Raw genomic sequence first — 208,402 nt, forward strand, 5'->3', positions numbered from 1 at the left:
GAAAGCCGCCCTGGATGTTGGCGTTTATCTCATCAAGCCCAACCTCCGGGAGTTTCAGGATCTGGCCGGGATCAGCAGCGCCGACGAGCCTTCGCTCATCCAGGCGGGCCGCCGCCTGTTCGATCGCTATCGTATCGAGATCATCGCTCTCTCCATGGGCCCCGGTGGCGCCCTGCTCCTGACGCGTGACATCGCCTTGCGAGCGGTGGGCTTGCCTATCGAGCTCGTCAGCGTTTCCGGCGCCGGTGACAGCTTCCTGGGGGCGATGGTGTCGCGCCTCGCAGAGGGCGCACCGCTCGAGACCGCCCTGCGTTATGGCGTGGCCGGTGGTTCGGCTGCGCTGCTCAGTCCGGGAACCGGGCTTTGCCTCGGAGCCGACGTTCATCGCCTCGCCTCCAGCGTGAACGTCACCGCCATCGCCGGCTATCATGCTTAGCAACGAGGGATACCAACCGGCGAGCGAACGGCAGCTGCTGTTGCGCTTCTGGAGAAGCGCGCGCGGCTTCTGGGCAGGAAAGTCGGCTGCCTGGGCCTGGTTTCTCACCGTGCTGCTCATTGCCACGGTTCTTCTGCAATTGCTGACCCAGTATTCGCTCAACTTCTGGAATCGCGATTTTTTCAACGCGGTCGAACGCAAGGACGGGAAGGAGCTTCTCACCCAGGCGTTGCGATTCATGCCGCTGGTCGCGGCCAGCCTTTCGCTCGCCGTCTTCTCGGTCTGGGGGCGAATGACGCTGCAGCGGAAATGGAGGGCCTGGCTCAGCACCGAGCTTTACCGCACCTGGCTGGAGCGGGATCGCTTCATGCGACTGAATGCCGTGGCGGGAGACTACCAGGCCCCCGAATATCGGATCGCCGAGGACGGCAGACTGGCAACGGACCTGCCCGTCGACCTCATTCTTGGTCTCATCTCCGCTCTGCTGACGGCGGCTACCTTTACCGGGATCCTCTGGGTGGTTGGCGGCAATCTCGCGATCGAGGCCGCAGGCGTGAGCTTGATCATTCCCGGCTATCTGGTGGTTGCCGTCGTCGCCTATTCGCTCATCGTGGCAGCCATGACGATGCTGATCGGCCGCCGGCTGACGCACGTCCTGGAGGAGAACAAGCGGGCGGAAGCCCAGCTCAGGGCCATCGGCACGCACTTGCGCGAAAGTGGAGAGATCGGGTCACCCGAGGCGAACGGCGAGGATGGAATTCGCGCGACTGGCGCCGCGCTCAAGGCCGTGATTGCCTCGTGGCTGGCCTATTGCTGGCAACTGATGCGCCTCACGGTGGTGTCTCACACCAATTCATTGCTGACGCCGGTGATCGGCCTGCTGCTCTGCACGCCCAAATACGTTGCCGGTACGATGCTCCTTGGTGAGGTCGTCCAGGCGGCGGCAGCCTTCGTTGCCGTGCAAACTGCCTGCAGCTGGTTTACGGACAACTATCCGAAGCTTGCGGAATGGACGGCGTCGGCCAACCGCGTTGCATCGCTCCTTCTTGCTCTGGACAAGGTCGATCGATGCCCCGCGGACGACAAGGCTGCGGATCCGCGCAATTGATTGCAGCGAACCGGAAGGCAAATCGGATGGACGACGCGTTGGTTTCGAAACTGGAGGAGCGCCTGGGGCGGATACACGCCCGGCAGCGGCTTGGAATCGAGACCGATCATGAGGCGCAGATCTTCGGCCAGGGCCTCAACTTCTTTCATATCGAGAACTGGTACTCCGTTCATGCGTGGATCCGAGGCATTCTGAAGCTGTCCGGACTCTATTGGCGCGGGCGTCGAAATGCCGGGCGCGTCGTCGTCAAGCACAACGATGTCGAATGCGCCCATTTGCCAGCCGAGTTCGACGGCTTCACGATCCTTCACATCAGCGATACGCACGTCGATATGAGCCAGCGAGCCATGCAGAGCCTGGTCGAGCTGGTGGCCGGCCTGAACTACGATTTGTGCGTCCTGACCGGCGACTATCGCGGCAAGACGTTCGGAGAGTTCGATTCCGCACTGGAAGGCATGGCCCGGGTCACGGCTCACCTCAAGCAGCCCATTCTCGGCGTGCTTGGCAATCACGACACCATCAGGATGCTGCCGGGCCTGGAGGCGATGGGCATCCGGATGCTTCAAAACGAGTGTGCGACGATCAAGCGCGGCGATCAGGAGATATTTGTCGCGGGGGTCGACGATGCGCATTTTTTCAGGGTGGACAACATCGAGAAGGTCGGATCGCAGGTCCCTGACGGCGCATTCTCGATCCTGCTGTCGCACACACCGGAAATCTATCGACAGGCGGCACATGCCGGCTTTGATCTGCTCTTGAGCGGACATACGCACGGGGGGCAGATCTGCCTTCCGGGATCGATCCCCATCACGCTCGACTCGGCGCTGCCGCGCCGGATGGGCTCCGGTTCCTGGCGCTATCACGACATGGTCGGCTATACGTCGGTGGGCGCGGGATCGAGCGTCGTGGCCGTACGTTTCAACTGCCCGCCGGAAATCACGCTGCACCGACTGTGCCGGACCGCAGATCGTCTCAATAGGGCTGATCTCTGATACGCAACATGTACAGTATGCGGGAGATCGCGAGTTCGCCAACGAAGAAGATCCAGACCGCGACGAAGATGTCTGCGTAGCTCAGCAAGAGCATCTCCCGACAGGCCAACAGGGGGAATAGTGATTCCGGGACCTGGTCCAATCCCATCGCCTGGCTGCTGGAGGGCAGGTTCAGGCGCCGTTTCAGGAAGCTGGAGAACAGATCTCCTGCCATCGCGACGATCGCGACCAGGGCGCCGAGCTCGTAGGGCAAGCCAAGCAGAGCTGCGCCGATTGTCGTCACGACAACCGATGCGACGATACCGCGAATGGTCTTCGAAGTGCCGAACACAGGGTGACCGTCAAAGAGCAATGCCCCAGCATCCAGCGGTAACGCGAAGCGAGACCCAAAGACCTTCTTGGCGACGACCGGCGCCCCATTTGCAAGCGTCAGGAGCAAGAGCGTCTGGAGGATTGGCACCACGGACATCGGGCTGGCCGTCGTCTGCGAGACGCGTTGCTGATCAGTGGGAGAACAGCACTGGAATCGGCGGCCTCGTCAGGATGCTCCGGGTCGCGCCTCCCAACACGAATTCCCGGAAACGGGAATGGCCGTAGGCGCCCATGACCAGGAGATCCGCCCTGCGGGCCGCAATCTGCGCTGCGAGAACGTCGCCGATGGCACGTCCCGCGGCATCGACCTCCTCGACGACCACCTCGATTCCATGGCGCGACAGGTTCTTGGCGAGCTCGGACGCCGAGCGTCGGCTCGGAATGGCCTTCTCGTTGGTGACCGTAAGTACGCAGACCTCGCGCGCCTTCTCCAGGATCGGGATGGCATCGGAGACCGCACGCGCCGCGGCACGGCTGAAGTCCCAGGCGACGATGACCCTGTTCAGTTCGACCGGCCGCGCGGCCGGAGCTTCCGGAACGACCAGGGTCGGTCGCCCTGCTCCGAAGATGATCGCTTCAGCATGCCATTGGTCGTAGGATTCCGGCACCGGCACGATGGTGAGATCCCGCAGCCGCGCATATTCCACCAGAAGGTCCGGCACCTCGGATGTCAGACAATTTTCGAGAATGATCTCGTGCAGCACGTCCGATTTCCGGGCGGCCGCTTCAAAGGCCGCAAGCAGATCCTGCGCGTTGCTCTTGCTCTTGCGCGCCTCGCTGGCCACGATCGCTCCGAGATTACCGGCGCCGGACAGGAAACTGCCGGGAACCTGCACATGGACCTCGCACGAGATCGCCGTGATGTGGGCGCCAAGGACTGAAGCCAGCGACACGCCAAGGTCAACCACCGAAACCGGCGTCGGATCTGGATAGCTGGTCAGGGTGAGCAGGACGTCCTTGATGGCCATCGAAGTCTCCAGAAATGCAATTCCCAGCTTGGCGAGCCGCGATACGATCAGCACATCGGCCCGCAAGCCGATTCTAGACTGCCAGGCAACCGGCTGGCTTGTGTAACACGCTAATGCGACATCATCACGCAGACCGGCGCCTCGTTCAGCAGGCCGCGAGTCATGCCCCCGAACATCCACTCGCCGAGCCGGCTGTGGCCATAGCCTCCGGTAACGATCAGATCGGCGCCGTCTTCCTTGGCCACGCGCACGAGCTGGTGGGCATCAGCCTCGGCCATGTGCACGCGCACATCGACCTGGCACTTCACGCCATGGCGCTGCAGATATTTCGCCACGTCGCGGACCCGGTGCCGTGCTGCGTCCTGGTCATCCGATGTACAGATCTCGACCACGGTCACCTGCGAAGCTCTCGCAAGGAACGGCAGCGCGTCGCGCACGGCCAGTCTCGCCTCTCGCGTGTCTTTCCAGCCGACCAGGATGCGATCGGCACTGAGTGCCGGAACATGATCTGGCACCAGCAGTGTCGGCCGCCCCATTCGCATCATCGCTTCGGCCGGATCGACGAAGTGGAATTGATTGACGCTCTGTTGCGTCCGCTTGATCACCACCAGGTCGGCCGATCGGGCTTCGTCGGCCAAGAATACGGTCGGATAGTCCACGCTGCAGCGCCACTCGACCCGCTCCTTCGGCAGTCCGGCCACGCTGCGAAACCATTGCTCCTTGTCGGCGAGCCCGGATTTGATCCGCTTCAGATCGTCCGCGGTCGTCTCCCGGATGATGACGCCCTCCGCAACGATCGGCGGCTCGACCGCGACGGCGGAAACGCCGATCAGAGCGGCCCCGAACTTGTTTGCAACGTCCCGCGCGACACGGACCTGACCTTCTGCCTGCTGCTCGGGATCGACATAGACCATCACGCTCGCGATCGTCATTGACATTGCTCCGCTTATTGACGCTGCTCCTCTCTGGCACCTCCCGCGCCCGGCCGCTTGACCCAAATCAAGCGGCCCTGCGGCAGGCTCGCTGATATAAGCTGCAGGCATTGGCCGTCGCTCGCACTGATGAAAAATGGAAGCTGTACCGCAACAACCAATCGTACCTCAGGCGGGATTGCGGCGGCGGATCGGGCTGCCATTGCTGGTCCTTTATGGCACGGGGGTCACCGTGGGGGCCGGGATCTACGTCCTGGTCGGCGCTGTCGCGGGCCATGCGGGGGGCTATTCCGCGTGGGCGTTCGCCTTGGCGGCCGCTGTCATGGCCTTCACCGCCGCCTCGTATGCGGAGCTCGCGAGCCGCTATCCCGTTAGCGCCGGAGAGGCCGCCTACGTCCGCGCCGCATTCGACTCCCGGATTCTCTCTACGGCCGTCGGATCGTTGAGGCTCGCCACCGGGATCATTGCAGCCGCCGCGGTGACCCTTGGCGGTGCGGGCTACATCAGGCAGCTGATCGAGCTGCCGACGCCGTTGATCGTCGTGGCGATCGTCATCGCCCTGGGGGCGGTCGCGGCCTGGGGCATTCTCGAATCGGTGATGCTCGCTGGTTTTCTGACGTTGATCGAGACGGGAGGATTGGTGTGGATCATCGTTTCGGCCGTCCAGTCGGGCCTCTCGTTCACGCCGGCTCTGTTTGCGCCGCCGCCGCTGGACGTCGGCATTCTCTCCGGAATCACCTTTGCCAGCCTGCTCGCCTTCTTCGCCTTTGTCGGCTTCGAGGACCTCGCCAACGTCGTGGAGGAGGCCAAGAATCCGCAACGGAATATCCCGTGGGCCATGGCGCTGACACTGCTGATCACGTCGGTGCTCTATGTCCTGATTGCGGCGATCTCGGTCAGTGCCGTGCCGCCGGGCGTCCTGGCGGCCTCCCCTGCTCCGTTGAGCCTTGTGTTCGGCTTCGTCGCGGGGATAAGCCCGACCACGTTCAACGTGATCGCGATCGTCTCGACGCTGAACACCATTCTTGCCCAGATCACCATGACAGCGCGCGTCGCCTATGGCATGGCGAAGCAAGGTGACCTGCCTCGGCGAGTTGGAGACGTCCATTTGCGAACAGGGACGCCGCTGGTTGCGACAGGACTGGTGATGCTCGCCGTCGCGGCTCTCGCGCTGACATTCCCGCTGGAACCCCTGGCTGAAAGCACCTCGCTTGCAACGCTTTGCATCTTCGCCTTCGTCAACCTGTCTCTGCTGCGGGTTCGGTCGCGACAAGCTCAATCGGGGACCTCGATCGTGCGCGTCCCGCTGTGGGTCCCATGGTTCGGTCTCGCCACATGCGTGCTGATGATGGGCAACGCGCTCGTCACGCGTTAGCGTGGCTCAAGGAAAAGAACAGGCAATTTCGACCCATGCTTCCAGCTCAAGACTCTACTGCTCGAAAGCCGGCTGTGACCGCTCTCGCGGCCGCCATTGTGCTGGGCGTTGCCGTCTGCGCATGGATGGCGATGCCGTTCCTGGGCGCGCTGGTCTGGTCAACGACGCTCGCAGTGCTGTTTACGCCGTTCGACATCGCCATCGGCAATCGCTTCAAATCCCGCAGCCTTTCGGCCTTGATCACGGTGCTGGTGACCGCCTGCATCGTGGTCGTTCCTGCCATCCTGGTCGCCGGGACGTTGCTCAACGAGGCCGTCCGAAGCGCGACACTCGTCGTGCCGATGTTCGACGCCGAAGACTGGACACGTCTGATGGGCGAGCATCATTGGCTGGCTCCGGCGCTGCAATGGATCCATGACAAGGTGGACTTTCCGGATCTCATTCGAACGGCGACGTCCGCACTCGCAACCTGGAGCGGCTCCGTCCTGCGCGCCTCCTTCTCCGGAATTGCCAATTTGCTGCTCACCTTCTACTTCCTGTTCTACCTGCTGCGTGACCGGGAAGCGATTGCGGAGGCCGCGCGGCTGCACCTGCCGCTCTCGGAGTCTGAATTCGCGCAGCTTGCCGACCGTGTGACCGATACGATCTTCGCCACGGTCTTGGGGACCATCGCGGTCGCGGCACTGCAGGGCGGGCTCGGGGGCCTGATGTTCTGGTGGCTGGGCCTGCCCGCCCCCGTGTTCTGGGGCGTGTTGATGGCGCTTCTGGCAATCGTCCCGTTTCTCGGCGCCTTCGTCATTTGGGCGCCGGCGGCTGTCTTTCTTGCGCTGGGGGGCTCCTACACGTCCGCGATCATCCTGACGGTCTGGGGGACTCTCGTCGTCGGCCTCGTCGACAACGTCGTCTACCCGATGCTGGTCGGCCGCAAGCTTCGGATGCACACGATGCTGTCGTTCATCGCCGTCGTCGGCGGGCTGGTTTTCATGGGGACGCCGGGCGTGGTGCTCGGCCCGTTGCTGCTCGCGGTCACCCTCACTCTGTTGCAAGTCTGGCGCGGCCGGGCGACCATCCCGATCGACGCATCGCCGCAACCACTGGAGGGTGGCAAAGCTACCGCAGCGGCAGCAGGTCCAGCTGGCGTTGCGCTTTCTTGACGGCGGCCGCGAACCAGACCTGGCTTGGCGCTTCCTTGGCGAAGCACTTCGTGTAGGCGTCCATGGCCTGGTCTTCGCGGACGATATCGCCGCGTGGGTCCTTCTTGTTGACGGGCCGCGCCATCATCTGCTTCCAGACCTTTTCGCAGGCCGGGATTTCCGCCGTCTTCACGGCATCGCTTGTGGCGAGGAAGAAGACCTTGTCGCCCTGAATTGCGACGATGTCGATTTCCGTCGGTGGTCCCTTCAGATCGCCGTTGCCGCGCACGCCCAGCACGGCAACCGCGGCACTTGCTGAGGCAGGCTTTGTGATCGGAAGCTCGGCGTATTTGGCGAAGGCCGCGTCCTGGATCGCGTAGTAATAGAAGCGGTCCGACCTGAATGCCGCGTCGATCTCCTGCGGCATTCCGTCCTCGCGGTGCTCGGCAAGCCAGTGCTTGAGCAAACTGGTCGTGGTCACCACGGCTTGCAGCTTGTCGCCCTCGGTGGCGAAACCGAGCCCGTCGAGATGACCGAATCCCGATTCGTCCTTGTAGAGCGTGTCGACATTCGATTTGCCCTCGGCCGGCAGGCCCTTGATCGTGACCGGTCCCACCAGGCCACGCAGCAGGCCTGTCAACTCCCTCAGCGCAGCATTGTGCTGTTTGAGGGTCTCGTCGTTCCCCGCAGCTTTCGTGAACTTGGTGATGTAGCGATCGCGCAGGTCGAGATAGTGCTGTTCCGGCGTGGCCGCATAGGCGGGTGTGGTGCAGGCGAGCAGGCAGAGCAAGGCAAGCGATCTCATGACATGTCCGTGGACATCGAGCAATTTCCGGTCTTTGTGCCGCGGTCGGGCAGCAAGGTTCATCCGCGAAGGCCGAGCGGACGGCTCAGGCCTACGATGCTGGACGCGACGTGGCAAGACCTGGGCATGACCCGGGTGAGCCAGCCTTCAGGAAAGAGAAAACCTGCGTAGCGCTCCTGCGGCGTCCATGGCGGCACACCAGGCGAATACGATGGCGGGGCCGATCATTGTGCCTGGTCCAGGATACGTGCCGCGGAAGATGGAGGATGAATCGGTCCCGACTGCATACAGTCCGGGAAGAAACTTCCCGTCGTGAGCCACCACGCGGGCGCGGGAATCCGTGCGCAGGCCGGCGCTGCCGGCAAGGTCCGACGGCCATACAGCGACGGCATAGAGCGGTCCCGGGCCGATCCGCCGCAGACAGGGATTGGGCTTGGTCAGGGGATCGCCGTTGACGCGGTTCAATGCGCTCGAGCCACGGCCGAAATCGTCGTCGATGCCGGTTTCGGCGTAGCGATTATATCGCTCCACCGTCTCGGCAAACCCTTCGCCGTCAACATCGATCTTGTGCGCCAGCGCTTCGATGGTTTCACCCTCCATCAAATAGCCGGCCTGCAGGAACGCGGTGAGATTTTTGGTGCCGGGGTGAACGAGCCCGATGCCAAAATCCCTGATGAAGGTTCGATCGCAGATCAGGAACGCCGGTGCTGCTGCGGAGGCCGACGCGTTCGAGCGCAGCATCGCTGCCACGAAGTCGTGGTAGGAGTCGGCTTCATTGACGAAACGGCGGCCCGTCTGGTTGACGGCAAGCAGTCCCGGCTTGGCGCGATCGAGCATGATGTGCGGGAAGACCGAGACGTGACCGTCCGCTTGCGCCATCACAGAACTCGGCATCCACAACGCCGGGCTGTCGAGATCGCACACGATGTCGGCGTTGATGCGCTCGGCTGCCAGGATGCCGTCGCCCGTGTTCGACGAGGGCGCCAGCGAGTAGCGGCGTGCGGCTTCCGGAAACAGCCGTTCGCGAAGTTCACGGTTCCAGCCGATGCCGCCTGTTGCCAGCACCACGCCCTTGCGGGCGTGTATGCGCAGCTCTCCGGCCGGAGACGAGAGCACGGCACCGACGACCGCATCGCCATCGCAGATGATGTCTCGAAGTCCCGTCTCAAATCGGAGATCGACTCCGGCTCGGCGGATGCCGGCGAACAGTCTTGCGACAAGCGCGTTGCCCATGATCAGGCGCGTTCCGCGCTTGTAACTGATGCGATCGAGCGCATGCCGGGCGAGAAGACCGGCGGCGTGCCGCAAATTCGTCAAGTTGCCGAAAGGCGCCAACAGCGCCGGAATGTCTGCCTTCCCGACCATCATGCCGCCGAGAACCATGAACTCCCGGCGTGGCGGCCTGACGCGTGCAAAGTCGTGGCCGAGCTTGCGGCCGTCGAACGGAATGGCCCCGAGTGCGCGACCGCCGATCGCGGCACCCGCAAGGTTCTTGTAATCAGGATGGACCGGTGGCGCCGCAAACCGCACGCTCGTCTTCTGCTCGAGATAATCGAGCACGATCGGCCCCGCCTCGAGGAACATGTCGAGGCGCTGGTCTGTGGCATGCTCGCCGAGCATCGCGGCCAGATAAGTGCGCGCGGCCGCAACCGTGTCAGGCGTGCCGGCACGCTCTCCTTGCCGGTTGCCGGGAATCCAGACCGTGCCGGCGGAGGTCGCAGTCGTTCCGCCCACCATGTCCGACTTTTCGCAAAGGATGACCTGAAGCCCTTCGAGCGCGCCCACCAGTGCGGCCGTCATGCCGGCCGCACCTGCACCGACGACGAGGAGATCGGTCTCGACGTCGAAGGCGCGATCGACTTGCGGCATCCCGATCTCTCCTTGTCCTACGACGCGGCGCGTGCCCTCTCGACCAGCTCGTGCGGCGCGAGCTTGAGCGCGGTCGGGGCGGCAAGCGAGAATGCCGCCATCAGCCGAAATCCGCGATGCGGGCGTCGAGCGCGAACATGGCCTGATAGACTTCCGGCTCGCTCGCCCGGCCGAGCACGTCGGATGCAATCGCCCGCGCCTGCTGCAAAGCGCCCTGCAACGAGGCAACGTCGAGCGCCTCGATCAGCAAAAGCCCTGCGAAAAAACCCTCGTCCTTCCGCATGCCCTTTTCGGCTGTCGGCACCGATGTCCGCGCCTCGTCGGTCGTGCCGATCTGCACGGCGGCGATCCCGTCGCACGCAACCAGCGCCTCAGCCAGTTTTTGCGGGTGCTTCGGCAATGTCTCGATCCGCAGCGCCATGATGGTGGCGCCCTCGCCCCGGCCGGCACGCGCGACCATCACGCCGCCGCCCCGCATGAAGTTGCCGAGCTTCGGCATGATGCGCTGCGACCACGGCGTCGGTGCGTTCAGGCGCGCCAGATAGGCCGCGCCATCGAGCACCTCGGGTGTCTCGAGCTCGTACAGGATAAAGAAGCGGTTGATGTCGTCGCGCGCGGCGCGGAACACGCGCGAGGCCAGGAAGCCCCTGGTGGTCACGCGTTCGGTGGTGTGCTCGCGTGTCAGCCAGTGCCGGTAGTCGATCAGGTCATGCGCCTCGACGTCGCTCCAGATGGCCAGAAATCCTGCTCCGCGCATTCCGCGTCCCCCTTACGTCTTGAGCCCGTGCAACGCCGCCGGGATCGTGTCGGGCAATTGTCCGAGCCGCTGGACGGCCGCCAGCAGCGCAGCGAGATAGCCGTACGGACCGAGGCCGCAGATCACCGATGTGCAGGCACCCGACGTGATCGAATGGCGGTGCAGCTCGTCGCGCGCATGGATGTTCGAGATATGCAGCTCAATCTTCGGCCCCTCGAAGATCTTCAGCGCATCGATCAGCGCGATCGAGGTGAAGGAGTAGCCGGCCGGGTTGATGATGATCGCGTCCGCGTTGCCACGGGCGGACTGGATCAGGCCGACGAGCTCGCCCTCCATGTTGGACTGATGGAACGAGATCGAGACGCCGAGCTGATCGGCCAGGGCCCGGCAGCTCGCCTCGATCTCCTGCAGCGTCGTCCGGCCGTAGATGTGCGGCTCCCTGATGCCGAGAAAGTTGAGGTTGGGTCCGTTGAGGATCATGATCCGAGCGGCCATTTTCACGTGTCCTTCTGTCGTTTCCGTTGCAACTAGCCACCAAACCATTTCGCGGGGATCGTCACCAGTCCCGGGAACAGGACCATCGCCAGCAGCACGATCAGTTGCGCGATCATGAAGGGCCAGACACCCTTGATGATGTCCTCCATGCTGATCCTGGCGACGCCGCAGACGACGTTGAGCACGATCCCGACCGGCGGGGTGATCAGGCCGATGGCATTGTTGATGATGAAGAGGACGCCAAAATAGACCGGGTCGATGCCGGCCGCCTTGATGATCGGCATCAGGATCGGCGTGAGGATGAGGATCGTCGGCGTCATGTCGAGCGCCGTTCCGACGATGACAACTACGACCATGATCGCGAGCATCAGCAGCGTGTTGTTGCCCATGAAGGGCTTCAGCAGCGTCACGACCTGGGCGGAGATCTCGGACACGGTGATCAACCAGGATGATACCAGCGCCGCAGCGACCAGGAACATGACGATGCTCGTCGTCACGGCCGAGGAGACGAAGATTGCGTACAGCTGCGATAGTTTCAGTTCACGGTAGATGCAGGTCGCGACGAACAAGGAGTAGACGGCAACGACCACCGCAGCTTCCGTCGGCGTGAAGATGCCAAAACGCAGGCCGACCACGATGATGACCGGCAGCATCAGCGCCCAGAAGCCGTCGACGACGGCCTTGATGATCTCCGACCACGAGGCCCGTGGCGGCGGCGTCAGGTTCTCTTTCCGCACCACCCACGCCCACGCCATGCAGAGGCCTGCGCCGAGCAGCAGCCCGGGCACGATGCCGGCCAGAAACAGTTTCGAGATCGAGACCCCGGCGGCGACGCCGAAGATGACGAAGCCGATGCTGGGCGGAATGACGGGGGCAATGATGCCGCCTGCGGCGACGAGGCCCGCCGCGTAGGATTTCTTGTGCCCCGCAGCCACCATCATCGGCACCAGCAGGGCCGCGAGCGCCGCCGCATCGGCCGCCGCCGATCCCGACAGCGACGCAAGGATGCAGGATGCGAGGATCGTGACGTAGCCCAGCCCGCCGCGGAAATGCCCGACCGCAACGAGCGCAACGTTGACGATGCGCCTGGCCAGCCCTCCCTTGTTCATGATCTCGCCGGCGAGCATGAAGAAGGGAATGGCCATCAGCGGAAAGCTGTCCGCGCCGTTGATGACGTTCTGCGCCACGATCTGGGCGTCGAACATGTCGATCGTGCTCATCAGGGCGACGCCGCAGACGATAAGTGCAAAGGCGATCGGCATGCCCAGCGCCATGGCGCCGAGCAGCGAGACAGTGAAGACGGCGATCGTCATGACGCGATCCCGGTGGATTGCAGGATGTGAGCGCAGCCTTGCAAGATTCGACGAGACATCAGTGCTCTTCCGATTCCTTGACGGCGACCATGTCGGCCTCGCTTGCCCGTCCCGTGAGCACGCGGATGAGGTCGTAAAGGAGGATGACCCCGGTCGACGCGCCGAAGATCACGCCGACCGCGTAGAAGATGCCCATCGAAAGGCCCGTGGCCGGCGCGCGGTCGTCGAGATTGATGATGGTCTGCCGCCAACTGCCGGAAAGCAGCAGCCAGTCGGCAAACAGCATCAGGCAGTAGTTGAGGACAAAGCAGATGCGCTTGCCGGAAGCCGGCAGTTTCCGGATCAGGGTGTCGACGCCGAGATGGGCGTGCTCGCGCATCGCGACGATGGCGCCGAGGAAGGTCAGCCAGACCAGCAGCCAGCGCGACAGCTCCTCGGAAATCGTGATGCCGGAGTTGAAGCCGTAACGCAGGACGACGTTGCCGAACACCAGCACCACCATGACGACGAGACATGCGGCGATAACGGCCTTCAGGAACGTACAATAGAGATCGAGAGCTCGCGCCATGCGTGACGTCCGGGCAAGTGAGGGGTGTGAGCCGGCCAGTGGCCGGCTCCGCTGCCTTGCGTATTGGAGAAGCCGGTTACTTCACGTCCTTGCGGATGCGTTCGACTTCTTCGTTGAAGAGCTTCACGGTATCGGCGCGAAGATTGGCTGAAATCTTGTCCACGACGGGTTGCACCGCCTTCCGCATGCGGTCGGTTTCTTCAGGGGCGATCGCATTGTACTGCATGCCCTTGGCCTGCAGTTCCGCCAGAGCCTTCTCGGTCTGAAGGCGGGTCTGCTCCTTCTGATAACCGCGGCTTTCTTCGTAGGCTTCGCGCATCAGGCGCTGCTCGGTCGGCGACAGCTTGTCCCAGAACACCTTGCTCACCAGGATGATGTTCAGGGTGAAGGTGTGGTTGGTCGCGGATACGTATTTCTGCACTTCGTAGAATTTGTTGGAGAGAATGACCGTGTAGGGATTCTCCTGGCCGTCGACGGTGCGGGTCTCCAGCGCCGAATACAGCTCACCGAAGGCCATCGGGACCGGATTGGCCTTAAAGGCACTGAAGCTCTCGAGATAGACCGGGTTCGGAATCACGCGAAGCTTGAGGCCGCCGAAGTCCTCGACCTTGGTGATCGGGCGGGTGCTGTTGGTGACGTTGCGAAAGCCCAGCCCCCAATATCCCAGGCCCGTCAGCCCCTTCGAGGGCAGCGTATCGAGCATCGCCGCGCCGAATTTGCCGGTCGCGAGCGCGTCAGCTTGCTCGGTCGTGTTGAAGAGGAACGGGAAATCGATCAGGCCGAACTCGGGCACGACGGTCGCCAACGACGTCGTCGAGGCCGACAGCATTTCCTGCGTGCCGCCGCGCAGCGCGGATTGCTGCTGCAATTCGTTGCCGAGCTGCGAGGCCGCGAACTCGCGGACCTTCATCTTGCCCCCGCTCTTCGCCAGCAGGATCTCGGCAAACTTCTGCACGCCAAAGCTGACGGGGTGATCGGTGTTGTTCAGGTGGCCCCACCTGATCGTCCGCTCCTGAACGTCCTGAGCGGATGCGCCGACCGTCAGCGCCACGCAGATCGCCGTCGCCGACAGCGCCCGTACCAACAAGCTCATCGTTTCCTCGCTGTTCTCCGGGGCGCGAACGGCGGCTTAAGCCATCATTTTCCGCACCCTCAGCTTATTTAGACATCATACATATATTTCCGTGTCAAACGACAATATCCATTTCATATGAGATTTCTATAGACGTCAGATACATTCATTCTGCTATATTGCTGGCAACATTGATGGTTCGGCCGCCGCAGGGGGCTGGCGATCCGGACAAGCGGGACGAGAAGCGCATGACGTCACTTGAGGAACGGCCAATGTCGGCGGGTGACAGCGGCTATCAGCGCATTCGCTCCGACATCATTTTCGGGGTGCTCACGCCCTCGGGGCGTCTCCGGCTCGATGCCATGAAGGAGGATTACGGCGTCAGCATCTCGACGCTGCGCGAGATCCTCAATCGCCTGACGTCCGAAGGCTTTGTGGTTGCCGAAGGCCAGCGCGGATTCGAGGTGGCGCCCATTTCGATCCAGAACCTGCGCGAGCTCGCCGATTTGCGCATCCTGCTGGAGCATCATGCGATGGCCGAGTCGTTCCGCGCCGGCGACGTCGAGTGGGAGGGCCGCGTCGTGTCCGCGCATCACAAGCTGGCGGCGACCGAACGCACTGTGCTGAAGGAGGGCGACGATCCCGAGCTGCGCAAGCGCTATGACGGCGAATTCCATCAGGCTTTGATCTCGAGCTGCGGGTCGCGCGAGTTGATGCAGACCCACTCGGTCGTGTTCGACAAATATTTCCGCTATGCGCTGCGCTATCGGGGCGCGGAGACGATCAACCAGCACAAGGCCTTGCTGGAAGCCGCCCTGAAGCGGGACATCAAGAGCGCCAGGACCGTTCTCAGCGACCACATCAATGGCTGCGTCGCGCATGCGCTGTCCTCATGGAAGGACAGCTGACCGCCCTCTCCTGCCGAGAAGATCAAATCGTCGACGAAAAAGAACGATCAATGCCGCCCAGGATTCCATTCTCCACGACCAGGCTTGACGGCCTGCTCGACGCTTCAGGCATCGACGTCCTGATCGTCACCTCCAGGCACAACATTCAGTACCTTCTCGGCGGCTACTATCACTTCCAGTTCGACTACATGGAAGCGATCGGCGTCAGCCGGTTTCTGCCTGTCTTCGTCTATGTGAAGGGCGCGCCGGACAAGTCGGCCTACATCGCCAACCGGAACGAGCGGGACAGCGTCCAGAACAGGACGGACGCCGGATACTGGATGCCGCCGGTCGTGTTCGGATCGTCAACCTCGGTCGAGGCGGCGACGCTGGCACTGAAGCATGTGAAGGCCATCGCGACGTCTGGGTTTCGTATCGGGATCGAGATGTCGTTCCTGCCGGCCGATGCCGCCGACGTGCTGCGCAAGGAGCTCCCGAATTGCCATTTTGTCGAGGCGATGCGCCCGCTCGAGAAGCTGCGGTCCATCAAGACCGCAGCCGAGCTGGAGATCCTCCGCGAGGCGTCCGAACGGGTGGTCGCCTCCATGCTGGACGTGGTCAGCCGCGCCCAACCCGGACACAGCAAGCGCGAGATCATCGCTCATCTGCGCCAGGCCGAGCTGTCTCGCGACATGATCTTCGAATATGCCCTCGTGACCATAGGCACGAGTCTCAACCGCGCTCCCTCGGACCAGCGTCTTGAACCGGGCGACATCATCTCGCTGGATTCGGGCGGCAACTACCGGGGTTACATCGGCGATCTCTGCCGGATGGCCGTGCATGGATCGCCCGATGCCGAACTCGTCGACCTGCTCGCGGACGTCGACATGATCCAGCAAGCGGCCCGCGCGCCGATACGGGCGGGTCTTGTCGGCGGCGAGATCTACACCGCCGCAAACGACGCGCTGGCGCGATCCGCCCACGGCAAGCAAATGCATTTCGTCGCCCACGGCATGGGTATCGTCAGCCATGAAGCGCCACGCCTGACGTCGAGCGGCCCCATTCCCTATCCCGCCGACGACGCCGACGCGCCGCTCGAAGCCGGCATGGTCATCTCGATCGAGACCACGCTGGCTCATCCGCGACGGGGCTTCATCAAGCTGGAGGATACCATCGCCGTCGCCGCGGACGGCTATCAGGCGTTTGGCGACGGCGCGCGGGGCTGGAACCGTATTCCAGAATGACCATGAATTCGATCCCCGTACATCGAGTCGAGATCGCGGTCGCCAGCACGGATATCCTTGGCGAGACGCCGTTGTGGTGCGACCAGTCACGCAAGCTGTGGTGGGTCGACATCGACGGCCGGCTTCATCAATCCTTCGACCCGGCCACGGGCGCCCATCACGTGTCCTCCCATGATGGCCAATTCCTCGGCAGCCAGGCCTTGACGGCGGATGGTTCGCATCTGCTCGCGCAGGATCTGCGTGTCACCCGTCGCTCGTCTGTCGACGCCTGTCCCGATCAATTCTGCGAGGTCGAGAACGGCCCCGACAACCGCCTCAACGACGGCCGCGTGGACGCGCGCGGTCGCCTGTGGATCGGCACCATGGACAATCAGCTGCACCGACCGAACGGCTCGCTGTATCAGGTGACCGGAGACGGTCAGGTCAAGCGCGTGTTCAGCGACGTCATCGTGACCAACGGGATCGCATTCGCGCCCGACAATCGCACGCTCTATTTCACGGATACGCGGCGATTCCGTACCTGGGCCTTTGACTTCGATCTCGATGACGGCGTGATCGATAACAGGCGCCTGTTTGCCGACTATAGCGCTTCCGGAGAGAGACCGGACGGCGCCTGCGTCGACGTTGACGGCGGGCTGTGGACGGCGTTCTTCTCGGGCGGCCGGATCGCGCGCTATCGCCCGGACGGGCAGATCGACACCATCATCCCGCTGCCCGTGACCAATCCGACCTGCCTGTGCTTCGGCGGAGATGACCTCAAAACACTGTTCGTGACGACGGCAAGAAAATTTCTGGATCCGCAGCGGCTGAGCATCGAGCCTCAGGCCGGTCAAGTTCTTGCCATTCACGGCGTCGCGCAAGGCCTTCCAGAGCACCGGTTCTCGATCAGCGGCATTGTTGACCAAAGCAGCACGCATGCTCGCGCTCGGACCTAGGATCGTGTCCGGCTATCTCTACGTAGCCTCCCGCTCATGCGCATTGCGTTGCGAATGTTTCTGATCGGTAAAACCAAATTTGTTTGATCGATACGTGCTCTCGTTGCGCTGGATCAAGTCACGCAGGCGTTCTCGGATCATTGTTGCAGAGATGCCGGCTGCGCTGAAGAGAGCTGCGTGGCCCGGACGTGCATTTGGAGAGTTGTCATGAAGTTGTCTAGGATTGTGCTTCTTGCGTTCGTCGTCGCGTCCTCACCTTGGTTTGTCGCGCCTCTCGCGGCGGCGCCGGCAACCTCCGCGCTGATGCTGCGCGGCGCGGCGGCACCATCGGTGGAGACAGTGCAATATCGCCGCGGCTGGCGTGGCCACTATCATGGTGGTGCGGGCATTGGAATTGGTGCAGGAATCGCCGGCGCGCTGATCGGCGGGGCAATTATTGGCGCCACGCAGCCCTACGGCTATTACGGCTACCCTCCGGGCTATTATGGTCCGGCCTATGTCGCTCCGCCCCCCTATGTCGATGGCGACGCGGTCGGCTATTGCGCGCAACGCTTCAGGTCCTACGACCCGTATTCCGGCACCTATCTCGGCTACGACGGCCTGCGACATCCCTGCCCGTGAGGATGCAACATCGTTCACGCGCTCGGCCACCATCGTCGTGCTGGTGGTCGAGTTGGCGGTGGCTTGCGTGAGCCCTACTCCGCCGGTGTGAGTTGCTGCCGGCTGAGCCGTAGTGCGGCAGTCTCGCGCACGCGAATACGTGCCCTGCGCTTGCGCCACCAGATCACCACGCCGGTGACTGAGAGGGCCGCCACCACCAGGCCCATGATCGAGATCAGGATCCGGCCGAACAATCCGACGATGCGGCCCGAATGCAGCGGGAACTGCGCCTGCACGAAGATGTCGGCAGCCGTGCCGACCCAGGGCAGCCGTTCGCCGAGCGGACGGCCATCCTCGCTGTCGTAATAGAGCTGTGCGGGACCGACGCCGCCGGCGCCGTGATCGTCGCCGGGATGGAAGAAGGCCGCCGCATAGACGCCATGGGCCGGGCCGTAATTGATCGAGCCGACCGGGACGGTCCACCCTCGGCTCTTGCCGTCGGCGGCAGCCCGCGCGGCGATGTCGGCGAAGCCGACCTTGGGCTCGATGGGATCGTCGAGGTCGCGGTAGGGCCGCTGCTCATAGGGCGTCGGCGTGTAGTTCGACACCATCTTCATCAACGGTGAAAACACTTCGAAATACAGATTCAGCGAGAACGCCGTGAAGGCGATGATGAACAGCACGCCCCAGGTCCACAGGCTGAAGGCGCGGTGGATGTCGAAATTGATCCGGTAGGCACTGCCTGAGGTCTTGATGGTCCAGGCCGGCGCCCAGCGCGCCCAGAAGCCACGCTCGAGCTGGCGCGTGACGGCAGGCGCCCGCGCCGCCCTGGCTCCGCGCCGCGACGGCAGCGTCAGATAGAAACCGACGAAGCAGTCGATGGTCCAGATGATCGCGATGAATCCGAGCACGCGCATGCCCCAGCGATCGCTGCCCCAGAACTCCGGAATGTGCATGGTGTAGTGCAGCTTGTAGAGGAACGAGACGAGGTTCTCGCGCGTCACCGGCCACACCGCGCCCCAATAGCGCCGGCCGAGCTCAACACCCGTGTTGGGATCGAGGAAGACCTGGTTGTAGTCGATCGCATAACGCTTGCCGGTCACCGGATCGATCCGCGGCATCACGAAGAACCACAGCGAGTGCCCCTGCTCCGGCGTCATGAACAGGTAGACCACGCGCGCGCGGGGATCGCGCTGCTCGATCATCCCGGCCAGCTCGATCGAGGGAATCGCCGGGCCCTTGGTCGAGACGTCGAACAGATGGCTGTTCAGGACGTCGTCGATCTCGTGGTCCCAGGAGATGATCGCGCCGGTGATGCCTGAGAAGAACAGGAAGCCGGCCGTCAGCAGTCCCGCCCAGCGATGCAGCTTGCCGAATATCGCTCTCATCGCCTTATCTCACGCAACTTCCGCGTCGTCATGGCCGCGACAAGCCCGGGCATGACGACCTCTTGTGGAGCTTCATGCGCGATGTCCTGCTCACCAGCGGTAGGTCAGCTTGCCGATGGCCTTGCGTCCTTCGGCGTAGAAGCAGCCCGACGCGGCGCCATAGCAGGCCGCGACATAACGCAGGTCGGTCAGGTCGGTAACGTTCAGCGACAGCCGCCAATTGTCACGGGTGTAGGCCAGCAGCGCGTCGAGCACCGTCGAGGACCCCACCTTGAACGTGTTGGCGTCATCGCCCCAGGTCGCGCCGACATAGCGGATACCGCCGCCGAACTGAAGGCCGGCAAGCGGACCGTTCTGGAGCGTGTAGTCGCTCCACAGCGAGGCGCGGTTGAGCGGCACGGTCGGCGGAGCCTTGCCAAGATTGACCGGATCCTGCGACAGCATGGCGTCGACATAGGCGTAGGCGGCGCGCAGGTTCCAGCCGTCGGCGAGCGACATGGTGCCTTCGAGCTCGACGCCGCGCGATTTCACCTGGCCGATCTGCGAGGCAACATAGGTCGGCGGCGGATAGGTGACGACGTTGTCGCGCGTCAGGTCGAAGGCCGCGATCGTGAACAGCGCGTTCCAGCCGAGCGGCTGATACTTGACGCCGACCTCGTACTGCACGCCTGTTTCAGGATTGAGCAACTGGCCGCCGGGGCCGGTCGCGAGCACCGGCAGGAACGATTCCGAGTAACTGACGTAAGGCGCGATGCCGTTGTCGAAATTGTACATCACGGCGGCGCGGCCGGTGAAGGCCGACGCATCGGTCGAAGCCGAATTGCCTATTGCGTCGACCGCCGTCGTCACGAAATCCTGGCGGCCGCCGAGCTGGAACGAAAGCCGGCCGAGCTTGATCTGGTCCTGCAGGTAAAGACCGACCTGCGACTGCTTGACGCCGGTCTTGTCGCTCGGCACGGCGTCCACAGCGTAGTCGTAGCTGTAGACCGGGTTGAACACGTTGACCGTGGGCGACGAGGTCGTGACGCCAAAGGCGGTGTCACGGAAGTCGGTGTTGCGATAGTCGATGCCGGCCAGCACGGTGTGACGAAGGAAGCCGGTGGTGAACTTGCCCTGCAGCTGATTGTCCACCGCGAACGAGTTGATGTACGAGTTGCTGTAGCTGCCGACGCGGGCATAGTCGCCCGCGGCCTCGTTGGTGTAGCCGGCGCCGTAAAAGACCTTTTCCTCGTTGTGCTGGTAGGCGTAGCGCAGGTTCTGCCGGAATGTGAGATAGTCGTTGAAATCGTGCGAGAGCTGATAGCCGACCGTTGCGATCTCGGTGTTGAAGGCGTCGAAGCTCGGCACGCCCGCGAAGAAGGACACCGGAATGGTGCGGCCGTTGTTCGGCCACAGCGTACCCGAGGCCGGCAGGAACTGCAGGCCCCACCCTGCCCGGTCACGCTGATAGTTGGCGAGGAACGTGATGGTGGTGTCCTCGTTCGGCTTGAAGGTGACGGCGGGCGCGATGAAGACGCGATTGTCCTTGGTGAAGTCGACCTGGGTCTCGCCATCGCGGACGACGCCGGTCAGGCGCCACAGTACGGTGCCTTCCTTGTTGGCGGGGCCACCCATGTCGAACTGGCCCTGATAGCGGTTGAAGCTGCCGCCGGAGATCGAGACTTCGCCGAACTGCTGCGCGGTAGGTAGCTTCGTCACATAGTTGAGCAGGCCGCCCGTGCCGCTGCCGCCATACATCGCCGACGACGGCCCTTTCAGCACCTCGAGGCGCTCGGCGCCGTAGGGATCGAGGCCGTTGAAATGCACGTAATTGCTGGACGGAATTCGCAGGCCATCGACGTAGAGGCCCGGCATGGTCATGTCGAAGCCGCGGATCTGCAGCCCGCCGAAGCGCGTATCCGAGCCGCCATTGACGTCGCCGCTGACGCCGGCGGTGTAGCGCAAGGCCTCGCCGATCGAGACCGCGCCCTGATTTCTGGCCTGGTCGGTGGTGATGACGGAGATCGACTGCGGCGTTTCGATCAGCGGCGTGTCCGTCTTGGTGGCGGTGCCGCTTCGCGTCGCGACGAAGCCGCGCACCGGACCATTGGCCCGTTCGCCGGCTCCGGTGTTTGCTGCCGTCGCGCTTGGCGCCGCCTGCTGCGCCGGAGCGCGGCGATTGGCGCGTGTGGTCCGCGTCGTCGCACTCCGCCGCGACGAGGCGACTGCCGTGGGGCGTGCGCTCTGGCTTGGCGCATCGACGGTGACCGAGGGAAGCTGCGTCTGCGCAGTGGCGGCCCCAAAGGGAACGATGAGAGCAAATGTGCCGGCTGCTCCGAAGAACACCGCCTGGAGCTGTCGAAGACGCGTACCGGAACGCGAAGGAAGCTGGAAGTCTGTCACGTCTGTCGAGGCCCCACGCACTGCCGGCTTTGCCGGTATCGTTTTTGGTGTCTCGCCGTAACGCAGCCGATTTCGGAGCGCGATAGGAACAGCGTTAGAATTTCTCCAGACCTGTGCGCAGCAGGTGCGGCGAATGCGCTCACGCCCGGACAGGCGCGCATGCTCCCTTGGATCTGGAATTGTTCTAGACGAACAGGCGCGGTCGACCGGACAGGACAACAGGCGACATCGAAAGCCGGCGCGGAGAACGAATCCTTTACCATGCCCTCGCCGCTCGATTGAGCCTGCGGAACCCCGGCGGTAGACTATGTTGCGGGATATTTCAGTCACTTTGCGGAACGCGCCGCAACGTTCTGTGCAGCGCGTGCTGGCATCCGGGGTTCGACATCCATGAACGAATTGCGCGCCGCGACCAGGCGATCCACGGCCAGGACCGGAATCATCGAGTTTGACGGCGCCAGAGGGGCCGTCAGCATCCCCTGCACGATCTGCGACGTATCAGGCACGGGAGCGAGACTGAAGCTCGACTGGTCGCTGTCGTTTCCGAAAGAGGCCACGCTGGTCTTCGCCGACGGGCTGCGAAAGACCTGCCGTGTCGCGTGGCAGAAGCGGCGGCTGCTCGGCGTTGCGTTCGCCGATGGCGTTGCCAGCCCGGACGAGCAGGCCCTCATGATGACCGACGAGGAGCAGGCGCTGCACAGGCAGCATATCGGCGCGCAGATCAAAGCCGCGCGGGAGGCGCGCGGCTATACCGAGATCCAGATTGCGAACTTCCTCGCCGTCGCGCCCGAGTTCGTGTCGCGTGCCGAGAGCGGTGAGATGAGCATTCCTCTCCACCAGCTCACGCACATTGCCGATCTGCTGCTGGTCGACCTCGACAGCCTCATTGCCGGACCGGCATCGACCGGATTGGCGCCGGGCGAGGCGCGGAGCGATGTCGAGCTGGCGTAGCCGGCCGTTCGGCGGCACCAAGGCGTCGGGCTACGGCTGCTTCGGCGATAACGTGGCTTGCCGCGGTCACAATGGCTCATCGTCGGCGGTCGACGTCTCGGCCGGAAGCGATGCGATATCTCCGCCGCCATAATCGTCTTCGGGATCTGCCCGAAGCGTCTGAAGGCAAAGACGGTCCTCCACCTCGAGAACACCCGGAATGGTTTCGCAGGCGACGACCGCCGCCTGACGCGCGGCCTCGCTTCGGACGACGCCACGCAAGGTCACGACACCGTCCCTGACGCTGATGTTCAGCCCGCTTGGATGCCACGCCGCATCCGACATCGCGGCCAGAGCGGATTGCCGAATCTGATTGTCGTCCTCCAGGCTGCCTGGGACCTTCGTCAGCGGACCGGCAACCGCGGACACGAAGTCGGAGCTGGTAATCATCCCGACGATACGACCCTCGTGCATCACCAGGATATGGTTCACCCGCCGAGACTCCATCAAGGCGGCGATCTGGTCGAGCGGCGTGTCTTCAGCCACGGTCACCGGGTCCGGCGTCATGATCTGTTCGACCTTCTGCCCGTGTTCCTTCACGAACTCCCGCGCGAAGCGGTCTGTTCCGAGCAGGAGCGAGAGCAGCCGTTTGCGCGCGTGCTGGGTCCCGATCTCCGTCCTTCGCAGGAAATCGCTCTCGCAGACGATGCCGACCAGCTTTCCGCCTGCGTCCGTGACCGGCAAACCGCTGAAATGATGCGACAGCATCAGCCGTATCGCATCGGCAACGGAGGATTCGGGGCGGATCGTGACCACCCGCCGGGACATGATCTGGTGTGCTTGCATGTGTGTGGCCTCCGGAGCCGCTCACAGATAGCCCACGCCTTGAACGGGAGCTTGACCAGGATCAACGCCGGATCGCACATGGATGTGAAGCCCCCGCCCGCTCCACGCTCTCAGTCGTTGGTCTTCCAGAACGTGAAGGTCTCCTCCGGAATGTCCTTCATCGGAACCTTGACGGCGCGATTGAGCCATTCATATTCGCCATTCTTGCTCTCGTACTCCGCACGCCGCTTCTTGCTCATGCTCTTCGGACTGGCCCAGTGGTTGGCGCCGTTGGTGGGATCGTTCTTCGGATCGTCCAGACGCGCGCGAACGGCCTCGAGGCTGTCGGCGACACTCCTGATGTACTTGACCTGATCGCCTTCCTCGGGATCGTCGAAGCGCTTCTCACTCCGCGTGAAGTCGCTGATCTCGGCTCCTTCCGGCGCCCGCAGGTGGCCCTTGGTCAAGTTGAGGTAGGCGTAAGCGAGGCACTTCTTGATGTACGGGCTCTGGCCCCTGGCCTCGTTCATGACGACGTCGGCAACCAGCTCCACCGCCTCCGGATCATCCCGCCCCGCGATGGCGGCCGTGTGGGCCGCCGCGAGCCGGGTCGAGGCGTCTCCATACCGCGCCTTTTGGCTCTCGAGCGTGTCCAGCGTGTTCTGATGCCGCTTTATCTGCCCCTGGTCTATCTCGCCATTTTCGTCCGTCTTGCCACCCTCGAGCCGCACGAGATCGTCGCTGTCGGTTTTGTGCTGCGCAGCGATCGACTGGAGCTTCCCGTAGAGGTCGTTGTATTGGACCTTGATCGAGGCGAGCCTGCTGGTCTCCTCCGCGGTGAGGTTCTTGTTGCTCTCCAGAGCCTTGCGCTCCTTCGCGATCGCGTCAAACGACTGCTTCACACCTTGATAGATGCCCTCCCGCGCGCGGGCAGCGTCGCGCTTGGCCACGAGTTTCTCAAGCGCTACGGCTTCCTTCTTGGACGCCGCGTCCCCCAGCGTCTCCTGTTCGGAGAGCCAGTCGTCGTAATGCCCGTAGCCGTGCTTGGCGCACTGCGCACACAGCGACCGGCTGCCGATGTCCCCGCCGCTCCTGTTTTCCCCGTGAATACGCGAGCCGGTTGGGCAGTCATCCTGATTGTGATAGACGTCGCGATCTTCATCGTTGGTCGTGAAATAGGCTGCCGTTCGTGCCATGTACCCCTCCCCAAAAGGCGCGTGGTGCGCGTGTGACGGTAGCGAGTATGAATGGACACGCACAATCTAACGTTGATCTCGATCAATGTCGTCTGCTGCGGCCGAACCGAACCGATTCATCTGGCAATCGGTTACGCGTCGGGCTGTCCGCGTGCCGGATTGCGCCGGCGACCGCCTAGCCCTTGTGGCAGCACGAGCTGCCGCCGCCTTTCTCCTCGCCCGCAAGCACGCTGCGGCTGTTGCGATCAGGCGGGATGTCGCCGGCTGCATTGGCTGCGAAGAAGCCGGTCGGCTTGAGCATGAATCCGGCATATTCAACCGGCATGATCGGAAAGTCCTCGGGCTTGCAGACATGGGTGTGGCCGAAGGAATGCCACACCACGATGTCGGTGTTCTCGATATTGCGGTTCTGCGCGGCGTAGCGCGGCAGGCCGTCCCCGCCGGCGTGGACGTTGGGATAGTCGCCGCTGGCATACTTCTCGTCCGGATCGAACGCCGTCACCCAGACATGCCTGGTGGCAAAGCCGCCGCGCTTGCGGACATAACTGCCCTCCTGCGCCAGCATCAGCGGGCTCGGATTGACAACGAGCTTGTAGGCCGGCGCGTTGCCGACCGAGTTGGTCTCGTTGGGATTGCTGATCTTCCAGAACCGGCCGGTCTCGCCATTGGCGATCGCCGCCGCATCGCGCTCGCGAGATAGCACGCGCGTGGTGGTGTCGAACGCATTGCCGTGCGGATTGTCCGCGCCCCAGGGCCGCGGCACGAATTCGTGCTCGGTGACGGTGTTTCCGCCGCCGTCGAGATCCATGTGCATGCGCACGTTGAAGAAGTGCTGGTGCGTCGGACCGCCAAGATTGTCGTCGACCATGCCGCCCCATTTGTACGTCTCGCCGGATGGCACCGCGGCGGTCTGGATGATGCCGGTAAGCTTGACCTCGAGCTGGATCGTGCCGTCCTGATACAGGTACCAGTAGAAGCCGTAGTCGTAATTGCCGACGGTGGCGAAGAACGAGATCACGAGCCGCCGCGAGCGCCGCACCTCGAACAGGCCGTTGCGGAATTCATAGTGTTTCCAGGCAATTCCGTAGTCTTCTTCATGCATGCAGATCGCGTTCTGCATCACAAAGGGCTCGCCCTTGTTGTCCGCTGCCGGCACGTCGAAGTAATGGATGTTGCCGAGGCAGTCGCAACCGAGCTCCAGCGCATTGGCAAGCATGCCCAGCCCGTACTCACCGGCATCGAACGCCGACTTCCAGAAGTGGTTCTCGGTCGGATCGGCATAAGGCACCACCATCTCGGTGACGCTGGCGCGATGGATCAGCGAGCGCTTTCGCGCACCGTCCTGATAGCTGAGCTGATGCAGCACCAGGCCCTCGCGCGGCGTGAAGCCGACGCGAAAGCTCCATTTCTGCCAGTCGACCTTCCAGCCATCGACCTTGAAGCTCGCACCTTCCGGCTGCTCGATATGCAGCGGCTTGATGTCGGTGCGCGGGTTTTTCACCTCATTCGCGCCGTAGTTCCGCTTCTTGCGCGGGATCGGCACGATAGGGTCTGCGTCCGTGAGATCAATGACCTTGCCGGCGATCAGGTCGACGACGGCGACAACGCCCTCGATCGGGTGCGCATAGCCGTTGTCCTGGAGATGTTCGCGGAAAAAGCTGACGGCCCGAACGATGCGGGCGCCGCGCTCGAACTCCATGTCAAAGAAGCCCGACGAAAACGGATCGACCTGAACCAGCTCGATGTCCTTGTCGGTCAGCCCGCGCCGAATCATCGCCGCGCGCCAGCCGGGGTCGGCCTTGACCACGGCCTCACACTTGAAGAATTCCTCCAGCATCACCGGCGGCTGCCCGTAGGGCGCTTCGCGGTTGGGGATGACTTTGCGGCCGACAATCTCATTGCGGGCGAGATCGACGATGTGCTCGATCGCCTCGCCCGTGGTGATGTCCAGCGTCAGCGCGAAGGCGCGCCGCCCTGCTTTGCCCGTGGCCAGCTGCTGTTTGGTCGGCTCCTCCAGCCGAACCGTCGGGAAGCGGCAATTCTCCGGCGAGGCCGCAGCAGCGCGCACCAGCGTGCAGACCGCGGTGATCTCTTCGGCGGTCAGCGGATCGAGCGCATGCGGGGTCGCGCTTTGCGCTGTGACTTTGACGGTATCGAGCATGGTGATGTCCAGAGGTCAGCGCGTGGCAAGATGCGTGGTGATGGCGTGGAAGGCCGCCAGCCAGCGATGGTCGAGCGGAATGTCCATCGCCTTGGGCTGGGTCGCGAGCTTGACGATAACGGTGTCGGTGGCCGCATCGATATAGAGCCACTGGCCGTGGATGCCGATTGCGGCGAGATCGTTGCGCGCGGCATCGATCGTGTACCATTTGCTGCGGTAGCGGGCGCCCGGGAAGATGTCGGCGAGGTCGCCGTCGGCCCATGCGCTGGGATCGCCGTTCTCGTGGATGTCGTCGATCCACCAGCCCGGCACCACCTGCCGTCCGTCGACCAGGCCGCGATTGCGGATCATCTCGCCGAAACGCAGCAGATCGCGCGCGGTGACCGAGAGGCCGCCGGCGATGCGGCCCATGCCATGACTGTCGAGCGTCATGGAGCCGTCCTCCTCGGCGCCCAGCGGCTGCCAGAGATATTCGGAGAGGATGCGCGGATAAGGCATGCCGCAAGCGCGCTCATAGACCCAGCCAAGCACCTCGGTGTTGGTCGAGACGTAGTGGAACACCTTGCCATGCGGCTTGCCGGTGCCGCGCAGCGTGGTGAGGTAGGCGCGCTGATGGCCGGGCTCGACGCCAGGCGGCGGCACGTCCCAACCCGAGGAGAACCGATAGCGCGCGACGTCGCCGGCGGGGTCCTCGTAGTCCTCCTCGAACTTGATCGCGACCGCCATGTCGAGGACGTTGCGAACGGTGCAGCTGCCGTAGACGGAGTTCTCCAGCTCCGGCACGTAGCGCACCACCCTCGCCTCGGGATCGAGCAGCCCGCGGCCTGCGAGCACGCCGCCGAGCGTGCCGGCGATCGACTTGCTGATCGAGCAGATCAGATGCGGCGTGGTCACGCTCATGCCATCGCCGTACCATTCGTGGATCAGCGTACCCCGGTGCATCACCAGCAGCGCGTCACCAAAGGTCTCCCGCAGCGTGGCCTCGATCGTGGTCGGCTTGCCGTCCGGTGCGGTGAAGTCGAGCTTTTGCAGTTCGTGCGGCGCGCTTGGTATCGGCGTCGGATGCGCTGAGCGGCGGACCTCGGCGGTCGGCAGCACCTCGCGGATATGGGTAAAGCCCCAGCGGATGGCGGGAAAGCTGCGCCAGTTGGCGCGCGTCACCTGGGCCTCTGGCGCGGGCGGGCTGCCGCGCATGACATCGGTCGGTCGCATCTCGATCCCTCCGCAAAGCGCGATCCCAACCCCGGTGTCCGGAACGGCAACGAAGACTGCACCCGGGCGCCGTCCTGCGTTATCGAGATCCGGCAATATTTTGCTGGACAGGCACCATGGCCGTGCCAGTCTGGCGTGGCTCTTGCTAACTGCTCGACTTACAGATTCCGACGTAGTGTCATGGCTTTAAGCGCAACTCTTCCGATTCAGGACTCAGCTCACAATCTGCTTCAGGCGAGCAGTACGGATGTCGATGAGCACTGCGCCGGCCTCGGCCGTTGGCGGCTGAGCTACGATCAGATCAGCGCCGGCGCGTTCCGCAGCAGCTTTACGCAGCTCTCTTTGCCCCGGCTCGAAGTGTTCCGCGAGATCACCAGCCAGCAGGTGCGCCAACACGGCCAGCTCGGTACCGACAGTTTTGGCATCGGCCTGCCCTGGGACGGCGACGGCGAACTCAGCTGCAACGGGACAAGCGCCAGGGGGGCCCGCGTGCTCGCCAGCATCGACGCCGAGATCGACATGTGTACGCCGAAGGCTTTCGAGCTGCGCGGTGTCGTCGCGAGCACGGTGCTGATCGCGGAGTTGGCGGCCCGGCTCGATATCGAGTTGCCGCGCGCCGTCTGGCACAAGTTGCGGGTGATCGAGATGGCGGCGGCGCCGGTCGCGCGGCTGCGCGCCCTTCTTGCCGCCATCCAGGAGACCATCGCGGCCACGCCAGAACGGTTCGACGATCCAGCAGCGCGGCAGGCGTTGGAAGACGCCCTCCTCGTCGAGATCATGGACATGTTGCCGACGGCACGCGCCAGCGACCCCGGCCGAAGCTCAGCGGCCCGGAGGCGCACCGTCGATCGTGCTCGCGAGCTGATGCATGCCAGTGGCGAGCGCGCGCTGTCGTTGCTCGAGGTCTGCAAGGCAGTCGGCGCGAGCCCGCGCAAGCTCGGCTATTGCTTTCAGGAAGTGGTGAGCACCAGCCCGATGCACTATTGGCGGGCGATGCGCCTGAACCGCGTGCGGCGGGATCTCAAACGCGCCGGCGGCGCCGAGACCTCGATCTACGACGTCGCCGTGCAGCACGGCTTCTGGCACTTCAGCCAGTTCTCGCTCGACTACAAGCGCCACTTCTCCGAGCTGCCTTCAGAGACGCTGCGGCGCGCGCGAGCAGCGTAGATGACATCTTGACCAAACGAACGGGGCTCCGCACCACGCCGCTTGCCGTTGTCGCTATTCACCAAGAAAATAGCGGCGACGTTTTGACTTGTAGCTCGCTGGGTTGAAGTGCGGCGGCAGCCACTCGCTGGTCTTTTCCTTCAGGTAGCCGGCGTTGGGATCGTGACGATCAGCTGCGGTCAGCTTACGCACGAGATAGCGCGCATAATGGTGATCGAAGATTCGCATGAACTCTCCGAAATAGATGTCGGCAACGCGGGTGTCGCCGCAGATCACGAGCATATTCTCATCGTTGATCCGCTGGGACGGCTGACTGAAATTGGCGGAGCCAGTGACGGTCAGGGGAACGTCCGACAACGGATCGATCAGCATGAATTTGTCGTGAATGTAGTCGTTGGTATTCAGGGGATTGTCACGCTCCCCTAGAAAATTGGCCAGCGCATTCCCGCCCAAATAGCTCCCCGCCGCGAACAGCACGTCCCGATCCCGTCCGATGATCTCTCCGTCGCCCAGATCGTCATCCTTGACGACGTAGCGCAACACGTCATTGTCCTTGGCCAGAACGGATTGAAACACCTTGTCGATGTTGAACGCGACCGTAAAGCAGACGATGCGCTCGGCTTCATTCATTCGGTCGGCGTACCACTGAAGCGTCTCGCTGCTATCCTTCTCGTCTCGCGCACTGAACACCGGTGTGAGGCTACCCGGTGCCGGTCGCCCGGCTGGCAGGGGCGATGCCTCCCTGTTGAGCGGCCGCAGCTTGGTCGGCGTCAGGTTTTTTGCCAGCCGATCCCAATAGTTGAGATACGCAGCAGCAATGCCGGTATCCCACACGATATGGCCGACATTGGAGTGACCGAATATTCCGCCCTTTGAGATGTTTGTTGAGCCAAACCATACGCCGATCGGCGCGTCATCCTTCAGAAGCACGATGAATTTGTTGTGCCGGATACCCTCCGTCACCGTACGCGGGATCACCGCATCCGCCTGGTCGAGACCGGCTTTCGCAATCGTTGCGTTGTTTTCGACTTTGTAGGAACTTTCCGCGTCATAGACGATCTTGACGTCGGCTCCGGCTTCGACCGCCTTGGCAAAGGCATTCGCGACCGGCTGATAGTGGAACTCGTAAACCGCCGCCCGAAGCGCAAAGTGGTGATCCTCGGCAAGACCGATAAAGCGGATCATCGCCTCGAAGAGTCCACGCGAAAGCCAAACCATTTCTTCAGAAGCAGGGTTGTCGGTATCAGGCTCTGCATTCTCGAAGCGACGAGCATAGGCCTGCGACCCGATTACCCCGCGATTGAAGTAGACGTCATGGCGGCTCGTATCGTTGTCCGCATCGGGATGGAGTAGGTACTCGACCTCCGTGTTGATCTCGACCGTGACCGCCGATGCGTCGTCAAGGACAAGGTTCTTCGCGGTGCCATATGTTGGGACGATGCGATAGCGATAGGTCCGGCTGGATTGGGCCGTATAGTCGCCCCATTGAAAAGTCTGGATGGGATGGTCGGCCGTGCTCACCGGCGTACCGGGCGGCAGCCCGCGATCTTTCTCGCGAAATCGCTTGATACTTCGCATCCAGTATTTTTCGACCTGGACCCCGTTGTTGAGCTCGGTGCGTTCGATGGCAAAGCCCATCAGGCCGCTATGCTTGTTTTCCTGGTCCGGTGCGAAATCCCAGGCCAGGATCACCACATAGGTTCCGGCAACTGCGCGCGCACGCAACGTGCCATTCGATGAGGCTTGTCTCACGGGCGGCTCTCCCTGAATCGGCTTTGCTGAAATAGGCCTCTACTCAGGAGAGAATATTATTTCGAAGCAACCTTTAGGAAGAGCCACTGTGGAGGCGTGCGTGCGACGTATCGCCACGACGTGAAAGCCGTGGCGGCAGCATGTGACTGTAGTGCGACAGCGGAGGCTGCTGCGGCGGCCAGGCCCGCGGCCTGCCCCCGCATCGTCTGCCCCTTACCAGGTCGGCAGATAAGTGCCCTTGAAGCGCGTCTCCAGGAACGCCTTCACGGGCTCGGAATGATAGGCCTCGATCAGCTGCTTCACCCACGGCTTGTCCTTGTCCTCCTCGCGGACGGCGAGGATGTTGACCCAGGGACCATCGGGATTTTCACGCGCGATCGCGTCGGTTGCTGGATTGAGGCCGGCCTGCACGGCGTAATTGTTGTTGATCGAGACGACGTCGACGTCCTGCAGCGCGCGCGGGAGCTGGGCGGCGTCGAGCTCGACGAAGCGAAGCTTCTTCGGGTTGTCGGTGATGTCGGCGATGGTCGAGGAGACGTCGTTGTTGTCCTTCAGCTTGATGACGCCGTGCAGCGCCAGGATCATCAGGCCGCGCGCGCCGTTGGAGGGATCGTTGGCGATCGCAACGCGGGCGCCTTCCGGTAGATCCGCGAGCTTCTTGTATTTCTGCGAATAGACGCCCTGCGGCGAGCCGATCGTGGTCGCGACCTTGACGATCTTCCAGCCCGTCTTGGAAATCTGGTTCTTCAGGTACGGCTCATGCTGGAACGAGTTGGCCTCGAGGTCCTTCAGCGCCAGCGCCTGGTTCGGGATCACGTAGTCGGTGAACTCGACCACCTTGATGTCGAGGCCGCGCTCGGCGCCGACCTTCTTCACGACGTCCAGGATCTCGGCATGGGGCCCGGCGGTGACGCCGACGCGGATGGTCTCGGCGTGGGCCGTGGTCGCAAGCAAGGCTGCAGCCGCAAGGGTTGCCAGAAAACGCATTGTCATCTCCAGTTTCGAAAAAATGTGGATCAGCGATGCCGCAGCCGGCGGTTGACCCGGCCCGCCAGATAATCCCCCGCGCTTTGCACGAGCTGCACGAGCGCGATCAGCACGACCACGACGGCGAGCATCATCTCCGGCATGAAGCGCTGGTAGCCGTAGCGGATGCCGAGGTCGCCGAGGCCGCCGCCGCCGACGGCACCCACCATCGCGGAGTAGCCGAGCAGGCTGACCACCGCGAGCGTCAGAGCCAGAACCAGTCCGGGCAGCGCTTCGGGGATCAGCACCTTGAGCACGATCTGGATTGGCGAGGCCCCGAACGAGGACGCGGTCTCGATCAGGCCGCCATCGACCTCGCGGATCGCAGCCTCGACGAGACGCGCGATGAACGGCGTCGATGCGATGACCAGCGGCACGATCGCCGCGGTCGAGCCGATCGAGGTGCCGGCAATCAGCCGGGTGAACGGGATGATGGCGACGACGAGGATGATGAAGGGCGTCGAGCGCGTTGCATTGACGACGATGCCGAGCACGCGATTGACGGCGGGAGCCGAGAACAGTTCGCCCTTCCGGCTGGTCGCGAGGAAGACGCCGAGCGGCAGGCCGAAGGTGGTGCCGAGCAGCGCCGCGATACCGACCATGTACAGGCTTTCGCCCGTGGCCTGGATGATCAGATTGATGAGTTCAGGCGACATAGCCGAGACGCTCCGCCGAGAATTGATATTGAGACAGCCAGGCAAGCGTGCGCGTCGCCGCGCCCTCGCCCCCAGAATTGCCAAGAGGAATGCCGAGCACCAGCGAGCCCACATGCTGGCCGCCGATCTCGTCGATGCGGGCCGACAGCAGCGCCACATCGAGGCCGAGCTCGCGCGCGAGCCGCGCCACCAGCGTGTCGCCGGCCCCTGCCCCGCGGGCCTGGACGCGGATCACGGCCTGCCCGCCGACAGGCGGCTCCGCCACGATCCGGCTTTGCAGCGAGACCGGCAGGCTGTCGCCGATCGCCTCGGCCAGGAAGGATTGCGTGATCGGATGTTTGGGATGGGTGAAGATGTCGGCGACATGGCCGCTCTCGACGACGTGGCCGGCATCTAACACCACGACTTCCTTGGCGAGCTGACGCACGACCGACATTTCATGGGTGATCAGCACCATGGTCACGCCCAGCTCGCGGTTGATGTTGGCGAGCAGATCGAGAATGGCGCGCGTGGTCTGCGGATCGAGCGCCGAGGTCGCCTCGTCCGACAGAAGTACGCTCGGCCGCGTCGCCAGCGCTCGCGCGATGCCGACGCGCTGCTTCTGGCCGCCCGACAGTTCCGACGGATAACGGTCGTGCTTGTCGGCGATGCCGACCAGCGCCAGCAGCTCCGCGACGCGGGTCTTGATGTCGGCCCTGGACCAGCCGGCGATCTCGAGCGGTAGCGCGATGTTGTCGGCCGCCGTGCGCGAGGACAGCAGGTTGAAGTGCTGGAAGATCATGCCGATCGAGCGCTGCGCCAGCCGCAATTCGCGGCCCGCCAGCGCCGAGATGTCTCGGCCATCGACGATGACGTGACCCGCGGTCGGCTTCTCGAGCCCGTTGATCAGCCGGACCAGACTCGACTTACCGGCGCCGGAACGGCCGATCACACCCGTGATCGAACCGCGCGGAATCGCGAAATCGATATCCTGCAGCGCGTTGACGCCGGGCTTGCCGCGATAGGCCGGATAGGTTTTCGAGATGCCAGCGAAACGGACCATGGCCTCCGCTTCGACTGCGGCAGGTGAAATCGCTTCGAGCGTTTCGAGCGGTTGTCCGATCGCGAGCGATTGGTGGGCGTTCATGGAGGCGGCCTTCATGCATGATAATTCGCTTGCCCGCATGCCCCAGTGACCTGCGGGAACCTGGTCGCATCGAGCGACGGGGTAAAACAGCGGCCGAGCGGTCGGTTGCACCGCGCTGCACTGCAGCACGCACCATCGCCTTTTCAGGTCTTTCGTGCAATTTCAGATATTTGCAGGGAGTTGGACGAAGTTTTCCATAGGCCCCGCCGTAGAAGAATATTCTTCTGCCGAGTGGTATCTGCCTCCGGCCCGGCTCACCGGACCATCTGCAACCACGGCAGCACGATCACCAGCAGCCCGCCGAAATGGAGTAGCCCGAAGATCAGGCCAAAGCCCCAGAACTGGCCCTTCCCGATGTAGCCGCTGCCGAAATACATCGGTGCCGGTCCGGTCGCGTAAGGCGAGATCACGCCCATCAGGCCGAGCGAATACATGCAGAGCATCGCGAGCGTCGTGACCGGCAGGTCGGGGATCCCGGAGCCGACCGCCAGCACCACCGCCGAGAAGGGCGCCTGGGCTATTTCACCTCGCTCTTGACGCTGGCCTCGGGCCTGAACGAGATCGGCTTCATCAAATGGTTCGCGACCGAATTCGCCAAGCCGCTCGCGGGGCTGTCGCCGTCGACCGCGATGATCCTGCTGGTCGCGCTGTTCTTCTGGATCCACTATTTCTTCTCGAGCATCACCTCGCATGCCGCCGCCGTGCTGCCGCCGCCGACCGTGAGGCCGATCAAGCCGACCGCGCCGACCGGCATCGATTCCAGGATGAGCCCGGTGATGACGGCCGCGAACACTGCAAAATAGTGCCACTGATTGACGTTGAGGCCCGTCGGTACCGGCCACAGATAGATCGCCAGCCACACCACGAGCGGTGCAATCAGCTTCCAGCGAAACCCTTTCGCCTCAGGCACCTGCGAGCCAGCGGTCATTCGTCTTCCCCTCAAGTCCCTTGCATCTACCAGGCGTGTCTATCGCCCCCTGAACTTCGGCTTGCGCCGCGTCAGGAATGCATCGACGCCTTCTTTGTGGTCCTCGCTGAGGCTTGCGAGGGCAAACTGGTCGACATCCATGTGGCTGGTGAGATCGTCCAGCGCATGCGCGAGCCGGTTGACGGTGAGCTTCGTCATGGCGACCGAGAGCGGCGGCTGCGCGGCGACCTTGCGCGCAAGCTCCATCGCGGCGTCGAACGCATGGCCAGGGTCGACCACCTGCTCGACCAGGCCCCATTCGTAGGCCTCGTCCGCCGAGATGCGCTGATCGGCCAGGATCACCGCCTGTTTGGTGCGGGCTGGACCAATCAAATGCAGCATGCGCGGGATGCTCTGCCAGCTCATGTTCATGCCGAGCCCGACCTCGGGCACGCGCAAATGCGCGTCGCGGCCCATGACGCGGAAGTCGAGCGCCACGGCCAGAGCCACGCCGCCACCGACGCAGAAGCCTTCGATCGCCGCGATCGTGATCTGCTCCATCTCCTGCCAGGCGTGAGTCAGGCGCGGCCCGAGCTTGAGGTGCCGCCTGAGCGTGCCGAGGTCCATGTCCTTGCGCGCGCGGCCTTCGGCGTCCTTGAGATCGAAGCCGGCACTGAACACGCTGGCGCTGCCCGTCAACACCACGACGGAGGTCGCGGAATCGTCTTCGAAGCTGCGCGCGGCCGAGGTGAGCTGGCGCAGTGCTTCCGGTGACAGCGCGTTGATGCCGTCGCCGCGGTCGAACCGCACGATCGCGATCCGCCCGTCCGGCCCATGGCCCTTCTCGATCTTGACATAGTCCGTCAACGTATACTCCCTGGTCCAGTTGTTCTTGCTGCTAGAGATGACCGGTGCGGTGGTGTTCGGGCTTCGCCCCGGGGACCGGAAACCGGATCGTGGTGCCGAGCGTGATCCAGTTGGCGTTCTCGCCGGTGATGTTGCGGCCGTGGATCACGTCGACGGAGAATATCTCGTTCGGGCGGTAGCGCACGCCGGTCTGAAAGCGCGGCTGCACGACGCTCGCGATCTCGGAGGCGCCGGCCTGCCCGTACGCCTCGATGGTCCATTGCAACGTGTCGGTGAACTTCCAGTCGAAGCCGACCCCATAGGTCAAATAGTGCCGGTCGACGGTGCGATCCCAGAGCCATCCCCCGTTGACGTTGATGCGCATCGTCTCGGACAGGCGGAAGGTTGCGGGGATGACGGCAAAGGCGTTCAGCGCCTCGCCGGTCGCCGCGTCGAACGATCCACCGCCATAGGCCGACAATCCCCACCGGCCGATCCCGGTCGGGATGAAATTGGTCTTGGCTTTCGGAGCCAATGTCGTGCTCCAGTCGCCATCGCTGCGGGCCCGGATGGTCTGCAGGCTCAGTTCGATCGGCCTGAAGGGGTCGACGACGCAGGAGGGATTGGCGACTGCGGAGACATCCGTGTTGGACGCAGCCGACATCCAGCTCTCGACCTTGCAGGAGCCGACCTCGGAGATATCGGCGGCATCCACCGCATAGGCCCCATTCGCGGCGCGCGCATCCTGCGCCGCGAACGCGAGGAGTGTCGCGATTGCGGCGGTCACTCCGGTGTCTGCAGCCCATCCCATGGCGTGATGTTAGCAGAGTCTTCGCCTCGACAACGCCCGGATTCTGGGACTATCTTCATACCCATGAGCGAGCATCATCATCACCACGATCACGACCATTCCGAACTGTCGGAGACCGAGCTGCGCGTGCGCGCGCTCGAGACGATTCTGACCGAAAAAGGCTATGTCGAGCCGGCTGCGCTCGACGCCATCATCCAGGCCTACGAGACCAAGATCGGCCCGCATAACGGCGCGCGCGTCGTCGCCAAGGCCTGGACCGATCCGGCCTTCAGAGCCGCGCTGCTGGAGGACGGCAGCAAGGCCATCGGCACGCTCGGCCATGTCAGCCGCGTCGGCGACCATCTCGTCGTGGTCGCGAACACCCCTGAGCGCCACAACATGGTCGTGTGCACGCTGTGCTCCTGCTACCCTTGGGAAATGCTGGGACTGCCGCCGGTCTGGTACAAGGCCTCGCCCTACCGCTCGCGCGCGGTCAAGGACCCGCGCGGCGTGCTCGCCGATTTCGACGTCAGCTTACCGAAGGACATGGAAATCCGGGTCTGGGACTCGACCGCCGAGACGCGCTTCCTGGTGCTGCCGATGCGGCCCGAGGGCACCGAAGGCTGGAGCGAGGAGCAGCTCGCAGAGCTCGTCACGCGCGATTCCATGATCGGCACCGGCTTCCCCAAAACGCCCGGAGCGCCCTCATGAACGGCGTGCACGACATGGGCGGCATGGACGGGTTCGGCAAGGTCGAGCCCGAGCCGAACGAGCCGGTGTTTCACGCCGATTGGGAATCGCGTGTCCTCGCCATGGTGCGCGCGATGGGCGCGGCCGGCGCCTTCAACATCGACACCTCGCGCTTCTATCGCGAGACGCTGCCACCGGACGTCTATCTGTCGAGCTCCTACTACAAGAAGTGGTTTCTCGGCCTCGAAGAGATGTTGATCGAAAAGGGCTACCTCACCCGTGAGGAAGTCGCCGCCGGCCACGCCATGCAGCCCGGAAAGGCGCTCAAGCACGGCAAGTTCGATCTCAGCCAGGTCGAGCGCATCATGGTCCGCGGCAAGTTCGGCCGCACGGCGCCCGCACCCGCCAAATTCAACATCGGCGACCGCGTGCGCGCCAAGAACATCCACCCGGCCACCCATACACGGCTGCCGCGCTATGTGCGCGGCCATGTCGGTGTCGTCGAGTTGAACCACGGCTGCCACGTATTTCCGGATTCGGCGGCGATGGAGCTCGGCGAAAATCCGCAATGGCTCTACACGGTCGTGTTCGAAGGCCGCGATCTCTGGGGTGAGGACGGCGATCCGACCCTCAAGGTCTCGATCGACGCGTTCGAGCCCTATCTGGACCCGGCGTCATGAGCAGCACGCTTGCGGCCGCCGCCACGGCGGCCATCCCGAGCATCCCGCGCGACGACGACGGCCCGGTGTTCCGTGCGCCCTGGGAGGCACATGCCTTCGCCATGGCGTTGAGCCTGCACGATCGCGGCGTGTTCACCTGGCCCGAATGGGCCGCGGCGCTCGCCGACGAGATCAAGCGCGCGCAGGCCGCCGGCGATCCTGACACCGGCGAGACCTACTACCTGCACTGGCTCGCCACGCTGGAAGGACTGGTCGCGCGCAAGGGCGTCGCCTCGATGGACACGCTGCACCGTTATCGTGACGCCTGGGACCACGCGGCGGATCGCACGCCGCACGGCAAGCCGATCGAGCTGCGGGAAGAGGATTTCGGGTAGCTCGCGCCAGACATGACGCAGTCATTCCCCGCGAAAGCGGGGATTCCAGTACGCCGCGGCTTCTCCGCATCCCACGTCAGTCTCTGGAATACTGGATCACCCGCTTTCGCGGGTGATGACAGCGAATACGTGGCGTCAGCGCCCCGCCGCATACTCCCGCCACCCTTTCGCCCGTAGGCTGCAAGCCGGGCACGCGCCGCAGCCGTAGCCCCAATCGTGCTGCGCGCCGCGTTCGCCGAGATAGCAGGTGTGGGACTGCTCGCGAATGAGGTCGACCAGCCCATCGCCGCCGAGGTCGTGCGCGAGTTGCCAGGTCGCGGCCTTGTCGATCCACATCAGCGGCGTATGCAGCTCGAATTTGCGGGCCATGCCGAGCGACAGCGCGGTCTGCATGGCCTGGATGGTGTCATTGCGGCAATCGGGATAGCCGGAATAATCAGTCTCGCACATGCCGCCGACGATGTGGGTGATGCCGCGCCGGTAGGCCAGCGCCGCGGCGAAGGTCAGGAACACCAGATTGCGGCCCGGCACGAAGGTGTTGGGCAGGCCGTCAGCGCCCATCGCGATCGCGACATCGCGCGTCAGGGCCGTCTCGGACACCGCCGCCAGCGTCGGGATCGCCAGCGTGTGGCTCTCGCCGAGCCTTGCCGCCCAATCCGCGCGCAGGCCCTTGATGCCGTCGAACAACCGCTCGCGGCAGTCAAGCTCGACGGCGTGGCGCTGCCCGTAGTCGAAGCCCAGCGTCTCGACGCGCGCGAAACGGCTGAGCGCCCAAGCGAGGCAGGTCGTCGAATCCTGGCCGCCCGAAAACAGCACCAGTGCGGTTTGTGATGAAAATGCGTCGCTCATGCCCCGCGCTTTAGCACTGTGGAACGTCTCAGCCAATCGGTGGAAATCAGCCCGTTCCGCGCACTCGCGCTGGGAACGGCGGCCCGCTTTTGGCATAAGGTTCGGGCTCAGGAGACTGCCCGCAATGACCCCTTCCCGCGACATTTCCCGCCTGATCGAGATCATGGCGGCGCTGCGCACGCCGGTGACCGGCTGCCCCTGGGACCTCGAACAGGATTTTGCGACGATCGCGCCGTACACGATCGAGGAAGCCTATGAGGTGGTGGACGCCATCGACCGCGGCGATCTCGACGATCTCAGGGAGGAGCTTGGTGACCTCCTGCTGCAGGTGGTGTTCCACGCCCAGATGGCGTCCGAGCAGAACGCCTTTGCGTTCGGTGACGTCGTCGAGGCCATCACGCGAAAAATGATCCGGCGCCATCCCCATGTCTTTGCCGACAAGGAGGGCAACCTCGCCTCCTCCCACGTCAAGGAAGTCTGGGACCGCATCAAGGCCGAGGAGAAAGCCGAGCGCGCCGCACGCCGGCCGCCGGAGGAAGCGCCCGCGCACAAATCGCTGCTGTCAGGTATCAAGGCCGGCCAGCCAGCGCTGACGCGCGCCATGGAGCTGCAGCGCAAGGCCTCCACCGTCGGCTTCGACTGGAACGATCCGCGTGCGGTTCTGCAAAAGATCCGCGAGGAGACTGACGAGATCGAAGCCGCCCTCGATCGCAATGACAAGCAGGAGATCGCGGAAGAAACCGGCGACCTGATGTTCGCCCTCGTCAACCTCGCCCGCCATGTCGACGCCGACCCGGAAGCCGCACTCCGCGCGACCAACGCGAAGTTTGAGCGGCGGTTTGCGTTCATCGAACGGGCACTGGAAGCCCAGGGGCGAACGCTGGAGCAGGCATCGCTGGCGGAGATGGACGCGCTCTGGAATGCGGCGAAGGGCGAGGAGAAGCCTGCGTCAGAGGAACACAAGGAAGCTCGCCGCTAACTCGGTCGTCGTCCCCGAGAAGGCGGGGACCCATACCGCGTGATTTCTCTGTAGTACGACGCGGCTGATACCACGCACCAAATCACGTCCTGTGGTTATGGATCCCGGATCTCCGCTGCGCTTGTCCGGGACGACAGTGTTGCTTGAGGCTGCAGTCGGTTCAGCCAACTCGCCTGGACGTCACCGTCTACGCCGACAGACGCGGCACCGCGTCGAACCGGTTCACCACGATATCCCGCTTGGTCTCGTCCACCCGCACGGTCATGTCGAAGCGGCCGTCGTGCAGTTCCTTGGCCAGCACCTCGGCATTACGATGCAGCCAGGAGATGCCGGCACCGTCGGCGGCATCGATGGAGAGATCGAGCGTGGTACGCTTGGCCGCCAGGCGCTCCTCGATCGCGGCTAGCAGTGCATCGACGCCCTCGCCTGACACGGCCGAGACTAGCATCGCCGGATGATCCTCCGGCCTGCGCGCGGCGATGTTCAAGAGCTCTTCACGCTGTTCGGTGTCGTAGCGGTCGATCTTGTTCCAGACCTCAATGATACGGCCGCTGTCATCGGGGTTGATGCCGAGCTGGCGCAGTACCGCGTCGACGTCGCTCTGCTGCGCCTCGGCGTCCTCGTGCGAGATGTCGCGAACATGCAGGATGACGTCGGCCTCCAGCACTTCCTCCAGCGTGGCGCGGAAGGCGGCGACGAGCTGCGTCGGCAGGTTGGAGATGAAACCGACGGTGTCGGACAGCATCGCCTTGCCGCCATGCGGCAGGCTGAGCGCGCGCAGGGTGGGATCGAGCGTGGCGAACAGCATGTCGGCGGCCTGCACATCGGCGCGCGTCAGCCGGTTGAACAGCGTCGACTTGCCGGCATTGGTGTAGCCGACCAGCGCCACCACGCGATACGGCACGCGCTGGCGGCCGGCGCGATGCAGCCGCCGCGTCGCCTGCACCTTCTTCAGCTCGCTCTCGAGCTTGGAGATGCGCTCCTGAATCAGACGGCGGTCCGCTTCGATCTGCGTCTCGCCGGGACCGCCCATGAATCCGAAACCGCCGCGCTGGCGTTCGAGATGGGTCCACGAGCGCACCAGGCGCGAGCGCTGATAGTTGAGATGCGCGAGCTCGACCTGGAGCGAGCCTTCCTTGGTCTTGGCGCGGCGGCCGAAGATTTCGAGGATGAGGCCGGTGCGGTCGAGCACCTTGGCCTGCAGCTCCTTTTCGAGATTGCGCTGCTGGATCGGCGCCAGCGCGCAATCCATCACCACGAGTTCGACGTCGAGACTCTTGGCCAGTGCGGCGATCTCCTCGACCTTGCCCTTGCCGATGTAGGTCGCGGGCCGGATCTGGTTGACCGGTGCGATGATGGCGTCGGCAACGACGAGATCGATCGCACGCGCGAGGCCCGCGGCCTCGTCGAGCCGGGCCTCCGCGTTTCGCACTATCTGGCTAGACGAGGCGTGACTCTCCGATTGCGCGTCGGCACTTCCCGAACGCAGCCGCAAGTAGGGGCCGATGACAAGCACCCGCCCCGTCTGCTTTTCCCCTGCCGGCCGCGGACGGTCGGCATCCCCGTCGAAATTCCGGGGTTCCAATCAGGTCACTCTCAAGCCGGCTGATCCTCGCCGCCTTCGAACAGCTGGATCGGAGCGCCCGGCATGATGGTCGAGATCGCATGCTTGTAGACGAGCTGCGAGTGACCGTCGCGCCGAAGCAGCAAACAGAAATTGTCGAACCAGGTCACGATGCCCTGGAGCTTCACTCCGTTGACCAGAAAGATCGTCAGTGGCGTCTTGGTTTTGCGAACGTGATTAAGGAAGGTGTCCTGTAGGTTTTGTGCGCGGTCTGCCGCCATTGTTTTTTTCTCGCTTTGAGTTTCTTTTTATTGCGCCGGTTGCGACCCTCTTTTGAGAATTCTGGAGTCTCTTCCGGTTACCGCTCCTCATGAGATCCCCCTCGGAAGGAACAGCGGCACGATTAGAGGACAGGTCGGGTTATTAGGCAAGCCGCTTCACGCGGCAGGCCGGGCCCTATTGCCCCGAAAAACTACGGAAATCGATGATTTACCTCGCCCAATGTGAAGGTGCGGACGGCGTCAGCCGACGCCGAGCGCCTTCAGTTTCCGGTGCAGCGCCGAGCGCTCCATGCCGACGAACTCGGCGGTGCGTGAAATATTCCCCGAAAAGCGGCTGATCTGCGCGATCAGATAGTCGCGCTCGAACACTTCCCGCGCCTCGCGCAATGGCAGTCCCATGATGTGCTCGCCATTGTTGCTGGTCGGCATCGCCGGCACCATGGAGCCGACGTCCTGCGGCAACATGTCGGCGGTGATGATCACCTCCGGTCCGCCCGCGGCCAGAATCATGACTCTCTCAACGTTGTTGCGGAGCTGGCGCACATTGCCGGGCCAGACATGCGATTGCAGCACCGCCATCGCGTCCTGCCCGATCTGCCGCTTGGGCAAGCCGCTGCCGGCCGAGATCTGCTCCATGAAGTAGTCGATCAATTCGGGAATGTCTTCGCGCCGCTCGGAGAGCGCAGGCACGCGGATCGGCACCACCGAGAGGCGATGATAGAGATCCTCGCGGAAATGGCCGGCCGCGATCTCCTCCTCGAGATTGCGCGCGGTGGAGGAGATGATGCGGACGTCGACCTGCACCTTGCCGGTGCCGCCGACGCGCTGGAACGACTGCTCGACCAGCACGCGCAAAATCTTGTTCTGAGTCTCGCGTGGCATGTCCGCGATCTCGTCGATGAACAGCGTGCCGCCATGGGCCTCCTCGAGCGCGCCGGGCTTGCGCGCCTGCTCGCCGTTGGATTGCTCGACGCCGAACATCTCGTGCTCCATCCGCTCCGGCGTGATCGCTGCCGCATTGATCACGACGAATGGACCGTCTGCGCGGCCCGAGGCCATATGCAGCGTGCGTGCAGTGAGCTCCTTGCCGGCGCCGGCCGGACCGACGATCAGGATGCGGCTGTTGGCCTTGGCGGCGCGGTCGATGGTCTGGCGCAGCTGGTTCATGCTCGGTGAACGGCCGACCAATGAGCTTGCGCTCGGCGCGAGCTGCTTCAGCTCCTTGACCTCGCGCTTGAGCCGCGAGTTCTCCAGCGCGCGGTTGGCGACCAGGATCAGCCGGTCGGCCTTGAATGGCTTCTCGATGAAGTCATAGGCGCCGCGCTTGATCGCGGCGACAGCGGTTTCGATGTTGCCGTGACCGGAGATCATCACGACCGGCAGATCGGCGTTGTCCTTCTTGACCTGCTCGAGCAGCTGCAAGCCGTCGAGCTTGGAGCCCTGCAGCCAGATGTCGAGGAACACCAGATGCGGCCTGCGATTGGCGATCTCGGCGAGCGCCGTATCGCTGTCGCGCGCGGTCCGGGTCACGAACCCCTCGTCTTCGAGAATGCCCGCGACGAGATCCCGAATATCGGCCTCGTCATCGACAATCAGAATTTCACTAGCCATGGGTCGCGCCTGTCTGGTCAGATGCCTGTTGAGGCTTCGATCTTCGTTGAATCATTGGTCTTTTCAGCCGGCACCTTGGTTTCGGCAGCCGGCGCTTTTGTTTCCGAATCCTGGGTGGATTCCGCTTGCTTCGGCGTATCCTTGGCCTGCTCACGGGCAGCCGGTGCCGTCTCGGTCCCCTCGCTCTTGGCGGGAGCGCCGGAGATCGCAAAGCGCATCCGCATCCAGGCGCCGCGCTGGCCATCCCGGAAGTCGGAGGCATCCTTCAGTTCGATGCGGCCGCCATGGTCTTCCAGCACGCGGCCGACGATCGCAAGCCCAAGGCCGGTGCCCTTGGCTCGCGTCGTCACATAGGGCTCGAGCAGCCGCGAGCGCGCGACCTTGGGCAGGCCGATGCCGTTGTCGACGACGTCGATCAGCACGTCCTCGCCCTCGCGGGAGACCACGACGTCAATGCGGCCTTTTCCGAGTTCTTCCGGCGGAACCTGCTCGATCGCCTCGGTGGCGTTCTTGACGATGTTGGTGACCGCCTGCGAGATCAGCCGCCGGTCGAACTGGGCGCGGAGCGGATCGTCCCTGAACTCGACCTCGATATCGATCTCGGGATGGGCGACCTTCATCAGGAACACCGCTTGCCGCACGGTGTCAGCGACGTCCTCGCCCTCCATCACCGGCTTCGGCATCCGCGCGAAGCGCGAGAACTCGTCGACCATGCGGCGGATATCGTCGACCTGGCGCACGATGGTGTCGGTGCACTGCTCGAAGATCTGCTTGTCCTTGCCCTCGGTGATGTCCTTGCCGAATTTGCGGCGGATGCGCTCGGCCGAGAGCTGGATCGGCGTCAGCGGATTCTTGATCTCGTGGGCGATGCGGCGCGCCACGTCGCCCCAGGCCGAGGTACGCTGCGCCGACACGAGCTCGGTGATGTCGTCGAGGGTGATGATGTAGCTGTCGTGCGGCTGGCTGGTCTTCTCGGCGCTGACACGGACCGAGAGGTTGCGCTCCTGCCCGTCGCGCGTGATCGTGATCTGGCCCTGTACCAGGCGCTGGGTCCCCTCCCGCGCGGTCTTCATCATCTCGTCGAGTTCGGGCAGCACGTCTGACAACGGATGGCCGAGCGTCTCCGCTTCGGAGTGCCCGATCAGCTTCTCGGCGGAGCGATTGAGGATGCCGACGCTGCCTGAATTGTCGACGCCGATGATGCCGGCGCTCGCGGACGACAGCACCGCTTCGATGAAGCGGCGGCGGCTGTCGATGAGGTCGCTGGCATTGACGAGTTCGTCGCGCTGGCTGCGCAATTCCTGCGTCATCTTGTTGAAGGTCTCGCCGAGCTGGGCGAGATCGCCCTCCGACTGGTGCACCGGCACCTTCACATTGAGGTCGCCGGTCGAGACGGTGTGGGCCGCGTTCATCAGCCGCCGGATCGGTGCCACCAGCGAGTTGGCGAAGTTCAGCCCGATCAGCACCGAGGCCATCAGAATGGTCAGCGCGATCACCGCGAACATCAGCGCAAACGCGACCTGGATGCCGAGCCGCCGCGACTCGATCTGGGCGTATTCGGCGACGCTCACCTCGGTCTGCTTGAGCTGGTTGACGACGTTCGGGTCGAGCGGACGGGCGACATAGAGGAAGGTGTCGCTGAAGGCGCGCAGGCGGATCACCGCGGCAACGAAGCTCGCGTCCGGCAGCACCGCGATCTCGGGCTCGGATTCGTTGACGTTGCTGAGGAAGTCCGGCGCCGGCGGCGAATAGGCCAGCCGCATGCCGGTGTCGGCGGATTCCAGGATATTGGTGTCCTTGTCGATGATCATCGCGCCCGGCAAATTGCGGGAGCTGGCGCTCGCCGCCAGCAATTCGCGAAACGAGCGGCGATCCTGATCATAGAGCGGCCGGGCGTGCGCGATGTCGTTGGCCATGCCGAGAATGTCGCCGCGGATCAGCTGCGCATGGTCCTGCATGTAGGCCCGTGCGATCGTCAGCGAATTCTGGATCACCTCCTTGGTCGGCCCCGAAAACAACCGGTCGAGGCCGCGCTCGAGCGTGACGTTGGCGACGACGGCAACGAGCACCGCCGGCAGCACCGCCACGATCGAGAACAGGCTGACGATCTGGACGTGGAGGCGGGCTGCGGCCCGGCCCCGCCGCCGTGCCAGAATCAGCTGCCAGAGCTCGCGGACGATGATCCCGACCAGCAGGAGGATCGAGCCCGCATTGAGCAGGTAGAACGAGCGGACCACCTCGGGCGTCGGATCGATCCGCGTCAGGCCGGTCAGGACCACGAAGGTCAGCAGCGCCGACAGCATCGCCAGCGCCACGGCAAACGGCGCCAGCCAGCGTCGCACCGACCAGCGCCGGGGCTCTTCCGCTGGGGCCGTGTCAAAGGATGCGGCCGAGGTGTCTGCGCTGGTCATTCCGGCAATGGGTGCTGAAAAACTGGGTCCGCCGCGGGCGGATACTGATGTATTCGTACCACATTGTTGCCGAATTGCGACAATTCCGCGGCGCCCCCGCCGCGATGGACCCGCGCATCCACAGGCCGGTCGCCCGGCAGGCCTCACCAGCGGGAACGGTTTTCCGCCCCTGCGGCTTGACCCGCATGGACAGGTTCTTCCTTGCAATGATGGTATCCGCGGTTTTGCTGCTGATCGCGGCGGCGGGCCTGCTTGTTAACGGGCCCGGCCTGCACGAGCCGACGGCAAACATCGTCGCCGCGCAGCCAGCATCAAGCCGCCTTGTCAGATGAGCGAGACGTCGCGCCCTGCGGCCCAACGACCAAAACCTGCGTCCCTGCGGAACATATCGGCCCGATTCGGACTTCTGCTCACCGCGTCAGCCACACTGGCCAGCGCGATCCGGACAGGCTCAGCTCACCTTTGGTAGGGGGAGCTGAGCCACCGTCGCGCTAATGCATTCAGCGTTTGTCGCGAGACTAGCCCCCGCTCCGATAGACCTGGATATCGAGATCCCGGATCTTCTTCCGCAGCGTGTTGCGGTTGAGGCCGAGCAGATCGGCTGCGCGGATCTGGTTGCCGCGGGTGGCCGCGAGCGCGGCCGTGAGCAGCGGCACCTCGATCTCCTTGAGGATGCGGTGATAGAGGCCCGGCGGCGGCACGCCGTTCGGAAAGCCCTGGAAGTGCGAGGACAGATAGGCCTCCACCGCGCCGCCGAGATTGTCGACGCCCTGCTGGACCGCGGCGCCGGAGCTGACCGAGGGCGGCGCGAGCTCGCCGTCGATGACGGAGGCCGTGATCACGTCCTGCGGATAGAGCGCGGCGAGGCGTCGCGCGAGGTTTTCGAGCTCGCGCACGTTGCCGGGCCAGCGATGCTGCTTCATTCGCTCCAACGCCAGCGCGTCGAGCTTCTTCGGCGGCAGGCCGTCCTTCTCGGCCAGCGTGAAGAAGTGTCGGATGAGATCGGGCAGGTCCTCGATGCGCTCACGCAGCGGCGGCAACCGCAGCGGCACGACGTTGAGGCGGAAGAACAGATCTTCGCGGAACAGGCCCTGCTGGATCAGCACGCGCAGATCCTTGTTGGAGGCCGCGACGATCCGCACATCGGTCTTGATCGGGGTGCGACCGCCGACGGTGGTGTATTCGCCCTGCTGCAGCACGCGCAGCAGGCGGGTCTGCGCCTCCATCGGCATGTCGCCGATCTCGTCGAGGAACAGCGTGCCGCCCTCGGCCTGCTCGAACCGGCCGGAAGCGCGGGTGTTGGCACCGGTGAAGGCGCCGCGCTCATGGCCGAACAGTTCGGACTCGATGAGATCGCGCGGGATCGCCGCCATGTTGACGGCGACGAACGGGCCGTTGCGGCGCTTGCCGTAATCGTGCAGCGCGCGCGCCACCAGTTCCTTGCCGGTGCCGGACTCGCCCGTGATCATCACGGTGAGGTCGGTCTGCATCAGCCGCGCGAGCACGCGGTAGATTTCCTGCATCGCCGGCGAACGGCCGACCAGCGGGATCGCCTCCATCTCGGCGTCTTCGTCCGGCGTCGTGGTCCGCTCCTTCGGCTCGGCGAGCGCGCGGCCGACGATGGCGATCAGCTCCTTCAGGTCGAAGGGCTTCGGCAGATATTCGTAAGCCCCGCGTTCGGAGGCGCGGATCGCCGTCATGAAGGTGTTTTGCGCGCTCATGACGATGACCGGCAGATTCGGCCGCATCTTCTTGATCCGCGGCAGCAGGTCGAAGGCGTTTTCATCCGGCATCACCACGTCGGTGATGACCAGATCGCCCTCCCCCTGGCTGACCCAGCGCCACAGCGTTGCGGCATTGCCGGTGAGCCGTACTTCATAGCCGGCGCGGGACAGAGCCTGGTTGAGAACCGTGCGGATGGCGGTATCGTCATCAGCTACGAGAATGCTACCTGCGGGCATTGTTAATCCTCATTTTGCCCCCTGAGATGCAGACGACGACTTCCCGGCAGAGCCGTCGCGACTGCTGTGATCGGCATGTTTCACCGATGTGGAATACATCGGCATCAGCACGCGGAAGGTGGTTTTGCGCGGCTGAGATTCGCATTCGATGATGCCCCCGTGATCGCCGACGATCTTGGCGACCAATGCAAGACCCAGGCCTGAGCCGGTCTGCTTGGTGGTCACGAAGGGATCGAACAGGTTGGGCAGAAGATCGTCCGGCACGCCTGGTCCATTGTCCCTCACGCAGAATTCGAGCGGCAGGGATACACGGGATTTTTGACCGGGGACTGACAGGCGCACGCCGGGACGGAATGCGGTGGTGAGCTGGATCTCGCCGTCGGGAACGTCGATCAGCGCCTCGGCGGCGTTCTTCACCAGATTGAGGAACACCTGGATGAGCTGGTCCTGGTTCGCCAGCACCGGCGGCAGCGAGGGATCGTAATCCTCGACGAAGCGGATGTTGCGGGCAAAGCCCGACTGCGCCAGCCGCTTCACGTGATCGAGCACGGAATGGATGTTGACGGGGCCGCGCACCACGGGGCGCTCGTCGCCGAACACCTCCATGCGGTCGACCAGCGTCACGATGCGGTCGGCTTCGTCGCAGATCAGCCGCGTCAGCATGCGGTCCTCGGACGAGGCCTGCTGCTCCAGCAGTTGCGCCGCGCCGCGGATGCCCGAGAGCGGGTTCTTGATCTCGTGCGCCAGCATCGCCGCCAGCGCGATCACCGAGCGGGCGGCGCTGCGATGGGTGAGCTGGCGATCCATCTTGTCGGCGATGGAGCGCTCCTGCAGCATCACCACGATATGGCCGGGCCGCTCGGTGAGCGGGGCGACATGCAGATCGACCTGCCGGTCGCCGCCCATGCGCGGGGTGCCGAGATCGACCTTGTACTCGTTGACCGGCGAATTCGACGAGCGCACCTGGTCGATCAGCGCCAGCAAGGGGCTGCCGAACGGCACCAGCTCTTGGAGCGACTGCCGCTTCAGGAACTGCGTCGAGATGTCGAAGAAGGCTTCGGTGGCGATGTTGGCGCCGACGATCTTGCCGTCCGGCCCGATCAGCAGGACCGGATTGGGCAAGGCATCCAGGATCGCGTCGCTGTCGGACGGTGGCGGCCGACGATGTTCAGCAGCTGAGCTCATGCAGCAGCGCTCCATGCGAAGTCGTCGAAGGCATCTTGCAGTGACTGGTGGACGCGGCGCGGATCCTCCGACGTGAGGATTGCCTGGCGCCATCCCTTCAGCTTCTCGACCGGCGCACCGCTCGCATCGGCGGCGACGTCGAGCGCCCAGCCGAGATGCTTGCGTGCGTGCCGCAGCCCGACGCGCAGGCCGTAGAGCGCGCAGACACCCTCGTAGAGCGTCCGCACATAATGCAGCTGTGTTTGCAGCGAAGGCGTCGCTTCCGCCGCCCCGCCCTTCAGCCGGCGGCCGATCTGGCCCGGCAGCCAGGGCTGGCCATTGGCGCCGCGGCCGATCATCACGGCATCGGCGCCGGACGCTTCGAGCGCCGCGAGCGCCTTTTCATATGACGTGATGTCGCCATTGACGACGAGCGGAATGGAGATGGCCTCGCGCACCGCGCGGATCGCGTCCCAATCGGCCTCGCCCTTGTAGAACTGGCAGCGGGTACGGCCGTGCACGGTGACGAGCTTGACACCGGCGGCTTCGGCGCGGCGCGCCAGTTCCGGCGCGTTGCGGCTGCGATCGTCCCAGCCGAGCCGCATCTTCAGCGTCACCGGCACCTTCACCGCCGCGATCGTCGCCTCGATCAGGCTGACGGCGTGGTCGAGGTCTCGCATCAGGGCCGAGCCGGACTGGCCTCCGGTGACGTGCCGGGCCGGGCAGCCCATGTTGATATCGATGATATCGGCGCCTTCGGCCTCGGCGATCCGGGCGCCTTCCGCCATCCAGTGCGTCTCGCAGCCGGCCAGCTGGACGACGTGCGGGCCGATTCCGGTCGCTTCGCAGCGCAACCGGGACATCCGATGGCCGTTGGCGAGCTCGTCGCTGGCGGTCATTTCGGAGACGACCAGACCAGCCCCGAGCTCGGCTGCGAGCCTGCGGACGGGCGAGTCCGTCACCCCCGACATGGGTGCCAGGAAGACCGGGGTGGCGACGTCGATATCACCTATTTTCAACGGCTTAGAGCCAGATATTGCCGAGCCGGTCACAGGGGTCTCGTTGACTAGGCAGGGCTTCATCGCGCCTGCCATGACCTATCTTGCGCACAATTCTTGTGCAGTCAAGCGTCATGCCTACAGTTTAGACAGTTCTGCAAATCTTTCAAGTGCAGTGCAACAAAATGCTGTTTCCCACAATCCGGGGAAACCCCCTTTTTTTGCGGGCCTGCCGTGCTAGAGGCATGCCGGTCATCACCCACACCCCGACTCTTTCCATCATCAACTGAGTATTTGAGTCCTATGGCGAAATCAGAGCGCACCGCAGTCGTTCTCGTCGCAGCCGGACGCGGCCTGCGCGCGGGCGCCGGCGGGCCGAAGCAATATCGGACGATCGGCGGTGTGCCCGTGATCTATCGCGCCATGGAAGCGTTCAGCCGCCATGCCGATGTGTTTGCGGTGCAGCCCGTGCTGAACCCTGACGACAGCGCCATGTTCACGGCAGCGGTCGCAGGATTGAAGCACGAGGCGCCGACCGATGGCGGCGCGACGCGCCAGGCCTCGGTGCTCGCGGGTCTCGAAGCGCTCGTACCGCACAAGCCGGACATCGTCCTGATCCACGACGCAGCGCGGCCCTTCGTCTCGGAAGGGTTGATCTCGCGCGCGATCGAGGCGGCGAGCCGCACCGGCGCGGCGATCCCTGCCGTCGCAGTCACCGACACCATCAAGGTCACCGGTGAGAACGGCAATGTCGAGGACACGCCGGATCGCGCGCGCCTGCGCATCGCACAGACTCCGCAATCCTTTCGTTTCGATGTCATTCTCGAAGCGCATCGTCGCGCGGCAAAGGACGGCCGCAGCGATTTCACCGACGATGCCGCGATTGCCGAATGGGCGGGATTGACGGTTGCAACCTTTGAAGGCGATGTTGCCAACATGAAGCTCACCACTCCCGAAGACTTCGTGCGCGAGGAAGCGCGCCTGGCCAGCCTGCTCGGCGACATCAGGACCGGCACGGGCTATGACGTGCATGCCTTCGGCGAGGGCGACCATCTGATGATCTGCGGCGTGCGCGTGCCGCATACCAGGGGCTTTCTCGCCCATTCCGACGGCGATGTCGGCCTGCATGCGCTGGTCGACGCCATCCTCGGCGCGCTGGCCGACGGCGACATCGGCTCGCACTTCCCGCCGAGCGATGCCAGGTGGAAGGGGGCTTCGTCGGACCAGTTCCTGAAATACGCCATCGAGCGCGTCGCGCAGCACGGCGGCCGCGTCGCCAATCTCGAGGTGACGATGATCTGCGAGCGGCCGAAGATCGGCCCCTTGCGCGACACCATGCGCGCGCGCATCGCCGAGATCTCCGGCGTCGACATCTCCCGGGTCGCGGTGAAGGCGACCACCAGCGAGCGGCTCGGCTTCACCGGCCGCGAGGAAGGCATCGCGGCCACCGCGAGCGCCACCATCCGCCTCCCCTGGAGTGTCTAGGCCATGGCCGGCAGCGACGCACGCGCCCTCTCCCGCTCGCTGCTCGACCTGTGCCGGATGCGCAAGCTGACGATCGCGACCGCCGAGTCCTGCACCGGCGGCCTCGTCGCCGGCGCTTTGACCGACATCCCCGGCTCGTCCGATGTGATCGACCGCGGCTTCGTCACCTATTCCAACGATGCCAAGCGCGCGATGCTCGGAGTCGAGGCCGGCACGCTGGCGAATTTCGGCGCCGTCAGCAAGGAGACCGCGACCGCCATGGCGATCGGTGCGCTTGAGCGCGCCGGCACCGATCTCGCGGTTGCCATCACCGGCATTGCCGGCCCCGGCGGAGCCACGCCCGGCAAGCCGGTCGGCCTCGTGCATTTTGCCGTCGCCGCGCGCGATGGCCGCATCGTCCACCGCGAGCATCGTTTCGGCGCGATCGGCCGCAGCGCGGTCCGGCAGCGCTCGGTGGTCGAGGCGCTGCGCATGCTGATGGACCTCGCTCGCGGTCCGGCCCAAACCAAGCCGCGCCGCGCCGCCGCGGCAGCCCGTCTGCGGCCGCGTGTCACGCGAACGCCGCGACGGCATGTGGCCAAGCGCAGGCCGCCGCGCTCGCCAAGGGGATGAAGCCCGTATCTTGGAGGGTGGATTAGCCCTGTGGCTGCGCAAAGCGCAGGTGCAGGGCGTAATCCACCTCGTTTGCCTCCGCTGTGACAGACATGGTGGATTACGCTCCGCTGATCCACCCTACGGACCTACAATCCCTTGCGTTGCCCGACGGGCAAAACACACAAGTCGCGGGTCAATCGGCGCGCGCGAAAATATTCCACTTTACCGAAATTCGGCTTTGGCGTATTCAAGCGTCACCTCACCCCGGTCAGAGGGGCGTATCGCGATCGTCACGAAACGTGGGGTGGGCGGCGGTGGACGCAGGCAGCATCGGCGCGATGGGTATCGCAGGGCGGGCAACCGTGAGCGAGGATCCGCGCGCACACGACCGGTGCGATCCGCGTACGGCAAAATCGTGTGGTCCCGGCGCCCGCAGGCTGGCGCCAAGTCTTGCGGTGATGTGGCGGCCCGACCGGGCGCGTACATCAGCCATCTGCAAGGCGACGGGGGCAATAGTGCATCGCTCCCCGGGGAGAGCACGGCATAAGCCGTCAAACCACTGCGCAGGGAAGGCCGGATGTTTGGCTTCACCTGTATGCCGCTGTGCAGCCTCTTGTAGCGCAACCTTCGCACAGTGGACCGCGGGTGTCAGCCGGCACCCGGTCTTCCCTGCGCCCTCTGACAACAGAGGGTGACATGAATACGCAACAACTCGGACAGGAACTGTCGCGAGATTACAGCGTTACATCCAGTTTTCAAAAAGCACGCAAATCTGTCGAATTCGATCGGGATCGCATACGCAGATGGCGCCACCGAACGTCATGACTGATGTCCGAGCTTGCGCAGGCACATATTGACGCATAATGCTGCTATACGTTGTGATCCGGAATCAACCGGACCAGCATTGTTGGAGGGCGACGAAAAGTGTTCGCTCGCGCCGCGGCCTTCGCCGTCGTGATCATCACCTTGGCCGCCTTTGATGGTGCGGCCGCGCAGACGGCCAACCAGCCGCCGGATACGATGGCCGCGCGGGTGGAGGCTTGCACGCCCTGTCACGGCAATAAGGGCGAAGGCACCAGCGACGTCTATTTCCCGCGCCTTGCCGGCAAGCCCGCCGGCTACCTCTACAACCAGCTCCTCGCATTCCGGAACGGTCGGCGCAAATACCCGCCGATGAACTATCTGCTGGAGTTTCTGCCGGATCCATACCTTCAGGCCATGGCCGAATATTTCGCAGAACAGCGTCCCCCGCTTCCGCCGGCCGGCGCGACCGACGTAGGTCAGCAGGTGCTGCGGCACGGCCAGGATCTGGTTACGCGCGGCGATCCCCTTCGCCAGATCCCCGCTTGCGGGAGCTGCCACGGACCGGCGCTCACCGGGATGGAGCCCGGCATCCCGGGTCTGCTCGGATTGCGCTCCAACTATATCAGCGCTCAGTTGGGCGGCTGGCGCTATGGCACGCGGACGGCGAAGTCACCGGATTGCATGCAGATGGTGGCTGCAAGGTTGACGGAGGAAGACGTCACGGCCGTAGCCGCCTACTTGGCGACGCGCCTTGCGCCGGTCAATTTGGCGCCGTCCCCCAAAGGCACCTATGTCCTGCCCTTCGCATGCGGCAGCGAACCCGAATGAGGAACAGGCTCATGGATTCGGGATCAAGGCTCCTCGTGCTTTTGCTGTTTGTGATGATCACGATCCAAAACGCGCGTGCGCAGGACAATGCCGGCGCAAGCCGCAGCGAAATCGTTATTCGTGGAGAATATCTGGCGCGCGCCGGCGACTGTACCGCCTGCCACACCGCGCCGGAGGGCCGCCTGTTCGCCGGCGGCCGCGCCATGCCGACCCCGTTCGGCACCCTTTACACCTCCAACATCACGCCCGATCGCGAGACGGGTATCGGCAAGTGGACTGCGGAGGATTTCTACAAGACCATGCACTACGGACGCTTCCCGGATGGTGGGCTGATCTATCCGGCGATGCCGTTCGCCTCCTACACCAAGGTCACGCGTGCCGATAGCGATGCGATTTTCGCTTATCTGCGTTCGATCGCGCCGGTAAACCAGACGAACAAGCCGCACGAGCTGCGTTTCCCCTATGACAACCGCCAGCTCATCCTCGGCTGGCGCACGCTGTTCTTCAGCGAGGGCGAGTTCAAGCCGGATCCCAAGAAATCCGCGGAGTGGAATCGCGGCGCCTATCTGGTCGAGGGCCTCGGCCATTGCGGCATGTGCCATTCGCCAATCAACGCGCTCGGCGGCACCTCGCAATCGGACGCCTTCAAAGGCGGCCTGATCCCGATGCAGAACTGGTACGCGCCGTCTTTGACCTCCAATCGCGAAGCGGGTCTCGGCGACTGGAGCATCAAGGACATCACCGACCTGCTCCAGACCGGCGTTTCCATGCGCGGCGTGGTCTACGGCCCGATGGCCGAGGTCGTGCACAACAGCCTGCAATATCTCAACGACGAGGACACCAAGGCGATGGCGGTGTACTTGAAGGGCATCGCGGAGCCCACGCCGCCGCCGCAGTCGAACTCGGCGCTGCCGACCACAGAGAGCAGCCTGCTGATCAGCCTCGGCAAGACGGTGTACGACAAGCACTGCGCGAGCTGCCATGGCACCCAGGGCGAAGGCAAGCCGCCGCACTGGCCGCCGCTCGCCAACAACCAGTCGATCGAGATGCAGTCGGCGGTCAATCCGATCCGCATGGTGCTCAATGGCGGCTATCCGCCGGGCACCAAGGGCAACCCCATGCCTTACGGCATGCCGCCGTTCGCTGGCCTCCTCTCCGACAACGAGGTCGCCGCCGTCGTCTCCTACATCCGCACCGCCTGGGGCAATCGCGGCGCGCCGGTCTCGGCGCGAGAGGCCAACGAGCTGCGCTCCGCGCCGCTGAACTGAGAGGCGCCAGAGGTCCATCATGATCAATTCCGATCCGCCGACCAGCCCAGCCGCCGCCGACCAGGCCATCGAGGAGATCGTCGCCCAGGGGCCGTCCGGAGCGATCGTGCTTGCCGGCATCGCGACCGCTTGCGTTGTCGCGATGTGGCTCGCCTTCTATTTGTTCGTCTTCCTGCCGCGCGGATCGCTGCAATGAGCGTCGAGCAAAGCCATGCCAGCGCCGAGGTCGCGGCGCGCGTCGAGCGGCGCTGGACCATCGTCGCCGTGATCATCATCGTCATGATGGCGCTGCTGGCGGCATTCGCCGGCATCCATCGGGCGACCATGCCCCAACCACGCGTCGAGACCATCGATCCGTCGCGAATCCATCTGTCCGGCGAGTTCGTCGAGAGCAATCTCGGCAGCGTGCTGGAGGCCAACGGCACGGTCACGGTACGTGCGATCGGCCAGCAATATTCCTTCACGCCGGCCTGCATCGTGGTTCCCGCCGATACGCCGATCACGCTGCGCGCCACCAGCGCCGACGTCGTGCACGGCATTTTGATCCAGGGCACCAACGTCAACACCATGCTGGTTCCGGGCTACGTCTCCGAGCAGCTGATGCGCTTCACGAAGACTGGCGACTATCTGATGCCCTGCCAGGAGTTTTGCAGTTTTGGCCATGAGGGCATGTGGGGCAAGGTCAAGGTGATCGACAAGGCTGACTTCGCCAGTCGTGCGAAGGGCGGCGGGAGGCTGAGCTGTGTTGGTCAATAGGAAGCTCATCCTCGCCCATTTCTGGTTTGCCTTCGCGGTGTTCGGCGTCGCGCTGACGCTCGGCGCATGGCAGATGTTCATTCGCAGCCCGATCGGGACCTGGCTGTCCAACCCCGAGCTCTATTACCGCTCGCTGACCGCGCACGGCACGGTGATGGGCTACGTGTTCCCCACCCTGGTGGCGATGGGCTTTGGCTATGCCATCAGCGAATCCGCGCTGGAGCAGCGCCTGGTCGGCGTGCGCTGGGCGTGGGCCGGATTCTGGTTGATCGTCGCCGGCAGCATCATGGCGGTGATCCCGATCGCGCTCGGCCGTGCCTCGGTCCTCTACACGTTCTATCCGCCGCTGATCGGCAACGTCTTCTACTACCTCGGCGTCGTGCTGGTCGTGGTCGGCTCCTGGATCTGGGTCGCGCTGATGTCGATCAATCTGCGCGTCTGGCGAAAGGCCCATCCCGGCGCGCCGGTGCCGCTGGCAATGTTCGCCAATGTCGCAGGCTCTTATCTATGGGCCTGGACCGCGGTGGGTGCCGCGCTTGAGCTGTTGCTGCAGATCATTCCCGTCGCGGCAGGGCTGAAGAACACCATCGATGCCGGTCTTGCCCGCATCTTCTTCTCCTGGACGCTGCACGCCATCGTCTATTTCTGGCTGATGCCGACCTACATCGCCTATTACACCATCGTGCCGCGCGCGATCGGCGGCCGCGTCTATTCCGACAGCATGGCGCGGATATCCTTCATCCTGTTCCTGGTGGTGGCAATGCCGATCGGCATGCACCACACCTTCGCCGATCCGCAGGTCGGCGCCGGATTCAAGTTCATTCATTCGGCCTTCACGGCGCTGGTGGCTCTGCCGACGCTGCTTACCGTGTTCACGATCTGCGCCTCCGTCGAGATCGCCGCGCGCCTGCGCGGCGGCCGCGGCCTGTTCGGCTGGGTCAGGGCCCTGCCCTGGGACAATCCGATGATGCTGGCGCTCGCGTTCTCGTTCGTGATGCTCGGCTTCGGCGGCGCCGGCGGCCTCATCAACATGAGCTATCAGCTCGACGCATCCATCCACAACACGCAATGGATCACCGGCCATTTCCATCTGATCTTCGGCGGCGCGATCGTGATCATGTATTTTGCGATCGCCTATGATCTGTGGCCGCATCTGACGGGCCGCGAGCTGATCGACATCCGCCTGATCCGCACCCAGCTCTGGCTGTGGTTCGTCGGCATGGTGGTCACGACGTTCCCGTGGCACTGGGTCGGCATCCTCGGCATGCCGCGCCGCATGGCCTATTTCGACTTCGGCGATCCCGCCATCGCGCCGCAGGCGCTCTCCGTCACCCTCTCTGCGATCGGCGGATTCATCCTGCTGACGTCAGGCATCCTGTTCCTGGTCATCCTGGCGCGCGGCATGCGCGCGCCCCAAACCGAGGCCGGGCCCTACCGCTTCTCGCTGGCGGTGCACCAACCGGTGACCGTTCCGGTCGCGCTCAACACGCACGCATTGTGGGTGGCGCTGATGATCGCCCTCACCATCACCAATTACGGCTATCCGATCCTCAACTTGGCGCTGAGTGAAGGCACCTCGGTGCCGGCCGTCTATGTGGGGGCGCAGTGATGAGCTCGCGCGACCTCTTCACCCTCCGCAACAGCCATTTCAGGATTGGCGTCGGCATCACCGCCGCGATCCTGATCGTGACGGCGATTGCCGGCTTCATCGTGCTGCCCTTCGCCCAGCCCTGGGTGCAGTTCGCCAATGTCTGGGATGCGATCTGCAGCGCCGCCGGCGTGCCGCAGCGCGCGGCCAATGTGAAGGCGCCCGAACAGGCAAAACGCCTGTCCGAGGTCGTGCTGACCTCGCGCACGCTGGCGCGTCCGAGCCAGGAGGCGATCGGCCGCGGCGCCACGCTGGCGCAGCGCTGCGCCATCTGCCACGGCCCGACCGGCATCAGCCGCGCGGACTCGCCCAATCTCGCCGGCCAGTATGCCGCCGTGATCTACAAGGAGCTGCACGATTTCCGCTCGGGCGCGCGGAGCAATGCCGTGATGTCGCCGTTCGCGGTCAGCCTGACGGACGAGGAGATCGCTGATCTCTCGAATTACTACGCCTATCTGCCGCGGCTTCCCGCCTATCACCCGACGCCGCAGCTGCCGAAACCCAACATCGTCATCTACGGCGCGCCGATGCGCGGCATCGCGCCTTGCGGCGCCTGCCACGGCAGCCTCGACAACAAGACCGGCAGTCCGTGGCTGGAGGGCCAGTCCGAGGCCTACATGAAGGCCCAGCTCCAGGCCTTCGCCTCCGGCGAGCGCCGCAACGACATCAGCCAGCAGATGCGCAACATCGCGCGTGCCATGACACCGCAGGAGATCGAGGCGGCGGCGGCGTACTACGCCTCGCAGCCGCCGAACGTCGTGAAGGCGGTGGATTGATCAGGACGAGGTGAGCTTCGGCCGGCCGTAGATCGCATCCGCCCGCTTCTCGAACGCGATGGAAAACCGCGCAAAGGCGGCATCGAACATCGAACCCATCAGCATCGCCAGCATGCGGCTCTTGAACTCATAGGCGAGGAAGAACCCGACGTCGCAGACGCCCTCACCCTCCGGCTCGCCTTTGGGCTCGAACGTCCAGCGGTTTTCGAGATTGCTGAAAGGACCTTGCAGATATTCGACCAGGATCTTCAGATTGGCGCGGTCGAGCGTCACGCGGCTGGTGAAGGATTCCTTGACCAGCTTGAACGACACCGTCATGTCGGCGACCAGCACCTCGGTGCCATCGGGCTTCGCCATGCGCTGGCGCACCTTCAGCGCACTGCAAAGCGGCACGAACTCCGGGTAGCGCTCGACGTCGGCGACCAGATCAAACATCTTGGATGCGCTGTGATTGACACGGCGCTTGCTCGAAAATTTGGGCATGGCGGTTCAGCGGGCGTTAGCTGCCCGAGCGGCCTTGAGTCTCGCAAAGTCCTCGCCGGCATGATGCGACGAGCGGGTGAGCGGGCTCGCCGACACCATCAGGAAGCCCTTGGTGTAGGCGATCTTCTCGTAGGACGAAAACTCGTCCGGCGGCACGTAGCGCATCACCGCGTGGTGCTTGCGGGTCGGCTGGAGATATTGCCCGATGGTGAGGAAGTCGACGTCGGCGGAGCGCAGATCGTCCATTACCTGCTGCACCTCGTGGCGCTCCTCGCCGAGGCCGACCATGATGCCGGACTTGGTGAAGATGGTGGGATCGAGCTCCTTGACCCGTTGCAGCAGCCGGATCGAATGGAAGTAGCGCGCACCGGGCCGCACCGTGAGATAGCGCGACGGCACGGTCTCCAGATTGTGGTTGAAGACGTCGGGCCTCGCCGCGACGACGACCTCGAGCGCCCCCTCCTTGCGCAGGAAGTCCGGCGTCAGGATCTCGATCGTGGTCGAGGGGCACGCGGCGCGGATGGCGCGGATGGTCTGCGCAAAGTGCTCGGCGCCGCCATCGGCGAGATCATCGCGGTCGACCGAGGTGATGACGACGTGGGCGAGACCCAGCTTGGCGACGGCCTCGGCGACATTCTGCGGCTCGGCCGCATCCAGCACACTGGGCATGCCGGTCTTGACGTTGCAGAAGGCGCAGGCACGGGTGCAGGTGTCACCCATGATCATGAAGGTCGCGTGCTTCTTGTCCCAGCACTCGCCGATGTTCGGACAGCCCGCCTCCTCGCACACCGTGTGCAGGCCGTTGGCGCGCACGATGTTGCGGGTGTCGGCATAGCCGCGGGTGTTGGGCGCGCGAACGCGGATCCAGTCCGGCTTCGGCGGCGAAGCGGAGTCGGGGCGATTCACCTTTTCGGGGTGACGCGGGCGCAACGGGTTCGAGATAGTGTCGACAATAACGACCATGGGCTGTCCGGTCTGTTCAGGTCCTACCTAATCGGTCTCGCAACGCATCGCAACCCGGCTCGCCCCGCTTCAGGGAACATGGCAGATATGGGCAATATCCTGCTCTGTTCTAAGGCGATTCTCACCTCGAATGGCTCCAGCATCGAAGACTTCCACACCGCGGCTCGGCAAGGCCCTGAAGCGTGGCTTTTTCGCCCGCGACGTCCGCGAGGTCGCGGTCGACCTGATCGGCGCGACCATGCTGGTCGATGGCGTCGGCGGGATCATCGTCGAGGTCGAGGCCTATCATCATACCGAGCCGGCCGCGCATTCCTACAACGGGCCGACGCCCCGGAACCAGGTGATGTTCGGCCCGCCCGGCTTTGCCTATGTCTACCGCTCCTACGGTATCCATTGGTGCGTGAACTTCGTCTGCGAGGCGGAAGGCTCGGCCGCCGCCGTCCTGATCCGCGCGCTGGAGCCGACTCATGGCCTGGCGGCGATGCGCCGCCGCCGCCATGCGGTCGATGTGCACGCGCTGTGCTCGGGCCCGGGCAAGCTGACGGAGGCGCTGGGCATCACCATCGCGCATAACGCCCTGCCGCTGGACCGTCCGCCGATCGCACTGCATGCGCGCACGGAAGACGTCGAGGTCGTAGCCGGCATCCGGATCGGCATCACCAAGGCCGTCGCGCTGCCCTGGCGCTACGGCGTCAAGGGCTCGAAATACCTCAGCAAGCCGTTTCCGAAGTAGCCCTACGACGCCTGCTTCAGCCGCTCCAGCGCCTCGAGCAGCTTGGCCTTGCGGGCCAGCGCCGCCTCGCGCTTTTCGCGCTCCTCCTCGACGACCTCCTCGGCCGCGTTGGCGACGAACTTTTCGTTCGAGAGCTTCGACTCCGCGCGCTTGATGTCGGCGTCGGCCTTTGCAATTTCCTTGTCGAGACGCGTGCGCTCGGCCGCAACGTCGATCACGCCCTTCAGCGGCAACGCGGCGACCTCACCGCGCACGAGCAGCTGAACGGCACCATCAGGTGCGCGGTCGGCGAAGGAAATCTCCGACAACCGCGCCATCCGCTTGATGACGTCGGTCCAGCGCGGCGCGCGCTCCTTCGTCTCGGCCGAGGCGCCCGCGAGCACCAGCGCCGTCAGCGTTGCCGGCGGGATGTTCATTTCGGCGCGCACCGAGCGGATCTGCGTGACGAGGTCGATCACCCAGCCGATCTCGGCTTCCGCCTTCGGATCGGTGAAGTCGGCATGGTCGAAGATCGGCATGATCAAGGCCGGCGAGATCAGCGGATCGGTCGGGCCGGCCGCTGCGGCAAGCATCGCGAGCTGCTCCGGGGTTGGCGCAGACTGCTTCAGCGGCCACTCCGCCAGCGCCAGCAGGCCGTCGCGCTTGGCCGTCACCTCCCACAACTCTTCGGTGATGAAGGGCATGAAGGGGTGCAGCAGCTTCAGGATCTCGTCGCGCGCCCAGGCCACCATGGCGCGGGTCTCGTCCTTGGCGGGGCTGTCGGGGCCCAGCAGCACGGGCTTTGCGAGCTCGACATACCAGTCGCAATAGACGTTCCAGACGAAGCGATAGATCGCGCCGGCAGCATCGTTGAAGCGATAGGCCTCGATCGCCTCGGTCACCTCGCGCGTGGTGTGCGCGCTCTCATGCGCGATCCAGCGGTTCAGTGTCTCCTTCGCCTTCGCCGGCTCGAAACCCTCGGGCACGGCGCAATGGTTCATTTCCGCGAAGCGGGAAGCGTTCCAGAGTTTTGTCGCGAAATTGCGATAACCCTCGACGCGGCTCGTCGCGAGCTTGATGTCGCGGCCCTGCGCCGCCATCGCGGCCAGCGTGAAGCGCAGCGCGTCCGCACCATATTCGTCGATCAGGCTGAGCGGGTCGATGACGTTGCCCTTCGACTTCGACATCTTGGCGCCCTTCTCGTCGCGGACGAGGGCGTGGATGTAGATGGTCGAGAACGGCACCTCCTTCATGAAGTGCAGGCCCATCATCATCATGCGGGCGACCCAGAAGAAGATGATGTCGAAGCCCGTCACCAGCGCATTGGTCGGGTAGTAGCGCTGCACCTCGGGCGCGTCTGCGGGCCAGCCGAGTGTCGAGAACGGCCACAGCGCCGAAGAGAACCAGGTGTCGAGCACGTCCTCGTCGCGGGTGATGAAGCCTTCGCGCTTGTTGCGGTCGAGCGCCATCTCGCGGCCCTGCTCGACCGTGATGACCTCCTGCTCGACGTAATAGCCGAGCGCGTGGCTGACGGCCTCTTCCTCGGTCTCGGCGACGAACACCTTGCCGTCAGGACCGTACCAGGCGGGAATCTGATGGCCCCACCACAGCTGGCGCGAGATGCACCAGGGCTGGATGTTCTCCATCCATTCGAAATAGGTCTTTTCCCAGTTCTTCGGCACGAACGAGGTCTCGCCCGAACGCACCGCCGCGATCGCCGGTTTTGCGAGTGTCTTGGCGTCGACGTACCACTGGTCCGTGAGATAGGGCTCGATCACGGTGTTCGAGCGGTCGCCATGCGGCACCATGTGGGTGTGCGGCTCGATCCGCTCGACGAAGCCGAACGACTCCAGACGCTCGACGATGCGCTTGCGCGCGACGAAACGGTCGACCTTGTGAAATTCCTCGGCGAATTGCGAGGCGCCTTCCGGCAGGTCGCGCAGATAGTCCTCGTTGTCGACGAGATCGAGACAGCCTTCCTTGTCGAGCACGCTGATGCGGCGCAGGCCGTGGCGATTGCCGACCTCGAAGTCGTTGAAGTCGTGCGCAGGCGTCACCTTGACCGCGCCCGAGCCCTTCTCCGGATCGGAATAATCGTCGGCGACGATCTGGACCTTGCGGCCGACCAGCGGCAGGACGATGTTCTTGCCGACCAGCTTCTGATAGCGCTCATCCTCGGGATGCACGGCCACGCCGGTATCGCCGAGCATGGTTTCGGGGCGCGTCGTGGCGACGACGATGAAGGTCGCGGGATCCTCGGGGTTGAAGGTCTTGCCCTCGATCGGATAGCGCAGATACCAGAGGTGGCCCTTCACCTCGGTCTGCTGCACTTCGAGATCGGAGATCGCGGTCAAGAGCTTGGTGTCCCAGTTCACCAGCCGCTTGTCCTTGTAGATCAGTCCGTCGCGATGCAGCTCGACGAACACCTTGATGACGGCCTTGGACAGGCCCTCGTCCATGGTGAAGCGCTCGCGCGACCAGTCGCAGGAGGCACCGAGCCGCTTGAGCTGGTTGATGATGGTGTCGCCGCTCTCGGCCTTCCACTGCCAGACCCGCTCCAGAAACTTCTCGCGGCCCATCTCGCGGCGGCTAGGCTGCTGGCGCTCGATCAGCTGCCGCTCGACCACCATCTGGGTGGCGATGCCGGCATGGTCGGTCCCGGGCTGCCACAGCACGTCGCGGCCGCGCATGCGCTCGAACCGGCACAGGATGTCCTGCAGCGTGTTGTTGAGGGCGTGCCCCATGTGCAGCGAGCCCGTCACGTTCGGCGGCGGGATCACGATGGTAAAGGGCACCGCGTCGCGGCGGTCGGGACGGCCGGCCTTGAAGGCAAGGCTGTCCTCCCACACGACGGACATGCGGGCTTCGATATCGGCGGGCTGGTAATTTTTCTCGATCATGGGCGCTAGAAAGCCGCGTGCGGGGGCCAAGTCAACGGAAAGCTCAGCGGCAACGAGGCTTACCGCCCGGTCGGGGAGACGACCATGACCTACAAGCAGGGCATTATGAGGGCTCGTTGTCCCTCCCTACCTGCCGCCGCGCGAGACTCGCTCGATTTCGGCCTTCACGATGCGTTCAACGAGGCCCGGCAAATTGTCGTCGAGCCAGGACTTGAGCATCGGACGCAGCATTTCCTTGACCAGGTCCTCCAAGGTCCGCGCATTGCTGCTGAGCACCGTGTGGGCCAGGGAATTGAAGGCGGATTCGACCGCGGACACGGTCGATTGCGCGAGCATCGGCTGCTGCGGCGGCAACGGCGGCGCATCGAAGTCCACCGGCGCATAGGACGGTGGTGGGGGCATCGGACGCGGTGGCGGCGATTCGGCGAATTCAAGGTCGTCGCGCGGCTCGACCTTGCGGAAGCTCGGCGGCGGCGGAGCCGGCGTCGGGTCCATCGCCATTTCGTCGGTCAGTTCGAGCACGTCGGGCTCCGGCTCGGGCTCCGGCTCAGGCTCTGGAGCGCGGACCTCGGGCGCCGGCGTCGCCGTATCGAGTCCCGCGAGCAGCGCGTCGATATCATCCTGGTTGTTGGACGCATCCGCCGCCGGTGCGGGTGGCGGGGCGGCGCAGGAGCCGGCTTTGCAGCCGGTGGTGGCGCGGGCTTTTCAACAACAGGCTTTTCAGCTGCAGGCTTGGCGGCGGCGACCTTGGAGGGCGGAATGTCGTTCATCGCCTGCGGCTTCGGTGCGGGCGCGGCGGCAGCAGGTGCCGGCTTGGCGACCTCCGCCGGCGGCGGCTTGGCCTCATCGTCGGCAATGATGCGCCGGATCGAGGCCAGAATCTCCTCCATCGAGGGTTCTGTGACCTTTGCAGGCTGCGTCATCTCCGACTCCACATCATCAACGCCCTCGCATGCGTTATTTTACACCAAGCAGGGCAGGATTGGCCGGTTCCGGGCGGACGCCCCGACATTTTCGTCGCGGCAGCCCGACTTGTCCCCAGTTCACGGCTCAACGTGCGACGGTGCGCCCTGCCCCCGGCACTCAAGCTCTACGCACACGACATCGGGTGCGGGGCGAATCGACCCGCATCTTCTTGGCAAGGCTATGTCAGGGATTTTGATGATTGCAAGCAAAGCGCCGGTCGGCTTCGGCTGTTTGCGATGCCGACCGGATGACTACGGGACTTCAGCGTCCGTCGGGCGTACGCACGCCGGCCCAGCTATCGCGGACCTGCTGGTAATGCACGCTGGGATCGTAGACCGTGGTGTTGAGACCGAGCACCTGCGGCGCCAGACGACCGACCGCGTTGAGCACCGAATAGGATGCCACCACGCGGTCATGCTGGGCCGTGACGAGCGCGACGCGCGCGTTCACCAGCGCCTGCTGCGCATTGAGCACGTCGAGCGTGGTGCGCTGACCGGCCTTGGCCTCCTCGCGCACGCCGTTCAGCGCGATCTCGGACGCCGTGACCTGTGCCTGCGCCGACTTCACCTGCGCCTTGCCGGCTTCCAACTGGCCCCAGGCCTGCACGACATTGGCGCGGGTTTGATCGCGGGTGGTCTCGAGATTCAGGCGTTGCTGCGCCAAATTCTCTTTCGATTGGCGAATGAGCGCATATTCCGCGCCGCCCTGGAAGATCGGCACGGAGGCTGTCGCGAGCGCGGAAGCGGTCGTGGTTCGGAAAACCGTCAGGGTCTGCTGATACGCCTGGGTGACGCCAGCCTGAACCGTGACCGTCGGCAGCAGCGCGCCTTCGTTGATCTTGACCTGGAGATAGTTGACATCGATGCCGAACATCGAAGCCGTGACGTTGGGGTTCTCCACGAGGCTCAGATTGACCGCGGAGGCGATCGACGACGGCAGGAAGCGATCGACCGGCGAGCCGGGCGCAAGATTCGTCGGCTCGTTGCCGATGATGCGGCGGAAGTTCGCGCGCGTCGTCGTCAAATTCGATTCGGCGGTCAAGGCCTGGGTCCTGCCGGCCGCCAGCTGCGCTTCGGATTGCGCCACGTCCGTGCGCGTGACCTCGCCGACGTTGAAGCGATCGCGGGTCTGCTTGAGCGTCTGTTCGAGCACGCGCACGTTGCTGCGCTGGACTTCGAGGGTGGCGGAGTCGCGCAGATAATCCATGTAGCTGGTTGCGGCCTGCAGCAGGACCGTCTGCTCGAGTACGCGCAACGCCTCGCGCGAGCCCGAAACCTGGCTCTCCGCCGCGCGCGTCCTGTTGGCGGTCTGATTGCCGTTGTAGAGCGTCTGGTTGATGGTCAGGCTGGCGCTGTTAGGCTGAAGGTCGCCATGGATCCCCTGGCCCTTCTGCAACGCCTGGATATCTTGATACTGATTCCCCGCGCTGAGGGACATATTGACCTTGGGGCGATAGCCTGACAACGCCTGAGGCACGTTTTCATCGGTCGAGCGCACCTGAGCGCGCTGCGCGTTGAGCTGCGGATTGTTCTGATAGGCGCGCACCAGCGCAGCCTCGATCGTGTCCGCCAAGGCAGGCGTCGGCCCAGCAAGCGCCAGCAACAGGACCGAAACCGCAGCTCCGGTGAAGAGCTTCACCCCATGCATCCCAAAAAATCCGTTCATTCTAACGTCCCGCTCGTGCCCGCGAGCTGGGTTGCCGTCTACAGAGTGGAGTCGTTGCCCCTCCGCAACATAGGACGCGGAACGGCGCGACGGAACTACCTCACGGCAGTTCCCAGTGGAAACTCTTCACGTGCAGCATCCCGGCCACACTTCTGATTCAGAATGGGATTTTAACAGGCTTCGGCCGTCAGAAGACAAAGGCGGCGGCCCGTTCCAGCCCGGAAAGGACCGGAGCGGCGGCATCGAACAGCGCCCGATGGCCAAATTCGCCGTGGGTACGGGTCACGATCACGGCCCGCGATGGTCTCGATTCGGCAGATACTCCGACCAGGCGCCCACCCTCCCGGAGCTGCCCGAGCAGCCCTGCCGGCATCACTTCGGCGGCGCCATTGAGGATGATCACGTCATAGGGAGCGGCAGCAGGATCCCCCTCGGCGCAGGGAGCGGCCTTGCAGGTGACGTTGGCGAGCCCAAGGCCGGCGCAAGCATCCCTGGCTTTGGCGGCCAGCGCCGAGTCGCATTCGGTCGCGGTGACCTGCCGGGCAAGCCTGGCCGTCAGCGCCGCGAGATATCCCGTGGCACAGCCGACCACCAGCACGTTGTCTCCCTCGCCGATTTCGGCAGCCTGGAGCAGCTTGCCGGTCAACTGCGGCTTGATCAGGAAGCGCTTGGCTGCGCCTTCGCTCACATCGAGATCGAGGTCGAGATAGGCCAACGCCTGCCTGGCGGCCGGCACGAACGCCTCGCGCGGAACCGTAAGCATGGCATCGAGAACATTGCGATCAGTGACGTCACTGGTGCGCACCTGGCCATCGACCATTTTGAGGCGCGCGGTCGAAAAACCGGACATTTGCGGACCCTGAAATGCGGACGATGCCGCTGCGATAAGTTGGCGGCATCTTTGGAACATGCCCGGCCAAAACGCAACATGGCCGTTGGCCCCACCAGCCAACGCGTCCGCAACTACCGCATTAGAGGGGGCGATGGACTATTCGATCGTCACCGCGAGGCGGCCGATCAGGGCCGCGACCTCGTCCAGGCGCGCCGAATCGGGCGTCTCGACCGCACGCGCCAGACAGGCGACGCACTCATCGTCGCTGAGATCGGGAAGGTCCGCCGGCAGAATCGAGGGAGCCAGGTGGGCACGGTCGATCTGGATGTCGGGCATGGGAAATCAGCTCCATATGGGTCCGGCCCCGCAAAGCTTGATTCGAATTACGTCGATTTGGCGCCGCCCCGATGACCGCGGCGGTACTGCCGCACACATCTGCTTGAACGCGATTCTGCGGAAGATTCGGGATCGGTCCGCCCTGAGAGACCGCCTGAGCGGCATCGCGCGTCACATCAGGACGTCGCGTCAAGTCACTCAATTTATTGTTGAATTTGGCTCCCCGGGCTGGATTCGAACCAGCGACCATCCGATTAACAGTCGGATGCTCTACCGCTGAGCTACCGAGGAAAGCAGCGAACCGACGTCCGCGCGCGGCTGCGTATAACAAAGCCGCTTGCGCTTGCAAAGGACGAATTCGTCATCGTCCGCAACGCGCCCGGGAAGGGTCCGGCGGCCCCTCCCCGGGCCTCGCGTCAGGTCAAACTATTCGGCGACGAACGAAGTGGTCTTGGTGCCGGAATCGTAGCGCAGCCGAAGCGCGGTGAACTTGCAGAGGTTGACGTTCTTCCAGAGCACGGACTCGTCATAGTTCTGCCAGTCGACGCGGATGTTCCAGACACAGCCCTCGTCGTCCTCGTCGAACTCGACATAGGTGCTCGCCTGGTTCTGCAAGACCTTGTCGAGCTCGTTGTCCCATTCGTCCAGGCCGTCGTCCGGCGCGTTGAAGCCCAGGAACTTGATGGCATAACCGGTCTCGTTGACGACGGTGACATTGCGGGAGTCAGCAGCGAACGAGGGCGTAGCGGCGACCGCGAGACCGATCGCGAACAGTGCAGACAGAAAAGACTTCATGTTGAAATTCTCCCGATCGAAACAGGCTCCGGCGCCTGACGTCGATCGGCGCAGGCGCCGCGGCAACACAAGGCGTTGCCTCGAAGGTCCGTCCGGAGTGCGATCGAGAGGTTCAACACGCCCTCGATCAGCGCTCCGGCTCGTTGCGCGACGCGAGACGCGCAACGTGCCGGTTTCATAGCGATTCGAATTCTCCGCAGCAATGAATGGGCATTCATAGATCGGCGGCGTTTGTTGCCTGCGGATGCCGCAGGCCGCGCAGCGCGCGGGCATGCCTTCGCGCCCTCGCGGCTAGATTTGCCCGAGCCTTGCTTCATCGCGACACCCTCAGATGTCAGAGGGCGTAGGGAAGACCGGGTGCCGGCTGACACCCGCGGTCCACTGTGCGAAGGTTGCGCTACAAGAGGCTGCACAGCGGCATACAGGTGAAGCCAAACATCCGGCCTTCCCTGCGCAGTGGTTTGACGGCTTATGCCGTGCTCTCCCCGGGGAGCGATGCACTATTGCCCCCGTCGCCTTGCAGATGGCTGATGCGCGAACCCGGTCGGGCCGCCACATCACCACAAGACTTGGCGCCAGCCTGCGGGCGCCAGGACCACACGATTTTGCCGTACGCAGATCACACCGATCGTGTGCGCGCCGGCTGTCGCTCACGGTTGCCCGCCCTGCGATGCCCATCGCGCCGATGTGACTAGCGTCCACCGCAGCCCACCCCACGTTTCGTGACGATCGCGATACGCCCCTCTGACCGGCCGCCTGCGGCGCGATCACACGCCACATCAGGATCCGCGGCGTCATGCCGAGCGCATGCCCTGCCGTCACCTGCCCGCGATCGACGCCGAGCACGCCGGCGCGCAGCATCTCGGCGATGAACGGCGCCTCGTTGCAGGCGAGCGCGAGGCCGGCGGCCAGCACCGCCGGCAGCTTGATGCCGATATGCGGCAGCGCGTCGTAGGCGAACACCATCTGCAGGATCAGCGGCGTGCCGCGAAAGATCACGGTGTAGGCCCTGGCGATCGCCGCCAGGACCCAGAAGCGCGAGAGCTGCATGCCGGCGAGGATCAATCCGAGGATCAATCCGCCGCCGAGCCCGAGGGCAGTCACCTCGAGGGTAAGCTCGATGCCCTCGAGCAGATAGGGCATGCTGAGATAATGGAAGAACAGCGACATCAGTCGGCCGTCAGAATGTCAGGCTCCTTGAAGTTGTTCACGTCGAGCCCGTGCTTCTTCAGAAGCTCCATGTGCGTGCCGGCCTTCTGCACCTCGATCAGCGCGGCGAGCACGGCATCACGGAATTTCGGCTTGTCCTTGGGCACCGCGATGCCGACCGAATACGGGATCGTCACCGCGATCGCCTTCTCCAGCTTGTCCGGATAGGCCTTCACCGCGCTGTCGACGGTGTTGACGTCATTGACATAGGTGTCGGCGCGGCCGGCGAGGATCGCCTGGATGCAGTTGGCGTTGTTGTCGTAGAGCTGGACGGTCGGCTCGGGTTTGCCGGCCTTCTTGCACTCCGGGATCAAGGCCTGGATCAGCGGCACCTCGACATGTTGATGCCGTTGATGCCTTTCGGGTTGCCCTTGGCGACCAGCACGCCGTCGAACACCTTCGAGTAGGCGATGAAGTCGGCCGCCTTGGCGCGCTCCTTGGTGGCGTAGATGTCGGAGATGACGATGTCGGCCTGGCCCGCGGCGAGCGTGGTCAGCAGCGCCGCGAACGTCACCGGCTTGTAGGTCAGCTTGAAGCCGAGGCATTCGCCGATGGCTTCACCGAGATCGATGTCGAAGCCGATATATTTGCTGGGGTCCTTCGGATCGATCGTCTCGTAGCCCGGCGTGTGCGGGTTGATGGCGTTGACGAGCGTCTTGCCCTTCCAGTCCGGATATTTGCTCTGGAGCGCGGCGCAGGCGGCGGGCGCGGCGGCCTGGGCGCTCAGGGGCGCGGCTGCCAGCGTCCGCAAAACGACGGCGGCACCGAGCGCGGCCTTGCGCCATGGCAATGCGCGCGACATCCCCCGCTGCGCCTGCGGAAATACCCGTCTCTCCATCTCCTTCGATTGTCATGGCATTGGCCATGTTCCAGATCTCGGAGGCGAGCCTAGGTTGGAGAGCGGACCGGAAAGCTTGTCCGCGGGCGTACAAAAAATTGGATGGAGGGAGCCCGTCATTTGGGCAGGCGGCTGCCCAAAAACTGTTCGGCATGAGAGATGCCTCAGCGCGCGATTCCGAATTCGGAGAAACCAAATAGTCCCACGCCACGCCATGATCCGCATCGTCCACGAATCATTTGATGAGCACTTTTGACAAAGATGTGACGACGTCTGACAGATCTACGACCGGCATTCGAAACAGATACTCGTCTTCCACAGCCTGTCCGCAGCATATCCACAGGCCGACTATGCCGGATTCGCGAGCCCGCGCGAGCCACTTGCTGCGCACAAACCCACAGACCCGCCATGTCAGCCGCCAGCGTGGTCGAACACGCTGCGGCAAGCCTCGCTCAAGCTTGACCTGTTACGGCGCAGGCAGGCGGTGATGGCGCGGACATTGGGGATTTCGCCGGCGCAGAGCCGGTAGACATCGGGCGTGCAGGCCCGGCGCTGATCGGCTGTACCTTGGGCATGAGCGGCGGAGGCAAACAGCGTCAGGAACAGCCCGACCGTCGAGGCGCGGCGCGCCCGGCTCTTCACACCCGCAAAACGCAAGAACCTTGCCTTCATGACCGCTCTCCCGTCTGCCCTGCCCGCCCGGCCTCCATTGGCCGGTGTACGAAGGGGTTAGGAGAAATAAACCGCTGGGAATGTGATCTCATTCACACGGCCGCCGGTTCCGCCTGACTAGGGTTCCATCCGGGATTTCCTGGGACTCTTTAGGGATCGCTAACCAAACGGGACCCGATCGCCGGATCGTTAAAATGCAAACGATCGGCTCAATCGGGAAACAAACCGGCTTTGCGACATTGCGCCATCCGCGTTCCGGAGGGTGTGATGAGCGAAGCCGAATTCAATTTGCTGCTGGATGCCGTTCAGGACGCCATGGTCTGCGAAGATCTGGTCCATGACGATCTGGCGTTCGCGCCGGAGGAGAATTTCGTGCCCCGCTCGTGGAGCTTCGTCGCGGCGCCCAAGGCCGCCAATGACAACGAGGGCGCCTGGCCTCTGCTGCCGTTTCCGGACGGCTGGTACGCGGCCTGCTGAGCCCGCTTCACCGTGAACGCATCCGCCCGCCTCGCGGGCGGTTCAACTTCTGCCATTGCCCTTCGCCGGCGCCGGCACGATCAGGTCTTGACGCGCTCCTCGCCGTCCTGCGGCGCCCGGTCAGGCTCGCTAGGCGGAAAGATGCTGTCATAGATCGCACGGGCCTCGCGAATGAGGCGAGCCCGCTCCAGCTCGGATTTCGGAACAAATCGGACGATGTCGCCCACGTGCTCTCCAGCGCTCGGGGGATGGGGACTGCATCACTTCGCAGATGCGAACTCTATGCCAGCGAGCCTGAATCGGAGGTTTCCGGCAAGCCCCGGGCAAACCCGGTGGCGGACATGCGGCAAGCCGCGTCCGCGCGCTCCGCGAAACTCCCGGCGGCGCCAAATTATGCTGGAATATCAGAGGATTGTGATGGAGGCCACGACCAGAATTGAACTGGTGTACACGGTTTTGCAGACCGTTGCGTAACCACTCCGCCACGTGGCCCCGTAAGGGCGGAGCATTATAGGGGATGAAGGCTTTAGGCAACCGCCTTCGTCTGATTTCAGCGCCCGCGGGGACCGCGCGGGGTCACGCCACGGGACGTTTGTGGATGAACGCCATCAGCACCGTCTTGAACGGCGCCGGCGTGCAGTGCTGGATCGCCAGGAACAGCGAATAGAACAGCTTCGATCCGAAATAATAGGCCGGCTCCGCGTCCCACGGAATGACGTAGAGGTCGTACCGGGAGGCCGGAAAGTGCTGCTTGAAGGCGCTCGTCGAGTTCAGGCGGTACACGGCTGGAAAGACGTCCTTCTCCTCGCGCGCGTCCTGGGCCGAGCGAATGATGCGGGCATGCAGGCTGTCCGGGATCAGGCGGTTGCCGAGCGCGATATATCCGTGGCGATTTGGCGTGCGCGCGCAGATCCAGCCGCCGGGCTTGAGCACGCGGTCGAGCTCGCGCGCCGCCCTGCCGGGATCCTGGATGTGCTCGAACACGAAATCCGAGACGACGACGTCGATGGACTGATCGGGGATCGGAAGCTCGCCGTCGGGGGTAATCACGAACGCGCGGTCGAGCGCCTCGTTGGTCATGACCACGGGATCGACGTCCACCCCGATGAGCTCGCGCACCCGCCCCTTCAGCGACAACAGGCCGCGCCGGTACGAGACGAGGTCCTCGCTCTGCTTGGCCCCGCGCCCGGCACCGAAATCCAGCACGACGGACTGAGGGCCGATCAGGGCGCCGACCCGCTGCCAGAACTGAACCGTGCCGTCGACGCGCGAGAACCCGCCCGCCGCAATCTCCGGAAAGAAGTGCGTTCCAACCGCGTCAGCCATCTGGCCCCACCACTCGATACGACGCGCCGCATGCGCACCGTTTACTGCGTGACGGTTCTGTAGTCGGCTTTGTTGACAGAAATGATACGCTGGCGATCAACCCGCCGGCCCTGTGCCGGCGAGATAGCGCTGGAGGACGTCCTCGATCGCGCCGGCCGCGGCAATACGTCCCTCCTGCAGCAGGATCGCCCGGTTGCAGGTGCTCCTGATCAGATCGACGTCGTGCGAGGCCAGCACCAGGATGCCGGCGCGTGCAACGATCTGGTCGAGCCGCTCCCGCGCCTTTTTCCGGAACTGCTGGTCGCCGACGCCGATCCATTCGTCGAGCAGCACGATCTCGCCCTCGACCGCGGTCGCAACGGCGAAGATCAGGCGCAGCATCATGCCGCTGGAATAGGTGCGCAGCGGCAGGTCGAGTCGGTCGCCGAGCTCGGTGAACTCGGCGATTTCCGCCCGCCGCGCCTCGATCTCGGCGCGCCGCGCGCCGATCACGAGCCCGCGCCGCATGATGTTCTCGTAACCGGTCGCTTCCTCGTCGATGCCGGCCGACAGATCGAACAGCGACAGGCAGCGGCCGAGCACGTCGACGCTGCCCGTGGTCGGATGGTAGATCCCGGCGAGAACGCGCAGCAAGGTGGTCTTGCCGGCGCCATTGCCGCCGATGATGGCGAGGCGGTCGCCCGCGCGGATGTCGAGGCTGACGTCGTTCAGGGCGCTGATGATGTGCGGGACCGCCGCCTTCCGCCGCCGCGTCACCGCGCTGACGAACCGGCTGCGCAGCGAGCGGTCGCGGAACGACAGCACCGGAAACGTCACCGAGACGTTGCGCAGGACGATGTGGGCAGCAGGGCTCATGCGCGCCTCACAGCCAGTACGCCACGCGGTGGCGGTACCGCGCGTAGCAGCCAAGGCCGATGGCACAAGCGACCGCCGCATAGACGACCCCGAGCAGCCATTGCTCCGCGTCGGTCGGCTGCGACAGCAGCGGCCTGCGCACGAGATCGAGCAGGGTCGCGAATGGATTGGCGCGGATCAGCCAGTGAAATGCGGTGCCGCGCACGGCGTCCTCGGTCCAGATGATCGGCGTCAGGAAGAAGATGAATTGCAGGCCGCTGACGATGGCCGATCCGATGTCGCGGAAGCGCGCGCAGAGCATGCCGAGCGCGACCGAGCCGCCGAGGAGAACGACGAGCAGGATCGCAAAGCCGGGCACCGCAAGCAGCATGTCCCAGTGCAGCGGCCATGGCATCACGACATAGAGCAGGATCACGATCACCAGATGATGCGCAAAGATCAGGACGTTGCGCGCGATCATCTGCAGGACGTGCACGATCAGCGGCGCCGGCACCGCCTTGATCAGGTGGCCGGAGGCCACGAAGATGCTGGAGCCCTCCTGCAGCGTGGTTGCGATCAGGGTCCAGACCGTCAGGCCGACCGCGAACAGCGGCAGGAAGCCGGCAATGTCCTGCTTGAACAGGGTCGCATAGACCGTGCCGACACTGGCGATCGTCGCAGCCAATGTCAGCGTGATCCAGAGCGGGCCGATCACGGTGCGCCGGTAGCGCAGCGAGATGTCCATCAGCGCGAGCGTGCCCCACCGATCGGGCCGCGTCGCCTGTGCAAGGATTTCATTCACAGCGAGCTGAATTCGACTGCCCATTCCACTTCCGGCATTCCGATACCGCGAAAGGATAGCAGATCGCGGGTGTTTTGGTCGACGCTCTCTATCGGCCCGCCCCGGGCGGGGCAATCAACCGTAGGGCTGATGTGGGCCGAAGTCAGGCGCGCTTCTTGCCTCGCCGGACGCCGCGGCGACGGTCCTTCACCGGCGGTTTCGGCGCCAGTTCCGGCATTTCGGCCTGGACTTCGCGGTAACGGGTTAGCATCCGTTCAAAACTGGCGTTCAGGGTCTGCGCGATGTCGGGGCGCTTCTCGAGACTGGCCAGGATCGTCGCGGCGGCCTCGATGGTGGAGAGCCCGTCCTTGCGCGGCTCCTTGCGCAGGCGCCCGTAGCGCGAGGGATGCGCCGGGTTGAGGATCACGCGCTGGCATTTCAGCATCCAGGGATTGCGCCACCACAGCGCCTTGGCCTGGCTCCAGGTGCCGTCGAGCAGAACCACGCCTTCGAGCTTGCCGAGGAGCGCGCGCTGGTTGTCCGCGACCTCACCCTTGCGGTTGAGCGCCACGATCTCGCCTTCAGCCTCGAGGTCGGCGGCGCGCGCCGAGCCGAGATAGAGCACGGCCCAGTGCGAGGCGTTCTCGATCGGCTGGCCCAGCGCCTTGGACAGGCTCGGCCAGGACAGGCCGACCCGCAACGTCGCCTTGGCGAAATGCCGGGCCAGCAGCCGCGCGGTGCCGAGCGCCCTGTCCTGCTCCTGCGGATGCTGGAGGATCAGGAGCCCGAGGCGGTTCTCGACGGGCGTGACGCTGTCGCAGATGCACAGCGGCATCGGCTTCTGGCAGTGCGGGCATTCGGGGATCGGATCGGCCGGCGCGGCGGCGGTGGGGTTCGACATGGTCGCCGCTATACGCTTTGGACGGCGGTTCAACAACCTATTCCGCCGGCGCGGCGAGCGGCCGCGGCTCGGAGCGGCGGCGCAGGCGGTCGATCAGCAGGTAGATCACGGGCGTGGTGTAGAGCGTCAGGATCTGCGAGACGAACAGGCCGCCGATGATGGTGATGCCGAGCGGTCGGCGCAGCTCCGTGCCGGGGCCGGTCGCGATCACGAGCGGAATGCCGGCGAACAGCGCCGCCATGGTCGTCATCAGGATCGGACGGAAACGCGCCTGGCAGGCCTCGAAAATCGCTTCCGCCGAGGACAGGCCGCGCTGGCGTTCGGCATCGAGCGCGAAGTCGACCATCATGATGCCGTTCTTCTTGACGATGCCGATCAACAGAATGATGCCGACGAAGGCGATCACCGTCAGCGGCGTGTTGGTGATCTGCAAGGCGAGCAACGCGCCAAGGCCGGCCGAGGGCAGCGTCGAGATGATCGTCAGCGGATGCGCAAGGCTCTCATAGAGCACCCCGAGCACGATATACATCGCCACCAGCGCGCCGAGGATCAGCAGCGGCTGGCGGCCGCTGGTCTTGGCGAAATCGCCGGCATTGCCGTCAAAACTGCCGCGGATGCCCTCCGGCATGTGCAATTCCTCGACAGCGCGCTGGACGTTCTGGGTCGCGGTCTGGAGCGGCACGTCAGGCAGCAGGTTGAACGACACAGTGGTCGAGGGGAACGACTGCGAATGATAGACCGCGAGCGCGGCAAGCCCGCGCGTCACGCGCACCACGGCCGACAGCGGCACCTGCACGCCGCCCGCGCCGGCGACATAGATGCGGTCGAGATTGGAGGGATCGACCTGGAATTTCGGGTCGATCTCGAGCACCGTCATGTACTGGTTGCGCTGGGTGTAGATGATCGAGACCTGGCGTTGAGAAAACGCGTTGTTCAGCGCGTTGTCGATGTCCTGAACGCGCACGCCCAGCGCCGACGCCTTCTGGCGGTCGATCGCCAAAGTCAGTTGAAGTCCGCCGGGGTCGCGGTCGCTGGAGATGTCGGTGATGCCCTCGACGCTCTCCAGGCGCTTGGCCACGATCGGCGCCCATTTCTGCAGCAGGCCGAGGTCGGTGCTGGAGAGCGTGTACTGGTAGTCGGAATCGCTTTGCCGCCCGCCGGCGCGCACGTCCTGGGCGGCGAACATGAAGAGGCGGATGCCGGGCACGGGGAACAGCGCGCGCCGCAGCCGATCGATCACGACCTGGGTGGAGACGTGATCGCGCTCCTCCGGCGGCTTCAGGCTGATGAACATGGTGCCGCGGTTCGAGGTCGCGCCCCCCGGCCCGCCTCCGCCGCCGACCGTCGAACCGATGCCGGCCACCGCCGGATCCTGCATCACGATGTCGGCGAGCCGCTGCTGAAGACTGAGCATAGACTGGAACGAGATATCCGCCGAGGCCCGCGTCGCGCCGATGACGAAGCCGGAATCGTCGGTCGGGAAATAACCCTTGGGGACCTTGATGTAGAGCGTCACCGTCAGGCCGATGGTGGCGAAGAACACCAATAGCGTCAGCAGCGGAAATTCCAGCACGGTGCGCAGGGTGCGGGCGTAGAACGCGACGATGCGCGACAGCGAGCCCTCGATGACGCGATCGAACAGCGTCGCCGTACCGGACGTGGCCTGCCTGATGTAATGGGCGCAGATCATCGGCGTCACCGTCAGCGACACCAGGGTCGAGACCACGATCGCGAAGGTCAGCGTCAGCGAGAACTCGCGCAGCAGCCGGCCGACGATGCCGTCCATGAATATCAGCGGCGTGAAGGCCGCGACCAGTGACAAACTGATCGAGACCACGGTGAAGCCGATTTGCCGGGCTCCCTCCAGCGCCGCCTGGAGCGGCCGCATGCCGTGCTCGAGATTGCGGTACATGTTCTCGATCATGACGATGGCGTCGTCGACCACGAACCCGACCGAGATCGCCAGCGCCATCAGCGACAGATTGTCGATCGAGAAGCCCGCGACCCACATGCCGGCGCAGGTGCCGGCCAGCGCCAGCGGCACCGAAATGCCGGCGGCGATCGTCGGCGTGAGCCGCCGCAGGAACACGAACACGACGACCATCACCAGGATGGCGGTCGCCAGCAGCGTCCACTGCATGTCCATCACGCTGGCGCGGATCGTGCTGGTGCGGTCGACCAGGGTGGAGACGTCCACGCCGGCCGGAATCCACTGCTTCAACTCGGGGATCAGCGCCTTCACCCGGTCGACGGTGTCGATCACGTTGGCGTCGCCCTGCTTGGTGATCTGGATCAGAACCGCCGGCTGCTTGTTGAACCACGCGATCGAACGGGCATTGCGCACGCCGTCCTCGATATCGGCGACGTCGGACAGCCGCAGGAAACTGCCATTCGAGCTCTTGATGACGATGTCGCGGAACTCTTTCGCCGTGCGCATCTGCCTGTTCAACGACAGCGTCTCGCTCTGGCGCTCGCCGTTGAAGATGCCGACGGGACCGAGCGGGTTGGCGTTGACGATCGCGGTCCGCACGTCGTCGGTGGCGATGCCCGCGTTCGACAGCGCTACGGGATTGAGCTGGATCCGCACCGCTGGCTGGTCCGCGCCGCTGATCGTGACGTTGCCGACGCCGGGGACCTGCGAGATGCGCTGAGCCACCACGGTATCGGCGACATCGTAGATCGCGCTCGCGGACAGCGTCTTTGAGGTCAGCGCCAGCACGAAGACCGGCGCGCCGGCCGAGTTGGCCTTGCGGAAGCGCGGCAGGGTCGGCAGGTCGCTCGGCAGGTCGACCATCGCTGCATTGATCGCCGCCTGCACGTCGCGGGCGGCCTTGTCGATGTTGCGTCCGATGTCGAACTGAAGCTGGATGTTGGTCGTGCCCAGCGACGAGGTCGAGGTGATCTGGTTGATGCCCGAGATCTCGCCGAGCCGCCGCTCCAATGGCGAGGCCACCGTGGCCGCCATCACGGACGGGTCGGCTCCAGGGCGGCTCGCGGAAACGAAAATGGCCGGGAAGTCCACGTTCGGGACTGAGGCGACGGGGAGGAACTCGTAGGCCACGACACCCAGCAGGAACAACCCGATCGACAGCAGCGTGGTCGCCACCGGCCTGCGGATGAAGGGCTCCGAGATCGATGCCATCACTGCATCCCCTCGGTGGCGCCGGCGACCGGCGGGCCCCCGGGCTCGACCGGCGGCAGCGCGCGTTCGAGGCGGCGGTTGATGCGGTCGAGCGCGAGGTAGATCACGGGTGTCGTGTAGAGCGTCAGCAGCTGGCTCAGCAGCAGGCCGCCGATGATGGAGATGCCGAGCGGGAAACGCAGCTCCGCGCCGGTGCCGCTTTCGATTGCGAGCGGCAGCGCGCCGAACAGCGCGGCCAGCGTCGTCATCATGATCGGGCGGAAGCGCAACAGGCACGCCTGCACGATCGCCTCCTGCGGCGACATGCCCTTCCCGCGCTCGGCTTCCAGCGCGAAGTCGATCATCATGATCGCGTTCTTCTTGACGATGCCCATCAGCAGGATGATGCCGATCAGGCCGATCACCGAGAGGTCCTGCCCGCACAGCATCAGTGCCAGGATGGCGCCGACGCCGGCCGAGGGCAGCGTCGAGAGGATCGTGATCGGGTGGATGTAGCTCTCATAGAGCACGCCGAGCACGATGTAGATCGTGATCACGGCGGCGAGCAGCAGCCAGGGTTGTCCCGCGAGCGCCTTGGCGAATTCGGCGGCGTCGCCGGAATAGACGCCGAGGATGCTGTTGGGCATTTCGATGCGGGCCTCGATGGTCTTGACCGCCTCGACAGCGTCGCCGAGCGCTGCGCCCGGCGCCAGGTTGAAGCTGAGCGAGATCGCCGGGAATTGCGCCTGGTGAGAGATCGCCAGCGGCGCGGTGGTGCGCTTCAGTGTCGCCACGGCCGACAGCGGCACCTGCGCATTCGGCGCGCCGGCGGTGGCGCTCGCACCGCCCGGCAGATACAGCTTCGACAGGATCGAGGGATCCCGCTGGTACATCGGCAGCGCCTCCAGCACCACGCGGTACTGGTTGGCCTGGCCGTAGATGGTCGAGATCTGGCGCTGCGCGAAGGCGTCGTTCAGCGTATCGGTGATGGCCTGCAGGCTGACGCCGAGCTGTCCGGCGCGGGTACGGTCGACATCGAGCTGCGCCCGCAGGCCGCCTTCCTGTGCCTCCGAGGAGACGTCGCGGAACAAGGGATCGCGCCGCATCTCCGCCACCAGCTTGCGGGCCCATTCCGACACCAGGGCTGCATCGGTGCCGGTCAGCGTGTACTGGTATTGCGAGCGGCTCGACTGGGTCGAGATCTGCACGTCCTGCACCGGCTGGAAGTAGACGGTCATTCCGGGGATGCCGGATACCCGCTGCTTCAGCCGGATCACCACCGCGCTGACGTCATCGCGCCGCTCGCCGCGCGGCTTCAGCGACATGACGAGCCGGCCGACATTGGTGGTCGGGTTGACCGAGCCCGCCCCGATCACCGAGACCACGCCGGTCACATCAGGGTCGGCCTTGATGGCGTCGGCGACCTCGGTCTGCCGCTTCTGCATCTCCGCAAACGACACGTCGGGGCCCGCCTCCGTCACCGCCGTGATCGAGGCGGTGTCCTGAAGCGGCAGGAAGCCCTTTGGCGCGACGACATAGAGAACAAGGGTTGCGACCAGCGTGGCGAAGGTCACGAGCAGCGTGGCGCGCTGGCGTTCCAGCACCCACAACAGCGTCCGGTGGTAGAACTCGACGGTGCGGTCGATGAAGCGGCTGACGGCAGCCAATCCCGGCACCGCGAACTCCTCGTGCGCGTGCCTGAGCAGGCGCGAGCACATCATCGGCGTCAGCGTCAGCGAGATCACGGCCGAGGTCACGACCGCAATGGTCAGCGTCAGCGCGAATTCGCGGAACATCCGCCCGACGAGGCCCGACATGAACAGGAGCGGGATGAAGACCGCGATCAGCGACACCGTCAGCGAGATCACGGTGAAGCCGATTTCGCTGGCGCCCTTCAGCGATGCCTCCATCGCGCTGTCGCCGTTCTCCATGTGACGGACGATGTTCTCGATCATGACGATGGCGTCGTCGACGACGAAACCGGTGCCGATGGTGAGCGCCATCAGCGACAGATTGTCGAGGCTAAAGCCGGCGAAATACATGATGCCGAAGCTGGTGATCAGCGACAGCGGCAGCGCCACGCCGGCGATCAGCGTGGCCCGCAGCGAGCGCAGGAACAGCAGCACCACCAGCGTCACCAGCACGACGCTGAGGATCAGCGTGAACTGCACGTCGTGGACCGAGGCGCGGATGGTGACGGTGCGGTCGGAGACGATGGTGAGGTTGACGCCGGCCGGAATGGCGCGCTGGACCTTCGGGATCTCGGCGCGGATCTGGCTGACGACGTCGATGACATTGGCGCCGGGCTGGCGCTGGATGTCGATGATGACGGCCGGCGTGCCCTGGTACCAGCCGCCGGTGCGGTCGTTCTCGAGGCCGTCGACGATCTGCGCGACGTCGGCGATCGTGACCGGCGAGCCGTTGCGGTAGGCGATGATGATCGGCTTGTAGGCGTCGGCTGCGGCGATCTGGTCGTTGGCGGCGATGATGTAGGCCTGCTGCGCGCCGTCGAGCGAGCCCTTCGGCCCGGAGACGTTGGCGTTGGCGATCGCGGTGCGCAGATCCTCCATGGCGATGCCATAGGCGGCGAGCCGCGCGAGGTCCGCCTGGATGCGCACGGCCGGCTTCAGCCCGCCGAGCACGGAGACGCGCCCGACCCCGGAGATCTGGCTCAGCCGCTGCGCCAGCAGCGTATCGGCGATGTCGCTCATCGCCCGCAACGAGATCGTGTCGGAGCGCAGCGCCAGCGTCATCACCGGCGCGTCGGCCGGGTTCACCTTGGCGTAGGTCGGCGGATAAGGCAGCGTCTTCGGCAGCACGCCGGCGGCCGCATTGATCGCGGCCTGCACGTCCTGGGTGGCGCCGTCGATGTCGCGGTTGAGGTCGAACTGGAGCGAGATCTGGCTGACGCCGAACGAGCTCGTCGAGTTCATCGCCGAAAGCGACGGGATCTGCCCGAGCTGCCGCTCCAGCGGCGCGGTGATCAGCGAGGCGATCACGTCGGGGCTGGCGCCCGGAAGCTGCGTCGTCACCTGCACGGTCGGGAAGTCGACCTGCGGCAGCGCCGAGACCGGCAGCGAGAAATAGCCCAGCAGCCCGCCGATCAGAAGCGCGATGCCGAGCAGCGAGGTCGCGATCGGGCGGCGGATGAAGGGTTCGGAGACGCCCATGAGTTTCGCCTGCCGCTCAGGCGGCCGTTGTCGGGATCATGGCTGCTTGGCTCCAGATCCCGGTGCCCCAGGACTTCGTGCAGGTCCCGGTGCCGGCCCGGTCTGCCCCTTCTGGTCGCCTTCAGTGCTGCTGCGCTTGGCGCGAGGCTCGCCGTCCTTTTGACTATCCTTTTGAGTATCCTTGGCCTGACCGTCCTTCTTCTGGCCATCCGGCGCGCGCGCCCGCTTGCGCGGTGCGAGATCGGCCGACGGGGTCTGGTCGTCGCGGCCGACGACCACCTTGGAGCCGTCGGACAGATTCGCAAAGCCCGTGGTGACGACCCTGTCGTTCGCCGCCAGGCCGCTGGCGATGACCGCATCATGCTCGTTCTGCTGCGTCACCGTCACGGGCTTGGCCGAGACGACGTTGTCCTCACCGATGACATAACTGAAGGTGCCGATCGGTCCGCGCTGCACCGCCGACGTCGGCACCACCAGCGCCTGCATCAGGGTCTCGACCTTGAGGCGGACATTGACGAACTGGCCCGGCCAAAGCTGGTAATTGGCGTTGGGGAATTCGGCCTTGAGCTTGAGCGTGCCCGTGGTCTGGTCGACCTGGTTGTCGATGCCGGTGAGCTTGCCGGTGTCGATCACCGTGATGCCGTCATTGCCGAACACGTCGACGGCGAGCGTGCCCTTCGCCGCCGCCGCGTTGACGCGCATGATCTGCTGCTGCGGCAGGCTGAACCACACCGCGATCGGCTGCAACTGCGTGATCACCACCAGACCCGTGGTGTCCGAGGCGTGGATGATGTTGCCCTGGTCGACCTGGCGCAGGCCGGCGCGGCCGGAGATCGGCGCGACGATCCTGGTGTAGCTCAGCGTCGCCGCCGCGTTGTCGATCGAGGCCTGGTCGGCCTTGACCAGTGCCTCGGTCTGCGCGACCAGCGCGCGCTGCGTGTCGGCCTGCTGCTTGGAGCCGGCGTTGGAGGCAGCGAGTTGCTCGTAGCGCGTGAGATCGATGCGCTGGTTGGCGAGCTGGGCCTCGTCCTGCGCCTTCTTGGCGACGGCCTGGTCATACGTCGCCTGGTAGAGCGCCGGATCGATCTCGCCGAGCACGTCGCCCTTCTTGACGTCCTGGCCTTCGGTGAATTTCACGGCAATCAGCTTGCCGTCGACCTGAGAGCGCACGGTCACGGTGTTGAGCGCGCGGATCGCGCCGACGCCGTCGAGATAAACAGGAACATCCTGAATGCGCGGCGTCGCCGCCAGCACCGGGACCGGCAGATCGGGCCGCTGGTTGCGGCCGTTCGCCTGCTGCGGCTGTTGATGCCAGACGGTCCAGCCGTAATAGCCGAGGCCGCCGAGGATCGCGAGCGTGATCAGGGTCATGACGAAGCCGCGGCCGCGCGACCTCGTCGCGCCTCCCTGCTTCGCATCATCCTTGCCATCCGGCTTAAAGAGCATTGACCGGTTTCTCCATGCGCGGCTCCCAGCCGCCGCCGAGCGCCTGATACAGGCTGACGATGGCGAGAAGCCGTGCGAGTTGGGCCTGCGACAGCGCATCTTCCGCCGAGAACAGGGTCAGTTGGGTGTTGAGCACGGTCACGATGTCGGCGGTGCCGGCGCGCAATTGCTGCTCGGCGAGATCGAAGGCGCGCCGCGAGGCGGTGACGACATCGCGCTGTAATTGCAGCTTGATCGTGGTCTGCTTGATCGAGAACAGCGCGTTGTCGACGTCGGCAAAGGACTGGATGATGGTCTTGCGGTAGGTCTGCAGCAACTCGTCCTGCCGCGCCTTGGCGAATTCGAAATTGCCGAGGATCTTGCCGCCGTCGAAGATCGGTTGCGTCGCGCTGCCGACGAGCTGGAAGAACGCCGCATGCGGCTGGAACAGCGACACCAGCGCCGCGCTCTGATAGCCGCCATTGCCGGTGAGCTGGATGGTCGGGAAGAACTGCGCGCGGGCATTGCCTATGTTCGCCGTGGCGGAGGCGAGCTGCGCCTCCTGCCGGCGGATATCCGGCCGCTGCGTCAGGATCTCCGACGGCAGGCCGGGCGTCACGCGCGGAATGGCGACCGTGTTCAGCGAGCCGCCGAGCACGCGGACGCTCTCGGGCGGCCGCGACACCAGCACGGCGAGCGCGTTGACGTTCTGGTCGAGCGTCTGGCGCAGCGGCGGCACCAGCGCCTTCTGGTTGGCGAGCACGCTCTCCTGCTGGGCGACGTCGAGGTCGGTGCCGGTGCCGGCCTTGCGGCGCTCGCGGACGGCATCGAGGATGCGCTGCGCGCTCGCGATGTTGCGCTGTGAGGTCCTGATACGATCCTGCGAGGCCAGCACCTGGAAATAGGCGTTGGCGACGGCGGAGAGTGTCGTCAGCGCGACGACGTCGCGATCGAAGCGGTTGGCATTGGCGGTCTCTTCCGCGGTCTGCAGCGCATCGCGATTCTGGCCCCAGAAATCGAGCTGGTAGCTGGCGCTGAGCGAGGCCGAATAATTGACGACCTCGCGGCCGCCATTGGTGAGGCCCGACGAGCTCGATCCTGAAGTGCGCGAGTAGGTTTCGGAACCGCTCCCCGACAGGCTCGGCAGCAGCGCCGCGCCGGCCTGCCGCGCCTGGGCATCGGCCTGGACGATGCGCGCGACGGCGGCGGCGATATCGAGGTTGACGGTCTGCGCCTCTTCCATCAGTTGCGTCAGCTCCGCCGAGCGGAAGCCGCGCCACCAATCCAGCGTCGGCGGCGCGTCCGCCTTGCCGGCGTATTTGTATTGCGCGGGGACATCCAGCGCGGGATCCGGCAGATCCTGAGTCAGCACGCAGGCGCCCGAACTGGCGGCAAGGCACAGCGCGCCGAGCCAGCGCACCGCCCGCCGCGTCCAGGACGCAGAGCCAACAGACCGCCGCATGGCGATCGCCGGAACTCGCTGTGTCACATCCACCCTCCGCCGGGCAGATAAAGCCGCCACCGCGCAGCCGGATTAACCGATTCGCGGCGGGACAGTCGGGAGGCCTTCTGCAACTCGTTCAAAGGTGATGCTTTCTGCGGAACCTTACGATTTCATCCTAGCCGGGCGCGGAACGCCATGACAGTCCCGCACCTGCGAAACGCACACAAGAACGCGTCGACGCCAGGACCGCATAGATACGAAATCGTCCTGCGCTGCAGTGCTTTTTCGTATTCCCGTGCCGTCTGAGACGGCATTCAATCTTACCAAGATTTCATGTGATATTGCCGCCACACCTGTCAGCCACAGCAGCTTGGGCGACTACGACCGGCGTCAAAGCCTGCCAGCGCCATTCTCACGAGGTCGTCAATTGCCGGCAGCGAAGACGCCGCCGTCGCATTGGCAAGGAACCTCCGCGTCCCCGCGCCATCCGCACGGCTCGCCCGGGTTCAGATTGCTCCTCGGAACCGCTCGTGACGATAGTTATCTTCCATATCCTGGCGGCGATCAGCCAGATCCTTCTCACCGCGCCGCTGCGCCCCGCCATCGCCCGTCCCCCTCCCGGAATATCGTTGCCTTGGCGGCGCTTGGCACGGTTTCGCCGCAGCGCAAAAGCCTTCCCCTTTTGGTTTCCAAGCACTAGGTTCTGGCCAATCTGATCAACCCCTTGCCAGTGAATTCCCCCGACATGATCATCAAGAACGACGTTGTCGAAGCCATCGGCAACACCCCGCTGATCAAGCTGAAGCGCGCCTCCGAACTGACCGGATGCACCATTCTGGGCAAGGCCGAGTTCATGAATCCCGGCCAGTCGGTCAAGGACCGCGCCGGCAAATGGATGATCCTGGAGGCCGAGAAGCGCGGCGAGCTCAAGCCCGGCGGTCTGGTGGTGGAATCGACCGCCGGCAATACCGGCATCGGCCTTGCGGTCGTTGCGAGCGCCCGCGGCTACCGCACGCTGATCGTGATCCCGGAGACGCAGAGCCAGGAGAAGAAGGACTTCCTGAAGCTGTGCGGCGCCGAGCTGCTGGAATCGCCGGCGCTGCCCTATTCCAATCCGAACAGCTACCAGCATGTCGGCCGCAGGCTCGCCGACGAGCTGCGCAAGACCGAGCCGAACGGCGTGCTGTTCGCCGACCAATGGAACAACCTCGACAATGCCAAGGCGCATTACGAGTCCACGGGTCCGGAGATCTGGGAGCAGACCGGCGGCAAGGTCGACGGCTTCGTCTGCTCGGTGGGCAGCGGCGGCACGCTCGCCGGCATCAGCCGCTATCTGAAGGAGAAGAACAAGGACGTTCGCATCGCCTGCGCCGATCCGCATGGCGCGGGCATGTACGAATATTTCAGGACCGGCGACCCCAAGGCGACGCCCGGCGGCTCGATCACGGAAGGCATTGGGCTTGGCCGCGCGACCGCGATCGTCGAGTCCGCCAAGGTGGACGATGCCTATCTCATTCCCGATACCGACGCCGTCACCGTGATCTACGAACTGCTCCAGCACGAAGGCCTGTGCCTCGGCGGCTCCAGCGGCATCAACATCGCCGGCGCGATGCGGCTGGCCAAACAGCTCGGACCCGGCAAGACGATCGTGACCATCCTCTGCGATTCCGGCAGCCGTTATCAGTCGAAGCTGTTCAACGCCGACTTCATGCGCGCCAAGAACCTGCCCGTGCCGGAATGGCTGGAGAAGCGCAGCAACATCAAGCTGCCGTTCGTCTAGGCCGGCAAGGTTACAGCCGGTCGATTTGATTTTGGAGAGCTGACAAGCTCACCGCAGGATCTGGCTCAGGAACAGCTTCGTCCGCGCGTGCTGGGGAGCGGCAAAGAATTCGTTCGGGGTGTTGGCCTCGATGATCTGGCCGGCGTCCATGAACACGACGCGATTGGCGACCTCGCGGGCAAAGCCCATCTCGTGGGTCACCACCAGCATGGTCATGCCCTCCTCGGCGAGGTCGACCATGGTGTCGAGCACCTCCTTGACCATCTCAGGATCGAGCGCCGAGGTCGGCTCGTCGAACAGCATCACCTTCGGGTTCATGGTCAGCGCGCGCGCGATCGCGACGCGCTGCTGCTGGCCGCCGGACATCTGCCCCGGAAACTTGTTGGCCTGATGCGGGATCTTGACCCGCTCCAGGAATTTCATCGCGTTGGCCTCGGCTTCCTTCTTGGGGATGTTGCGCACCCAGATCGGCGCCAGCGTGCAATTGTCCAGCACCGTCAGATGCGGGAACAGGTTGAAGCTCTGGAACACCATGCCGACTTCGCGGCGCACGGCGTCGACATGCTTGAGGTTCGGCCCGAGCGCGATGCCATCGACGACGATCTCGCCCTCCTGGAATTCCTCCAGCGCGTTGATGCAGCGGATCAGGGTCGACTTGCCGGAGCCCGAGGGGCCGCAGATCACGATGCGCTCGCCCTTGTGGACCTCGAGGTCGATGTCGCGCAGCACGTGAAACTCGCCGTACCATTTGTTGAGGCCGGAAATCTTGACGATGGGGTCGGACATGGTGAGCTCGATCAGTTGCGGCGGTGAGCGTTGAGGCGATGCTCGACGAAGAGCGAATAGCGCGACATTCCAAAGCAGAAGATGAAGTAGATGATGCCGGCAAAGGCAAAGCCGGTGAAGGCCGTGGACGGCGTCGACCATTTCGGGTCCGAGAACGATGCCCGGAGCGAGCCGAGCAGGTCGAACAGCGCCACGATCGAGACCAGCGACGTATCCTTGAACAGCGAGATGAAGCTGTTGACGAGGTTCGGAATGACGTGGCGCAGCGCCTGCGGCAGCACGATCAGCGAGGTCGTCTTCCACCACGACAGCCCCAGCGCCGCAGCCGCCTCGCCCTGCCCGCGCGGGATCGCGGCAAGGCCGCCGCGGACGTTCTCGGCCTGATAGGCGCCGGTGAACAGCGCGATGCCGATCAGCGCGCGCACCAGACCGTCGACGGTGAAATTGCCCGGCAGGAACAGCGGCAGCATGTAGGTCGCAAAGAACAGCACGGTGATCAGCGGCACGCCGCGCCAGAACTCGATGAAGGCGATCGAGAAAATCCGGATCAGCGGAATGGTGGAACGGCGGCCGAGCGCCAATGCGATGCCGATCGGCAGCGAGGTGACGATGCCGGTGACGGAGACCACCAGCGTCACCAGCAGGCCGCCCCACAAATTCGTCGTCACGACCGGCAGTCCGCCCTGATCGAGGCCCATCAGCTTGATCACGACCGCGATGGCGACGAAGGCGGCGATGCTCGATGCGAGCGCGCGCCAACCCGTGCGAATACCGCCGCCGAGCACGAAGGCGATCAGCGAGACGACGACGGTCGTGATGGCGACATCGGCCCAGACGGATTGGCCGGAGCCCTGGATCTGGTCGCGCAGCCAGACCAGCGGAAAGATCAGCCAGGAAATCGCGATGCCGATCAGCACGATGAGGTTGCCGACGACCCAGAGCAGCGGCGCAATCGCCGAGGTCTTGCTGAGGCTGAGCAGCACCTGCCCGGCGCCGATGATGCTGTCGTCGAACAATTGCAGCAGGCCGGCCGTCCAGCTCAGGCCAAAGCCCTTGATGCCGCCGCCATGCAGCAGGAAGAAGGCGACCACCGGAAAGGCGAAGAAGAACAGGCCGGCGTTGAGCCCCTTCGACGGCAGCCGCGGAATCAGCAGCGGCACCAGCAGGACCACGGACAGCGCCAGCGTGAGGTTGACCCGCCAGCGTTCCGCCTCGGGATAGAAGCCGTAGATCAGCTGCGGCAGCTTGGCCTGGATGTAGGGCCAGCAGGCGCCGACCGCGAACCCGGCATTCTCGGTCAGGCACGCGGTGCGATCCTTGCCGGCCCAGACCGCATCGACCATCAGGAACTTCACGGCGGGAATGATGGTGAACCAGAGCAGCAAGGCGCCGACGATCGTGAGCAGGATGTTGGTCGGCGAGTTGAACAGGCGCGTGCGCACGAGACCGATGAAGCCCGTGGTCTTGACCGGCGCGGGGCGCTCGGTGAGCAGGTCCCGGCGGACATAGCCGGACGAGGCGATATCGCTCATGCGCCGAGGCTCCGGCTGATGCGCCACCCGTAGACGCTCATGACGGCGCTGGTGAGCAGCGAGATCAGCAAATAGACGCCCATCGTCATGGCGATGATCTCGATCGCCTGCCCGGTCTGGCTCAGCGAGGTGCCGGCGAATACCGAGACGAGGTCGGGGTAGCCGATCGCGACCGCCAGCGAGGAATTCTTGGTGAGATTGAGGTACTGGTTGGTCAGCGGCGGCACGATGACCCGCATCGCCTGCGGCACGACGATCAGCCGGAGCGTGGTGCCGCGGCTGAGGCCGAGCGACGAGCCTGCCTCCATCTGTCCGCTGTGCACGGACAGGATGCCCGCGCGCACGATCTCGGCGATGAAGGCGGCGGTATAGGTCGACAGCGCCAAAGTCAGCGCAACGAATTCCGGGATGATGCGCGAGCCGCCGGCGAAATTGAAGCCCTTGAGCTGCGGCAGCTCGAAGGTGAAGGGCAGACCAAATATCAAGACGCTTGCCAGCGGCAACCCGAACAGCAGGCCCAGCACATAGGGCCAGATCCGGATCATCTGGCCGCGCTGAAACAATGCGCGCCGCGCGTAAGTGCGTAGCAGCAGAGAGGCCACGATGCCGAATGCCAGCACCGCCAGGAACGGCTCGAAACCGCCCTCGCCGATCGGGCGTGGAATGACGAGGCCACGGTTGCTGACGAAGGCGATGCCGAGCAGCGAAATGCTCTGCCGCGGGTTCGGCAGGGCCGCGAGCACCGCCAGGTACCAGAACAGGATCTGGAACAGCACCGGCAGGTTGCGGATCACCTCGACGTAGAGCTCGCCGATGCGCGACAGCAGCCAATTGGGCGACAGCCGGCACAGCGCGACGATGAAGCCGATCAAGGTGGCGAAGACGATGCCCACCACCGAGACCACGAGCGTGTTCAAAAGCCCGACCACGAACACGCGCAGGAACGTGTCCGAGCCGGTGTAGGAGATCAGGGTCTGGTTGACGTCGAAGCCGGCATTGTTCCGGAGGAAACCGAAGCCGGCGGCGATGTGCTGGTTCTCGAGATTGGCGCGGGTATTGGAGACGATCTCATAGCCGATCCAGCCCAAAACCGCAGCGAAGGCAAACTGGACGGCGACGCCGTTCCAGCCGGTCTTGCCGCCCAGAATGCGCCTGATCTTCAGAGCGATCTGGGCCGGCGGTTTTCGAGCCTCGTTGCTCATCGCCGCTGTCAGCGGTTCAGGCGGGGTCAGCGGATCGGCGGCGCGTACTGGAGACCGCCCTTGTTCCAGAGGTTGTTGAGACCGCGGCTGATGGCAAGCGGCGAGCCGGCGCCGACATTGCGATCGAACACCTCGCCGTAATTGCCGACCGCCTTGGTGATCCGCACCACCCAGTCCTTGGTCAGGCCGAGCTGTTCGCCGAAATTGCCGTCGCTGCCGAGCACGCGCTTCAGCTCGGGATTTTCCAGTTTCGCCTTCTCGTCGACGTTCTTCGAGGTCACGCCGAGCTCTTCGGTGGTGATCAGGGCGAACAGCGACCATTTCACGATGTCGAACCACTGGTCGTCGCCGTGCCGGACCATCGGGCCGAGCGGCTCCTTCGAGATGATCTCGGGCAGCACCATGTGGTCGTTGGGATTGGCCAGCTTGAGGCGGTTGGCGTAGAGGCCCGACTGGTCGGTGGTGAAGACGTCGCAGCGGCCGGCTTCATAGGCCTTCACGGTTTCGTCGTTGGTGCCGAACGCGATCACCTCGTACTTCATGTTGTTGGCCTTGAAGTAGTCGGCGAGATTCTGCTCGGTGGTGGTGCCGGTCTGCACGCAGACCGAGGCGCTGTTGAGCTCGAGCGCCGAATTCACCTTGAGTGACTTCTTCACCATGAAGCCCTGCCCGTCGTAATAGGTCACGCCGGTGAAATTGGCGCCGAGCGAGGTGTCGCGCGAGAGGGTCCATGTGGTGTTGCGCGAGAGCACGTCGACTTCGCCGGACTGCAGCGCCGTGAAGCGATCCTTGGCGGACAGCGGCACGAACTTGACCTTGGTCGGATCGTTGAAGATGGCGGCGGCGATGGCGCGGCAGACGTCGACGTCGAGGCCGGTCCAGTTGCCCTTGTCGTCGGGCGAGGAGAAGCCCGGCAGGCCCTGGCTGACGCCGCAGGACAGCGTGCCCCGATCCTTGACGGTCTTGAGCGTTTGGGCATCGGCGGCTTGGGCAGTCAGGCCGGCGGCGAGAGCGAGAGTGAGAGCCAGGGTTACGCGTTTCATGGGCTGAAGGCCTTTCAAAGTCGTCTCAAGGTAGGAACGTTGTCTCAGGATCGTCTCCGCCAGGGCTATCCGCACCGGGGCTAGCCTTGCAAGAGTCGTGCTGGAAGCGTTGCCGAACACTCGCCCACCCCGAGAGGCCATAACCTAATCCCCGCCGCAGGCGCCCGCACTGATGGCTATGGCGCAAGGTCCGGTCAGACGATGGATCGAAGGTCGCGGCTGCCCCTCAACATGCGGCGACTGAATAGCACCTGCGCATCACAGAACGACTGGCGAGCCGGGTCAAGGGGTTGACGGGACTCTTCTGTGTTCTGTTATTAACGGCAGCGGCCACCGGCCGGCCCGCAGGGTGCCTCACGCGGCCTACGGAAACGCGGTTTTGAAAGCAGACGCATGGATTCCTCGCACCCCTCCCAGCAGCAGGCCGAGACCCGGCTGGTCACCTCCGGCCGCGACACCAAGGCGCAGAAGGGTTTCGTCAATCCGCCCGTGTTCCACGGCTCGACCGTGCTCTATCCGACCGCCGAGGACCTGCACGCCCATCGCGGCGAATTCACCTATGGCCGCCACGGCTCCCCCACCACCAAGGCGTTTCAAGAGACGCTGATGGCGCTGGAGGGGCCGCAATGTGCCGGCGTCGGCATCGTGCCGTCGGGGCTGTCGGCGATCTCCACCACCCTGCTCTCGGTGCTGAAGACCGGCGACCATGTGCTGGTGTGCGACAACGTCTATCGCCCCACGCGCAATTTCTGCAACGGCATGCTCGCGCGCCTCGGCATCGAGACCAGCTATTTCGATCCGCTGATCGGCGCCGGCATCGACAGACTGTTCAAGCCGAACACACGCGCCGTGCTGGTCGAGGCGCCGGGCTCGCAGTCGTTCGAGATGCCGGACATTCGCGCCATCGCCGAAGTCGCGCATGCGCGCGGCGCGCTGGTCATCGACGACAACACCTGGGCGACGCCGCTCTATCACCGCTCGCTCGAGCAGGGCGTCGACATCAGCATGCAGGCCGCCACCAAATATATCGGCGGCCATTCCGACATCATGTTCGGCACGATCTCGGCGAACGCCAAGGCCTGGCCGCAGATCACTGAGGGCATTCGCCTGCTCGGCGTCTGCGCCGGACCCGACGACGTCTTCCTCGCGCTGCGCGGCCTGCGCACTCTGTCGGTGCGCCTGGCGCAGCATCATCGCTCCGGGCTCGACATGGCGCGCTGGCTCGCGAGCCGCCCGGAGGTCGCACGCGTCCTGCATCCGGCGCTGGAGACCGATCCTGGCCACGCGATCTGGAAGCGCGATTTCACCGGCGCCTCCGGCCTGTTCAGCATCGTGCTGAAGCCGGCGCCACAGACAGCCGTCGACACCATGCTCAACACGCTCAAGCTGTTCGGCATGGGCTTTTCCTGGGGCGGCTTCGAGAGCCTCGTGATTCCCTTCGATTGCGACGGCTATCGCACCGCGACCAAGTGGGCACCGGGCGGGCCTACCTTGCGTATTCACATCGGCCTCGAAAGCACCGACGACCTCAAGGCCGATCTCGATCGCGGCTTCGCTGCCCTCAAAGCAGCAATGTGAGCCCGCTCACAAGGCATCGCGCCTGCGGACGCGCCAACGCGCAACGCGGGAACGCGCAGCCCGCGCAAACGTTAACGCCGCTACGCCAACAAAGGGTTTGATCAGCGGAAGTTTGGCGCTAGCCTCACCAATCGACTCCAATCCGGACACGGAGCATGGGAACGTTGGTACTGCTCGATCTGATGGGCGGCGTGGCGCTGTTGCTGTGGGGCCTGCACATGGTCCACAGCGGGATTCTGCGCGCGTTCGGCCCCGACCTGCGCTGGCTGCTCGGCAAGGCGCTCAGCAACCGCTTCAGCGCCTTCGCCGCCGGCCTCGGTCTCACCGCGCTGCTCCAGAGCAGCACTGCGACGGTGCTGCTCACCAGCTCCTTCGCCGCCGGGGGCCTCGTCAGCGTGGCTGCCGCGCTCGCCATCATGCTGGGGGCCAATGTCGGCACGACGCTGATCGTGCAGGTGCTGTCGTTCAACATCGCGGCCGTCGCCCCCGTGCTGTTCGTGCTCGGGCTCGTCGCCTTCCGCTCCGGCCCGCGCTCGCGGATAAAGGACATCGGCCGCGTCTGCATCGGCCTCGGCCTGATGCTGCTGTCGCTGCATATCCTGCTCGATACGCTGGCGCCGGCCGAGAACGCGCCCGGCGTCCGCATCATGATGTCGGCGATCACGGGCGATCCCGTTCTGTGCATCATGATCGCGGCGCTCGTCACCTGGGGGGTGCATTCGAGCGTCGCCAGCGTGCTGCTGATCATGTCGCTGGCCTATTCGCAGTTCATCACGCCTGATGCGGCGCTGGCGCTGGTGCTGGGCGCCAATCTCGGCAGCGCCATCAACCCCGTGTTCGAGGGCGCCAAACGCGACGATCCCGCCAGCTATCGCGTGCCGCTCGGCAATTTGATCAATCGCGTGGTCGGTATCGTCCTCGTGCTGCCGTTCCTGGGCGCGATCGCCGAACACATGCACGCCTGGCAGCCCGATCTTGCCAGGATGATTGCGGCCTTCCACATCGCCTTCAACGTTGGCACCGCAATCATCTTCATCGGCCTGCTCGACACCATGTCGCGCCTGCTGACCCGCCTCCTGCCCGATCGCGTGCAGGAGACCGATCCGGCCCGGCCGCGCTATCTCGACGAGAGCGCGCTGGAGACGCCGTCGCTGGCGCTCGCCGACGCCGCCCGCGAGGCGCTGCGCATGGGCGACCTCGTCGAGGTCATGCTGCGCAAGGTGATGACGGCGATGATGACGGGCGACCGCTCGCTGGTCGACCAGGTCTCGAAGATGGACAATGTCGTCGACAGTCTCGACGAGGCCATCAAGCTCTATCTGACCAAGCTGACGCGCGGCAGCCTCGACGAAGGCGAAGGCCAGCGCGCCATGGAAATCATCTCCTTCGCCATCAACCTCGAGCATATCGGCGACATCATCGACAAGAACTTGAGCGAGCTCGCCACCAAGAAGATCAAGCGGCGCTTCCAGTTCTCGGCCGAGGGCGCCGAGGAGCTCGCCGCCTTCCACAAGCGCACGATGGAATCGCTGCGGATCGCCTTCGGCGTCTTCATGTCGGGCGACGCCAACGAGGCGCGCAAGCTGCTGGTGGAGAAGACGGCGCTGAAGAACACCGAGCTCGCCGCCGTCGAGCGCCATCTCGACCGCCTGCGCGAGGGCCGCCCGGAGACCCTCGAGACCACGTCGCTGCATCTGGACGTGCTGCGCGATTTGCGCCGCATCCACTCGCACATCTGCTCGGTCGCCTATCCCGTTCTGGATGCGGCCGGCGAGCCCTATCGCAGACCCGAGGCGGATACGGCCGCCCTGCCCGCAACAGGCGCGGCGTCAGCGCTGCCGCGCTAAATTCCTTCGATCACCGCTCCAGCGTCTTCGAGGCGCGGCCGCGGTTCTTGATGATCAGCATGATGTTGCGGATGTAGATGATGGTCGCGAGCGCCTGCCCGAGGATGATGACGGGCTCGCGCTTGACGACGCCGTAGACCAGCGTCATCAGCCCGCCTCCCATGGAGCAGAACCAGAACGCCATCGGCACCACGCTGTTGCCGGCACGCTCGCTCGCGATCCACTGCACCAGGAAGCGCGCGGTGAAGAACAGCTGCGCGACGAGCCCGAACGCGAGCCAGAAATCGAACTTGGCGACGAAGACGTCGTAGAAATAGTTGCTCAGCGCCTGGCCGTATTGAATGATCATGCCTGCACCTCGGTCACCTCTGGCGTCGGCTTCTTGCGACGGATCAGCCACCAGACGCCGGCGAGATCCATGATCCCGATCCACAGCCGGTCGAAGAAGCCGTAATTGGACACGCCGGAACGGCGCGGCCGGTCGATCACGTCGACATAGGCGATGTCGAAACCTTCACGTCGGACCAGCGCCGGCAGGAAACGATGCAGCCCGTCGAAATAGGGCATCATCAGGAAAACGTCGCGCCGGAACGCCTTCAGCCCGCAACCCGTGTCCCGCGTGCCGTCCTGCAGAATCGCGTTGCGAACCCTGTTCGCCACGCGCGACTGGAACTTCTTGAAGCCGGTATCCTTGCGGCCGACCCGTTGTCCTGCGGCAAGACCGACATGGGAGCCCTTCTCCACCGCCGAGATCAGGTCCGGCAGAAAGGCCGGATTGTTCTGGCCGTCGCCGTCGAGCGTTGCCACGATCGCACCGCGCGCCGCGCGCACGCCGCTGCGCACCGCCGCCGACTGGCCCCCCGATCGGGCGTGACGAAGCTGACGCAAATTGTCCCGCTGCGTCATGATCGAAGCAAGCCGCTCGCCGGTCGCGTCGGTCGAGCCGTCGTTGACATAGATGATCTCATAGGCCCAGCGGCCATCGAGCGCCGTCGTGATCTCCTCGATCAGGGGCGCGATATTGTCGGCTTCGTTGCGCACGGGAACGACGATGGAAACCGCAGGCTGGGAAACCGAAGGCTGGGACGACGACAAATCGAAAGCTCGTGGTTGGAATTGGCCTGCGCCCTGGGGGAACCGGCGGACCCGGCAGGCAGCCGCTTTTATGGGGCGGATGCCCCGCGGGCAACCCTTTTGAAGCGTCCCGGGAACGGCCCCGGAAGAGGCACGATGGTGCCGTCGGCGCGAATGGCAAAGGCCAGCCTGCGGGCGGCAAACCAGTAGCGCACCGCCATCGCACCGACCATTCCGACGAGGGCGCCGGCGACGACGTCGCTGGGGTGATGCGCGAGCAGCACCAGACGCGTCAACAGGATCACGATTGCGTAAGTGAACATGAACACGCGCAGGCGCGGCCACAGCGCCGAGACCGCAAACGCCAGCGCGAACGCCGTCACCGCGTGCCCCGACGGCAAACTGGCATAGGCGCCCGTGCCCTCGAACGGGACGAAGTTGAAAGGATTGGCCTTGCCGCCAACGAACGGACGGCCGCGGCCAATCAGATATTTCAGGATCTCGGCGACGAACACGGACAGGGCAACGGACAGGAACAGGAACTGGAGACGCGTGCCCAGGCCCAGCAGCAGCGTGCGGTTGGTGCCGTGACGTCCGGCCGCAATGAGCGCCACGACCACCAGCGCAAGCCCCAGCACCGAGAGCACGTACTCATCCTTGCCGAAATCGGTGAGGATGCGGATCGGCCACAGGCTCGGCGTGCCGCGCGCCGGCATCAACTGGATCTCGGTCTGGTCGAACAGAACCATCAGCACGATGACGAGCGCCGCGCCTGCCGCGCTCAGCCACAGCGAATGCCGCGCCAGCTTGCGTGCGGCCTCGGCTCTGCGCGAATGCGAGGGCGTGCGGACAAGCTGAGCCAGCGCACGGCCCGACACGGCGAGCAATTGCGCGGGATAGCCCGGGCGCGCTGCGATGTTGGTCGGGGCCGACATCCTACTCGGTGCCTTCCGAACGGAAGATCGAGATCGAGATCGCGCGCCCTTGCGAGAAATTATAGCCGTCGATGCGCGCGCCGACCTTGTAGCGCAGCCCGATCGCCTCGGCGCGCTGCACGAAGCCGCGCTCCGAGCGCTGCTCGATCAGCGCGAAGCGGCAACTGCCCTGCCGCAGGAAATCCGCCGCACCCGAGCCGTCGGTGAGCAGTGTCTGGGTGCCGGTCAGGAACACGAGGCTGGGCTCGTGATAGCCGGCCGCAGCCGCCTTCGGCCCGACGCAGGTGACGTTGCGAAGCGCGCGCGCGATCTCGATGCTCGGAAACAGCGGCGTCAGCGACGGCAGCACGATGCCGTAGACCGTGACTGCCAGCATCAGGGCCGCGACCAGCGCGTTGAGCACCGAGCGCTCGGCGCGGTTGTTGTCGTAGAGCCACCAGGCGAACAGGCCGAAGATCAGCGAGGCCGCGATGAAAGGCCAGGCGACGAAGGCCGGCTGCCGCGTCAGCATGACCGCGCCGACCACCGCGATGATCGAGCCGGCGGCGGGAATCGCGAACCACCAGGCGGAACCGCGCATCAGCCAGGAGCGCGACAGTACGCGCCGCTCCAGCGCGCCGACGGTGAGGATCGCAATCGCCGGATACAGCGGCAGCACGTAATGCGGCAGCTTGGTCAGCACCGCCTCGAACACGATCCAGGAGGGGACCAGCCAGGCCAGCAGGAACTGCGCGCCGGGCTCGCGCCGCGCCCGCCAGACCGCAGGCGCCGCCATTGCCGCCAGCGGCGCGCCCGGCCAGAACGTGATCCAGAACAGCGCCAGGTACAGGCCGGGCGGCGCGCCATGGGATTCCTGGGCGCCTAGCTTGCTCAGCATGTCGCCGCCGACGGAGTCGGCGAAGAAGGCATCGCCCGCGCGCCAGAAGATCGCGACGAACCAGGGCAGCACCAGCACCAGCATCCACATCAGGCCCCAGAGCGGGCGCAGCTTCCAGAGCCAGGAGGCATCGCGGTCCTGGATCGCGAGCGCGACGATCGTCAGACCTGCGAACATCAGGATCAGCGGTCCCTTGATCAGGATGCCGACGGCAAGCGCCGTCCAGAAAATCGCGGGCCAGCTCCAGGGCGGATGCGTCTCGTCCTCGGCGCGTTGCCACGACAGATAAGCCCGCGCCATTGCGCCCATCGCGGCGACGACGCAGAACAGCAGCATCGCGTCGGTCTTGGCGAGACGCGCCTCGACGCCGAGCAGCACGGAAGCACTCATCAGCAGCGCGGCAAGCACCGCAGCGCGCCGCGTGACGAAGCCGAGCGCGGCCCAATAGGTCATGAGCACGGCGCCGACCGCGCCGATCAGCGACGGAATCCGGTAGACCCAGATCCGCAATTCGGCCTTCGGCAGTTTCAGCGCCGAGGCGATTTCAACTGCGGCCGATTGCAGCCAGTAGATGCCGACCGGCTTTTTGTAGCGGACGTCCTCCTGGAAACGGATGTCGACATAGTCACCGCTCTCGACCATCTGCTTGGTGGCCTGGGCAAAGCGCGCCTCGTCGCGATCGACCGGCGGAATGGTGAAGAAGCCGGGCAGGAACAGCAGCAGCGCGCATACCAGCAGGAAGCCGACCGAGCGGGCGTGGCTCGCCGTGACGAAGTCGAGCATCGACACGAGCCGGCTGCCCGGATTCACGGGCGCTTTCGGCTCGCGCGGCGCGCCAAAACGGGGGCTGGGATAGGTCTCGGCCATTGGTTCCGCTTACGCTGAAACCGTCATTCCGACAACCGCTTAAGGCCGGGTCATTGAATTCGAATGACAACTGTGTCCGCGGCGCCAGTGGCATCGATCACGGTGAGCCGCGCAAAGCCCGGACCGGGCGGATCGATCAAGCGCTGGCGCCGGCCATCGATCTCGCCGCGCGCCGTGCCATTAACCATGACCGTCATGGGCAGGACGCCGCCGGCGACCTTCACCGGCATCGCTGCGCTCTCCGTGCCGCCGGAACGATCGACGTCGATCCGCGAACCGTTCAGCGGGAACTGGATGTGCAGCGCCTGCTCGCTGCCGGTCCGCACCAGTTCCCCTACGGGGCGAAAACGCTTCAGCGGCAACGGTAACTTTGCGTTGCTGGCGACCAGGGTTCCTTTGGGCGGCTTCGGCAGCGGGACCAGCGTCTTGCCGGTCCGGGCGAAGGCGTCGAACAGGATGGGCGCGGCGGCCACGCGCCCGATCAGGCCGGGGACCGGCGCTCCGTCGGGCCGGCCGACCCAGACGCCGATGGTGATGCGGCCGTCGAACCCAACCGACCAGGCGTCGCGATAGCCGTAGGAGGTGCCGGTCTTGAAGGCGATGCGGTTGTGCGCGGCGTTTTCCGGCGGCGGCGTGCCCAGGAGCACGTTGCTGACCTGCCAGGCCGCGACCGGGTCGAGCAGCCGCAGCGGCTCGCGGACGTCCCTGGCCGTCATGACCTCGCGCGGCGGCTTGGTGGTGCCGAGCCGGGCGAAGCCGGCATAGAGCTGGGCGAGGTCCTGCAGCGTCACGCCGACACCGCCGAGACCCATGGCAAGGCCGGGCGCCTCGTCCTTGGGAAGCACCAGATTGCCGCCCGCCTGACGCAGCCGCGACGACAGCCGGCTTGCGCCGACGCGATCGAGCAGCACGATGGCGGGCACGTTCAGCGAGAGTTGCAGCGCCTTCTTCACCGGCACCGTGCCCTGGAACGTCATGTCGAAGTTCTCCGGCGCGTAGGAGCCGAAGCGGACCGGCCGGTCGTCGATCAGACTGTCGGGGTGCACGAAACCGTCCTCGAAGGCGAGCCCATAGATGAACGGCTTCAGCGTCGAGCCCGGCGAGCGGATGGCGCGGGTCATGTCGACCTGCCCTGCCCGGCTCTCATCGAAATAGTCCGCCGAGCCGACCCGCGCGAGCACGTCGCCGCTGTCATTGTCGACCACGATGATGCCGACCGAGATGTTCGGCCCCAGCGCAATGGCGCGGTCGCGCGCCAGCGGCTCCAGCACCTTCTGCAAGGTCGCATCGAGCGTCAGCTTGATGACCGGCGTATCCTTGATCGTCGAGAGCGCCGTGTCGGAGGCATGCGGCGCCAGGATCGGCATCGGCTTGCGCAGCTTTGGCACGGCGACGGCCTTGGCCTGCGTCGCGTCGTCGGCGCTGACCACGTGCTCTTCGACCATGCGGTCGAGCACGCGATCGCGCGCCTTGCGCGCGGCCTCGGCATAGCGGTCGAGCCGGCGCGTCTCCGGCGATTGCGGCAGCGCCACCAGCAACGCGGCCTCGGCCAGCGTGAGCCGCTTCGGCTCCTTGCCGAGATAGGCGATGGATGCCGCGCGGATGCCTTCCAGGTTGCCGCCGTAAGGTGCCAGCGCGAGATAGAGGTCGAGGATCTCGGCCTTGCTCATGCTGCGCTCGATCTCGATTCCCCGGACGATCTGCCGCACCTTTGCATAGAGCGAGCGCTGCCGCCGCGGCTCCATCAGGCGCGCGAGCTGCATGCTGATGGTGGAGCCGCCCGAGACGATGTGGCCGCGCGTCCCAAGCTGCAACGCGGCGCGCCCCAGCGCGAGCGGGTCGAGACCGTTATGCGCGTAGAAGCGCTGGTCCTCATAGGCGAGCAGCAGTTTCAGATAGGTCGGATCGACATTGGCCTTGGCATCGACCGGCAGCCGCCAGCGACCATCGGCCATGGCATAGGCGCGCAGCAGCTTGCCGTTGCGGTCGACGATCGTGGTGGAAACCTGACGCGCTTCGTCGAGCGGGAGCGGACCGAGAAAGTAGACCCAGCCGACGAAGCCGGCGATGGCGAGGATGACGCTGAGCGCGAACGCAGAAAGGATACGAAGGCCCCTGCCACTTGCTCCGTCATGGCCGGGCTTGTCCCGGCCATCCACGTTCTCGCCCATAGCGCCACTGTCCGTGGATGCCCGGGACAAGCCCGGGCATGACGACTGAGTTTGGGGCGCTACCTCGCTCATTGCATCGCTCACTTCGCCGCCCGCACCTCGACGGTCCCCGTCCCGGTGCGGCCGTAGCGCGAGGGGTTGTACATGTCCTCGACATAGGCCTGCGGCAGCACGTATTTGCCGGGCGAGACGACGCGCACGACATAGGCGACGGTGAAGACTGATTTGGAATCCGAGGCCCGGTCGATGGCCGCGGTGAAGCGGTCGTCGCGGAATTCGGTGTCCTCGGGCTCCTCGCCGTCCTCGATCCAGTCCAGCGTGCCGCTGTCGCCGGACGACACCAGCTTCGGATTGTCGATCTCCAGACCCGCCGGCAGATAGTCGGACACCATGATGTGGCCGTACTCGGGCTTGGCCTCGGTGATCTTCAGCACCACCGCGAAGCGCTGGTTCTGCTTGACCTTGCTGATGTCGGCGGGCTTGCCGTCGAGCGTGAAATAGCTGCGCTCGATCTTGAAGCCGTTGGACGCTGCCGGCTCCGGCGTCACCGGCGAGCCCGACACCGAGATCACCGCCTGCACCGGAGCATCGCCGGTGTTGGTGATCTTCAGCGGCTTGCCTTCCAGCGTCGCGGCCTTGTAGCTGCGATAGAGCGCGGTCTTGACGCTCTGGCCGTCAACCTCGATCGAGAGGTTCTCCTTGGCCAGCGCCCGCGCCGCCAGCACCAGCCACGCATTCTCCTGCGTGGAGGTGTAGGGCGTGAGCCCGCGCGCGGTCTCGACCCGCGCTACCGCTTGCGTCAGCGTCGCCTTCGGCGCGTTGCCTTCGCTCGCAAGCGAGACCAGTGCGGCGGCATCGCGCAGCTGCGAACCGTAATCGGTGCGGCCGAATTCCAGCACCGGCTTCGGCGCAAGGCTGTCGAGGGCCGCGCCATACACCCGCTCCGCGCGATTGCGGTCACCGACCAGCGCCAGCGCGGCGGCGAGCTGCGATTTCGCGATCGGGGTTGCGAGGTTGCCGAGCTTGGTGTCGGCAAGATAGCGGAGATCGCCGATCGGTGCCGCACCATTGCGCGCAAGCACGTAGAGGCCGTAGGCGAGATCGCGCCCGCCGTCCTTCTCCGGCTCGTTGCCGTTCACCACCGAGTTGCGGATACGGTCGAGCGCGGTCTTGAACAGCACGTCCGGCACCACAAAACCCTTTTCACGGGCGCGGGTCAGGAAGTCCGTCACGTAGGCATCGAGCCAGGCATCGTCGCCGCCCGCCGACCACAGGCCGAACGATCCATTGGCGCCCTGACGGGCCAAGAGACGTTCGATGGCGTCGCGGATGCGCTGGTCGACCTCGGTGTCCATGGCCAGATGTGCGCCGGCAGCCAAGTCGTTGACGTAGAGCAGCGGCATGGCACGGCTCGTGATCTGCTCCGAGCAGCCATAGGGATAACGATCCAGCGCCTTCAGGATCGTCGCTGCGTCGAGCGCGGTCGACAGGCTCGCCGAGACCGAGACGCTGCCGGTGCCCGGCACGAGGTCGGCGAACATGTCTGAGGTCAGCGTCAGGCTCTCGCCCTTCGCCAGGGTGCGGATCGAGCGCCGCGCCAGCACCTGCGTCGCCGCCTTGACGTCGAGCGCATAGTGGCGCGCCAGCGCCAGGCCGTTCGGTCCCTTGATGTCGACGTCGAGCGTCGCCTGCCCTGCCGCGGTCGCGTCGATCGCCAGTGCAAACGAGTTGCGCTGCTTGGCGGCGAGCTTGACCGTGGTGGCGGGATTGCCGGTCATTTTCACCGGACCGCCCGTCTTCACGTTGATGACGTAGTCGCCGGCCTGGCCCTCGACATTGTCGATCTCGAGGTTGACCGTGCCGTGGTCGCCGTTGAGCAGGAAGCGCGGCAGCGTCGTGGTCAGCACGACCGGGTCGCGGATCACGACGTCGGTGTTGGCGCGGCCGAGCTTGGTCGCGGTCCACGCCACCGCCATCACGCGCGCGGTACCGGCGAACTCCGGAATGTCGAAGCTCACCTCAGCCGTGCCGTCGGCGGCAACCGTGACGATGCCCGAATAGAGCGCCAGCGGCTTCTGCGCCGGCGGTGAGCCCTGCAGCTCGGCTGCGCCGGCATCACCGCCGGACTTGATCTGGCCGCGCGTGCCCGACATGCCGTCGATCAGTTGCCCGTAGAGATCGCGGATCTCCGCGCTCAGGCGGCGCTGGCCGAGATAGTAATCGTCGGGCGCCGGCGGCTTGTAATTGGTGAGGTTGAGAATGCCGACGTCGACCGCGGCGATGACGATCTTGGCGTCCTCGCCCGGATTGAGCCCGTCGAGCTTGACCGGGATCTTCAGCATCGCGTTCGGCCGGATCAGCGCCGGCGGCATCAGCTTCACCTGCAGCGTGCGGGTCTGCTTGTCGATGCCGAACCATTTCAGCCCGATGGCGCGCCCGGGCATGCGCTGGGCGGCGGCGTCGAGCGGACGGCGCAGCGTCGCCACCACATAGGCGCCGGTGCCCCAGTCCTTGCCGACCGCAAGCTTCACCTGGGCGGTGCCTTCCTTGACGTCGATGGTCTGCGTCGTCAGCAGGCGGTCGCCGAGTACGTTGATGGTGAGCTTGCCGGCGCTACGGACGTTGACCGACACAGTCATGGTGTCGCCGGAGGCGTATTGCGGCTTGTCGATCGAGGTCTCCAGCAGGTCCGGGGTGTCGGCGCTGCCGTCGGAATACCAGCCGACGTCGAACTGAACAGAGGTGACCGGGCCGTCCGCGTCGTTCGACTTCACGTCGAGCCGGTAGCGGCCGGGCTGCGGGCTCAGCGATATCCGCGACGGCTTGTCGGCGGCGATGGTGACGTCACCATCCGAAACGCGCGAGGTCGACTTGACCGGCTCGTACTCCCAGTAATTGTTCTGGCGATACCATTGATAGCGCGACTCCATCTTCAGGAGCTCGTAGCGCAGGCCGTCGCGGCGTAGCCGCTCGCCCTCGGGCGAGACGAACACGACGTCGAACTCGGCCTTGTCGCCCTCGGCGACGTTCTTGTCGGCGAACAGCGGCTTGATGCCGATCATGGCGGTCGCGGGGGCGACCGGCAGCACGAGCTTGCGCTCGACGGCGCGCCCGCCGGTCTCGACCATGCGGACGAAGATCTGCGCCTCCTGCGGACGCGTCGAGGCGGGCTGCTTGTCCAGCGTCACCGGGAAGGTCGCGACACCGTTGGCGTCAGCTTCGGGCAGGTTTTCCAGCGGTGTCCGCTCGTTCGAAGTGGTCTCCTCGTCGGCGACGCCGAACTGGTAGCCGGCAAAGCCCGGACGTTCCGACGCGGGCGCGATCAGCATGTCGCCTTCGAGCTGGAGCCCCGAGGCCGGCGCGCCATAGAGGAAATGGCCGTCCGCCTTAAGCTCCACAGGAGCGTTAGCTTTGATCAGCTTGTCCTTGGCGGACAAGTCGAATTCGATGCGATCGGGGACGTAGTCCTCGACCATGAAGGTGGTCTCGCCGACCGACGATCCCTTCGGATCGGTGAAGGCGCGCACGCGCCAGGTGCCGGTCGGGACGGCCGAGTTGAGCGGCACGGCGAGCGAGCGGCCTCCGGCGCCCTGGTCGGGCAGCGCGGCGCGGCGGTATTCAACGCCGTCGGGGCGCTCGATCACCAGCGTCATCGGCCCACCGGTGACGGCATTGCCCTGCCCGTCGCGCAGCAGCGCGGTGAGATAGACGGTCTCGCTGGAGCGGTAGACGCCACGCTCGGCATAGACGAAGGCATCGGCACCCGCAGGCACCGCGCGGCCGGAGACGCCGCGATCCGACAGGTCGAATGCGCTGGTCTTCAGGCTCAGGAAGGCATAGTCGGCCTTCTCACCCGTGACAGTCAGCATGGCCGGTGACAGCCCGCCCTCGCCGCGCGCAAGGCCCGCCTCGAACAGCACGTGACCGCTGTCGTCGGTCTTGCGCGTCGCCAGGATCTCGTTGTTGCGGGCGACCAGCCGCACCTCGGCCTTGCCGACCGGCTCGGTCGAGGCCAGCGAGTTCACGAAGACATGGATCCCGTCATTGCCGGAATAGGCCGAAACGCCGAGGTCGGAGATGATGAACCATTGCGTGGCGAGCTGATAGTCGTCGTCCGAGCCCGGGCCCTTGGCCGCGGCCGTCATCACGTAGACGCCGGGCTGGAGCTCGCCCAGCGCCTGGTCGACCGGGAATGCGGTGGTGACGTCCTGGTTCAGCGTCATCGCGGTCGCGAGCTCGCCGGTCCAGACCTTGACGCCGCGCTCGCCGCCGAGATCGCTGAGCTGATATTTCGACAGTGTCTTCTGGAAATCGCTGTCGACCACCGTGTTGATCAAATTGCGGTCGCCGATCCGGAAGACGTTGACGCTGACCGCGGGCGTGTTGACGCTGACCACGGGGATGCCGCGCTGGCCGGTTTTCGGCAGCACATAGGCGCGGCTGGTGAAACGCACGAAGGGCTTGCGGTCGCGCACATAGACGTTGAACTCGGCCGATTTCGGCAGGCCTTCCTTCACAGTGGACGGCAGGCCGGCGCGCAAATTGATGTTGTAGCGCTCGCCATGCTTCAGCCCGTCGACGCAGAGCTGCTTGCCCTCGGCCGACAGCGCCGGCTTGTCCTGACCCGCCAGCGCGAGGTACGGCGCAAAATCGGTGCGCTTGGCCAGCTCCTCCGAGAACTGGAAGCAGGCGCGCGGGCTCGCCGAATCCGAGTCCACGGTGTAGTCGAGCAGCCGGAAGCCGTGCTCGTCGCGCATCTTCTCGTAACTCCCGCGGACGTCGGCGACCTCGCGCATGTCGAGCGACAGCCGCAGCGCATCCAGCGCCGGCCGCCACAGCTTGCGTTCGGCCAGCGACTTGCCGAGCACGGCGAGCGCGTCGGCCTCCTCGCCCTGATTGCCGGCGCGCTGGTAGGCGATGTAGGCCGCCGTCGAAGCGCGCTCCAGCAGGAACGTCTGCTCGCTCGAGCTCTTCGGCGAGATCTGGAAGATCACCTTGGCGAGCCGCAGCCAATTGCCGGCGTCGTCGGGCGTGGTCGCGGCGATCTGGCCGAGCACAGACAGCCCGGTGCGGAAATCATTGCGCCGGAAGGCGGTATCCGCGTCGGTGCGCAGCGTCGCGCCGGTCTTGGCGACCGGCCCCGCCTCGCTCTTGATCTGCGCCTCGAGCTTGATCGCGGAATCGGCGAGGTCGTCGCGCTTGAACGCCTTGTCCGCGGCGTGCGCGGCCACGAGGCCGAACGCCAGCGTGGCGCAGAATGTGACGGCGCGAACAAGACCGATCATGATGGACTCCCGGGATCGCGGACGAACGCCGCGTGAAGCATGAAATGCGCGGAAAGGTGACGGACTCAAGGCGATGGAACCAGATCTGCAGATCGTCGCATTCGCCATGGCAAAGCAAGCCCTGAGGTGACCGATCGAGATACCGCCGCGCACGCCGTCCTGATGGCGCAGCCATACCTGACCCGTCGACCGGCGGTCGTGTCCCGGAAGCTGGCCAGCGTTCCCGGCGATGTGAACCATCGTCCAGTCCGCTGCCGCTCGACCCGGCACCCTGACACCCCACCGTCCCGCTTTGTCGCGTCGGCAGGGAAAACGGTTCGGTTCAGGCTTGGCTGACGTGAGGATTTTTCATATTTGACGTGATAGAAGACCGACAGGCGGTAGCCGAGGCCGGCTCCAGACGGTCCCGTAGCTCAACTGGATAGAGCATCAGATTTCTACTCTGAGGGTTGCAGGTTCGATTCCTGCCGGGATCGCCAGCCGCGCAAGCCAAAAAGCCAAACAATACCAAGGCTTAGCGCGGCGGCGAAATTTCGTTAGTACACGGATCGACTAGAACGGCCGGATGATCCCGCGCCTGGCCGGCCTTGCCGTGACATGTGCCGGCGCTGCGCCGGCGTCGATCGCGGCCGGACGCGGCGCCGGACGTTTCCAGCGACAACCGCCGACGCCGCCCTCGACCTGGCTGTCGATCCAATCCTGATCATAGTCGCGCCGGCCGCGGACCTCGTATTTCGGCGCCTCGAAAATCCGGCACTCGCCGCCGGCGATCGAGGCCGGACCGCGCGAGGCGCAGCCGGCGAGCAGCAGCGCGAGCAGCGCCAGGCAAGAGAATCTGATCATGCGCATTTCCCCTCGCTCTGGATCCAGCGACCGCCGCGATCGCGACAGGCGCGCCAGGTCTTGCGCAGCTCGGTCGCCTGCCCGATCGCGCTCTTATCCTCGGCCGCAATGTCGGCAAGCGCACGGACATAACCGGACCGCCAGACCTTGTGATGCCAAATGCCGTAGGCGCCGAGCGCCGCAAGCAGCAGCGATCCAGCGACGATGATTTTCGTCAGCAGGCCGGACGCCTGCAGCGCCGCGGCCGCGGCCTTGAGATGGATCATTGCCGTTCCCCCGTTTGCACGGCGAGCGTCGACGTCCGGATCGCGCGCCAGGAATTGTATGTGATGAAGGCCAGGCCGCCGGCGCCGAGCGCAAACCAGACGCCGGCCGGCAGCGTCGCGACATGATCCCAGGCGGCCGAGACCAGGCCCGGATGATCGTCGACGACGTCGCGATGCTCTGTGAAGAAATCCCATGCGTCGGACACGTAGCCGCTGACGGTCTGATAGACGGCACCGGCGCCGGCCGTGGTCGAGCCCCACAGCGCCACCAGGAAATTGCGACGCGCCGGCGTGATCTCCGGCGCCAGCTGCGTCAGGATATGCGGATCAGCCTTGGCGCGCGCTTCGCTGACAGGCCGAAACCAACCCTCGGCCTCGGCCTTGTCGAGCTCGGCGCGCACCTGGTCGGCTATGCCGTGGAATTCATCGATCGACGACGGCAGCGGCAGCACCAGGCCGCGATCATTCATGAAGCCGGACAGCGCGCCGCTGATGCCGCTACCCCAGCGACCATCGATCACGCCTGGCGAATAGCGCCGCGCCTTGAGCCGCGTCTGCACGGCATACAGCACGGGATCGCCGACGACGCCGGGATCGAGCGGCTGCACGTTCGGCGGCGCTGCGTCCGGCACGATCGGCGCCGGCGGCGCGAGCGCGGTCGCATCAGGCGCGACGGGATCGAGCGCAACGGCCGGCGTCGGCGCGTAGTCGGCTAGGGCACGCTTTGCTTTGGCGAGGAACGCGCGGCACTCGGCGAGGCCGTTCTTGCCGCCGTTGATGATATGGCGCACGGTCTCGACGTCGTCGCGATCGGCGGCCGCGTTGCAGCGGCCACCCTGCGCCCATTCCAGATAGGCAGCCGTAAAGGCCGAATCCGGCTGGTGCAGCAACTCCGGATGCGCGACCAGCGGCAGCCCGGTCTTTTTCTCCATCGCCGCATAGTTGCTCTTGCCGGTCGCCTGCATCATGCCGCCGCCGCGATAGAGCCAGCCGTCATTCGGCCCGGTATTGTCGAATTCGCGCATTTTGCGCGGATTGCCGACGCCGTAGACGCGGTTGAACAGAACCGGACCGCGCTGCGCCACCGGCAGCGCCGCGATGCGCCGCGCCTCGGCCTCGGTCACGCCGGCGCTGTGATGACCGGCGCCGAAGATCGCGAGGATCCGCGGCGCGCGATAGGCGCCGCTTTCCTCGAGGATCTGCAGCCCGCCGGTCTCGATCATGATCTGCGCCAGGAAATGCGCCGCGCGCAGCCTGGTCGTCAGCCCGGCCTTGGCGACCGCGTTCGGCCAGCCGCGCACGATTGCGGCGACCAGGTCGGCCCGCGCGCCGCTACCGGCGATGGCTTTCAGCTGCGCAGCCGTGATGATTTGCGACATGGAAACTCCCTTTCTTCGGAATTTTGGCTTTGGCAACGCCCGATCATCTCGAAGCTTCGCTTGCACGGGCCGGTTGCAGCGACTAGGATTAATGCAATCGGAGGTCGCATTGCGCGAGAAAATTCTTCTATTCGCCTCGGTCAGCTATGGGATTCTCATTGTGGCCTTGACGATCTGGGCGGTGTTTTCGACCCAGTCCGGAGGCGAGCAACCGGAATCGCTTCTTCCGAAGCACTATTTCTGACATCAGAACGGCCCGCCGCTGGCGTGCATTGCAGTGACGATCTCCGCGGCAAACGCTGCACCGCCGAGATCGTTTGGGTGGGTATTGTCCACCTGTCGATAGGCCGCACCAAACCGGTCGAGATTGCCGCCGAAAAACACCTGCACGTTGTCGATCGCGGCGGTCTGCGCGGCCTGGATCGTGGCGCTGACGTTCCCGCTCGCCCACGTTTCCTTGCAGATGAAGACGCGGCCGGCAAACCCGGCAGCGAGGGCATTCGTTACGATCGTCCCGAACGCGGCTTGATACGCAGCTTGGGTAGTGCCAAAGGCGCCGTCGTTCTCGCCCTGCATCCATAGCATCGCCATGGTGACGCCGGGCGTCGCCGGCGTGACGCCGCGCAAGGCGAGCTTCTTGATCGCGACGGGGATGAGCCGCGACATGTCGCCTGTCGACCATCGCTCAATTGAGGTCGAGCCGATCGCGACAGGCGCGAAGATGACCCGGTCGAAGGTCGCCAGCAGCAGATCGCCGAGATGGCCGCAAATGTTGCCGGGGCCGAGCGGACTCTTACCGCAGCCAATCGCATCTGCGGTGGCCGTGATCGCGATGTGTTTTTTGGCAATCGACGCAGGGGTCGTTAACTCCAGTGCGATCACTGAGCGTATCGAGATGGCGCAGGCGTCTATCGCGAATGTCGCGGTGAGTCAGCATGAACTCGCCTTCGCCGTTCAGGCGTGGGTACGGGGAAGCCGCCAGAAGCAGCCTGTCCAGCAAACACTGGCGATCGATTGATCTGGACAGCCGGTCGGCCATTCGTTCGTTCACGGTCCGACACCGCTTCGTTCCCAAAGCACGAATCGCGACCGCAAAAACCGGCACCGCGCATGTCTTAACGCCGCGTTTCGCTCGCGCGGATTGATTCCGCAGCGGCGCATCCTGCCGGCTGACGAGCGATCAGTCCGTCCGCTCGTCGCGCCGATCGCGGGCGAGCTCGTGCCAGGCCAGGGCCAGCTGGATCAGTCGCTGCCGGTCGGCGCCTTCGGAGGCCGCGGCCCGCTTCATTGCGGCTTCGGCTTCGTGCTGCGGGTCGTACTTCATACACATGAAGCCAACACTAGCCGTTCGATCTTGACCAGCAGATGGCAATTTCCTCCGTATGAATGCGGGGTGGTTTTCGCGCCTTTCGGGCAAGCCGATCGCGAGCTCGTTCCGGTTGATACGAATGTCCAAAAGACCGACGCCGGCGCGATCGTTTCCAGACATTTCCGGCAGCGCGCACTCGGAATGGATTTCGTGCGGACGCATCTGTGAATTGCATCACAGCCTGGCCTCCGGGCCTCGGCTAAGATTGCGTCAACCGCTCGCTCAGGCGCGAGAGGGCATGGGTGGTCTGTCATGACACGAGAAGCAGCGGCCGAGGTTCACGTCCCGACCCAGCGCGTCAGGTCCGACCTGTTCGGGACCGCGTTTCTCGCGGCGATCGGCATCGTGATGCTGGCCTGGATCGCAGGCCTGGTCTGGGCGACGATGACGTTCTTCAACTGGCTCGTAGCCTGACGCCCGAACCGATCAATTGATCGGCGGCTCCCACCAAAAAAGAAGCGGGCCTTTCGCCCGCTCCTTCACATCAGATCCTGCACGTCAGATCCGTGACTGCAAACTCAATAGCACGCGCGGGGATCGGCCTGGACATACTGGCCGCTGGGATAGCGGTAGTAGCAATTGCCCTCGGCCAGATAGTAACCGGGACGCGAAGCGGCCGTCGCGCCGGCGATCGCACCGGTCGCGCCCCCGATTACGGCACCTGCGGCCGCGCCCGAGGCGTTGCCCGAGATCAGGCCGCCGAGCACGCCACCGACGATGGCACCGCCAAGCGCGCTCACGCCGGGATCAGCCGGCGGCGGCGGAGGCGGCGGTTCGTAGGCGACCGGCGGGGCGTAGGCGACCGGCACGTCGTCGTAATAGTCTTCCGAGATGTAGGCGGGCGGACCAGCCATCCGCTGCGGATAATAATACCAGACGCCGCCGACGTCCCACCACCAGCCGGAGCGGCCGTTGCGGACGTCGTGACGCCAGCGCCCGCCATCCCAGGCGCGATTGCCGCGATAGGCGTGACCGCCCCAGTCGCGCTCGGGTACCGGCCCACGCGCATAGTTGCGCCCGGGGGGCGGACCGCCGGCATTCTGCGGGCGCGGACCAGGGCCAGCAGGTCCCGCACCCGCATAGCCGGGACGAGGGCCGCCACCGCCAGCCTGGGGCGGACGACCAGGCTGTCCCTGTGGCTGTCCTTGTAGCTGAACCTGCGGCTGTCCCTGAGGCCGGGCCGCCTGCTGCGGTGGCGGACCCTTGCGCATGTTCTGCTGATTGTTCGGGGGCGGCGCACCTGCGCCGGGCCCCGCCTGCGGATTGGCCTGGGGCCTGGGCGGCAATGAATCCTGTGCCAGCGCCGGGACGGCGAGCAACGACATGGCCGAAACCAAGGGAATGATGATCTTCATGCGGCTGGACGCGCTCATGCGTGCTGGACCCCCTACTCTTTCGATTGCCGTGGTCCCATGCGCGATAGACGATTCGCTTCGCGCCGGGCTGATGCCGGCGGACATAACTGATCTGCTTTGGTCGGCTAAGTCCCGTTACAAATGATTAAGATCACGGCATTTTTTCGTCCGCACGGGTCGCGTGCCAGAGTGCCGCTAGCGGGCCGGCTCGATGACGTTGCAGTTGCTCCGCCCCGACATCAGGCAGTCCTGCATCTTGCTGGCGGCGGTGAGATCGCGGGCAAGCCACCAGCCGATACCGAGGATCACGATGGCGATGACCAATCCGGCCATGGCGCCGCGGCGGTTGTCCCCGGATGGCGGCTTCGGCGGCGATTTCTGCTGTTCGCCCGGTTCGGGCTTGGATTTGGGCTCAGTCTTAAGCTCAGTCTTGGACATGGCTGACCAATCGCAGGGGTGAGCGGGCTCTATCACCTCTGCAGCCTGGCGTCACATCCGGTTCGATATCCCGGCGCTAACCCCGGGTCTGCCGGATTGCGTCCTTGCGTGAGGTTTCGACCGCCGGGATCGCCTCCCGGACCCGCGGTGCGCAGCTCGTCAGCACGAACGCGGTCTGGGTGCATTCCCAATCCGCCCCCAGGACGGCACTTTCGAACGGCTGCGGACGGGCGAGCAGCAACGCGGCGCCGGCCACCACCGCGAAGGCGATTGCAAGCGCCCTCAGGCTCCGTGTTGACATGGTCATGCCCGTCTCCGTCTCGTACCGGGCGGACGCTAGGCGCCGCTCCGTGGGCCCCTTATGAGGGACATCACAATTCGGCAGTTTTTCGGGGCTACGAGAGATCGTCGGGGGGTGGCGATTTTTCGTCTACCTGATCGGCTGCGATTATAGGTGGCTTCGCGACGCGCGCCGATGTACACGCTTCTGCGTCGCGTGGTGCCCGCTATGCCCAGCCGACGTACCAACAAGCTTGATATAGGACTGAAAGCGAGGATGACAAGGTTCGTTCGATGAGTGGATTCAGGGAACCAGGCTTTTCCGACCGGCAGAAGGCCGCGCAGGAAGCACGCAAAAATCTTTTGAACAAATTCAAGTCGCAGCCCGGTCCGGATGACCCTGCGGTGTTGGCGAAGCGTGCCGAACGCGAGGCCCTCGCGGCCAAGCGGGCCGAGGCCAAGGCCGCACGCGAGGCGGAAAAGGCCGAGCAGAAGCGCCTCGAGGAAGAGGCCAAAGCCGCCGAAGCTGCGCGCATCGCGCGCGAGGCCGAAGAAGCGATCGCGAAGGCGGCCGAGGCCGAGGCCGAGCAGAAGGCCAGGCGCGACGCCCGCTACGCCGCCCGCAAGGCCAAGCGCAAGTAGCTTTGACAAGTTACGTTCAATTGAAATTGAACTAAAAGCATCACTTCGGGGCGGTCCACGTGACCGCCCCCGGAGTTTCGACAGCGTGCTTCTGCGTTTCGCATGCGCGCCCGACGATGGCGGACGATCAGTTCACTTCTTCATCATCCCGTCGTCCTTCTTCATCCCGTCCTTCGACATGTGGTCCTTCTTCATGCCGTCATCCTTGGACATGGTGTCTTTCTTCATGCCGTCCTTGGACATCGTGTCCTTCTTCATCATGCCGTCGTCCTTGCCCATCTTGTCCTGAGCAAAGGCGGCCGGCGACAGCACGAGGCCAAGCGAGAGCGCGGCAGCCGAGATGCCGAGCACGATGCGGGTACGAATGGTCATGACAGTCTTCCCTTCGAGATGATGTTTGTCAGCGACGGACGCCGCTATCTAATCTCGACGGATCGACCGCCTGCGTTGTTACGGCATCGCCGATAAATTTGTGCGGGCCGCGGGCAGTGTGCAGCGCAGCAAGACCGGCCCTTGCCGCGGCATTCGGTCTCGAACTATCAGATGAGAGAATATCGGGCGGAAGACCGGCTAGGATGGGCCCAGCGCCGGTCTTCCAGGACCCGACCCAACACCAACAACAACCGTCCAGAGAAACGTTTCAAGGGGATCACACCATGCTCACGCGCCGCCATTTGATCGCGACCGCCGTCGCCGCGCCCGCCATCCTCCGCTTCGGCACCGGCACGGCGCAGGCCGCGACCACGCTGAAGATCTCGCATCAGTTCCCGGGTGGCACCATCGACAAGGGCGATTTCCGCGACCGGCTCTGCCGCATGTTTGCCGCTGAAGTCAGTAAGCGCAGCAATGGTGATATCGCTGCCGAGATCTATCCGAACTCCTCGCTGATCAAGACCAACGCGCAGTTCTCGGCGATGCGCAAGGGCGCGCTCGACATCTCTCTGTATCCGATGCCCTACGCTGGCGGCGAACTGCCGGAGACCAATATCGGCCTGATGCCCGGCCTCGTCACCACCTACGACCAGGGCCTGCGCTGGAAGAAGGAGCCGGTCGGCAAGGCGCTGACCGATTTCCTCGCCGACAAGGGCATCATCCTGCTCACCTGGGTGTGGCAGGCCGGCGGCGTTGCCAGCCGCTCCAAGCCGATCGTCGCGCCCGAAGATGCCAAGGGCATGAAGGTGCGCGGCGGCTCGCGCGAGATGGACATGGTGCTTCAGACCGCCGGCGCCTCGGTGCTGTCGGTGCCGTCGAACGAAATCTACGCGGCGATGCAGACCGGCGCCTGCGACGCCGGCATCACCTCCTCCACCAGCCTGATCTCGTTCCGCCTCGAAGAGGTCGCGAAGTCGCTGACCTCTGGCGCGGGCGCGTCGTACTGGTTCATGCTCGAGCCGCTGATGATGTCAAAGGCGATCTTCGACAAGCTGCCGAAGAACCAGCAGGACATCCTGCTCACCGTCGGCACCGAGCTCGAGGCCTTCGGCCGCAAGGGTGCGCAGGATGACGACGTCGAGGTCGCCAAGGTCTACGAGAAGGCCGGCGCCAAGGTGTCGGCGCTCGATGCGGCGACCGTCGGCAAATGGCGCGACATCGCCCGCGACACCGCCTGGAAGGACTACGGCGCCAAGACCGCGACCGCCGCGAACCTTCTCAAGCTCGCGACCGACGTCGCGGCATGATCCACGGTCCGCTTCCGGATCGTGACGGCCCGGCAAGCACCGCCGCAGGCACAGGCCTCGCGGCGGCGCTCGATCGATGTCTCGCCATCCTCAACAGCATCATCGTCGTGTTCGCGGCGATCGCACTGATCGCGGCCTGCGCCATCCTGAGCTACAGCGTGCTCAGCCGCGCCTTGTTCAAGGCCGCCAACTACTGGCAGGACGAGGCCGCCGTGTTCCTGCTGGTCGGCGCCACCTTCATGACGGCAGCCTATGTCCAGCAGAACCGCGGTCATATCGGCATCGAGGCCTTCGTCGGACTGCTCTCGCCGCTTGCGAACAAGGTCAGGCTTTGGCTGGTCGATGCCGCAACGTTGCTGTTCTGCGCCTTCTTCACCTGGAAATCGTGGACGCTGGCGCATGAAGCCTATGTCGACGGCCAGGTCTCGAACTCGATGTGGTCGCCGCCGCTCGCCATTCCCTATACGCTGATGGCGCTTGGCATGAGCCTGCTCTGCGTCCAGATCGTCGTGCAGCTCGCGCTGCCTCTCACAGGGGCCAAGCGGCCATGAGCGTGTTCGGTATCGGTCTCGCCTACGGGCTGGCGACGCTGTTCGTAATGTTCTCGGGCATGCCCATTGCGTTCGCGCTCGGCGCGGTCGCGGTCGTGTTCATGGGCATCTATATGCCTGCCGCATCGCTGGATACGGTGACGCAGAACGTCTACGAGGAAATGGCCTCGATCACGCTGCTGTCGATCCCGCTCTTCATCCTGAAGGGGGCCGCGATCGGCAAGTCGCGCGCCGGCCAGGATCTCTATTCGGCCCTGCATGCCTGGCTGCACCGCGTGCCCGGCGGCCTCGGCGTCGCCAACGTGTTCGCCTGCGCGCTGTTCGCGGCGATGGCGGGCTCCTCGCCCGCGACCTGCTCGGCGATCGGCTCGGCCGGCATCCCCGAAATGCGCAAGCGCGGCTACTCCGGCGGTTTTGCCGCCGGCATCATCGCCGCCGGCGGCACGCTCGGCATCCTGCTGCCGCCCTCCATCACCATGATCCTGTTCGCCGTCGCGGCGGAGAAATCGCTCGGACGGCTGTTCCTCGCCGGCATCGGGCCCGGCCTGCTGCTGGTCACGCTGTTCGGCGTCTACGCGGTGTTCCGCTTCCGCCGGGAATATGCCGCCGCTGAAGCCATCTACAAGAACGGCGGCCCCGAAGCTGCGATCCTCGCCCGCGACGAGTACACGCTCGCCGAACGCTTCAGCGTGCTGCCACGCGTGATCCCGTTCGTGCTGCTGCTCACCGGCGTGATGATCGCGCTCTATGGCGGTTACGCGACCCCGTCGGAGACCGCCGGCCTCGGCGGCCTCTTGGCACTGGCGCTGATCGCCGCGATCTACAGCGTATGGCGGCCAAGCGACCTCGCCCCGATCATGAAATCGACGATCCGGGAATCGACCATGCTGATGATGATCATCGGCATGTCGCTGCTCTATTCCTACGTGATGAGCTATCTGCACATCTCGCAGTCGGTCGCCGAATCCATCGTCGCGATGCACCTGCCGCGCTGGGAGCTGCTCTTCGCGATCCTCGTGATGGTCGTCGTGCTCGGCTTCTTCCTGCCGCCGGTCTCGATCATCCTGATGACCGCGCCGATCATCCTGCCACCCCTACGCGCCGCCAATTTCGATATCATCTGGTTCGGCGTGGTCATGACCATCGTGATGGAGATGGGCCTGATCCATCCGCCGGTGGGGTTGAACATCTTCGTCATCCGCAACGTCGCGCCGGATATTCCCCTGCGCGAGGTGATCTGGGGCACCCTGCCCTTCGTGCTGCTGATGATGCTCGCGGTGCTGCTGCTGTGCTTCGTGCCCGAGATCTCGACCGGACTGCCTGACCTCGTGATGGGGCCGGACGGGAGCAGGTAGCTGCAATCACGATTGCCGTAGGGTCGGCAAAGCGAAGCGTGCCCACCATTGACTCAAAACCGTTGAGAGATGGTGGGCACGGCGCTCCGCGCCTTTGCCCACCCTACGAATTCGCCCGCCTCTTCTTCGCATTCAACGCGGAGGCCACGCGGCTCACAGGGGGCTTGCCGAGCACGCCGCTCATCGCGTTGGTCGCGGCCAGCAGCTTGTCCATGTCCACGCCGGTCCTGACGCCCATGCCTTCGAGCATGTAGACGACATCCTCGGTCGCGACATTGCCGGTCGCGCCCGGCGCGTAGGGGCAGCCGCCGAGGCCGCCGGCGGCGGCGTCGATGACGCGGACGCCCTCCTCCAGGCCGGCATAGAGATTGGCGAGGGCTTGGCCGTAGGTGTCGTGAAAATGCATCGCGAGCTTGGCGGCGGGAATGTTGGCGCTGACCGCGCGCAGCATCGCCTTGGCCTTGTCAGGCGTGCCGACGCCGATGGTATCGCCGAGCGAGACCTCGTAGCAGCCGAGCTCCCATAGCGTGCTGGCGAGATCGGCCACCGCCTTTGGCTTGATCTCGCCGTCGAAGGGGCAGCCGAGCACGCAGGAAATATAGCCGCGCACCGGTACGCGGTCGGCCCTGGCGCGCGCCAGCACCGGCTTGAACCGCTCGATGGACTCCGCGACCGTGCAATTGATGTTGGCGCGCGAAAAGCCCTCCGAGGCTGCCGCGAACACGGAGACGACTTTCGCGCCGGCCGCACGAGCGGCGTCATAGCCCTTCTCGTTCGGCACCAGCACGTGGAATTCGGCACCCTTGATGTGGCTCACGCCACGCAGCACGGCATCGGAGCTTGCCATTTGCGGGATCGCCTTGGGCGAGACGAAGGCGCCAACCTCGACCGTATTCAGGCCGGCCGCCACCAGCGCCTCGACGAAGGCGATGCGGGCCTCGACGCTGACCGGCGTCTTCTCGTTCTGGAGGCCGTCGCGCGGCCCCATTTCGATGATGCGGACGGGATCGCTCATATCACTCACCCGCCGGCTCGACCACGGCGAGTTCGACGCCTTCCTGCACGATGTCGCCGACCTTGCATTTGATGGATTTCAGCACCCCGGCATAGGGCGCGCGCAGCGTCTGCTCCATCTTCATCACCTCCAGCGTCAGAATCGGCGCGCCCTTCTCCAGCTTCGCTCCCTCCTCGGCCAGCACGGCGACGACCGTGCCCGGCAAGGGCGCGGCGATCTTGTCCGCCCCGGTCTGCTCCTCGGTCTCACCGCCGAACGGATCGACCCAATGCAGGTCGAAGCGGCCGTTGCGCGTGCGCAGATAGAGCTCGTGGCCGTCGATCACGGCCGCGACCTGCGACTTGACGCCATCGAGCGTCAGATCGAATCCGCCATCCTTCGGCGCGATCGCGAACGCCAGTTCGCGGTCGCCGATCACCAGCGTCGACGGGCCGCTGCCGTAATTCAGCGTGACCTTCTGCTCCGTCCCAAGTCCAATGCCATGGCCCACGCGGAAGACGAAATTGCGCTGCCGGCGGCCGACCGGCATCCAGCCAAAGGTCTGCCAAGGCGAACTCAAAGACGACGTCGCGTTTGCCTGCGCGGCCTGCCGCTCATCGTTGACAACAGCGGCGACCGCAGCGCACAGCTCGAGCTCGCCCGGCGCTGCCGCGGCCGACGTCAGCACCGCCAGCTCGCGCTCGATGAAACCGGTATCGATCGCATTCGACCGCACTTTTGGATGCGTCATCAGCGCCGACAGGAACGGAATGTTGGTGACGATGCCGCGAACGTCCGACTCTTCCAGCCCGCGGTTGAGCCGCTCGATCGCGACATCCCGCGTCGGCGCCCACGCGATCATCTTGGCGAGCATGGCGTCGTAATACGGCGAGACGCTATCGCCCTCGCGATAGCCGGCATCGATCCGCAGGCCCCCGCCTTCCGCCGGCAGGCGCCAGGTCGAGATCCTGCCGACCGACGGCATGAAGTTCTTGGTGGGGTTTTCGGCATAGACACGCGCCTCGACGGCGTGGCCATTGAGCCGGATCTGGTCCTGCCTCAGCGGCAACGCCTCGCCGAAGGCGACGCGCAGCTGCCACTCGACCAGATCAATCCCGGTGATCAGCTCGGTCACGGGATGCTCGACCTGCAGACGCGTGTTCATCTCGATGAAGAACACGTCCTTGCCGTCGGAGACGAACTCGATGGTGCCGGCGCCGACATAATTCACGGCTCCGGCCGCCTTTCGCGCGGCGGCGCAGACCGTCTCGCGCTGGGCGGGATTGAGCGTCGGCGACGGCGCCTCCTCGATCACCTTCTGGTGGCGGCGCTGCAAGGTGCATTCGCGTTCGAACAGCGACAGCAGATTGCCGTGGCTGTCGCCGATGATCTGCACCTCGATATGCCGGGGATTATCGACATATTTCTCGATCAGCATGCGGTCGTCGCCGAACGCGGCCTTGGCCTCGCGCTTGGCGCTGACGATCGCGGGGCCAAGCTCGTCCGCCGAGCGCACGATGCGCATGCCGCGGCCGCCGCCGCCGGCGGAGGCCTTCACCAGGATGGGGAAACCGGCCTTCTCGGCCGCCTTCGCCAGCGTCGCATCGTCCTGCGCGTCGCCGTGATAGCCCGGCACCAGCGGCACGCCGGCTCTTTCCATCAGTGCCTTCGAGCCGGACTTCGAGCCCATCGCCGTCATCATCCCGGCGGTGGGGCCGACGAAGACGAGGCCTGCGTCGTAACACGCCTGCGCGAACTCGGCATTCTCGGACAGGAAACCGTAGCCGGGATGCACGGCCTCGGCCCCGGTCTTGCGGACGGCCTCGATCAGCCGCTCGACGTTGAGATAGCTGTCGCGGGCCCGTGCGGGCCCGAGCAGCACGGCTTCATCCGCGAGCGCGACATGCATGGCGTCGCGATCGGCCTCGGAATAGACCGCGACCGTGCGCAGGCCCATGGCGCGCGCGGTGCGGATGATGCGGCAGGCGATCTCGCCGCGGTTGGCGATCAGGAGCGTGCGAAAACGCCGGTAGAGCTTTAAGCGGTCCATCGCATCACATCCTGAACAGGCCGAATTTCGTCGGCTCGATCGGCGCATTCGACGCCGCCGAGAGGCCAAGGCCGAGCACGAGGCGGGTGTCGGCCGGGTCGATCACGCCGTCGTCCCACAGGCGCGCGGTGGCGTAGTAGGGATGCCCCTGGCTGTCATACTGCGCGCGGATCGGCTCGCGGAACTTGTCTTCCTCGTCCTTGGACCAGCTATCGCCCTTGGCCTCGATATTGTCGCGGCGGACCTGGCTCAGCACCATCGAGGCCTGCTCGCCGCCCATCACCGAGATGCGCGCGTTCGGCCACATCCACAGGAAACGCGGCGAATAGGCGCGGCCGCACATGCCGTAATTGCCGGCGCCGTAGGAGCCGCCGATCACGACGGTGAACTTCGGTACCGAGGCGGTCGCAACCGCCGTCACCAGCTTGGCGCCGTCGCGCGCGATGCCGCCGGCCTCGTATTTCTTGCCGACCATGAAGCCGGTAATGTTCTGCAGGAACACCAGCGGAATGCCGCGCTGGCAGCACAGCTCGATGAAATGAGCGCCCTTCAGCGAGCTCTCGCTGAACAGGATGCCGTTGTTGGCGATGATGCCGACCGGAAAGCCCCAGATATGGGCGAAGCCGCACACAAGCGTCGTGCCATAGAGCTTCTTGAACTCGTCGAACTCGGAGCCGTCGACGACGCGGGCGATGATGTCGCGCACGTCGAACGGCTTCCTGCCGTCGACGGGCACCACGCCGTAGATCTCCTCCGCCGCGAACAGCGGATCGCGCGGCGGATGCATGTTGAGGTTCGGCCGCGTGGACGGCTTCAGCGTGCCGACGATGCGCCGGGCAATGCCGATCGCATGGGCGTCGTTCTGGGCGTAATGATCGGTCACGCCCGACTGCCGCGAATGCACGTCGGCGCCGCCGAGCTCCTCCGCGCTGACGACCTCGCCGGTCGCCGCCTTCACCAGCGGCGGGCCGCCGAGAAAGATAGTGCCCTGATTGCGCACGATGATGCTCTCGTCCGACATCGCCGGCACATAGGCCCCGCCGGCGGTGCAGGAGCCCATCACGATCGCGATCTGCGGAATGCCCTGCGACGACATCTGTGCCTGGTTGTAGAAGATGCGACCGAAATGCCGCTCGTCGGGAAAGATCTCGTCCTGCAGCGGCAGGAAGGCGCCGCCGGAATCGACCATGTAGACGCAGGGAAGATTGTTCTGCCGCGCCACGTCCTGCGCGCGCAGATGCTTCTTCACGGTCATCGGATAATAGGTGCCACCTTTGATCGTGGCGTCGTTGGCGACAACAACGCATTCGCGGCCTGCGATGCGCCCCACCCCCGTGACGACGCTCGCCGAATGCACGTCACCGCCATAGAGGCCGTAGGCCGCGAGCGGCGACAGCTCCAGGAACGAGGTCCCGGGATCGACCAGCAGGTCGACGCGCTCGCGCGCCAGCATCTTTCCGCGCGCGGTGTGGCGGTTGCGCGAAACCTCGCCGCCGCCGCCGGCGACCTGGCTGAGCTTTTCGCGCAAGTCCGCGACGAGGCCGCGCATGGATTCGGCGTTCCGCGCGAAATCCGACGAAGAAGGATCGATACTGGAATGAAGCGGCATGAGGTCCCGCGTTTCTGATGACGTGATGAGAGGCCGCGACAACGCGCGGCAGTTTTGGCGTAAGCTTAGGCCGTTTCCGCCATCAGTTCGCGGCCGATCAGCATGCGGCGCACCTCCGAGGTGCCGGCGCCGATCTCATAGAGTTTGGCGTCGCGCCAGAGACGTCCGACAGGGAATTCGCTGGTGTAGCCGACGCCGCCAAGCGCCTGGATCGCCTCGCCCGCCATCCACGTCGCCTTCTCCGCGGAATAGAGGATCGCAGCCGCCGCATCCTTGCGGAGCGTCCTGGCATGATCGGCGCGGTCGCAGGCGCGCCCGACCGCATAGACATAGGCGCGCGTGGCCTGCCAGGTCGCATACATGTCGGCGAGCTTGCCCTGCATCAGCTGAAAATCGCCGATCGGCTGGCCGAACTGCTTGCGCTCGTGCATGTAGGGCACCACCGCGTCCATGCAGGCCGCCATGATGCCGAGCGGGCCGCCTGAAAGCACCGTGCGCTCATAGTCGAGGCCGGACATCAGCACCTTGACGCCCTCGCCCACCTTGCCGAGCACGTTCTCCGCCGGCACTTCGCACTCGTCGAAGAACAGAGGATAGGTGTTGGAGCCGCGCATGCCGAGCTTGTCGAGATGCTGGCCGTGGGTGAAGCCCTTGAAACCCTTCTCGACCAGGAAGGCGGTCATGCCGCGCGGTCCGGCCTCTGGATCGGTCTTGGCATAGACGACCAGCACATCGGCGTCGCCGCCATTGGTGATCCACATCTTCGAGCCGTTGAGCACATAGCGATCGCCGCGCTTGTCGGCGCGCAGCTTCATCGAGACCACGTCCGATCCCGCGCCGGGCTCGGACATCGCGAGCGCCCCGACATACTCGCCGGAGATCAGTTTTGGCAGATAGCGCTGCCGCTGCGCGTCGTTGCCGTTGCGGCGGATCTGGTTGACGCAGAGATTGGAATGGGCGCCATAGGACAGACCGACGGCCGCGGAGCCGCGCGAGACCTCCTCCATGGCAACGATGTGGGCGAGATAGCCCATGTTCGAGCCGCCATATTGCTCCGGCGCGGTCATGCCGTGCAGGCCGAGGTCGCCAAGGCGTTTCCAGAGGTCGGCCGGGAACAGATTGGCCTTCTCGATCTCGGCCGCGCGCGGCGTGATCTCCGCCTCCACGAAGGCGCGCACGGTGTCGCGCAGCATGCTGATGTCTTCGCCCAGATCGAAATCGATGCTCGGGATGTTCAAGGCGATTCCTCCGTCTTTTATCGCCCGAACCTACCGCCGTCCGGGTGCCGTGGCGGTCGAAAAGGTTGCATTTTCCGCCAACTTTGGCGAGGATTTTTCATGCCTTTTCAAGCCGCCACCGCGACACCCCGCCGCGCCATGACCCCCGCCGCCTTCGTCCGCGGCGTGGTCGCCGCCTATGTCCGCTACGGGCGGGATGCGGCCGAGGCCCTGGGCAAGGGCCAGGTCACCGAGGACCTCGTTCAATCCGGCGACGGGCGGGTCACGGCGGCCCAGTTCGAGGCGCTGGCCGGCCACGCCATGCGTGAGCTCGACGACGAGGCGCTCGGCTGGTTCTCGCGCCGGCTGCCCTGGGGGACCTATGGCATGCTGTGCCGCGCCTCGATCACGGCGCCCAATCTCGAGGTCGCCCTCAAGCGCTGGTGCCGGCATCATCGCCTGCTGACCGAGGACGTGCTGTTCGAGCTCGCGATTGGCGAAGAGACCGCGACCATCTCCATCCGCGAGCAGCGCGATCTCGGCCCGTTGCGCGAATTCTGCCTGGTCACCCTGCTCCGCTATGTGCTCGGCTTCTCCTGCTGGGCGGTCGATTCCGCGATCGCGCTGCGCACGGCGGAATTTCCCTTTGCCGAGCCCGGCCATATCTCGGTCTATCCGACCATCTTCTGCAAGAACCTGAGCTTCGATGCGGACAGCGCCCGCATCGTCTTCGACAAGCACTATCTTTCGCTGCCGTTCACGCGCAGCGCCGCCGATCTCGACAGCATGCTCAAGGGCGCGCTGCGGCTGACGGTGCTGCCATACAGGCGCGACCGGCTGCTGGTCGAACGCGTTCGCCGCGTGCTCCGCAATGGGCGCGGCCGCAGTCTTGGCGCCGAGGATGTCGCAAGCGAGCTGGCGCTATCCACCCGCACCATGCATCGGCGCCTGCGCGAGGAAGCAACCTCGCTGCGCGATCTCAAGGAAGAGGCAAAGTTCGAGCTGGCAAAGCAGGAGCTGATGCGGGGGCGTGCGCCGATCAAGCGCATCGCGGAGATCGCCGGTTTCCGCAACGAGAAGAGCTTTTCGCGCGCCTTCCGCAGCTGGACCGGCGCGAGCCCACGCGAGTTTCGCGGGCGCTATCGTTGAGCCCTGCAAGCGCATACGGCCTCCGCGATCGAACGCAGAGGCCGCATTACGCTGGAACTGATAGTCGGCTTAGTTCGAGGACTTGTCCTTGGCCGGACGAGTCTTGGCGCGGGTCTGCTTCGGCTGGAAGGCGAGCGCGTCGTTGGTCTTCGCGCCGCCAGCCTGCGAGCACGAGCCGCCGATGCCGCCGGCCGCCTGACGGCAGGCTTCCATCGTCGGATAGCCGCAGCCGTGAGCCGCCTGGGCGCCGTTGGTGATGCAATAGTCTTCGGCCTGCGCGGCGGGCGCGGTCATCACGAGGAAGGCGGATGCAAACAGCGTCGCGGCGGACGCGACGAGCGTCTTCGAAATCGAGGTCATGTCGTCTTTTCCTGTTTCAGGATCCCACAAAAGAGTCCTCGGCATGCGACGCACGCTGAGGTTCACGCCTCGCATGTAGGCCAAGTCCGCGAGCCGGCAATCACGGCTCTGCGCATTGCAGGCCCCTTGAAATCACATGTCAAACTTAGGTGACTTACTAAGTAGTTAATTCATTATAATCCGAAGCCCATATTCGGATACGGAGCCGCGCTCAGCGCTTTGAATTGATTGGCGAGTTCGTGCGAGCCGCGCCGAGATGGGAGCGCGCAGATCCCCTATCCCGCCACCACCACGTGCGCCTGCAACGGCAACGGCACGTCCTTGGCAACCCCCAGCACCGGAAAGCTACGGACGTTCTTCACATCAGGCATCGCGGCGAAATGCAGCAATTGCTGGCGCATGCTCTCGACGCTCGGCGCAACGCATTTGAGCAGGTAGTCGGTGTCGCCCGAGATGCGCCAGCACTGCTGGATGCGCGGGATCGCGGCGATCGAACTCTCGAACGTCTCCAGCACCGGCTGGGCCTGACTGCCGAGCTGGATCGAGACGAACGACACCACCTCATAGCCGAGCATCCGCTCGTCGATGACGGCGCGCACCGCCTTGATGACGCCGCGGCTGAACAGCGATTTGAGCCGCCGCAGGCAGTTCGGCGCGGACACGCCGACGCGCAGCGCCAGCTCGTTGTTGCGAACCCGCCCGTCCTGCTGCAGCTCGGAGAGTATCTTCAGATCGACGCCGTCGAGCTGGTCACGCCCGGCCATCCCCCACCTCGTCATGGTCGTGTCATGCGAGGCAGCGAAGCACGCAGCAGTATTGGTGCCAAGGGTTCGCGAGCTCGGCGATTAGCCGCTCCCGGCCGGGCTTGTCCCGGCCATCCCAGTTCTTTCATCGGCCCCAAAACGTGGATGCCCGGGACAAGCCCGGGCATGACGCCTCGATAGAGTCTGGCTGGGCTCAATGCGTCCAGGGCTCGCCGCGCCGGAACGAGAAATTGTCCGCATAGGCGACCGGCCGGCGGATCGAATCCTGGGGCTCGATGACCTGGTAGGCGATGCCTTTGCGCTCGCAATAGGCGATGGCTTCTTCCTTGGAGTGGAAGCGCAGGGTGATCTGCTGCTTCATGTCGCCAGACGAGGTCCAGCCCATCAGCGGCTCGACCGCGCGCGGCTGCTCCGGCTCGTAATCCAGCTGCCATTCCTTGGTCTTGGACCGGCCGGATTGCATCGCGTTCTTGGCGGGCTTGAAAATGCGTGCGGTCATTGGCTGTCCGGGCCCTCTTCGTCTTTTCGTTCGAATTCGATGCGTCACGGTGACAGTTGGTGGAAACCGTGGGCATAGATAGTATAGAGACACCTTTCGGGAACTGATCAGTGATTCCGGCCCCCGGGTCGCCTCACCGACGGTATAGTCATTATGCTGCACCGTGACAATTGCGTACCCGCCTTCCGCGCCGGGATCCCAGCCCGGCAGCACCGCCTCGCCGACCTCAGCGTATCCGCCCCCTCCGAAAGCCCCCTCGCATGGCCTTCCTGAACATCAGCGCTACCCTTCCCGAGAAAGGCCGCGACCTCAGGCTCGACCTGTTTCGCGGCGTCGCGAACTGGGCGATCTTCCTCGACCATATCCCCGACAACGTCGTGAACTGGATCACGACCCGCAATTACGGCTTTTCCGACGCCGCCGACCTGTTCGTCTTCATCTCCGGCTACACCGCCTCCTTCGTCTATGCGCGAATGATGCTGGACCGCGGCTTCATCGTCGGCGCCACCCGGCTCACCAAGCGGGTCTGGCAGCTCTACGTCGCCCACATCATCCTGTTCGTGATCTACATCGCCTCAATCAGCTATCTGGCGCTCCGCTTCGGCGACTCCGAGATGATCAACGAGTTCAACGTCGTCGGCCTCGTCGACAACGCCACCGAGACGCTGCGCCAGGGCCTGTTCCTGCGCTTCAAGCCGCTCAATCTCGACGTGCTGCCGCTCTACATCGTGCTGATGGGGCTGTTTCCGCCGGTGCTTTGGTTCATGCTGCGCAAGCCGGATCTGACGATGGCGCTGTCGATCGTGCTGTGGCTCACCGCGCGCCACTATGGCCTGAACCTGACCGCCTATCCGGCCGGCCAGTGGTATTTCAACCCGTATGCCTGGCAGGTGCTGTTCGTGTTCGGCGCCTGGTGCGCGATGGGCGGGGCACGGCGCTCGATGACGATCATCAATTCGCCGATCACGCTCTGGTTCTGCATCGGCTATCTGCTGTTCGCGCTGGTCATGACCATGGCGGGCCGCTTCCCGACCCTCGGCGGCATGTTCCCGGAATGGCTGTTCTCGGCGTTCAACCCGAACGACAAGACCAACCTCGCGCCCTATCGCTTCATCCACTTCGTCGTGATCGTGATCATGGTGATCCGCTTCGTCCCGAAGGAGTGGCCGGGCCTGGAGTGGAAGGTGTTCGACCCGATCATCGTGTGCGGCCAGCAGTCGCTCGCGGTGTTCTGCGTCGGCGTGTTCCTGTCCTTCGTCGGCCATTTCGAGCTGTCGATGAGCTCGGGCTCGCTGCTGGCACAGATCTTCGTCAGTGTGGCCGGCATCGCGATCATGACCACGGTCGCCTACTACATTTCGTGGTCGAAGAAGCAGGACAAGCCGCTGAAGCCGCCGCCGGCCAAGCCGGCGGCCGCCGCGCCCGCCAAGGCCGCCTGAAGGCCGCCTGAACCGCGACGCGCCTGCCTCCGGGGCGCGCAGTTGGGTTGGCCGGACCGCTTTCGGCTGGTCCGGGACCGGATTGACCTGCGTCAACCAGAAGGGCCGCCGGCCGGAATAGTGTCGGCCCGACATGCGCCGCCACATCGATGTCGGCGTCCTCCCCGTAGACAAGGCCCAAACACATGCCCACTCATTTTCACGCCGTGGTCTGGATCGACCATTCCCAGGCCAAGATCTTTCATCTCGGCTTGAGCGGCTCCGACGAAGTCACGCTGCATCCGCAGCTGGCAACGCGTCATCTTCATCACAAAGCGAATGAAATCGGCAGCGGCCATGCCGCGCCCGACAAGGCGTTCTACACCGACGTGACCAAGGCCCTCGCCGATGCCGGCGAAGTCCTGATCATCGGCCCGGCGAGCGCGAAGACGGAGCTCGCCAGCCACATTCGCGCGCACGCGCCCGACATCGCCAAGCGGATCGTCGCGGTGGAAGCAGCCGATCATCCCTCGGACAACGAGATCGTCGCTTATGCGAAGCGGCATTTCAAACTGCCGCTGCCGCGCGTGCAGGGATAGAAGCGAGCAGCACCGGATTTGACACGGAGGCGGTCTTCTAGGCCGCCTCTTCGCTGTCGAACTCCGTGAACTTCTTGTAGATCCAGTCGCGGCCGTCATGGCGGCGCCAGACCTTGCCATAGACGAGCTGTCCGTTGATCGAGCGGCGCGGCACGACCACGGTCCAGAGATGCCAGATCTCGGTCCAGCTCGACTGTCGACTGACGGTTGGGACGTTGCGATCGAAAGGCATGACGCAGAACTCACAGGATACGAGCGCGGCGACGAACTTTGCTGCTGTGTGAGCACGGATTTCAGGCAGCCGTCGCGAGCCGGGACTGATCTGATAGCAGCCGCCAAAGCGGCCGCAACAACCGCTCGCCCTTAACCTAACCGGTCAACCTTACTTCCCGTGTACAGCCGGCCAGACCGGTTGAAAGCCGGCGTCGATTTTTCTAGGATGCATGCACGATTTGAGAATGGCGCGCCGTTTGGGCGTGCAGCGATTTTGAACTGACGCCGAATTTTGAACTGACATTTTTGAAAAGAATTGACGGGACCGGGGCGACCACAATGAATTTGCAGTGTGCATGGCTACGCTTGGCGGTGCGATCGACGCCGCCTGCTCCACTCATCAGGATGTCCCTCCAGGAGCCGCCCAGGGCCGCGAACGACAACCAGATGGTCTGGCCATTCTTGCCATTTCCGTTCGGCTGGTACGCAACGAACTGATCCCCAAACGAATTGATCCCCGAAGGGCGCAACGCCGCACAAGCGGAATATCATCGCTTGGCGGCGTCCGTTAGATATTGGGCGCTGAAATCCCCAATACTGATATGTCTATGGCGACAGCCAAAGGTTCGATCAGTTTTGGCAATTTCGCGCCGGTCCGTCGGCCATAATCCCTTGAAATATCGCGCAGAAGTGGCGTTTCCATCAGAACAAGCGCCCAGGCTTGAGACGGGGAACACACGCATGTCCGGGCGCCACAGGCCGCGTGCTCCGGTACCGCGATCGAGACCGGCTCAGGCACCGGCGCTGGCGCCGGACGGGCTCTGGGCATTACCGCCGAGCGCGCCTTGCGCGTTGTATGTCTGTCCCGTCTGATTGCCTTGGCTGCCTTGCGCGCTCGTAGAGGTCTCGACCTCGGTCGTGCCGTTGGAATAGGTGATCGTCGTGGTGGTGACGCCGTCGATCGTGATGGAGACCTCGCTGACGATGGTCTTGGTCGAGCTGCCACTGCCGCCCGACCCCGAACTGCTGTCCGCCGATTGCGAGGACGATGCCGATGACGTCTCCGATGTGGCTGACGTCGACGACGTCGATGATGCCGCCGAAGATGACGTTGTTGCCGTCGGCTGGGACGTCGAAGCCGTCACGGCCGCGCTGGATGATGCAATCGCTGCCATCACGCTTTGGTCCCTAGCCGCTGCCTGCGTATTGGCATTCAGCCTCGCGGCTGTAGCTTCTTCTCGCTAGTGTTCCCCCCCCCCCCATGAGGCCGCTCAGTTGGCGGCCTCATCGGGCGCGGCTTTCACTTCCAAACCGGCGCGCCCGTCCGGTCTCGCTCACTCCTGGCGATCTTCTTGGCGATCTCTTCCGCTTGCTTCTTGCTCGGCAACCCGCTGATCGATCGCCGGCCGGGGTTCTCATCGAATTGCACGAAGGTGGAGACGCGGATCTCGTACCGATGGTTTAGACCGCCGTCATCGGAGCAGATCAGGCGAACGTGGGTGTATGGCTCGGACATGCGGCTATCGAGACAAGCCGCGCTTCAGAGTCAAATTATCAATGGGTGGTGGCTCGGAACGCCCGGGATCTACTGTGCGTCGTGTCTGTAGCACGTGCTCGCGGTCCCAGTGGCTATTCCACAGACGGCGGGCCCCTTAGAACCTGTACGACATTCCGACAGTAGCGGTATGCGTCCGATTCTTGATATCTGCTGTCCAACGGTCGTCAAAGCCGGGTCCAACGGCGGCGGGGAAGAACGTGTGCGTAAAGGTCCCGAAATCGGCGTAGCTGTACTCGAGGCGGACGATCCAATGCGCTGATAGCATATTCTCTAGTCCGCCACCTACAGTCCAGCCGGTGCGCGTGATCGAGTTAGCCTCGGAGTGCGAAAAAGCGCAGGCGTTGACCACGAACGCGCCGACGCAATTCGATCCAAAGCCGATGTTCTGCCAAGCGACACCGGCCGTCCCGTAAAGCAGCCAAGCGGGCGCGATCAACACACCGAGGCGACCGCGGATGCTAGCATCCCAGTCCGCGTTGATGTACGCGGTATCCAGAACAGAGCTAAATCGGGTTGGTGCGCCTGGAAGTCCCTGCGTTGTGCGTTTGTTGTTTCCCCAGCCAAAGCTGCCCTCAACACCGGCAATCCACGATGGCGCAATGTGCCAGTTTTGGCCTGCGTAGCCTTTCGCATAGAAAGCCGTGTTATCGTAGCTTCGGCGCGCGTCTGGCCCGACGGTAGGATTTAGGGCGGGGTCGAAACTTGTCGTGGTCGATTCAGGATCGGCAACCCTGGCGCCCATCGCGCCGCCAACATAAAAGCCCGCCCAGTCGAACGTGCGCGTCGAAGCGGCAGCAGGCGCCCTTACGGCTAGATCGGCTGCCATAGCCGAGGTCATTAGGAACGCAGTGATTGCTGCAATGGAGGCGGAGAGCCTTATCATATCTCTTTCCGGAATTTAAAAGTGAACCGATTTATTCGTTGGCGCAATGCTAACATTGGATGTTTTGATCTGATGTTGCACCCTTATCACAAGCCGGAACAATCCGCTTCAGAGACCGCTAGGCGAGTTCATCCAATCGGAGGAGCGCTCGCGAGCTACTGCGTGTCGTGGGTGTCCGGGATGTCGGCTCTTGACCAGGCCCCCGCTGGGCCGAGTCTGATCGGCGCCCATGAGGCAATCAGCACTACATTGACGAGCTCGCGCTGGAGCGTGGTTCACTCCCGCGGCTTCCGCCGGCGCTGCCACCATGCAGCGATCACGACGATCGCGATGGCTGCCAGCGTGACCAGGAGCCCGATCCATTCGGTCTCGGCGGTGCCGCCGTCGACACCCAGGCCCCACGAACGATCCTCGATCGGAATTTTGGGCAGCAAGAAGCACCGTCCGTGAAGCTATCCACGTGCGTAGGCAGGTCAGCGCCTTGTCCGGAAGCCGGGGGCATCTGCGACCTTGTCCGCGTAGCGGGGGCCGGCATCAGGCTCAGGGGCGCGAAGCAGCGCCTTGTCCGAGCAGCACGAATCTAGCACCGCGCCGGGGCTCTCGCAAATCTTCCCATGTCATTCCCAACGCGAGAAGCTGGGAAGAAAGACGTCGGAAGATTGCCGCTAAGTGCTTGATTTTGCTGGTCGGGGCAGCTGGATTCGAACCAACGACCTGCAGTACCCAAAACTGCCGCGCTACCAGGCTGCGCTATACCCCGAATATCCGGTGAGCCCCGTCGATACACGCTTCCAAAGCGGCCAGCAAGGCTGGCTGACGGGACTTATTTGCTGCCGAACAGGGGGTGGCCGACGCGGTCGCCCGGACGGATGCCGTATTTCTGCGCAGTTCCCGCCACCACTTCCAGAACGGCCCGGGCCGGGCCCTGGGACGAGATGATCCTGGTCGACATCGGCTCGGTGTTTTCGGCGATGCGCAGGATGCGGCCGTCGGCGCGGATGAAGATCATGTCGAGCGACACGAAGGTGTTCTTCATCCACATCGACACTTCCTGCTCGGGATTGAAGTCGAACAGCATGCCTTTGCCGTCGGCCAGTTCCTTGCGGTACATCAGGCCGGTCTGCTTCTCCTGCTCGGTCGTGGCGATTTCCACCGAGAACACCTGCACGCCGTTTTTGGTGACGATCTCGAGCGGCTGGAAGCTGGCGGCACCGACGGGCGCGCTCGCGACGGCAAGGACGACGACGAGGATGGCGGCAAGCCAGCCCTTTGCGACGGACCAGACGGTATCTCGGTCAGGATTGATGGCAAAACGCATCGGAAGTGCACTCGGGGCGTGGGACTGCGACAGTCCTTACGCGGCGATCGCCGGAAAAGAAAGAGGCGCGCTGGCTCGCCGGCGCGCCTCTGCTCACGATTGCGGGAATTGGCGAATGGGCGCGACGGCAACCTGCTAGTGGGACGAAAGTCCCGGCGATCCCGTCTCGGGATGAATCTCCGCAGCCATCATGCCCTTGGAGCCGGGCCCGAAGCGGACCAGGACATATTGGCCAGGCCGCAACTCGGTCATGCCGAAGCGGCGCAGCGTCTCCATGTGCACGAAGATGTCGGGCGTGCCCTCGCCGCAGGTCAGGAAGCCGAAGCCGCGCAGCCGGTTGAACCATTTGACCTGGGCTCGCTCGAGCCCGCTGGTCGCGGTCACCGTGACATGGGTACGCGGCGGCAGCATCTGCGCCGGATGGATCGCGGTCGACTCGTCCATCGAGACCACGCGGAACGCCTGGTAGCCCTTGGCGCGCTGGATGCACTCGACGACGATACGGGCGCCCTCATACGCGGTCTGGAAACCGTCGCGCCTAAGCACGGTAACGTGCAGGAGTACGTCGGGCCAGCCGTTGTCGGGAACGATGAAGCCGTAGCCCTTGGAGGCATCGAACCATTTGATGACGCCATGGACCTCGACGAGATTGGCGCTGGCCTCGCCAAGTCCACTGAAAGGACTGAGCGCGCCATCGCGACCGGCGCCGCCGTGTTCGCCGGGCGTCAACCGCCCCGGCGATGCGCCCTGCCCGGGAACCCCGAGCTTCTTGGACTCAAATCCGTCCGACGACCCCATAACCCCGGACCCCACACATCCCATGCAACCCGCCTGATTGGCGGCGTCGAATCACGCGTCTTTAGAGAATGTTCTCAATTCGACGCGACGCGAATCTTCCGACTCAAAAGATAACACTCCCGGTTGCGACGCATAGACAAAAAAGAGATTCGCCGGAACCTATGAACAGCTTGCACAGCCGCGAATCAAACTGACGCCTCAATTGCCGACAAAGGGCCCGAGGGTTTCACCGATGTCGTGGCGGATGACGAGGTCTGCGATGTCGTCCTGATCGGTCGGTTCGCGATTGATGATCACCAAACGTGCACCGTTGTCCTTCGCCATCATCGGAAACCCCGCCGCCGGCCATACGACGAGCGAGGAACCGATCGCGATGAAGAGATCGCAGGCCTGCGACAGCAGTGTCGCGCGCTGCATCTCATCCTCGGGCATCATCTGGCCGAACGAGATCGTCGCCGTCTTCACCGGCTCGTCGCAGCGCGTGCAGTTCGGTGCGGCGCCGTCCTGGTCGAACCTCTGCTTCACCCAGTCGAGCGGGTAGGACTGCCCACATCCGATGCATTTCGCGTAAGTTGTATTTCCATGAAGTTCAATTACGTGCTCGGCGGCGAAGCCGGAGGCCTGGTGCAAATTGTCGATGTTCTGGGTGATGACGGCGGGGATCTTGCCGGCGCGGTAGAGCGAGGCGAGCGCGCGATGGCCGCGGCCGGGCCTCGCGGCCGCGAAGACCTCGTCCATCGCAAAGCGGCGGCGCCAGGATTCGTCGCGTGCCTCCTGGCTGGCGACGAACTCGCCGAACTCGATCGGACGGTAGCGCGTCCAAATTCCGCCCGGCGAGCGGAAGTCGGGGATGCCGCATTCGGTCGAGATGCCGGCGCCGGTGAATGGCACGATGGTCTTGGCTTCGGCGATCATGTCGCCGAGCCTCTCAACGCCGCTGCGAAGATCCGATGCAATCATCGCGGTCTCCCGATTTGGTTTGCGCTAGCGGCAAGATGCGCAAGCGACAAGATTGTTGACGCTGTTATCCACCGCGAAAAGAAACGCGAGGCAAGACGAGAAATGTGAATCACGTCAGGGGCGGCAATTTCTTCCGACCTTCGCTTATCACAATCCTGCAATGCCTCCTCCCCATTGACGCCCCAATCAGAAGCGCCAATGCATGTGTTGAATGCGACTCAAAGTGATTTGCGGCGGCAGAGCTTGAGTTCGGTAGTGCACATGCTCAAGTGTAGAGGGGATTCACATGACAGAGGATGAACAACGCAAGATCCGCGAACGCGAAGAGATCGCCGCGCGTGTCGCAGCCTTCCGTGCGACGCAGGAAAAATTCAAGCGCGAGCGCGAAGAGTATTTCGTCTCGACGCTCGACAACGCGCGCAAGGTGGAACGGCCTTCGCTGTGGCCGTAAGACGGCCTGATCGTCACGCATGAAAAAAGCCCGGAGCGTCGCTCCGGGCTTTTCAATTGTTCAGCCGTTACCAATGGCGATAATAGTGGCGGTGCCGGTAGTACGGCCCGCCGCCGTAATAGGCGTAGGGACCCGGGCTGTAATAGGCGGGGCCGCCATAATAGCCGTAGCCCGGACCATAACCATAACCGTACGGCTGGGACGCTGCGATTGCGCCAGCGGTGATCGCGCCGGCGGCGAGGCCGAACGCGAGGCCCGGGCCGATGCCGCGACCGCGTGCCTCGGCGGGCGCAGGCGCAGCAATTGCGGTGACGCCAACGGCGGCGACGGTGGCCAGAACTGCCAATGTCTTCTTCATGATTCTCCTCCTTCGCATCTCGCCAAGACAACGCGGAGAGCCTGCGATGGTTGCGCACGGCTCGCGGAACCCGCCCCGGCAAAAAACTGCGCCGGAGGTGGAACGAAATCACTTTGCTCGGATTGGACCTGCAAGTGCGGACCCCGCAGCCATCCGGCCAGGCGACAGCACCAAGACCCCGTCAGCATCCTCCGCGGTGCTGGCGGGGTTTTTGGTTTCACGGGAGCAAATGGCAGCAAACGACAAAGGCTGCCAACGGGGCGGACGCCAAGGAGGACACATTGCCGATATCCGCACTGCTCGCCCGCATCCGCAGGCTGGTTCCCAAAACCAGGGATCGGCACTACGACGAGATCGTCCGCAATTTTGGTGTCGGCGCGCTGCGCCCGCCACCGACACCGATGAGCGACGGCGAGCTCGCGAAGGCCATCGCCGAATTCCTCAAGGACACGCCCTCCACCGAATCCGTTGCAACGCTCGGCCGGCGGCTCGATCCCTCGACCCCTCTGTGAAGCAGCGCCGCGGAACATGCGCGCCGCGCGCACGTTGACCGGGCCTTCACGAGAGGAGGTCCGTCATGCCGCTGTGGCTCGAAGTTTTACTCAATTTGTCCGGCTATGCCGGCTTCGTCGCACTCGCGAGCCGCGGCGCCGCGCCCGGTGGAGTCTCCGCTGACGAACAGACCTGTGGCGGCGGCCACTAGTTCGCGTGCGGCGCCTGGCCTGCCGTGCGCACCAGCCTGTCGGCCTTGACCGCGACGCGCGTGTCCTCGAGCTGCGGACGCAGCGAGACGCTGATCACCACGAAAGCGAGACAGAACAGCGTGCCGACGATGGCGACGCGCCGGTAGGTGTGCCGGTCACCTTGATAGAAGGACGGTTCTGAAAAAGGTGTCATGGCAAAGTCGCTTCTTGGCAAAGTCGTTTTCTTGGTTGTCTTTGCCAGACACCTACTCCAACCCGCGGCAAGCGCAACGCGATTGGGCTTTTAACCTAACCGAATAGGCTTATCGGCTTTCGCGCAAGTTTTGGTTAGGAGTTGCGCGCGCCGCGAGCGACCGGCTTTGTTCCAGCTTCGACTCCATTTCGTTCTCGAAGAACGAATCGGAATCGAAGAAATCGATGCGGAGCAGCTCTTAACAAGACGTGAGGATCGCGCGGCGACACATGATCGCGAATGCATATGCGATCAGATTTTGCGATCCCATTTTGCGATCCCATCTCGCGTTCACTTGGCGTCATCGCTCGTTGGCGGCGGTACCTGCGGCACCGACGGCTTGCCTTTGCGCAGCCGCGGATGCCTGTCGTACCAGAACACTTTGGCGATCTCGGCGAGAAACCAGCACGCATCCATGTCGCTCTCCCTCGCCCAACTGCATAAGGAGGGCACGAGGACGGGACTGTGCGAGGAATCACGGAAAGCATCGCTTGAGCCGCGGCGTCCCGTATCGACACAGAAGCCACGGCTTGTTCTTCATCCGACTCCACTTCGTTCTCAAAGAACGAATCGGAGTCGGGAAAACGGCGCGAAACGATTCCTAACGATCGATGAAGCTGCGCAACGCATCGCGCTGACGATGGAGGCTCGCCATCGGCGTTCGCCGAGGCTGCTCACGCCGCCCGCTTCGCCTTGCCCTTCTCCGAGAAGCATTCGAGAATCTGGATGCGGAGCTCTTCCGCGGCCGGGCCCTCTAGCTTCCTGAGCTGATTCCAGAGCCTGATCACTTCGCGCTGTTTCTCGACGGTCATGAGTCACCTCCCAGAGATTCCAAAGATGATGACCAAATAGAACAAAATGAGAACAAAAAGTCCAGCCCCCTGCGCGAGATTTCCAGGGTGATCGCATATCAAGAGAGACGTGGCGGCAAGCTTGCTCGCGGGCATGCTTCGCGGCGGCCGCCAGCGGCGTGCCCTCAAGATGAGGTCATGCTTTGCCGCGCGATTCCAGCTCCTCCATGCGATCGCCCTGATGCGCCACGCATGGAACGCCTTGCTCCCCCTGCCCGTTAGCGCGCCGAGGGTGGTGAAGATGCAAAGGAAATTCTACGCGGTCGAGGTCGTCCGGCAGATCGAGGAGACGGTCGAGATCATCGTCGAGGCGACCGACGAGGAATCGGCGCAAGGCGCGGCGCTCGAGCATCTGAAGGCCCGCGGCGGTGAATATGAATGGCTCAATGCGAAGACGGAATTCATCGTCTGGCGCAAGCGCGCGGTCGAGACGCCGGCCATCGTCGACGTGACCGCGTGATGCGATCCGGCGTGCCTGGCGCGGAACGAATTGCCCGCATCGGCATTGTCAGGAAGATTTCAGTGGTGCTGACGGTCGTACGACGCGACCTTCAGCTTTGAAGAACCCCGCAGCCCCCCGCGCGGGGTTTTTCTCTTTTTGGCAGCGGGCGGATGAACCTTTGTCGCACTTGGGCGTCTTATTATTGAAGCTTCCCCCAGGCTTCACCCCATCAGAAAGCCCCGCTTCCCCCAGGCGGGGTTTTCGCTTTTTGCGGACACCGCGCCGCGCGTCTGCGTGCCCCTTGGCATGCAGACGGCGCGCGATCGGTCCGGATCAGACCGAGTCCTTGATCAGACCGAGTCCTTGGCAACCTTCAGCGGCGATGCCTTGACCGACTTGCTCGCCGGCTTGGCCGCGAACTGCATCGGCTCCTTGGTGAAGGGATTGACGCCCATGCGGGCTTCGGTCGCCGGCTTGTTCACGACCGACATCTTCACGAAACCGGGAATGACGAACTCGCCGGACTCGTTGAGCTCCTTGTATCCGACCGTCGCCATGTACTCGATGACCGACTTCACGTCGTTCTTCGACAACTGCGTGCCCTCGGCAATTGCATCGATCAATTGAGTCTTGGTCATCTTCGCCATGTCTGAAGTCCTCTGGATGGGGTGCGCGCGCGCTGTGAATGACGGCCGGGCACGCGACAATGCCGCGCAGCGCGCTTTGTGGTCGTGCCAACGGTCGGGAAGTCACCGGGCTTAGAACCCATCAAGGCCGAAAACGCAAGCCGCAGTTTGACGGGAGTTCCGGCTGTTTCGCGGCTGGTCGCAGCGTCTGCCGGGGCATGCCGCGCATCGATTCGGCAATGAGTGGAGAGGGTTCTGCCGGTTGGCCGCGAGACTGGATGATGCCCCCATCGCCAAAGCGGGTTCTCTTTCGCAAGCATTTGCTGCATAGTGAGGCATGGCAAAAACAAAAGTGACGTTTAGAGCGGTCCGGATCGCCGATGGCGACTGGAAAATCCTGGCGGACTATCCCGGCAGCGAGCAGCGTGAAATCACGGGATTCACCAGCAAGGCTGATGCCGACGACTGGATGAACGGGGATCGCAAGATCGCCTGGCTCCGCTCGCAGGGTTACGCCAAGTGAGCTGACAGGTTGATCTGGCAGGTTGAGCTGATGGCGTGAGCCGGCAGCGAGCCTCACTCAACACCTCATCGTGAAACCTGTGGCTCCGCGCAGCTTGTTCAGACTTCAGTAACCCAACGCCTCCAAGCTTCCCGTCAGTATCGTTGCGTTGGAGTACCCCACAGTGCTGGATTTTCACGAGCTGCGTGAACTCGCGGCCGATGTTCGCGTGTTTGTCGATGTCGCCGAAGACAAGGCTGCGGCGCTGAGAGCCGTCATCACGGCTTATGACGTCGTGCTGGCGATCTTCCCGTCCGAGGAAGGCATGGGCCTGCACGTCATCAAGGGCGGCGAGATCCTGGACAAGATCGCGACATCGCGAACCCAGACCATCTACAGCCACACGGCGATCGCGGTTCCCGACCTGCAACATGCGCAAGCGCTGAAGATCCTGACGGCTCCGGTCGAGCAGCGGATCGCAGCCTAGCGACAGGCGGCGAGGAACGCTCGGCCCTCACGCGCATTGACCTGTCTCCAGATGAGGAGATTACAATGAGCGTCGAAGGTAAAGCCAAGGAAGCCGCCGGTTTCGTCAAGGAAGAACTGTACGAGCACGGCAAGTCCCCCGAGAGCCAGAAAAAGGCTCAGGAGGGTCGTGACCTCCGCAACGAGGGCCGCGTCGAAGACGGCAAGGCGCCGAAGACGACGAAGCCCGGCACCGGTCACTAGGCCGACGTTTCGAAAACCGCCCCTGGCCATGTCAGGGGCGGTTTTTCATGTTGTGAGGTGTCCGGCCTCGAACTGTTGTATGACCGGATATCTTGCATGAGGGACTGATGAAGATTGCCATTGTTATTGCCGGCCTGATCATTGTTGCCATTGCCGCCCTCGTGGCGATGCAGCCGGGCTTCCTGAAGCCAGCGTCGCTCGCTCTCGTGAAAAAATCCGACATCCTCGGCTTTTCGCCCGGCATGACATTCGAGGAAACGACCAAGCTCGTCACCCAGCGCCGCTACCGCTGCCGCCAGCTTCGCGATTCCCATACAATCGAATGCGCCGTCGACGCCGCCAGGGTCACGATCGACAGCGAGGAGATCGGCGAAAGGCACCCGATCCGGCGCGTCACCGCGGAGCTGACCAATCCGGGCCCGCAAGAGGCTGCCGTCAAATCGATCTCCGACCAGTTCAACGCCCAGCCGACCCGGGACGCCCGCGAGGGATGGATCTGGATCGTCGGCCGCGGACTGAAGCTGAGCTACGACGGGGCTGCCTTGAGGCTCGTGGACGAGGCTGAGGAGGCAAGGCGCAGCAAGGAGGAGGCAAAGCGCTAGGAAGGGCGATACTGAAACCCCAGCAAGGACTCGCAATCCCAGCCTAGTTTGTCGACTTTCGCTTCTTGGGGTGTTTGGCCCGGATGAAGACGTGCCTACGCTTTTTTATGGCCTTAACTTTCTTCTTTGTGCCGCTATGGCCCGAGACCCCCACCTCCCTCTTGAACGGCTCGAATATCGTTGCGACCGGCATCAGTTCGTCGGCGTAGACCTCGTGATAGAACGAAATCCAGTTCGACCGAATCTTGCTTTGGTATTCTCGCAAGAGGTCATCGGATGGACTCTTGCAGAGTTGAGCATGGAGATAGGTCTCGAGCCTGTCCTTCTTGTGCGCACCGTCTTCCTGTTGACTCTTGTCCGGCTTCACCTGCTCATAGCACTGCGGCCAAAGATTATGCTCATCGTCCGCTCCACCTATCGAGCGCGGAATCAGGTGGTCGATCTCGAGGCGCCGAACTCGCTTACCTTGGAAAGTTGTGAGAGGGCACCTCTTAACATCGAAGCGGTAGGCATCGATGACGTTCTGCTTCATCTTCGCAGTCACGGATCGCGCGTCCTGCCCCCACTTGACTCGGCAAATTTGCCTTGCCGTCAGATCCTGAGTGACGCCTGGCGTTAAGTGCCATTGCGGGTGGGTGATGTATTCTTCCGCAGCCGCCGGACTGACAAGCAGGACCAATAGAAAACCGATCCAGCGCATGGAAATTCCTCAAAATCATGCATGCAATTTATAAGAGAATTCGGTGAGGATTGCACCGAGACCGTATTCACGCAAGCGGCAATCGCTCAGGCCTTCGGGTCGATCGGCAACTTGAGAGCACTGACAACGCTGAGAATGGCGAAAGCACAAAGACCATAGGTCAGCGCATTCACAACCCAGCAAATGGCAATTCCGAAGAAGGTGGAGCCTCCGGCCGCCCCCCAGAACAAATACGCAGCCGAGATGCCAGCCCACTCCCACGACAGAAACGCGTAGTCGGTGAACGGCTCCAGGGCGAGCAGCACCGCCGAGATGATCGCCCCGATCGCCAATGCGATGATCAGGTTCGCCTTCACCGAGAGCATTAGAGACCCAATAGCCCGGCGAAGACAGGAATGAGGATAAAGGCGGCGAGCCCGAGAAGACCGCCCACGACGAACCTCGCCGTGCGGCCATGGATCGTCGTATCGAGCCACGCGCAAACGGCGAAAGCAGCCTGTTTCAGCCAGTCTGCAACGAGACTCCTGACCACGACCAACAACAGTTCTGCGAGAATAGCGACCATGGCGTTTAGTCGCGCCGCCTCTGGCGGGGTTCAAATTGGGTTACCAATTACGGTGCAATGCTCCAAATTCTCATGCCGTCAACATCTTGTTGGCACTGCGGCTTCGCCAGCGCGTGGAGGCCACCGTCAAGTGAGTGCATTGTCGACGGCCTTCCACCCGCTTAAGTCGCGCGGCCGAAATCGAAATCATTTTGTGATATAGTTGCGCGCCTCCTCTCCGGGGAGAGGCACTTTTCTCATTGATGTCAGGCGTGAAACATGGAGGGACATTACAATGGCGGATCTGCTCCCGATCCATCTCTTCCTAGACGAGGCTCGGATCACCGCCTTAACACAGTGAAGCTGCTGTGAGAGTATTGTTGCCATACTCGTCAGAGCGCCGATGGCTCCAGCCCAAACAGCATACTCTGGATTGCTTTTCGCAATCAGCCCAAAGGCCAAGGCCGCGAACCCTGCGATAGCAGACCCGATGACAAGAAATTGGTACAAGCCAGCGTCGAACGTGCGCCGAAAGCTATGGCGTCCAATTTCCTCGCTGAGCTTCTGCAGAAATGCGTCTCTCGATATTTGCAGCGGATCGGACATATTCTCTCCCGAGTACCGAAAAACCGCAGGTTGACGTCGAGGAACCATGCAGTCAAGGCGAGCCTCAGCATTACGGTGTGCTGGACTGCACACTAAACTCGCCAACTGCCGTTTGAGTTGAATGCACTGTCACCGTAATGCGGTCCGGGTAAACCCGGATCATCTCGTCGAGGGTCGGAGCCTTAAAACTCGCTACGATTCCAGTCATACAACCTCCCGCCGATCAAGGCCTTGGGCTAAACTTTGCGCCGACGACGGCCAAGTTGGCTCGCCGGTGTGTGAGGGGGCACTATGAGCAAATTACCAGTTCGTGAATCGAAAAAAGAAGTTCTATCCCCGCTGGTCCAGGGCGGCCTGACGTTGCTTCAGGGCGTCCTCCCAGCGCTCACTGCTATAGTTGGAGGGCTCTATGTTTTGTCGTCGCATTATGCTGATCAGGCCGCTGCGGAGAAGGTACAGGCCGAACAGCAGATGACCTCGGCCAGGTCGCGCTATCTTGATGCACGCAAACCGTTCTTTGAGAAGCAACTGGCCACCTATCTCGAAGCGGCCCGCGTCGGGGGAGTGCTTGCCACTGTGAGGCCGGGCACAGCGGAATGGACGGCGGCTAAGGTGAAATTTTACGCACTCTATTGGAGCGAGCTGACAATGGTCGAGGATAGAGATGTCGCCGAAAGCATGGTGAAACTGGAGCGAACCCTTCGAAACTATGCGGCAATGAATGCAACACGGCAGGACGTTAGAATAAGAACTTACTGCCTTAGTCGAGCGCTGAACATTTCAATCGAGTCAACATGGTCCTTGGAAGTGAAGCAAACTGCAGCACCCGTCCCGCCTGATGTTCCGACACGCGATCAATGTGCTCAGCCAGTGGAAGTCAAACCATCGAATGCGCCCGTTGTCCCTGATGATGACTTAGGGCCTACGACCAGCGGCGATAAAGCTGGTGGTGGCGGAAGCAAACTACGAGGCAACTTTGCGCCACAGCAATAACCACCGGAGAAGGACTGTTGCCAAGGAGTCGATAGTTGTAAAGGAGGACAGTGCACTTAATTACGATCTTCTCAATCCTGCTCGCTCTGCGGTTTCGGCCCACGCTTGGCTGGCTTGAGGATGCGCCCGGTCTTCGGATCCATCCGCGCATCGTGAACAAAGTTCCGCTTGCGCCATTTAGCGACTGTCTTCTGATTAAGGCCGTGCTGAGCGGCTAACTCTTTGAGCGGAGCCTTCGATCGCTGTATTGCTGCTCGGATGGCGTGCGTGGTCGTGGCGCTGCCGTGAAGTATCTGTCCCATAACTCCTCCCGGAATGAAGGGGCATCTTGGCTGATTCCCCCACACTCCGGGACCAGACACCTAGCCGCGCCCTCACGGGGTCGAGCGAGACGTAGCGCAGCGGTGCCGCGAGATGGTCTTCGTCCATGACGGTGGTACCGAAGCGTCCCTGCCAGAAATGACCGATGCGCTTGCGGCGCGCCTGAATGGCTCCGACATAGCGTCGGTGCACGCGGGCCAACGCACGACGCAGACCGTCCTCATCGGACAGCACCAGGACGAGGTGAACGTGGTTCGGGGTTATAGTGACAGTGCATTTAATTGATCGCCCTTCACCCTGCAGGCTCTGCGGCATCGGCCTCATGCCTCGAAGACAGCGTTATAACCAAGTGCACCGTCAGCGTAATACGGCAACAACCTTCGTCATGCACCCTCCCGCTATTGTTAGCCCTGGACTATGCTTTGCGCCGAAGACGGCTAACCGGCATGCGAAGGGATAAAGGGGGTAACCAATGGGAGATCGGCTAATCCGAGTGCGCCGCCAAGAGCAGCGCAACGTCTACATCCACAATGACCTGGATAGCGCGGCTTTCTATTTCAATGAGCGGATCAAGAAACGGCTGGCAGAGGACGACCGGGACGGCATCGCATATGAATGCATGGCACTGGCGACGATGTGCGCCTTCACGTGGGAAGCCTATCTGAATTTCTACGGCTTCAAGTTGCTCAAGGCTTTCAGGAACGAGCGATGGCCGCTGCACCGGAAGAGCCACCATGTCTTTCAGAAGCTTAAGATTAAACCAGACTGGCCTACTAGGCCCTACCTCTCCATCCGCAACCTGACGACTGTCCGCAACATGCTTGCGCACGGAAAGCCGGTGGAAGAGACGATCGACAAAATCGAAGAAGGCTCGCCCAGCGAGATCGACAGACAACGGATCGACCTAAGCGGCAAGTGGCAAGAATTCTGCACGACCGACAAGGTCCTCGAACAATATGAAGACCTGCAGAAGGTTTGGGAGCAGATGTTCAAAGCGTCAGGGCTTGGACCTTTCGACACCATGAGCCACGGCCAAGGCGGAGTGGAGTACATCGAAGATGTCGAGGTTACCGAAGTCATCACGAAGAAAGCGGCATTCGGAAAGGGCTTGGCAAAGCCAGCGAAATCGTGAGTGTCTTCGCGCGGGACGTTGGCGTACTTTCCTTGACCAAGATTTGCGCGGTCCCAAATTTTGCTCGGATTTTCCTTGCTCAATTTAGGTGACGGCGCACCAAATAGCTCTGAGGGCTGCCTTACTCGCGGCAGACGCTTCGACTACGGATGACGGAGAAGCGCTTTTGTGGCGCTTTACAATGACGGTGCACTTGGACTGCCCAATGCCCTCTCTGTTTCCGCCGCCGCCCCTGCCCTTCCTCCCCGTTTCCTGCTATCTCCTCCGCCGCCATCCCGGCCCAAAGCAAAACCCTCCGTCCATCAAAGGGAGCCCCACCCATGCGTTACCTCCACACCATGCTGCGCGTGCGCAATCTCGATGCCGCGCTGAAATTCTATGTTGATGCGTTCGGGCTGAAGGAGGTGCGGCGGATCGAGAACGACAAAGGGCGCTTCACGCTGGTCTTCCTGTGCTCGTCCGACGATCTCGACGCGTTGAAGGATCAGCCCAACACGCGCGGCGCGCCGCTGGTCGAGCTCACCTACAATTGGGACGAGGAGGCCTATGGCGAGGACCGCTTCTTCGGCCATCTCGCCTATGAGGTCGACGACATCTACGCCACCTGCGACAGGCTGATGAAGGCCGGCGTCACCATCAACCGTCCGCCGCGCGACGGCAACATGGCCTTCGTCCGCTCGCCCGACCTGCACTCGATCGAGCTGCTGCAGAAGGGCGAGCCGAAGCCGCCGCAGGAGCCGTGGGCCTCGATGCCCAATACCGGTCACTGGTAGGGTTTTTACGGCAGGAACCACCGCCCGCCCGGCGCGTTCACTCCTCGACAAATGCAATTGAGGAGGACGACATGGGACGTGGCTTGTTGTTGTGGATGCTGGGCGTGCCGATTCCGGTGATCCTGCTGCTCTGGCTGTTCTTCGGCCGCTGATCATCGCGCAACGCTGCAATGAAAGCTCCGCCTTTCGGCGGAGCTTTTTGCATGAGGGCGCGCCGCAATCGCGGCTCGCCGCACTCGCCAAATTCCGCTATCACCCGCGCACGATGGGCAACGAAAAACGCGCGGGAGAACTCTTATGCCGGACCACAATCTGACGATCTGGGGCCGCGCCAATTCGGTCAACGTGCAGAAGGTGCTGTGGTGCCTGGCCGAGCTCGGCCTTCCCTTCGAGCGCATCGACGCCGGCATGCAATACGGCAAGACCCGCGAGGCCGACTATCTTGCGATGAACCCCAATGCGCGGATCCCGACGCTGGTCGAGGGCGATTTCGTGCTGTGGGAGTCCAACTCGATCATGCGCTATCTCTGCCTCGCGCACGGGCGCGGCACGCCGATCTATCCGGAGGCGCCGAAGCTGCGCAGCAGCGTCGACCGCTGGCTCGACTGGACGCTGTCGGCGGTGCAGCCGGTCGATCGCCCGGTGTTCTGGGGCATCGTGCGCACGGCGCCCAATGAGCGCGACATGATCCAGGTGCAGAAGGATGCCGATGCGGCCGCCGAGGTCTGGGCGATCGCCGAGCGCCTGCTCGCCGCGCGCCGCTTCATCGAGGGCGAGCAGTTCACGCTCGCCGACATCGCCGTCGGCTCCTATGCGCGGCGCTGGCTCGGCGTCGAGGGGATCACCCGGCCGGCGCAGCCGAACCTGACGCGCTGGCTCGCCGAGCTCGGCAAGCGCGCCGGATTTGCACAATTCGTCGCACCGCCGATGTCGTGACGACCTGGCGCGGCGCAAGCCGCGGTAAGAGCACGATAAATCGTCGTGCCGGCGCACGCGGATTGCGGCGCGCCCGCACTTGACGGCTACTGTGCATGGGGTTGTTTTCGCGCTTTTTGTGTCAGCCCCAGCCGCGCTCGACCAGCAGCACGCAAATGATCAGCACCAGCGTCACGGCGGCGGTGGCGAGCTTCGCGGTCCAGCTCAGGCCGCGGCCGACCCACCACAGCAGCGCGCAAGACATCAGCACGGGGACGACGAGATCGAGCCGCAACAGATCCGGCGGCATGTGGCCTACCGCCTGACCGTGGTCTCGACGCTGATCGAGCCGCCGATCTTGACGCAGGTGCCGGTGCCCTCGACCATGTAGTAACCACGGCCATAGGAGGCGCAGGCGCCCGCCTTCGCCGTGCCGCCTGTGCTTTTCAGCGGCAGCGTCTTGCCGGCCTGCGGCGGCTCGGGCGCCGGCAGCCGCAAGGCCTCGGCAGCCGCTGCGGACGTGGCTAGCAACGAGATGAGGATGAGGAGCGGCGCACGCATGCCGCCGTTCTAGCCCGGACCGGCGCGCCGCGCTATCCGGCTCCGGCTACCGCGATCAGATGAACTTGATGCCGGCCGATTTGCCGCGGCGCCAGACCACCTGGCAGCTCCGCCCGGTCCGCGCGTCGCGCGCGAACGCCATCCGGATGATGCCCGGCAGCTGGCTGGCGTCGTCGTCCATCGTGATCTTCGCGCCCGAGGCCGAGATGTCCTGGACCAGGCAATGCCGCGCCGCGAACCCGCCGTCGAGCGTGATCCAGGCATGCTGCGACAGCAGCTTGCGGGCTGCGCGCTTCTTGGGCTGTGGCATTGGTTTAAGATCTCCCACTCCAGCGCTAGCTCAGGGACCCCTAAGAAACCGTTGAAATCACCTCCCGAATGATCCCGGGGCAGCTATCCACCGGGGTGCAAAAGACCGGCCCCGAACGGCTTGCCGACCGGCCCAAAGGCCACTATACGTTCGCCCGCTGCAGCCCCCGGCACGACTCGGGCGGCCGGCGGTCGTGCCGCGAAAAGCGGCGGGGCCTTGTGTTTGCTCCCTTCGTCTATCGGTTAGGACGCCACCCTTTCACGGTGGAGAGAGCGGTTCGATTCCGCTAGGGAGCGCCAGCATCCGGCTCTTGGATGACGTGGCGAAACCTGCCGCCCGACATGAACCTCCCCGCCCCTCGCCTCCGACAAAGGTCAGATCGGAAACGGCAGAGGCCCATGGCGCAGCAACAGTCCACCCCGGAAGGCCAGTCCGGCGCCGCCTCGCCGGCGCCGCCGCCTTGGATACGTCGCGCCGCGCAATATGTCCCGGAACGCCGCGCCAGAATGCTCGAGCACATGGCGCGCGCAAGATCGGCTCCGCAGCCGCAGGCCGCGACTGCGACGGGTCCATCCCGCATGGGCGGCAGGAACATTCTCGGCGATGCCTTCGGCTACACGGTGCTGTTCGGCATCATCGCCCTGCTCGTCCAGTCGCGCGTTCCGCTCTACCTCGGCGCCTTCCTCTTCTCCACTAACGGCGAGCGCATCGAAGCTGCGCTTCGAACGATCGGTATCCAGCTCGAGCCCGATGCGATTGGACCCGACATCATCAAGGGCTTCGTCTCCCTGTTCGCCTGGTTCGCGCTGCTGGCCTCGTTGAGGCCCTCGGTCCCGACCTGGCTCGCGTCCTGGATTCCGCCGGACACATCATGGTCCACCATTGCCGGCATCGCCATCGTGCTCGCCGTCGCCGAAGCGTGCGCAGCGCTCGCGATGCGGACGGCACTGCCGTGGTTCGGAGTGCAGATCAAAACGGAAAGCCTCACCGCGACGGTGATCAAGCTCCTCATCGCCGTTGGCCTGTTGGGCTTGCTGGTGCTGCTCGGATCGCTGTGAACGGCGCGCAATGCCGAGCTTGTCAGCTTGCGCGGGGGGCGCCGTGCCGCGAACTCCGGAACACTACCGGCCCGCCCATTAACTGAAAATTTACCCCTGCTATTTGATCGGCGTATCGTTTGCTTAGACGTTGGCCGCTACGTGTTTCTACGGAAATCATCCGAAACACGATTGGCGCCCAATGTCCGTCGCAGAATTCCTCAGGCAGCGTGCAGTGGAAGTCGCCGTGAGCGGCAGCTACTCGCTACCGCGCTGGTACGACTGCGAAGGCAAGCTGCGCACCTTCGCCTGCCGCACCAAGCGCGTCTCGCCGTTCCGCATGATCGTAGACGTGCCGGTCGTCGGCAAGATCGGCGAGCGCGTGACCTCCTATTTCCAGGACTTCGGCGAGTTCCAGTGCACCATCAGCGCGACGCTGAAAGCGGGCTTCCTGATGGAACTCGACATGACGCGGGCGCGGCGGGCCTGGATGTCGGAAAAGCTGACCTGGCTCGAGAAAAAGCAAAAGGACGACAGCATCAAGGAGCTGCGGCATGATGCACGCTTCGTTCCGCAGGCCTCGCACACCTTCTTGACGCTTGCCGACGGCAGCACCCACCCCTGTTTCATCATCGACGTCTCCACGGCGGGCGTCGCCATATCCTGCGAATACGATCCGCCGGTCGGAACCCCGCTCGCGGTCGGCGCCTGCGTCGGGCGCGTCATCCGCAAATTCGACAGCGGCTTTGCGGTCAAATTCGCCGAACAGCAGCCGCGGGACAGCCTCGACCGCCTGATCGTGCGCTCTCCCCTGGCGCAGTCGGCCTGAGCCGGCGCGGCCGGATTTTAACTCTTCTTTAACTAAATACTGGAGGTGGCGGCCCCTGCGCGATAGGGTGTGCCCCAGCATGTCCGCAATCATTGCGGGCCCCGAGTATTGGAAGTCCCGGAATGTCCATCGCTGAGTTCGCCGCGGCCGAGATCGCCCGAAGCACCACCCCCGCCACCAAGCCGCAGCTTCCGCCCGGCGTCGTCACCGAGGGACCGGTCGTCGAAGCCAAGCTGCGCGAGAGCTATCTGTTGCTCGGCATTCTCTATGTCGGCGCCGTCGCGGGCATCATCTGGGCCGTCACGCAAGGCGTCGGCAAGGTGGAGCTGTTCACGTTCGTCTGGATGTTCGCGCTGACCACGTTCGGCATCGGTGCCGGCATGCACCGCCTGTTCGTCCATCGCAGCTTCCGCACCGGTCCGATCATGCGCGTGTTCTTCTGCGCCATCGCCCAGATGGCGATTCAGGGCTCGATCGCGAAATGGGTCGCCAACCACCGCCGCCACCACCTCTATGCCGATGACGTCGGCGATCCCCACAGCCCGCAATTCGACGGCTTCGGCAATCGCTATGTCAGCGCATTGAAGGGCTTTTTGCACGCCCAGGGCAGCTGGGTGTTCGACCAGGCGACCACCGATAACGAATACTACGCCAAGGACATCCTCGCCGATCCGATCGCGATGTTCTTCGTGCGCACGCGCTGGGTCTGGTACGGGATGTCGGCCGTCTTCATTCCAGGCGTGGTCGGCTACGTCTTCGGCGGCGTGCACAGCATGATCGGCTGCGTGCTGTTCTCCGGCCTGCTCCGCGCCTACCTGCTGATCCTCACCAGCCAGCTCACCGGCTCGGTCTGCCACGCCTACGGCTACCGCCGCTTCGAGGTCGACGACGCCTCGACCAACGAGTTCGTGACCACGATCCTCACCTTCGGCGAGGGCCTTCACAACAACCATCACCGCTTCCCGCGGGACGCCTATATCTCGCACGCCTGGTGGGAGATCGATCTCAACGGCCTGATCATTCTGGGCATGGAGAAGATCGGTCTCGTCCACGACGTCTTCCACGCCTCGCACCGCCAACTGGAGCTGGCGTCCGAAGCGGAAGCACAGGCGGCCACGACGGCGCGCTAAGGCGACAGGCGGAGGCCGTCGTCCGGCCGTCCTGCCTCCGCATCGCTGCCCTATCGCGGCCCCATTGCGGGATCAGCTTTTGGTGGTCTGTGCCTCGTGCCGGACGTCATTGGCAGACTTGCGATCGGGGGACCGAATGGCAGTCGACAAGATCACGCTCGATAAGATCACCTGGGACAGGGTCGGCCGGGTCGCCGAGCCCGGGCGCTACATGTACACGTTCGGCTGGTTGACCATCACCGCCGGTGATCTCGATATCTGGAAGCAATATCCGCAAGCCGCCTTCACGCTGCTTGCGCAGCATCCAGAGCCGGACCAGTCCATCGGCGGGGAATTCCATCTCGGCGCCTTCGACATCGCGCCCGACATGCCGCCGCCGTTCACCACACACTGACGAGCGGAAATCCTCGATCACACGCGCCTCCCAGGGAGCACGATTCGCCCTGGGCAAGCCGCGCCTTGCGGAAGGTGCGGCTGCGTACAGCGCAGACCGCAGCGGGAACAAGTGGCATAGGCGTTGCTTGATCAACGCCATGATCCAGATCCCAGCCGTCGACCAGGCCTTCCTGCTGCTGCTCATCGTCTTCTGCCTCGGCACGTGCCTCGTGCGCGCCTTCTGGGAGCTTGAGCGGGTGCGTGCCCGCCGGATCACGTCACCGCCGCGCAGGCACACAACGAAGCGTGACTAGACCGATCGTCCCGTCCGCGCGTTGTCCGAGCGGAGGCAATCCGGCCTCTGGACTCGGCGTCGGGCTGCGTGCATCCTGAATCGAAGAAACCTGCGCATTTCCTTGATCTGACTAACCAATCGCAATCCCTTGGCAGCGGCATGACCGTTGCCATCGATGACGAAGTGGCTCTGTCATACAATTGATTGTGCTCGCATTTTGCACGTTCAATGGCGGTTCTGGTGAATGCCGGCTGCCGCGCTTGTTCAGCGAAGCGACAGCCGGCGCACGACACATGGTCGCATCGCAAGACGTAGCTAACCCGATCAAGGGAACCTATTTTCGGCGCCGATGTACCTGATTGAAGCGTTGCCAACCGTCATCGGAACTGCCGCCATCGCCCCGGCGCTGCTGATGCTGTGGCTCGTCATTGCCGCCGAAGAGCGTCCGGGACCGCCGGCCCAGGTCTGGACCGCGTTCCTGCTCGGCGCGGCCAGCATATCGCTGCTGGGCCTTGCCCGCGCGCCCTTCGCCAAAATGGTCGCAGCCCCCGACGATCCCTGGGCGGCGCTGGCCATGCATTCGATCTTCGGCGTCGCGCTGCCGGAGGAAGCCGTGAAGGTGATCGCCATAGTGCTGGTCGCCTCGACCAAGCGGCGGACCTTTGCCAATCCGATGGACACCGTGGTCTATGGCGCCGCGGTTGGCCTCGGCTTCGCCGCTTACGAAAACCTCGCCTACCTGGTGCAGCATGCCGAGATGTGGCGCTCGCTGGCCGCCTTGCGCAGCGTGCTGACCGTGCCGTTCCACGGCGCGCTCGGCATCATCGCCGGCGCTTACCTCACCATCGCGCGCGCCGGTACGGCGCTAGGGGCGAACCGCCACAACCGCGATTGGGCCCGCCTCTCCAGCCGCCTCCTGATGCTGGGCGGTCCGCTGGCGCTGCATTCGGCCTTCGACTTCCCGCTGCTCGCCCTTCAGCGCATGCCGGATCTCGATCCTACCTTGCGGATGTGGCTGGGCGCCGCCAGCCTCCTGATCGGCTTCGGCGCGATCGCCTTCGCCATCCGCCTGGTTCGCCGCGTCGCGCGCCACCACGCGCCCCGGACCGACGTCGCACGCGAACGGCTCAGCCAGTTGCGCCGGATGTGGGCGCTGCTGCTTGCCGGTGGCGGTGTCGGCTTTCTCGGCCTTGCCTTCGTGCTGACCTCGATCCACCACTGGCTGATCAACCCCGAGCGCAATCTGACGCTGGCCCTGATCCCGATCGGTTTCGTCTCGATCCTGCTCGGCCTCGCGCTCCTGATTGTCACGACCGCGATCTATGTTCTCGGCCGCAACCGAATTCGCACCACTGGCGAGGGTTTTTCGTCGGCGCACGGCGGCGGCTGAGCCGCGGGGGATGGCAAGCGCGCTCTGCACGTACTATATAGAGCACACGCCTTTCGATTTCTGATCTGGAGCCTGCCGATGACATCGCCTGAGGATCTTTCCCAGCTCCAATCCGCGATGACCCAGACGGTGAAAGCGCATTGGAAGGCCTTCCTGTTCGAAGGCATCCTGCTCGTCGTTCTCGGCGTCGCCGCGCTGGTCCTGCCGCCTCTCGCAAGCCTCGCCATTGCGATCTTCCTCGGCTGGATGTTCCTGATCAGCGGCATCGGTGGCCTGATCGTGACCTACTGGGCGCGCAGCACGCCGGGCTTCTGGTGGTCGCTGATTTCGGCTGCGCTGGCCGTGCTTGCCGGCGCACTCCTGCTGGCCCGGCCGATGCAGGCCGTGCTGACGCTCACCATCGTGCTGGGCGCCTACTTCCTCGCCGAGGGCATCGCCACCATCATGTACGCGCTCGAGCACCGCCGCGAACTGAGCGGCCGCTGGTCGTGGCTGCTGATCTCGGGCCTGCTCGACATCGCGATCTCGTTCATGGTGATCACGGGGCTGCCGAGCTCGGCTGAATGGGCGATCGGCGTCCTCGTCGGTATCAATTTGCTGTTCGGCGGCTCCACCCTGATCGGCATGGCGCTGGCAGCACGCAACGGCAACACCTGAGACGCCTCGGCGCTCCGACGCCGTTTTGGGGGGTGACAACCCGCCGGCGGCGCGCTATATGTCCTTCCATGATCACCGTCGCCACCAGCTTTTATTGGTACTTTAGCTACGACAGCTCGCTGGCGGCAGGGGGATCGCGCTCAATCTGAAAAATTGCAGCAAACGTCCGAACAAGCCGCCAGACCTGGCGGCTTTTTTATTGGCCGGCAGGTTCGAAACAAACAGGAGCCCGCCGTGCTGAGCACGACCGACGATCTTCGTATCCGCGAACTGAAAGAGCTGAGCACGCCCGAAGAGGTGATGCGGGAAGTCCCGCGCACCCTCACCGCCACCCGCGTGGTGATGGCGGCGCGCAACGCCATCCATGCCATCCTCAACGGGCAGGACGACCGCCTGCTGGTCGTGGTCGGCCCCTGCTCGGTGCACGATCCCAAGGCTGCGCTCGAGTATGCCGAGCACCTCGCTGCCTTGCGCGAAGACCTCGCCGATCAGCTCGAGATCGTGATGCGGGTCTATTTCGAGAAGCCGCGCACCACCGTCGGCTGGAAGGGCCTGATCAACGACCCCGATCTGGACGGCAGCTTCGACATCAACAAGGGGCTGCGGCTGGCGCGCAACGTGCTGTCGGCGGTGAACAATCTCGGCCTGCCCGCCGGCACGGAATTCCTGGACATGACGACGCCGCAATACATCGCCGACCTCGTGTCCTGGGCCGCGATCGGCGCGCGCACGACCGAGAGCCAGATCCATCGCGAGCTCGCCTCGGGGCTGTCCTGCCCGGTCGGCTTCAAGAACGGCACCGACGGCAACGTCCGCATCGCGGCGGATGCAGTGAAGTCGGCCTCGCACCCGCATCATTTCATGGCGGTGACCAAGCTCGGTCGCTCGGCGATCGCCTCCACCGCGGGCAACGAGGACTGCCACATCATCCTGCGCGGCGGCAGCAAGCCGAACTACGACTCGGCAAGCGTCGCGGCGGCCTGCAACGATCTGGCGAAATCCGGCGTCGCGCCGTTGGTCATGGTGGATGCAAGCCACGCCAATTCGAGCAAGAAGCCGGAAAACCAGCCGCTGGTCATGGCCGACATCGCCGGTCAGATCTCCGGCGGCGAGAACCGCATCATGGGCGTGATGATCGAGAGCAACCTCGTCGCCGGCCGCCAGGACGTCGTGCCGGGCGAGCCGCTCACCTACGGCCAGAGCATCACCGATGGATGCATCGACTGGGCGACCACGGCCACCGTGCTCAATCAGCTCGCTGACGCGGTCGAGATCCGGCGCAACACCAAGCGCGCGGGTCTGCACGAGTCGCGCACGGCGTAAGGCCAAAGCAAACGCGGGCGGGGCGAGCTGTCGTGCCCTGCCCGCAATGCGTCGCAGACTAGCAGCCGCGGCAGATGCTCTTGATCTTCTTGTCGAGCGCCTGGTTTTCCTTGCTGAGCGGATCGTTCGGGTCGCTCAGATTCTTCTCATTCGGCACGTCGCCGACGCGCGGCTGACGATGACCGACGGGTGCAGCCGGCAAAGAGCCCGCCGACTGTCCCGACGTGGCCCCGCCTGACGTCGATCCCTTGCTGCCGGTCTGCGCGACCGCCGCGCCGCCGAGCAAGACCACGAGCGATGCTGCCACGATGATCTTCTTCATGTCTCTCCTCCATTCCTCAAACCAGCGTCACCGCTTTCACCGCTCAGGTCTCGGGCGGATAGAGATGAACGTCGCCGCAATAATCCACGATACGATAGCGCGTTTCCTGATCTGCATCACGCGCATCCGCTGCGGTATTTTGCACCGCCACCACATAATTCGGCCCGACCGGCGATTTGCCGGCGCCGCCGGGAATGTCGATGACATAGTCAGGCTGGCACAGTCCTGACAATCGCCCGCGCAACTGCCGCATCAACGCCTGCCCCTCGGCGAGCGTGGTGCGCAGATGCGCCGTTCCCGGCGCGAGATCGCCGTGATGCAGGTAATAGGGCTTGATCCGGCATTCGACGAAAGCTCGCATCAAATCCGACAAAGCGGTCGGGTTGTCATTGATACCGCGCAAAAGCACGGACTGGCTCACCATGGGAATCCCGGCATCAACCAGTCGCGCGCAGGCGGCGCGCGCTGGACCGGCCAGCTCGCGTGGATGATTGGCATGCAGCGCCACCCAGGTGGTCGCCCCCTCGACCTTCAAGGCAGCCACCATCTCGTCGCTGATCCGCGCAGGCTCGGCCACGGGCACGCGGGTGTGGAGGCGGATGATCCTGACATGATCGATCGCGGCCAGGTCGGCCATGATTTCGCTCATCCGCCGCGGCGAGAGCATCAGGGGATCGCCGCCGGTCAGGATCACTTCCCAGATCTCGCCGTGCGCGCGAATGTAGTCGATCGCCGCGCGATAGGCGCCGTCCGAGAGAGCGTTCTCCTTGCCGGGCCCGACCATCTCGCGGCGAAAGCAGAAACGGCAATAGACCGCGCAGACGTGAACAAGCTTGAACAGCACGCGGTCGGGATAGCGATGCACGATTCCGGGAACCGGCGAGTGGGGATGATCGCCGATCGGATCGGCGTTCTCGCCCGGCTGCATCTCCAGCTCTGCGGCGCTCGGAACGAATTGCCTTGCGATCGGGTCGTCCGGATCCGACGTGTCGATCAGCTCGACCAGCGCCGGCGTGATCGCAACCGCATAGCGCGCGGCGACGCGCTCCAGCGCGAGCAGCGCCGTGGCAGTTGCCAGGCCTTCGGCGACGAGTTCGACCGGCTCGCGCAATGTGCGTGCAGGATTGGTTTTCATCATTCTTCACTGAACGTTTCATTTGCAGGCGGTGTCCACACCACCTGATCAACCCGCGACGCGCCGCTCGCCAACATCACCAGCCGGTCGAAGCCGAGCGCGACGCCGCTCGCCTCCGGCATTTCGGCGACCGCGGCCAGAAAGTCCTCGTCCAGCGGATAGGCCTCGCCGTAGCGTCGCTGCTTCTCCGCCATCGACTCCGTGAAACGCTTGCGCTGCTCCCCGGCGTCGGTGAGCTCGCCAAAGCCGTTGGCGAGCTCGACGCCGCAGGCATAGACCTCGAACCGCTCGGCGACCCGGGGATCGTCGGCCTTCACGCGCGCCAGTGCCGCTTCTGGAGATGGGTATTCGAACAGAATGGTCAAACGGCCCTGCCCCAGCTTCGGCTCGACATGCTCAACCAGGACCTTGCTGAAGATGTCCGACCAGGTGTCGTCCCCGGCCACGCGGACCTTGCCGCCGGCCGCCTCGGCAAGCGCGGCACGGTTACCCTCGCTGCCCGAAATTGTCGACAGCAGGTCGATGCCGGCGAACCGCTCGAAAGCACCGGCGACCGTCAAAAGCTCCGGCTCGGCGAAGGGGTCGGCGGTCCGGCCGCGGAACGAGAACGCCCGGATGCCGGTCGCCTGGGCTGCACGGGCGATCACAACGACGGTGTCGGCCATGATGGCGGCATAGGGGGCGCCTGCCCGGTACCACTCCAGCATGGTGAATTCGGGCAGATGCAGGTCACCGCGCTCGCGGTCCCGGAACACCCGGGCAAACTCGAAAATCCGCTCCTCACCCGCCGCCAGCAGCTTCTTGCAGGCGAATTCCGGGGAGGTCCTCAAATAGCGGCTGGCCCGGGTGCCGTCGGGCTGCAGAATCTCGGTCCGGGGCGCGTGGAGATGGGTCTCGTTACCGGGGGAGACCTGGAGAACGGAGGTTTCGACCTCGATAAACCCCTGCTCGGCGAAAAAGCCCCGTAGGGCCCCGGCTATGGCCCCGCGCGCCTGGAGGAACGGCCGCCGGTCCAGATGCCGCGAGCGCGACCAGAACGGCGAAATCGGCTTGTCCCCAACCATCAACCGACCGCCCGGCAGGCCAGCAAAATGCTGGCATTCAACGACAAAATGCGTATGTTGCGGCCCGAAACGGGCGCCGAGGTCTGATTTGAGGCCCCAGGTCCCCCATCGATTTGACCACCTCCTGGCCTGAGCCGGGCCAAGCAAGCAGGAAATATAGCTTTGAGAGTCATCGCCAGTTCTATTCGCAAGGGCAACGTGATCGAGCAAGACGGCAAGCTCTATGTCGTCGTCAGCGCCGAAAACATCCATCCCGGCAAGGGCACGCCGGTCAGCCAGATCGAAATGCGCCGAATCTCGGACGGGGTAAAGATCTCCGAGCGCTACAAGACCACCGACCAGGTCGAAAAGGCCACGATCGAAGAGCGCAACTTCACCTTCCTCTATGAAGATGGTGACGGCTACCACTTCATGAACCCCGAGACCTACGACCAGGTCCAGGTTTCCAAGGACGTGGTTGGCGACGCGGCCGCCTATCTTCAGCCCGAGATGACGGTCAAGCTGTCGACCCACGACGTCAACGTGGTCTCGCTCGCGCTGCCGCAGCGCGTGACGCTGGAAGTGGTCGAGACCGAACCGGTGACCAAGGGCCAGACGGCCTCGTCCTCCTACAAGCCCGCGGTGCTCTCCAACGGCGTGCGAACCACCGTGCCGCCGCACATCGCCGTCGGCACTCGCATCGTGGTGATGACCGAAGACGGCTCCTACTCCGAGCGCGCCAAGGACTAAGCGGGAGATCAGGAACAGGTGCCGCCAGGGGGCGAGACAGTGGTTGGGAAGAGTTTCCGCTTCGTCTCGCTGCTTCTGGCGTCGCTGTCGCTCCTCACCGCCACTCCGCTCGCCGCGGACGAAATCCGCAGCCCCTCACTCACGGCCCTGCGCGTCGACTGGCGCGCAGCACTCGACCAGCTCCGCAGCGAGATCAACAGCCGCCCCCAGATCGCGGGCGACTTCATCTTCGTGCCCCGCCGTTCGGTGCCGCGTTACGATCCGCGCGCGATGCCGGCGCTGGTGCAGCTCAACGCGGTCTCCTCGCAATTCTTCGCCGGCATCGCCCGCAGCTCCGTTCCCGTGCTGCTGCCGTTCGACGCCCCAGCCTATCTCGAGGCGCAGCGTAGCGGCGCGCCGGCGACGCTGGCGCTGTCGCGTTATCAGGCCGATTTCAATTCCGTTGACATGTTCGACGCCGGTCCCGCCGGCTACAGCGCGAGCTTCTCGTTCGAGCCCGGTGCGGGTGACGGCATGCCGAGCCGAATCTTCGCAAGGCCGGTCGAGGTGCAGATCTCCGGCTCGGCCCTGATCTATGACATCGCCGATCCCGCCGGCGGCAAGGGCGAGCCGGTCAAGCCGCTCGCGGCAACCTTTCCGGACCTGCGCAGGTTCATTAGGGAAGGTTATGTCCGCTACGCCTTCACGCGCTTTGGCGTCGCCTATGTGGTGTCGGTCCAGTGCCTCGACAGCGTCGCCAAGCCGCGACGGCTCGCCTGCAAGGAGGCCTATCCGGTTGCCGAGCGCTTCCTGAAAGCGCTGCGGATCGCGGGCGGCCAGCGCATGCGGCCGCTGACGGACGTTGCTTCCGACGTCATCGATCGTCCCGCGGCGCGTTCGGCCGACTTCAGCTACCGGCCGAGCGGCGACATCATCCCGAACACCGGCTATCGCAACAAGGCCGGCCATCCCGACGTGATGGCCTATGCCCAGATCCGATTTCCACTCGACAAGGCACCTGCGTTCGTCCGCTCGCAATCCTACGGCAAGCGCGACAAAAGCGAAGGTCCGACCGCCTATCCCTGGCGCGATAATTTCTGCGAGTCCCGCAGCTTCGAGGTCTGGCAATGCGGAGGCGGTTATGGGCACCAGGGCGAGGATATCCGTGCCGCGGATTGCCCACCGCCCGGCGAGGGCCGCGAGCCCTGCGATCCCAAGCAGCGCGCCGTCGTTGCCGTGCGCGACGCCATCGTGATCCGTGGCGCCAAGGACCAGGCGGCGACGCTCGCTATCAACAGCCGGACCGAGCACATCCGCTTCCGCTACATGCACATGAACCCGCAGGCGATGAACACGGACGGCGTGCTCAACGGACGCTTCGTCGTCGAGGGCGAGAAGATCGGCGTGGTCTCGAACTATCTCGACCATCCGGCCGGCACGTCGATGCATCTGCATTTCGACGTGCAGGTGTTCACCCGCGACGGATGGATCTGGGTCAGCCCCTACGTCACCCTGGTCTCGGCCTATGAACGCCTGATCCGCGCCCGCGGCCGCGAGGTCGGCCCGGAGATCGCGGTCACGACGGAGCCGGTGGCCCATGCGCTGCCGGAGGACGTGATCAAGCCGGACCTGCGCGAAGGATCGAGCGGCGAGGAAAATTGACGACTTGCTCGTTCCGGTGTCGAGCCGCGCAAGAGCGCGCTGTCGCGCGAAGCTTCGGCTGGAACCAGGAAGGATGGGGTTGATGAGTGTCGGACTGATCGGTCTGCTCGACGACATCGCAGCGATTGCGAAGGTGGCAGCAGCCTCACTCGACGATGTGGCGAGCCAGGCTGCCAAAGCAGGCACAAAGGCGGCAGGAGTGGTCATCGATGACGCAGCCGTCACACCAAACTACGTCATCGGTTTTGCTGCCAAACGCGAATTGCCGATCGTCGGCAAGATCGCGGTCGGCTCGCTCCGCAACAAGTTGCTGATCCTGCTTCCCGTTGCTCTGCTGCTTGGTTATTTCCTTCCCGCCGCTGTCACGCCGCTGCTCATGCTGGGCGGAGCCTTTCTCTGCTACGAGGGTGCCGAGAAGGTGCTCGAAGCCGCAATCCCACATCATGCGCGCGAGGACCAATCTCAGGTCCAGCCGATTGCGCTGAATGCCCGGTCGGTCGAGGACGAGAAGGTCGCGAGTGCCATCAAGACGGATTTCATCCTGTCGGCTGAGATCATGGCGATCACGCTGGCAGCCCTCCCGGCGGGCAGCATCTGGACACAGGCGCTGGTGCTGGCGCTGGTCGGCTTCGGCATCACTGTCGGGGTCTACGGCGTTGTCGCCCTGATCGTGAAGGCAGACGATGTGGGCCTGGCCCTCGCACGCTATGACGGTGCCACCGTCATTGGCAGCGCGATCCGCCTGATGGGACGCGCGCTCGTTCGCGGAATGCCCAGCTTCCTGACGGTCCTGAGCACGATCGGCACCGCCGCCATGATCTGGGTGGGCGGGGGTATCATCCTGCACGGTTTCGAAAAATACGGCCCGCCTCTGGTTGGCCGCACCGTCCATGCCGCAACCGAGGCGGCCGCGCACATCCTTCCGTCAGTTGCCGGCATGATCGAATGGACGGTCGAGGCGCTTATCTCAGGCGTGCTCGGATTGCTTATCGGGGCACTTGCGATTCCAGCGGTCGAATACGGCCTCTCCCCTGCATGGAAATGATTGAGGCGATCAGTTGGCCTAGAGGGCCGCTGAGTCTGCTGGACGCAGATTCAGGACGACGAAAGCGAGCTACTCCAGCAACGTCGTCAGCTGTGCGCCTTCGTCCGCCACGAACACCGCGATCAATTCCGCGGGCTCTGTGGCGCTGGCGTTGGCCGAGACCATGTGCGTCGATCCCGGCGGTTCGAAGAAGGACTGGCCGACGCCGAACGTCTCGACCGGACCACCGCCGAGCTGGGAGCGGATCTCGCCCTTGGTGATGTAGGCGGTTACCGAGCCCGCGTGGCGGTGCGGCCGCGAAAATCCCCCGGGTCCATAGACCACGCGTACGATGGTGACGCGCTTGCCCGGCACGTTGGGCAGCGCGTAGGAGCCGATCGGTTCGACTTTGTCGAGCGGCGAGCTCTCCGCCGCCGCCGCCGCACACAGCGGCGCCACTACGCCGGAGACCGTGTCCATCGCCACCGGGAGCGCCTTGCCGATCGCCAGCGCACAGGCGAGCCCTCCGAAGACGGACAGCGCCAGCGAGCGCGACGGCACCGGGCGATGCATAGTAGCCAAACTCATTGCGATCATGACAACCTCCCCTCGTTGCGATCAGGACGCCGCGGCATTCGCCGTCACCGGCCGCTTCGCCGGCGTCCAGCGATACGCCGCGCCAAAGCGGTTCCAGACGTTGATCGAGGCCACCGCCGAAGTCAGGTACATCAGCTCGGTCTCGGAGAATTCGCGGCTGGCCTCCATGTAGACCTCCTCGCTGACGCCGTCGGGCAGAAAGGTCAGCGCCTCGGCCCAGGCCAGCGCGGCACGTTCGCGCGCAGAAAAGATCGGAGCCTCGCGCCAAACCGCGACCAGATTGAGCTTGTCCACGGGCACGCCGATACGCTCCGAGAAGAGGATGTGATGCTGAACGCAGAAGGCGCAGCCGTTGATCTGCGAGGCGCGCAGCTTGACTAGCTCGAGGATCTGTTTGTCGAGACCCGCCTTGGCCGCCACCTGGCCCAGCGCCAGCACCAGCTCATACGCATCGGGCGCGATCCGCTTGAAATCCTCGTATTCGCTGCGCGCGTGTGCCATTGCCGTTCACCCCATGTTATTGTAAGACTGCTTACATCTTATAAGAGCACTTACATGTTGCGCAAGACGCCTGACATCACGAGGTCGAAATCCCGAAGCAAAGCCGCCGGGCCTGCCGCCGTGCGCGTCCCTGCCCCGGGCGAAGGCAAGCGCGGCGAAGAAGGCTATCTCGGCTATCTCCTGCGCCAGGCCCATGCCGCGGTCCGCCTGACGATGGAACGCACGCTCGCCGATCTCGGCGTGACCTCGCCGCAATTCGCAGTGCTGACGATGCTGAATGCCTATCCGGGACTCTCCGGCGCCGACGTCGCCCGCCTCACCTTCCTGACGCCGCAGACGGTCGGCGTCATCATCCGCAACCTCGAACGCGACGGCGCCATTGAGATGACGCCCCACCCCGTCCACGGCCGCATCCAGCAATGGACGTTGACGCCGCGCGGCACCACCTTGCTGAAGGCTTGCCGGGAACGCGTGATCGCGCTGGAGAAGCGCCTTGCCGGAAATCTGGAGCCCAAGGCGGAAACCGCGATCCGGAGGTGGCTGGCCGGCGTCGCGGCTGATTTGCAGGAAGACTAGGCAAAGCCTAGTCGCCGCCCCCGTCGCCGCATCCCCCGTGACTGGCATCGGCATCCGAGAAGTCGCTCACTGCGCCGTCGCCGCCTAGACGGAAGCGAACCGACCGCAAAGCAAGAGGCGACCTAGCCGCCCTTCAACGCATTCTTAACTTCGCCGTCCGGCCAGCTCTCGCCCGCTGCGATCACGCGCACGCGGCTCTGATCTGCACCGTTCACCAGCACATGCGAACCCACCCGGTCGCTACTCGGCTCCAGGTGCAGATCGGTTTCGGGCTTCCAGCTCAGCGTCGTGGCGAGATCGCCAGCAAAAATCTGCCATTTCGATCCGTCGTCGAGCTCGACGATGTGGCTCTCCGCATGCGCGCGTATCTTCATTCCACCCCGAATTCTCGACGAAAGCGAGCCCCGACGATCGGCCAGGGCCCAGCTCCATCAGTCGTTGTCGTGATGAATTACGGTCTTGCTGCGGTTGCCGTATTCGTCTTCCTTCTTGATCACGGTAGTGCGGCTCGAAGGCTCGCGCTCCCTGATGACCGTGGTGCGATCACGATCGCGGTCGCGCTCACGATACTCGTGGGACTGTCCGACCGTCACGCCGGCGCCAACCGGGCCGACATGAACGCCGACTTCATCCGCCAATGCAGGGGCCGCGATGGCGGTGACCATGGCGGCGGCAAACAGATACTTCCTCATTTTGTCCTCCTCGTTATCGTGGGGAGGGAATGCAGCAGTGCGACACTTTGTTCCGGAGGATGATGGTCTCTTACCGGTGTTCCAGGAACCGGCTCACAGGGGCCACGTTTCCGGCTAGAATGGCCACATGAAGCAAGCTGATTCCTCGGTCCGATCCACCCGCCGCGCCCTGCTCCAATCGGCGCTTGGCATGGCCGCTTCGGTCGCGTTACCCGCGCACGTCCTCGCGGCGCCTCCGGGCTTCGACGAATGGCGTGAGAGTTTTCGCGCACGCGCGATGGCCAAGGGCATTTCGGCGGCGACCTGGCAGCGCGCGATGGCGCGGGTCGAGCCGGACATGAGCGTGTTCAAGCAGATGCGCAACCAGCCCGAATTCCACGAGCAAGTCTGGCAATACATCAACCGCCGCGTCTCGGACTGGCGCATCATCAACGGCAAGATCGCGCTCAAGAACAACGAAGCCTTGCTCGCGCGCATCGAGCGCGATTTCGGCGTCGAGCGCGGCACGCTGCTGGCGCTGTGGGGCGTCGAGTCGGCCTATGGCGATCCGCTGGTGCAGCAGAACCACATGACGCCGGTGTTTCCCTCGCTCGCCGCGCTCGCCTGGAACGAGCCGCGCCGCAAGGCTTATTGGGAGACCGAACTGATCAATGCGCTGCGCATCGTCGACAAGGGCTGGAGCACGCCACAGGAAATGCAGGGGTCATGGGCCGGTGCGATGGGGCATTCGCAATGGATGCCGGAGGTCTGGCTCAATGTCGGCATCGACTATGACGGCGACGGCAAGGTCTCGCCGTTCGGCAAGCCCGACGATGCATTGGGCTCTACCGCCAAATACCTCGTCAATCGCGGCAAATGGCGCCGCGGCGAGCATTGGGGCCACGAGGTGCGCGCGTCCGGCGAGGCGGGCGGCAGCCGCACCTATGCGGCATGGCAGGCGGCCGGCGTCAGCCGCGCCGACGGCCAGCCGTTCCCGCAGCCAAACGCATCCGCGCGGCTGTGGACGCCGGTTGCGGGCGGGCCGTCCTTCCTGCTCGGACCGAACTTCAACGCGGTGAAGAGCTACAATCCCTCGATGAATTACGCGCTGGCGATCTGCCATCTCGGCGACCGCTGCCTCGGCGGGCCGCCCTTCATCCAACCCTTCCCCGGCTCCGAACGCGCGCTGACGCTCGCCGAGGTGCAGGAGATGCAGACGCGGCTGACCAAGGCCGGCTTCGACACCGGCGGCACCGACGGCCGCGTCGGCAACGACACCATGAAGGCGATCAAGGATTTTCAGCAGCGCGCGGGGATTGCGCCCGCCGATGGATATGGCGGGCTGAAGGTGCTGGCGAAGTTGCGGCAGGGGTCGTAAAGCGGCCTCAGTGTCTGTACTGCGGCTCTTCGGCGTCGAGCTGGCGCCGGACGGCCGCAAGATGCAGCCGCGCGGATTCGGAATCGCCTTCGCGCATCTGCTTGTAGGTCTCGGCGGCAATCGCGGGATCGACCGGCAGAACCTTGCGTCCCGTCGACATCGCCAGCACCTGCACCTCGGCTGCGCGTTCGAGATAGTAGAGATCGTCCCAGGCCTCCGCGATGGTCGGGCCCAGCACCATCACGCCGTGATGTTTCATGAAGACGATGTCGGCGTCGCCGACGGCGGAGGCGATGCGCGCGCCCTCGCGGTTGTCGAGCGCGAGGCCGTTGTAATCGCGGTCGACCGCCGTGCGGCCGTAAAACTTCAACGCAGTCTGGCCTGCCCAGATCAGCGGATCGCCCTCCGTCATCGACAGCGCGGTCGCGTAGGGCATGTGGGTGTGGAAGGCGACCTTGGCGCGCGGCAGGCGTTTGTGCATCTCGGCGTGGATGTAGAAGGCGGTCGCCTCGGGCACGCCCTCGCCGTCGAGCACATTGCCGTGGAAGTCGCAGATCAGCAGCTTTGACGCGGTCAGCTCGCGGAAGGCATAGCCATAGGGATTGACGAGAAAGAGGTCGTCATGGCCCGGCACGACGGCCGAGAAGTGATTGCAGATGCCCTCCTCAAAACCGTTGCGCGCGGCCATACGGAAGCAGGCCGCGAGGTCCTCGCGCGCGGTGCGGATCGCGTCGGTGGCAAGGTCCGGCCGGTTCGAGCGGACGGGCTCAGGCGCGGAAGACGTCGAGTGAAGGCTGTGCGCCATGGCGAAGGACACCTTTGTCGGTCGGGAGCTGTCCGCCTTGTACAGGGCCGACGCTTGCGCGTCAGCCCCTGCGGGCGCCACCCTGCCCTTCGCAGCCCGCGCGGCGGCTTATTGCCGCCGTGGCACGCCGCCGGCGTTCATGCCGCCGTCGATGACGAGTTCGCTGCCGGTGACGTAACGCGAGGCATCGGAGGCCAGATACAGCACGCCGGAGGCGATCTCCGCGGCCTGGCCGGCGCGGCCGAGCGGGGCCACCAGCCTTGCGCGCTCCTCGGGATCAATCGGCGCGTTCTGGCCGGCGCCCGTCGCCCCCGTGGGGATCTTGCCCCAGATCGGCGTGTCGATGATGCCGGGATGCACGGAATTGACGCGAATGCCGTCACCCGCCGCCGCGCATTCCATCGCGATCGATTTGGCGAACAGGCGCACGCCGCCCTTGGTGGCCGAATAGGCCGACAGGCCCGGCGAGCCGCGCAGGCCCGCGAGCGAGGACATCATGACGATCGAGCCGCTACCGGTCTTGCGCATCAAGGGCAGGCAATGTTTGACCGAGAGAAACACACCATCGAGGTTGATGGCGTTCTGCTTGCGCCAGTCAGCGAGCGTCATGTCGACGATCGACGGCACGGCAATGCCGATGCCGGCGTTGGAGACCATGATGTCGAGCCGGCCATAGCGCTTTGCGATATCGGCGACGATCTCGATCCAGCGCTCCTCGCTGGTGACGTCATGCTCCAGGAAAATCGCCTTGCCACCAGCCTTGGTGATGCGCTTGGCGAGCTCGGGGCCGCGCAGCTCGTCGATGTCCGAGATCACGACAGTCGCGCCCTCGCGCGCGAACAGCTCGACGATCGCCTCGCCGATGCCCGAGGCGCCACCTGTCACCAGCGCGACCCTGCCCTCAACCTGCCCTGCCATGTTCACTCCCTTTCTTCTTTGTTGTTTGAAGCCGTTGTTATCTAATCACGGATGGCCCCTGGTCCGGTAGCGCGACGTCGATGACGCGGAACTGCACGCGCTCGGCGCCCTGGTAGCGATCCACGGACAACGATCCCGCGACATGCAATTGCTGGCCGCGATTGGCGACGAGCGCGTTGCCAAGCTTCTGGCCGACCGAGCGGAACGCGATGCCATTGACGATGGCGCCATCACCCGACTTGAAGCGCAGGCGCAGATGCGCCTGGCCGACCTCGTCGGCATAGACGAGCTGGTGCGCCGGCAGCGCCAGCACGGCTTCCGGATTGCCGCTGCCGAACGGGCCGGCGCGGTTGAGCGTAGCCGCAAGCTCGGTCGTCACCGCGCGCGCGGAGACCGCGCCGTCGATGTAGAGCTCGTTGACGTGGCGGGCCTCGGCGACGTCCTGCGCCAGCGCGCTTTCGAGATAGGCGCGAAACTCGGCGAGCTTTTCTTTGCGCAGCGTCACGCCCGCGGCCATCGCGTGGCCGCCACCCTTGAGCAAAATGCCGTCGGCGACCGCCTGCCGCACCGCCTTGCCGATGTCGACGCCGGCGATCGAGCGACCCGAGCCGGTGCCGATGCCGCCGGGCTCCAGCGCGATCGCAAAGGCGGGCCGCGAAAACTTCTCCTTCAGCCGGGAGGCCACGAGACCGACCACGCCGGGATGCCAGCCTTCCGAGGCCGTGACGATGACGCCAATTCTATCCTCCAGCCCGATCGAGGCCAGCGCCTCGGCTTCGGCCTGCGCTTCCGCCGCCTGCTCGATGACACGACGCTCGCTGTTCAGGCGGTCGAGCTCGGCCGCGATCCGCGCCGCCTCGACGCTGTCGCCTTCGAGCAAGAGCCGCACGCCGAGATCGGCGCGGCCGATGCGGCCGCCGGCATTGATGCGCGGCCCCAGCATGAAGCCGAGATGCCAAGCCTCCGGCGGCCCGTTGAGTCGCGCCACGTCCATGAGCGCGGTGTGGCCGACATGGTCGCGCCGCCGCATCGCGATCAGCCCCTTGGCGACGAAGGCGCGGTTCAGGCCGATCAACGGCGCAACGTCCGCGACGGTGCCGAGTGCGACGTGATGCAGCATCCCGAGCAGATCGGGCTCGGGCATCTCAGATGTCCAGAAGCCGCGCTGGCGCAGCTCGCGGTTGACCGCGACCAGCGTCACCAGCACGAGGCCAACGGCGGCGAGATGGCCGAGGCCGGAGAGATCGTCGAGCCGGTTCGGATTGACCAGCGCATCGACCTCCGGCAATTCCGTGCCGGCCTGGTGATGGTCGATCACCACCACGGACATGCCGAGGCGCTTTGCCTCCGCCAGCGGCTCGATGCTGGTGGTGCCGCAATCGACGGTGACGAGCAGCGTGGCGCCCTTGGCCGCCAGCCCGCGCACGGCATCGACGTTGGGGCCGTAGCCCTCGAAGATGCGGTCGGGAATGTGGATCAGCGGGTCAAGCCCGCAATGGCGCAGATGCCAGGCGAGCAGCGCCGCCGACGTCGCGCCGTCGACGTCGTAGTCGCCGAAGATCGCGACGGTCTCGCCCCTCACTGCGGCGTCCGCGATGCGCTTCGATGCCGCTTCCATCTCCGTCACCGTGAACGGATCCGGCATCAGTTTCCGGATGGTCGGATCGAGGAAATCGGGCACCGCGTCGATGTCGACGCCGCGGCCGGCCAGCACCCGCGCCAGCAATTCCGGCAGCTGGTGACGCTGCACGATGGCGAGCGCCGTGGCGGCGCCGCGCGCATCCAGCCGGGTGCGCCAGAGCTTGTCGGTGAGCGAGCGCGCCACGCCCAGGAAGGCCTGGGGTGCTTCGACGGGCAAGACGGTAGCGGGCGGCGACATGACGGGGGCTGGTTATCGGAAACTGGGACCCGGACAATCACGTATGTCCGGCCATTGGGCTGAAAGCGATTGGCCGGCAATCCCTCGGGATTTGCAACGGCCGGAACTCACAAAGCGGTGGATTGCCGCCTTGCCGCGCGGACTGACTATCATTTGGGCATCCCGCAGAACAGCGAATTAAGCGGGCGTTAGGTGGAATCGTCGAAAAAGACTCGTATTCGATCTGTACTTGATTGTTCCGGGTTCATTGCAGATCAGGCCTCATTGCCAAGGGAAGTCCCCCGATGTCTGCTGCGCTGGGTCTGAAAGCCAAGCCGATCGCCCCTGAACCCTCCGACGATGATTCCGACATCTCCGCGCTGATCAATCGCCTGACCGCGGAGGTCAACCAGATCGCGGTCGACAAGACCAAGGCGATCCAGCAGATCACCAACCAGATGAAGATGCTGGCGCTGAACGCGCTGATCGAAAGCTCACGCGCCGGCGCGCAAGGCGCGGGCTTCGCGGTGGTGGCGCAGGAGGTGCGCGGCGTCGGCCAGCAGGTCGAGAGTATCGCGCGCGAACTCGAAACCCAGTTGACCAAGCGAACCGGCGATCTCGTCTCCTCGATCGACCGCATGAGCCAGCGCTCGCGCGGCGAGCGCATGGTCGACCTGTCGCTCAATGCAGTCGAGCTGATCGACCGCAACCTCTATGAGCGAACCTGCGACGTGCGCTGGTGGGCGACCGATTCCGCGGTGGTCGATTGTGCCGCCTCGCCCGCTCCCGCAGCCGTCACCTTTGCCTCGCAACGCCTCGGCGTCATCCTCGGCGCCTACACCGTCTATCTCGACCTCTGGCTCTGCGACCTCGACGGCAACGTCATCGCCAACGGCCGCGCCGACCGCTTTCGCGTCGTCGGCCAGAACGTCGCCCACACCAAATGGTTTCGCGAGGCGAAGTCCTTGCGCTCCGGCGACGGCTATGTCGCCGGCGACGTCGAGAACCAGCAGTTGCTCGGTAACGCGCAAGTCGCAACCTATTGCGCCAGCGTCCGCGCCGCGGGCCAGGCCAACGGCGCACCGATCGGCGTGCTCGCCATCCATTTCGACTGGGAGCCGCAGGCCCGCGCGATCGTGCAAGGCGTCCGCGTCGGCGACAGCGACAAGGCCCGCGTGCTTCTGGTCGACTCGAACTTTCGCGTGATCGCGGCCTCCGATGGCCAGGGCATTCTCAGCGAGCGCATCTCGCTGTCGCTCAACGGCCAGCGCTCCGGCTTCTACCAGGACCGCTCCGGCACGCTGGTCGCATTCCATGCCACGCCGGGGTACGAGACCTATCGCGGGCTCGGCTGGTACGGCGTGATCGTCTGCGGGGCCTGAGGCGAGAGCCGCCCCATAAAATCCGGGCGGTGAGCCGTCCGTTCAAACAAGCGCGAAAACAACCCCATGCACAGTAGAAGCCGGGTTGTTTTCATTGACGTTTTTCGTCGCACCCGATCGTTTGACACGTCGGGCAAAACACTGGCACTCTGCCATCATCCCAAAGTTTGAAAACGCGCCCGCGTGCGATCAGGCGACGCCGCGTCCGGCCATCTCCGCCGCGAGCAACAGCGCGGCGCGGCTGGCGCCGATCGATGCGATCCCCTGCCCCGCGATGTCGTACGCGGTGCCGTGCGCGGGCGTGCAGATCGGGAACGGAAAGCCGCCGAGCAAGGTCACGCCGCGATCGAACCCCATCAGCTTCATCGCGATCTGGCCCTGGTCGTGATACATCGTGAGCACCGCATCGAAGGCGCCACCTTTTGCGCGCAGGAACACGGTGTCGGCAGGAAACGGCCCTTCGGCGGCAATGCCCTCGCGCTGGCCGGCGGCAACCACCGGCGCAATGATATCGATCTCTTCGCGGCCGAAATTGCCACCATCGCCAGCGTGCGGATTGAGCCCGGCCACCGCGATGCGCGGCCTCGCGAAGCCGGCCTCGCGCATGCAGGCGTCGGTCAGCTTGAGCGCACGATGGATGCGCTCGACGGACAGCCGGGCGGCGACGTCCTTGAGCGGGATATGCGAGGTGACCCGTGCATTCCAGAGCCGGTCCAGCACGTTGAATTCGCTCGCCGGCGTCTTGAGACCAACCACTTCCGCTGAAAACGCGATCTCGTCGTCATACTCGGCGCGGGCAAACCGCATTGCCTGCTTGTTGAACGGCGTGAAGCAGACCGCGTCGACGCGACCATCGCGGCCGAGTTCGAGTGCATGTCTGTAGTTTGCCAACGCGAATTGTCCGCCGGCAAGGCTCGCCACCCCGCGCTCCACCTGCGCGGGGGCGAGGTGGCCGAGGTCGACGAACAGCGCGTCCCCATCAATGGCGCGAAGTTCGGCCCCCTGCTCCACCATGGTCAGGTCCGGCTTGACACCCGCGACGCGCGCGCCCTCATCGAAGACGCGTCGGTCGCCGATCACGACAAGCCGGGCGCGGGCAAGAATATCGTTCTGCGCCACGAGCTTCGCCGTCAGCTCCGGACTGATGCCGGCAGGATCTCCCATGGCCAATGCAATGAGCGGCTTTGCGGTCATATGATCACCTTTTCATGAGTTGCCGTCTCATTGGCGGATGGCGCGGGCCTGCGCCGCAAACGCGCTAGCTGCAGCACAAGCGGAAGCAGCAGCAGGGCGATGCCGGCCACGATCAGGCACGTGACCAGCTTGTTTGCGAAGAATATCCCGAGCGATCCCTTGGACATCAGCATCGACTGCCGGAACGCATCCTCGGCCTTGTCGCCGATCACGATCGCGAGCACCAGCGGCGCTAGCGGATAGAACAGCTTCTTGAAGAGATAGCCGACGATCCCGAAGCCGAGCATCATGACCACGTCGAGATAGGAGTTCGACACCGAATAGGCACCGACGACGCAGATGATCACGATCAGGGGCGCGATGACGACGAACGGAATTCGCATCAGGGCGGCGAAGACCGGAACGGTCAGCAGCACCAGCGCGACCGCGACGATATTGCCGACATACATCGAGGCGATCAGACCCCACACAAAGTCCTTGCTGTCGACGAACAGCATCGGCCCGGGATTGAGTCCCCAGATCATGAGCCCGCCCATCATGACGGCCGCGGTCGCCGAGCCGGGGATGCCGAGCGCGAGCATCGGCAGCAGCGCGCTGGTGCCGGCCGCATGATCGGCCGTCTCTGGCGAGATGATCCCTTCGACCTCCCCCGTGCCGAAATATCGGCCACGGCGCGAGAAGCGGCGGGCGATGCCGTAGCTCATGAAGGATGCCGCGGTCGGCCCTCCCGGCGTGATCCCCATCCAGCATCCGATCGCGGCGCTGCGCAGCAGCGCAACGCCGTGGCGCGGCAGGCGGCCGACGGCGCGGAACACCTCGCGCCAATCGATCTTCGAGGAGACCGCGCGGGCATGAAACTCCTCTTCGACGGCGACCAGCAGCTCGCCGATGCCGAACAGGCCCATCACCGCGACGACGAAGTTCACGCCCTTGACCAGCTCGTCGATGCCCATGGTGAGACGGACGCTGCCGGCCACCGTATCGATGCCGATCGCGGCGATGGCAAAACCGATCGCAAGCGCGACGACGGTCTTGATCGGCGCCGCGCCGCCCATGCCGACGAAGCTCGCGAAGGCGAGGAAATAGACGGCAAAATATTCCGCCGGCCCGAAGGCGAGAGCGACCTGCGCGACCCAGGATGCGAGGAAGGTGATCAGGATGACGCCGACCAGCGCGCCGAACGCCGCCGAGCCGAACGCGGTCGCGAGCGCCGTCGTCGGCCGGCCGTCGCGCGCCATCGGGTAGCCGTCGAAGGTGGTTGCGACCGAGGACGGTTCGCCGGGGATGTTGAACAGGATCGAGGTGACGGATCCCCCGAACAGCGCGCCCCAATACATGCTGGAGAGCAGGATGATCGCCGACACCGGCTGCATGCCGAAGGTCAGCGGCAATAGCAGCGACACACCGTTGGGCGCGCCCAGCCCCGGCAGCACGCCGACGAGAATGCCGAGCAGCACACCGACCGCCATCAACGCCAGATGCGGCACGGTGATCGCGATGGTGAAGCCGTGCAGGAGTTCGTGGAGGTTTTCCATCGGCCTCTCCGTCAGAAGCCGAACGCGGCGGCCAGCGCGCCATGCGGCAGGCTCACCTGGAACATGCGCTCGAACACGACATAGAGCGCGAGGGCCGTTACCCACGCCATGGCCAGCGCACGCGGCACGGACTGATGTCGGGGGATCGCCAGCACCGCGAAGATGTAGAGAGCCGAGGCGAGGTACATCCCGACCAGCGGGATGGCGGCGACGAAGATCGCGGCCGGCACAAACAGGCCCGCTAGCCGGCGCAGCTCGATCGGCGTAATCGCAATCGGAACATTTGCCAGTGTCGCAGCCGGCAGCACGCCCCGCACCAGATTGTACAAGCTGCCGAGCACGATGATGATGCCGGTCAGAAACGGGAACGTGCCGGAGTCGACGCCTGCGGTTGACCAGCCGATGCCGTTGTCGAGGCTCTGGACCACCACCGCGACACCGAAGCTCCCAGTCAGCACGGCAGTCGCAAGTTCGAGGGCGCGGCGCGAGATCATAGGTAGCCCTCCCTCAACCGTCGTCCCGGCGAAGGCCGGGACCCATACCGCGTGATCTCTCTCGAAGATCGTTGGTCGTCGTACCGACGTGGATTCGAGTCTTCGTCAAACTCCTCCCAGTGGTTATGGGTCCCGGCCTTCGCCGGGACGACAGCGGAGTTTGTGGTGAGGTCCTACCCACGCGATCACCGCCGTTCCAACAACCCCGCCTCACTTGACCAGCCAGCCCTGCTCGCCCGCAACCTGCCTGACGTGCTCGAGGTCCTCCTTGATGAACTTGTCGAACTCGGCACCGGTCAGGAACGTGTCGACCTGGGAGGTCTTCTCGATGTAGTCCTTCCATTCCGGCGTCGCCTGCACCTTTTTCATCAGGTCGATGTAGAACGCTGCCTGGTCCGGCGTGACCTTGCCCGGCAGCCACACCGTGCGCGGCTGCTCATATTGCTTGATGTCGAGGCCCTGCTCGACACAGGTCGGAACGTCGCTCCAGCCTTCGGTCGCGGTAACCTTGGGGCCCAGCGGCAGCCGCTTCGGGCTGAAAACGCAGAGCGGTCGCTGCGTTCCACCGCGCCATTGCCCGAGGCTTTCGCTGGGATTGTTGACGTGGGAATCGAGGTGTCCTCCGGCGAGCTGCACCGCGGTCTCGGCGCCGCTCTTGAAGGGGATGTAGGTCAGCTTGATCCGGCCGGCCTTCTCGATCATGCGGGTGAGCACCTCGTCGGTGTCCTTGGACTGCGCGCCGCCCATCTTGAATTCAGCCGATGCAGCGGCCTTCAGATAGTCGCCGGCCGTCTTGTAGGGCGCGTCCTGCTTGACCCAGAGCAGGAACTCGTCCTGCGCCATCGCCGCGATCGGCGTGAGATCGGTGTAGTTGAAGGCGACCTTGGAGACGAGCGGCTGCTGCCAGGCGTTCGACGTGCCGAAAATCACCTTGTAGGGGTCGCCGGCGGAGGCCTTGGCGTAGACATAACCTTCCGCGCCGCTGCCGCCGCCCTTGTTGGCAACGACGATGGGCTGCTCGGTCAGCTTGTATTTGGTGATGATGTTCTGCACGGCACGCGCAAGATTGTCGGTGCCGCCGCCCGGCCCGGCCGTGGCCACGAACTCGATCGGCTTTTGCGGTTGCCAGGCGCTGAGCGCCGGCAGCGTGCCGGCGAGAACGGCCACAGCCGTGGACAGCAGAAGCTTCGACGTCCCACCCATGATTTCCTCCAGCTTTTTTGTGTTCTGCTTTATTTGTCGTATCGACGTCCGGTCAGGCGACGCGTTCCTCGCGCCTGCCTGAGCCCAGCACGATCGCGCCTTCTTTCTCGAGCGCTTCGATCTGCTTCTGGTCGAACCCGTGCTCGGCCAGAACCTCGCGTGTATGCTCACCATAGACCGGCGCGCCGGTGCGCACTTTCCCCGGCGTCTGCGAAAACTTGACGGGAAGCCCGATCGTCTTCACCGGGCCGAGCGTGGAATGCTCGACCTCGACGACCATCTCGCGTGCCAGCGTCTGCGGATCGCTGAGCGCCTCCAGCATGTCATGCACCGGTCCGCACGGCACGCCCTTGTCATCCAATGCCGCCAGCCAATGCGCCCGCGACCTGGTGCGGAAACGCTCGCTCAGGACGGCTTCGAGCTGCTTCAGGTTCGCCATGCGGTCGGCCCCCGTCACGAAGCGCGGATCGGCGGCGAGCTCGCTCGCACCAAGCGCTTCCAGCATCAACAGCCAATGCTTCTTGTTGGCGCCGCCGACCACGAGCCAGCCGTCCGAGGCCTCGAAGGCCTGATAGGGCGCGTTGAGCGGATGGGCCGAGCCCATCGCGCGCGGCGCGGTGCCCGCCGCCAGCGCGATCGTAGACTGCCAATAGGTCTGCACCAGCGCGGCCTCGTAAAGCGAGGTCTCGACCCACTGCCCTTCGCCGGTCTTGAGGCGGTGGGTATAGGCGGCCAGGATGCCCATGCTCGCGAGCAGGCCGGCGGTGATGTCGGACAGCGGCGGGCCACACTTCACCGGCGGCCCGTCGGGGCGCTCACCGGTAAAGCTCATGATGCCGCTCATGGCCTGCGCGACGAGGTCAAATCCCCGGCGGTGCTTGTAAGGGCCGGTGCGGCCGAAGCCCGACAACGAGCAGTAGATCAGCGACGGGTGCTGCTCGTGCAGCTCCTCGTAGCCGAAGCCGAGCCGTTCCATGGCGCCGGGCGCAAAGTTCTCGACCAGCACGTCGGCGCCCGCGATCAGCCGCCGCAGCACCTGCTTGCCGCCGTCGGTCTTCAGGTCCAGCACGATGCCGCGCTTGTTGCGGTTCATCATCAGGAACGAGGCCGCCTCATCGCCGATCTTCGGCGGCACCGAATGACGGGTGTCGTCGCCGTTCGGCGATTTCTCGATCTTGATGACGTCGGCGCCCATATCGGCGAGCATCAGGGTGCAGGTCGGGCCGGCCATGACGTGGGTGAGATCGACGACCTTGAGGCCGGCCAGCGGTCCCGAGCGACGAGGGGTGGATTGCGATCGATCGCTTTGCATCGGGGCGTCCTAATGACCGCGCCACTGCGGCGCGCGCTTGTTGAGGAAAGCATCGAGCCCTTCGCGAAAATCCTGGCTCGTGTAGCACATCAGGATGAGGTCTTCGCCCTCGTCCCGTGTCAGCCGCTTCTGCAGGCGGGCGACCGCCTGCTTGGTCGCGGTCAGGGTCAGCGGCGCGTGACCGGCCAGCAGCCGGGCGACCTCGTCGGCGCGCCTGTCGAGCGCGGCGATGTCGTCGACGACCTCGCCGAGCAGCCCGACGCCGGCGGCCGCGGCGGCGTCAACGAGGCGCGCGGTGAAGATCAGGTCCTTGACGCGGGCGGCGCCAATCAGCGCGGTGAGACGGCTGACATTGGACATCGACAGGCAATTGCCGAGTGTCCGCGCGATCGGAAATCCGATCTTTGCGCTTCTCGTGCCGATGCGCAGGTCGCAGGCCGCGGCGATGCCCGCCCCGCCCCCGGTGCAGAACCCGTTGATCGCCGCGATGGTCGGCACCCGGCACTGCTCGAGCGTGGTGAGCACGCGATCGATCCGGTTCTCGTAGTCGATGGCGTCCTGCGGTGTCTTGAATTCACGGAACTGGTTGATGTCCGTGCCCGAGGCGAAGGCCTTGTCGCCGGCCCCGCGCAGCACCAGCACCTTGAGCGAATGATCGCTGTTGGCCTCCTCGCAGATCGCCGCGAGGCGCTCGTACATGGCGAAGGTGAAGGCATTGCGCGCCTGCGGGCGGTTGAACGTGATCCACCCGATGCCATCCTTGCATTCAAAAACGAGGTCGTTCGCCTCCACCGCGCGGTCCATTTCCCCATATCCTCTTGTTTTTTACATTTTTGAATGCAAAATCTGCGCTTATCAAGCTGAAACTTCCAAAAACAAGCCGATCGCTTCATTTTTGCATTCAAACCGGAGCCTCTCCCATGCTTCACGAAGAGGTCGTCGGCCGCATCCGCGCCATCCTGCTCGACGGCGAAATCCCGCCGGGCGCCCGGATTCCCGAGCGAGAGCTGTGCGATCGGCTGCAGATCTCGCGCACGCCGCTGCGCGAGGCACTCAAGGTGCTCGCCGCCGAAGGGCTCGTGCAGCTCCTGCCCCATCGTGGCTCGCGTGCGGCAAAACTGACCGACAAGGACATGCGCGACCTGTTCGAGGTCTGTCAGGGCCTCGAGGCCCTCGCCGGAGAGCTCGCCTGTGAGCGCATCAGCGACGCCGAGATCGGCCGGATCGCCGCCGCGCATGAGGACATGGTTCGGCATTATCGCGAGGGCGATTTGATCCAGTATTATCGCGGCAACCGCGCCATCCACGAGGCGATCGTCGCCGCGGCCGACAATCCCGCGCTGACCGGGCTCTACGCGTCCGTCACCGCGCGCATCCGCCGCGCGCGCTATGTCACGCCGATGACGCCGCAGCGCTGGGCGTTCGCCGTGATGGAGCACGAGGCGATCCTGAACGCGCTGCAGCGGCGCGACGGCGCCGGCCTCTCGCACATCCTGCGTGCGCATCTGCGCCACAAGCGCGAGGAAGTCCTGCAGGCGGGCTTTGCCGAGACCGAAGCCAACGACCGCACGCTGCGGATCGCGTGAAGCGGCCGCGAGCACCATTGTGACACAGAAAGATTCCTATCAGCCGCCCGCATTGCGCCGTCAGCAGACACAATCGCGACACAATCATTGATTGCATTGCTGCAAGATCGGCTGGATCGTTCTGACGACAAGAACATCGGCGACGGCGTCTTTTGTGGTCTGCCGGAATTGCGCTTTCCGCTTTGACAAAACGCGATCGTCCGCAAACCAATTCCACTTGCGAGCTCGTCTGAACCGGCGCAGCATCCGACTGCTGGCCTCAGGCCGAACATCACGCGCGAAAAATCGTGCGGATCAAAACAGAAAATGGAGGAAACGAATGACGCTCGATGTCTCACGTCGGTCCCTGCTCGCACTCGGCGCCGGCCTTGGCCTTGGCCTTGGCGCCAGCGCACTGCTCGGCGGCAGTGCGCTCGCTCGCGCTCCCAAGCTCGGCACCCAGACGCCCTACTGGCACCGCTTCAACCTCGGCGATGCCGAGGTGACCGTCGTGTCCGACGGACCGCTGCCGCTCGGCGATCCCTCCGGCACCTTCACCGGCGTTCCCAAGGAGGAGGTGAAGAAGATGCTCGCCGACAATTTCCTGTCGCCGGATAACGTCGTACTCGAGCAGAACTCGCCGATCGTGAACACCGGCGACAAGCTGATCCTGTTCGATACCGGCATGGGCAGCTCGAAAATGTTCGGCCCCACCACCGGCCGGCAGCAGAAGAGCATGATGGAGGCCGGCATCAAGCCGGGGGATATCGACGCCGTGGTCTGCTCCCACGCGCATGTCGACCACATCGGCGGCATCGTGGATGCCGACAACAAGCCGCTGTTTCCGAACGCGCAGATCTACATCTCCCAGACCGATTTCGACTTCTGGACCGATGAAGGCAAGATGGGGAGCCCGGCCAAGGACTTCGTCGTCCACGCCCGCAAGAATCTGCTGCCGGTCCGCGACCGCATCGTGTTCTTCAAGGACGGTCAGGAGTTCCTGCCCGGCGTGCAGGCAATCTCCGCGCCCGGCCATACCGTCGGCCACACCATCTTCATGGTCTCCTCGGCCGGAAAGTCCTTCGCGTTCCTCGGCGACCTCTCGCACCATTCGGTGCTGCTGTTGGAGCGGCCGCGGATGGAGTTCTCCTACGACACCGACCCCAAGCAGGCGGCAGATTCGCGCGTAAAACTGCTCACCATGCTTGCGGCCAACAAGGTCCCGGTGATGTCCTATCACTTCGCCTGGCCGGGCTATGGCCATGTCGCCAAGGCCGGCGACGGCTTCCGCTATTATGCCGAGCCGATGCAGATGACGCTGTAGGTCGAGATCAGCTCCGGGTGGCGCACTCGCGCCGCCCGGACCCGCTATCGGTGGCAGCGCAAGGCCGAATGCCCCACCGGTTCGGCATCACGCCGTCGACCTCTCCATCAGCGTGAGAGTCACGCTGTTATGGTCGATCCGGTCGAACGTGATCCAGCCGATCCGTGCGTAGAGCGCCTCGCTGCGCGGCGTGAACAGATACAGCCGATCGTAGCCGAGCGCTGCGGCCGCGCCGACGGCGTGCAAGCTCAGCGCGGAGGCGATGCCCCTGCCCCTCAATTCGTCCGGCACGTACACCGAAGATAGCCAGGGTGTCAGATGGGTGTGGGTCACCGTCGTGGCCAAAAGGCCCGCCGAACCGAGCAGCGCCCCGTCCTCCGACAGCGCAATGAAGGCCATCGGCAGCGCACCTCTCTGGAGCGACCGACGAAGCCTCTCGGTTCGGTCCGCGCGCGTCATGGCCGGCGTGAGATAGCAGAATTCCGCGTGCTGCCAGGCTGCGATCGTTTCAAGATGTTCGTGGTGGTCCGCCAAATAGGCAATTTTCATGGAGATCACCGGAAGGTCAGCGATCCAGTATAGGCGCTTCTGCCAAAGCGCGCGATGCGTCAGATTGGTGTTGCGCCGCTACATTCCGGTCCAATGGCGCGTACTCCTGAACGTCGGCTTACCAGCACAAAGCGGACGTAAGCTACCTCGGACATGATCGGCGGCTTGTGACCCATTGCGGCCCTCGACGTCGTCATTGCCTTAGAGAAAACCAAAGCTTAACTTTCGGTTGTCTAGATGCATCGACGCAATCCGAGGGGCAGGCATGGAGCATTTGCTGCAAATCGTAGCCGCCGGAGCGCTCCTAGGTGTCTTCTACCTGTACGTCGCGCTGGCTTACGTTCTTATGTTTGCGGTCAAGTTTTGGCCGGTCGTCCTGTTTTTTGCATTACTTCTGGCTGTTGTCTTCTTCGCGAGGCGAAAGAAACAACGGGATAGTTGATCAACCCTCGCGATTTCCGCTCTGACCCAAAGCGGACATGACTGAGCCAACTGCGGCCGCCAAGAACCTCATTCGTCTCTTCGATAAAAATCGCGTGCAGTCAGCTCGTTGGCGAGCGTGTTTCGGGAGTGGTATTGATCTCCGTCCAGATGAGTTTTCATGGCCTTAAGCCACGGCAGCTTTGCTTGAATGCCGGCCGTCAACGGGTCTTGAGTTACCTCAATGGCAACGTCGCGGAGTGAAACTCCAGAGCCGAATGTTGCCGCTAGATTTCTTGGATCAATCTGTTCAACCGACTTCGGATCATCGAGATCACGAAATCTGACCAACATCGGAACTTCGTCGACCTTCAACACCCGGTGCGCATGCTGCTCTCTCAATAGCCGCACTTGCGGAAGGGGATCGGTCTCGCTCTTGATCAAGTCGGCAAAAGCATGAAACAGCATCCATGCAGGACCACCTAAATCTCCATATCCAGCTTTCGGCCCATGCAGAAGCGCGAAAAGCGTACCGTGAAGCCCGAGATCGACCACAACAGCTTCGCCGCTAACCTCATTGCCGAAGCCTCCCATAGAGCCGAAGAGGCCCCTCGTGTCGGACTGCTTGACTTGAACGACGCCTGAACCGCTGACAAGCTTTCCATCAACTTCTACGTTAATTGTTAAGCGGTATCTGATGGTCTCGCTTAGGCTACCACAGCCAGTTAGTGCGCTCACAAGAACGCAGAGCGCAGCCAGCCGTTTCGCGAGCAGTGGAGCCATCGCCGCACCGATACTACGCCGCAAATCTGGTCGAGCTTGCTGGCGCTCTAACAAGCTTTGGTTGTGCGTGGCAACAAACTAAAGTTCAGTAAATGTCGATCCTCTCGGCCGACCATGTCTGCTCCCGGGGCAAGCTACGACATCCCGCTTCGGCGCCCGAAGTCTTAGTTTGACCCATCCCTCACCTGCGGTGAGGTCCGCCAATGCGCTGCTGTCAGCGACAGAGCGGACCTCGTACGAACTGCCGCACGGGTGTGTAAGTCTACGTTAGCACCCCAACTTGTCAGCGATCCCGCCAAAATCCCTGGCGACGATGTCCCAGTTGCCGGTGGCCTCGAAGTCCACCTTCTGGTGCGGCCCGTACTCGGTCGGCCTTGCGACGAACGCGGTCTTCAGTCCATTCTTCTGGGCGGCGGCGAGATCGCCGTTGTGGGCGGCGACCATCATCACCTCTTCCGGCTTGAGGCATAGAAGACGCGCGGCGCCGAGATAGGTCTCGGGATCGGGCTTGTAGTGCTCGAACAGCTCGGCCGACATGATGAGGTCCCAGGGAAGGCCCGCAAACTTCGCCATGTTGGTGAGCAGCGCGACGTTGCCGTTCGACAGCGGCGCGATCACGAATTTCGTCTTCAGGCGCGTCAGGCCGGCGACGCTGTCGGGCCACGGATGCAGACGGTGCCAGCCCTTGGTGATGTGGTCGAGGTCGGCCTCGGTCAGGCCCTTGATCGCGAACTTCTCGACCAGCTTGTCCAGCGAGCGCCGGTGCAGGACGTCGAGGATGACATAGCCGCGCTCGGGATGCTTGCGCACGTCATCCATGGCGGCCGTGTACATGCCGCGCCAGCCATCGACCAGAGCGGTCCAGTCGGCGGTGATGCCGCGGCCCTTGCCCCACCACATGAGATCGCTGATCAGGCTGGTGCGCCAGTCCACGACGGTGCCGAACACGTCGAAGACGAGGGCTTTGACGGCGGTGAGATCGGACATGTGCGCTTACCCTGATTGTTCTTGTTGTCATTCCGGGACGATGCGCAGCATCGAGCCCGGAATCCATTTTACTTCTGACTCTGCCGCCCGATGGATTCCGGGTTCTCCGGGCCGCGCGCTTTGCGCGGTCCCGTCGCCCCGGAATGACGGAGAACATCAATCCAGATGGAACTTCGCCAGCTCGCGGTGCTCGGCCTTGATGTAGCGCACGGTGCCGGTGACGGAGCGCATCACCACCGTCTCGGTCTCGATCACGCCGTCCTTGCGGAACTTGACGCCGGACAGCAGCGAGCCCGTGGTGACGCCGGTGGCGGCGAACAGACAATCGCCGCGCGCCATGTCCTCGATGCCGTAGATCATCTTGGGATCGTTGACGCCCATCTTGGCGGCGCGCTCGATCTTCTCGCCGGAATCGAGGATCAGGCGGCACTGCATCTGGCCACCGATGCAGCGCAGCGCCACGGCCGCGAGCACGCCTTCCGGCGCACCGCCGGTGCCGAGATACATGTCGACGCCGGTGTTGTCGGGGTCGGCGCAGTGGATCACGCCCGCGACGTCGCCGTCGGTGATGAGACGCACGGCGGCGCCGGTCGAGCGCACACTCTCGATGATGCTGGCATGACGCGGACGGTCGAGCACGAGCACGGTGATGCCGTCAGGCTGGACACCCTTGGCCTTGGCGAGGCGGCGGACATTTTCGGCCGGCGTGGCGTCGAGCTCGACGACGCCCTTGGCATAGCCGGGGCCGATCGCGAGCTTCTGCATGTAGACGTCGGGCGCGTGCAGCAGCGTGCCGCCGTCGGCCATCGCCATCGTGGCGATCGAGCCCGGCATGTTCTTGGCACACAGCGTGGTGCCTTCTAGCGGGTCGACCGCGATGTCGACCTGCGGGCCGGCGTTCATGCCGACCTTCTCTCCGATGAAGAGCATCGGCGCCTCGTCGCGCTCGCCCTCGCCGATCACGATGGTGCCTTCGATCGGCAGCTTGTTGAGCTCGCGCCGCATCGCGTCCACCGCGGCCTGGTCGGCCGCCTTCTCATTGCCGTGTCCGCGCAACCGCGCCGACGACACCGCCGCCCGCTCCGTCACGCGCACGATCTCCAGCGTGAGGATGCGCTCGAGCAACGCTTGCGGCGGGACTGAAATATGGGTCGACATCGGCTAACTCCTTCGAAACAGTTCTGGACGGAAATCTCCGTCCGCATCAATTCGTAACACCCACAGTTCGTTCGAACCGTGTCAGTTCTTCTCGATCCGGATCACCTGCGGCCGTCCGCTGATCACCTTGTCCTTTTGAACGGCGGCGAGCGCGCGGCGCACGGCGTCCTCATGCGTGGCATAGGTGATCAGGATGACGGGCACGGGCACCGCCTTGCCGTCGGCGGACGCAGCGCCGCCATTGGGATGACGTTGCACGATCGACTCGATCGAAATCTTCTGCTCCGCAAGCCGGGTCGCGATCGCGGCCGCCGTACCCGGGAAGTCGCGCGCCAGCAGGCGAATGTAGTAGCCGCCCTCGTGCCGCTCCATCGGCGCCTTCCTGGTATCGCGCAGCTGCGCGATCGGCCGGCCGAACGGATTGGCGCGGATGCCGCGCGCGACATCGGCGATATCGGCGACGACGGCCGATGCGGTCGCGGCGCCGCCGGCACCGGGCCCGACCAGCGTGATCGGCGGAATGCCCTCGCCATCGATCGTGACCGCATTGGTGACACCCATCACCTGCGCGATCGAGGAGGATTTGGGAACCATGGTCGGATGCACGCGCTGCTCGATGCCCTTGGCGGTGCGAACGGCAACGCCGAGCAGCTTGAGCCGGTAACCGAGCTCGTCGGCCGCGCGCAGATCCTCCGGCGCGATGGATGAGATACCTTCGACATACACCGCGCTTTGAGCAACTTTCGTGCCGAAAGCGAGGCTGGCGAGGATCGCGAGCTTCTGCGCGGTATCGTGGCCGTCCACGTCGAAGGACGGGTTGGCCTCGGCATAGCCGAGCCGCTGCGCATCCTTGAGACATTCGGCGAAGGACAGGCCCTCCTGCTCCATCCGGGTCAGGATGTAATTGCAGGTGCCGTTGAGGATGCCGTAGACGCGGTTGATGCCGGTTCCCGCAAGACCCTCGCGTAACGTTTTGATGACGGGGATCGCGGCGCCGACGGCTGCCTCGTAATTCAGCGCACCGCCGTGCTTTTCGGCGGCCTTCGCCAGTTTCAGGCCGTGCTTGGCGAGCAGCGCCTTGTTGGCGGTGACAACGGACTTACCGGCGTTGAGCGCAGCTTCCACCGCAGACAGCGCGGGATCGCCGGCGCCGCCCATCAGCTCGACGAAGCAGTCGATGCCGGGATGCGTAGCCAGCGCCATCGGATCCTTGACCCATTCGACGCCGCGCAGGTCGACGCTGCGCTTCTTCGCCTTGGAGCGCGCAGTGACGGCAACAACGCGAATGCCACGACCGCTGCGGCCCGCCAGCACGCGCGCCTGCGTTTCAATCAAACGGACAACTTCGGCGCCCACGGTGCCGAGCCCCGCTATGCCCACTTTCAGGGGTGCAACCATGATGCCTTGGAAAACCTGTCGAAGAGAACTTAACGCCGATTGGCGAGCGGAACGACGTTGTGCAACGTTTCGATGCCGCTTTCAAGGAAGCGGCGCACGCCGCGAGCGGCCTGCCTGATCCGTTGCTCGTTTTCCACCATGGCGATGCGGACATATCCTTCACCATGCTCGCCGAAGCCGACGCCGGGCGAGACCGCGACGCCGGATTTCTCCACCATCAGGGTCGCGAACTGCATGCTGCCGACGCTGCGGAAAGCCTCCGGCAACGGCACCCAGGCGAACATCGAGGCCTCCGGCGGCGGAATCTCCCACCCGGCGCGCCCGAACGATTCCACCAGCGCATCGCGGCGCTTGCGATAGGTGTCGCGCATCTCCCTGATGCAATCGTCGGGGCCGTTCAGCGCGGCGGTCGCGGCGACCTGCACCGGCGTGAAGGCGCCGTAGTCGAGATAGGATTTGACGCGGGCAAGAGCTGCGATCACGCGCTCATTGCCGACCGCAAAGCCCATGCGCCAGCCGGCCATCGAATAAGTCTTCGACATCGAGGTGAACTCGACGGTGACGTCGATGGCGCCGGGCACCTGCAGCACCGAGGGCGGCGGGTTGTTCTCGTCGAAATAGACCTCGGCATAAGCAAGGTCGGACAGGATCAGGATCTCGTGCTTCTTCGCGAAGGCGACGAGATCCTTGTAGAAATCGAGGCTCGCGACATAGGCGGTCGGGTTCGAGGGATAGCAAACGACCAGCGCCAGCGGCTTCGGGATCGAATGTACGATCGCCCGCTCCACCGCCTCGAAGAACTGCGGCGTCGGCTCCGAGGGCACCGAGCGGATCACGCCGCCAGCCATCAGGAAGCCGAAGGCATGAATCGGGTAGCTCGGGTTCGGACACAGGATGACATCGCCGGGCGCGGTGATCGCCTGCGCCACGTTGGCAAAACCCTCCTTCGAGCCGAGCGTCGCCACCACCTGGGTGTCGGGATTGAGCTTCACGCCAAAGCGGCGGTCGTAGTATCCGGCTTGCGCCTTGCGCAGGCCGTTGATGCCACGGGAGGCCGAGTAGCGGTCCGTGCGCGGCTTGCCGAGCGTCTCCTTGAGCTTCTCCAGCACATGCGCCGGGGCCGGCAGATCCGGATTGCCCATGCCGAGATCGATGATATCGGCGCCTGCATTCCGCGCGGCCGCCTTGGCCCGGTTGACCTGCTCGAATACGTAGGGCGGAAGGCGGCGGATGCGGTAAAATTCTTCCATGGCTCTCTGGGCTCCGGGCAACCGGTCAGGACAGAATCGACGGGTAGTGACGCCGATCGGAAAGGCAGCTGCTCCTCGCGCAAAACTCACTCAAGATCAAATACTTGGAGCGACTTTCGGCGACAAGGGCTGAGCGCCTTCGCCCTGACTCTCGGCTGATTTGAAGTCTTTTTAGCACGGCGCGGCGGGGGCGCCAGCGATTACCTTGCGCCGCCTCATTTGGCGTCTTTGGCAGCGACCGCCTGGCGGTCGCGTGCAGCTGCAAGCTCGGCCTCGATCTTGGCGCGCTGGTCCGGCGGGATGACCGCCTGATCACGGTCCGGCGGCAGGTCATGCACCGGCAGGTAGCTGGCGGGCTCCCGGGGATGGGCTTGCGCATCGGTGGGGGTGTAGTCCGCGAGCTGGCTCGAGCAGCCGCCCAGAGCGAGCGCCGCTATCAGCAGCGCGCCACGGATCGGCAGCGACTTTTGCAGATCCCTCAACGCCAACACTTGGGAAATCCCCTACTCGTCCCAACGCCAGGCTGGAGGGAGCTTATCCCAACAACCTGCCCAAGCTCAAACCATTGCTGCCCACAAATGGTACGAGCGAGAATTCATCCAAGGCCCACTGGTCCAAGACGTGCATCCTGATTGTGACGAAACCAAGAAGCTTTGTCGCAGTGCAGCACATCTTGGAGCGTGTTTAACGCCAAAGATGCGAGCTTCGCGGTGACGAATACGGAATGAATCGTTACTGTTCTGCTCATGAGTACCGCCACGACCGACATGCCCAAGTCAGGCAACAAGTCCGAGACGAAGTTCGACGCGGAAGCCTTCGCGATGAATGTCGCGCGGGCGATGGAGAGCGGCGGCAAGGCGCTCGCCGCCTACCTGAAGCCGCGCGAAAGCGGCGAGGTGAAGGACCGTCCGCCGGCCGAGCTGACCGAGGTCGTGAAGACCTTCACGTCCGTCGCCGAATACTGGCTGTCGGATACCTCGCGCTCGTCCGATCTCCAGACCAAGCTCGCCAAGGACTATCTCGACCTCTGGGGCTCGGCGGCGCGCCGCATGGCCGGTCAGGACGCCGCACCTGCGATCGCGGCCTCGCCGCGCGACAAGCGCTTTGCCGATCCGGAATGGAAGTCGAACCAATTCTTCGATTTCGTGATGCAGCTCTATCTGCTCACGACCAAATGGGCGCAGGAGCTGGTACGCGACGCCGACGGGCTCGATCCGCAGACCCGCCGCAAGGCGGAGTTCTACATGCAGCAGCTCACCAACGCGCTGTCGCCTTCCAACTTCGTGCTGACCAACCCGGAAGTGCTGCGCGAGACGATGGCGAGCAGCGGCGAGAATCTGGCGCGCGGCCTGAAGATGCTGGCCGAGGACATCGCCGCCGGCAACGGCATGTTGAAGATCCGCCAGTCCGATCCGGACAATCTCGTCGTCGGCGTCAACATGGCGACGACGCCCGGCAAGGTGATCTACCAGAACGAGATGATGCAGCTGATCCAGTACTCTCCGACCACGGAGACGGTGCTGCGCACCCCGCTGCTGATCGTGCCGCCCTGGATCAACAAGTTCTACATCCTCGATCTCAAGCCGGAAAAATCCTACATCAAGTGGTGTGTCGACCAGGGCATCACCGTGTTCGTGATATCATGGGTCAATCCCGACAAGCGGCTCGGCAACAAGAGCTGGGAAGACTACATGAAGGAAGGCCCCCTCACGGCGATGGACGTGATCGAGAAGATCACCGGCGAGATGAAGGTGCACACCGCCGGTTATTGCGTCGGCGGCACGATGCTCGCGACCACGCTGGCCTGGCTCGCCGAGAAGCGCCGCCAGCGCGTGTCGTCCGCGACGTTCTTTGCAGCCCAGGTCGACTTCACCCATGCCGGCGACCTCCTCGTGTTCGTCGACGAGGAGCAGATCTCGTCCCTCGAGCAGGACATGAAGGCGGCCGGCGTGCTCGAAGGCTCCAAGATGGCGATGGCCTTCAACATGCTGCGCTCCAACGACCTGATCTGGTCCTACGTCGTCAGCAACTATCTGAAGGGCAAGCAGCCGAGCGCGTTCGACCTGCTGCACTGGAACTCCGATGCGACGCGCATGACCGCGTCGAACCATTCCTATTATTTGCGCAACTGCTATCTGGAGAACCGGCTGTCGACCGGCACCATGGTGCTCGACAACACCCTGCTCGACCTCTCCAAGGTCAAGGTTCCCGTCTACAACCTCGCCACCCGCGAGGACCACATCGCGCCGGCGGAGTCGGTGCTGTACGGTTCGCAGTTCTTCGGCGGCCCGGTGAAATTTGTGCTGTCCGGCTCGGGCCACATCGCCGGCGTCGTCAACCCGCCAGCCTCGAACAAATACCAGTACTGGACCAACGACAACATCAAGGATGTCAGCGTCGCCGAATGGCTGAAGGGCGCGGTGGAGCACAAGGGCTCGTGGTGGCCGGACTGGCGCGAATGGCTGGGCGGGCTCGATCCCGAGGAAGTTCCGGCGCGCAGCGTCGGCAGCGACGCGCTGCCTCCGATCGAGGACGCACCCGGCAGCTATGTCAGGGTTCGCGCGTAGCGGAAACTTCCTTGCGCATGGCGCAATCTCGCGCGCTTACGTATAAGCTCGCTTTCAGCACGGCGACGACAGAGGGGACCGGACTATGACGCGTGAATTGTTCTGGCTGACACTGACGGTGATCCTGACCGGAATCCTGTGGATTCCCTACACCATCAACCGCTGCCAGATTCGTGGTCTCAGTGGCGCGATGGCCAATCCCTCGCGTGGCGACAAGCCACAATCGGAGTGGGCGAACCGCCTGATGTTCGCGCATGACAACGCGGTCGAGAACCTCGTGCTGTTCGCGCCGCTGGTCCTGATCCTGAACGCGATCGACTATTCGACGAAATGGACCGTGCTCGCCTGCGCCGTCTATTTCTGGTCGCGCGTCGCGCATCTGATCGTCTACGCGCTCGGGATTCCGGTGTTCCGGACGCTGGCTTTCACCGTCGGCTTCCTCGCCCAGGCGGTGCTGGCGCTGGCGATCTTCAAGGTGATGTAGCGATCAGGCCTTGCGCATGACGAGATTCAGCATGTTGGCTGGCGTCTCGTCGAAGCTCTGGATCACTGAGGTCTCGGATGACAGCGTGATCCACGGACCTGCGCTGGCGTAGGTCGCATCCAACCACTCGGGCGACACATAGCTGTAGTAGCGCCCGAGGCTGTCGCGGCCGTCGTTCTCACCCATCTTGTAGCTGGCATAGAAGACGCCTGACGGCTTGAGGGCGCGATAAATCCGCGCCAGGATTCCCGCGAGCTCGTCGCGCGGCACGTGCAGCAGACAGGCGCTGGCCCAGACGCCATCATAGGCCTGCTCCGCGTCCAGCTGGTCGAACCGCATCGCTTCGACCGGATGACCGAGCCGCCGCGACGCGATCTCCGCCATTTCGGGCGAGCCATCGGTCGCACGCACCGAAAATCCTTCCGCCAGCATCACCGCCGAATGATTGCCGGCGCCGCAGCCGAGTTCGAGGATCGCGCCGCCCGGCGGCAGCAGGGCGAGAAAACCACGCAGCCGCGTCGAGGGCGCCTTCGCCCAGTCGGCGTAGGACTGGGCGTTGCTCCGATAGAATTGCAAGGTCGCTTCGTCCACCGCAGTACCTCGTGTCATGGAAACAGCGCGATCTGCTCCAGCCCCGCCGTCTCGGGCAGCCCGAACATCAGGTTCATGTTTTGGATCGCCTGCCCGGCCGAACCCTTCACCAGATTGTCGAGCGTGGAAATCACGATCGCCCGGTTCTTGATCCGGTCAGCGACGACGCCGATCTGCACGTAGTTGGAGCCGCGCACATTCTGGGTCTGCGGCAGCACGCCCTTCCTAGCGACATGCACGAAGGGCTCGTTGACATAAGCCTGCTCAAGCGCGGTTCGCAGATCGTCCGGCGTCGCGCCGTTGAGCTTGACGTAGGACGTGCACAGTTCGCCGCGCGCCATCGGAATCAGATGCGGCGTGAAGTTGATCGTCACCGCGGAACCGGCGGCGACGCCGATCTCCTGCTCGATCTCGGGCGCGTGCCGGTGGGTGCCAACCGAATAGGGCGACAGCCCCTCGCCCGCCTCGCTGAACAGCGTGTTCTGTTTCAGCCCGCGACCGGCGCCGGTGACGCCCGATTTCGCGTCGATGATGATGTCGTCGACGTCGATCAGTTTGGCTTTCGCAAGCGGCACCAGCGCGAGCAGCGCCGCCGTGGGATAGCAACCGGGACAGGCGACCAGCCGCGCCGAAATGATCTTCTCGCGATAGAACTCGGTCAGGCCATAGACCGCTTCGCCCTGCAGTTCGAGCGCCCGGTGCTCATGGCCGTACCATTGCGCATAGGTGTTCTTGTCCCGCAGCCTGAAATCGGCGGACATGTCGAGGACCTTGATTTTGGGATTTGCCTTGAGGACCGCGGCGATGATTTCCTGCGTGGTCCCGTGCGGGAGCCCGCAGAACACCGCATCGAGCTTGCTCCAGTCGACCTTTTCCCATTCCACGAGTTTGGGCAGGTCCAGCATGAAGAAATGCGGAAACACCTCGCCCATCGACTTGCCGGCGTGGGTGTTGGCGGTGAGTGCGATGATCTCGGCATTCGGATGCCGCGCCAACAGGCGCACCGCATCGGCGCCGGTGTAACCGGAGGCGCCGAGAATGCCGATCTTCTTCGAGCTCATCACGCGTACCTTTCAGGCGTCATTGATCGTCTTGCCGGGGTCGATAGTTGCAGCGTCGCCTCGTCAAACGGATTGGCCACGCGAGCAACGCTTGATCGGCTACTTGTCGGCAAGGCCCAGCATCAGCCGCATGTTCTGCACGGCGGCACCCGAGGCGCCCTTGCCGAGATTGTCGAGCCGGGCGACCAGCACGGCCTGATGGTGCTTGTCGTTGGCAAAGACGTAGAGCTCGAGCATGTTGGTCTCGTTGAGCGCCTCCGGCTCGATCCGGCCGCCCTTCGACGCTTCGTTCTGGAGCGGCATCGCCGAGACGTATTTCGAGCCGGCGTAGCGTTTGGCCAGCGCAGCCTGAAGATCGGCACCATCAGGCTTGCCCGGCAGCGTGTCGAGCTGAAGCGGGATCGAGACCAGCATGCCCTGCCGGTAGTTGCCGACCGACGGGATGAAGATCGGCCGTCGCGTAAGGTTCGAATAGAGCTGCATCTCCGGCAGATGCTTGTGCTCGAAGCCGAGGCCGTAGAGCTCGAAGGACGGCGCGCTGCCATCTTCAAAGCTTGCGATCATCGACTTGCCGCCGCCGGAATAGCCGCTCACCGCGTTGACGGTGACGGGATATTCGGGGGCAGCAGACCCGCATCGACGATCGGCCGCAGCAATGCGATCGCGCCGGTCGGGTAGCAGCCGGGATTGGAAACCTTTTTCGCAGCCTTGATCTTGCCGGCCTGGTCCGGGGCCAGTTCGGGAAAGCCGTAGGCCCAGTCGGGCGCGACCCGGTAAGCGGTCGAGGCGTCCAGCACCTTCGGGCCAGAGGTGCCCATGCTGTCGATCAGCGCGACCGTTTCCCTGGCGGCGTCATCCGGCAGGCAGAGGATGACGAGATCCACCTCCTCCATCAGCGCTTTCTTGGCCGCGGGATCCTTGCGCTTGTCGTCGGGAATCGTCCTCACCGCGACGTCACCCAGCAGCTTCAGCCGCTCGTTGATGCCGAGCCCGGTGGTGCCGGAGCCGCCATCGACGAAGACGGTTGCGGGCTTTTTGGCCGCGCCGGTGCCCGGGGCTTTGGTGGTCTCAGCAACGCTCATGGCGCGCTCCTTTCGAGCTTGTTGGTTTCGTCCTCGAAGGCCTCCGGCCTCACATCCTGCATCAATTGCGCTATTTCCCTGGCGTCGGCAGCGGGCTGTGCGCCGAGCGCGTTGGCAATTGCCGTGTAGTCGGCATCCGACTTGTGCTGGTTGAGCTTGAAGCTGCCTTCGACCTCTTCAACCGTCATGAGCAGACCCACGATCCCCTTCTTCAGCGTCTCGAGCCGGCCGGCCGTCATCTTGCCCGACGTCCACGGCTTCTTCGGCAGCAGCCAGTTCTCGAACTTGTCGCTGAGCGTGTCGATCTGAAGCACCAGCTCCTCGTCAGACAACAGGCGCACCGGTCCGGTCAGATGCACCGACTGATACAGCCAGGTCGGCACCTGATCCGGCGAGACGTACCAGTCCGGCGACACATAGGCATCGGGGCCGTTGATCGCGAGGAGCCAGGACGTCGCTCCGTCAGCCAGCTTTAGCAGCGGATTGTGACGGGCGACATGAAAGGCGGCTTGCGGCGTGCCGTCATCGGCATAGGTCAGGTAGAACGGCAGCGGCGAGGCGATGGGCTTGTGGCCGTCAAAGGCGCACATGGTGCCGAAGCCGCGCTCCGCGGCGAATTTCAGGCTCGCGGCGCGGTCCGGCTTGAAAAAGGGTGGCGTGTACATTGTGGTCTCCTGCTGGGCTCCTTGGGGGGCCGCCGGATCAGATCGCGCTGACAGGAGAGAGAATGCCGCGGATCGGATCCAGCGGCAAAGACGATGATCTCAAACGCGATCGACCGCCCAAACCGCTAAAGAGCGGCGGCGGCGACGGGCGAACAGGATGGTCGCGGCGTTGATCATGGCGCGCGGCTATAAGGCCAGTCTCGGTTCCCGTCAAGGTTCAAGGCGTCAGACCAACCGCCAGATCCACTCCATGACCTTCGCGATCACGTCGCCGAACAGCAGCAGCGCCGCGGACCAGATCAGGGCCGAGATGAAGTTGGCGGCCTGGAACCGCCAATAGGGCATCTCGAAAATACCCGCGGCCAGCGGCACCGAGGCACGCAACGGGCCGAAGAAGCGGCCGATGAAGATGCTGGGCACGCCCCAGTTGCGCACGAAGGCCTCGCCCCTCGGCAGGATTTCCGGATAGCGCGAGAGCGGCCACATCTGCGCAACCTTCTCCTTGTAGCGATAGCCGAACCAGTAGGAGACCCAGTCGCCGAGCGCAGCGCCAAGCCCGCCGGCAATCCAGACGGGATAGAAGCTGATGCCGCTGACGCCGATCAGCGCGCCGATGGCGACCAGAGCCCCCCAGGCCGGGATCAGCAGCGAGATGAACGCCAGTGACTCCCCGAACGCCAGCAGGAACACGACCGGAGCCGCCCAAGCCTGGTGTGTACGCACGAAGTCGGCCAGCGCGTGCGCAAACTGCTCCATTCCAGATCGCCTTCCCGCCCCGTCACGGTCCCGTCAGATAAAAAGACTGGTAAGCCAAGGGCTTGTGTGACATCAAGTCACAAAGTCCGGCTCTGACCGGACCAAGGTGTCAAATTGCCGGGAATTGCCGGGCCTCCGGCGTAAAATCGCCGGCATTGCTCCCCAACCAGACCCGCCCGGCCGACCTGCGGTGACCTTTCCGGGCCAGCCGTGCCATAGTCGGCCCAACCGATTCGCCGCCTGGGCGGCCCTCAAAGCACATCAGAATACATGTCCAAGCAATTGAAGCCTAAAGCAAAAGACGATTTCTTCGGCGGCGACGAGCCGAAGGCCAAGGCACCTGCCAAGAGCGCTTCACGCGCGGGCGGCGCGGAAGCCGACTACACTGCGGCCGACATCGAAGTGCTCGAAGGCCTGGAACCGGTGCGGCGCCGGCCCGGCATGTATATCGGCGGCACCGACGAGAAGGCGCTGCATCACCTCTTCGCCGAAGTCATCGACAACTCGATGGACGAGGCGCTGGCGGGGCATGCGACCTTCATCGGGGTCGATCTGAGCGCGGACGGCTTCTTGACCGTCATCGACAACGGTCGCGGCATCCCGATCGACCCGCATCCGAAGTTCCCCAAGAAGTCGGCGCTCGAAGTCATCATGTGCACGCTGCATTCGGGCGGCAAGTTCGACAGCAAGGTCTACGAGACCTCCGGCGGCCTGCACGGCGTCGGCATCTCCGTGGTGAACGCCCTCTCCTCGCTGCTCGAGGTCGAGGTCGCGCGCAGCCAGAAGCTGTACCGGATGACGTTCGAGCGCGGCCACCCCAAGGGCAAGCTCGAGGATCTCGGCAAGGTCAACAACCGCCGCGGCACGCGCGTGCGCTTCAAGCCGGACACCGAGATCTTCGGCGCCAAGGCCGCGTTCAAGCCGCAGCGCCTGTTCAAGATGACGCGCTCGAAGGCGTATCTGTTCGGCGGCGTCGAGATCCGCTGGAACTGCGCGCCCGAGCTGCTCAAGGGCGTCGACGACGTGCCGGCGGAAGCGACCTTCCACTTCCCGGGCGGCCTCAAGGATTATCTCGCCGCCGCGATCCATGCCGACACGCTGGTGCATCCCGACATCTTCTCCGGCAAGTCGGGGCGCAACGGCGCACATGGCGCCTGCGAATGGGCTGTGGCCTGGACCGCGGATGCCGACGGGTTTCTGTCCTCCTACACCAACACCGTGCCGACGCCCGATGGCGGCACGCATGAATCGGGCCTGCGCAGCGCGCTGTTGCGCGGCCTGAAGGATCACGCCGAGCGCGTCGGCCAGGGCAAGCGTGCCTCGTCCATCACGTCCGAAGACGTGATGGTCGGTGCCGCCGTGATGCTCTCGGTGTTCGTGCGCGAGCCTGAATTCCAGGGCCAGACCAAGGATCGTCTCGCCACCGCCGAAGCACAGCGCATCGTCGAACAGGCGATGAAGGATCCGTTCGACCATTGGCTGTCGGGCAATCCGAACATGGCCAACAGGCTGCTCGACTTCGTGATCGACCGCGCCGAGGACCGGCTGCGCCGTCGCCAGGAAAAGGAGACCGCGCGCAAGACCGCCGGCAAGAAGCTGCGCCTGCCCGGCAAGCTCGCCGATTGCACCGATGCCGGCACCGAAGGCTCCGAGCTCTTCATCGTCGAGGGTGACTCGGCCGGCGGCAGCGCCAAGCAGGCGCGCGACCGCAAGACGCAAGCGGTGCTGCCGCTGCGCGGCAAGATCCTCAACGTCGCCTCCGCCGGCAAGGACAAGCTTACGGCGAACGCCCAGCTGTCCGACCTCGTGCAGGCCATCGGCTGCGGCCAGCTCGCGCAATATCGCGAAGAGGATTTGCGCTATCAGCGCATCATCATCATGACCGACGCCGACGTCGACGGCGCCCACATCGCCTCGCTGCTGATCACCTTCTTCTACCGGCAGATGCCGCGGCTGATCGACGAGGGCCACCTCTTCCTCGCGGTGCCGCCGCTCTACAAGCTGACCGCCGGCACGAAATCGGTTTACGCGCGGGACGACAAGCACAAGGAAGAGCTGATCAAGAGCGCGTTCAACGCCAACGCCAAGGTCGAGGTGAACCGGTTCAAAGGCCTCGGCGAGATGATGCCGGCGCAGCTCAAGGAAACCACCATGGATCCGGCCAAGCGGACCATGCTGAAGGTGGTCCTGCTCGCCGACGACCGCGATACCACCGCGGATTCAGTGGAGCGGTTGATGGGCACCAAGGCCGAGGCCCGCTTCGCCTTCATCACGGACAAGGCTGAATTCGCCAACGAGGAGCTGCTCGACGTCTGACGTCGCGCGATCCTGTCAAAAGCCCCGGTCCAAGTCCGGGGCTTTTTCATTTGTGAGACGATACTTCCCCTCGAATCACGCCACAGGCGGCGACTCGGCCAACGACTCACCGGCACCAAGGCTGAGGCAGAATTGCCTCTGTTTCGGACAAGGCCGGATTCCCTAACGAAAACCTACCGACTCCCGAACTTCCGTCACTCGCATAAAACTCTGTAATTACAGTACTTTTCAAGACTCTGGCGCCACTGGCCCTAACCCCGACCGGCCTGCGTTTTCCAGCGACTGTGCCTGTCCGGCAACAGCATTTCGACGGGAAACGTCTATAGTTCAGGCATCAGATGACACGAACTTCAGTGCGCTCGCGCTGCTACAGACCAAGGTTGGGGATTTTATCATGAAGAAGATTTTGCTGGCTCTGACCGCGGTTGCGGCAATGACCGGTTCGGCCTCGGCGGCCGACCTTGCTGCTCGCCCCTACGTGAAGGCCCCGATGGTGGCTCCGGTTGCCAACTGGACCGGCTTCTACATCTTCGGTGGCGCCGGCGGCGGCCTCTCGAATGCCGACCAGTCGGTCGTGTCCACGGTCGGCGCGGTTCCGCTGACGATCTCCCAGCGCCAGGGTGGCTCGGGCTGGTTCGGCACCGTCGGTCTCGGCTACGACTGGCAGTTCAACAGCACCTGGGTCGCCGGCGTGTTCGCTGACGGTCAGTTCGGCAGCATCCGCGCCACCGTGCAGGATCCGCTCAACCAGATCACCGGCAGCCAGAAGCTGGAAGACTCCTGGGCCGCTGGTGTGCGCCTCGGCTGGCTGGTCGCTCCGAACGTTCTCTCCTACGTCAACGGCGGTTACTCGGGCGCCCACTTCGGCAGCACGAGCTTCACGAACCTCGCTGGCGTTCCGGCCGGTGTCCATCTCGACGGCTACAACCGCAACGGTTGGTTCGTCGGCGGCGGCGTCGAGAACAGCCTGAACATCTTCGGCATCCAGTCGCCCGGCTGGTTCATGAAGACCGAATATCGTTCGGCCTTCTACAATGCCAAGACCTCGACCGAACTGGCGGACGTCACTAACGTTCCGCTGGCCAACAGCATCCGCGCCAACAGCTGGAACCAGACGATCTCGACCTCGCTGGTCTACCGCTTCAACTGGACCGGTCCGGTCGTCGCCAAGTACTGAGCTGACCAAGACTGATCCGAACGCAAGTTCAGACGTCAAAGCCCCGGCATCGTCCGGGGCTTTTTCGTTGTGAGGCGTCATCTCCTGACGGACGCCCTCACCTGCTGGACGCCCGCACACTGGGCGCCGCGGCGCGATTGATGATGGCAACTCATCGCAAGTGCAGGCGCATTGTGCCGGCCGCGCCATTGTATCCCAACCGAAGCTACGGCTACTGTGCCCTCCAAGTGATCGCAGGCCCATGGCGATCGTTCATGCCGTGGGAAGCGACAGAAGCAACCGGTGGGGAGGATCGCATGCGCAGATTTCTGCTTGTAGCAGGCCTGTTTGCCCTCGCCGTCGGGCTGCTCTGGATCGGACAGGGCACGGGCACGGTTCCCTGGCCGCGATCGAGCTTCATGGTCGAACAGCTGCAATGGGCCGGCTATGGCGCAGCCATGGCGGGCTTCGGGCTGGTCCTGATCTGGCAAAGCAACCAATAGAAGAAACCAGGAAATGAAAGCATGACATCCAACCGGTTCGATCTCCGCGGCAAAGTCGCAATCGTCACAGGGGGCAATGGCGGCATCGGGCTTGGCCTGGCGCACGGGCTCGCCGACGCCGGCGCCGATATCGCCGTGGTCGGACGGAATGAAGCCAAGTCGGCTGCTGCGGTTGCCGACCTCAAGCAGCGCGGCGTGAAGGCGATCGCCGTCACCACCGACGTCACTGACAAGGCGGCTATCGCCGCGATGGTCGAGCGCGTCGTCCGGGATCTCGGCCGCATCGACATCCTCATCAACAATGCCGGCATGAGCATCCGCAAGCCGCCACACGAGCTCGAGCTCGACGAGTGGAACACGGTAATCAACACCAACCTCACCAGCGCTTTCCTGTGCTCGAAGCTGGCCTATCCGGCGCTGAAGGCGTCGGGCAACGGCAAGGTCATCAACATCGGCTCGATGATGTCGATCTTCGGTGCGAGCTTCGCCACCGCCTATGCGGCGAGCAAGGGCGGCATCGTGCAGTACACGCGCGCCTGCGCCAATGCCTGGGCGCCCGACAACATCCAGGTCAACGCCATCCTGCCGGGCTGGATCGACACCGACCTCACCCGCGGCGCGCGCAAGCAGGTCTCGGGCCTGCACGAGCGCGTGCTGGCACGCACGCCCGCCGGGCGCTGGGGCGACATCGACGACTTCGCGGGCATCGCCGTCTTCCTCGCCTCGCCCGCCTCGAACTTCGTCACGGGCACCGCGATCCCCGTCGACGGTGGCTTCTCCGTGATGGCGTGAGCTGATCTCCTACGCAGGAACCTGCCCACAAAAAAAGAAGCCCCGGGCGAAGCCGGGGCTTTTGAATTTGGGTATTGATCGTTTCTTGTCGCTTGCTTGGTCGTTTCTTGACGCACTCAGTAACGGGCGATGACCGGTCCATCGAACTTGTAGCTCGCGCGGACGACGGCCCACTGGATGTCGCGCGGCTTGGCATCGAAGGTGTAGTTCCCCGAAGTGCCACCGAGCTGATAGGTCTGACCGCCGAAGGCCGCGTAATTGTATTCGAGGCCGACGATCCAGTTGCGGGTGATGCCGTATTCCCAGCCCGCACCGACGGTCCAGCCGTTGGCCCAGTGGGTCTGACCGCCGGAGCCTGTCGCCGGTCCGACCGTGTCGGTGACGTTGAGACGGTTGTTCACGCCGGCATAGCCGCCCTTGACGTAGAACAGGTTGTTCTGAACGGCGAAGCCGGCGCGGCCGACAACGGTCGCGAGCACGTTGGCGCGCCAGGTGAAGACGTCGTCAGCGGCACCGATGGTGGTGTTCACCGCAGTGCCCTTGTTGTCGAGGCCGGAGATCGTGCCTTCCATGCCGAACACGTAGTTGTTGGCCTGCCAGTTGTAGCCGATCTGGGCACCGCCCATGATGCCCGAACTGCGCTGGCGGAAGCTGTCGCCGGGCCCGAGGTCGCCAAACGGTGCACCGATCCCGTTGTTGATGGCCTGCTCGTTGGTCCAGGCGCCACCGATGTGGCCGCCGACATAGAAACCGGTCCAGTTGAACAGCGGCTCGGCATAAGCCGGCGCCTTCGTGTAGCGCGCACCGAGATCGGCGGCGGAGGCAGCACCGGTCGAAACCAGCGCGGTCGTGAAGGCGAAGGCGGCAATCAACTTGTTACGCATGGTACACCCCGTGTCCTTTGATGGGCGCACGCTCACACGCAGATCTTACTCAAATTTGAATCAAGAAAGTTAAGACGTCCGATTGACCTCGGGCCGACCTTGAATCCGTTTGCGCTGTTGCACGCGCGCAACGCATTGCGCGCAATTTAACGCGACATTATCCCTACCGAATTCCTGCGCTATGGTGACGACATTGCCTTCGACCGCACATGCTCGGGCCGCACGCCGAGCGCAAGCAGCCGCGCCGGAATGCCCTGGAGCCATGGCAGCGCGGTGACGAGGCGCACGACCAGCGGCACCTTCAGAGGCCGCTCGCCGCCCTGCAAGGCGCCGCTGATGATGTGGTCTTGCACGACCACCTGCATGGCTTGCGTCATCTTCACCGGGAATTCGCGCCGGCGGCGCACGGCATCGAGCTCGTTCTCGGACGGGCAACCATGCTGAAGCTTGCCGGCGAGCAGGTTGGCGGTCGCGACCGCATCCTGCACGGCGAGATTGACACCGACACCGCCGACCGGCGACATCGCATGCGCGGCATCGCCGATGAGAAGCAGACCCGGCCGCGTCCAGCGCGCCAGACGGTTGATCGCGACGGTGAGCAGCTTGACGTCGTCGAAGCTCTTCACATCGGCAATGCCGCTTCCGAGCACCGGCGCCATGCGCACGATGTCGTCCAGCAGCGCCTGCAATCCCCTCGCCTTCACCGCATCGTATTGTCCCTTGGCAATGACATAGGCGCATTGCCAGTAGTCGCCGCGGTCGAAGGTGATCATCATCTTGCCGGGCTCGACGCGCGCGAACAGGTTCTCGGTCTCGTCCGCCTTGCGGCCGACGCGGAACCACAGCACATCCATCGGCGCGCCGATCTCCTCCACGCTGAGCCCCGCGCGCTCGCGCACGGTCGAATGCCGGCCGTCGCAGGCGATGGTGAGATCGGCCTCGATCTCGATCGGCCCCTCCGGCGTCTTCGCACGCACGCCGGCGATGGCGTCGCCATGGCGGATCAGGTCGACGGCTTCCGCGTTCATCATCACCTCGAGCGACGCAAAGCGGTTTCCGGCTTCGCGCATGAAATTCAGAAAATCCCATTGCGGCATGAAGGCGATGAAGGGGTATTTGGTGTGGAGCCGGCCGAGATCGGCGATGCGCACATGCGTGCCGCCGAACAGGCCGTCCATCTTCTGCAGACGCTGGTGCGGCAGCTTCAGGAAGGCGTCGATCAGGCCGAGCTCGTCCATGACCTGAAGCGTCGAGGGATGCACGGTGTCGCCGCGGAAGTCGCGGAAGAAATCCGCGTGCTTCTCCAGCACCACGACCTCGATGCCGGCGCGCCCCAGGAGATAGCCGAGCATCATGCCCGCAGGGCCGCCGCCAACGATGCAACACCGGACCTTCACGGAACGCGCCTGGGGTGGCTGTGACGCGGCTGGTTCCAAGATCGGATCCTCGTTTACGACTTTAGTCATCTTCGCAGTGCAGCAACATTGAATTGGTTTGCTGCAACGGTGAATGGCCGTTAGCGTTGCAGAGACGTCGATCGATTTCAGGAAGTTGCAGTGCGGACGATTCTCATAGTGCTCGGCATCTGGCTGCTGATCAACGTGCTATTCGTCGTGATCATGCTGCCGCCGCGCAAGCCGCGGAAGCCGGATCAGCACGGCACCGGTACGCTCGCGCAGGTGCGGATCGACCAGAACGGCTATCCGTTCGAGGAGCAGGAGAAGTTCCTGCTTCGCCACGTCGTCATCTCGATCGCCATGGGGACGTTCTTCTCGCTGGCACCGCCCTTGATGGAAGCAATTGACTCCATCAAGCGCTTCATCAGGAAGCGCCGCGGCTGACAGCGTTCCCCGCAGGAACCACCCTCCTCGCCGAGGCCTCAACAGATCCGCAAAACCATCCTCGCAGCGCTTAGTTGTTGCTGCGGTTCGCGGTGCGGAAACTCTTGATCTCCGACACGCTGCCGTCGCGATAGGTCAGCTCCACCGAGACGGACTGCGTCGCCGGGGCAAGCTTCATGTAGAGCGGCATGCCGGCGCCGATCGCGCTGGGATCGCGCATGTCGCAGTTCGGCATCTTCAGCACCTGGTTCGGCACGGCGGTGTCGATGCCGATGCGCACCTCGCGGATGGCGCAGCGATACGAGACCAGATGCGTGTAGTAGACCAGCAGCCCGTTGAACTCGCGGAATGACAGCCAGCTCGTCGCGGTCATGTCGAGGATCTTGCGCTGGTCGCGGATCAGCGCGGCCTCCGGATCGAACTTGATCGGAAACGGCCCCTGCATGTCGCCGGACTGGTCGACATAGCGAACCTCGATGGTGCCGGCCTGCGCGTCGGGCGGCAATTCGATCGACGGGTTCGGCATCCGCTTGCGCGTGCGCGGATCGAGCGTGTCGATGAAGCCGGTTTCGCGGAAATCGGCAGCGCCGGCCATGCGCCAGGAAATGCCGAGCGTCGGGTCGGCGAAAGAGAACACCACGCTCCAACCGCCATTGTGCCGCGAGAAGCTCGCGATCGGCGCATTGGTGGTTTCCTCCTTCGGCAGGCGCGGCACGGACACCGGCGGCAGCGCCGCGACCTTCTGTGGCGGAGGATCGGCCGGACGCGCGGTGGCATCCTTGGCAATGCCGCTGAGGAAGACGTCGTCGACCATCTGGTCGAAATAGACCGGCACCTGCCTGTGCTTGACGGTGCCGGCCATCTCGCTCACGAGACGGCGGGTGCGCTGTGCCACCTGCACGAGGTTCTCGCCGGGCTCGAGCAGCTCCCTGGCAAAGGTGCGCGTGAACACCGAATTGGGATTGGCGTCGTCATTGGAGAGACGATCAAGAGCGGTCTGGCGGGGACCGGCCGAGAACACCGAGAACACGCCCTCCGGCAGTTGCGTCATCGGCGCAAGCCCGCCGGCACCTGCGACTGCACGCGTCCCGCTGCGCTCGAACGGATTGTTGCGGCAGGCATCGAACACCAGGATCGAGGTCCGCGCCTTCTTGTTCTGCAGGCGCTCGATGATGCGGTCGGCGAGGATCGAGGCGTCGCGCACCAGCTCTTCCTGCCCTTCCGTCGCCGCCGGCACGTCGGTCGGCAGCAGATAGTTCTGCCCCGCGATCTCGAAGCCGTGGCCGGCGTAGAAGAAGAACGCGGTGTCGCCAGGCTCGACCGTCCGGTCGAAGGCGAGCAGTGTCTCGGAGAATTGCTGCCGGCTCTGGTTCTCGGCGACCATCACCGAGAAGCCGAGCTGCTTGAGCGTATCGCCCATGGTGCGGGCGTCGTTGACGGCCTTGAGCAGTTTCGGGACGTTCCTGTAGTCGTTGTTGCCGACGACGAGCGCGACGCGCTTCTCGGCATGGGCCGGAAGCGCGATCGCGCTCAGGCTCGCCGCAAGGCCGAGTGCTGCCAGAATTCTGAAAGGCCGACGCGTCATCGCAAAATTCCCATTGCTGGACGGCGTCCTGCCGGTTCCCTCGAACAGAGGTTCATTGGAACCGTCCGCCGTTGATGTGATAGTCGGCCCAGCCATATCGACGGTTCAACGACAATCGCCTCCGGTTCCATCATATCGCCTATGGCAGATTCCGCTGGAATCTGCTTTTTCTTGAACAACTTTTCTTAGACAATTTTTCTTGGGCAATTGCACTGGAAGCGGGGGCTGCCGTGTATCGCTGGTGTACCGACGAAGTCGAACCGCATGACCGCTTCGACTATTGGCGCGAGGTCCGCTCCAAAGGCCTGTTCGGGGTCACAGCCGAGCTCGAACGCGAACGGCGCGGCGACTTCTACGGCGAATTCTCGCTGCGCCAGCTCGGCGGCGCCGGCTTCGTCGAGCTGAAGGCCTCGCACTATACGGTCGAGCGCAGCACCTCCGACATTGCCTACGCGCCCGGCGACAGCATCTGCGTCTACCAGCAGCTCGGCACCGGCGGCTGGTTCGGCGGCATGCGCACTGGCGATTTCGCGATCGCCAATGGCAGCTTCGCCACCAGCCATACCGACCAGCCCTATCGCACTGCGCCGCTCGGTGCAGGCGGCTTCCACCTGCGGATCCTGAAAATCCCCGCGAGCGCCCTCTCGACGCAGGACAAGCGCATGCGCGAGCTTGTGCCCCGGCGGTTCGACGATCCGGGCCTGACGCCCCTGCTCGATGCTTGCTTCGCCGACCTCGGCGAGGCCGCCGCGGGCGACGACGGCGCCACCGCTACGACCTCACTCGTCCAGGACTCCCTCGTTCAGGCGCTCGGCCACCTGGCGCTGATCGGACGCGGCATCGTGCGACCCGGCAGCCGGCTCGGCCAGGCGGCGCTGCGAACCGCGCGTCACTCGCAAGCACGGCGGCTGATCGCGCGCCACCTGCAAGACCCCGATCTGGCACCGGCGATGGTGGCCGCCCTGCTCGGCGTGTCCGTGCGTCACCTGCATATGTTGTTCGAATCCGCGGCAAAGAGCTTCTCGCAGACCGTGACCGACGAGCGCCTGAAACAGAGCCGCCGCCTGATGCGCGAGGCGCCGAACCGGCTGATCGCCGACATCGCGACCTCCTGCGGATTCGAGAGCCTGGCGACCTACTATCGGGTCTTCAACGCCGCCTACGGGATGGCCCCCGGCGATTTCCGCGCCCAGGGGGCGGAACGTCATTAGCCGCCTGCCTGGGGCTTCCGGATAGTCAAAGGCCGAGGGGAAAATCCCAGTCGCGCCCGCTATTTGGGCGAAAAGCTCAGGTTTTTTAGGGTCTTCCCGCGCCCGCTCCATTGACTTTGGCCGATTCCCGCCTATGTTCCGGAGCGACGCGGCTCAGATCGAAGACCGATTCTTGAGCCTTGCGCTTGGTTCGCGTGAGTCAGCACCCCCAGCTTCTTTGAGAAGCGCGCCGTTTCGGGTGGAACGCGACAGCCTTATTACCCTCGATTCCGAACGGCGGTTTCGACCAGAGGCTCAATGTCCTTTTCAAATCTCGGACTATCCGAAAAAGTCCTCGCCGCAGTGGCGGCCACAGGTTACACCACCCCCACCCCCATCCAGGAACAGGCGATCCCCCACGTCCTCGCACGCAAGGACGTGCTTGGCATCGCCCAGACCGGCACCGGCAAGACCGCGGCCTTCGTGCTGCCGATGCTCACCATTCTCGAAAAGGGCCGAGCCCGGGCGCGCATGCCGCGCACGCTGATCCTCGAGCCGACCCGCGAGCTCGCAGCGCAGGTGAAGGAAAACTTCGACCGCTACGGGGCCGGCCAGAAGCTCAACGTCGCCCTCCTGATCGGCGGCGTCTCGTTCGGCGACCAGGATGCCAAGCTGACGCGCGGCGTCGACGTCCTGATCGCAACCCCCGGCCGCCTGCTTGACCATACCGAGCGCGGCGGTCTGCTGCTCACCGGCGTCGAGCTGCTCGTCATCGACGAAGCCGACCGCATGCTGGACATGGGCTTCATTCCCGACATCGAGCGCGTCTGCAAGCTCGTCCCGTTCACGCGGCAGACCCTGTTCTTCACGGCGACCATGCCGCCGGAGATCCGGCGCATCACCGAGACCTTCCTGCACAATCCGCAGAAGGTCGAAGTGTCCAAGCCCGCCACCACCGCCGTGACCGTCACGCAGTGTCAGGTCCCCGCCGGGCGCGAGGCGCATGAAAAGCGCGAGCTGCTGCGACGCCTGCTGCGCGAGGCCAAGGATCTCCAGAACGCGATCATCTTCTGCAATCGCAAGCGTGAAGTCGCCGTCGTACACAAATCGCTGCAGAAGCACGGTTTCAGCGTCGGCGCCCTGCACGGCGACATGGATCAGTCGGCCCGCACGGCGGCGCTCGAACAGTTCCGCAAGGGCGAGCTGCCGCTGCTGGTGGCCTCTGACGTCGCCGCCCGCGGCCTCGACATCCCCGAGGTCAGCCACGTCTTCAATTTCGACGTTCCCCACCATCCCGACGATTACGTCCATCGCGTCGGCCGTACCGGCCGCGCCGGCCGCACCGGCACCGCGATCTCGCTCGTGACACCGCTCGACCAGAAGTCGATGGTCGCGATCGAGAAGCTGATCGGCCAGACCATTCCGCGCGCCGAGGGCGATTACGAAGTGAGCGCCGACAGCGCCGAGCAGAGCGAGCGTCCGCGCGAGCAGCGTGGCCGCGAACGTTCGCGCGGCGGACGCGGCAAGCCGCAACGCGGCCGCGGCGACCGTGAACGCAGCCACGAGCCGCGCGAGGCGCGTGGCGAGGCAAGACACGCTTCTGAGCCGAGGCCTGCGGCAGAAGCGCGGCCCGCCCCCGAGGCGAGGCCTGCACGCGAAGCAAGGCCTCCGCGTGAAGCCCGGGCGCCGTCCGAGCCGCGTCACAACTCGCGCCCGCAAGCCAATACGGCGCATGTGCCCTCGATCGGGCGTCCCGAGCCGCGCCGCCAGCGCGACGCCGACAGCGAGCCGGGCGATCATTCGCATCTTCCGGCGTTCCTGCTCCGGCCGGTGCGCTCCCCCGCCGGCGCCTGAACGACGATACACCGGGAGTCGCGGTTGAACACGATCGCCGCGACACTGTCTGATGCATTGAAGTCCGTATATTTACTGGCCGTTCACAAACACCCGTTAGCCTACGAACATAATTTAAGCATTGCAGCGACCGGCCGCGCACCGATCGCCGTGGGGAATGTTCCGTGGTCAAGGTGCTCGACGAACACGAACGCACGCTGGCGTTTGCCGAAGTGGCGCTCGGTCAGATCCGGTCGCTTCGGCAAACCGCGATCCCTCGCAATTACGAGATCTGGTACGTCTACGCCACCGGCTATAACGCTCCGCTCAACAAGATCATCAACGAGACGCTGGCGCGCCACGGCAAGCTGACCGAAGGCGATCTCGAGCAGATCTACGAGACCTATCTTTCCCACATCAAGACCACCGACCGCATCGACAAGGTGGGTGCGCGCGTCATCGGCGAGATCGACGACGTGATGAAGGTCTTGAGCGAAGCGCTCGGGATGACCGGCTCCTACGATGCCAGCCTGTCGGGCGCGACCGAAAAACTCTCATCGGCCAAGAGCCGCGAACAGATCACCTCGATCGTCGAGACGCTGCTGCGTTCGACCACGGAGATGCGCGAGACCAACAAGGCGCTCGAAGACCGGCTCACGCTGTCGAAGAACGAGATCAGCAATCTCCAGCAGAGCCTCGAAGCGATCCGCGCCGAGAGCCTGACCGATCCGCTCACGGGGCTCGGCAACCGCAAATATTTCGATCGCATGATCGGCATGGCCGTGCAGAGCGCGCTTGCCTCGGGCGAACCGCTGTCACTGCTGCTGTTCGACATCGACCACTTCAAGTCGTTCAACGATTCCTACGGCCATCTCACCGGCGACCAGGTGCTGCGGCTCGTCGGCCTGTCGCTGAAGCAGACCATCAAGGGCCAGGACATCACCGCGCGCTACGGCGGCGAGGAATTCGCGGTGGTGCTTCCCAACACCGCGTTGCGCCAGGCCCTGACGGTGGCCGATCACATCCGCCGCGCGGTGATGGCGAAGGAATTGAAGAAGAAGTCGACCGGCGAGATCCTCGGTCGCGTCACCATCTCCGTCGGCGTCTCGATGCTCAAGCAGGGCGACGACACCGACGCGCTGATCGAGCGCGCGGATGCCTGCCTCTACGCCGCCAAGCGCAACGGCCGCAACCGCGTGATCTGCGAAGCCGATCCGGAATTCGCCGTCGAGACCCACAGCCGGGTGGCGTGACGCCGACGCGGCGCGCGCTTGACATTCCAACCTCATGAACGACATCGTCCTCGCCGTCTCACCGCGAGCATCCAGAGGCCTCGTCGTCGTGCCCAACCCTCATGACTTTCACACCCCGCAACCGTCCTACACCAGGGACGAGCTGCTGAGATCGAGCGAGGGCGGCTATTTCGGCCCAGGCAATGCGCAATTGCCGGCACCGCCCATGCTGATGATGGACCGCATCACCGAGATCAGCGTGGACGGCGGCGAATTCGGCAAGGGCCACATTGTCGGCGAGCTCGATATCACGCCTTGCCACTGGTTCTTCGATTGCCACTTTCGCGGTGACCCGATCATGCCGGGAAGCCTCGGCCTCGATGCGATGTGGCAGATGATCGGCTACTGGCTCGGCTGGTCGGGCTCACCTGGCAAAGGCCGCGCCATCGGCGTCGGCGAAGTGGAGGCCACGGGATTCATCACGCCGGATACAGCATGCGTGCGCTATGAGGTCGCCATGCGCATGGTCCGGCGCGGCAAGCTGGTGCTCGGAATTGCCGATGGCCGCGTGCTTGCGGACGGCGTCTGTGTCTTCACAGCCAAGGATATGCGGGTCGGCCTGACGAAGGCCGTGGAGTGAAGTCTCGTAGGGTGATCACGCACCCTACCGCACCGCTCTCTTGGTCACTCTCTTGGCCTGACGCTTCTTGGCCGCAGGCTCCTTCGCCGCGGCCTTTTTCGCCGGCTTGCTCGCCGCTTTCTTCTTCGGCCGCTTCACCTTAGCGCGCTGGGCGGCGGCGAGCGCAGCCCTCGCCATCTGACGAGATCCTCGGAATCGTCGAACAGGCGCGCCGGCAACTCCCAATAGGAATTGACCGTCACGGTCTTGGCCCGGGTCGAATACTGGAACGGTTTTGAGCCTTCCGCTTCAAAGTCCGGAATGGTCACCTCGTCGGCGCGGAAGAACAGGCCGGCGCGCAGGGCGAGCGCGAAGTTGATGCCGTCGGCGGAGATGCCGTAGCCGGAAAACATCTTGCGGATGGTGACGGGGCCGAAATCGGCAAACAGGTCGATCAGGAATTCACGGTCCATGGGCACCCTCGTGCCCCGGACGCAGCGCAGCGTGCCATAAGCGCGTCGACGCGCGGCTTCAACACGCTATGGCGCTGCTGAGCGGGGCCCAGCCTTTTGCACCGATGACTATAGCCTGGGTCGCGGCTCTGCGCAGCACCGCAAGGGCGCTGCAGCGCGTCCGGGGCACGAGAGTATTGAGAAGGCGCTACCCGTCGATCTTGGCCGGTCGCAGCTCGACCGACTCGCCGCAGCCGCAGGCGGAGACCTGGTTGGGGTTGTTGAAGACGAACTGGGCCTGCATCTTGTCGGCCTTGTAGTCCATCTCGGTGCCGAGCAGGAACAGCACGGCCTTTGGGTCGACCAGGATCTTGACGCCCTTGTCCTCGACGACCTCGTCGGTCGGGCGGACATCATGGGCGTATTCGACCGTGTAGGACTGGCCGGCACAGCCGCCGTTCTTGACGCCGACGCGCAGGCCCACGATCTCGGAGTCCGCGCGGCTCGTCAGCTCGCTGATGCGCTGGGCGGCGGCGTCCGTCAGCCGCATCACCTGCGGGCGCGGGCGCCGCGGCTTGGGAGTGGATGCTGGTGTCGAGCCTGACGATATCTGGGTCATGTCAATGATGTGGTCCGTTGCGGCGCGAATTCAATGCCGGGGATTCAGAGCAAGCGTTACGCGTCACCACATGTTGAGCACGAGACGGGCCTCGTCGCTCATGCGTTCCGGGGTCCAGGCCGGCTCCCAGACGACTTTGACGTCGACCACGCCGACGCCGGGAACGCTGGCAACCGCGTTCTCGACCATGGTCGGCAGTTCGCCGGCGGCCGGACAGTTCGGCGTCGTCAGCGTCATCTGAACGTCGACCGAGCGGTCGTCCTTGATCTCGACCTTGTAGATCAGGCCGAGCTCGTAGATGTCGGCCGGGATTTCCGGATCGAACACGGTCTTCAGGCCGCGATGATCTCGGTGGTGAGACGCTCGTTTCCTCCGGCGGCAGCGCCGAATGGGTCTCCATCGGATTGGCTTTGATGTCGGCCGTGTCACTCATGCGAACAAATCCCGCGCTTTCAGCAGCGCCTGTGCCAGATGATCGACTTCTTCCCGCGTATTATACATGCCGAACGAGGCCGGCAGGTGGCCGTGACGTTGAACCGCTCTAAAAGCGGCATCACGCAGTGGGTGCCGGCGCGCACCGCGATGCCCTGGCGGTCGATCACGGTGGCGACGTCGTGGGCGTGGGCGCCCTTGAGCTCGAAGGAGATCACCGGGCCCTTGCCCCGCGCGGTACCGATCAGCCGCAGCGAGTTGATCTCGCGCAGCTTCTCCTGGGCGTAGGTGACCAGATCGTGCTCGTGCGCGGCGATGCTCTCCTTGCCGATCGAGTTGACATAGTCGATGGCCGCGCCAAGGCCCACCGCCTCGACGATCGCGGGCGTTCCGGCCTCGAATTTGTGTGGGGGATCGCCATAGTGACGATGTCGCGCGAGACCTCGCGGATCATCTCGCCGCCGCCATTGAAGGGGCGCATCGCGACGAGTGGTCGTACTTGGCCCAGAGCACGCCGATGCCGGTCGGGCCATAGACCTTGTGACGGTGAAGACGTAGAAATCGCAGCCGATGTCCTGGACGTCGACGGGCAGATGCACCGCGGCCTGGCTGCCGTCGACCAGCACGGGGATGCCGCGGGCGTGGGCGATCTTCACGACGTCTTTGACCGGAACGATGGTGCCGAGCGCGTTCGACATCTGCGTGATCGCGACCAGCTTGGTCTTCGACGTCAGCAGCTTCTCGAACTCGTCGATGAGGAAATTGCCCTCGTCGTCGACCGGCGCCCATTTGATCACCGCACCCTGGCGTTCCCTGAGGAAATGCCATGGCACGATGTTGGAATGGTGCTCCATGATCGAGATGACGATCTCGTCGCCCTCTTTGATATTCGGCCCGCCCCAGGACGATGCGACCAGATTGATCGCCTCCGTCGCGTTGCGGGTGAAGATCACTTCCTCGGTCCGCGGTGCATTGATGAACTGCGCGACCTTGGTGCGGCGCCCTCATAGGCTTCCGTCGCGGCATTGGCGAGGTAGTGCAGGCCGCGATGCACGTTGGCATATTCGCTGGTATAGGCCTGCGTCATGCGGTCGAGCACCGCGAGAGGCTTCTGCGCAGACGCCGCGTTGTCGAGATAACGAGCGGCTTGCCGTAGACCTGCATGGCGAGCGCCGGAAAATCCTGGCGCACGCGCGCAACGTCATAAGCGCCGTTCTTGACTGCCGGATGCGTGCTCATTGGCGGCGCTCCAGCCAGCGCTCGGCAATGCCGATCACGTGCTCGCGCAGATCATCGTCGGCGATCTGCTCGATGGCCTCACCGACGAAGGCCTGGATCAGCAGCGCCTGGGCCTGCTTCTCGGGCAGGCCGCGCGCCTTCAGGTAGAACAGCAGGCTGTCGTCGAGCGCGCCGGCGGTGGCGCCGTGGCCGCAGGAGACGTCGTCCGCGAAGATCTCGAGCTCGGGCTTGTTGTCGGCCTCGGCTTCGTCCGAGAGCAGCAGCGCGCGAATCATCATCTTGCCGTCGGTCTTCTGCGCGTCGGGACGGACGATGATGCGGCCCTGGAACACCGAATGAGCACGATCGTCCAGCACGGCGCGGAAGACCTCGCGGCTGACGCAATTCGGCACGGCGTGGTCAACGACCAACGTGGTGTCGCCATGTTCGGTCTTCTGCAAGAGGTTCGCACCGTTGACCAGGAGCTCACTGCCCTCGCCCGCCAGCGTGATGAAGCCCTGCAGGCGGCTGACGGCTGCACCGGTCGTATATTGAAGAAGTTCAGCTTGGTGTTCGCACCGACCGTGACGAACTGCGAGGTGATGTTCACGGCATCGGGCGCATCGTCCATCAGGCGAAGATGCGCGACGTCGGCGTTGTCTCCGATCGTCACGATGACGGCGTCGTTGACCTGGTAGGCGCTCGCACCCGCCGCGACGAAGCTCTCGATGATCGTCGCACGGGCGCCGTTCCCGACCTTCACCTGCGAACGGGTGAAAGCCGACGCGGAAGCGGCGGTCGCGATCTGCATGATCTGGATCGGCGCGGACAGCTGCGCGCCGTCCGCGATCGACAAAACGACGCCGTCGGTCGCCATCGCGGCATTCAGCGCGATCACGGCATCGGTAGTCGCGGTCTTCAGCAGGCCGGATCCTGCTCCAGCGTCTCCCGCAACGTCTTAAAGCCCGCCTCGGCGGCGAGCGCCCTGGCGTCGGAGAGATCGGCCGCGAAGACGCCGTCGACCAGCACGAGCTTGCGGGCACCGGCAATCGCATGCGCCTTCACCGCGTCCGCGGCGCGCTTCAGCGCGGCCGCATCGGGCGCGGCTGCCAGCGGCAGCACCTCGCCGACCAGCGCGCGCAGATCGGTGTATTTCCACTCCTCGATCCGCCGATGCGGCAGGCCGAGACGCTCATAGATCTCGAACGCCTCGCGGCGGACCGCGATCACGGACGGCGAACCCGGCAGCCGGCCTTCGGCGCTGGCGAAGAGATCGCTCAGCGCGCGGTCCTGTCCGGTCTTTGCCACAGCAACGTTCATCGCAAAATTCCTTACGCGGCGTCCTCGAACTGGGCGTAGCCGGTCGCTTCCAGCTCGAGCGCCAGTTCCTTGCCGCCGCTCTTCACGACACGGCCCTTCGACATCACGTGCACGATGTCGGGGACGATGTAGTTCAGGAGCCGCTGATAGTGGGTGATGACGACCATCGCGCGCTTGGCGAATGCAGCGCGTTGACGCCGTCGGCCGCGATGCGCAGCGCGTCGATATCGAGGCCGGAATCCATCTCGTCGAGGATGCACAGGCTCGGCTCGAACAGCGCCATCTGCAGCACCTCGTTGCGCTTCTTCTCACCGCCGGAAAAGCCGACATTGACGCCGCGCTTGAGCATGTCCTGCGGGATGTTCAGCGACTTCGAGACCTCGCGGACTTTCTTCAGGAAGTCCGGCGTCGAATATTCACTCTCGCCGCGCGCCTTGCGCTGCGCGTTCAGTGCGGTGCGCAGGAACGTCATGGTGGCAACGCCGGGAATCTCGACCGGATACTGGAACGCTAGGAACACGCCCTTGGCCGCGCGCTCTTCCGGTTTCATCTCCAGCAGGTCTTCGCCTTGAACAGGATCTGGCCGCCGGTGACCTCATAGCCCGGCTTGCCGGCGATGACGTGGGAGAGCGTCGACTTGCCGGAGCCGTTCGGCCCCATGATGGCGTGGATTTCGCCCTCGTTCACGGTCAGCGTCAGCCCGTGGAGAATCTCGCGCTCCTCGACACGAACCTGCAGGTCTTTCACTTCAAGCAAAGCCATCTTGGTATCCAGTTTATTCAATTGATGCATGGAGCGCCGCAGCGCACCGCGAGGGTCGGAGCTAACCGACCGACCCTTCGAGCGAGATCGAGATCAGCTTCTGCGCTTCCACCGCGAATTCCATCGGCAGTTGCTGCAGCACGTCCTTGACGAAGCCGTTGACGACGAGGCCGCGGCCTCTTCCTGGCTGAGCCCGCGCTGGATGCAATAGAACAGCACGTCCTCGAGATCTTCGAGGTCGTCGCCTCATGCTCGAACGTCGCCGAGGAGTTCTTGGCCTCGATGTAGGCACGGTGTGCGCGCCGCATTTGTCGCCGATCAGCAGCGAGTCGCAGGCGGTGAAGTTGCGCGCGCCGGTCGCCTTGCGATGGGCAGTGACGAGGCCGCGATAGGTGTTCTGCGACTTGCCGGCGGCGATGCCCTTGGAGATGATCCGGCTCGACGTGTTCTTGCCGAGATGAATCATCTTGGTACCGGAATCGACCTGCTGATAGCCGTTCGAGATCGCGATCGAATAGAACTCGCCGCGCGAATTGTCGCCGCGCAGGATGCAGCTCGGGTACTCCAGGTGATCGCCGACCCGTCTCGACTTGGGTCCAGGAGATCTTGGAATTGTTGCCGCGACAGTCGCCACGCTTGGTGACGAAATTGTAGATGCCGCCCTTGCCTTCCGAATTGCCGGGATACCAGTTCTGCACCGTCGAATATTTGATCTCGGCATCGTCGTGGGCGACGAGCTCGACCACGGCGCGTGCAGCTGGTTCTCGTCGGCTGCGGCGCGGTGCAGCCTTCGAGATAGGAGACGTAGGAGCCCTTGTCGGCGATGATCAGAGTGCGCTCGAACTGGCCGGTGTTGCGCTCGTTGATGCGGAAATAGGTCGACAGCTCCATCGGGCAGCGCACGCCCGGCGGCACGTAGACGAACGAGCCGTCGGAAAACACCGCCGAGTTCAGCGTCGCGTAGAAATTGTCCCGAGGTCGGAACAACGGAGCCCAGATACTTCTGCACCAGCTCGGGATGCTCGCGGATCGCCTCCGAGATCGGCATGAAGATCACGCCGGCCTTCTTCAGCTCGGCCTTGAAAGTGGTCGCAACCGAGACCGAATCGAACACCGCGTCGACCGCGATCTTGCGGCGGGCCGGATCTTGCTCACCGGGCTTGGGCTCGACGCCTTCGAGCATCGCGACTTCCCGCAAGGGGATGCCGAGCTTCTCGTAGGTCTTCAGGATCTCCGGATCGATCTCGTCGAGCGAGGTGATCGTCTTCTTCGGCTTCGGCGCCGAATAGTAGTAGAGGTCCTGGAAGTCGATCTTGGGATAGTCGACGCGGGCCCAGGTCGGCTCGGTCATGGTCAGCCAGCGCCGATACGCCTCGAGCCGCCACTGGAGCATCCAGGCGGGTTCGTTCTTCTTCTCGGAGATGAACTTGACGGTTTCTTCCGACAGCCCCTTGGGGGCCTTGTCGGACTCGATCAGGGTCTCAAACCCATAACGATACTGATCGACGTCGATGCGCTTCACGCGATCGACCGTCTCTTGCACGGCTGGCATTCTATCCTCCGCTCGCGGTTTCAAGGACCGCGGTGGATCAAACTCTGACGAGTATTACGATGTCTTTTGGCAGAAAGCACGTGCTTAGAACCGTTCAAGCCGTGTTTCATCGCTTAGGCTCTAAGTAGGGTATTACCGAGCTTTCGCCAAGCCTCTAACGTCCTGTTGATGTCATCGGGGTCCGTGGACCAGCCCAGACTGAGACGCACCGCTCCCTGGGCCACGGCGGCATCATACCCCATCGCCGACAGCACGCGGGACGGCTGCACCTTGCCCGAGGAACAGGCTGAACCGGAGGACACGGCCACGCCTTCGAGGTCGAAACCGATCACCGCGGTCTCGGCCTTGAGGCCCGGTGCTGTAAAGAGAACGGTATTTGGCAACCGCCCAACATCTTCTGCGAAGACCGTC

The 208,402-nt window shown here is 64.4% G+C and carries 199 protein-coding genes, 5 tRNA genes and 16 pseudogenes (1 of these 220 running past the window's edge); 80 read left to right on the plus strand and 140 right to left on the minus strand.

Features of this window, described 5'->3' with window-relative positions:
• The 3 genes and pseudogenes from F8237_RS33315 to F8237_RS33325 form a co-directional block, all read left to right on the plus strand.
• Positions 1 to 436: pseudogene (locus F8237_RS33315) on the plus strand (1-phosphofructokinase family hexose kinase); it begins 433 nt to the left of the window's first position.
• Positions 429 to 1,544: an SbmA/BacA-like family transporter gene (locus tag F8237_RS33320; protein WP_151650255.1), complete on the plus strand. Its 1,116-nt coding sequence runs from the start codon at positions 429 to 431 to the stop codon at positions 1,542 to 1,544. The pseudogene F8237_RS33315 and the gene F8237_RS33320 overlap by 8 nt, the downstream one beginning before the upstream one ends.
• A 26-nt stretch (positions 1,545 to 1,570) precedes the next feature.
• The gene (locus F8237_RS33325) at positions 1,571 to 2,536 is read left to right on the plus strand and encodes a metallophosphoesterase (protein ID WP_151650256.1); all 966 of its coding nucleotides are present in this window, start codon (positions 1,571 to 1,573) and stop codon (positions 2,534 to 2,536) included.
• Here the strand turns inward: F8237_RS33325 and F8237_RS33330 are convergent.
• The 3 genes from F8237_RS33330 to F8237_RS33340 all read right to left on the minus strand — a co-directional run bounded on the left by F8237_RS33330 (position 2,517) and on the right by F8237_RS33340 (position 4,808).
• Positions 2,517 to 3,005: a CDP-archaeol synthase gene (locus tag F8237_RS33330; RefSeq protein ID WP_151650257.1), complete on the minus strand. Its 489-nt coding sequence runs from the start codon at positions 3,003 to 3,005 to the stop codon at positions 2,517 to 2,519. The genes F8237_RS33325 and F8237_RS33330 overlap by 20 nt on opposite strands.
• A 34-nt stretch (positions 3,006 to 3,039) precedes the next feature.
• Positions 3,040 to 3,876 (minus strand): universal stress protein, encoded by an 837-nt coding sequence (locus F8237_RS33335; RefSeq protein ID WP_151650258.1) that lies wholly within the window; start codon positions 3,874 to 3,876, stop codon positions 3,040 to 3,042.
• A 110-nt stretch (positions 3,877 to 3,986) separates the two neighbouring features.
• On the minus strand, positions 3,987 to 4,808 hold the full coding sequence (locus tag F8237_RS33340; protein ID WP_151650259.1) for a universal stress protein: 822 nt from the start codon (positions 4,806 to 4,808) through the stop codon (positions 3,987 to 3,989).
• 202 nt (positions 4,809 to 5,010) lie between these two features.
• Here F8237_RS33340 and F8237_RS33345 point away from each other — a divergent pair, with 202 nt between their 5' ends.
• The gene (locus tag F8237_RS33345) at positions 5,011 to 6,183 is read left to right on the plus strand and encodes an APC family permease (protein ID WP_244626042.1); all 1,173 of its coding nucleotides are present in this window, start codon (positions 5,011 to 5,013) and stop codon (positions 6,181 to 6,183) included.
• A gap of 74 nt (positions 6,184 to 6,257) precedes the next feature.
• Positions 6,258 to 7,337: an AI-2E family transporter gene (locus F8237_RS33350; RefSeq protein ID WP_162006320.1), complete on the plus strand. Its 1,080-nt coding sequence runs from the start codon at positions 6,258 to 6,260 to the stop codon at positions 7,335 to 7,337.
• On the opposite strand, the gene F8237_RS33355 is transcribed toward F8237_RS33350, so the two are convergent.
• The 7 genes from F8237_RS33355 to F8237_RS33385 form a co-directional block, all read right to left on the minus strand.
• Positions 7,294 to 8,121 carry a hypothetical protein gene (locus tag F8237_RS33355; RefSeq protein WP_151650262.1) on the minus strand — a complete coding sequence of 276 codons (828 nt, stop codon included), beginning with the start codon at positions 8,119 to 8,121 and terminating at the stop codon, positions 7,294 to 7,296. The genes F8237_RS33350 and F8237_RS33355 overlap by 44 nt on opposite strands.
• Positions 8,122 to 8,268: 147 nt before the next feature.
• Positions 8,269 to 9,990: an FAD-dependent oxidoreductase gene (locus tag F8237_RS33360; RefSeq protein WP_151650263.1), complete on the minus strand. Its 1,722-nt coding sequence runs from the start codon at positions 9,988 to 9,990 to the stop codon at positions 8,269 to 8,271.
• Positions 9,991 to 10,090: 100 nt separating this feature from the next.
• Positions 10,091 to 10,747: a hypothetical protein gene (locus F8237_RS33365; RefSeq protein ID WP_151650264.1), complete on the minus strand. Its 657-nt coding sequence runs from the start codon at positions 10,745 to 10,747 to the stop codon at positions 10,091 to 10,093.
• A gap of 12 nt (positions 10,748 to 10,759) precedes the next feature.
• On the minus strand, positions 10,760 to 11,242 hold the full coding sequence (locus F8237_RS33370) for a type II 3-dehydroquinate dehydratase (RefSeq protein WP_151650265.1): 483 nt from the start codon (positions 11,240 to 11,242) through the stop codon (positions 10,760 to 10,762).
• A gap of 32 nt (positions 11,243 to 11,274) precedes the next feature.
• The gene (locus tag F8237_RS33375; RefSeq protein ID WP_151650266.1) at positions 11,275 to 12,555 is read right to left on the minus strand and encodes a TRAP transporter large permease; all 1,281 of its coding nucleotides are present in this window, start codon (positions 12,553 to 12,555) and stop codon (positions 11,275 to 11,277) included.
• A gap of 58 nt (positions 12,556 to 12,613) precedes the next feature.
• Positions 12,614 to 13,123 (minus strand): TRAP transporter small permease, encoded by a 510-nt coding sequence (locus F8237_RS33380; RefSeq protein ID WP_151650267.1) that lies wholly within the window; start codon positions 13,121 to 13,123, stop codon positions 12,614 to 12,616.
• Positions 13,124 to 13,199: 76 nt separating this feature from the next.
• Positions 13,200 to 14,216 carry a TRAP transporter substrate-binding protein gene (locus F8237_RS33385; RefSeq protein WP_151650268.1) on the minus strand — a complete coding sequence of 339 codons (1,017 nt, stop codon included), beginning with the start codon at positions 14,214 to 14,216 and terminating at the stop codon, positions 13,200 to 13,202.
• Positions 14,217 to 14,443: 227 nt separating this feature from the next.
• Here F8237_RS33385 and F8237_RS33390 point away from each other — a divergent pair, with 227 nt between their 5' ends.
• From F8237_RS33390 to F8237_RS33405, 4 genes are all read left to right on the plus strand, one after another.
• Positions 14,444 to 15,103 (plus strand): GntR family transcriptional regulator, encoded by a 660-nt coding sequence (locus F8237_RS33390; RefSeq protein ID WP_151650269.1) that lies wholly within the window; start codon positions 14,444 to 14,446, stop codon positions 15,101 to 15,103.
• A 50-nt stretch (positions 15,104 to 15,153) separates the two neighbouring features.
• Positions 15,154 to 16,326, plus strand: a complete 1,173-nt coding sequence (locus F8237_RS33395) for a M24 family metallopeptidase (protein ID WP_151650270.1) — start codon at positions 15,154 to 15,156, stop codon at positions 16,324 to 16,326.
• Entirely contained in the window at positions 16,323 to 17,261 is a 939-nt protein-coding gene (locus F8237_RS33400) for an SMP-30/gluconolactonase/LRE family protein (protein ID WP_151650271.1), read from the plus strand. Before F8237_RS33395 ends, F8237_RS33400 begins: the two co-directional genes overlap by 4 nt.
• Before the next feature lie 207 nt (positions 17,262 to 17,468).
• A complete protein-coding gene (locus F8237_RS33405) occupies positions 17,469 to 17,882 on the plus strand; it encodes a BA14K family protein (protein WP_151650272.1) in 414 nt (137 codons plus the stop codon).
• A 74-nt stretch (positions 17,883 to 17,956) separates the two neighbouring features.
• Here the strand turns inward: F8237_RS33405 and fsrB are convergent, their stop codons facing one another.
• Positions 17,957 to 19,249 carry a siderophore utilization protein FsrB gene (gene fsrB / locus F8237_RS33410; protein WP_151650273.1) on the minus strand — a complete coding sequence of 431 codons (1,293 nt, stop codon included), beginning with the start codon at positions 19,247 to 19,249 and terminating at the stop codon, positions 17,957 to 17,959.
• Between the two features lie 90 nt (positions 19,250 to 19,339).
• Positions 19,340 to 21,328 carry a TonB-dependent siderophore receptor gene (locus F8237_RS33415; protein WP_162006440.1) on the minus strand — a complete coding sequence of 663 codons (1,989 nt, stop codon included), beginning with the start codon at positions 21,326 to 21,328 and terminating at the stop codon, positions 19,340 to 19,342.
• Between the two features lie 693 nt (positions 21,329 to 22,021).
• Here F8237_RS33415 and F8237_RS33420 point away from each other — a divergent pair.
• Positions 22,022 to 22,582, plus strand: coding sequence for a helix-turn-helix domain-containing protein (locus F8237_RS33420; protein WP_151650275.1), 561 nt, complete (start codon positions 22,022 to 22,024; stop codon positions 22,580 to 22,582).
• A gap of 66 nt (positions 22,583 to 22,648) precedes the next feature.
• Here F8237_RS33420 and F8237_RS33425 read toward each other — a convergent pair whose 3' ends face one another.
• From F8237_RS33425 to F8237_RS33440, 4 genes are all read right to left on the minus strand, one after another.
• On the minus strand, positions 22,649 to 23,407 hold the full coding sequence (locus F8237_RS33425; RefSeq protein WP_151650276.1) for a CBS domain-containing protein: 759 nt from the start codon (positions 23,405 to 23,407) through the stop codon (positions 22,649 to 22,651).
• 110 nt (positions 23,408 to 23,517) lie between these two features.
• Positions 23,518 to 24,582 carry a hypothetical protein gene (locus tag F8237_RS33430; protein WP_151650277.1) on the minus strand — a complete coding sequence of 355 codons (1,065 nt, stop codon included), beginning with the start codon at positions 24,580 to 24,582 and terminating at the stop codon, positions 23,518 to 23,520.
• Positions 24,583 to 24,757: 175 nt separating this feature from the next.
• Positions 24,758 to 26,743 (minus strand): primary-amine oxidase, encoded by a 1,986-nt coding sequence (locus F8237_RS33435; RefSeq protein ID WP_151650278.1) that lies wholly within the window; start codon positions 26,741 to 26,743, stop codon positions 24,758 to 24,760.
• A gap of 15 nt (positions 26,744 to 26,758) precedes the next feature.
• Positions 26,759 to 27,955: a serine hydrolase domain-containing protein gene (locus F8237_RS33440; RefSeq protein ID WP_151650279.1), complete on the minus strand. Its 1,197-nt coding sequence runs from the start codon at positions 27,953 to 27,955 to the stop codon at positions 26,759 to 26,761.
• Between the two features lie 180 nt (positions 27,956 to 28,135).
• Here F8237_RS33440 and F8237_RS33445 point away from each other — a divergent pair, with 180 nt between their 5' ends.
• On the plus strand, positions 28,136 to 29,122 hold the full coding sequence (locus F8237_RS33445; protein ID WP_151650280.1) for a helix-turn-helix domain-containing protein: 987 nt from the start codon (positions 28,136 to 28,138) through the stop codon (positions 29,120 to 29,122).
• A 54-nt stretch (positions 29,123 to 29,176) separates the two neighbouring features.
• On the opposite strand, the gene F8237_RS33450 is transcribed toward F8237_RS33445, so the two are convergent.
• The 5 genes and pseudogenes from F8237_RS33450 to F8237_RS33470 form a co-directional block, all read right to left on the minus strand.
• On the minus strand, positions 29,177 to 30,874 hold the full coding sequence (locus F8237_RS33450; protein WP_151650281.1) for a phospholipase D-like domain-containing protein: 1,698 nt from the start codon (positions 30,872 to 30,874) through the stop codon (positions 29,177 to 29,179).
• A gap of 213 nt (positions 30,875 to 31,087) precedes the next feature.
• Positions 31,088 to 31,861: a MetQ/NlpA family ABC transporter substrate-binding protein gene (locus tag F8237_RS33455; protein ID WP_151650282.1), complete on the minus strand. Its 774-nt coding sequence runs from the start codon at positions 31,859 to 31,861 to the stop codon at positions 31,088 to 31,090.
• 29 nt (positions 31,862 to 31,890) lie between these two features.
• Positions 31,891 to 32,556 (minus strand): methionine ABC transporter permease, encoded by a 666-nt coding sequence (locus F8237_RS33460; protein ID WP_151650283.1) that lies wholly within the window; start codon positions 32,554 to 32,556, stop codon positions 31,891 to 31,893.
• The gene (locus F8237_RS33465) at positions 32,546 to 33,697 is read right to left on the minus strand and encodes a methionine ABC transporter ATP-binding protein (protein WP_201280167.1); all 1,152 of its coding nucleotides are present in this window, start codon (positions 33,695 to 33,697) and stop codon (positions 32,546 to 32,548) included. The genes F8237_RS33460 and F8237_RS33465 overlap by 11 nt, the downstream gene beginning before the upstream one ends.
• 239 nt (positions 33,698 to 33,936) lie before the next feature.
• Positions 33,937 to 34,179 (minus strand): annotated as a pseudogene (locus F8237_RS33470) (anion permease); the annotation flags it as partial.
• A 21-nt stretch (positions 34,180 to 34,200) separates the two neighbouring features.
• On the opposite strand from F8237_RS33470, the pseudogene F8237_RS33475 reads away from it, so the two are divergent.
• Positions 34,201 to 34,392, plus strand: a pseudogene (locus F8237_RS33475) (anion permease); the annotation flags it as partial.
• Here the strand turns inward: F8237_RS33475 and F8237_RS33480 are convergent.
• The 3 genes from F8237_RS33480 to F8237_RS33490 are packed head-to-tail and all read right to left on the minus strand — an operon-like array spanning position 34,347 to position 36,246.
• Entirely contained in the window at positions 34,347 to 34,610 is a 264-nt protein-coding gene (locus F8237_RS33480) for an anion permease (RefSeq protein WP_374761583.1), read from the minus strand. The pseudogene F8237_RS33475 and the gene F8237_RS33480 overlap by 46 nt on opposite strands.
• Positions 34,611 to 34,649: 39 nt before the next feature.
• A complete protein-coding gene (locus tag F8237_RS33485) occupies positions 34,650 to 35,456 on the minus strand; it encodes an enoyl-CoA hydratase/isomerase family protein (protein WP_151650284.1) in 807 nt (268 codons plus the stop codon).
• Positions 35,457 to 35,487: 31 nt separating this feature from the next.
• Positions 35,488 to 36,246, minus strand: coding sequence for a hypothetical protein (locus F8237_RS33490; RefSeq protein ID WP_151650285.1), 759 nt, complete (start codon positions 36,244 to 36,246; stop codon positions 35,488 to 35,490).
• A gap of 63 nt (positions 36,247 to 36,309) precedes the next feature.
• Between F8237_RS33490 and nthA the strand changes: the two genes are divergently transcribed.
• Genes nthA through F8237_RS33505 form a run of 3 tightly spaced genes read left to right on the plus strand, consistent with a single transcriptional unit; the run spans position 36,310 to position 37,969 of the window.
• On the plus strand, positions 36,310 to 36,936 hold the full coding sequence (gene nthA / locus F8237_RS33495) for a nitrile hydratase subunit alpha (protein ID WP_151650286.1): 627 nt from the start codon (positions 36,310 to 36,312) through the stop codon (positions 36,934 to 36,936).
• On the plus strand, positions 36,933 to 37,595 hold the full coding sequence (gene nthB, locus F8237_RS33500) for a nitrile hydratase subunit beta (RefSeq protein WP_151650287.1): 663 nt from the start codon (positions 36,933 to 36,935) through the stop codon (positions 37,593 to 37,595). The genes nthA and nthB overlap by 4 nt, the downstream gene beginning before the upstream one ends.
• On the plus strand, positions 37,592 to 37,969 hold the full coding sequence (locus tag F8237_RS33505; RefSeq protein WP_151650288.1) for a nitrile hydratase accessory protein: 378 nt from the start codon (positions 37,592 to 37,594) through the stop codon (positions 37,967 to 37,969). The genes nthB and F8237_RS33505 overlap by 4 nt, the downstream gene beginning before the upstream one ends.
• A 135-nt stretch (positions 37,970 to 38,104) precedes the next feature.
• Here the strand turns inward: F8237_RS33505 and queC are convergent, their stop codons facing one another.
• Positions 38,105 to 38,818 (minus strand): 7-cyano-7-deazaguanine synthase QueC, encoded by a 714-nt coding sequence (gene queC, locus F8237_RS33510; RefSeq protein ID WP_151650289.1) that lies wholly within the window; start codon positions 38,816 to 38,818, stop codon positions 38,105 to 38,107.
• Between the two features lie 124 nt (positions 38,819 to 38,942).
• Between queC and mazG the strand changes: the two genes are divergently transcribed.
• On the plus strand, positions 38,943 to 39,797 hold the full coding sequence (mazG, locus tag F8237_RS33515; RefSeq protein ID WP_151650290.1) for a nucleoside triphosphate pyrophosphohydrolase: 855 nt from the start codon (positions 38,943 to 38,945) through the stop codon (positions 39,795 to 39,797).
• Between the two features lie 187 nt (positions 39,798 to 39,984).
• Here the strand turns inward: mazG and hflX are convergent, their stop codons facing one another.
• The 4 genes from hflX to F8237_RS33535 all read right to left on the minus strand — a co-directional run bounded on the left by hflX (position 39,985) and on the right by F8237_RS33535 (position 45,664).
• Complete coding sequence (gene hflX, locus F8237_RS33520; protein WP_162006322.1) at positions 39,985 to 41,382, minus strand: GTPase HflX; 1,398 nt, start codon at positions 41,380 to 41,382, stop codon at positions 39,985 to 39,987.
• Between the two features lie 11 nt (positions 41,383 to 41,393).
• Entirely contained in the window at positions 41,394 to 41,642 is a 249-nt protein-coding gene (hfq, locus tag F8237_RS33525) for an RNA chaperone Hfq (protein WP_007591126.1), read from the minus strand.
• A gap of 240 nt (positions 41,643 to 41,882) precedes the next feature.
• On the minus strand, positions 41,883 to 43,253 hold the full coding sequence (ntrX, locus tag F8237_RS33530; RefSeq protein ID WP_015686179.1) for a nitrogen assimilation response regulator NtrX: 1,371 nt from the start codon (positions 43,251 to 43,253) through the stop codon (positions 41,883 to 41,885).
• Positions 43,254 to 43,270: 17 nt separating this feature from the next.
• Entirely contained in the window at positions 43,271 to 45,664 is a 2,394-nt protein-coding gene (locus tag F8237_RS33535) for a sensor histidine kinase (RefSeq protein ID WP_151650291.1), read from the minus strand.
• A gap of 47 nt (positions 45,665 to 45,711) precedes the next feature.
• Here F8237_RS33535 and F8237_RS36545 point away from each other — a divergent pair, with 47 nt between their 5' ends.
• Complete coding sequence (locus F8237_RS36545) at positions 45,712 to 45,996, plus strand: histidine kinase (protein ID WP_151650292.1); 285 nt, start codon at positions 45,712 to 45,714, stop codon at positions 45,994 to 45,996.
• Between the two features lie 186 nt (positions 45,997 to 46,182).
• Here F8237_RS36545 and ntrC read toward each other — a convergent pair whose 3' ends face one another.
• The 3 genes from ntrC to dusB are packed head-to-tail and all read right to left on the minus strand — an operon-like array spanning position 46,183 to position 49,808.
• A complete protein-coding gene (gene ntrC, locus F8237_RS33545; protein WP_151650293.1) occupies positions 46,183 to 47,625 on the minus strand; it encodes a nitrogen regulation protein NR(I) in 1,443 nt (480 codons plus the stop codon).
• Between the two features lie 9 nt (positions 47,626 to 47,634).
• On the minus strand, positions 47,635 to 48,810 hold the full coding sequence (locus F8237_RS33550) for a two-component system sensor histidine kinase NtrB (RefSeq protein WP_151650294.1): 1,176 nt from the start codon (positions 48,808 to 48,810) through the stop codon (positions 47,635 to 47,637).
• Complete coding sequence (gene dusB / locus F8237_RS33555; protein ID WP_201280168.1) at positions 48,807 to 49,808, minus strand: tRNA dihydrouridine synthase DusB; 1,002 nt, start codon at positions 49,806 to 49,808, stop codon at positions 48,807 to 48,809. Before dusB ends, F8237_RS33550 begins: the two co-directional genes overlap by 4 nt.
• A 282-nt stretch (positions 49,809 to 50,090) precedes the next feature.
• On the opposite strand from dusB, the gene F8237_RS33560 reads away from it, so the two are divergent.
• The 8 genes from F8237_RS33560 (at position 50,091) to F8237_RS33595 (ending at position 57,946) form a co-directional block, all read left to right on the plus strand.
• Positions 50,091 to 51,272 (plus strand): bifunctional 2-C-methyl-D-erythritol 4-phosphate cytidylyltransferase/2-C-methyl-D-erythritol 2,4-cyclodiphosphate synthase, encoded by a 1,182-nt coding sequence (locus tag F8237_RS33560; RefSeq protein WP_151650296.1) that lies wholly within the window; start codon positions 50,091 to 50,093, stop codon positions 51,270 to 51,272.
• 3 nt (positions 51,273 to 51,275) lie between these two features.
• Positions 51,276 to 51,884, plus strand: a complete 609-nt coding sequence (locus F8237_RS33565; protein ID WP_151650297.1) for a CinA family protein — start codon at positions 51,276 to 51,278, stop codon at positions 51,882 to 51,884.
• A gap of 906 nt (positions 51,885 to 52,790) precedes the next feature.
• The gene (locus F8237_RS33575; protein WP_151650298.1) at positions 52,791 to 53,498 is read left to right on the plus strand and encodes a c-type cytochrome; all 708 of its coding nucleotides are present in this window, start codon (positions 52,791 to 52,793) and stop codon (positions 53,496 to 53,498) included.
• Between the two features lie 53 nt (positions 53,499 to 53,551).
• The gene (locus F8237_RS33580) at positions 53,552 to 54,766 is read left to right on the plus strand and encodes a cytochrome c (RefSeq protein ID WP_151650299.1); all 1,215 of its coding nucleotides are present in this window, start codon (positions 53,552 to 53,554) and stop codon (positions 54,764 to 54,766) included.
• 19 nt (positions 54,767 to 54,785) lie between these two features.
• Positions 54,786 to 54,962: a hypothetical protein gene (locus F8237_RS36550; protein ID WP_167527505.1), complete on the plus strand. Its 177-nt coding sequence runs from the start codon at positions 54,786 to 54,788 to the stop codon at positions 54,960 to 54,962.
• Positions 54,959 to 55,522: a cupredoxin domain-containing protein gene (locus tag F8237_RS33585; RefSeq protein ID WP_151650300.1), complete on the plus strand. Its 564-nt coding sequence runs from the start codon at positions 54,959 to 54,961 to the stop codon at positions 55,520 to 55,522. Before F8237_RS36550 ends, F8237_RS33585 begins: the two co-directional genes overlap by 4 nt.
• Positions 55,509 to 57,131 (plus strand): b(o/a)3-type cytochrome-c oxidase subunit 1, encoded by a 1,623-nt coding sequence (locus F8237_RS33590; protein WP_151650301.1) that lies wholly within the window; start codon positions 55,509 to 55,511, stop codon positions 57,129 to 57,131. Before F8237_RS33585 ends, F8237_RS33590 begins: the two co-directional genes overlap by 14 nt.
• Positions 57,131 to 57,946: a c-type cytochrome gene (locus tag F8237_RS33595; RefSeq protein ID WP_162006323.1), complete on the plus strand. Its 816-nt coding sequence runs from the start codon at positions 57,131 to 57,133 to the stop codon at positions 57,944 to 57,946. The genes F8237_RS33590 and F8237_RS33595 overlap by 1 nt, the downstream gene beginning before the upstream one ends.
• Here the strand turns inward: F8237_RS33595 and F8237_RS33600 are convergent, their stop codons facing one another.
• Both F8237_RS33600 and lipA read right to left on the minus strand, forming a co-directional pair.
• Positions 57,947 to 58,429 (minus strand): type II toxin-antitoxin system RatA family toxin, encoded by a 483-nt coding sequence (locus F8237_RS33600; protein ID WP_151650303.1) that lies wholly within the window; start codon positions 58,427 to 58,429, stop codon positions 57,947 to 57,949. It lies immediately after the preceding gene.
• 6 nt (positions 58,430 to 58,435) lie between these two features.
• The gene (lipA, locus tag F8237_RS33605; protein WP_151650304.1) at positions 58,436 to 59,392 is read right to left on the minus strand and encodes a lipoyl synthase; all 957 of its coding nucleotides are present in this window, start codon (positions 59,390 to 59,392) and stop codon (positions 58,436 to 58,438) included.
• Between the two features lie 130 nt (positions 59,393 to 59,522).
• Here lipA and F8237_RS33610 point away from each other — a divergent pair, with 130 nt between their 5' ends.
• A complete protein-coding gene (locus F8237_RS33610; RefSeq protein ID WP_151650305.1) occupies positions 59,523 to 60,125 on the plus strand; it encodes a DNA-3-methyladenine glycosylase in 603 nt (200 codons plus the stop codon).
• A 2-nt stretch (positions 60,126 to 60,127) separates the two neighbouring features.
• Here the strand turns inward: F8237_RS33610 and F8237_RS33615 are convergent, their stop codons facing one another.
• From F8237_RS33615 to F8237_RS33660, 10 genes and pseudogenes are all read right to left on the minus strand, one after another.
• Positions 60,128 to 63,004, minus strand: coding sequence for a valine--tRNA ligase (locus F8237_RS33615; RefSeq protein WP_151650306.1), 2,877 nt, complete (start codon positions 63,002 to 63,004; stop codon positions 60,128 to 60,130).
• 126 nt (positions 63,005 to 63,130) lie between these two features.
• Positions 63,131 to 63,927: pseudogene (locus tag F8237_RS37295) on the minus strand (PopZ family protein).
• A 304-nt stretch (positions 63,928 to 64,231) separates the two neighbouring features.
• Entirely contained in the window at positions 64,232 to 65,617 is a 1,386-nt protein-coding gene (locus F8237_RS33625) for a TolC family outer membrane protein (protein ID WP_151650761.1), read from the minus strand.
• Between the two features lie 205 nt (positions 65,618 to 65,822).
• Complete coding sequence (locus tag F8237_RS33630) at positions 65,823 to 66,485, minus strand: protein-L-isoaspartate O-methyltransferase family protein (protein WP_162006324.1); 663 nt, start codon at positions 66,483 to 66,485, stop codon at positions 65,823 to 65,825.
• A gap of 138 nt (positions 66,486 to 66,623) precedes the next feature.
• Positions 66,624 to 66,803, minus strand: coding sequence for a hypothetical protein (locus F8237_RS33635; RefSeq protein ID WP_151650307.1), 180 nt, complete (start codon positions 66,801 to 66,803; stop codon positions 66,624 to 66,626).
• A gap of 216 nt (positions 66,804 to 67,019) precedes the next feature.
• Positions 67,020 to 67,094: transfer RNA gene (locus F8237_RS33640), tRNA-Asn, on the minus strand.
• A 135-nt stretch (positions 67,095 to 67,229) separates the two neighbouring features.
• Positions 67,230 to 67,598: a hypothetical protein gene (locus F8237_RS33645; protein ID WP_151650308.1), complete on the minus strand. Its 369-nt coding sequence runs from the start codon at positions 67,596 to 67,598 to the stop codon at positions 67,230 to 67,232.
• Positions 67,599 to 68,351: 753 nt separating this feature from the next.
• Positions 68,352 to 68,768: pseudogene (locus F8237_RS33650) on the minus strand (ABC transporter permease subunit); the annotation flags it as partial.
• Positions 68,768 to 69,645, minus strand: a pseudogene (locus tag F8237_RS33655) (ABC transporter substrate-binding protein). The pseudogenes F8237_RS33655 and F8237_RS33650, both read right to left, overlap by 1 nt.
• 411 nt (positions 69,646 to 70,056) lie before the next feature.
• Positions 70,057 to 70,317 (minus strand): hypothetical protein, encoded by a 261-nt coding sequence (locus F8237_RS33660; protein WP_151650309.1) that lies wholly within the window; start codon positions 70,315 to 70,317, stop codon positions 70,057 to 70,059.
• 267 nt (positions 70,318 to 70,584) lie between these two features.
• Between F8237_RS33660 and F8237_RS33665 the strand changes: the two genes are divergently transcribed.
• Positions 70,585 to 70,794, plus strand: a complete 210-nt coding sequence (locus F8237_RS33665; protein ID WP_151650310.1) for a hypothetical protein — start codon at positions 70,585 to 70,587, stop codon at positions 70,792 to 70,794.
• An 80-nt stretch (positions 70,795 to 70,874) separates the two neighbouring features.
• On the opposite strand, the gene F8237_RS36555 is transcribed toward F8237_RS33665, so the two are convergent.
• From F8237_RS36555 to F8237_RS33710, 10 genes and pseudogenes are all read right to left on the minus strand, one after another.
• Positions 70,875 to 71,021 (minus strand): hypothetical protein, encoded by a 147-nt coding sequence (locus F8237_RS36555; RefSeq protein WP_167527506.1) that lies wholly within the window; start codon positions 71,019 to 71,021, stop codon positions 70,875 to 70,877.
• Between the two features lie 191 nt (positions 71,022 to 71,212).
• Positions 71,213 to 71,286 (minus strand) — tRNA-Cys (locus tag F8237_RS33670).
• Between the two features lie 84 nt (positions 71,287 to 71,370).
• Positions 71,371 to 72,120 carry a class I SAM-dependent methyltransferase gene (locus tag F8237_RS33675; RefSeq protein WP_151650311.1) on the minus strand — a complete coding sequence of 250 codons (750 nt, stop codon included), beginning with the start codon at positions 72,118 to 72,120 and terminating at the stop codon, positions 71,371 to 71,373.
• 96 nt (positions 72,121 to 72,216) lie between these two features.
• Positions 72,217 to 72,819 (minus strand): annotated as a pseudogene (locus F8237_RS33680) (ABC transporter ATP-binding protein); the annotation flags it as partial.
• Positions 72,820 to 72,982: 163 nt separating this feature from the next.
• The gene (locus F8237_RS33685; protein WP_151650313.1) at positions 72,983 to 73,780 is read right to left on the minus strand and encodes an ABC transporter permease; all 798 of its coding nucleotides are present in this window, start codon (positions 73,778 to 73,780) and stop codon (positions 72,983 to 72,985) included.
• A gap of 118 nt (positions 73,781 to 73,898) precedes the next feature.
• Complete coding sequence (locus F8237_RS33690; protein WP_151650314.1) at positions 73,899 to 74,636, minus strand: tRNA-uridine aminocarboxypropyltransferase; 738 nt, start codon at positions 74,634 to 74,636, stop codon at positions 73,899 to 73,901.
• A 37-nt stretch (positions 74,637 to 74,673) separates the two neighbouring features.
• Entirely contained in the window at positions 74,674 to 77,778 is a 3,105-nt protein-coding gene (locus tag F8237_RS33695) for an efflux RND transporter permease subunit (protein ID WP_151650315.1), read from the minus strand.
• Entirely contained in the window at positions 77,778 to 80,927 is a 3,150-nt protein-coding gene (locus F8237_RS33700) for an efflux RND transporter permease subunit (RefSeq protein WP_151650316.1), read from the minus strand. Before F8237_RS33700 ends, F8237_RS33695 begins: the two co-directional genes overlap by 1 nt.
• A 36-nt stretch (positions 80,928 to 80,963) precedes the next feature.
• Positions 80,964 to 82,373, minus strand: coding sequence for an efflux RND transporter periplasmic adaptor subunit (locus tag F8237_RS33705; protein ID WP_151650317.1), 1,410 nt, complete (start codon positions 82,371 to 82,373; stop codon positions 80,964 to 80,966).
• Complete coding sequence (locus tag F8237_RS33710) at positions 82,363 to 83,814, minus strand: efflux transporter outer membrane subunit (RefSeq protein WP_244626045.1); 1,452 nt, start codon at positions 83,812 to 83,814, stop codon at positions 82,363 to 82,365. Before F8237_RS33710 ends, F8237_RS33705 begins: the two co-directional genes overlap by 11 nt.
• Positions 83,815 to 84,541: 727 nt before the next feature.
• On the opposite strand from F8237_RS33710, the gene F8237_RS33715 reads away from it, so the two are divergent.
• On the plus strand, positions 84,542 to 85,576 hold the full coding sequence (locus F8237_RS33715) for a cysteine synthase A (protein WP_151650763.1): 1,035 nt from the start codon (positions 84,542 to 84,544) through the stop codon (positions 85,574 to 85,576).
• Positions 85,577 to 85,624: 48 nt separating this feature from the next.
• Here F8237_RS33715 and F8237_RS33720 read toward each other — a convergent pair whose 3' ends face one another.
• From F8237_RS33720 to F8237_RS33735, 4 genes are read right to left on the minus strand one after another with little or no spacing between them, the layout of a single operon-like run.
• Entirely contained in the window at positions 85,625 to 86,362 is a 738-nt protein-coding gene (locus F8237_RS33720; protein ID WP_151650319.1) for an amino acid ABC transporter ATP-binding protein, read from the minus strand.
• A gap of 11 nt (positions 86,363 to 86,373) precedes the next feature.
• Entirely contained in the window at positions 86,374 to 87,894 is a 1,521-nt protein-coding gene (locus tag F8237_RS33725; RefSeq protein WP_151650320.1) for an amino acid ABC transporter permease, read from the minus strand.
• A complete protein-coding gene (locus F8237_RS33730; protein WP_151650321.1) occupies positions 87,891 to 89,096 on the minus strand; it encodes an amino acid ABC transporter permease in 1,206 nt (401 codons plus the stop codon). The genes F8237_RS33725 and F8237_RS33730 overlap by 4 nt, the downstream gene beginning before the upstream one ends.
• Before the next feature lie 26 nt (positions 89,097 to 89,122).
• Positions 89,123 to 90,139 (minus strand): amino acid ABC transporter substrate-binding protein, encoded by a 1,017-nt coding sequence (locus tag F8237_RS33735; protein WP_151650322.1) that lies wholly within the window; start codon positions 90,137 to 90,139, stop codon positions 89,123 to 89,125.
• 393 nt (positions 90,140 to 90,532) lie between these two features.
• Here F8237_RS33735 and metC point away from each other — a divergent pair, with 393 nt between their 5' ends.
• Both metC and F8237_RS33745 read left to right on the plus strand, forming a co-directional pair.
• Positions 90,533 to 91,717, plus strand: a complete 1,185-nt coding sequence (gene metC, locus F8237_RS33740) for a cystathionine beta-lyase (protein WP_151650323.1) — start codon at positions 90,533 to 90,535, stop codon at positions 91,715 to 91,717.
• Between the two features lie 155 nt (positions 91,718 to 91,872).
• The gene (locus tag F8237_RS33745; RefSeq protein WP_151650324.1) at positions 91,873 to 93,564 is read left to right on the plus strand and encodes a Na/Pi cotransporter family protein; all 1,692 of its coding nucleotides are present in this window, start codon (positions 91,873 to 91,875) and stop codon (positions 93,562 to 93,564) included.
• Between the two features lie 10 nt (positions 93,565 to 93,574).
• On the opposite strand, the gene F8237_RS33750 is transcribed toward F8237_RS33745, so the two are convergent.
• The 6 genes from F8237_RS33750 to F8237_RS33775 all read right to left on the minus strand — a co-directional run bounded on the left by F8237_RS33750 (position 93,575) and on the right by F8237_RS33775 (position 104,773).
• Entirely contained in the window at positions 93,575 to 93,913 is a 339-nt protein-coding gene (locus tag F8237_RS33750) for a lipid-A-disaccharide synthase N-terminal domain-containing protein (protein ID WP_151650325.1), read from the minus strand.
• Positions 93,910 to 94,659 carry a glycosyltransferase family 2 protein gene (locus F8237_RS33755; protein ID WP_162006325.1) on the minus strand — a complete coding sequence of 250 codons (750 nt, stop codon included), beginning with the start codon at positions 94,657 to 94,659 and terminating at the stop codon, positions 93,910 to 93,912. The genes F8237_RS33750 and F8237_RS33755 overlap by 4 nt, the downstream gene beginning before the upstream one ends.
• Before the next feature lie 68 nt (positions 94,660 to 94,727).
• Positions 94,728 to 95,573, minus strand: coding sequence for a phosphatase PAP2 family protein (locus F8237_RS33760; RefSeq protein WP_151650326.1), 846 nt, complete (start codon positions 95,571 to 95,573; stop codon positions 94,728 to 94,730).
• A gap of 1 nt (position 95,574) precedes the next feature.
• Positions 95,575 to 97,317 carry an ArnT family glycosyltransferase gene (locus F8237_RS33765; RefSeq protein ID WP_151650327.1) on the minus strand — a complete coding sequence of 581 codons (1,743 nt, stop codon included), beginning with the start codon at positions 97,315 to 97,317 and terminating at the stop codon, positions 95,575 to 95,577.
• Between the two features lie 50 nt (positions 97,318 to 97,367).
• Positions 97,368 to 99,488, minus strand: coding sequence for a penicillin-binding protein 1C (pbpC, locus tag F8237_RS33770; RefSeq protein WP_244626046.1), 2,121 nt, complete (start codon positions 99,486 to 99,488; stop codon positions 97,368 to 97,370).
• Between the two features lie 80 nt (positions 99,489 to 99,568).
• The gene (locus tag F8237_RS33775) at positions 99,569 to 104,773 is read right to left on the minus strand and encodes an alpha-2-macroglobulin family protein (RefSeq protein ID WP_151650328.1); all 5,205 of its coding nucleotides are present in this window, start codon (positions 104,771 to 104,773) and stop codon (positions 99,569 to 99,571) included.
• Positions 104,774 to 105,175: 402 nt separating this feature from the next.
• Between F8237_RS33775 and F8237_RS33780 the strand changes: the two genes are divergently transcribed.
• Positions 105,176 to 105,252, plus strand: a tRNA-Arg gene (locus F8237_RS33780).
• A gap of 73 nt (positions 105,253 to 105,325) precedes the next feature.
• Here the strand turns inward: F8237_RS33780 and F8237_RS33785 are convergent.
• The 5 genes from F8237_RS33785 to F8237_RS36560 form a co-directional block, all read right to left on the minus strand.
• Complete coding sequence (locus F8237_RS33785; protein ID WP_151650329.1) at positions 105,326 to 105,616, minus strand: hypothetical protein; 291 nt, start codon at positions 105,614 to 105,616, stop codon at positions 105,326 to 105,328.
• The gene (locus F8237_RS36010) at positions 105,613 to 105,882 is read right to left on the minus strand and encodes a hypothetical protein (protein ID WP_154696379.1); all 270 of its coding nucleotides are present in this window, start codon (positions 105,880 to 105,882) and stop codon (positions 105,613 to 105,615) included. The genes F8237_RS33785 and F8237_RS36010 overlap by 4 nt, the downstream gene beginning before the upstream one ends.
• A complete protein-coding gene (locus tag F8237_RS36015; protein ID WP_154696380.1) occupies positions 105,879 to 107,261 on the minus strand; it encodes a glycoside hydrolase family 19 protein in 1,383 nt (460 codons plus the stop codon). Before F8237_RS36015 ends, F8237_RS36010 begins: the two co-directional genes overlap by 4 nt.
• A 246-nt stretch (positions 107,262 to 107,507) precedes the next feature.
• Positions 107,508 to 108,143 (minus strand): sialate O-acetylesterase, encoded by a 636-nt coding sequence (locus F8237_RS33795; RefSeq protein WP_162006326.1) that lies wholly within the window; start codon positions 108,141 to 108,143, stop codon positions 107,508 to 107,510.
• 298 nt (positions 108,144 to 108,441) lie between these two features.
• A complete protein-coding gene (locus F8237_RS36560) occupies positions 108,442 to 108,792 on the minus strand; it encodes a hypothetical protein (protein ID WP_151650331.1) in 351 nt (116 codons plus the stop codon).
• Positions 108,793 to 108,882: 90 nt separating this feature from the next.
• On the opposite strand from F8237_RS36560, the gene F8237_RS36565 reads away from it, so the two are divergent.
• A complete protein-coding gene (locus tag F8237_RS36565; protein ID WP_151650332.1) occupies positions 108,883 to 109,044 on the plus strand; it encodes a hypothetical protein in 162 nt (53 codons plus the stop codon).
• Between the two features lie 104 nt (positions 109,045 to 109,148).
• Here F8237_RS36565 and F8237_RS33815 read toward each other — a convergent pair whose 3' ends face one another.
• The 3 genes from F8237_RS33815 to F8237_RS33825 all read right to left on the minus strand — a co-directional run bounded on the left by F8237_RS33815 (position 109,149) and on the right by F8237_RS33825 (position 110,730).
• Positions 109,149 to 110,003 carry a hypothetical protein gene (locus F8237_RS33815; RefSeq protein WP_162006327.1) on the minus strand — a complete coding sequence of 285 codons (855 nt, stop codon included), beginning with the start codon at positions 110,001 to 110,003 and terminating at the stop codon, positions 109,149 to 109,151.
• A 177-nt stretch (positions 110,004 to 110,180) separates the two neighbouring features.
• Entirely contained in the window at positions 110,181 to 110,423 is a 243-nt protein-coding gene (locus F8237_RS33820) for a hypothetical protein (protein WP_162006328.1), read from the minus strand.
• Positions 110,424 to 110,499: 76 nt separating this feature from the next.
• Positions 110,500 to 110,730 carry a hypothetical protein gene (locus F8237_RS33825; protein WP_151650335.1) on the minus strand — a complete coding sequence of 77 codons (231 nt, stop codon included), beginning with the start codon at positions 110,728 to 110,730 and terminating at the stop codon, positions 110,500 to 110,502.
• 266 nt (positions 110,731 to 110,996) lie between these two features.
• On the opposite strand from F8237_RS33825, the gene F8237_RS33830 reads away from it, so the two are divergent.
• Positions 110,997 to 111,344: a DUF6481 family protein gene (locus F8237_RS33830; RefSeq protein WP_015686244.1), complete on the plus strand. Its 348-nt coding sequence runs from the start codon at positions 110,997 to 110,999 to the stop codon at positions 111,342 to 111,344.
• A gap of 132 nt (positions 111,345 to 111,476) precedes the next feature.
• Here F8237_RS33830 and F8237_RS33835 read toward each other — a convergent pair whose 3' ends face one another.
• Positions 111,477 to 111,716, minus strand: coding sequence for a pentapeptide MXKDX repeat protein (locus tag F8237_RS33835; protein ID WP_151650336.1), 240 nt, complete (start codon positions 111,714 to 111,716; stop codon positions 111,477 to 111,479).
• 284 nt (positions 111,717 to 112,000) lie between these two features.
• Between F8237_RS33835 and F8237_RS33840 the strand changes: the two genes are divergently transcribed.
• Genes F8237_RS33840 through F8237_RS33850 form a run of 3 tightly spaced genes read left to right on the plus strand, consistent with a single transcriptional unit; the run spans position 112,001 to position 114,929 of the window.
• Entirely contained in the window at positions 112,001 to 113,023 is a 1,023-nt protein-coding gene (locus tag F8237_RS33840) for a TRAP transporter substrate-binding protein (RefSeq protein WP_151650337.1), read from the plus strand.
• A complete protein-coding gene (locus tag F8237_RS33845) occupies positions 113,020 to 113,574 on the plus strand; it encodes a TRAP transporter small permease (RefSeq protein WP_151650338.1) in 555 nt (184 codons plus the stop codon). The genes F8237_RS33840 and F8237_RS33845 overlap by 4 nt, the downstream gene beginning before the upstream one ends.
• Positions 113,571 to 114,929, plus strand: coding sequence for a TRAP transporter large permease (locus F8237_RS33850; RefSeq protein WP_151650339.1), 1,359 nt, complete (start codon positions 113,571 to 113,573; stop codon positions 114,927 to 114,929). Before F8237_RS33845 ends, F8237_RS33850 begins: the two co-directional genes overlap by 4 nt.
• A 103-nt stretch (positions 114,930 to 115,032) precedes the next feature.
• Here F8237_RS33850 and F8237_RS33855 read toward each other — a convergent pair whose 3' ends face one another.
• The 4 genes from F8237_RS33855 to F8237_RS33870 form a co-directional block, all read right to left on the minus strand.
• Positions 115,033 to 115,944 (minus strand): hydroxymethylglutaryl-CoA lyase, encoded by a 912-nt coding sequence (locus F8237_RS33855; protein WP_151650340.1) that lies wholly within the window; start codon positions 115,942 to 115,944, stop codon positions 115,033 to 115,035.
• Between the two features lies 1 nt (position 115,945).
• The gene (locus F8237_RS33860) at positions 115,946 to 117,973 is read right to left on the minus strand and encodes an acetyl/propionyl/methylcrotonyl-CoA carboxylase subunit alpha (RefSeq protein WP_162006329.1); all 2,028 of its coding nucleotides are present in this window, start codon (positions 117,971 to 117,973) and stop codon (positions 115,946 to 115,948) included.
• 4 nt (positions 117,974 to 117,977) lie between these two features.
• Entirely contained in the window at positions 117,978 to 119,582 is a 1,605-nt protein-coding gene (locus tag F8237_RS33865) for a carboxyl transferase domain-containing protein (protein ID WP_151650342.1), read from the minus strand.
• Positions 119,583 to 119,647: 65 nt separating this feature from the next.
• Entirely contained in the window at positions 119,648 to 120,775 is a 1,128-nt protein-coding gene (locus F8237_RS33870) for an isovaleryl-CoA dehydrogenase (RefSeq protein WP_151650767.1), read from the minus strand.
• A gap of 144 nt (positions 120,776 to 120,919) precedes the next feature.
• Here F8237_RS33870 and F8237_RS33875 point away from each other — a divergent pair, with 144 nt between their 5' ends.
• The gene (locus F8237_RS33875; protein WP_151650343.1) at positions 120,920 to 121,948 is read left to right on the plus strand and encodes an AraC family transcriptional regulator; all 1,029 of its coding nucleotides are present in this window, start codon (positions 120,920 to 120,922) and stop codon (positions 121,946 to 121,948) included.
• Positions 121,949 to 122,017: 69 nt separating this feature from the next.
• Here the strand turns inward: F8237_RS33875 and F8237_RS33880 are convergent, their stop codons facing one another.
• The 3 genes from F8237_RS33880 to F8237_RS33890 all read right to left on the minus strand — a co-directional run bounded on the left by F8237_RS33880 (position 122,018) and on the right by F8237_RS33890 (position 123,571).
• The gene (locus F8237_RS33880) at positions 122,018 to 122,308 is read right to left on the minus strand and encodes a DUF3551 domain-containing protein (RefSeq protein ID WP_151650344.1); all 291 of its coding nucleotides are present in this window, start codon (positions 122,306 to 122,308) and stop codon (positions 122,018 to 122,020) included.
• Between the two features lie 275 nt (positions 122,309 to 122,583).
• Entirely contained in the window at positions 122,584 to 123,072 is a 489-nt protein-coding gene (locus F8237_RS33885) for an Lrp/AsnC family transcriptional regulator (RefSeq protein ID WP_151650345.1), read from the minus strand.
• 193 nt (positions 123,073 to 123,265) lie between these two features.
• Entirely contained in the window at positions 123,266 to 123,571 is a 306-nt protein-coding gene (locus F8237_RS33890; protein WP_143845059.1) for an ETC complex I subunit, read from the minus strand.
• A gap of 260 nt (positions 123,572 to 123,831) precedes the next feature.
• Here F8237_RS33890 and F8237_RS33895 point away from each other — a divergent pair, with 260 nt between their 5' ends.
• Both F8237_RS33895 and F8237_RS33900 read left to right on the plus strand, forming a co-directional pair.
• Positions 123,832 to 125,010 (plus strand): OpgC domain-containing protein, encoded by a 1,179-nt coding sequence (locus F8237_RS33895; RefSeq protein WP_151650346.1) that lies wholly within the window; start codon positions 123,832 to 123,834, stop codon positions 125,008 to 125,010.
• Positions 125,011 to 125,195: 185 nt separating this feature from the next.
• Positions 125,196 to 125,588: a translational machinery protein gene (locus F8237_RS33900; RefSeq protein WP_151650347.1), complete on the plus strand. Its 393-nt coding sequence runs from the start codon at positions 125,196 to 125,198 to the stop codon at positions 125,586 to 125,588.
• A gap of 37 nt (positions 125,589 to 125,625) precedes the next feature.
• Here the strand turns inward: F8237_RS33900 and F8237_RS33905 are convergent, their stop codons facing one another.
• Entirely contained in the window at positions 125,626 to 125,820 is a 195-nt protein-coding gene (locus F8237_RS33905; RefSeq protein ID WP_151650348.1) for a hypothetical protein, read from the minus strand.
• A 914-nt stretch (positions 125,821 to 126,734) separates the two neighbouring features.
• Between F8237_RS33905 and F8237_RS36020 the strand changes: the two genes are divergently transcribed.
• Complete coding sequence (locus F8237_RS36020) at positions 126,735 to 127,046, plus strand: hypothetical protein (RefSeq protein ID WP_154696381.1); 312 nt, start codon at positions 126,735 to 126,737, stop codon at positions 127,044 to 127,046.
• Between the two features lie 55 nt (positions 127,047 to 127,101).
• On the opposite strand, the gene F8237_RS33915 is transcribed toward F8237_RS36020, so the two are convergent.
• The 7 genes from F8237_RS33915 to F8237_RS33940 all read right to left on the minus strand — a co-directional run bounded on the left by F8237_RS33915 (position 127,102) and on the right by F8237_RS33940 (position 131,318).
• Positions 127,102 to 127,317, minus strand: coding sequence for a hypothetical protein (locus F8237_RS33915; RefSeq protein WP_151650349.1), 216 nt, complete (start codon positions 127,315 to 127,317; stop codon positions 127,102 to 127,104).
• Between the two features lie 136 nt (positions 127,318 to 127,453).
• Positions 127,454 to 128,242, minus strand: coding sequence for an outer membrane protein (locus tag F8237_RS33920; RefSeq protein ID WP_244626047.1), 789 nt, complete (start codon positions 128,240 to 128,242; stop codon positions 127,454 to 127,456).
• A gap of 275 nt (positions 128,243 to 128,517) precedes the next feature.
• On the minus strand, positions 128,518 to 128,676 hold the full coding sequence (locus F8237_RS36025) for a hypothetical protein (RefSeq protein WP_154696382.1): 159 nt from the start codon (positions 128,674 to 128,676) through the stop codon (positions 128,518 to 128,520).
• Positions 128,677 to 128,925: 249 nt separating this feature from the next.
• Positions 128,926 to 129,002, minus strand: a tRNA-Pro gene (locus F8237_RS33925).
• A 63-nt stretch (positions 129,003 to 129,065) separates the two neighbouring features.
• A complete protein-coding gene (locus tag F8237_RS33930) occupies positions 129,066 to 129,548 on the minus strand; it encodes a DUF192 domain-containing protein (RefSeq protein WP_151650770.1) in 483 nt (160 codons plus the stop codon).
• A 147-nt stretch (positions 129,549 to 129,695) separates the two neighbouring features.
• Complete coding sequence (locus tag F8237_RS33935) at positions 129,696 to 130,358, minus strand: cold-shock protein (RefSeq protein WP_162006331.1); 663 nt, start codon at positions 130,356 to 130,358, stop codon at positions 129,696 to 129,698.
• Between the two features lie 198 nt (positions 130,359 to 130,556).
• Positions 130,557 to 131,318, minus strand: a complete 762-nt coding sequence (locus F8237_RS33940) for an SIR2 family NAD-dependent protein deacylase (protein WP_151650351.1) — start codon at positions 131,316 to 131,318, stop codon at positions 130,557 to 130,559.
• A 286-nt stretch (positions 131,319 to 131,604) separates the two neighbouring features.
• On the opposite strand from F8237_RS33940, the gene F8237_RS36570 reads away from it, so the two are divergent.
• Positions 131,605 to 131,769: a hypothetical protein gene (locus tag F8237_RS36570; RefSeq protein WP_015686271.1), complete on the plus strand. Its 165-nt coding sequence runs from the start codon at positions 131,605 to 131,607 to the stop codon at positions 131,767 to 131,769.
• Between the two features lie 67 nt (positions 131,770 to 131,836).
• Here the strand turns inward: F8237_RS36570 and F8237_RS33945 are convergent, their stop codons facing one another.
• Positions 131,837 to 132,127 carry a hypothetical protein gene (locus F8237_RS33945; RefSeq protein ID WP_151650352.1) on the minus strand — a complete coding sequence of 97 codons (291 nt, stop codon included), beginning with the start codon at positions 132,125 to 132,127 and terminating at the stop codon, positions 131,837 to 131,839.
• A gap of 281 nt (positions 132,128 to 132,408) precedes the next feature.
• On the opposite strand from F8237_RS33945, the gene F8237_RS33950 reads away from it, so the two are divergent.
• Both F8237_RS33950 and F8237_RS37300 read left to right on the plus strand, forming a co-directional pair.
• Positions 132,409 to 132,639, plus strand: a complete 231-nt coding sequence (locus F8237_RS33950) for a hypothetical protein (protein ID WP_151650353.1) — start codon at positions 132,409 to 132,411, stop codon at positions 132,637 to 132,639.
• 65 nt (positions 132,640 to 132,704) lie between these two features.
• On the plus strand, positions 132,705 to 132,830 hold the full coding sequence (locus F8237_RS37300; protein WP_259172346.1) for a hypothetical protein: 126 nt from the start codon (positions 132,705 to 132,707) through the stop codon (positions 132,828 to 132,830).
• Here the strand turns inward: F8237_RS37300 and F8237_RS33955 are convergent.
• From F8237_RS33955 to F8237_RS36575, 3 genes are all read right to left on the minus strand, one after another.
• Complete coding sequence (locus F8237_RS33955; protein ID WP_151650354.1) at positions 132,827 to 133,024, minus strand: hypothetical protein; 198 nt, start codon at positions 133,022 to 133,024, stop codon at positions 132,827 to 132,829. The genes F8237_RS37300 and F8237_RS33955 overlap by 4 nt on opposite strands.
• 330 nt (positions 133,025 to 133,354) lie before the next feature.
• Positions 133,355 to 133,480: a hypothetical protein gene (locus tag F8237_RS37305; RefSeq protein ID WP_259172345.1), complete on the minus strand. Its 126-nt coding sequence runs from the start codon at positions 133,478 to 133,480 to the stop codon at positions 133,355 to 133,357.
• A gap of 257 nt (positions 133,481 to 133,737) precedes the next feature.
• Positions 133,738 to 133,875 carry a hypothetical protein gene (locus F8237_RS36575; RefSeq protein ID WP_167527507.1) on the minus strand — a complete coding sequence of 46 codons (138 nt, stop codon included), beginning with the start codon at positions 133,873 to 133,875 and terminating at the stop codon, positions 133,738 to 133,740.
• A 280-nt stretch (positions 133,876 to 134,155) separates the two neighbouring features.
• On the opposite strand from F8237_RS36575, the gene F8237_RS33960 reads away from it, so the two are divergent.
• Positions 134,156 to 134,374, plus strand: coding sequence for a hypothetical protein (locus tag F8237_RS33960; protein WP_151650355.1), 219 nt, complete (start codon positions 134,156 to 134,158; stop codon positions 134,372 to 134,374).
• A 332-nt stretch (positions 134,375 to 134,706) separates the two neighbouring features.
• Here F8237_RS33960 and F8237_RS33965 read toward each other — a convergent pair whose 3' ends face one another.
• The gene (locus F8237_RS33965) at positions 134,707 to 135,003 is read right to left on the minus strand and encodes an HU family DNA-binding protein (protein ID WP_007591377.1); all 297 of its coding nucleotides are present in this window, start codon (positions 135,001 to 135,003) and stop codon (positions 134,707 to 134,709) included.
• A 316-nt stretch (positions 135,004 to 135,319) separates the two neighbouring features.
• On the opposite strand from F8237_RS33965, the gene F8237_RS33970 reads away from it, so the two are divergent.
• From F8237_RS33970 to F8237_RS33980, 4 genes are all read left to right on the plus strand, one after another.
• Positions 135,320 to 135,505, plus strand: coding sequence for a hypothetical protein (locus F8237_RS33970; RefSeq protein ID WP_015686278.1), 186 nt, complete (start codon positions 135,320 to 135,322; stop codon positions 135,503 to 135,505).
• 163 nt (positions 135,506 to 135,668) lie between these two features.
• Complete coding sequence (locus F8237_RS33975) at positions 135,669 to 135,971, plus strand: hypothetical protein (RefSeq protein ID WP_151650356.1); 303 nt, start codon at positions 135,669 to 135,671, stop codon at positions 135,969 to 135,971.
• Positions 135,972 to 136,036: 65 nt separating this feature from the next.
• Positions 136,037 to 136,213: a hypothetical protein gene (locus F8237_RS36580; RefSeq protein ID WP_167527508.1), complete on the plus strand. Its 177-nt coding sequence runs from the start codon at positions 136,037 to 136,039 to the stop codon at positions 136,211 to 136,213.
• Positions 136,214 to 136,320: 107 nt separating this feature from the next.
• Positions 136,321 to 136,815 carry a hypothetical protein gene (locus tag F8237_RS33980; RefSeq protein ID WP_151650357.1) on the plus strand — a complete coding sequence of 165 codons (495 nt, stop codon included), beginning with the start codon at positions 136,321 to 136,323 and terminating at the stop codon, positions 136,813 to 136,815.
• Positions 136,816 to 136,858: 43 nt separating this feature from the next.
• On the opposite strand, the gene F8237_RS33985 is transcribed toward F8237_RS33980, so the two are convergent.
• The 3 genes from F8237_RS33985 to F8237_RS33995 form a co-directional block, all read right to left on the minus strand.
• Entirely contained in the window at positions 136,859 to 137,515 is a 657-nt protein-coding gene (locus F8237_RS33985) for an HNH endonuclease (RefSeq protein ID WP_151650358.1), read from the minus strand.
• Positions 137,516 to 137,601: 86 nt separating this feature from the next.
• The gene (locus F8237_RS33990) at positions 137,602 to 137,880 is read right to left on the minus strand and encodes a hypothetical protein (RefSeq protein ID WP_151650359.1); all 279 of its coding nucleotides are present in this window, start codon (positions 137,878 to 137,880) and stop codon (positions 137,602 to 137,604) included.
• Entirely contained in the window at positions 137,880 to 138,080 is a 201-nt protein-coding gene (locus F8237_RS33995; RefSeq protein WP_151650360.1) for a hypothetical protein, read from the minus strand. Before F8237_RS33995 ends, F8237_RS33990 begins: the two co-directional genes overlap by 1 nt.
• An 876-nt stretch (positions 138,081 to 138,956) precedes the next feature.
• Between F8237_RS33995 and F8237_RS34000 the strand changes: the two genes are divergently transcribed.
• Positions 138,957 to 139,658: a hypothetical protein gene (locus F8237_RS34000; RefSeq protein WP_151650361.1), complete on the plus strand. Its 702-nt coding sequence runs from the start codon at positions 138,957 to 138,959 to the stop codon at positions 139,656 to 139,658.
• Between the two features lie 122 nt (positions 139,659 to 139,780).
• Here F8237_RS34000 and F8237_RS37085 read toward each other — a convergent pair.
• Positions 139,781 to 139,960, minus strand: a pseudogene (locus tag F8237_RS37085) (IS481 family transposase); the annotation flags it as partial.
• A gap of 512 nt (positions 139,961 to 140,472) precedes the next feature.
• Between F8237_RS37085 and F8237_RS34015 the strand changes: the two are divergent.
• The 3 genes from F8237_RS34015 to F8237_RS34030 all read left to right on the plus strand — a co-directional run bounded on the left by F8237_RS34015 (position 140,473) and on the right by F8237_RS34030 (position 142,820).
• The gene (locus tag F8237_RS34015; protein WP_151650362.1) at positions 140,473 to 141,111 is read left to right on the plus strand and encodes a hypothetical protein; all 639 of its coding nucleotides are present in this window, start codon (positions 140,473 to 140,475) and stop codon (positions 141,109 to 141,111) included.
• Positions 141,112 to 141,431: 320 nt separating this feature from the next.
• Positions 141,432 to 141,884, plus strand: a complete 453-nt coding sequence (locus F8237_RS34020) for a VOC family protein (protein WP_151650363.1) — start codon at positions 141,432 to 141,434, stop codon at positions 141,882 to 141,884.
• A 297-nt stretch (positions 141,885 to 142,181) separates the two neighbouring features.
• Positions 142,182 to 142,820, plus strand: coding sequence for a glutathione S-transferase family protein (locus F8237_RS34030; protein WP_151650365.1), 639 nt, complete (start codon positions 142,182 to 142,184; stop codon positions 142,818 to 142,820).
• A 121-nt stretch (positions 142,821 to 142,941) separates the two neighbouring features.
• Here the strand turns inward: F8237_RS34030 and F8237_RS36585 are convergent, their stop codons facing one another.
• From F8237_RS36585 to F8237_RS34045, 3 genes are read right to left on the minus strand one after another with little or no spacing between them, the layout of a single operon-like run.
• On the minus strand, positions 142,942 to 143,109 hold the full coding sequence (locus F8237_RS36585; RefSeq protein WP_151650366.1) for a hypothetical protein: 168 nt from the start codon (positions 143,107 to 143,109) through the stop codon (positions 142,942 to 142,944).
• A gap of 5 nt (positions 143,110 to 143,114) precedes the next feature.
• The gene (locus F8237_RS34040; RefSeq protein WP_151650367.1) at positions 143,115 to 143,360 is read right to left on the minus strand and encodes a porin; all 246 of its coding nucleotides are present in this window, start codon (positions 143,358 to 143,360) and stop codon (positions 143,115 to 143,117) included.
• 55 nt (positions 143,361 to 143,415) lie between these two features.
• Positions 143,416 to 143,670 (minus strand): PilZ domain-containing protein, encoded by a 255-nt coding sequence (locus F8237_RS34045; protein ID WP_143845027.1) that lies wholly within the window; start codon positions 143,668 to 143,670, stop codon positions 143,416 to 143,418.
• Between the two features lie 224 nt (positions 143,671 to 143,894).
• Here F8237_RS34045 and F8237_RS34050 point away from each other — a divergent pair.
• The 9 genes from F8237_RS34050 to F8237_RS34085 all read left to right on the plus strand — a co-directional run bounded on the left by F8237_RS34050 (position 143,895) and on the right by F8237_RS34085 (position 150,706).
• A tRNA-Glu gene (locus F8237_RS34050) sits at positions 143,895 to 143,969 on the plus strand.
• Between the two features lie 99 nt (positions 143,970 to 144,068).
• Positions 144,069 to 144,728 carry a hypothetical protein gene (locus F8237_RS34055; RefSeq protein WP_151650368.1) on the plus strand — a complete coding sequence of 220 codons (660 nt, stop codon included), beginning with the start codon at positions 144,069 to 144,071 and terminating at the stop codon, positions 144,726 to 144,728.
• Between the two features lie 181 nt (positions 144,729 to 144,909).
• Positions 144,910 to 145,536, plus strand: coding sequence for a PilZ domain-containing protein (locus tag F8237_RS34060; RefSeq protein WP_151650369.1), 627 nt, complete (start codon positions 144,910 to 144,912; stop codon positions 145,534 to 145,536).
• A gap of 122 nt (positions 145,537 to 145,658) precedes the next feature.
• Positions 145,659 to 146,666 (plus strand): acyl-CoA desaturase, encoded by a 1,008-nt coding sequence (locus F8237_RS34065; protein WP_151650370.1) that lies wholly within the window; start codon positions 145,659 to 145,661, stop codon positions 146,664 to 146,666.
• Positions 146,667 to 146,802: 136 nt separating this feature from the next.
• A complete protein-coding gene (locus F8237_RS34070) occupies positions 146,803 to 147,060 on the plus strand; it encodes a hypothetical protein (RefSeq protein WP_151650371.1) in 258 nt (85 codons plus the stop codon).
• Positions 147,061 to 147,199: 139 nt separating this feature from the next.
• The gene (locus F8237_RS36590) at positions 147,200 to 147,355 is read left to right on the plus strand and encodes a hypothetical protein (RefSeq protein ID WP_167527509.1); all 156 of its coding nucleotides are present in this window, start codon (positions 147,200 to 147,202) and stop codon (positions 147,353 to 147,355) included.
• A 330-nt stretch (positions 147,356 to 147,685) separates the two neighbouring features.
• A complete protein-coding gene (locus F8237_RS34075; protein WP_151650372.1) occupies positions 147,686 to 148,726 on the plus strand; it encodes a PrsW family glutamic-type intramembrane protease in 1,041 nt (346 codons plus the stop codon).
• 78 nt (positions 148,727 to 148,804) lie between these two features.
• A complete protein-coding gene (locus F8237_RS34080) occupies positions 148,805 to 149,383 on the plus strand; it encodes an HdeD family acid-resistance protein (RefSeq protein WP_151650373.1) in 579 nt (192 codons plus the stop codon).
• 234 nt (positions 149,384 to 149,617) lie between these two features.
• The gene (locus tag F8237_RS34085; protein ID WP_151650374.1) at positions 149,618 to 150,706 is read left to right on the plus strand and encodes a 3-deoxy-7-phosphoheptulonate synthase; all 1,089 of its coding nucleotides are present in this window, start codon (positions 149,618 to 149,620) and stop codon (positions 150,704 to 150,706) included.
• Between the two features lie 58 nt (positions 150,707 to 150,764).
• Here F8237_RS34085 and F8237_RS34090 read toward each other — a convergent pair whose 3' ends face one another.
• Genes F8237_RS34090 through epmA form a run of 3 tightly spaced genes read right to left on the minus strand, consistent with a single transcriptional unit; the run spans position 150,765 to position 153,227 of the window.
• The gene (locus F8237_RS34090) at positions 150,765 to 151,028 is read right to left on the minus strand and encodes a hypothetical protein (protein WP_151650375.1); all 264 of its coding nucleotides are present in this window, start codon (positions 151,026 to 151,028) and stop codon (positions 150,765 to 150,767) included.
• 43 nt (positions 151,029 to 151,071) lie between these two features.
• On the minus strand, positions 151,072 to 152,166 hold the full coding sequence (locus tag F8237_RS34095; RefSeq protein ID WP_151650376.1) for a lysine-2,3-aminomutase-like protein: 1,095 nt from the start codon (positions 152,164 to 152,166) through the stop codon (positions 151,072 to 151,074).
• Positions 152,163 to 153,227, minus strand: coding sequence for an EF-P lysine aminoacylase EpmA (gene epmA / locus F8237_RS34100; RefSeq protein WP_151650377.1), 1,065 nt, complete (start codon positions 153,225 to 153,227; stop codon positions 152,163 to 152,165). The genes F8237_RS34095 and epmA overlap by 4 nt, the downstream gene beginning before the upstream one ends.
• A gap of 162 nt (positions 153,228 to 153,389) precedes the next feature.
• Here epmA and efp point away from each other — a divergent pair, with 162 nt between their 5' ends.
• The 3 genes from efp to F8237_RS34115 all read left to right on the plus strand — a co-directional run bounded on the left by efp (position 153,390) and on the right by F8237_RS34115 (position 156,642).
• Entirely contained in the window at positions 153,390 to 153,956 is a 567-nt protein-coding gene (efp, locus tag F8237_RS34105) for an elongation factor P (protein WP_015686372.1), read from the plus strand.
• Between the two features lie 18 nt (positions 153,957 to 153,974).
• Positions 153,975 to 155,597, plus strand: coding sequence for a peptidoglycan DD-metalloendopeptidase family protein (locus F8237_RS34110; RefSeq protein WP_151650378.1), 1,623 nt, complete (start codon positions 153,975 to 153,977; stop codon positions 155,595 to 155,597).
• A gap of 82 nt (positions 155,598 to 155,679) precedes the next feature.
• Positions 155,680 to 156,642, plus strand: coding sequence for a DUF808 domain-containing protein (locus F8237_RS34115; protein WP_151650379.1), 963 nt, complete (start codon positions 155,680 to 155,682; stop codon positions 156,640 to 156,642).
• A gap of 69 nt (positions 156,643 to 156,711) precedes the next feature.
• On the opposite strand, the gene F8237_RS34120 is transcribed toward F8237_RS34115, so the two are convergent.
• Entirely contained in the window at positions 156,712 to 157,218 is a 507-nt protein-coding gene (locus F8237_RS34120) for a cupin domain-containing protein (protein WP_151650380.1), read from the minus strand.
• A gap of 21 nt (positions 157,219 to 157,239) precedes the next feature.
• Positions 157,240 to 157,719, minus strand: a complete 480-nt coding sequence (locus tag F8237_RS34125) for a carboxymuconolactone decarboxylase family protein (protein WP_151650381.1) — start codon at positions 157,717 to 157,719, stop codon at positions 157,240 to 157,242.
• A gap of 54 nt (positions 157,720 to 157,773) precedes the next feature.
• Here F8237_RS34125 and F8237_RS34130 point away from each other — a divergent pair, with 54 nt between their 5' ends.
• Positions 157,774 to 158,295: a MarR family winged helix-turn-helix transcriptional regulator gene (locus tag F8237_RS34130; RefSeq protein ID WP_151650382.1), complete on the plus strand. Its 522-nt coding sequence runs from the start codon at positions 157,774 to 157,776 to the stop codon at positions 158,293 to 158,295.
• A gap of 122 nt (positions 158,296 to 158,417) precedes the next feature.
• Here the strand turns inward: F8237_RS34130 and F8237_RS34135 are convergent, their stop codons facing one another.
• Together F8237_RS34135 and F8237_RS34140 are read right to left on the minus strand one after the other, a co-directional pair.
• Positions 158,418 to 158,669 (minus strand): hypothetical protein, encoded by a 252-nt coding sequence (locus tag F8237_RS34135; RefSeq protein WP_151650383.1) that lies wholly within the window; start codon positions 158,667 to 158,669, stop codon positions 158,418 to 158,420.
• Positions 158,670 to 158,726: 57 nt separating this feature from the next.
• Positions 158,727 to 158,987 (minus strand): hypothetical protein, encoded by a 261-nt coding sequence (locus F8237_RS34140; RefSeq protein ID WP_151650384.1) that lies wholly within the window; start codon positions 158,985 to 158,987, stop codon positions 158,727 to 158,729.
• Between the two features lie 127 nt (positions 158,988 to 159,114).
• On the opposite strand from F8237_RS34140, the gene F8237_RS34145 reads away from it, so the two are divergent.
• Positions 159,115 to 160,344 carry a lytic murein transglycosylase gene (locus F8237_RS34145; protein ID WP_151650385.1) on the plus strand — a complete coding sequence of 410 codons (1,230 nt, stop codon included), beginning with the start codon at positions 159,115 to 159,117 and terminating at the stop codon, positions 160,342 to 160,344.
• Positions 160,345 to 160,351: 7 nt separating this feature from the next.
• On the opposite strand, the gene F8237_RS34150 is transcribed toward F8237_RS34145, so the two are convergent.
• The 3 genes from F8237_RS34150 to recJ form a co-directional block, all read right to left on the minus strand.
• Positions 160,352 to 161,149, minus strand: coding sequence for an aldolase (locus F8237_RS34150; protein ID WP_162006332.1), 798 nt, complete (start codon positions 161,147 to 161,149; stop codon positions 160,352 to 160,354).
• A 108-nt stretch (positions 161,150 to 161,257) separates the two neighbouring features.
• Positions 161,258 to 162,067 (minus strand): SDR family NAD(P)-dependent oxidoreductase, encoded by an 810-nt coding sequence (locus F8237_RS34155; protein WP_162006333.1) that lies wholly within the window; start codon positions 162,065 to 162,067, stop codon positions 161,258 to 161,260.
• Positions 162,068 to 162,104: 37 nt separating this feature from the next.
• Complete coding sequence (gene recJ, locus F8237_RS34160; protein WP_151650388.1) at positions 162,105 to 163,946, minus strand: single-stranded-DNA-specific exonuclease RecJ; 1,842 nt, start codon at positions 163,944 to 163,946, stop codon at positions 162,105 to 162,107.
• A gap of 284 nt (positions 163,947 to 164,230) precedes the next feature.
• Here recJ and F8237_RS34165 point away from each other — a divergent pair, with 284 nt between their 5' ends.
• Entirely contained in the window at positions 164,231 to 165,307 is a 1,077-nt protein-coding gene (locus F8237_RS34165) for a methyl-accepting chemotaxis protein (protein ID WP_151650389.1), read from the plus strand.
• 189 nt (positions 165,308 to 165,496) lie between these two features.
• On the opposite strand, the gene F8237_RS34170 is transcribed toward F8237_RS34165, so the two are convergent.
• The 6 genes from F8237_RS34170 to F8237_RS34195 all read right to left on the minus strand — a co-directional run bounded on the left by F8237_RS34170 (position 165,497) and on the right by F8237_RS34195 (position 171,849).
• Complete coding sequence (locus F8237_RS34170) at positions 165,497 to 166,501, minus strand: 4-hydroxythreonine-4-phosphate dehydrogenase PdxA (RefSeq protein ID WP_151650390.1); 1,005 nt, start codon at positions 166,499 to 166,501, stop codon at positions 165,497 to 165,499.
• A complete protein-coding gene (locus F8237_RS34175; protein WP_151650391.1) occupies positions 166,498 to 168,036 on the minus strand; it encodes a tripartite tricarboxylate transporter permease in 1,539 nt (512 codons plus the stop codon). Before F8237_RS34175 ends, F8237_RS34170 begins: the two co-directional genes overlap by 4 nt.
• 11 nt (positions 168,037 to 168,047) lie before the next feature.
• Positions 168,048 to 168,530 (minus strand): tripartite tricarboxylate transporter TctB family protein, encoded by a 483-nt coding sequence (locus tag F8237_RS34180; protein WP_151650392.1) that lies wholly within the window; start codon positions 168,528 to 168,530, stop codon positions 168,048 to 168,050.
• A gap of 210 nt (positions 168,531 to 168,740) precedes the next feature.
• The gene (locus tag F8237_RS34185; RefSeq protein ID WP_151650393.1) at positions 168,741 to 169,733 is read right to left on the minus strand and encodes a Bug family tripartite tricarboxylate transporter substrate binding protein; all 993 of its coding nucleotides are present in this window, start codon (positions 169,731 to 169,733) and stop codon (positions 168,741 to 168,743) included.
• A 52-nt stretch (positions 169,734 to 169,785) separates the two neighbouring features.
• Positions 169,786 to 171,045 (minus strand): CaiB/BaiF CoA transferase family protein, encoded by a 1,260-nt coding sequence (locus F8237_RS34190; RefSeq protein WP_151650394.1) that lies wholly within the window; start codon positions 171,043 to 171,045, stop codon positions 169,786 to 169,788.
• Positions 171,046 to 171,054: 9 nt separating this feature from the next.
• The gene (locus tag F8237_RS34195) at positions 171,055 to 171,849 is read right to left on the minus strand and encodes an enoyl-CoA hydratase/isomerase family protein (protein WP_151650395.1); all 795 of its coding nucleotides are present in this window, start codon (positions 171,847 to 171,849) and stop codon (positions 171,055 to 171,057) included.
• Positions 171,850 to 171,965: 116 nt separating this feature from the next.
• Between F8237_RS34195 and F8237_RS34200 the strand changes: the two genes are divergently transcribed.
• Positions 171,966 to 172,631 (plus strand): GntR family transcriptional regulator, encoded by a 666-nt coding sequence (locus tag F8237_RS34200; protein ID WP_151650396.1) that lies wholly within the window; start codon positions 171,966 to 171,968, stop codon positions 172,629 to 172,631.
• A gap of 565 nt (positions 172,632 to 173,196) precedes the next feature.
• Positions 173,197 to 173,757: pseudogene (locus tag F8237_RS37500) on the plus strand (MBL fold metallo-hydrolase); the annotation flags it as partial.
• A 264-nt stretch (positions 173,758 to 174,021) separates the two neighbouring features.
• Here the strand turns inward: F8237_RS37500 and F8237_RS34210 are convergent.
• From F8237_RS34210 to F8237_RS34240, 7 genes are all read right to left on the minus strand, one after another.
• Entirely contained in the window at positions 174,022 to 174,483 is a 462-nt protein-coding gene (locus F8237_RS34210) for a GNAT family N-acetyltransferase (protein WP_151650398.1), read from the minus strand.
• A 510-nt stretch (positions 174,484 to 174,993) separates the two neighbouring features.
• A complete protein-coding gene (locus F8237_RS34215) occupies positions 174,994 to 175,686 on the minus strand; it encodes a hypothetical protein (protein ID WP_151650399.1) in 693 nt (230 codons plus the stop codon).
• Between the two features lie 267 nt (positions 175,687 to 175,953).
• Positions 175,954 to 176,673, minus strand: a complete 720-nt coding sequence (locus F8237_RS34220; RefSeq protein ID WP_151650400.1) for a haloacid dehalogenase type II — start codon at positions 176,671 to 176,673, stop codon at positions 175,954 to 175,956.
• 156 nt (positions 176,674 to 176,829) lie between these two features.
• A complete protein-coding gene (gene glpX / locus F8237_RS34225; RefSeq protein WP_015686400.1) occupies positions 176,830 to 177,831 on the minus strand; it encodes a class II fructose-bisphosphatase in 1,002 nt (333 codons plus the stop codon).
• A gap of 81 nt (positions 177,832 to 177,912) precedes the next feature.
• Positions 177,913 to 179,229: a homoserine dehydrogenase gene (locus F8237_RS34230; RefSeq protein ID WP_151650401.1), complete on the minus strand. Its 1,317-nt coding sequence runs from the start codon at positions 179,227 to 179,229 to the stop codon at positions 177,913 to 177,915.
• 29 nt (positions 179,230 to 179,258) lie between these two features.
• On the minus strand, positions 179,259 to 180,479 hold the full coding sequence (locus F8237_RS34235; protein WP_151650402.1) for an LL-diaminopimelate aminotransferase: 1,221 nt from the start codon (positions 180,477 to 180,479) through the stop codon (positions 179,259 to 179,261).
• 215 nt (positions 180,480 to 180,694) lie between these two features.
• A complete protein-coding gene (locus tag F8237_RS34240; protein WP_151650403.1) occupies positions 180,695 to 180,970 on the minus strand; it encodes a hypothetical protein in 276 nt (91 codons plus the stop codon).
• 255 nt (positions 180,971 to 181,225) lie between these two features.
• Here F8237_RS34240 and F8237_RS34245 point away from each other — a divergent pair, with 255 nt between their 5' ends.
• Complete coding sequence (locus tag F8237_RS34245) at positions 181,226 to 183,046, plus strand: PHA/PHB synthase family protein (RefSeq protein ID WP_151650404.1); 1,821 nt, start codon at positions 181,226 to 181,228, stop codon at positions 183,044 to 183,046.
• An 85-nt stretch (positions 183,047 to 183,131) separates the two neighbouring features.
• Positions 183,132 to 183,530, plus strand: coding sequence for an MAPEG family protein (locus tag F8237_RS34250; protein ID WP_151650405.1), 399 nt, complete (start codon positions 183,132 to 183,134; stop codon positions 183,528 to 183,530).
• Between the two features lie 3 nt (positions 183,531 to 183,533).
• On the opposite strand, the gene F8237_RS34255 is transcribed toward F8237_RS34250, so the two are convergent.
• The 5 genes and pseudogenes from F8237_RS34255 to F8237_RS34275 form a co-directional block, all read right to left on the minus strand.
• Positions 183,534 to 184,121 carry a class I SAM-dependent methyltransferase gene (locus tag F8237_RS34255; protein WP_151650406.1) on the minus strand — a complete coding sequence of 196 codons (588 nt, stop codon included), beginning with the start codon at positions 184,119 to 184,121 and terminating at the stop codon, positions 183,534 to 183,536.
• Positions 184,122 to 184,135: 14 nt separating this feature from the next.
• On the minus strand, positions 184,136 to 185,182 hold the full coding sequence (gene argC, locus F8237_RS34260; protein ID WP_151650407.1) for an N-acetyl-gamma-glutamyl-phosphate reductase: 1,047 nt from the start codon (positions 185,180 to 185,182) through the stop codon (positions 184,136 to 184,138).
• A 99-nt stretch (positions 185,183 to 185,281) separates the two neighbouring features.
• A pseudogene (gene argC, locus F8237_RS34265) lies at positions 185,282 to 186,264 on the minus strand (N-acetyl-gamma-glutamyl-phosphate reductase).
• Entirely contained in the window at positions 186,261 to 186,929 is a 669-nt protein-coding gene (locus tag F8237_RS34270) for an FMN-binding negative transcriptional regulator (RefSeq protein WP_151650408.1), read from the minus strand. The pseudogene argC (F8237_RS34265) and the gene F8237_RS34270 overlap by 4 nt, the downstream one beginning before the upstream one ends.
• A 225-nt stretch (positions 186,930 to 187,154) precedes the next feature.
• Positions 187,155 to 187,685, minus strand: coding sequence for a DedA family protein (locus tag F8237_RS34275; protein ID WP_151650409.1), 531 nt, complete (start codon positions 187,683 to 187,685; stop codon positions 187,155 to 187,157).
• A 270-nt stretch (positions 187,686 to 187,955) separates the two neighbouring features.
• Here F8237_RS34275 and parE point away from each other — a divergent pair, with 270 nt between their 5' ends.
• From parE to F8237_RS34295, 4 genes are all read left to right on the plus strand, one after another.
• Positions 187,956 to 190,001, plus strand: coding sequence for a DNA topoisomerase IV subunit B (gene parE / locus F8237_RS34280; RefSeq protein WP_151650410.1), 2,046 nt, complete (start codon positions 187,956 to 187,958; stop codon positions 189,999 to 190,001).
• Positions 190,002 to 190,395: 394 nt separating this feature from the next.
• On the plus strand, positions 190,396 to 191,178 hold the full coding sequence (locus F8237_RS34285; RefSeq protein ID WP_151641820.1) for an outer membrane protein: 783 nt from the start codon (positions 190,396 to 190,398) through the stop codon (positions 191,176 to 191,178).
• A 296-nt stretch (positions 191,179 to 191,474) separates the two neighbouring features.
• Positions 191,475 to 191,660 (plus strand): hypothetical protein, encoded by a 186-nt coding sequence (locus tag F8237_RS34290; RefSeq protein ID WP_151641821.1) that lies wholly within the window; start codon positions 191,475 to 191,477, stop codon positions 191,658 to 191,660.
• A gap of 21 nt (positions 191,661 to 191,681) precedes the next feature.
• On the plus strand, positions 191,682 to 192,452 hold the full coding sequence (locus F8237_RS34295; RefSeq protein ID WP_143844950.1) for an SDR family NAD(P)-dependent oxidoreductase: 771 nt from the start codon (positions 191,682 to 191,684) through the stop codon (positions 192,450 to 192,452).
• A 116-nt stretch (positions 192,453 to 192,568) separates the two neighbouring features.
• Here F8237_RS34295 and F8237_RS34300 read toward each other — a convergent pair whose 3' ends face one another.
• Positions 192,569 to 193,336 (minus strand): outer membrane protein, encoded by a 768-nt coding sequence (locus tag F8237_RS34300; protein WP_151641822.1) that lies wholly within the window; start codon positions 193,334 to 193,336, stop codon positions 192,569 to 192,571.
• Between the two features lie 179 nt (positions 193,337 to 193,515).
• Positions 193,516 to 194,802 (minus strand): FAD-dependent oxidoreductase, encoded by a 1,287-nt coding sequence (locus F8237_RS34305; protein ID WP_374761582.1) that lies wholly within the window; start codon positions 194,800 to 194,802, stop codon positions 193,516 to 193,518.
• A 90-nt stretch (positions 194,803 to 194,892) separates the two neighbouring features.
• On the opposite strand from F8237_RS34305, the gene F8237_RS34310 reads away from it, so the two are divergent.
• The gene (locus F8237_RS34310; protein ID WP_151641824.1) at positions 194,893 to 195,177 is read left to right on the plus strand and encodes a hypothetical protein; all 285 of its coding nucleotides are present in this window, start codon (positions 194,893 to 194,895) and stop codon (positions 195,175 to 195,177) included.
• A gap of 70 nt (positions 195,178 to 195,247) precedes the next feature.
• Here the strand turns inward: F8237_RS34310 and F8237_RS34315 are convergent, their stop codons facing one another.
• Positions 195,248 to 196,762, minus strand: a complete 1,515-nt coding sequence (locus F8237_RS34315; protein ID WP_151641825.1) for a caspase family protein — start codon at positions 196,760 to 196,762, stop codon at positions 195,248 to 195,250.
• 230 nt (positions 196,763 to 196,992) lie between these two features.
• Here F8237_RS34315 and F8237_RS34320 point away from each other — a divergent pair, with 230 nt between their 5' ends.
• From F8237_RS34320 to fabA, 4 genes are all read left to right on the plus strand, one after another.
• Positions 196,993 to 197,973 carry a helix-turn-helix transcriptional regulator gene (locus F8237_RS34320; RefSeq protein WP_151641826.1) on the plus strand — a complete coding sequence of 327 codons (981 nt, stop codon included), beginning with the start codon at positions 196,993 to 196,995 and terminating at the stop codon, positions 197,971 to 197,973.
• Between the two features lie 297 nt (positions 197,974 to 198,270).
• Positions 198,271 to 199,806, plus strand: a complete 1,536-nt coding sequence (locus F8237_RS34325) for a DEAD/DEAH box helicase (protein ID WP_151641827.1) — start codon at positions 198,271 to 198,273, stop codon at positions 199,804 to 199,806.
• Between the two features lie 164 nt (positions 199,807 to 199,970).
• Entirely contained in the window at positions 199,971 to 201,038 is a 1,068-nt protein-coding gene (locus F8237_RS34330) for a GGDEF domain-containing protein (protein WP_151641828.1), read from the plus strand.
• A gap of 88 nt (positions 201,039 to 201,126) precedes the next feature.
• The gene (gene fabA / locus F8237_RS34335) at positions 201,127 to 201,657 is read left to right on the plus strand and encodes a bifunctional 3-hydroxydecanoyl-ACP dehydratase/trans-2-decenoyl-ACP isomerase (protein ID WP_151650411.1); all 531 of its coding nucleotides are present in this window, start codon (positions 201,127 to 201,129) and stop codon (positions 201,655 to 201,657) included.
• A gap of 24 nt (positions 201,658 to 201,681) precedes the next feature.
• Here the strand turns inward: fabA and F8237_RS34340 are convergent.
• The 9 genes and pseudogenes from F8237_RS34340 to F8237_RS34375 all read right to left on the minus strand — a co-directional run bounded on the left by F8237_RS34340 (position 201,682) and on the right by F8237_RS34375 (position 208,374).
• Positions 201,682 to 202,109: pseudogene (locus F8237_RS34340) on the minus strand (TfoX/Sxy family protein).
• A 187-nt stretch (positions 202,110 to 202,296) separates the two neighbouring features.
• Entirely contained in the window at positions 202,297 to 202,707 is a 411-nt protein-coding gene (locus F8237_RS34345) for a HesB/IscA family protein (RefSeq protein ID WP_143844933.1), read from the minus strand.
• 63 nt (positions 202,708 to 202,770) lie between these two features.
• Positions 202,771 to 203,140: pseudogene (locus F8237_RS34350) on the minus strand (SUF system Fe-S cluster assembly protein).
• A gap of 19 nt (positions 203,141 to 203,159) precedes the next feature.
• Positions 203,160 to 204,226 (minus strand): annotated as a pseudogene (locus F8237_RS34355) (cysteine desulfurase).
• Positions 204,223 to 204,378, minus strand: coding sequence for a hypothetical protein (locus F8237_RS37090; RefSeq protein ID WP_244626048.1), 156 nt, complete (start codon positions 204,376 to 204,378; stop codon positions 204,223 to 204,225). The pseudogene F8237_RS34355 and the gene F8237_RS37090 overlap by 4 nt, the downstream one beginning before the upstream one ends.
• Positions 204,375 to 205,677 (minus strand): annotated as a pseudogene (gene sufD, locus F8237_RS34360) (Fe-S cluster assembly protein SufD). Before sufD ends, F8237_RS37090 begins: the two are co-directional and overlap by 4 nt.
• 11 nt (positions 205,678 to 205,688) lie before the next feature.
• Positions 205,689 to 206,439 (minus strand): annotated as a pseudogene (gene sufC, locus F8237_RS34365) (Fe-S cluster assembly ATPase SufC).
• A gap of 61 nt (positions 206,440 to 206,500) precedes the next feature.
• Positions 206,501 to 207,991, minus strand: a pseudogene (sufB, locus tag F8237_RS34370) (Fe-S cluster assembly protein SufB).
• 113 nt (positions 207,992 to 208,104) lie between these two features.
• The gene (locus tag F8237_RS34375) at positions 208,105 to 208,374 is read right to left on the minus strand and encodes a hypothetical protein (RefSeq protein ID WP_420837973.1); all 270 of its coding nucleotides are present in this window, start codon (positions 208,372 to 208,374) and stop codon (positions 208,105 to 208,107) included.
• Positions 208,375 to 208,402: the final 28 nt, after the last annotated feature.

This window comes from Bradyrhizobium betae (assembly GCF_008932115.1).
Classification (GTDB): domain Bacteria; phylum Pseudomonadota; class Alphaproteobacteria; order Rhizobiales; family Xanthobacteraceae; genus Bradyrhizobium; species Bradyrhizobium betae.

Coding starts and splice junctions, on each gene's coding strand:
- F8237_RS33320 (WP_151650255.1), top strand. CDS start 429: ATGCTTAGCAACGAGGGATACCAACCGGCGAGCGAACGGCAGCTGCTG.
- F8237_RS33325 (WP_151650256.1), top strand. CDS start 1,571: ATGGACGACGCGTTGGTTTCGAAACTGGAGGAGCGCCTGGGGCGGATA.
- F8237_RS33330 (WP_151650257.1), bottom strand. CDS start 3,005: ATGTCCGTGGTGCCAATCCTCCAGACGCTCTTGCTCCTGACGCTTGCA.
- F8237_RS33335 (WP_151650258.1), bottom strand. CDS start 3,876: ATGGCCATCAAGGACGTCCTGCTCACCCTGACCAGCTATCCAGATCCG.
- F8237_RS33340 (WP_151650259.1), bottom strand. CDS start 4,808: ATGACGATCGCGAGCGTGATGGTCTATGTCGATCCCGAGCAGCAGGCA.
- F8237_RS33355 (WP_151650262.1), bottom strand. CDS start 8,121: ATGAGATCGCTTGCCTTGCTCTGCCTGCTCGCCTGCACCACACCCGCC.
- F8237_RS33360 (WP_151650263.1), bottom strand. CDS start 9,990: ATGCCGCAAGTCGATCGCGCCTTCGACGTCGAGACCGATCTCCTCGTC.
- F8237_RS33365 (WP_151650264.1), bottom strand. CDS start 10,747: ATGCGCGGAGCAGGATTTCTGGCCATCTGGAGCGACGTCGAGGCGCAT.
- F8237_RS33370 (WP_151650265.1), bottom strand. CDS start 11,242: ATGGCCGCTCGGATCATGATCCTCAACGGACCCAACCTCAACTTTCTC.
- F8237_RS33375 (WP_151650266.1), bottom strand. CDS start 12,555: ATGACGATCGCCGTCTTCACTGTCTCGCTGCTCGGCGCCATGGCGCTG.
- F8237_RS33380 (WP_151650267.1), bottom strand. CDS start 13,123: ATGGCGCGAGCTCTCGATCTCTATTGTACGTTCCTGAAGGCCGTTATC.
- F8237_RS33385 (WP_151650268.1), bottom strand. CDS start 14,216: ATGAGCTTGTTGGTACGGGCGCTGTCGGCGACGGCGATCTGCGTGGCG.
- F8237_RS33390 (WP_151650269.1), top strand. CDS start 14,444: ATGACGTCACTTGAGGAACGGCCAATGTCGGCGGGTGACAGCGGCTAT.
- F8237_RS33395 (WP_151650270.1), top strand. CDS start 15,154: ATGCCGCCCAGGATTCCATTCTCCACGACCAGGCTTGACGGCCTGCTC.
- F8237_RS33400 (WP_151650271.1), top strand. CDS start 16,323: ATGACCATGAATTCGATCCCCGTACATCGAGTCGAGATCGCGGTCGCC.
- F8237_RS33405 (WP_151650272.1), top strand. CDS start 17,469: ATGAAGTTGTCTAGGATTGTGCTTCTTGCGTTCGTCGTCGCGTCCTCA.
- fsrB (WP_151650273.1), bottom strand. CDS start 19,249: ATGAGAGCGATATTCGGCAAGCTGCATCGCTGGGCGGGACTGCTGACG.
- F8237_RS33420 (WP_151650275.1), top strand. CDS start 22,022: ATGAACGAATTGCGCGCCGCGACCAGGCGATCCACGGCCAGGACCGGA.
- F8237_RS33425 (WP_151650276.1), bottom strand. CDS start 23,407: ATGCAAGCACACCAGATCATGTCCCGGCGGGTGGTCACGATCCGCCCC.
- F8237_RS33430 (WP_151650277.1), bottom strand. CDS start 24,582: ATGGCACGAACGGCAGCCTATTTCACGACCAACGATGAAGATCGCGAC.
- F8237_RS33435 (WP_151650278.1), bottom strand. CDS start 26,743: ATGCTCGATACCGTCAAAGTCACAGCGCAAAGCGCGACCCCGCATGCG.
- F8237_RS33440 (WP_151650279.1), bottom strand. CDS start 27,955: ATGCGACCGACCGATGTCATGCGCGGCAGCCCGCCCGCGCCAGAGGCC.
- F8237_RS33445 (WP_151650280.1), top strand. CDS start 28,136: ATGGCTTTAAGCGCAACTCTTCCGATTCAGGACTCAGCTCACAATCTG.
- F8237_RS33455 (WP_151650282.1), bottom strand. CDS start 31,861: ATGCGTTTTCTGGCAACCCTTGCGGCTGCAGCCTTGCTTGCGACCACG.
- F8237_RS33460 (WP_151650283.1), bottom strand. CDS start 32,556: ATGTCGCCTGAACTCATCAATCTGATCATCCAGGCCACGGGCGAAAGC.
- F8237_RS33465 (WP_201280167.1), bottom strand. CDS start 33,697: ATGAAGGCCGCCTCCATGAACGCCCACCAATCGCTCGCGATCGGACAA.
- F8237_RS33480 (WP_374761583.1), bottom strand. CDS start 34,610: ATGACCGCTGGCTCGCAGGTGCCTGAGGCGAAAGGGTTTCGCTGGAAG.
- F8237_RS33490 (WP_151650285.1), bottom strand. CDS start 36,246: ATGGGATGGGCTGCAGACACCGGAGTGACCGCCGCAATCGCGACACTC.
- nthA (WP_151650286.1), top strand. CDS start 36,310: ATGAGCGAGCATCATCATCACCACGATCACGACCATTCCGAACTGTCG.
- nthB (WP_151650287.1), top strand. CDS start 36,933: ATGAACGGCGTGCACGACATGGGCGGCATGGACGGGTTCGGCAAGGTC.
- F8237_RS33505 (WP_151650288.1), top strand. CDS start 37,592: ATGAGCAGCACGCTTGCGGCCGCCGCCACGGCGGCCATCCCGAGCATC.
- queC (WP_151650289.1), bottom strand. CDS start 38,818: ATGAGCGACGCATTTTCATCACAAACCGCACTGGTGCTGTTTTCGGGC.
- mazG (WP_151650290.1), top strand. CDS start 38,943: ATGACCCCTTCCCGCGACATTTCCCGCCTGATCGAGATCATGGCGGCG.
- hfq (WP_007591126.1), bottom strand. CDS start 41,642: ATGGCGGCAGACCGCGCACAAAACCTACAGGACACCTTCCTTAATCAC.
- ntrX (WP_015686179.1), bottom strand. CDS start 43,253: ATGGCTAGTGAAATTCTGATTGTCGATGACGAGGCCGATATTCGGGAT.
- F8237_RS33535 (WP_151650291.1), bottom strand. CDS start 45,664: ATGACCAGCGCAGACACCTCGGCCGCATCCTTTGACACGGCCCCAGCG.
- F8237_RS36545 (WP_151650292.1), top strand. CDS start 45,712: ATGTATTCGTACCACATTGTTGCCGAATTGCGACAATTCCGCGGCGCC.
- ntrC (WP_151650293.1), bottom strand. CDS start 47,625: ATGCCCGCAGGTAGCATTCTCGTAGCTGATGACGATACCGCCATCCGC.
- F8237_RS33550 (WP_151650294.1), bottom strand. CDS start 48,810: ATGAGCTCAGCTGCTGAACATCGTCGGCCGCCACCGTCCGACAGCGAC.
- F8237_RS33560 (WP_151650296.1), top strand. CDS start 50,091: ATGGCGAAATCAGAGCGCACCGCAGTCGTTCTCGTCGCAGCCGGACGC.
- F8237_RS33565 (WP_151650297.1), top strand. CDS start 51,276: ATGGCCGGCAGCGACGCACGCGCCCTCTCCCGCTCGCTGCTCGACCTG.
- F8237_RS33580 (WP_151650299.1), top strand. CDS start 53,552: ATGATCACGATCCAAAACGCGCGTGCGCAGGACAATGCCGGCGCAAGC.
- F8237_RS36550 (WP_167527505.1), top strand. CDS start 54,786: ATGATCAATTCCGATCCGCCGACCAGCCCAGCCGCCGCCGACCAGGCC.
- F8237_RS33585 (WP_151650300.1), top strand. CDS start 54,959: ATGAGCGTCGAGCAAAGCCATGCCAGCGCCGAGGTCGCGGCGCGCGTC.
- F8237_RS33595 (WP_162006323.1), top strand. CDS start 57,131: ATGAGCTCGCGCGACCTCTTCACCCTCCGCAACAGCCATTTCAGGATT.
- F8237_RS33600 (WP_151650303.1), bottom strand. CDS start 58,429: ATGCCCAAATTTTCGAGCAAGCGCCGTGTCAATCACAGCGCATCCAAG.
- lipA (WP_151650304.1), bottom strand. CDS start 59,392: ATGGTCGTTATTGTCGACACTATCTCGAACCCGTTGCGCCCGCGTCAC.
- F8237_RS33610 (WP_151650305.1), top strand. CDS start 59,523: ATGGCTCCAGCATCGAAGACTTCCACACCGCGGCTCGGCAAGGCCCTG.
- F8237_RS33615 (WP_151650306.1), bottom strand. CDS start 63,004: ATGATCGAGAAAAATTACCAGCCCGCCGATATCGAAGCCCGCATGTCC.
- F8237_RS33625 (WP_151650761.1), bottom strand. CDS start 65,617: ATGCATGGGGTGAAGCTCTTCACCGGAGCTGCGGTTTCGGTCCTGTTG.
- F8237_RS33630 (WP_162006324.1), bottom strand. CDS start 66,485: ATGTCCGGTTTTTCGACCGCGCGCCTCAAAATGGTCGATGGCCAGGTG.
- F8237_RS33635 (WP_151650307.1), bottom strand. CDS start 66,803: ATGCCCGACATCCAGATCGACCGTGCCCACCTGGCTCCCTCGATTCTG.
- F8237_RS33645 (WP_151650308.1), bottom strand. CDS start 67,598: ATGAAGTCTTTTCTGTCTGCACTGTTCGCGATCGGTCTCGCGGTCGCC.
- F8237_RS33660 (WP_151650309.1), bottom strand. CDS start 70,317: ATGAAGGCAAGGTTCTTGCGTTTTGCGGGTGTGAAGAGCCGGGCGCGC.
- F8237_RS33665 (WP_151650310.1), top strand. CDS start 70,585: ATGAGCGAAGCCGAATTCAATTTGCTGCTGGATGCCGTTCAGGACGCC.
- F8237_RS33675 (WP_151650311.1), bottom strand. CDS start 72,120: ATGGCTGACGCGGTTGGAACGCACTTCTTTCCGGAGATTGCGGCGGGC.
- F8237_RS33685 (WP_151650313.1), bottom strand. CDS start 73,780: ATGGGCAGTCGAATTCAGCTCGCTGTGAATGAAATCCTTGCACAGGCG.
- F8237_RS33690 (WP_151650314.1), bottom strand. CDS start 74,636: ATGTCGAACCCCACCGCCGCCGCGCCGGCCGATCCGATCCCCGAATGC.
- F8237_RS33695 (WP_151650315.1), bottom strand. CDS start 77,778: ATGGCATCGATCTCGGAGCCCTTCATCCGCAGGCCGGTGGCGACCACG.
- F8237_RS33700 (WP_151650316.1), bottom strand. CDS start 80,927: ATGGGCGTCTCCGAACCCTTCATCCGCCGCCCGATCGCGACCTCGCTG.
- F8237_RS33705 (WP_151650317.1), bottom strand. CDS start 82,373: ATGCTCTTTAAGCCGGATGGCAAGGATGATGCGAAGCAGGGAGGCGCG.
- F8237_RS33710 (WP_244626045.1), bottom strand. CDS start 83,814: ATGCGGCGGTCTGTTGGCTCTGCGTCCTGGACGCGGCGGGCGGTGCGC.
- F8237_RS33715 (WP_151650763.1), top strand. CDS start 84,542: ATGATCATCAAGAACGACGTTGTCGAAGCCATCGGCAACACCCCGCTG.
- F8237_RS33720 (WP_151650319.1), bottom strand. CDS start 86,362: ATGTCCGACCCCATCGTCAAGATTTCCGGCCTCAACAAATGGTACGGC.
- F8237_RS33725 (WP_151650320.1), bottom strand. CDS start 87,894: ATGAGCGATATCGCCTCGTCCGGCTATGTCCGCCGGGACCTGCTCACC.
- F8237_RS33730 (WP_151650321.1), bottom strand. CDS start 89,096: ATGAGCAACGAGGCTCGAAAACCGCCGGCCCAGATCGCTCTGAAGATC.
- F8237_RS33735 (WP_151650322.1), bottom strand. CDS start 90,139: ATGAAACGCGTAACCCTGGCTCTCACTCTCGCTCTCGCCGCCGGCCTG.
- metC (WP_151650323.1), top strand. CDS start 90,533: ATGGATTCCTCGCACCCCTCCCAGCAGCAGGCCGAGACCCGGCTGGTC.
- F8237_RS33745 (WP_151650324.1), top strand. CDS start 91,873: ATGGGAACGTTGGTACTGCTCGATCTGATGGGCGGCGTGGCGCTGTTG.
- F8237_RS33750 (WP_151650325.1), bottom strand. CDS start 93,913: ATGATCATTCAATACGGCCAGGCGCTGAGCAACTATTTCTACGACGTC.
- F8237_RS33760 (WP_151650326.1), bottom strand. CDS start 95,573: ATGTCGGCCCCGACCAACATCGCAGCGCGCCCGGGCTATCCCGCGCAA.
- F8237_RS33765 (WP_151650327.1), bottom strand. CDS start 97,317: ATGGCCGAGACCTATCCCAGCCCCCGTTTTGGCGCGCCGCGCGAGCCG.
- pbpC (WP_244626046.1), bottom strand. CDS start 99,488: ATGGGCGAGAACGTGGATGGCCGGGACAAGCCCGGCCATGACGGAGCA.
- F8237_RS33775 (WP_151650328.1), bottom strand. CDS start 104,773: ATGATCGGTCTTGTTCGCGCCGTCACATTCTGCGCCACGCTGGCGTTC.
- F8237_RS33785 (WP_151650329.1), bottom strand. CDS start 105,616: ATGATCAGATTCTCTTGCCTGGCGCTGCTCGCGCTGCTGCTCGCCGGC.
- F8237_RS36010 (WP_154696379.1), bottom strand. CDS start 105,882: ATGATCCATCTCAAGGCCGCGGCCGCGGCGCTGCAGGCGTCCGGCCTG.
- F8237_RS36015 (WP_154696380.1), bottom strand. CDS start 107,261: ATGTCGCAAATCATCACGGCTGCGCAGCTGAAAGCCATCGCCGGTAGC.
- F8237_RS36560 (WP_151650331.1), bottom strand. CDS start 108,792: ATGCGTCCGCACGAAATCCATTCCGAGTGCGCGCTGCCGGAAATGTCT.
- F8237_RS36565 (WP_151650332.1), top strand. CDS start 108,883: ATGACACGAGAAGCAGCGGCCGAGGTTCACGTCCCGACCCAGCGCGTC.
- F8237_RS33815 (WP_162006327.1), bottom strand. CDS start 110,003: ATGAGCGCGTCCAGCCGCATGAAGATCATCATTCCCTTGGTTTCGGCC.
- F8237_RS33820 (WP_162006328.1), bottom strand. CDS start 110,423: ATGTCCAAGACTGAGCTTAAGACTGAGCCCAAATCCAAGCCCGAACCG.
- F8237_RS33825 (WP_151650335.1), bottom strand. CDS start 110,730: ATGACCATGTCAACACGGAGCCTGAGGGCGCTTGCAATCGCCTTCGCG.
- F8237_RS33830 (WP_015686244.1), top strand. CDS start 110,997: ATGAGTGGATTCAGGGAACCAGGCTTTTCCGACCGGCAGAAGGCCGCG.
- F8237_RS33835 (WP_151650336.1), bottom strand. CDS start 111,716: ATGACCATTCGTACCCGCATCGTGCTCGGCATCTCGGCTGCCGCGCTC.
- F8237_RS33840 (WP_151650337.1), top strand. CDS start 112,001: ATGCTCACGCGCCGCCATTTGATCGCGACCGCCGTCGCCGCGCCCGCC.
- F8237_RS33845 (WP_151650338.1), top strand. CDS start 113,020: ATGATCCACGGTCCGCTTCCGGATCGTGACGGCCCGGCAAGCACCGCC.
- F8237_RS33850 (WP_151650339.1), top strand. CDS start 113,571: ATGAGCGTGTTCGGTATCGGTCTCGCCTACGGGCTGGCGACGCTGTTC.
- F8237_RS33855 (WP_151650340.1), bottom strand. CDS start 115,944: ATGAGCGATCCCGTCCGCATCATCGAAATGGGGCCGCGCGACGGCCTC.
- F8237_RS33860 (WP_162006329.1), bottom strand. CDS start 117,973: ATGGACCGCTTAAAGCTCTACCGGCGTTTTCGCACGCTCCTGATCGCC.
- F8237_RS33865 (WP_151650342.1), bottom strand. CDS start 119,582: ATGCCGCTTCATTCCAGTATCGATCCTTCTTCGTCGGATTTCGCGCGG.
- F8237_RS33870 (WP_151650767.1), bottom strand. CDS start 120,775: ATGCTGCGCGACACCGTGCGCGCCTTCGTGGAGGCGGAGATCACGCCG.
- F8237_RS33875 (WP_151650343.1), top strand. CDS start 120,920: ATGCCTTTTCAAGCCGCCACCGCGACACCCCGCCGCGCCATGACCCCC.
- F8237_RS33880 (WP_151650344.1), bottom strand. CDS start 122,308: ATGACCTCGATTTCGAAGACGCTCGTCGCGTCCGCCGCGACGCTGTTT.
- F8237_RS33885 (WP_151650345.1), bottom strand. CDS start 123,072: ATGGCCGGGCGTGACCAGCTCGACGGCGTCGATCTGAAGATACTCTCC.
- F8237_RS33890 (WP_143845059.1), bottom strand. CDS start 123,571: ATGACCGCACGCATTTTCAAGCCCGCCAAGAACGCGATGCAATCCGGC.
- F8237_RS33895 (WP_151650346.1), top strand. CDS start 123,832: ATGGCCTTCCTGAACATCAGCGCTACCCTTCCCGAGAAAGGCCGCGAC.
- F8237_RS33900 (WP_151650347.1), top strand. CDS start 125,196: ATGCCCACTCATTTTCACGCCGTGGTCTGGATCGACCATTCCCAGGCC.
- F8237_RS33905 (WP_151650348.1), bottom strand. CDS start 125,820: ATGCCTTTCGATCGCAACGTCCCAACCGTCAGTCGACAGTCGAGCTGG.
- F8237_RS33915 (WP_151650349.1), bottom strand. CDS start 127,317: ATGTCCGAGCCATACACCCACGTTCGCCTGATCTGCTCCGATGACGGC.
- F8237_RS33920 (WP_244626047.1), bottom strand. CDS start 128,242: ATGATAAGGCTCTCCGCCTCCATTGCAGCAATCACTGCGTTCCTAATG.
- F8237_RS33935 (WP_162006331.1), bottom strand. CDS start 130,358: ATGGGGTCGTCGGACGGATTTGAGTCCAAGAAGCTCGGGGTTCCCGGG.
- F8237_RS33940 (WP_151650351.1), bottom strand. CDS start 131,318: ATGATTGCATCGGATCTTCGCAGCGGCGTTGAGAGGCTCGGCGACATG.
- F8237_RS36570 (WP_015686271.1), top strand. CDS start 131,605: ATGACAGAGGATGAACAACGCAAGATCCGCGAACGCGAAGAGATCGCC.
- F8237_RS33945 (WP_151650352.1), bottom strand. CDS start 132,127: ATGAAGAAGACATTGGCAGTTCTGGCCACCGTCGCCGCCGTTGGCGTC.
- F8237_RS37300 (WP_259172346.1), top strand. CDS start 132,705: ATGCCGCTGTGGCTCGAAGTTTTACTCAATTTGTCCGGCTATGCCGGC.
- F8237_RS33955 (WP_151650354.1), bottom strand. CDS start 133,024: ATGACACCTTTTTCAGAACCGTCCTTCTATCAAGGTGACCGGCACACC.
- F8237_RS37305 (WP_259172345.1), bottom strand. CDS start 133,480: ATGGATGCGTGCTGGTTTCTCGCCGAGATCGCCAAAGTGTTCTGGTAC.
- F8237_RS36575 (WP_167527507.1), bottom strand. CDS start 133,875: ATGACCGTCGAGAAACAGCGCGAAGTGATCAGGCTCTGGAATCAGCTC.
- F8237_RS33960 (WP_151650355.1), top strand. CDS start 134,156: ATGCAAAGGAAATTCTACGCGGTCGAGGTCGTCCGGCAGATCGAGGAG.
- F8237_RS33965 (WP_007591377.1), bottom strand. CDS start 135,003: ATGGCGAAGATGACCAAGACTCAATTGATCGATGCAATTGCCGAGGGC.
- F8237_RS33970 (WP_015686278.1), top strand. CDS start 135,320: ATGGCAAAAACAAAAGTGACGTTTAGAGCGGTCCGGATCGCCGATGGC.
- F8237_RS36580 (WP_167527508.1), top strand. CDS start 136,037: ATGAGCGTCGAAGGTAAAGCCAAGGAAGCCGCCGGTTTCGTCAAGGAA.
- F8237_RS33980 (WP_151650357.1), top strand. CDS start 136,321: ATGAAGATTGCCATTGTTATTGCCGGCCTGATCATTGTTGCCATTGCC.
- F8237_RS33985 (WP_151650358.1), bottom strand. CDS start 137,515: ATGCGCTGGATCGGTTTTCTATTGGTCCTGCTTGTCAGTCCGGCGGCT.
- F8237_RS33990 (WP_151650359.1), bottom strand. CDS start 137,880: ATGCTCTCGGTGAAGGCGAACCTGATCATCGCATTGGCGATCGGGGCG.
- F8237_RS33995 (WP_151650360.1), bottom strand. CDS start 138,080: ATGGTCGCTATTCTCGCAGAACTGTTGTTGGTCGTGGTCAGGAGTCTC.
- F8237_RS34000 (WP_151650361.1), top strand. CDS start 138,957: ATGAGCAAATTACCAGTTCGTGAATCGAAAAAAGAAGTTCTATCCCCG.
- F8237_RS34020 (WP_151650363.1), top strand. CDS start 141,432: ATGCGTTACCTCCACACCATGCTGCGCGTGCGCAATCTCGATGCCGCG.
- F8237_RS34030 (WP_151650365.1), top strand. CDS start 142,182: ATGCCGGACCACAATCTGACGATCTGGGGCCGCGCCAATTCGGTCAAC.
- F8237_RS36585 (WP_151650366.1), bottom strand. CDS start 143,109: ATGCCGCCGGATCTGTTGCGGCTCGATCTCGTCGTCCCCGTGCTGATG.
- F8237_RS34040 (WP_151650367.1), bottom strand. CDS start 143,360: ATGCGTGCGCCGCTCCTCATCCTCATCTCGTTGCTAGCCACGTCCGCA.
- F8237_RS34045 (WP_143845027.1), bottom strand. CDS start 143,670: ATGCCACAGCCCAAGAAGCGCGCAGCCCGCAAGCTGCTGTCGCAGCAT.
- F8237_RS34055 (WP_151650368.1), top strand. CDS start 144,069: ATGGCGCAGCAACAGTCCACCCCGGAAGGCCAGTCCGGCGCCGCCTCG.
- F8237_RS34060 (WP_151650369.1), top strand. CDS start 144,910: ATGTCCGTCGCAGAATTCCTCAGGCAGCGTGCAGTGGAAGTCGCCGTG.
- F8237_RS34065 (WP_151650370.1), top strand. CDS start 145,659: ATGTCCATCGCTGAGTTCGCCGCGGCCGAGATCGCCCGAAGCACCACC.
- F8237_RS34070 (WP_151650371.1), top strand. CDS start 146,803: ATGGCAGTCGACAAGATCACGCTCGATAAGATCACCTGGGACAGGGTC.
- F8237_RS36590 (WP_167527509.1), top strand. CDS start 147,200: ATGATCCAGATCCCAGCCGTCGACCAGGCCTTCCTGCTGCTGCTCATC.
- F8237_RS34075 (WP_151650372.1), top strand. CDS start 147,686: ATGTACCTGATTGAAGCGTTGCCAACCGTCATCGGAACTGCCGCCATC.
- F8237_RS34080 (WP_151650373.1), top strand. CDS start 148,805: ATGACATCGCCTGAGGATCTTTCCCAGCTCCAATCCGCGATGACCCAG.
- F8237_RS34090 (WP_151650375.1), bottom strand. CDS start 151,028: ATGAAGAAGATCATCGTGGCAGCATCGCTCGTGGTCTTGCTCGGCGGC.
- F8237_RS34095 (WP_151650376.1), bottom strand. CDS start 152,166: ATGATGAAAACCAATCCTGCACGCACATTGCGCGAGCCGGTCGAACTC.
- epmA (WP_151650377.1), bottom strand. CDS start 153,227: ATGGTTGGGGACAAGCCGATTTCGCCGTTCTGGTCGCGCTCGCGGCAT.
- F8237_RS34115 (WP_151650379.1), top strand. CDS start 155,680: ATGAGTGTCGGACTGATCGGTCTGCTCGACGACATCGCAGCGATTGCG.
- F8237_RS34120 (WP_151650380.1), bottom strand. CDS start 157,218: ATGATCGCAATGAGTTTGGCTACTATGCATCGCCCGGTGCCGTCGCGC.
- F8237_RS34125 (WP_151650381.1), bottom strand. CDS start 157,719: ATGGCACACGCGCGCAGCGAATACGAGGATTTCAAGCGGATCGCGCCC.
- F8237_RS34130 (WP_151650382.1), top strand. CDS start 157,774: ATGTTGCGCAAGACGCCTGACATCACGAGGTCGAAATCCCGAAGCAAA.
- F8237_RS34135 (WP_151650383.1), bottom strand. CDS start 158,669: ATGAAGATACGCGCGCATGCGGAGAGCCACATCGTCGAGCTCGACGAC.
- F8237_RS34140 (WP_151650384.1), bottom strand. CDS start 158,987: ATGAGGAAGTATCTGTTTGCCGCCGCCATGGTCACCGCCATCGCGGCC.
- F8237_RS34145 (WP_151650385.1), top strand. CDS start 159,115: ATGAAGCAAGCTGATTCCTCGGTCCGATCCACCCGCCGCGCCCTGCTC.
- F8237_RS34150 (WP_162006332.1), bottom strand. CDS start 161,149: ATGGCGCACAGCCTTCACTCGACGTCTTCCGCGCCTGAGCCCGTCCGC.
- F8237_RS34155 (WP_162006333.1), bottom strand. CDS start 162,067: ATGGCAGGGCAGGTTGAGGGCAGGGTCGCGCTGGTGACAGGTGGCGCC.
- recJ (WP_151650388.1), bottom strand. CDS start 163,946: ATGTCGCCGCCCGCTACCGTCTTGCCCGTCGAAGCACCCCAGGCCTTC.
- F8237_RS34165 (WP_151650389.1), top strand. CDS start 164,231: ATGTCTGCTGCGCTGGGTCTGAAAGCCAAGCCGATCGCCCCTGAACCC.
- F8237_RS34170 (WP_151650390.1), bottom strand. CDS start 166,501: ATGACCGCAAAGCCGCTCATTGCATTGGCCATGGGAGATCCTGCCGGC.
- F8237_RS34175 (WP_151650391.1), bottom strand. CDS start 168,036: ATGGAAAACCTCCACGAACTCCTGCACGGCTTCACCATCGCGATCACC.
- F8237_RS34180 (WP_151650392.1), bottom strand. CDS start 168,530: ATGATCTCGCGCCGCGCCCTCGAACTTGCGACTGCCGTGCTGACTGGG.
- F8237_RS34185 (WP_151650393.1), bottom strand. CDS start 169,733: ATGGGTGGGACGTCGAAGCTTCTGCTGTCCACGGCTGTGGCCGTTCTC.
- F8237_RS34190 (WP_151650394.1), bottom strand. CDS start 171,045: ATGCAAAGCGATCGATCGCAATCCACCCCTCGTCGCTCGGGACCGCTG.
- F8237_RS34195 (WP_151650395.1), bottom strand. CDS start 171,849: ATGGACCGCGCGGTGGAGGCGAACGACCTCGTTTTTGAATGCAAGGAT.
- F8237_RS34200 (WP_151650396.1), top strand. CDS start 171,966: ATGCTTCACGAAGAGGTCGTCGGCCGCATCCGCGCCATCCTGCTCGAC.
- F8237_RS34210 (WP_151650398.1), bottom strand. CDS start 174,483: ATGAAAATTGCCTATTTGGCGGACCACCACGAACATCTTGAAACGATC.
- F8237_RS34215 (WP_151650399.1), bottom strand. CDS start 175,686: ATGGCTCCACTGCTCGCGAAACGGCTGGCTGCGCTCTGCGTTCTTGTG.
- F8237_RS34220 (WP_151650400.1), bottom strand. CDS start 176,673: ATGTCCGATCTCACCGCCGTCAAAGCCCTCGTCTTCGACGTGTTCGGC.
- glpX (WP_015686400.1), bottom strand. CDS start 177,831: ATGTCGACCCATATTTCAGTCCCGCCGCAAGCGTTGCTCGAGCGCATC.
- F8237_RS34230 (WP_151650401.1), bottom strand. CDS start 179,229: ATGGTTGCACCCCTGAAAGTGGGCATAGCGGGGCTCGGCACCGTGGGC.
- F8237_RS34235 (WP_151650402.1), bottom strand. CDS start 180,479: ATGGAAGAATTTTACCGCATCCGCCGCCTTCCGCCCTACGTATTCGAG.
- F8237_RS34245 (WP_151650404.1), top strand. CDS start 181,226: ATGAGTACCGCCACGACCGACATGCCCAAGTCAGGCAACAAGTCCGAG.
- F8237_RS34250 (WP_151650405.1), top strand. CDS start 183,132: ATGACGCGTGAATTGTTCTGGCTGACACTGACGGTGATCCTGACCGGA.
- argC (WP_151650407.1), bottom strand. CDS start 185,182: ATGAGCTCGAAGAAGATCGGCATTCTCGGCGCCTCCGGTTACACCGGC.
- F8237_RS34270 (WP_151650408.1), bottom strand. CDS start 186,929: ATGTACACGCCACCCTTTTTCAAGCCGGACCGCGCCGCGAGCCTGAAA.
- F8237_RS34275 (WP_151650409.1), bottom strand. CDS start 187,685: ATGGAGCAGTTTGCGCACGCGCTGGCCGACTTCGTGCGTACACACCAG.
- parE (WP_151650410.1), top strand. CDS start 187,956: ATGTCCAAGCAATTGAAGCCTAAAGCAAAAGACGATTTCTTCGGCGGC.
- F8237_RS34285 (WP_151641820.1), top strand. CDS start 190,396: ATGAAGAAGATTTTGCTGGCTCTGACCGCGGTTGCGGCAATGACCGGT.
- F8237_RS34290 (WP_151641821.1), top strand. CDS start 191,475: ATGCGCAGATTTCTGCTTGTAGCAGGCCTGTTTGCCCTCGCCGTCGGG.
- F8237_RS34295 (WP_143844950.1), top strand. CDS start 191,682: ATGACATCCAACCGGTTCGATCTCCGCGGCAAAGTCGCAATCGTCACA.
- F8237_RS34300 (WP_151641822.1), bottom strand. CDS start 193,336: ATGCGTAACAAGTTGATTGCCGCCTTCGCCTTCACGACCGCGCTGGTT.
- F8237_RS34305 (WP_374761582.1), bottom strand. CDS start 194,802: ATGACTAAAGTCGTAAACGAGGATCCGATCTTGGAACCAGCCGCGTCA.
- F8237_RS34315 (WP_151641825.1), bottom strand. CDS start 196,762: ATGACGCGTCGGCCTTTCAGAATTCTGGCAGCACTCGGCCTTGCGGCG.
- F8237_RS34325 (WP_151641827.1), top strand. CDS start 198,271: ATGTCCTTTTCAAATCTCGGACTATCCGAAAAAGTCCTCGCCGCAGTG.
- F8237_RS34345 (WP_143844933.1), bottom strand. CDS start 202,707: ATGACCCAGATATCGTCAGGCTCGACACCAGCATCCACTCCCAAGCCG.
- F8237_RS37090 (WP_244626048.1), bottom strand. CDS start 204,378: ATGAGCACGCATCCGGCAGTCAAGAACGGCGCTTATGACGTTGCGCGC.